224 protein-coding genes, 2 tRNA genes and 20 pseudogenes (1 of these 246 running past the window's edge) are annotated in these 224,128 nt (G+C 56.3%); 125 read left to right on the forward strand and 121 right to left on the reverse strand.

Going from position 1 to position 224,128, the window contains the following annotated elements:
* Nucleotides 1-231, forward strand: the 3' portion of a protein-coding gene (locus tag ACP7BE_RS05860; RefSeq protein WP_095002860.1) for a GFA family protein. The gene continues 141 nt to the left of window position 1, outside the view; the window shows 231 of its 372 coding nt (coding positions 142-372); its start codon lies beyond the left edge, outside the window; it ends in the stop codon at nt 229-231.
* A gap of 57 nt (nt 232-288) precedes the next feature.
* Here the strand turns inward: ACP7BE_RS05860 and ACP7BE_RS05865 are convergent, their stop codons facing one another.
* Complete coding sequence (locus tag ACP7BE_RS05865) at nt 289-669, reverse strand: RidA family protein (protein ID WP_095002861.1); 381 nt, start codon at nt 667-669, stop codon at nt 289-291.
* A 160-nt stretch (nt 670-829) separates the two neighbouring features.
* Between ACP7BE_RS05865 and ACP7BE_RS05870 the strand changes: the two genes are divergently transcribed.
* On the forward strand, nt 830-1,732 hold the full coding sequence (locus ACP7BE_RS05870) for a LysR family transcriptional regulator (RefSeq protein ID WP_095002862.1): 903 nt from the start codon (nt 830-832) through the stop codon (nt 1,730-1,732).
* On the opposite strand, the gene ACP7BE_RS05875 is transcribed toward ACP7BE_RS05870, so the two are convergent.
* Entirely contained in the window at nt 1,680-2,264 is a 585-nt protein-coding gene (locus ACP7BE_RS05875) for a TetR/AcrR family transcriptional regulator (RefSeq protein ID WP_426105105.1), read from the reverse strand. The two genes, ACP7BE_RS05870 and ACP7BE_RS05875, sit on opposite strands and share 53 nt — an antisense overlap.
* Before the next feature lie 105 nt (nt 2,265-2,369).
* Here ACP7BE_RS05875 and ACP7BE_RS05880 point away from each other — a divergent pair, with 105 nt between their 5' ends.
* Nucleotides 2,370-2,870: an HPP family protein gene (locus ACP7BE_RS05880; RefSeq protein ID WP_095002864.1), complete on the forward strand. Its 501-nt coding sequence runs from the start codon at nt 2,370-2,372 to the stop codon at nt 2,868-2,870.
* Nucleotides 2,871-3,072: 202 nt separating this feature from the next.
* Nucleotides 3,073-5,223, forward strand: coding sequence for a TonB-dependent siderophore receptor (locus ACP7BE_RS05885; protein WP_426105107.1), 2,151 nt, complete (start codon nt 3,073-3,075; stop codon nt 5,221-5,223).
* A gap of 42 nt (nt 5,224-5,265) precedes the next feature.
* Here ACP7BE_RS05885 and ACP7BE_RS05890 read toward each other — a convergent pair whose 3' ends face one another.
* From ACP7BE_RS05890 to ACP7BE_RS05905, 4 genes are all read right to left on the reverse strand, one after another.
* Nucleotides 5,266-5,769, reverse strand: a complete 504-nt coding sequence (locus tag ACP7BE_RS05890; protein WP_095002866.1) for a RidA family protein — start codon at nt 5,767-5,769, stop codon at nt 5,266-5,268.
* A 51-nt stretch (nt 5,770-5,820) separates the two neighbouring features.
* On the reverse strand, nt 5,821-6,216 hold the full coding sequence (locus ACP7BE_RS05895; RefSeq protein ID WP_238705514.1) for a c-type cytochrome: 396 nt from the start codon (nt 6,214-6,216) through the stop codon (nt 5,821-5,823).
* 14 nt (nt 6,217-6,230) lie between these two features.
* Nucleotides 6,231-7,760, reverse strand: a complete 1,530-nt coding sequence (locus ACP7BE_RS05900; protein ID WP_138738354.1) for a flavin monoamine oxidase family protein — start codon at nt 7,758-7,760, stop codon at nt 6,231-6,233.
* Nucleotides 7,761-8,136: 376 nt separating this feature from the next.
* Nucleotides 8,137-8,646, reverse strand: coding sequence for a DUF2938 domain-containing protein (locus ACP7BE_RS05905; RefSeq protein WP_150628160.1), 510 nt, complete (start codon nt 8,644-8,646; stop codon nt 8,137-8,139).
* A gap of 78 nt (nt 8,647-8,724) precedes the next feature.
* Between ACP7BE_RS05905 and ACP7BE_RS05910 the strand changes: the two genes are divergently transcribed.
* Nucleotides 8,725-9,180, forward strand: a complete 456-nt coding sequence (locus ACP7BE_RS05910; protein ID WP_150628161.1) for a helix-turn-helix domain-containing protein — start codon at nt 8,725-8,727, stop codon at nt 9,178-9,180.
* Here ACP7BE_RS05910 and ACP7BE_RS05915 read toward each other — a convergent pair.
* Both ACP7BE_RS05915 and ACP7BE_RS05920 read right to left on the reverse strand, forming a co-directional pair.
* Nucleotides 9,165-9,536 (reverse strand): annotated as a pseudogene (locus tag ACP7BE_RS05915) (hypothetical protein); the annotation flags it as partial. The gene ACP7BE_RS05910 and the pseudogene ACP7BE_RS05915 sit on opposite strands and share 16 nt — an antisense overlap.
* Nucleotides 9,521-9,661 (reverse strand): annotated as a pseudogene (locus tag ACP7BE_RS05920) (GNAT family N-acetyltransferase); the annotation flags it as partial. The pseudogenes ACP7BE_RS05920 and ACP7BE_RS05915, both read right to left, overlap by 16 nt.
* A gap of 98 nt (nt 9,662-9,759) precedes the next feature.
* Between ACP7BE_RS05920 and ACP7BE_RS05925 the strand changes: the two are divergent.
* Nucleotides 9,760-10,266, forward strand: a complete 507-nt coding sequence (locus tag ACP7BE_RS05925; protein WP_095018704.1) for a GNAT family N-acetyltransferase — start codon at nt 9,760-9,762, stop codon at nt 10,264-10,266.
* A gap of 196 nt (nt 10,267-10,462) precedes the next feature.
* On the opposite strand, the gene ACP7BE_RS05930 is transcribed toward ACP7BE_RS05925, so the two are convergent.
* Nucleotides 10,463-11,068 carry a hypothetical protein gene (locus ACP7BE_RS05930; protein WP_095023725.1) on the reverse strand — a complete coding sequence of 202 codons (606 nt, stop codon included), beginning with the start codon at nt 11,066-11,068 and terminating at the stop codon, nt 10,463-10,465.
* A 728-nt stretch (nt 11,069-11,796) separates the two neighbouring features.
* Between ACP7BE_RS05930 and ACP7BE_RS05935 the strand changes: the two genes are divergently transcribed.
* The 7 genes from ACP7BE_RS05935 to ACP7BE_RS05965 all read left to right on the forward strand — a co-directional run bounded on the left by ACP7BE_RS05935 (nt 11,797) and on the right by ACP7BE_RS05965 (nt 19,231).
* Nucleotides 11,797-12,513, forward strand: a complete 717-nt coding sequence (locus ACP7BE_RS05935; protein WP_138738295.1) for a response regulator transcription factor — start codon at nt 11,797-11,799, stop codon at nt 12,511-12,513.
* Nucleotides 12,510-13,853 carry a histidine kinase sensor domain-containing protein gene (locus tag ACP7BE_RS05940; protein ID WP_426105112.1) on the forward strand — a complete coding sequence of 448 codons (1,344 nt, stop codon included), beginning with the start codon at nt 12,510-12,512 and terminating at the stop codon, nt 13,851-13,853. The genes ACP7BE_RS05935 and ACP7BE_RS05940 overlap by 4 nt, the downstream gene beginning before the upstream one ends.
* A gap of 130 nt (nt 13,854-13,983) precedes the next feature.
* Nucleotides 13,984-16,218, forward strand: a complete 2,235-nt coding sequence (locus ACP7BE_RS05945) for a TonB-dependent siderophore receptor (RefSeq protein ID WP_095002874.1) — start codon at nt 13,984-13,986, stop codon at nt 16,216-16,218.
* Nucleotides 16,219-16,341: 123 nt separating this feature from the next.
* Nucleotides 16,342-16,629, forward strand: coding sequence for a DUF3649 domain-containing protein (locus tag ACP7BE_RS05950; protein ID WP_095002875.1), 288 nt, complete (start codon nt 16,342-16,344; stop codon nt 16,627-16,629).
* Nucleotides 16,626-18,233 (forward strand): PepSY-associated TM helix domain-containing protein, encoded by a 1,608-nt coding sequence (locus tag ACP7BE_RS05955; protein ID WP_426105114.1) that lies wholly within the window; start codon nt 16,626-16,628, stop codon nt 18,231-18,233. Before ACP7BE_RS05950 ends, ACP7BE_RS05955 begins: the two co-directional genes overlap by 4 nt.
* Before the next feature lie 25 nt (nt 18,234-18,258).
* The gene (locus ACP7BE_RS05960) at nt 18,259-18,558 is read left to right on the forward strand and encodes a DUF3325 domain-containing protein (protein WP_426105365.1); all 300 of its coding nucleotides are present in this window, start codon (nt 18,259-18,261) and stop codon (nt 18,556-18,558) included.
* 88 nt (nt 18,559-18,646) lie between these two features.
* On the forward strand, nt 18,647-19,231 hold the full coding sequence (locus tag ACP7BE_RS05965) for a hypothetical protein (protein ID WP_095002878.1): 585 nt from the start codon (nt 18,647-18,649) through the stop codon (nt 19,229-19,231).
* A 264-nt stretch (nt 19,232-19,495) separates the two neighbouring features.
* Here the strand turns inward: ACP7BE_RS05965 and ACP7BE_RS05970 are convergent, their stop codons facing one another.
* Nucleotides 19,496-20,710 (reverse strand): aldose 1-epimerase family protein, encoded by a 1,215-nt coding sequence (locus ACP7BE_RS05970; RefSeq protein WP_426105117.1) that lies wholly within the window; start codon nt 20,708-20,710, stop codon nt 19,496-19,498.
* A 463-nt stretch (nt 20,711-21,173) separates the two neighbouring features.
* On the opposite strand from ACP7BE_RS05970, the gene ACP7BE_RS05975 reads away from it, so the two are divergent.
* Nucleotides 21,174-21,500: a hypothetical protein gene (locus tag ACP7BE_RS05975; RefSeq protein WP_095002880.1), complete on the forward strand. Its 327-nt coding sequence runs from the start codon at nt 21,174-21,176 to the stop codon at nt 21,498-21,500.
* 380 nt (nt 21,501-21,880) lie between these two features.
* Here the strand turns inward: ACP7BE_RS05975 and ACP7BE_RS05980 are convergent, their stop codons facing one another.
* On the reverse strand, nt 21,881-22,789 hold the full coding sequence (locus ACP7BE_RS05980; RefSeq protein ID WP_095002881.1) for a LysR family transcriptional regulator: 909 nt from the start codon (nt 22,787-22,789) through the stop codon (nt 21,881-21,883).
* Between the two features lie 154 nt (nt 22,790-22,943).
* On the opposite strand from ACP7BE_RS05980, the gene ACP7BE_RS05985 reads away from it, so the two are divergent.
* The 5 genes from ACP7BE_RS05985 (at nt 22,944) to ACP7BE_RS06005 (ending at nt 27,523) form a co-directional block, all read left to right on the forward strand.
* The gene (locus tag ACP7BE_RS05985) at nt 22,944-23,714 is read left to right on the forward strand and encodes an SDR family NAD(P)-dependent oxidoreductase (RefSeq protein WP_095023716.1); all 771 of its coding nucleotides are present in this window, start codon (nt 22,944-22,946) and stop codon (nt 23,712-23,714) included.
* A 119-nt stretch (nt 23,715-23,833) separates the two neighbouring features.
* Nucleotides 23,834-25,078, forward strand: coding sequence for an MFS transporter (locus tag ACP7BE_RS05990; protein WP_426105120.1), 1,245 nt, complete (start codon nt 23,834-23,836; stop codon nt 25,076-25,078).
* Nucleotides 25,079-25,149: 71 nt separating this feature from the next.
* A complete protein-coding gene (locus ACP7BE_RS05995) occupies nt 25,150-26,022 on the forward strand; it encodes an NAD(P)-dependent oxidoreductase (RefSeq protein WP_095018612.1) in 873 nt (290 codons plus the stop codon).
* A 172-nt stretch (nt 26,023-26,194) separates the two neighbouring features.
* Nucleotides 26,195-27,052: a fumarylacetoacetate hydrolase family protein gene (locus tag ACP7BE_RS06000; RefSeq protein ID WP_095020740.1), complete on the forward strand. Its 858-nt coding sequence runs from the start codon at nt 26,195-26,197 to the stop codon at nt 27,050-27,052.
* Between the two features lie 117 nt (nt 27,053-27,169).
* Nucleotides 27,170-27,523, forward strand: coding sequence for a hypothetical protein (locus tag ACP7BE_RS06005; RefSeq protein WP_095002886.1), 354 nt, complete (start codon nt 27,170-27,172; stop codon nt 27,521-27,523).
* Between the two features lie 253 nt (nt 27,524-27,776).
* Here the strand turns inward: ACP7BE_RS06005 and ACP7BE_RS06010 are convergent, their stop codons facing one another.
* From ACP7BE_RS06010 to ACP7BE_RS06025, 4 genes are all read right to left on the reverse strand, one after another.
* Nucleotides 27,777-29,000 carry an amidohydrolase family protein gene (locus ACP7BE_RS06010; protein ID WP_095032064.1) on the reverse strand — a complete coding sequence of 408 codons (1,224 nt, stop codon included), beginning with the start codon at nt 28,998-29,000 and terminating at the stop codon, nt 27,777-27,779.
* 201 nt (nt 29,001-29,201) lie between these two features.
* On the reverse strand, nt 29,202-29,456 hold the full coding sequence (locus ACP7BE_RS06015; protein ID WP_426105123.1) for a DUF2790 domain-containing protein: 255 nt from the start codon (nt 29,454-29,456) through the stop codon (nt 29,202-29,204).
* A gap of 109 nt (nt 29,457-29,565) precedes the next feature.
* Nucleotides 29,566-30,036, reverse strand: a complete 471-nt coding sequence (gene cynS / locus ACP7BE_RS06020) for a cyanase (RefSeq protein ID WP_095002889.1) — start codon at nt 30,034-30,036, stop codon at nt 29,566-29,568.
* A 29-nt stretch (nt 30,037-30,065) separates the two neighbouring features.
* Nucleotides 30,066-30,725 carry a carbonic anhydrase gene (locus ACP7BE_RS06025; protein WP_095020743.1) on the reverse strand — a complete coding sequence of 220 codons (660 nt, stop codon included), beginning with the start codon at nt 30,723-30,725 and terminating at the stop codon, nt 30,066-30,068.
* Nucleotides 30,726-30,835: 110 nt separating this feature from the next.
* Here ACP7BE_RS06025 and cynR point away from each other — a divergent pair, with 110 nt between their 5' ends.
* Both cynR and ACP7BE_RS06035 read left to right on the forward strand, forming a co-directional pair.
* Complete coding sequence (gene cynR / locus ACP7BE_RS06030; protein WP_095020744.1) at nt 30,836-31,726, forward strand: transcriptional regulator CynR; 891 nt, start codon at nt 30,836-30,838, stop codon at nt 31,724-31,726.
* A gap of 51 nt (nt 31,727-31,777) precedes the next feature.
* Nucleotides 31,778-31,876, forward strand: a pseudogene (locus tag ACP7BE_RS06035) (integrase); the annotation flags it as partial.
* A gap of 124 nt (nt 31,877-32,000) precedes the next feature.
* Here ACP7BE_RS06035 and ACP7BE_RS06040 read toward each other — a convergent pair.
* The 8 genes and pseudogenes from ACP7BE_RS06040 to ACP7BE_RS06075 all read right to left on the reverse strand — a co-directional run.
* Nucleotides 32,001-32,912: a DHH family phosphoesterase gene (locus ACP7BE_RS06040; RefSeq protein WP_426105126.1), complete on the reverse strand. Its 912-nt coding sequence runs from the start codon at nt 32,910-32,912 to the stop codon at nt 32,001-32,003.
* Complete coding sequence (locus ACP7BE_RS06045; protein WP_095023710.1) at nt 32,909-34,105, reverse strand: cysteine desulfurase family protein; 1,197 nt, start codon at nt 34,103-34,105, stop codon at nt 32,909-32,911. The genes ACP7BE_RS06040 and ACP7BE_RS06045 overlap by 4 nt, the downstream gene beginning before the upstream one ends.
* Nucleotides 34,106-34,178: 73 nt before the next feature.
* Nucleotides 34,179-34,940 carry a sulfite exporter TauE/SafE family protein gene (locus ACP7BE_RS06050; protein WP_426105128.1) on the reverse strand — a complete coding sequence of 254 codons (762 nt, stop codon included), beginning with the start codon at nt 34,938-34,940 and terminating at the stop codon, nt 34,179-34,181.
* Nucleotides 34,941-34,950: 10 nt separating this feature from the next.
* On the reverse strand, nt 34,951-36,000 hold the full coding sequence (selD, locus tag ACP7BE_RS06055; protein WP_426105130.1) for a selenide, water dikinase SelD: 1,050 nt from the start codon (nt 35,998-36,000) through the stop codon (nt 34,951-34,953).
* 318 nt (nt 36,001-36,318) lie between these two features.
* Nucleotides 36,319-36,537 (reverse strand): annotated as a pseudogene (locus ACP7BE_RS06060) (DDE-type integrase/transposase/recombinase); the annotation flags it as partial.
* 62 nt (nt 36,538-36,599) lie between these two features.
* Entirely contained in the window at nt 36,600-37,061 is a 462-nt protein-coding gene (locus ACP7BE_RS06065) for an amidase family protein (protein WP_426105132.1), read from the reverse strand.
* Between the two features lie 68 nt (nt 37,062-37,129).
* Complete coding sequence (locus ACP7BE_RS06070; RefSeq protein WP_095026721.1) at nt 37,130-37,357, reverse strand: tail protein X; 228 nt, start codon at nt 37,355-37,357, stop codon at nt 37,130-37,132.
* A gap of 22 nt (nt 37,358-37,379) precedes the next feature.
* Nucleotides 37,380-37,736 (reverse strand): annotated as a pseudogene (locus ACP7BE_RS06075) (phage tail protein); the annotation flags it as partial.
* Between the two features lie 301 nt (nt 37,737-38,037).
* On the opposite strand from ACP7BE_RS06075, the gene ACP7BE_RS06080 reads away from it, so the two are divergent.
* Nucleotides 38,038-38,475: a hypothetical protein gene (locus tag ACP7BE_RS06080; RefSeq protein ID WP_426105134.1), complete on the forward strand. Its 438-nt coding sequence runs from the start codon at nt 38,038-38,040 to the stop codon at nt 38,473-38,475.
* A gap of 200 nt (nt 38,476-38,675) precedes the next feature.
* Here ACP7BE_RS06080 and ACP7BE_RS06085 read toward each other — a convergent pair whose 3' ends face one another.
* Together ACP7BE_RS06085 and ACP7BE_RS06090 are read right to left on the reverse strand one after the other, a co-directional pair.
* Nucleotides 38,676-39,077, reverse strand: a complete 402-nt coding sequence (locus tag ACP7BE_RS06085) for a terminase gpA endonuclease subunit (RefSeq protein WP_426105136.1) — start codon at nt 39,075-39,077, stop codon at nt 38,676-38,678.
* Entirely contained in the window at nt 39,062-39,193 is a 132-nt protein-coding gene (locus ACP7BE_RS06090) for a hypothetical protein (RefSeq protein WP_426105367.1), read from the reverse strand. The genes ACP7BE_RS06085 and ACP7BE_RS06090 overlap by 16 nt, the downstream gene beginning before the upstream one ends.
* A 49-nt stretch (nt 39,194-39,242) precedes the next feature.
* On the opposite strand from ACP7BE_RS06090, the pseudogene ACP7BE_RS06095 reads away from it, so the two are divergent.
* A pseudogene (locus ACP7BE_RS06095) lies at nt 39,243-39,670 on the forward strand (integrase); the annotation flags it as partial.
* A 264-nt stretch (nt 39,671-39,934) separates the two neighbouring features.
* Nucleotides 39,935-41,077 carry a tyrosine-type recombinase/integrase gene (locus ACP7BE_RS06100; RefSeq protein WP_426105138.1) on the forward strand — a complete coding sequence of 381 codons (1,143 nt, stop codon included), beginning with the start codon at nt 39,935-39,937 and terminating at the stop codon, nt 41,075-41,077.
* A 10-nt stretch (nt 41,078-41,087) separates the two neighbouring features.
* Here ACP7BE_RS06100 and ACP7BE_RS06105 read toward each other — a convergent pair whose 3' ends face one another.
* Both ACP7BE_RS06105 and ACP7BE_RS06110 read right to left on the reverse strand, forming a co-directional pair.
* On the reverse strand, nt 41,088-41,324 hold the full coding sequence (locus ACP7BE_RS06105; protein ID WP_426105140.1) for a hypothetical protein: 237 nt from the start codon (nt 41,322-41,324) through the stop codon (nt 41,088-41,090).
* 60 nt (nt 41,325-41,384) lie between these two features.
* Entirely contained in the window at nt 41,385-42,047 is a 663-nt protein-coding gene (locus ACP7BE_RS06110; RefSeq protein WP_133145007.1) for a hypothetical protein, read from the reverse strand.
* Between the two features lie 1,192 nt (nt 42,048-43,239).
* Between ACP7BE_RS06110 and ACP7BE_RS06115 the strand changes: the two genes are divergently transcribed.
* The gene (locus ACP7BE_RS06115; protein WP_426105142.1) at nt 43,240-43,566 is read left to right on the forward strand and encodes a hypothetical protein; all 327 of its coding nucleotides are present in this window, start codon (nt 43,240-43,242) and stop codon (nt 43,564-43,566) included.
* Nucleotides 43,567-43,744: 178 nt separating this feature from the next.
* On the opposite strand, the gene ACP7BE_RS06120 is transcribed toward ACP7BE_RS06115, so the two are convergent.
* Nucleotides 43,745-44,416 carry an ankyrin repeat domain-containing protein gene (locus ACP7BE_RS06120; protein ID WP_426105144.1) on the reverse strand — a complete coding sequence of 224 codons (672 nt, stop codon included), beginning with the start codon at nt 44,414-44,416 and terminating at the stop codon, nt 43,745-43,747.
* A gap of 645 nt (nt 44,417-45,061) precedes the next feature.
* Nucleotides 45,062-45,313, reverse strand: a complete 252-nt coding sequence (locus ACP7BE_RS06125) for a hypothetical protein (protein ID WP_306300950.1) — start codon at nt 45,311-45,313, stop codon at nt 45,062-45,064.
* Between the two features lie 124 nt (nt 45,314-45,437).
* On the opposite strand from ACP7BE_RS06125, the gene ACP7BE_RS06130 reads away from it, so the two are divergent.
* Nucleotides 45,438-46,313 (forward strand): helix-turn-helix transcriptional regulator, encoded by an 876-nt coding sequence (locus ACP7BE_RS06130; protein ID WP_133145004.1) that lies wholly within the window; start codon nt 45,438-45,440, stop codon nt 46,311-46,313.
* Here ACP7BE_RS06130 and ACP7BE_RS06135 read toward each other — a convergent pair.
* The 3 genes from ACP7BE_RS06135 to ACP7BE_RS06145 all read right to left on the reverse strand — a co-directional run bounded on the left by ACP7BE_RS06135 (nt 46,300) and on the right by ACP7BE_RS06145 (nt 51,664).
* Complete coding sequence (locus tag ACP7BE_RS06135) at nt 46,300-46,884, reverse strand: ankyrin repeat domain-containing protein (RefSeq protein WP_426105146.1); 585 nt, start codon at nt 46,882-46,884, stop codon at nt 46,300-46,302. The two genes, ACP7BE_RS06130 and ACP7BE_RS06135, sit on opposite strands and share 14 nt — an antisense overlap.
* Entirely contained in the window at nt 46,877-50,245 is a 3,369-nt protein-coding gene (locus ACP7BE_RS06140) for a TM0106 family RecB-like putative nuclease (RefSeq protein ID WP_426105148.1), read from the reverse strand. Before ACP7BE_RS06140 ends, ACP7BE_RS06135 begins: the two co-directional genes overlap by 8 nt.
* A gap of 63 nt (nt 50,246-50,308) precedes the next feature.
* Nucleotides 50,309-51,664: a hypothetical protein gene (locus tag ACP7BE_RS06145; RefSeq protein WP_426105150.1), complete on the reverse strand. Its 1,356-nt coding sequence runs from the start codon at nt 51,662-51,664 to the stop codon at nt 50,309-50,311.
* 344 nt (nt 51,665-52,008) lie between these two features.
* Here ACP7BE_RS06145 and ACP7BE_RS06150 point away from each other — a divergent pair, with 344 nt between their 5' ends.
* A complete protein-coding gene (locus ACP7BE_RS06150; protein WP_426105152.1) occupies nt 52,009-52,656 on the forward strand; it encodes a hypothetical protein in 648 nt (215 codons plus the stop codon).
* A 151-nt stretch (nt 52,657-52,807) separates the two neighbouring features.
* Here ACP7BE_RS06150 and ACP7BE_RS06155 read toward each other — a convergent pair whose 3' ends face one another.
* The 3 genes from ACP7BE_RS06155 to ACP7BE_RS06165 are packed head-to-tail and all read right to left on the reverse strand — an operon-like array spanning nt 52,808 to nt 58,721.
* Nucleotides 52,808-55,441: a helicase-related protein gene (locus ACP7BE_RS06155; protein ID WP_426105154.1), complete on the reverse strand. Its 2,634-nt coding sequence runs from the start codon at nt 55,439-55,441 to the stop codon at nt 52,808-52,810.
* Nucleotides 55,438-57,429, reverse strand: a complete 1,992-nt coding sequence (locus ACP7BE_RS06160; protein ID WP_426105156.1) for a hypothetical protein — start codon at nt 57,427-57,429, stop codon at nt 55,438-55,440. The genes ACP7BE_RS06155 and ACP7BE_RS06160 overlap by 4 nt, the downstream gene beginning before the upstream one ends.
* Nucleotides 57,426-58,721: a hypothetical protein gene (locus tag ACP7BE_RS06165; RefSeq protein WP_426105158.1), complete on the reverse strand. Its 1,296-nt coding sequence runs from the start codon at nt 58,719-58,721 to the stop codon at nt 57,426-57,428. The genes ACP7BE_RS06160 and ACP7BE_RS06165 overlap by 4 nt, the downstream gene beginning before the upstream one ends.
* 509 nt (nt 58,722-59,230) lie before the next feature.
* On the opposite strand from ACP7BE_RS06165, the gene ACP7BE_RS06170 reads away from it, so the two are divergent.
* The 7 genes from ACP7BE_RS06170 (at nt 59,231) to ACP7BE_RS06200 (ending at nt 69,846) form a co-directional block, all read left to right on the forward strand.
* Nucleotides 59,231-59,605, forward strand: coding sequence for a hypothetical protein (locus tag ACP7BE_RS06170; RefSeq protein WP_095023682.1), 375 nt, complete (start codon nt 59,231-59,233; stop codon nt 59,603-59,605).
* 62 nt (nt 59,606-59,667) lie between these two features.
* The gene (locus ACP7BE_RS06175; RefSeq protein ID WP_426105160.1) at nt 59,668-61,425 is read left to right on the forward strand and encodes a dynamin family protein; all 1,758 of its coding nucleotides are present in this window, start codon (nt 59,668-59,670) and stop codon (nt 61,423-61,425) included.
* The gene (locus ACP7BE_RS06180; RefSeq protein WP_426105162.1) at nt 61,422-63,659 is read left to right on the forward strand and encodes a dynamin family protein; all 2,238 of its coding nucleotides are present in this window, start codon (nt 61,422-61,424) and stop codon (nt 63,657-63,659) included. Before ACP7BE_RS06175 ends, ACP7BE_RS06180 begins: the two co-directional genes overlap by 4 nt.
* The gene (locus ACP7BE_RS06185; RefSeq protein WP_426105164.1) at nt 63,656-66,049 is read left to right on the forward strand and encodes a dynamin family protein; all 2,394 of its coding nucleotides are present in this window, start codon (nt 63,656-63,658) and stop codon (nt 66,047-66,049) included. Before ACP7BE_RS06180 ends, ACP7BE_RS06185 begins: the two co-directional genes overlap by 4 nt.
* 91 nt (nt 66,050-66,140) lie before the next feature.
* Nucleotides 66,141-66,479 carry a YkvA family protein gene (locus tag ACP7BE_RS06190; protein WP_095023678.1) on the forward strand — a complete coding sequence of 113 codons (339 nt, stop codon included), beginning with the start codon at nt 66,141-66,143 and terminating at the stop codon, nt 66,477-66,479.
* Nucleotides 66,480-66,633: 154 nt separating this feature from the next.
* On the forward strand, nt 66,634-68,721 hold the full coding sequence (locus tag ACP7BE_RS06195) for an AAA family ATPase (protein WP_426105166.1): 2,088 nt from the start codon (nt 66,634-66,636) through the stop codon (nt 68,719-68,721).
* A gap of 93 nt (nt 68,722-68,814) precedes the next feature.
* Nucleotides 68,815-69,846 (forward strand): helix-turn-helix transcriptional regulator, encoded by a 1,032-nt coding sequence (locus ACP7BE_RS06200; protein ID WP_176465204.1) that lies wholly within the window; start codon nt 68,815-68,817, stop codon nt 69,844-69,846.
* 376 nt (nt 69,847-70,222) lie between these two features.
* Here ACP7BE_RS06200 and ACP7BE_RS06205 read toward each other — a convergent pair whose 3' ends face one another.
* Nucleotides 70,223-70,423, reverse strand: coding sequence for a hypothetical protein (locus ACP7BE_RS06205; RefSeq protein ID WP_095023675.1), 201 nt, complete (start codon nt 70,421-70,423; stop codon nt 70,223-70,225).
* Between the two features lie 999 nt (nt 70,424-71,422).
* Between ACP7BE_RS06205 and ACP7BE_RS06210 the strand changes: the two genes are divergently transcribed.
* From ACP7BE_RS06210 to ACP7BE_RS06235, 6 genes and pseudogenes are all read left to right on the forward strand, one after another.
* Nucleotides 71,423-71,674, forward strand: coding sequence for a type II toxin-antitoxin system HicA family toxin (locus tag ACP7BE_RS06210; protein WP_426105169.1), 252 nt, complete (start codon nt 71,423-71,425; stop codon nt 71,672-71,674).
* Nucleotides 71,671-71,838, forward strand: a pseudogene (locus ACP7BE_RS06215) (type II toxin-antitoxin system HicB family antitoxin); the annotation flags it as partial. The gene ACP7BE_RS06210 and the pseudogene ACP7BE_RS06215, both read left to right, overlap by 4 nt.
* A gap of 65 nt (nt 71,839-71,903) precedes the next feature.
* A pseudogene (locus ACP7BE_RS06220) lies at nt 71,904-72,105 on the forward strand (conjugative transfer ATPase); the annotation flags it as partial.
* A 64-nt stretch (nt 72,106-72,169) separates the two neighbouring features.
* The gene (locus ACP7BE_RS06225) at nt 72,170-72,481 is read left to right on the forward strand and encodes a type II toxin-antitoxin system RelB/DinJ family antitoxin (protein ID WP_426105171.1); all 312 of its coding nucleotides are present in this window, start codon (nt 72,170-72,172) and stop codon (nt 72,479-72,481) included.
* The gene (locus ACP7BE_RS06230) at nt 72,478-72,723 is read left to right on the forward strand and encodes a JAB domain-containing protein (RefSeq protein WP_426105173.1); all 246 of its coding nucleotides are present in this window, start codon (nt 72,478-72,480) and stop codon (nt 72,721-72,723) included. The genes ACP7BE_RS06225 and ACP7BE_RS06230 overlap by 4 nt, the downstream gene beginning before the upstream one ends.
* 65 nt (nt 72,724-72,788) lie before the next feature.
* Nucleotides 72,789-73,046 (forward strand): DUF1778 domain-containing protein, encoded by a 258-nt coding sequence (locus tag ACP7BE_RS06235; protein WP_426105175.1) that lies wholly within the window; start codon nt 72,789-72,791, stop codon nt 73,044-73,046.
* A gap of 258 nt (nt 73,047-73,304) precedes the next feature.
* On the opposite strand, the gene ACP7BE_RS06240 is transcribed toward ACP7BE_RS06235, so the two are convergent.
* Entirely contained in the window at nt 73,305-74,054 is a 750-nt protein-coding gene (locus ACP7BE_RS06240; RefSeq protein WP_426105177.1) for an SDR family oxidoreductase, read from the reverse strand.
* Between the two features lie 103 nt (nt 74,055-74,157).
* Between ACP7BE_RS06240 and ACP7BE_RS06245 the strand changes: the two genes are divergently transcribed.
* Nucleotides 74,158-74,532, forward strand: coding sequence for a winged helix-turn-helix transcriptional regulator (locus tag ACP7BE_RS06245; protein ID WP_426105179.1), 375 nt, complete (start codon nt 74,158-74,160; stop codon nt 74,530-74,532).
* Between the two features lie 179 nt (nt 74,533-74,711).
* Here ACP7BE_RS06245 and ACP7BE_RS06250 read toward each other — a convergent pair.
* Both ACP7BE_RS06250 and ACP7BE_RS06255 read right to left on the reverse strand, forming a co-directional pair.
* Nucleotides 74,712-74,939: pseudogene (locus ACP7BE_RS06250) on the reverse strand (SAM-dependent methyltransferase); the annotation flags it as partial.
* Nucleotides 74,915-75,454, reverse strand: a pseudogene (locus ACP7BE_RS06255) (hypothetical protein). The pseudogenes ACP7BE_RS06255 and ACP7BE_RS06250, both read right to left, overlap by 25 nt.
* Nucleotides 75,455-75,605: 151 nt before the next feature.
* On the opposite strand from ACP7BE_RS06255, the gene ACP7BE_RS06260 reads away from it, so the two are divergent.
* The 3 genes from ACP7BE_RS06260 to ACP7BE_RS06270 are packed head-to-tail and all read left to right on the forward strand — an operon-like array spanning nt 75,606 to nt 76,367.
* Nucleotides 75,606-75,881, forward strand: coding sequence for a BrnT family toxin (locus tag ACP7BE_RS06260; protein WP_095023667.1), 276 nt, complete (start codon nt 75,606-75,608; stop codon nt 75,879-75,881).
* Nucleotides 75,859-76,161: a BrnA antitoxin family protein gene (locus ACP7BE_RS06265; protein ID WP_218723174.1), complete on the forward strand. Its 303-nt coding sequence runs from the start codon at nt 75,859-75,861 to the stop codon at nt 76,159-76,161. The genes ACP7BE_RS06260 and ACP7BE_RS06265 overlap by 23 nt, the downstream gene beginning before the upstream one ends.
* Nucleotides 76,161-76,367, forward strand: a complete 207-nt coding sequence (locus ACP7BE_RS06270; RefSeq protein ID WP_296302425.1) for a type II toxin-antitoxin system MqsA family antitoxin — start codon at nt 76,161-76,163, stop codon at nt 76,365-76,367. Before ACP7BE_RS06265 ends, ACP7BE_RS06270 begins: the two co-directional genes overlap by 1 nt.
* 12 nt (nt 76,368-76,379) lie before the next feature.
* Here the strand turns inward: ACP7BE_RS06270 and ACP7BE_RS06275 are convergent.
* A pseudogene (locus ACP7BE_RS06275) lies at nt 76,380-76,585 on the reverse strand (tail protein X).
* Nucleotides 76,560-76,769 (reverse strand): annotated as a pseudogene (locus tag ACP7BE_RS06280) (phage tail protein); the annotation flags it as partial. The pseudogenes ACP7BE_RS06275 and ACP7BE_RS06280, both read right to left, overlap by 26 nt.
* Before the next feature lie 19 nt (nt 76,770-76,788).
* On the opposite strand from ACP7BE_RS06280, the pseudogene ACP7BE_RS06285 reads away from it, so the two are divergent.
* The 3 genes and pseudogenes from ACP7BE_RS06285 to ACP7BE_RS06295 all read left to right on the forward strand — a co-directional run.
* Nucleotides 76,789-77,172, forward strand: a pseudogene (locus ACP7BE_RS06285) (conjugative transfer ATPase); the annotation flags it as partial.
* A 399-nt stretch (nt 77,173-77,571) separates the two neighbouring features.
* The gene (locus ACP7BE_RS06290) at nt 77,572-78,006 is read left to right on the forward strand and encodes a hypothetical protein (protein WP_426105182.1); all 435 of its coding nucleotides are present in this window, start codon (nt 77,572-77,574) and stop codon (nt 78,004-78,006) included.
* Nucleotides 78,007-78,021: 15 nt separating this feature from the next.
* A complete protein-coding gene (locus tag ACP7BE_RS06295) occupies nt 78,022-78,306 on the forward strand; it encodes a hypothetical protein (protein WP_426105184.1) in 285 nt (94 codons plus the stop codon).
* 86 nt (nt 78,307-78,392) lie between these two features.
* On the opposite strand, the gene ACP7BE_RS06300 is transcribed toward ACP7BE_RS06295, so the two are convergent.
* The gene (locus tag ACP7BE_RS06300) at nt 78,393-79,340 is read right to left on the reverse strand and encodes a hypothetical protein (RefSeq protein WP_426105186.1); all 948 of its coding nucleotides are present in this window, start codon (nt 79,338-79,340) and stop codon (nt 78,393-78,395) included.
* Nucleotides 79,341-79,485: 145 nt separating this feature from the next.
* Here ACP7BE_RS06300 and ACP7BE_RS06305 point away from each other — a divergent pair, with 145 nt between their 5' ends.
* Nucleotides 79,486-79,818: an IS66 family transposase gene (locus tag ACP7BE_RS06305; RefSeq protein WP_426105369.1), complete on the forward strand. Its 333-nt coding sequence runs from the start codon at nt 79,486-79,488 to the stop codon at nt 79,816-79,818.
* A gap of 3 nt (nt 79,819-79,821) precedes the next feature.
* Here the strand turns inward: ACP7BE_RS06305 and ACP7BE_RS06310 are convergent, their stop codons facing one another.
* The 6 genes from ACP7BE_RS06310 to ACP7BE_RS06335 all read right to left on the reverse strand — a co-directional run bounded on the left by ACP7BE_RS06310 (nt 79,822) and on the right by ACP7BE_RS06335 (nt 87,720).
* Nucleotides 79,822-81,573 carry an FAD-dependent oxidoreductase gene (locus ACP7BE_RS06310; RefSeq protein ID WP_426105188.1) on the reverse strand — a complete coding sequence of 584 codons (1,752 nt, stop codon included), beginning with the start codon at nt 81,571-81,573 and terminating at the stop codon, nt 79,822-79,824.
* A 90-nt stretch (nt 81,574-81,663) separates the two neighbouring features.
* On the reverse strand, nt 81,664-83,382 hold the full coding sequence (locus ACP7BE_RS06315; RefSeq protein ID WP_218723181.1) for an FAD-dependent oxidoreductase: 1,719 nt from the start codon (nt 83,380-83,382) through the stop codon (nt 81,664-81,666).
* Between the two features lie 44 nt (nt 83,383-83,426).
* Entirely contained in the window at nt 83,427-84,236 is an 810-nt protein-coding gene (locus tag ACP7BE_RS06320) for a sugar phosphate isomerase/epimerase family protein (RefSeq protein ID WP_095023654.1), read from the reverse strand.
* 37 nt (nt 84,237-84,273) lie between these two features.
* Nucleotides 84,274-85,617, reverse strand: a complete 1,344-nt coding sequence (locus ACP7BE_RS06325) for an MFS transporter (RefSeq protein ID WP_095023653.1) — start codon at nt 85,615-85,617, stop codon at nt 84,274-84,276.
* A gap of 266 nt (nt 85,618-85,883) precedes the next feature.
* The gene (locus ACP7BE_RS06330) at nt 85,884-86,684 is read right to left on the reverse strand and encodes an IclR family transcriptional regulator (RefSeq protein ID WP_095026740.1); all 801 of its coding nucleotides are present in this window, start codon (nt 86,682-86,684) and stop codon (nt 85,884-85,886) included.
* Nucleotides 86,685-86,913: 229 nt separating this feature from the next.
* Nucleotides 86,914-87,720, reverse strand: a complete 807-nt coding sequence (locus ACP7BE_RS06335) for a shikimate dehydrogenase family protein (RefSeq protein ID WP_426105191.1) — start codon at nt 87,718-87,720, stop codon at nt 86,914-86,916.
* Nucleotides 87,721-88,022: 302 nt separating this feature from the next.
* Here ACP7BE_RS06335 and ACP7BE_RS06340 point away from each other — a divergent pair.
* Together ACP7BE_RS06340 and tnpC are read left to right on the forward strand one after the other, a co-directional pair.
* A pseudogene (locus ACP7BE_RS06340) lies at nt 88,023-88,169 on the forward strand (IS30 family transposase); the annotation flags it as partial.
* An 8-nt stretch (nt 88,170-88,177) separates the two neighbouring features.
* Nucleotides 88,178-88,987: pseudogene (gene tnpC / locus ACP7BE_RS06345) on the forward strand (IS66 family transposase); the annotation flags it as partial.
* Nucleotides 88,988-89,535: 548 nt separating this feature from the next.
* Here the strand turns inward: tnpC and ACP7BE_RS06350 are convergent.
* Nucleotides 89,536-90,705 (reverse strand): hypothetical protein, encoded by a 1,170-nt coding sequence (locus ACP7BE_RS06350; RefSeq protein ID WP_426105193.1) that lies wholly within the window; start codon nt 90,703-90,705, stop codon nt 89,536-89,538.
* 352 nt (nt 90,706-91,057) lie between these two features.
* Here ACP7BE_RS06350 and ACP7BE_RS06355 point away from each other — a divergent pair.
* A pseudogene (locus ACP7BE_RS06355) lies at nt 91,058-92,204 on the forward strand (IS3 family transposase); the annotation flags it as partial.
* A 68-nt stretch (nt 92,205-92,272) separates the two neighbouring features.
* On the opposite strand, the gene ACP7BE_RS06360 reads toward ACP7BE_RS06355, so the two are convergent.
* Nucleotides 92,273-92,533 (reverse strand): hypothetical protein, encoded by a 261-nt coding sequence (locus ACP7BE_RS06360; RefSeq protein WP_095023647.1) that lies wholly within the window; start codon nt 92,531-92,533, stop codon nt 92,273-92,275.
* A gap of 243 nt (nt 92,534-92,776) precedes the next feature.
* On the opposite strand from ACP7BE_RS06360, the gene ACP7BE_RS06365 reads away from it, so the two are divergent.
* Nucleotides 92,777-93,361, forward strand: a complete 585-nt coding sequence (locus tag ACP7BE_RS06365; protein ID WP_426105195.1) for a hypothetical protein — start codon at nt 92,777-92,779, stop codon at nt 93,359-93,361.
* A 224-nt stretch (nt 93,362-93,585) separates the two neighbouring features.
* On the opposite strand, the pseudogene ACP7BE_RS06370 reads toward ACP7BE_RS06365, so the two are convergent.
* The 6 genes and pseudogenes from ACP7BE_RS06370 to ACP7BE_RS06395 all read right to left on the reverse strand — a co-directional run bounded on the left by ACP7BE_RS06370 (nt 93,586) and on the right by ACP7BE_RS06395 (nt 97,128).
* Nucleotides 93,586-94,380, reverse strand: a pseudogene (locus ACP7BE_RS06370) (DNA adenine methylase).
* Between the two features lie 150 nt (nt 94,381-94,530).
* Nucleotides 94,531-94,851: pseudogene (locus ACP7BE_RS06375) on the reverse strand (lysis protein); the annotation flags it as partial.
* Nucleotides 94,852-94,950: 99 nt separating this feature from the next.
* Complete coding sequence (locus tag ACP7BE_RS06380; protein ID WP_138738271.1) at nt 94,951-95,157, reverse strand: hypothetical protein; 207 nt, start codon at nt 95,155-95,157, stop codon at nt 94,951-94,953.
* Between the two features lie 170 nt (nt 95,158-95,327).
* Nucleotides 95,328-95,642 (reverse strand): type II toxin-antitoxin system RelE/ParE family toxin, encoded by a 315-nt coding sequence (locus ACP7BE_RS06385; RefSeq protein ID WP_426105197.1) that lies wholly within the window; start codon nt 95,640-95,642, stop codon nt 95,328-95,330.
* Nucleotides 95,639-95,893 carry an antitoxin gene (locus ACP7BE_RS06390; RefSeq protein WP_426105199.1) on the reverse strand — a complete coding sequence of 85 codons (255 nt, stop codon included), beginning with the start codon at nt 95,891-95,893 and terminating at the stop codon, nt 95,639-95,641. The genes ACP7BE_RS06385 and ACP7BE_RS06390 overlap by 4 nt, the downstream gene beginning before the upstream one ends.
* Nucleotides 95,894-96,591: 698 nt before the next feature.
* Nucleotides 96,592-97,128 carry a hypothetical protein gene (locus tag ACP7BE_RS06395; protein WP_426105201.1) on the reverse strand — a complete coding sequence of 179 codons (537 nt, stop codon included), beginning with the start codon at nt 97,126-97,128 and terminating at the stop codon, nt 96,592-96,594.
* Between the two features lie 168 nt (nt 97,129-97,296).
* Between ACP7BE_RS06395 and ACP7BE_RS06400 the strand changes: the two genes are divergently transcribed.
* Both ACP7BE_RS06400 and ACP7BE_RS06405 read left to right on the forward strand, forming a co-directional pair.
* Entirely contained in the window at nt 97,297-97,551 is a 255-nt protein-coding gene (locus tag ACP7BE_RS06400) for a hypothetical protein (RefSeq protein ID WP_426105203.1), read from the forward strand.
* On the forward strand, nt 97,548-97,997 hold the full coding sequence (locus ACP7BE_RS06405) for a hypothetical protein (RefSeq protein ID WP_426105205.1): 450 nt from the start codon (nt 97,548-97,550) through the stop codon (nt 97,995-97,997). The genes ACP7BE_RS06400 and ACP7BE_RS06405 overlap by 4 nt, the downstream gene beginning before the upstream one ends.
* A gap of 2 nt (nt 97,998-97,999) precedes the next feature.
* On the opposite strand, the gene ykgO is transcribed toward ACP7BE_RS06405, so the two are convergent.
* Nucleotides 98,000-98,155, reverse strand: coding sequence for a type B 50S ribosomal protein L36 (gene ykgO, locus ACP7BE_RS06410; protein WP_150628180.1), 156 nt, complete (start codon nt 98,153-98,155; stop codon nt 98,000-98,002).
* Nucleotides 98,156-98,347: 192 nt separating this feature from the next.
* On the opposite strand from ykgO, the pseudogene ACP7BE_RS06415 reads away from it, so the two are divergent.
* Nucleotides 98,348-99,045, forward strand: a pseudogene (locus ACP7BE_RS06415) (tyrosine-type recombinase/integrase); the annotation flags it as partial.
* 78 nt (nt 99,046-99,123) lie between these two features.
* Here the strand turns inward: ACP7BE_RS06415 and ACP7BE_RS06420 are convergent.
* The 9 genes from ACP7BE_RS06420 to thrS form a co-directional block, all read right to left on the reverse strand.
* Nucleotides 99,124-99,200: transfer RNA gene (locus ACP7BE_RS06420), tRNA-Pro, on the reverse strand.
* Between the two features lie 79 nt (nt 99,201-99,279).
* Nucleotides 99,280-99,636 carry a MerR family transcriptional regulator gene (locus ACP7BE_RS06425; RefSeq protein WP_095001969.1) on the reverse strand — a complete coding sequence of 119 codons (357 nt, stop codon included), beginning with the start codon at nt 99,634-99,636 and terminating at the stop codon, nt 99,280-99,282.
* Nucleotides 99,617-99,919 carry an integration host factor subunit alpha gene (ihfA, locus tag ACP7BE_RS06430; protein WP_002553164.1) on the reverse strand — a complete coding sequence of 101 codons (303 nt, stop codon included), beginning with the start codon at nt 99,917-99,919 and terminating at the stop codon, nt 99,617-99,619. Before ihfA ends, ACP7BE_RS06425 begins: the two co-directional genes overlap by 20 nt.
* Nucleotides 99,920-99,922: 3 nt before the next feature.
* Complete coding sequence (gene pheT / locus ACP7BE_RS06435; protein ID WP_095001970.1) at nt 99,923-102,301, reverse strand: phenylalanine--tRNA ligase subunit beta; 2,379 nt, start codon at nt 102,299-102,301, stop codon at nt 99,923-99,925.
* Nucleotides 102,302-102,327: 26 nt separating this feature from the next.
* On the reverse strand, nt 102,328-103,344 hold the full coding sequence (gene pheS, locus ACP7BE_RS06440) for a phenylalanine--tRNA ligase subunit alpha (RefSeq protein WP_095001971.1): 1,017 nt from the start codon (nt 103,342-103,344) through the stop codon (nt 102,328-102,330).
* Nucleotides 103,345-103,453: 109 nt separating this feature from the next.
* The gene (rplT, locus tag ACP7BE_RS06445; protein WP_003442184.1) at nt 103,454-103,810 is read right to left on the reverse strand and encodes a 50S ribosomal protein L20; all 357 of its coding nucleotides are present in this window, start codon (nt 103,808-103,810) and stop codon (nt 103,454-103,456) included.
* A 29-nt stretch (nt 103,811-103,839) separates the two neighbouring features.
* The gene (rpmI, locus tag ACP7BE_RS06450) at nt 103,840-104,034 is read right to left on the reverse strand and encodes a 50S ribosomal protein L35 (RefSeq protein ID WP_002553160.1); all 195 of its coding nucleotides are present in this window, start codon (nt 104,032-104,034) and stop codon (nt 103,840-103,842) included.
* Nucleotides 104,035-104,094: 60 nt separating this feature from the next.
* The gene (gene infC, locus ACP7BE_RS06455) at nt 104,095-104,646 is read right to left on the reverse strand and encodes a translation initiation factor IF-3 (protein WP_169916631.1); all 552 of its coding nucleotides are present in this window, start codon (nt 104,644-104,646) and stop codon (nt 104,095-104,097) included.
* The gene (thrS, locus tag ACP7BE_RS06460; RefSeq protein ID WP_426105209.1) at nt 104,646-106,568 is read right to left on the reverse strand and encodes a threonine--tRNA ligase; all 1,923 of its coding nucleotides are present in this window, start codon (nt 106,566-106,568) and stop codon (nt 104,646-104,648) included. Before thrS ends, infC begins: the two co-directional genes overlap by 1 nt.
* A 362-nt stretch (nt 106,569-106,930) precedes the next feature.
* Between thrS and ACP7BE_RS06465 the strand changes: the two genes are divergently transcribed.
* Entirely contained in the window at nt 106,931-107,233 is a 303-nt protein-coding gene (locus tag ACP7BE_RS06465) for a hypothetical protein (protein ID WP_095001973.1), read from the forward strand.
* 294 nt (nt 107,234-107,527) lie between these two features.
* Nucleotides 107,528-107,740: a cold-shock protein gene (locus ACP7BE_RS06470; RefSeq protein WP_003179963.1), complete on the forward strand. Its 213-nt coding sequence runs from the start codon at nt 107,528-107,530 to the stop codon at nt 107,738-107,740.
* 70 nt (nt 107,741-107,810) lie between these two features.
* On the opposite strand, the gene ACP7BE_RS06475 is transcribed toward ACP7BE_RS06470, so the two are convergent.
* Nucleotides 107,811-108,119, reverse strand: coding sequence for an I78 family peptidase inhibitor (locus ACP7BE_RS06475; RefSeq protein ID WP_095001974.1), 309 nt, complete (start codon nt 108,117-108,119; stop codon nt 107,811-107,813).
* A gap of 159 nt (nt 108,120-108,278) precedes the next feature.
* Nucleotides 108,279-108,584, reverse strand: coding sequence for a hypothetical protein (locus ACP7BE_RS06480; RefSeq protein ID WP_095001975.1), 306 nt, complete (start codon nt 108,582-108,584; stop codon nt 108,279-108,281).
* Between the two features lie 158 nt (nt 108,585-108,742).
* On the opposite strand from ACP7BE_RS06480, the gene ACP7BE_RS06485 reads away from it, so the two are divergent.
* The gene (locus ACP7BE_RS06485; protein WP_095001976.1) at nt 108,743-108,943 is read left to right on the forward strand and encodes a hypothetical protein; all 201 of its coding nucleotides are present in this window, start codon (nt 108,743-108,745) and stop codon (nt 108,941-108,943) included.
* Nucleotides 108,944-108,960: 17 nt separating this feature from the next.
* On the opposite strand, the gene ACP7BE_RS06490 is transcribed toward ACP7BE_RS06485, so the two are convergent.
* From ACP7BE_RS06490 to ACP7BE_RS06520, 7 genes are read right to left on the reverse strand one after another with little or no spacing between them, the layout of a single operon-like run.
* Nucleotides 108,961-109,989: a nucleoside hydrolase gene (locus ACP7BE_RS06490; RefSeq protein ID WP_095023610.1), complete on the reverse strand. Its 1,029-nt coding sequence runs from the start codon at nt 109,987-109,989 to the stop codon at nt 108,961-108,963.
* 21 nt (nt 109,990-110,010) lie between these two features.
* The gene (gene rbsD / locus ACP7BE_RS06495) at nt 110,011-110,415 is read right to left on the reverse strand and encodes a D-ribose pyranase (protein WP_095001978.1); all 405 of its coding nucleotides are present in this window, start codon (nt 110,413-110,415) and stop codon (nt 110,011-110,013) included.
* The gene (gene rbsK / locus ACP7BE_RS06500; RefSeq protein WP_095018576.1) at nt 110,412-111,332 is read right to left on the reverse strand and encodes a ribokinase; all 921 of its coding nucleotides are present in this window, start codon (nt 111,330-111,332) and stop codon (nt 110,412-110,414) included. The genes rbsD and rbsK overlap by 4 nt, the downstream gene beginning before the upstream one ends.
* A 10-nt stretch (nt 111,333-111,342) precedes the next feature.
* The gene (locus tag ACP7BE_RS06505) at nt 111,343-112,377 is read right to left on the reverse strand and encodes a LacI family DNA-binding transcriptional regulator (protein WP_095018575.1); all 1,035 of its coding nucleotides are present in this window, start codon (nt 112,375-112,377) and stop codon (nt 111,343-111,345) included.
* 3 nt (nt 112,378-112,380) lie between these two features.
* Nucleotides 112,381-113,358, reverse strand: a complete 978-nt coding sequence (locus tag ACP7BE_RS06510; protein ID WP_095001981.1) for an ABC transporter permease — start codon at nt 113,356-113,358, stop codon at nt 112,381-112,383.
* A complete protein-coding gene (locus tag ACP7BE_RS06515) occupies nt 113,355-114,911 on the reverse strand; it encodes a sugar ABC transporter ATP-binding protein (RefSeq protein WP_426105215.1) in 1,557 nt (518 codons plus the stop codon). Before ACP7BE_RS06515 ends, ACP7BE_RS06510 begins: the two co-directional genes overlap by 4 nt.
* A gap of 55 nt (nt 114,912-114,966) precedes the next feature.
* Nucleotides 114,967-115,920: a sugar ABC transporter substrate-binding protein gene (locus ACP7BE_RS06520; RefSeq protein ID WP_095001983.1), complete on the reverse strand. Its 954-nt coding sequence runs from the start codon at nt 115,918-115,920 to the stop codon at nt 114,967-114,969.
* A 437-nt stretch (nt 115,921-116,357) separates the two neighbouring features.
* Between ACP7BE_RS06520 and ACP7BE_RS06525 the strand changes: the two genes are divergently transcribed.
* The 8 genes from ACP7BE_RS06525 (at nt 116,358) to lpxO (ending at nt 124,045) form a co-directional block, all read left to right on the forward strand.
* On the forward strand, nt 116,358-117,437 hold the full coding sequence (locus ACP7BE_RS06525; protein WP_095001984.1) for an asparaginase: 1,080 nt from the start codon (nt 116,358-116,360) through the stop codon (nt 117,435-117,437).
* Nucleotides 117,438-117,610: 173 nt separating this feature from the next.
* Nucleotides 117,611-117,862, forward strand: a complete 252-nt coding sequence (locus tag ACP7BE_RS06530; RefSeq protein ID WP_095001985.1) for a DUF1654 domain-containing protein — start codon at nt 117,611-117,613, stop codon at nt 117,860-117,862.
* A 4-nt stretch (nt 117,863-117,866) separates the two neighbouring features.
* Entirely contained in the window at nt 117,867-118,556 is a 690-nt protein-coding gene (locus ACP7BE_RS06535; RefSeq protein ID WP_426105218.1) for an endonuclease, read from the forward strand.
* A 156-nt stretch (nt 118,557-118,712) separates the two neighbouring features.
* Nucleotides 118,713-119,426: a GntR family transcriptional regulator gene (locus tag ACP7BE_RS06540; RefSeq protein ID WP_095018572.1), complete on the forward strand. Its 714-nt coding sequence runs from the start codon at nt 118,713-118,715 to the stop codon at nt 119,424-119,426.
* Nucleotides 119,423-120,427: an ADP-ribosylglycohydrolase family protein gene (locus ACP7BE_RS06545; protein WP_095001988.1), complete on the forward strand. Its 1,005-nt coding sequence runs from the start codon at nt 119,423-119,425 to the stop codon at nt 120,425-120,427. Before ACP7BE_RS06540 ends, ACP7BE_RS06545 begins: the two co-directional genes overlap by 4 nt.
* Nucleotides 120,428-120,525: 98 nt before the next feature.
* A complete protein-coding gene (locus ACP7BE_RS06550; RefSeq protein ID WP_095001989.1) occupies nt 120,526-121,989 on the forward strand; it encodes a purine-cytosine permease family protein in 1,464 nt (487 codons plus the stop codon).
* Nucleotides 121,982-122,911, forward strand: a complete 930-nt coding sequence (locus ACP7BE_RS06555) for a PfkB family carbohydrate kinase (protein WP_138738239.1) — start codon at nt 121,982-121,984, stop codon at nt 122,909-122,911. The genes ACP7BE_RS06550 and ACP7BE_RS06555 overlap by 8 nt, the downstream gene beginning before the upstream one ends.
* 234 nt (nt 122,912-123,145) lie before the next feature.
* Nucleotides 123,146-124,045, forward strand: a complete 900-nt coding sequence (lpxO, locus tag ACP7BE_RS06560) for a lipid A hydroxylase LpxO (protein ID WP_095025807.1) — start codon at nt 123,146-123,148, stop codon at nt 124,043-124,045.
* A gap of 102 nt (nt 124,046-124,147) precedes the next feature.
* Here the strand turns inward: lpxO and copD are convergent, their stop codons facing one another.
* Together copD and copC are read right to left on the reverse strand one after the other, a co-directional pair.
* Entirely contained in the window at nt 124,148-124,996 is an 849-nt protein-coding gene (gene copD, locus ACP7BE_RS06565; RefSeq protein ID WP_426105222.1) for a copper homeostasis membrane protein CopD, read from the reverse strand.
* A gap of 4 nt (nt 124,997-125,000) precedes the next feature.
* Nucleotides 125,001-125,375, reverse strand: a complete 375-nt coding sequence (copC, locus tag ACP7BE_RS06570) for a copper homeostasis periplasmic binding protein CopC (RefSeq protein ID WP_426105224.1) — start codon at nt 125,373-125,375, stop codon at nt 125,001-125,003.
* 109 nt (nt 125,376-125,484) lie between these two features.
* On the opposite strand from copC, the gene ACP7BE_RS06575 reads away from it, so the two are divergent.
* Nucleotides 125,485-126,030: a histidine phosphatase family protein gene (locus tag ACP7BE_RS06575; protein ID WP_095018568.1), complete on the forward strand. Its 546-nt coding sequence runs from the start codon at nt 125,485-125,487 to the stop codon at nt 126,028-126,030.
* A 1-nt stretch (nt 126,031) separates the two neighbouring features.
* Here the strand turns inward: ACP7BE_RS06575 and bkdR are convergent, their stop codons facing one another.
* The gene (gene bkdR / locus ACP7BE_RS06580; protein ID WP_016781430.1) at nt 126,032-126,520 is read right to left on the reverse strand and encodes a Bkd operon transcriptional regulator BkdR; all 489 of its coding nucleotides are present in this window, start codon (nt 126,518-126,520) and stop codon (nt 126,032-126,034) included.
* A gap of 205 nt (nt 126,521-126,725) precedes the next feature.
* Between bkdR and ACP7BE_RS06585 the strand changes: the two genes are divergently transcribed.
* The 7 genes from ACP7BE_RS06585 (at nt 126,726) to ACP7BE_RS06615 (ending at nt 133,963) form a co-directional block, all read left to right on the forward strand.
* The gene (locus ACP7BE_RS06585; protein ID WP_095018567.1) at nt 126,726-127,958 is read left to right on the forward strand and encodes a 3-methyl-2-oxobutanoate dehydrogenase (2-methylpropanoyl-transferring) subunit alpha; all 1,233 of its coding nucleotides are present in this window, start codon (nt 126,726-126,728) and stop codon (nt 127,956-127,958) included.
* A 4-nt stretch (nt 127,959-127,962) separates the two neighbouring features.
* Entirely contained in the window at nt 127,963-129,018 is a 1,056-nt protein-coding gene (locus ACP7BE_RS06590; RefSeq protein WP_016781432.1) for an alpha-ketoacid dehydrogenase subunit beta, read from the forward strand.
* The gene (locus ACP7BE_RS06595; protein ID WP_095001996.1) at nt 129,019-130,299 is read left to right on the forward strand and encodes a dihydrolipoamide acetyltransferase family protein; all 1,281 of its coding nucleotides are present in this window, start codon (nt 129,019-129,021) and stop codon (nt 130,297-130,299) included. It begins immediately after the preceding gene.
* Nucleotides 130,300-130,301: 2 nt separating this feature from the next.
* Nucleotides 130,302-131,690 carry a dihydrolipoyl dehydrogenase gene (gene lpdA / locus ACP7BE_RS06600; RefSeq protein ID WP_426105228.1) on the forward strand — a complete coding sequence of 463 codons (1,389 nt, stop codon included), beginning with the start codon at nt 130,302-130,304 and terminating at the stop codon, nt 131,688-131,690.
* A 183-nt stretch (nt 131,691-131,873) separates the two neighbouring features.
* Nucleotides 131,874-133,259, forward strand: coding sequence for a nucleobase:cation symporter-2 family protein (locus ACP7BE_RS06605; RefSeq protein ID WP_095018566.1), 1,386 nt, complete (start codon nt 131,874-131,876; stop codon nt 133,257-133,259).
* 142 nt (nt 133,260-133,401) lie between these two features.
* Nucleotides 133,402-133,665, forward strand: a complete 264-nt coding sequence (locus ACP7BE_RS06610) for a helix-turn-helix domain-containing protein (RefSeq protein WP_153328377.1) — start codon at nt 133,402-133,404, stop codon at nt 133,663-133,665.
* Nucleotides 133,628-133,963 carry a DUF6388 family protein gene (locus tag ACP7BE_RS06615; protein WP_095002000.1) on the forward strand — a complete coding sequence of 112 codons (336 nt, stop codon included), beginning with the start codon at nt 133,628-133,630 and terminating at the stop codon, nt 133,961-133,963. Before ACP7BE_RS06610 ends, ACP7BE_RS06615 begins: the two co-directional genes overlap by 38 nt.
* Before the next feature lie 14 nt (nt 133,964-133,977).
* On the opposite strand, the gene ACP7BE_RS06620 is transcribed toward ACP7BE_RS06615, so the two are convergent.
* The 5 genes from ACP7BE_RS06620 to ACP7BE_RS06640 are packed head-to-tail and all read right to left on the reverse strand — an operon-like array spanning nt 133,978 to nt 138,700.
* Nucleotides 133,978-134,565 carry an ATP-binding cassette domain-containing protein gene (locus tag ACP7BE_RS06620; protein WP_095002001.1) on the reverse strand — a complete coding sequence of 196 codons (588 nt, stop codon included), beginning with the start codon at nt 134,563-134,565 and terminating at the stop codon, nt 133,978-133,980.
* Nucleotides 134,558-135,349: an ATP-binding cassette domain-containing protein gene (locus tag ACP7BE_RS06625; protein WP_426105231.1), complete on the reverse strand. Its 792-nt coding sequence runs from the start codon at nt 135,347-135,349 to the stop codon at nt 134,558-134,560. The genes ACP7BE_RS06620 and ACP7BE_RS06625 overlap by 8 nt, the downstream gene beginning before the upstream one ends.
* Nucleotides 135,349-136,155: an ABC transporter permease gene (locus ACP7BE_RS06630; RefSeq protein WP_095002003.1), complete on the reverse strand. Its 807-nt coding sequence runs from the start codon at nt 136,153-136,155 to the stop codon at nt 135,349-135,351. Before ACP7BE_RS06630 ends, ACP7BE_RS06625 begins: the two co-directional genes overlap by 1 nt.
* On the reverse strand, nt 136,152-137,123 hold the full coding sequence (locus ACP7BE_RS06635; protein ID WP_232527677.1) for an ABC transporter permease: 972 nt from the start codon (nt 137,121-137,123) through the stop codon (nt 136,152-136,154). Before ACP7BE_RS06635 ends, ACP7BE_RS06630 begins: the two co-directional genes overlap by 4 nt.
* On the reverse strand, nt 137,120-138,700 hold the full coding sequence (locus ACP7BE_RS06640) for an ABC transporter substrate-binding protein (protein ID WP_095018563.1): 1,581 nt from the start codon (nt 138,698-138,700) through the stop codon (nt 137,120-137,122). The genes ACP7BE_RS06635 and ACP7BE_RS06640 overlap by 4 nt, the downstream gene beginning before the upstream one ends.
* A 241-nt stretch (nt 138,701-138,941) precedes the next feature.
* On the opposite strand from ACP7BE_RS06640, the gene ACP7BE_RS06645 reads away from it, so the two are divergent.
* A complete protein-coding gene (locus ACP7BE_RS06645) occupies nt 138,942-139,433 on the forward strand; it encodes a hypothetical protein (RefSeq protein ID WP_095002005.1) in 492 nt (163 codons plus the stop codon).
* Between the two features lie 63 nt (nt 139,434-139,496).
* On the opposite strand, the gene ACP7BE_RS06650 is transcribed toward ACP7BE_RS06645, so the two are convergent.
* Nucleotides 139,497-140,393, reverse strand: coding sequence for a DMT family transporter (locus tag ACP7BE_RS06650; protein ID WP_095002006.1), 897 nt, complete (start codon nt 140,391-140,393; stop codon nt 139,497-139,499).
* A gap of 130 nt (nt 140,394-140,523) precedes the next feature.
* On the opposite strand from ACP7BE_RS06650, the gene ACP7BE_RS06655 reads away from it, so the two are divergent.
* Nucleotides 140,524-140,961, forward strand: coding sequence for an Lrp/AsnC family transcriptional regulator (locus tag ACP7BE_RS06655; protein ID WP_095002007.1), 438 nt, complete (start codon nt 140,524-140,526; stop codon nt 140,959-140,961).
* Nucleotides 140,962-140,973: 12 nt separating this feature from the next.
* Here the strand turns inward: ACP7BE_RS06655 and ACP7BE_RS06660 are convergent, their stop codons facing one another.
* Complete coding sequence (locus ACP7BE_RS06660; protein ID WP_095019512.1) at nt 140,974-142,305, reverse strand: PLP-dependent aminotransferase family protein; 1,332 nt, start codon at nt 142,303-142,305, stop codon at nt 140,974-140,976.
* A 98-nt stretch (nt 142,306-142,403) separates the two neighbouring features.
* Between ACP7BE_RS06660 and ACP7BE_RS06665 the strand changes: the two genes are divergently transcribed.
* Both ACP7BE_RS06665 and ACP7BE_RS06670 read left to right on the forward strand, forming a co-directional pair.
* Nucleotides 142,404-143,300 carry a DMT family transporter gene (locus ACP7BE_RS06665; RefSeq protein ID WP_095002009.1) on the forward strand — a complete coding sequence of 299 codons (897 nt, stop codon included), beginning with the start codon at nt 142,404-142,406 and terminating at the stop codon, nt 143,298-143,300.
* A gap of 125 nt (nt 143,301-143,425) precedes the next feature.
* Complete coding sequence (locus ACP7BE_RS06670) at nt 143,426-144,763, forward strand: MFS transporter (protein ID WP_095002010.1); 1,338 nt, start codon at nt 143,426-143,428, stop codon at nt 144,761-144,763.
* A 55-nt stretch (nt 144,764-144,818) separates the two neighbouring features.
* Here ACP7BE_RS06670 and ACP7BE_RS06675 read toward each other — a convergent pair whose 3' ends face one another.
* Nucleotides 144,819-146,174: a sensor histidine kinase gene (locus ACP7BE_RS06675; protein WP_095019514.1), complete on the reverse strand. Its 1,356-nt coding sequence runs from the start codon at nt 146,172-146,174 to the stop codon at nt 144,819-144,821.
* Complete coding sequence (locus ACP7BE_RS06680; RefSeq protein WP_095002098.1) at nt 146,171-146,881, reverse strand: response regulator; 711 nt, start codon at nt 146,879-146,881, stop codon at nt 146,171-146,173. Before ACP7BE_RS06680 ends, ACP7BE_RS06675 begins: the two co-directional genes overlap by 4 nt.
* Nucleotides 146,882-147,052: 171 nt before the next feature.
* On the opposite strand from ACP7BE_RS06680, the gene ACP7BE_RS06685 reads away from it, so the two are divergent.
* The gene (locus ACP7BE_RS06685; RefSeq protein ID WP_426105238.1) at nt 147,053-147,310 is read left to right on the forward strand and encodes a hypothetical protein; all 258 of its coding nucleotides are present in this window, start codon (nt 147,053-147,055) and stop codon (nt 147,308-147,310) included.
* 66 nt (nt 147,311-147,376) lie between these two features.
* Nucleotides 147,377-147,940: a cysteine hydrolase family protein gene (locus tag ACP7BE_RS06690; RefSeq protein WP_095025815.1), complete on the forward strand. Its 564-nt coding sequence runs from the start codon at nt 147,377-147,379 to the stop codon at nt 147,938-147,940.
* 39 nt (nt 147,941-147,979) lie between these two features.
* On the opposite strand, the gene ACP7BE_RS06695 is transcribed toward ACP7BE_RS06690, so the two are convergent.
* Nucleotides 147,980-149,068 (reverse strand): YkvI family membrane protein, encoded by a 1,089-nt coding sequence (locus tag ACP7BE_RS06695; protein ID WP_095002014.1) that lies wholly within the window; start codon nt 149,066-149,068, stop codon nt 147,980-147,982.
* A gap of 623 nt (nt 149,069-149,691) precedes the next feature.
* On the opposite strand from ACP7BE_RS06695, the gene ACP7BE_RS06700 reads away from it, so the two are divergent.
* Nucleotides 149,692-150,084 (forward strand): cupin domain-containing protein, encoded by a 393-nt coding sequence (locus ACP7BE_RS06700; RefSeq protein WP_150628892.1) that lies wholly within the window; start codon nt 149,692-149,694, stop codon nt 150,082-150,084.
* A 151-nt stretch (nt 150,085-150,235) separates the two neighbouring features.
* Here ACP7BE_RS06700 and ACP7BE_RS06705 read toward each other — a convergent pair whose 3' ends face one another.
* The 4 genes from ACP7BE_RS06705 to ACP7BE_RS06720 form a co-directional block, all read right to left on the reverse strand.
* Nucleotides 150,236-150,703 (reverse strand): hypothetical protein, encoded by a 468-nt coding sequence (locus ACP7BE_RS06705; protein WP_426105241.1) that lies wholly within the window; start codon nt 150,701-150,703, stop codon nt 150,236-150,238.
* Nucleotides 150,704-150,872: 169 nt separating this feature from the next.
* Entirely contained in the window at nt 150,873-152,474 is a 1,602-nt protein-coding gene (locus ACP7BE_RS06710; protein WP_150628890.1) for an ABC transporter substrate-binding protein, read from the reverse strand.
* A 720-nt stretch (nt 152,475-153,194) separates the two neighbouring features.
* Nucleotides 153,195-153,542, reverse strand: coding sequence for a hypothetical protein (locus ACP7BE_RS06715; RefSeq protein ID WP_095002018.1), 348 nt, complete (start codon nt 153,540-153,542; stop codon nt 153,195-153,197).
* Nucleotides 153,543-153,560: 18 nt separating this feature from the next.
* On the reverse strand, nt 153,561-154,313 hold the full coding sequence (locus ACP7BE_RS06720; protein ID WP_426105243.1) for a hypothetical protein: 753 nt from the start codon (nt 154,311-154,313) through the stop codon (nt 153,561-153,563).
* A 686-nt stretch (nt 154,314-154,999) separates the two neighbouring features.
* Between ACP7BE_RS06720 and ACP7BE_RS06725 the strand changes: the two genes are divergently transcribed.
* Nucleotides 155,000-155,518 carry a cysteine hydrolase family protein gene (locus tag ACP7BE_RS06725; RefSeq protein WP_095002020.1) on the forward strand — a complete coding sequence of 173 codons (519 nt, stop codon included), beginning with the start codon at nt 155,000-155,002 and terminating at the stop codon, nt 155,516-155,518.
* A 197-nt stretch (nt 155,519-155,715) separates the two neighbouring features.
* On the opposite strand, the gene ACP7BE_RS06730 is transcribed toward ACP7BE_RS06725, so the two are convergent.
* The 3 genes from ACP7BE_RS06730 to ACP7BE_RS06740 all read right to left on the reverse strand — a co-directional run bounded on the left by ACP7BE_RS06730 (nt 155,716) and on the right by ACP7BE_RS06740 (nt 157,702).
* Nucleotides 155,716-156,066, reverse strand: a complete 351-nt coding sequence (locus ACP7BE_RS06730; RefSeq protein ID WP_141228164.1) for a hypothetical protein — start codon at nt 156,064-156,066, stop codon at nt 155,716-155,718.
* 55 nt (nt 156,067-156,121) lie between these two features.
* Nucleotides 156,122-157,123, reverse strand: a complete 1,002-nt coding sequence (locus ACP7BE_RS06735) for a polymorphic toxin type 44 domain-containing protein (RefSeq protein ID WP_426105246.1) — start codon at nt 157,121-157,123, stop codon at nt 156,122-156,124.
* A gap of 491 nt (nt 157,124-157,614) precedes the next feature.
* Nucleotides 157,615-157,702, reverse strand: a tRNA-Ser gene (locus tag ACP7BE_RS06740).
* Nucleotides 157,703-157,826: 124 nt separating this feature from the next.
* Between ACP7BE_RS06740 and ACP7BE_RS06745 the strand changes: the two genes are divergently transcribed.
* The 7 genes from ACP7BE_RS06745 (at nt 157,827) to ACP7BE_RS06775 (ending at nt 161,255) form a co-directional block, all read left to right on the forward strand.
* Nucleotides 157,827-158,498: a Bax inhibitor-1/YccA family protein gene (locus ACP7BE_RS06745; RefSeq protein ID WP_095002022.1), complete on the forward strand. Its 672-nt coding sequence runs from the start codon at nt 157,827-157,829 to the stop codon at nt 158,496-158,498.
* 110 nt (nt 158,499-158,608) lie between these two features.
* Nucleotides 158,609-159,001, forward strand: a complete 393-nt coding sequence (tusD, locus tag ACP7BE_RS06750) for a sulfurtransferase complex subunit TusD (RefSeq protein ID WP_095019560.1) — start codon at nt 158,609-158,611, stop codon at nt 158,999-159,001.
* A gap of 1 nt (nt 159,002) precedes the next feature.
* Nucleotides 159,003-159,365, forward strand: coding sequence for a sulfurtransferase complex subunit TusC (tusC, locus tag ACP7BE_RS06755; RefSeq protein WP_095002024.1), 363 nt, complete (start codon nt 159,003-159,005; stop codon nt 159,363-159,365).
* A complete protein-coding gene (gene tusB, locus ACP7BE_RS06760) occupies nt 159,365-159,652 on the forward strand; it encodes a sulfurtransferase complex subunit TusB (protein ID WP_095002025.1) in 288 nt (95 codons plus the stop codon). Before tusC ends, tusB begins: the two co-directional genes overlap by 1 nt.
* A complete protein-coding gene (locus ACP7BE_RS06765; RefSeq protein ID WP_095002026.1) occupies nt 159,649-159,984 on the forward strand; it encodes a TusE/DsrC/DsvC family sulfur relay protein in 336 nt (111 codons plus the stop codon). Before tusB ends, ACP7BE_RS06765 begins: the two co-directional genes overlap by 4 nt.
* Nucleotides 159,981-160,982 carry a glycosyl transferase family protein gene (locus ACP7BE_RS06770; protein ID WP_095021346.1) on the forward strand — a complete coding sequence of 334 codons (1,002 nt, stop codon included), beginning with the start codon at nt 159,981-159,983 and terminating at the stop codon, nt 160,980-160,982. Before ACP7BE_RS06765 ends, ACP7BE_RS06770 begins: the two co-directional genes overlap by 4 nt.
* Nucleotides 160,983-161,027: 45 nt before the next feature.
* The gene (locus tag ACP7BE_RS06775; protein WP_095002028.1) at nt 161,028-161,255 is read left to right on the forward strand and encodes a YheU family protein; all 228 of its coding nucleotides are present in this window, start codon (nt 161,028-161,030) and stop codon (nt 161,253-161,255) included.
* Here the strand turns inward: ACP7BE_RS06775 and csrA are convergent.
* Nucleotides 161,252-161,455: a carbon storage regulator CsrA gene (csrA, locus tag ACP7BE_RS06780; protein ID WP_095019562.1), complete on the reverse strand. Its 204-nt coding sequence runs from the start codon at nt 161,453-161,455 to the stop codon at nt 161,252-161,254. The two genes, ACP7BE_RS06775 and csrA, sit on opposite strands and share 4 nt — an antisense overlap.
* Nucleotides 161,456-161,590: 135 nt before the next feature.
* Nucleotides 161,591-161,923: a YnfA family protein gene (locus ACP7BE_RS06785; RefSeq protein WP_426105250.1), complete on the reverse strand. Its 333-nt coding sequence runs from the start codon at nt 161,921-161,923 to the stop codon at nt 161,591-161,593.
* Nucleotides 161,924-162,124: 201 nt separating this feature from the next.
* Here ACP7BE_RS06785 and ACP7BE_RS06790 point away from each other — a divergent pair, with 201 nt between their 5' ends.
* Nucleotides 162,125-162,283, forward strand: a complete 159-nt coding sequence (locus ACP7BE_RS06790; protein ID WP_095002031.1) for a DUF3309 family protein — start codon at nt 162,125-162,127, stop codon at nt 162,281-162,283.
* Between the two features lie 48 nt (nt 162,284-162,331).
* Here the strand turns inward: ACP7BE_RS06790 and ACP7BE_RS06795 are convergent, their stop codons facing one another.
* The 5 genes from ACP7BE_RS06795 to ACP7BE_RS06815 form a co-directional block, all read right to left on the reverse strand.
* Nucleotides 162,332-164,410 (reverse strand): LTA synthase family protein, encoded by a 2,079-nt coding sequence (locus ACP7BE_RS06795; protein ID WP_095019563.1) that lies wholly within the window; start codon nt 164,408-164,410, stop codon nt 162,332-162,334.
* A 353-nt stretch (nt 164,411-164,763) separates the two neighbouring features.
* Nucleotides 164,764-165,639 carry a polyamine aminopropyltransferase gene (gene speE / locus ACP7BE_RS06800; protein ID WP_095019564.1) on the reverse strand — a complete coding sequence of 292 codons (876 nt, stop codon included), beginning with the start codon at nt 165,637-165,639 and terminating at the stop codon, nt 164,764-164,766.
* A gap of 203 nt (nt 165,640-165,842) precedes the next feature.
* On the reverse strand, nt 165,843-166,034 hold the full coding sequence (locus tag ACP7BE_RS06805) for a PLDc N-terminal domain-containing protein (RefSeq protein ID WP_016781476.1): 192 nt from the start codon (nt 166,032-166,034) through the stop codon (nt 165,843-165,845).
* A gap of 84 nt (nt 166,035-166,118) precedes the next feature.
* On the reverse strand, nt 166,119-166,649 hold the full coding sequence (locus ACP7BE_RS06810) for a hypothetical protein (protein ID WP_095019565.1): 531 nt from the start codon (nt 166,647-166,649) through the stop codon (nt 166,119-166,121).
* A gap of 68 nt (nt 166,650-166,717) precedes the next feature.
* Nucleotides 166,718-167,251, reverse strand: a complete 534-nt coding sequence (locus tag ACP7BE_RS06815; protein ID WP_095002035.1) for an ankyrin repeat domain-containing protein — start codon at nt 167,249-167,251, stop codon at nt 166,718-166,720.
* A gap of 292 nt (nt 167,252-167,543) precedes the next feature.
* On the opposite strand from ACP7BE_RS06815, the gene ACP7BE_RS06820 reads away from it, so the two are divergent.
* Nucleotides 167,544-167,822 carry a DUF3509 domain-containing protein gene (locus tag ACP7BE_RS06820; RefSeq protein WP_095002036.1) on the forward strand — a complete coding sequence of 93 codons (279 nt, stop codon included), beginning with the start codon at nt 167,544-167,546 and terminating at the stop codon, nt 167,820-167,822.
* A gap of 83 nt (nt 167,823-167,905) precedes the next feature.
* Here ACP7BE_RS06820 and mtnC read toward each other — a convergent pair whose 3' ends face one another.
* The 5 genes from mtnC to aroC form a co-directional block, all read right to left on the reverse strand.
* Complete coding sequence (mtnC, locus tag ACP7BE_RS06825; protein ID WP_240882309.1) at nt 167,906-168,589, reverse strand: acireductone synthase; 684 nt, start codon at nt 168,587-168,589, stop codon at nt 167,906-167,908.
* A gap of 9 nt (nt 168,590-168,598) precedes the next feature.
* On the reverse strand, nt 168,599-169,144 hold the full coding sequence (locus tag ACP7BE_RS06830) for a 1,2-dihydroxy-3-keto-5-methylthiopentene dioxygenase (RefSeq protein WP_095002038.1): 546 nt from the start codon (nt 169,142-169,144) through the stop codon (nt 168,599-168,601).
* Between the two features lie 100 nt (nt 169,145-169,244).
* Complete coding sequence (locus tag ACP7BE_RS06835) at nt 169,245-169,865, reverse strand: methylthioribulose 1-phosphate dehydratase (protein ID WP_095027152.1); 621 nt, start codon at nt 169,863-169,865, stop codon at nt 169,245-169,247.
* Nucleotides 169,862-171,010, reverse strand: a complete 1,149-nt coding sequence (locus ACP7BE_RS06840) for an MFS transporter (protein ID WP_095002040.1) — start codon at nt 171,008-171,010, stop codon at nt 169,862-169,864. Before ACP7BE_RS06840 ends, ACP7BE_RS06835 begins: the two co-directional genes overlap by 4 nt.
* A 34-nt stretch (nt 171,011-171,044) precedes the next feature.
* Entirely contained in the window at nt 171,045-172,136 is a 1,092-nt protein-coding gene (gene aroC, locus ACP7BE_RS06845) for a chorismate synthase (protein ID WP_095019567.1), read from the reverse strand.
* Between the two features lie 192 nt (nt 172,137-172,328).
* Between aroC and ACP7BE_RS06850 the strand changes: the two genes are divergently transcribed.
* The gene (locus tag ACP7BE_RS06850) at nt 172,329-173,333 is read left to right on the forward strand and encodes an alpha/beta hydrolase (RefSeq protein WP_095002042.1); all 1,005 of its coding nucleotides are present in this window, start codon (nt 172,329-172,331) and stop codon (nt 173,331-173,333) included.
* A 53-nt stretch (nt 173,334-173,386) separates the two neighbouring features.
* Nucleotides 173,387-174,178: a hypothetical protein gene (locus ACP7BE_RS06855; protein WP_095021343.1), complete on the forward strand. Its 792-nt coding sequence runs from the start codon at nt 173,387-173,389 to the stop codon at nt 174,176-174,178.
* 66 nt (nt 174,179-174,244) lie between these two features.
* Here ACP7BE_RS06855 and prmB read toward each other — a convergent pair whose 3' ends face one another.
* Nucleotides 174,245-175,153 carry a 50S ribosomal protein L3 N(5)-glutamine methyltransferase gene (gene prmB, locus ACP7BE_RS06860; protein ID WP_095002044.1) on the reverse strand — a complete coding sequence of 303 codons (909 nt, stop codon included), beginning with the start codon at nt 175,151-175,153 and terminating at the stop codon, nt 174,245-174,247.
* A gap of 273 nt (nt 175,154-175,426) precedes the next feature.
* Between prmB and ACP7BE_RS06865 the strand changes: the two genes are divergently transcribed.
* From ACP7BE_RS06865 to ACP7BE_RS06920, 12 genes and pseudogenes are all read left to right on the forward strand, one after another.
* Nucleotides 175,427-176,017 carry a cysteine hydrolase family protein gene (locus ACP7BE_RS06865; RefSeq protein ID WP_095002045.1) on the forward strand — a complete coding sequence of 197 codons (591 nt, stop codon included), beginning with the start codon at nt 175,427-175,429 and terminating at the stop codon, nt 176,015-176,017.
* A gap of 146 nt (nt 176,018-176,163) precedes the next feature.
* Nucleotides 176,164-176,484, forward strand: coding sequence for a hypothetical protein (locus ACP7BE_RS06870; protein ID WP_095002046.1), 321 nt, complete (start codon nt 176,164-176,166; stop codon nt 176,482-176,484).
* Between the two features lie 63 nt (nt 176,485-176,547).
* Nucleotides 176,548-177,105 (forward strand): Smr/MutS family protein, encoded by a 558-nt coding sequence (locus tag ACP7BE_RS06875; protein ID WP_095002047.1) that lies wholly within the window; start codon nt 176,548-176,550, stop codon nt 177,103-177,105.
* 634 nt (nt 177,106-177,739) lie between these two features.
* Nucleotides 177,740-178,915 carry an aminotransferase class I/II-fold pyridoxal phosphate-dependent enzyme gene (locus tag ACP7BE_RS06880; RefSeq protein WP_426105258.1) on the forward strand — a complete coding sequence of 392 codons (1,176 nt, stop codon included), beginning with the start codon at nt 177,740-177,742 and terminating at the stop codon, nt 178,913-178,915.
* The gene (locus tag ACP7BE_RS06885) at nt 178,902-179,342 is read left to right on the forward strand and encodes a hypothetical protein (RefSeq protein WP_146541462.1); all 441 of its coding nucleotides are present in this window, start codon (nt 178,902-178,904) and stop codon (nt 179,340-179,342) included. Before ACP7BE_RS06880 ends, ACP7BE_RS06885 begins: the two co-directional genes overlap by 14 nt.
* Before the next feature lie 18 nt (nt 179,343-179,360).
* Nucleotides 179,361-181,055 (forward strand): asparagine synthase (glutamine-hydrolyzing), encoded by a 1,695-nt coding sequence (gene asnB / locus ACP7BE_RS06890; protein WP_426105261.1) that lies wholly within the window; start codon nt 179,361-179,363, stop codon nt 181,053-181,055.
* Nucleotides 181,056-181,057: 2 nt separating this feature from the next.
* Nucleotides 181,058-182,446 (forward strand): MATE family efflux transporter, encoded by a 1,389-nt coding sequence (locus tag ACP7BE_RS06895; protein ID WP_426105263.1) that lies wholly within the window; start codon nt 181,058-181,060, stop codon nt 182,444-182,446.
* The gene (locus tag ACP7BE_RS06900) at nt 182,443-183,657 is read left to right on the forward strand and encodes a saccharopine dehydrogenase family protein (RefSeq protein WP_426105265.1); all 1,215 of its coding nucleotides are present in this window, start codon (nt 182,443-182,445) and stop codon (nt 183,655-183,657) included. Before ACP7BE_RS06895 ends, ACP7BE_RS06900 begins: the two co-directional genes overlap by 4 nt.
* Nucleotides 183,658-183,731: 74 nt before the next feature.
* Nucleotides 183,732-185,144, forward strand: a complete 1,413-nt coding sequence (locus ACP7BE_RS06905; protein WP_426105268.1) for a hypothetical protein — start codon at nt 183,732-183,734, stop codon at nt 185,142-185,144.
* A 61-nt stretch (nt 185,145-185,205) separates the two neighbouring features.
* Nucleotides 185,206-185,433, forward strand: a pseudogene (locus ACP7BE_RS06910) (site-specific integrase); the annotation flags it as partial.
* A 22-nt stretch (nt 185,434-185,455) separates the two neighbouring features.
* Nucleotides 185,456-186,001, forward strand: a complete 546-nt coding sequence (folE, locus tag ACP7BE_RS06915) for a GTP cyclohydrolase I FolE (protein WP_019826593.1) — start codon at nt 185,456-185,458, stop codon at nt 185,999-186,001.
* A gap of 101 nt (nt 186,002-186,102) precedes the next feature.
* Nucleotides 186,103-186,474 (forward strand): glutathione S-transferase N-terminal domain-containing protein, encoded by a 372-nt coding sequence (locus ACP7BE_RS06920; RefSeq protein WP_095002048.1) that lies wholly within the window; start codon nt 186,103-186,105, stop codon nt 186,472-186,474.
* Nucleotides 186,475-186,643: 169 nt separating this feature from the next.
* Here ACP7BE_RS06920 and ACP7BE_RS06925 read toward each other — a convergent pair whose 3' ends face one another.
* The gene (locus ACP7BE_RS06925; RefSeq protein ID WP_095002049.1) at nt 186,644-187,246 is read right to left on the reverse strand and encodes a glutathione S-transferase family protein; all 603 of its coding nucleotides are present in this window, start codon (nt 187,244-187,246) and stop codon (nt 186,644-186,646) included.
* A gap of 10 nt (nt 187,247-187,256) precedes the next feature.
* A complete protein-coding gene (locus ACP7BE_RS06930; protein ID WP_426105271.1) occupies nt 187,257-188,423 on the reverse strand; it encodes a PLP-dependent aminotransferase family protein in 1,167 nt (388 codons plus the stop codon).
* A gap of 82 nt (nt 188,424-188,505) precedes the next feature.
* On the opposite strand from ACP7BE_RS06930, the gene ACP7BE_RS06935 reads away from it, so the two are divergent.
* From ACP7BE_RS06935 to ACP7BE_RS06945, 3 genes are all read left to right on the forward strand, one after another.
* Nucleotides 188,506-188,946: a MarR family winged helix-turn-helix transcriptional regulator gene (locus tag ACP7BE_RS06935; RefSeq protein WP_095002051.1), complete on the forward strand. Its 441-nt coding sequence runs from the start codon at nt 188,506-188,508 to the stop codon at nt 188,944-188,946.
* A gap of 287 nt (nt 188,947-189,233) precedes the next feature.
* Nucleotides 189,234-190,583 carry an NCS2 family permease gene (locus ACP7BE_RS06940; RefSeq protein WP_095021340.1) on the forward strand — a complete coding sequence of 450 codons (1,350 nt, stop codon included), beginning with the start codon at nt 189,234-189,236 and terminating at the stop codon, nt 190,581-190,583.
* A gap of 60 nt (nt 190,584-190,643) precedes the next feature.
* Nucleotides 190,644-191,270: a LysE family translocator gene (locus ACP7BE_RS06945; protein ID WP_095019573.1), complete on the forward strand. Its 627-nt coding sequence runs from the start codon at nt 190,644-190,646 to the stop codon at nt 191,268-191,270.
* A 236-nt stretch (nt 191,271-191,506) separates the two neighbouring features.
* On the opposite strand, the gene uraH is transcribed toward ACP7BE_RS06945, so the two are convergent.
* Nucleotides 191,507-191,860 carry a hydroxyisourate hydrolase gene (uraH, locus tag ACP7BE_RS06950; protein WP_095002054.1) on the reverse strand — a complete coding sequence of 118 codons (354 nt, stop codon included), beginning with the start codon at nt 191,858-191,860 and terminating at the stop codon, nt 191,507-191,509.
* Between the two features lie 373 nt (nt 191,861-192,233).
* Here uraH and puuE point away from each other — a divergent pair, with 373 nt between their 5' ends.
* The 8 genes from puuE to ACP7BE_RS06990 all read left to right on the forward strand — a co-directional run bounded on the left by puuE (nt 192,234) and on the right by ACP7BE_RS06990 (nt 200,227).
* Nucleotides 192,234-193,163 (forward strand): allantoinase PuuE, encoded by a 930-nt coding sequence (gene puuE / locus ACP7BE_RS06955; RefSeq protein ID WP_095002055.1) that lies wholly within the window; start codon nt 192,234-192,236, stop codon nt 193,161-193,163.
* Nucleotides 193,160-193,675, forward strand: a complete 516-nt coding sequence (gene uraD, locus ACP7BE_RS06960) for a 2-oxo-4-hydroxy-4-carboxy-5-ureidoimidazoline decarboxylase (RefSeq protein ID WP_016781499.1) — start codon at nt 193,160-193,162, stop codon at nt 193,673-193,675. Before puuE ends, uraD begins: the two co-directional genes overlap by 4 nt.
* A 61-nt stretch (nt 193,676-193,736) precedes the next feature.
* Nucleotides 193,737-194,732, forward strand: a complete 996-nt coding sequence (gene alc / locus ACP7BE_RS06965) for an allantoicase (protein WP_095038004.1) — start codon at nt 193,737-193,739, stop codon at nt 194,730-194,732.
* A 121-nt stretch (nt 194,733-194,853) separates the two neighbouring features.
* The gene (locus ACP7BE_RS06970; protein WP_016781501.1) at nt 194,854-195,357 is read left to right on the forward strand and encodes an ureidoglycolate lyase; all 504 of its coding nucleotides are present in this window, start codon (nt 194,854-194,856) and stop codon (nt 195,355-195,357) included.
* A 48-nt stretch (nt 195,358-195,405) separates the two neighbouring features.
* Nucleotides 195,406-196,695 carry a urate hydroxylase PuuD gene (locus tag ACP7BE_RS06975; RefSeq protein ID WP_095002056.1) on the forward strand — a complete coding sequence of 430 codons (1,290 nt, stop codon included), beginning with the start codon at nt 195,406-195,408 and terminating at the stop codon, nt 196,693-196,695.
* An 84-nt stretch (nt 196,696-196,779) separates the two neighbouring features.
* Complete coding sequence (locus ACP7BE_RS06980) at nt 196,780-198,144, forward strand: nucleobase:cation symporter-2 family protein (RefSeq protein WP_095002057.1); 1,365 nt, start codon at nt 196,780-196,782, stop codon at nt 198,142-198,144.
* Nucleotides 198,145-198,296: 152 nt separating this feature from the next.
* Nucleotides 198,297-199,082 carry an outer membrane protein OmpK gene (locus ACP7BE_RS06985; protein ID WP_095002058.1) on the forward strand — a complete coding sequence of 262 codons (786 nt, stop codon included), beginning with the start codon at nt 198,297-198,299 and terminating at the stop codon, nt 199,080-199,082.
* Between the two features lie 359 nt (nt 199,083-199,441).
* Nucleotides 199,442-200,227, forward strand: coding sequence for an outer membrane protein OmpK (locus tag ACP7BE_RS06990; protein ID WP_095002059.1), 786 nt, complete (start codon nt 199,442-199,444; stop codon nt 200,225-200,227).
* Nucleotides 200,228-200,246: 19 nt separating this feature from the next.
* Here ACP7BE_RS06990 and ACP7BE_RS06995 read toward each other — a convergent pair whose 3' ends face one another.
* A complete protein-coding gene (locus ACP7BE_RS06995) occupies nt 200,247-200,849 on the reverse strand; it encodes a TetR/AcrR family transcriptional regulator (RefSeq protein WP_095002060.1) in 603 nt (200 codons plus the stop codon).
* Between the two features lie 180 nt (nt 200,850-201,029).
* Between ACP7BE_RS06995 and ACP7BE_RS07000 the strand changes: the two genes are divergently transcribed.
* The gene (locus ACP7BE_RS07000; RefSeq protein WP_150629305.1) at nt 201,030-202,232 is read left to right on the forward strand and encodes an MFS transporter; all 1,203 of its coding nucleotides are present in this window, start codon (nt 201,030-201,032) and stop codon (nt 202,230-202,232) included.
* On the opposite strand, the gene ACP7BE_RS07005 is transcribed toward ACP7BE_RS07000, so the two are convergent.
* A complete protein-coding gene (locus ACP7BE_RS07005; protein WP_095027146.1) occupies nt 202,229-203,170 on the reverse strand; it encodes a DUF808 domain-containing protein in 942 nt (313 codons plus the stop codon). The genes ACP7BE_RS07000 and ACP7BE_RS07005 overlap by 4 nt on opposite strands.
* A gap of 132 nt (nt 203,171-203,302) precedes the next feature.
* Between ACP7BE_RS07005 and ACP7BE_RS07010 the strand changes: the two genes are divergently transcribed.
* Nucleotides 203,303-203,908 carry a TetR/AcrR family transcriptional regulator gene (locus ACP7BE_RS07010; protein WP_426105280.1) on the forward strand — a complete coding sequence of 202 codons (606 nt, stop codon included), beginning with the start codon at nt 203,303-203,305 and terminating at the stop codon, nt 203,906-203,908.
* 121 nt (nt 203,909-204,029) lie between these two features.
* On the opposite strand, the gene ACP7BE_RS07015 is transcribed toward ACP7BE_RS07010, so the two are convergent.
* A complete protein-coding gene (locus tag ACP7BE_RS07015) occupies nt 204,030-204,470 on the reverse strand; it encodes a GlcG/HbpS family heme-binding protein (protein ID WP_095002064.1) in 441 nt (146 codons plus the stop codon).
* Between the two features lie 267 nt (nt 204,471-204,737).
* On the opposite strand from ACP7BE_RS07015, the gene gcl reads away from it, so the two are divergent.
* The 7 genes from gcl to ACP7BE_RS07050 all read left to right on the forward strand — a co-directional run bounded on the left by gcl (nt 204,738) and on the right by ACP7BE_RS07050 (nt 213,492).
* Nucleotides 204,738-206,513 carry a glyoxylate carboligase gene (gene gcl, locus ACP7BE_RS07020; protein WP_095002065.1) on the forward strand — a complete coding sequence of 592 codons (1,776 nt, stop codon included), beginning with the start codon at nt 204,738-204,740 and terminating at the stop codon, nt 206,511-206,513.
* Between the two features lie 55 nt (nt 206,514-206,568).
* Nucleotides 206,569-207,351: a hydroxypyruvate isomerase gene (gene hyi / locus ACP7BE_RS07025; RefSeq protein WP_095002066.1), complete on the forward strand. Its 783-nt coding sequence runs from the start codon at nt 206,569-206,571 to the stop codon at nt 207,349-207,351.
* Nucleotides 207,352-207,441: 90 nt separating this feature from the next.
* The gene (locus ACP7BE_RS07030) at nt 207,442-208,332 is read left to right on the forward strand and encodes a 2-hydroxy-3-oxopropionate reductase (protein WP_046809691.1); all 891 of its coding nucleotides are present in this window, start codon (nt 207,442-207,444) and stop codon (nt 208,330-208,332) included.
* Between the two features lie 143 nt (nt 208,333-208,475).
* Nucleotides 208,476-209,363, forward strand: a complete 888-nt coding sequence (locus ACP7BE_RS07035; protein WP_095019581.1) for an urea transporter — start codon at nt 208,476-208,478, stop codon at nt 209,361-209,363.
* A 39-nt stretch (nt 209,364-209,402) separates the two neighbouring features.
* Nucleotides 209,403-210,224, forward strand: coding sequence for an ion transporter (locus ACP7BE_RS07040; protein WP_095002068.1), 822 nt, complete (start codon nt 209,403-209,405; stop codon nt 210,222-210,224).
* Between the two features lie 93 nt (nt 210,225-210,317).
* Complete coding sequence (locus ACP7BE_RS07045; protein ID WP_095019582.1) at nt 210,318-211,325, forward strand: sulfate ABC transporter substrate-binding protein; 1,008 nt, start codon at nt 210,318-210,320, stop codon at nt 211,323-211,325.
* Between the two features lie 229 nt (nt 211,326-211,554).
* Entirely contained in the window at nt 211,555-213,492 is a 1,938-nt protein-coding gene (locus ACP7BE_RS07050) for a DNA topoisomerase III (RefSeq protein WP_138738215.1), read from the forward strand.
* A gap of 3 nt (nt 213,493-213,495) precedes the next feature.
* On the opposite strand, the gene ACP7BE_RS07055 is transcribed toward ACP7BE_RS07050, so the two are convergent.
* The 7 genes from ACP7BE_RS07055 to ACP7BE_RS07085 all read right to left on the reverse strand — a co-directional run bounded on the left by ACP7BE_RS07055 (nt 213,496) and on the right by ACP7BE_RS07085 (nt 224,058).
* The gene (locus ACP7BE_RS07055) at nt 213,496-214,338 is read right to left on the reverse strand and encodes a PhzF family phenazine biosynthesis protein (protein WP_426105285.1); all 843 of its coding nucleotides are present in this window, start codon (nt 214,336-214,338) and stop codon (nt 213,496-213,498) included.
* A gap of 82 nt (nt 214,339-214,420) precedes the next feature.
* Nucleotides 214,421-214,552 (reverse strand): putative transporter small subunit, encoded by a 132-nt coding sequence (locus ACP7BE_RS07060; RefSeq protein ID WP_016781520.1) that lies wholly within the window; start codon nt 214,550-214,552, stop codon nt 214,421-214,423.
* Nucleotides 214,534-216,201, reverse strand: coding sequence for a sodium:solute symporter family protein (locus tag ACP7BE_RS07065; RefSeq protein ID WP_095002072.1), 1,668 nt, complete (start codon nt 216,199-216,201; stop codon nt 214,534-214,536). Before ACP7BE_RS07065 ends, ACP7BE_RS07060 begins: the two co-directional genes overlap by 19 nt.
* Nucleotides 216,202-216,778: 577 nt before the next feature.
* Nucleotides 216,779-217,105, reverse strand: coding sequence for a hypothetical protein (locus ACP7BE_RS07070; protein ID WP_095024375.1), 327 nt, complete (start codon nt 217,103-217,105; stop codon nt 216,779-216,781).
* Nucleotides 217,102-218,046: an RHS repeat domain-containing protein gene (locus ACP7BE_RS07075; protein WP_426105288.1), complete on the reverse strand. Its 945-nt coding sequence runs from the start codon at nt 218,044-218,046 to the stop codon at nt 217,102-217,104. Before ACP7BE_RS07075 ends, ACP7BE_RS07070 begins: the two co-directional genes overlap by 4 nt.
* A gap of 22 nt (nt 218,047-218,068) precedes the next feature.
* Nucleotides 218,069-221,770: a hypothetical protein gene (locus ACP7BE_RS07080; protein WP_426105290.1), complete on the reverse strand. Its 3,702-nt coding sequence runs from the start codon at nt 221,768-221,770 to the stop codon at nt 218,069-218,071.
* 1,892 nt (nt 221,771-223,662) lie between these two features.
* Nucleotides 223,663-224,058: a hypothetical protein gene (locus tag ACP7BE_RS07085; RefSeq protein WP_095002074.1), complete on the reverse strand. Its 396-nt coding sequence runs from the start codon at nt 224,056-224,058 to the stop codon at nt 223,663-223,665.
* Between the last annotated feature and the right edge of the window lie 70 nt (nt 224,059-224,128).

Raw genomic sequence — 224,128 nt, forward strand, 5'->3', positions numbered from 1 at the left:
GCGCGCAGCGCATTGCGGATAGTCCAAGGGGCGGACAGGATCACGGCCTACTCTTCTTCGCCGTCAGTGCTGCGCGAGTTCTGCTCTCAGTGCGGTTCGACCCTGTTCTGGTCACGCAGCGAAGGTGAATTTGCCGACTGGATTTCCATAGCACTGGGCACGCTCGACAGCCCCTTTGTGGCACAAAAGCAAACACACCTTTACCTCGACTCGCCTGTGCACTGGGTTTGACCCTCGCCCTATGGGAGAGGGTCAGGGCGAGGGGCTTTCAACCCCTTCGCCTTGTTATCAGCCCTTGGCCGCCATGGCCGTCACTTCAACCCGCATCCCCGCAACGGCCAGCTCGGCTACGCCCACAGCTGCCCGCACCGGCCAAGGCTTGGCAAAAAATCGCTTGTAGACTTCATTGAACGCTGCCCGATCAGCCATATCGGTCAGGTAAATGGTCAGGTGCAACACCCGCTCCATCGAGCTGCCCGCCTTCTCCAGCGCCAGCTTGAGCGCCTGCAATGTGCACTCGCTCTGCTCGACAATCCCGCCCAGTTCCAGGCTGCCATCCGCACGGGTTGGTATCTGCGTCGAAACCAGCAAACCCGCAAAGCCGGCAACATCCGAAGAGATGGAGTCCGCATCAGGATCAGGGATGAAAGTCAGGTCGTGTTGCGACATAAGTGATCACTCGCTTGAGTTAAAACACCTATTGTCCAACGTCCGCTCGCGCCGTGCGCGTCTTTTTGCGCAGCAGCACATTGTCGTGCTTGGCTAAAACTGCCCGTGATCCATTACCATGCGCTTCGCCATGACGTCGTTGCATAGCCTGGAGTGCTCTGTGGAAATCAAACACCTGCGATCATTTGTGACCCTGGCCGAAGAGCTGCACTTCGGCCGCGCCGCGCAACGGCTGTCCATCGTGCAACCGGCCCTGAGCATGCAGATCAAAATGCTTGAAGAAGAGCTGGGGGTGCGTTTGTTCGAGCGTAACCGGCACTCGGTGGCACTGACCGAAGTGGGTACTCTCTTCCTGCCCGAAGCCAGGGCCACGCTCTACCAGTCGGCCCATGCCGCGGATGTGGCCAGGGCGTGCGGGCGCGGCGAAATCGGCCGGGTACGCTTTGGTTTTGTGTCCTCGGTACTGCCCCAATTGCTGCCAAGGCTGATCCGCTCGCTGCATGCCCGCTTCCCGCGCATCGAACTGGAACTCAAGGACATGCCGGGCCCGGATCAGGCCGTAGCACTGAAAAACGGCCAGCTTGATTTCGGACTGATGCGTCTGCCAGCCACCATCCCGGGCATCCAGACCCGCGAAGTGCTGCAGGAAAGCTTTATTGTCGCCCTGCCCGGCGACCATCCGCTGGTGGCCTGCACCAGCCTGCACCCAACCGACCTGAGCCAGCTGCCGGTGTTTATCCTGGCCCGGCGCTACGCCCCCGGTTTTTACGACGAAGTGATGCAGGCGCTCACCCACCGGGGCGCGCATCTGCAAAACGCAACCGAGCTGGGCGAGTTCACCACCATGCTGGCGCTGGTCTCTGCCGGGTTGGGGGTCGGTTTGCTGCCGGCCAATGCCGGCCGCGCATTACCCGCCAATGTCATCTCCAGGCCGCTGGAACTGCAGGACTACCGGGCAACGACCGGGCTGGCATGGACGGAGCTCAACAGCGCAGTGAAAAGCACCGTGTTCAGCTTGCTGGATGAGCTCTTTGCGCCGGGTCAGCAGCCCGTTGAGCACTGAGCAAAACCAGCATCTCCTTGCCCGCCATGATCAGCTCAGGGCACGCACCATTGACCTGGCAGGACACGATCAGGCCCTCGCCGATCAGCAATAACTGCATGGCTGCCACGCGCGGATTCATATAGCCCGCTTGCGCACATATTTCCTCAAGATAGGCCTGAAGGGCCTGCTTGTGCTGGTGCGCCAGCCTGTGCGGCTGCTCTGACAGACTGGCATATTCAGCGGATGCATTGATAAAGGCACAGCCGTAAAAATCCGCTTCCTGAACCCAGGATGCTATGAAATCAAGGTAGCCAGCCGGGCGCTGTGAGACCGCAACCGCATCCACTGCCGCTCGCACTTTCGCCATGAACTCGTTGTGGCGGAGCTCCAGAGCTGCCTCGACCAGATGGTCCTTGCTGGAAAAATGCCGGTACAGCGTCTTCTTGGTAACGCCTGCCTCCTGGCTCAACTGCTCCACCCCGGTGGCGTGAAAACCCTGTCGATAGAACAGGCGCAGGGCGGCGCGGGTGATTACATCAGACGTACTCATGGGTACTGGCCTCCTGTGGAATGCAACACAGTGTATACCGATCGGTTGACTTGCAGGGATACCGATCGGTATCCTTTTGTCATATCCCCCGTCGCGAGTACTCCCATGTCTGCACGTCGTCTGCTCACATCCGGTGCGCCAGCCGCACCCTCCCTGCGTTTTACGCTGACATCGTTTATGGGTGCAGTCATCGCCATTGGTGCTACTGGCTGGCTGAGCAACCTGTCAGGCACTCCATGGCTTATGGCTTCAATGGGGGCCAGTTGCGTATTGGCCTTTGGCGTCCCCGACTCGCCGCTGGCTCAACCACGCAGCATCATCGGCGGGCATGTCATATCCACCCTGGTCGGACTGATTATTTTGCATACCCTGGGCAATTCGTGGTGGGCCTGCGCATTGGCCGTCGGGCTGGCTCTGGTTGCCATGCAACAGTCCCGTACCCTGCATGCCCCGGCAGGGGCCAACCCGATTGTGGTGCTGATGACAGGCGCGCCGCTGTCTTTTCTGCTGACCCCGGTGCTGGCGGGCTCCATCGTGATCGTGGTGGTTGCCTGGTGCCTGAATAACACACGCCACCGCGGCAGTTACCCCAAGTACTGGTGGTAGTGCGCTGCCTGCAATACCAAAGTAAATGATAAACATTCCTGCTGCTGATACGATTCAGCCCCGCTGCCGAGTCTGAAACGCGCGTCATAGCCGTTTCAACCCACGCACTGAACAGCGAAGCATCAACAACTTCGCACCGTTTATTGCCCGGTTCTCGGCAGCGCGTTCAGTTATCTGCCGTCATTGGTGTGGAGTGTTACGGATGTTGCAAAGGAAGCATGGATTCAAACGGGCAGGCTTTGTGCCACTGGGTGTATGTACCGGCCTGGTGATCAGTTGCACGGTGCTTGCGGGCGAAAACGCGCCCATGCAACTGCCCAGTATTCAGGTCGACGGCGTGCAATCTGCCGAAGACGATACGGACTACCGTGCGGGCTACAGCTCGACGGCTGACAAGACTGAAACGCCCTTTCTGCAGCAGTCGCAAGTGGTCGATACAGTGACCCGCCAGCAACTCAAGGATCAAGCACCGCAAACCCTCGAAGACGTGATCAAGTTCATGCCCGGGGTGGTGGTCAGCAATAACTTCGGCGGCACCCAGGACAGTTTTATCAAGCGCGGATTCGGTAATTCCGATGATGGCGGCGTATTGCGCGATGGTGTACGCATGCCCATCGGCCGCAACTTTCAACGTGTCACCACCGAGCGCGTGGAGATGCTCAAGAGCCCTGCTTCACTGCTCTACGGCATGCAGGAGCCCGGCGGAGTGATCAACGTGATCACGAAAAAACCGCAGTACCAATGGAACAGCACACTGGGCGGCACCCTGAGCGATCAGGGCGGTGGCGATGGCTGGTTCGATGTCACTGGGCCGCTGGGTGACAGCGGGTTCGCCTTTCGATTGATCGGGCAAAACCGCGACGAGGATTACTGGCGCAACTTTGGTCAGAACAAGTCGAAACTGGTCGCCCCTTCGCTGTCCTACGAGTCTGACGATCTGTCGTTTCTCGCCGCTTATGAATACAACGACTACAGCAATACCCTGGACCGTGGCGCGCTGTTCTACAACGGCCATCATGTGGGCAGCCGCGACAAACGCCTGGACGAAAAATGGACCCGCGCCCAAGGCCAGCGCCAGTCGCTCAACACCACCACCGAGTACCGCCTCGACCCCACTTCAAGGGTGCGCCTGACCACGGGCTGGGTGTATGACCATTACAACGACTACCAGGCCGACCCCAGTGAATATCGCCCGGCAACAGGCGAGCTGACCCGGCGGTTTCGTCGTAACGTGGGCGCCAACCGGGAGAACGCTTACCTGTCGCTGGACTGGATTGGTAACAAGACCTGGCTCGGTATCGATCACGACCTGGTCACGGGTGTCGACTATGAAACCCGCCGCGAAGCCAACGGCGACTTCCTGCAAAGCAGCAATGTCGGCGGTTTCTACCCGGCCGATCCGCAGTATGGCCTGCTGCCGCCGGTGGGTAAGGTGAACCCGTCCAACACCAACGGCAAAAGCCATATCAAGGGCCAGTCGCTGTACGTCAAAGACACTATCCACCTGGGCGAAAAATGGATTCTGGCCCCGGGTCTGCGCTATCAGCATTACTCGATCGACTCTGGCGCGGGCCTGGACTTCAAGCAAACCACCGATGAGGGCGAATCCAGGCTTTTGCCCTTCCTGGGGCTGGTGTATCAGATGCGTGACGACCTCTCGCTGTATGGCAACTACAGCCAGTCATTCGCACCCAATGAGATGGAAACCGGCACCACGTTCGAAGGCACCTACAAGTCTGAAACCGGCCGCCAGTACGAAGTCGGCATGAAGTATGACAACGGCGACTGGACCAGCCAGCTGGCGGTGTACGACATCCTGAAAAAGAACGTACAACAGAACACCGGCGAGCTCGACGCGTTCGGCAATATGATCCAGCGCATTGCCGGTGAAGTGCAGTCAAACGGTCTGGAATGGAGCATGAGCGGACGCCTGAACGCGCAGTGGAGCGTCATCGCCAACTACGCCTACACCGATGCACGGATCAAAAAGGACACCCGGCAAACCGAGGGCAACCGCCTGTTCAACGTGGCCCGTCATGTGGGCGGGGCTTACCTGACCTATGAAGTACCGGCCGATATTTTCGCCGGCCGCTTGCGCCTGGGCTCCGGGGCCCGTTATGTGGGCAAGCGCGCAGGGGATATCAGCAACTCTTTCGAGCTGCCGGACTACACCACGGTGGATGCTTTTGCATCCTGGAAGACCAGCCATCTGCTGGGCAAGGAAACCTCACTGCAGCTCAACGCCAGCAACCTGACCGATCGCAGCTACTTTGTGGCTTCGGGCGGCAACACCCGGCGTGTGAGTTGGGGAGAAGGAAGGACGCTGCGCCTGACTGGAGAAGTCAGCTTCTAGCCTGACAGGCAGGCGCGCTCGCGCCTGCCCCTTGGCCCGGTGTTAAGGTCGGGCGGCCGTCACCTCGATCTCTACCAGGTAGTTGGGGTTGGCCAGGCCGGCTACCTGGAACGCCGAGCGGGTTGGCAGCTTGGGCTGGGCCTTGGTGCCGAAGAACTGGGTATAGCCCTTCATAAATCCGGCGAAATCCATTTTGCCGGTTTCCGGCGTGCCCACCAGATACACCTGCATCTTGATCACATCGCCCATGCTCAGGCCCAGGCTTTTGAGGGTAGCCTCGATATTTTTCAGCACGTTGACCGTCTGCACTTCGGTGTCGCCATAGGCCGCCAGGGTCTTGGGATCGGCCTTGCTGTCGGCAATAGGCGGCACCACGCCACTGAGGTTGACCACGGTGACACCCGGTGGAATTTCCACGGCCAGAGAGATCGGGAAGTCCGAGTTGGGCAGCTTGTGACGGATCACTTCTGCGGCGTTGACCTGGGTAGTCATCAGGCCGGCCAGCACCGAGGTCAACACAAAAGCGGGGATCAATTTTTTAGACATTTTTGTATTCCTTGAGGGTCATGAAAAAAGCGCGCAGTCCATGGTTGCTTGTCAGCGTCGGGTGACCGCCTGAACATCCTCCACTGTCACGGAGTCAGCATAGTGATTGCCAAAATGAGTCCGTACATAGTTGACCACCGAGGCTATCTGCTGGTCATCCATGTACTTCTTGAAACCCGGCATACCGCCCTGCCCTGATGTCACCATATACACCGGGTACACCTTGGCCCCCAGTTTCTGGTTGGCAGCCAGCGCCGGGTAGGCCCCCGCCCCGTGGGAGCCCTGGCCTTCAGCCATATGGCAGCCCTGGCAGACCTGATTGAAGAGAGCTTCGCCGCTGGCCTGATCGAACTTGCCGGAGGTGGACAGCATGGGTGCATCTTCAGCAAGCGCAGTGGCACTGACCAGCAGGCCTGCCAGGGTAGCGGTGGTTAAAGTCATTCTCATGGCTAACTCCTGGCTCAGGCCGCTTTCGCGCTGGCAATAATATGGGTATGCAGACGCTTGATCGCATCCTGGGAGGACAGGATCGCGCCCTCCATCCAGGCCGGGATATAGGAAGCATGCTCACCGGCAAGGACGATGCGACCGTCAATCTGGCACAGGTTCTTGTAATGCTGCTGGCGGGTTTCAGGGGTCCACAGGCCATAGCAACCGTTGGTCCAGGGCACGCGGTGCCAGCCGACGGCAATGCCGTTTTCGAACTCTGCCGGGTATTGGGGGTGGACCTGGGCACCGTACTCAACGGCTTTCTGCACGCGCATTTGCGGGCTCATGGCAGTGAACTCATAAGCGTTCGGCCCCCAGATATAGGCACCGAGCAATACGCCCTTGCCCTGCTTGCCATAGTCGGTGCTCGGGTAGCTGATTTTGCTGATCGGCGTATCGGTGTAACTGATGCCGCCGTAGATATGCTCGTCCTGCTCCCAGAACCGGCGCTTGAATTGCAGTCCGACCTTGATCGAAGACTCGTAAGGCACGGCGCGGATCGCGCTCATCATCGGTGCACTGACATCAACCGGCAGTTGCCCGAGGATCGACAGCGGCAATGTGCACACGCACCAGTCGGCCTGCTCCTGCTGTGCCCCACCGCTGCCGTCGCTGTTTTGATAGGTCACGGTCACGCCTTTGTCGTTTTGCTGGATGCGCGTGACCTTGGCGTTGTAATGGATCAGGTCATTGACCTGCTTCTGGAAGGCCTGGGCAATCATGTCCATACCGCCTACGGGCTGGAAAATGCTGCTCTGGAATTCATATTCCTGGCCGCTGGCGATGCTTTGCCACAGATTCGAATCCAGCAGCGCCTTGCAGTCGATCGGCTCGGACGGCACCGCCTCGGGCATCAGGCCACCACCATCGTCCACGGCAAAACCACGGCGCATGCTGGTCTCCAAGGATTTTTTGTAGGCGTTGCTGGCATCCAGCGCACCCCATTTGCGCATCACTTCCAGCAGGCGTTCGCGGTCTTCCCGGGTCAGTGCCTGATCCAGGCCGTGCTGATTGACAGCCTTGCTCAACAACTCGGCCACATGCCCCTGAAAGTCCGCCTGCACTTCACGATAACGCTGCGGCTTGCCGCCAAACGCCTTGGTGGAGTGCACCATTGCGTTGTAGTTGACCTGAATAAAGGGCTCCAGTGCGACGCCGAATTTGTGGCAGTAGTCGAGCACCGCATGGTGGTGATACGGGATGCGCCAAGGGCCGGGGTTGAGGTACAGGCCCTTGTCGAATTCGCAATGCTGGGTAGCGCCGCCCAGCTCGGTGAAGCGGTCACCGCCACGCAACGTCCAGCAACGCCCACCGGGTTTGGCATTGAACTCCAGCACCTTGACCTGGTAGCCGGCCTTGCGCAGTTCGTAGGCGGCGGTCATGCCGGCCAGCCCGGCCCCAAGGATCAGTACGCGGGTGCCTTTCGGTGCGCCGCTCAAGGCGAAGTCACGCTGGTAATTTGATTCTGCGGCAAAGCCCAATGAGCTCATCGCCTGATACATCGCAGCGGCGCCTGCTGTCACGCCGATCCAGTTGAGTACTTTGCGTCGGCTCACAACCATTGCTTTCTCTTGCATGACCAGTCCTTTGCATCGAAGGGAAATACGCAGGCAATGAATGACGAACAACCCGGCATGCGGCATCGCCCGACCACAGAAATGTCTGCGCCCGGTGATGTCCCAGAGCAAGCGCTATGCCATGAATTAACGAAGGAAGAAAAAACGCGATCTAGAGAAAAGATCGTCAAACAGACACGGCCAAATGCTTCTACTTAGGTCGGGCAGGTCTGTTTTTGGTGCAAGGCGGATGCGCCAGCATTGGGCAGCTCAGGTGGCTGTGTACCTCATGGGCGCATCGCTGCCGGGTCGGGGCAACGCCTCAGGCATGCGGCGTCGGATAGAGCAGCAGCACCAGCCACCCGGCGACATAGAGCCCCAGGCCAAACGTCAGATGGGTGATCAGGGTTCGGCGCCTTGCCACGTAGGGAGCCGCCGTCTTCGATGCAGCGATGCCGAAGCCGAAGGCGGGCTGCAAGATAAAAAACGGTGCCGCCATACTGATCAAGCCAGCGGCCAATGCAGGCATCAGCGTGGGATGGAACAACCACTCCACACCCGTGAGTACAACCAGCAGCAACGCGAAGACAATGCCCGTCAGGTAATGAAAAACCCAGCCGATCAGACGCTCATGCCTGACACGCGGCGCAGCCACAATCGAGGCATGCTGAAACTGCCCCTGGCGCATGAGGCCCAGCCAACGACCGACGAGCCCATAGTCAAGGGACGGGATACCAAAGACCCGTGCACGAATTAAAGCGCCTGCGTCCATGATCAAGGTGGCCCCCATGCCAACCAACAGAATACGCAGTACCATCTCACTTGTTTGCATGTTGTACCCTCTGCATTAAGCCTGTTTTGTCGGCCTGGTCAGAGCAGTCTGCAAGTTCAAGTCGACTTGAGGTCAAGCATGAAAGAAATGGAGATCGGTGAAGTGGCACGGCGCTGCGGCCTGCCGCCCTCAACCCTGCGCTACTACGAAGAAAAAGGGCTGATCCGCTCGACAGGCCGTCGGGGCCTGAGCCGTGTGTTCAGTGCGGATGTACTTCAGTGCCTGTCGTTGATCGCACTGGGGCAGTGTTCGGGGTTTTCACTGGACGATATCGCCGCCATGCTGAAGGCGGACGGTCAGCCTGAAATTGATCACCAGCGCCTGGCAGAAAAGGCTGACGAACTTGATCGCACCATCCAGCGCTTGAGTACAATTCGCGACGAGCTCAGGCGAGCAGCGGCCTGCCCCGCTCCCCGTCATATTGAATGCCCTGCCTTTCAGAAAAAACTGGCCGCTGTCAGGCCACGCAGCCTCGACAGGAAAAAACCGCGACGCAGTCAAGCTCCCACGGACAAAAGTCAGAACACCCCATGAATGGCGTTAACAGCCCTGCCCTGTGCGGCTGATAGTGCATCATCGTGGATTTCAGACTGCAAACCAAATTGGCCAGCCAGTGCTTTACGCCCCTTGGGCGTCACTGCAAGCGCCCGGCTGTCGAGGTCCTTGACTACCCATTTGCGGCTCAGGGCCATCTGCAGAAAAGCGCCGCCAAGAGCACCGGCAAGATGTGGCCGGCGCATGCTCCAGTCCATGCATGAGCACGCAAAGCGTCGGCGTTGTGCCCTTGCCGTTTGCAGATCAAGGCCAAGCTCGCCCAGGGCGCTTTCGCCACTCGCCGTAAGTTCATACAAACCCCGGCCGGTAGCTGCTGCAATCAACCAGCCTGCGGCGCAGACGCGGGCGGTGTCGGCATGGTCTTTTCCATCGGCTGGTACACCAGCCCCGCCGACTCGTCCACGTTCCCTGAGCACTTGAAGCCATACCGTTCATAGAAACCCACCGAAGGCAGCGAAGCTGCTCACACTCAGCACGGGCCAACGAACGCATGCACAATGCGCTGGCAGCCACTTGCCGACTCCACCCGAGGTATTTATGGGCATCGAAACGTTGAACATGCACATGACCATTCGCAACGAACAGCCGCAAGACATCGAAGCCATCAGTCGCCTGACCGAGGCAGCGTTCAGGAACGAAGAGTATTCAAGCCACACCGAGCATTTCATCGTCAATGCACTGCGGCGCACCGGGCAACTGAGCATCTCCCTGGTGGCGGCAGAACATGACGAAATCCTCGGCCATGTCGCCATTTCCCCTGTCAGCATTTCGTCCGGGGTAACCGGATGGTATGGCCTGGGGCCGATCAGCGTAAGACCTGACCGTCAGGGCAAGGGCATCGGTTCGGCATTGATGAGGGCCGCACTGCAACAGCTGCGGCAACAGGGCGCAGCGGGTTGCGTCGTGCTGGGCGACCCTGCCTATTACGGCCGCTTCGGGTTTAAAGCCCACCCCGGCCTTGAGTTGCCCGACGTTCCCCCTGAATACTTCCAGGCCCTGTCCTTTACTGGCGAGCTGCCTGTCGGGGTTGTGAAATACGCTGCGGCGTTTGATGCACGCGAGTAAGTGACCGGGCGTGGTGGGCATTGTTGTTCATTTAAACGATTTCTGCCTTTGTGGGAGCGGGCTTGCTCGCGATGGTCGTCAACGATGACGCGTATTAGCTGAGTAAATGCGGCGCCATCAAGAACATCGCGAGCAAGCCCGCTCCCACACTTGAGCAGCATTGCGGGCGTGCTGGGCATTGCTGCGTTAGCTCTGATTACTTACCGGGCAGCAATGCGATCATCCGGTCAAAGGCCGCCAACGGGTACCTGTCATTACGTGGTTGCGCAACGGGCATTTTTGCAGGAAAGCCCACGTGCACACTGCCGGGCAGCACGTGCTCGATCGCGGCGTACCAGGTCAGTAACGCCTGCTGCAGCCGTACATGCAGCTCGAAATTGCTTCTGCGCCGAGTGGAGTCTGCACGGGCTCGCTGCCGTGCCAGTTGCGGGTCTATGCGCCCGACAATGTAAGCGTCTGCAAAGCCGATACGCCCCTGTGCGACAGTGTCACGGGTGGCGTCCAGTTCTGTTAGCCAGTCGTTTGTGCTGGCCTCACCGATCTGCCAGAGGCACCACAGGTAATGAAGCTTGAGCGGGTCGCTGTCGCACACCGCCCATTGAGCCCTGGCTTCCATGGCCAGCGCGGCCTGCCATCGATCGACGTTACGCTCGGCCCAGAAAACTGCGGCTGCGACGGGATCACTGGCACGCTCCGGCACACCGTCAAGACGGCCGTGCTCAGCAATCACATGCGGCCCTCCATGCCGGGTGCACCACGTGGTTTTACCGCTGGCGCTGATGCCTTCAACCACCAAAATCATTGATATGGCTACTCCGGCCACAATAGGGGCTCAGGCAGGAAACTGTTGATCAGACCCGGGATAACCCGGAGCTCAGGTTGGACTCAATAACTGAAAAGCCTGTTCCGCGCCTGCTCCACTGGCTACACGCAAGTACATACAGGGGCCCCGGCTGGCTTGAGCCGCATGAGACTTGCCGACGGATGCCTGAAAAATTTACACACTTTTACTCAAGTCCTTATATCACCCGCTAATGGCTATTTGCTATTGTTTTGGATCCAATCATGGAGGCGTAAAAACATGGACAGGGCCAAGGTATCCAAACGCGGCTGGGCGTGGGCGTACCGGAAACTACGCGACTTGCACTGTTCACGGCTATCGTCGTTTTACAGAGCAACCCTGTATGCGGTTCGCGGTGATAGCGGCACTTTTCGCTGCGACCTGACCAGGCAGAAAATCCGCCTGCATCGATAATAAGCGCCGCTCCCATACGTTGAAGAGGATCATCCTGTTTGAGCTAACCTGGCTTGAACTGCCCTGCTGTCTTCCTGTCTTTGCCCTGCTTGCCGGCGTTGCATTCAATGCTGGAGCGCCCGGGCATGTCCATACGTACTGACGCCTTCAGAGCGACCGAAAGCTTAAAGCTCGTAAATCTGCATGACGAAAATCTTGCTTTGGTTAGGAATGTGCAACATTTTTTGTCAGAATGAATTATGCATAATAATTCTCATTCACAGGTCTGCCCCTCCATGCAATTCGCCTCTGCTTCCCATATGCCCATCCGTATTCTGGCTATTGAGGATGATCCGGTGCTTGCCGCCGACCTGGATAGCCATCTGGGCCAGCGGGGCTTTTCGGTCACGTTGCGTCACGACGCAGACGAAATTCTGCATCTGGTGCGCTCCGAGGGTTTCGATTTGATCCTGATGGACATCATGTTACCCGGCAGCAGTGGCCTGGAGGTGCTCGCCCAAGTGCGCCAGTGCCAGCGTGTCCCGGTCATCCTGATGTCGGCGCTGGGTGCCGAGCAGGACCGGATAACCGGTTTCAGCCAGGGCGCGGACGATTACTTGCCCAAGCCATTCAGCATGCAGGAGATGGATGTACGCATCGATGCCATTCTGAGGCGCGTGGCCTACGAGCACGAGGCCCAGGTAAAAGTGCGCAGCGATTCGCAACTGGAACTTGATCAGCAGGCCATGGATGTTTGCCGCAACGGCCGCTGGGCCGATCTGACCAGCACCGAATTCCGGGTACTGGAAATCCTCATTCAGCATCCCGGCGAGGTGTTGAGCAAAGCCTTTCTGTACCAACAGGTCATGCATCGGGCGCACTCACAACATGACCGCAGCCTGGACATGCATGTCAGTCGGGTTCGTCGCAAATTGCAGGCCATCGGTTACAGCGCCGGGCGCGTCGAGACCATACGCGGCATGGGGTATGTGCTGGCGCCGTTGCAGTCATGAGGCTGCCGAACCGGCACTCGCTGCTGTGGCAACTGGTCGGCGTGCTCGCGCTTTTGTGCATGCTGGTGATCAGTTTGCAGGCCGACCTGAGCAAGCGTCTCAAGGATGCCACCGCCCTCCTCTCCGAACCGGCCAAGCAGAGCCATATCGCTTACGCACAACAGGCCGAAACGGCGTGGCGGGAACTCGGCACGCAAGGCGTTGATGAGTTCCTGCGCAGCTTGCGCAAACAGGAACGGGTGTGGGCTGCCGTCGTCGATGAGCACCAGCAATCATTGTCTTCGCAGCCTCTGGATGAACATGAGCGTCGTAAACTCGACTTTGTCCGTCCGCTTCACTGGACCGTAGGACGGCCAAACGGCTGGCCAACGTTCTATGTGCCTTTCAGCGACGACAAAGCGCGTCTGGTCATGGAGCTGCCGCATCGTTTCAACCCGCGTGAGCACTTGCGGGTGTGGGAGGTGCTGCTGCAATGGGTACTGCCGGCGGGCTTGGCGCTGCTGCTCGGCTTCCTGCTCTACCGTGTGTTGATCGCCCCCGTGGTGACCCTGCGCCGCCAGGCGGCAGCATTGAGCTCGGGCAACCTGTCGGCCCGCGCAGGGCCGCAGGTGGCTCGGCGGCGCGACGAGCTGGGCGACCTGGGGCGAACCTTCGATCACATGGCCGAGCGCCTGGAAAACACCCTGGCGCTGCAGCGTCGGCTGATGCGTGACTTGTCCCATGAGTTGCGTACGCCGTTGAGCCGACTGCGCGTGACCGGTGAACGTGAACCGGACATGGATGCCATGCGCCAGCGCCTCGAACGTGAGGTACAGAGCATGGACCGATTGATCGGCGATACGCTGGAGCTGGTGTGGCTGGACACCGAGCGCCCCGCCCTGGCGCTGGAGCCGGTGGAGCTGGACCAGCTATGGGAGGTGTTAAGTGGCGACGCCAGCTTCGAGAGCGGTTGGCCGATCGAGCGTCTGCGCTGTGATTTGCCCCCTGACTGTCGCGTCATGGGTAACCTGAACAGCCTGGCGCAGGCGCTGGAAAACATCTTGCGCAACGCCATCCGCCATTCACCGCAACACGGCGCAGTCACATTCACCGGGGTCAGCAAGGGCGCCTATTGGTACGTGTGGATCGAAGACCAGGGGCCCGGCGTCGCTCCCGACAAGCTCGAACAGATTTTTCAGCCCTTCACCCGACTCAACGCCGCACGCCCCGGCGGCAGTGGCTTCGGCCTCGGTTTGTCGATTGCGCGCAGCGTCGTGCAATTGCAGGGCGGCGAAATCTGGGCAGAAAACACTGACAGTGGATTGCGCATAAATCTGAAATTACAAATGTATAAAATGTAAATAAGATTTACTCACGTTTGCGAATCACTTCTATTAGCGCCGCCCATGGAGATTCAGGCTTAACCGAGCCCCCTGCTGACAGGATGCTCAGACACTCCATTGGGCTCATCCACTAACAGGAGTGTTGTCGATGTACCCGCGATTCAAGCTCAATCATCTTGTCCTCGCCTTGATGGCCTGCTCGCCCGGCGCTGCGCTGGCCGAAACCGAACTGCTGGCGGCGCCGGCGTCAGACAATGTCTTGCAACTCGATGATACCCATGTTGTGGCCACTGCCGCGCAAGAGCTCAAGCAAGCCCCCGGGGCATCGATCATCACGGCCGAAGACATCAAGAAACGCCCGCCCGTCAATGACCTGTCCGATATCATCCGCAAGATGCCAGGGGTCAACCTGAGCGGCAACAGCGCCAGCGGTACACGCGGCAATAACCGCCAGATCGACCTGCGCGGCATGGGCCCGGAGAACACCCTGATCCTGATCGACGGCAAGCCCGTGACCTCACGCAACGCCGTGCGTTACACCCGTTCCGGCGAGCGCGATACCCGTGGCGACAGCAACTGGGTACCGGCTGACGAAGTCGAGAGCATCGAGGTGCTGCGAGGCCCGGCGGCCGCTCGGTACGGCTCCGGCTCGATGGGCGGCGTGGTGAACATCATCACCAAGCGCCCGACACAGGAACTCAGCGGTTCGCTCTCGGCGTACACCAACCTGCCCGAGGACGATGCCGAAGGCATGACCAAACGCACCACGTTCAGCCTCTCCGGCGCGCTGAGCGAAGCGCTGGCATTTCGTGTCTACGGCAACCTGAACAAGACTGACGCCGACGACTCCGATATCAACCTCGCGCACACCGACACCGCCTCCGGTTCTGCATTGGCTGCCGGCCGCGAAGGGGTCCGAAATAAAGATATCAACGCGTTGTTGAGCTGGGCGCTGGACGATCAGCAGACCCTCGATTTCGAGACCGGTTTTAGCCGGCAAGGTAATATTTACACCGGGGATGTCGGCACCGGGGGAACAGACTCGCAGACGCCCGGCAGCACGATCAACCAATGGCTGGGGCGTGAAACCAACACCATGTACCGGCAGAATTTTTCCGTTACCCATCGGGGTGACTGGGCGTTCGGGACATCACGGGTGTTGGCGCAATACGAGAAAACCCGCAACAACCGATTGCAAGAAGGCCAGACCGGTGCGGTCGATGGTGACATCAGCGCCAACGCAGACAAGAGTACCAGTACCTATGACAGCTACTTGCTCCAGGGCGAACTGAACATTCCCCTGCAAGTGCTGCTGCCACAAACCTTGACCCTCGGCGCGGAATGGAATCGCCAGGAGCTGGACGACCCAAGCACCTTCGACCGGGCCGTCGGCACCACATTGCCCAACTCGGCGTTGGGTGCACGCTCGTCCTATATGGACGCGACGATCATGGCCTTGTTCATGGAAGACAATATCGAGTTGAGCCCCAAATGGTTCCTGACGCCCGGGCTGCGCCTGGACCATCATGATCAATTCGGCGCCAACTGGAGCCCGAGCCTGAACAGTTCCTACATGTTGACCGACGACATCACGTTGAAGGGCGGTATTGCCCGCGCCTTCAAGGCGCCGAATTTGTACCAGTTGAACCCCAACTACCTGTATCGCAGTAACGGCAACGGGTGTGCACCCACACTGCTCAGCACGGGTTGCTATGTGTTGGGCAATAAAAACCTCGAGCCCGAGATCAGCATTAACAAAGAGCTGGGCATCAGCTTTGCCCGGGATGGATGGACCGCCGGGATCACCTACTTCCGTAATGATTACGACAACAAAATCGTGGCTTCGAACGATTTGGTCGACAAGACCCTGGCCAACGAGGCCATCCTGCAATGGGATAACGCCAAGGATGCCGTGGTCAAGGGATGGGAAGGAAACGTCGGCATTCCATTGCTCGGTGAGAATGGCAATACGCTGAGCTGGAACACCAACTTCACCTATATGCAGTCCAACAAGGACGGCGACGGCAACCCGTTGTCGGTGGTGCCCAAGTACACGGTAAACACCATGCTCGACTGGCAGGCTACGCAGGCACTTACCCTGAGCCTGACCGGGACCTATTACGGCAAGCAAGAGCCGCGGGTATTCAACCCGACACGTGATGTTGCCGTCATCGCCACAAACGAGCTGCAAACCCTTGACCCTTACCATATCTGGGGTGTTGGCGGGACCTACCAGGTAAACAAGAACCTGTCGCTCGGTGCCGGCATCAACAACCTGTTCGACAAGCGAGTGTACCGCGAGGGCTCGGGCACCACAGCCGGGGCCAGCACTTACAACGAGCCGGGGCGCGCGTTCTACGCATCGATCAGCACCTCGTTCTGATCCCGGCGCTCACAGGCGCACTTGATCACCCACCCAACGCTCAGCCGCTAACCAGGCTGGGCGTTGGCGTACAGCTTGATAAAAATACTCCGGTATCGTGCCGGGAACTGATGAGCATGCCAGATGAAAACACCCCCCCATTACGGCCCGACAGTGTCGCGTATCCTTGCGGCGCTGTGCGGCGGCTACCTGTTCACTTACGCCTTCACTGCGGCACTTGCGCGCTTGCTGCCGATGAATAAAGTCGATGCGCTGGTGACGGCCAGCCTGGTGTCATTTGCGGTCTACAGCCTGGCGATTCTTTGGGCATTTGCCTGCCGCAGTGCCCGCCGCGCATGGGCCGGGCTAAGCCTGGCTGTGCCCTTGGCGGCGATCGGTTTCTGGCCGCAGTGGATGGAGATACCGGGATGAAAAGCAAAACCATCACCCAGTCCCTTGCCTGGCTGCACACGTGGGGCGGGCTGATTTTCGGCTGGATCCTGTTTGCAATCTTCCTCACCGGCACCCTCGCAGTGTTTGATAAGGAAATTGATAGCTGGATGCGGCCGGAAATCCCGGCCCACACGCTCACGCCAAGCGAAGCCGCACAACGCGCACTCGACTATCTGCACGCGCAGCAACCGAACGCCAGCACCTGGAACATCGGCCTGCCCACCGAGCGATCACCAGGGCTGACCGTCTCCAGCGGTGAACAACGGCGTGGCGGTGGCGTGAACCTGGATCCGGAAAGCGGCGCCCCGCTTGACGTCCGCAAGACAGCGGGTGGCGGGTTCTTTTTTCGCTTCCATTTCACCCTCGACCTGCCGCGCAATATCGGCATCTGGGTGGTTGGCCTGGCCGCCATGGGCATGCTCGTCGCACTTGTCAGCGGCATCGTCATTCACAAAAAATTCTTCAAGGATTTTTTCACCTTCCGCCCGGCCAAGGGCCAACGTTCCTGGCTGGATGCGCATAACGCCACCGGTGTGCTGGTACTGCCTTTCCATCTGATGATTACCTACACCGGCCTGGTGATTTTTTACCTGACCTACATGCCCGCGGCGATGGACGCACTGTTCGATGGCGATCGTGTCGCGGCCAGTGGAGCGCTACGCGGGGCGCCTGCTGAACAGCGTGCAGAATACAATCACGCACCCGGCAAGCAAGACATCGCCACTGCGGGTGCACGCCGTGAGGGACAGAGGCCAGGGCGTGGCGAGCCTCTTCACCCCGTCTCTCAGCCTGCACCGCTGACCGCCATAGGACCTTTACTGGCCGAAGCCGAGCGAAGCATGGGGCCGGTTTCCGGACTGTCGATTAAAAATCCCGGTCGCAGTGATGCTCGCATTGAAGCGCGCCCCTTGCTGGGTAATCGTATCGAGCTGACCAAGGGCGCCAGCATGGTGTTCGACGGCGTTACGGGCAAAGTCTTGCGGCAACCGCCGCAGAGCCGAGCGAGCCTGCTGACCCAGAAAGTCATGTCCGGCTTGCACTTCGCCCAGTTCGGCGGTTATCCCATGCGCTGGTTGTACTTTGTCTGCGGCCTGGCCAGTTGCGCCATGCTGGCCACCGGTGTGGTGCTGTTTACCGTCAAACGGCGCCGTCGTCACGATAGCGAAGGGGTGATCGGTGCGATGCTGTATCACGCTGCCGAACGCATCAACGTAGCGGTCGTGGCCGGGCTGGTGCTGGCATCTATCGCACTGCTTTGGGCCAACCGGTTGCTGCCGTTGCAATGGGCCGGGCGTGATCAATGGGAAGTGCGGGTTTTCTTTCTGGTGTGGCTCGCCAGCCTGGGCCATGCCATCGTCAGGCCCAGACTCGCTGCCTGGCGCGAACAGTTGGGCCTCGCGGCCTTGATGTGTTTGAACTTGCCCCTGCTGAATCTGATTGTTGTCAATCGAGGGGACGGGCTCTACCTGGAACTCACCCTCGTAGTGATAGGCGCATTGCTGGCCTGGGCAGCCTGGCAGACAGGACAACCGGCCAGACAAGCAGTACCGCGTAAATCCTCTAAAACCCTGGAGCAGCATTGAAATGAACCTTGCCTTGATCGCGGGTATGTTGCTGGCCTGTAGCGGCATGTTGGGTTTGTGCCTTGGGCTGGAGCGGTATTACAAACAGCTCAGGCAACCCACGCCCGCCCCTGTCGTCCTGCGAACATTACGCTGCACCGGCTGGATTGCCCTGTTGGCCAGCTTGGCCTGTTGTATTCAAGCCTGGGATGGGCCCATGGGTGCCGTGGCCTGGCTCGGCAACCTCTCCCTCGCGGCACTCACGGTAGCGTTCCTGCTGCCATACGCGTCGCGGCTGCGCAGAATGCCTGAGCCAGAGGGGACTGACGTGAGGCAAACAACCTGAGAGACGCTTGGGTGGGGGTTGCCTTCAAGGCCGGGACGACTCAGATTACGCAACAGGATGTAACTTCTGACTTTCCAAGGTGGAATAGATGTTGAACAAAGCCCTGAAACGCAACGCCCTCCTCGCCCTCCTCTCTGCCGTTTTGCCCTCTGTGGTCATGGCTGCCACCCCTGAAATGCCCAAGGGTATGACGGTCAAAGAGCTCATGCCCAGCAAGCCGTTCCCAACGACGTACCCCGGGTTTGAAGGCCAGAAAAGCAAGTTTCCGGCGCAACTTGAAGGCAGCGGCGAGTTCGAGGTGACGCGTGTGGCCAGCGTTTGCGCTGACCCGGACAACCCGATCAACTTCGCGATGGAGGCCGAGAGTTTTATCCGAATGGGTAACAAGCCGGTGGCCGATGTACTGGAAAAACGCAACATTGATTGGGAGATGTGTGACGCCTCGGTGGTAGGCCAGAAACTCAAGGTGGTTCGCTTGCAGCTGTTGGGCATGGGCTGCGGCTTTCCCTTTGTGGGCCAGCAAAAAATCCCTGTCGACCAGATCAGCCAGCATGCCTGCTTTTACGTGCCCGTGGTTGAGTTCAACGGCAAGGAGCAATTGATGGCCAGCGATGCGCTGAAAGGTTTCGAGGGGTTTGCGGTAGAGCGTTTGAGTGCTTACCTGAACCCGTAAATGCCTGTACGCCACAGGCTTGATGCCTCGCTACCCCTTACCTGCGCCGAGTGCCTGGCGTCCTGAAACGGGGACAGCCTCAACGCGCTGGCCTCTGCCTGCGCGTTGCCCCATCAGCATCAGCCCCCCGCCCAACAGCAGCAAACCGGCGGCGAAGAAGATGTAAATCCCATACACACCGGTGGACCTCGAACAAACCGAGGAATAAGGCGCGAACATTTGGCCGAGGCTGCGTCACATCGGCCGACGGTGCTCTAGCCGGTGCTATCCCTTAGTCAGATCAACCAATGGCGTGTGCCGTACCTCAGTTTCCCGCCCACCCTGAATGTCGCTCACTCGCTTCAAAGCCTTATCAACAGCCACCTTATCCGCCAATAAGCTATAGCTAATGTGGAACTGCTTGTGTTCCTTCGGCCCAATTGTTGGTACCAAATTCAGTGGCCGCTGATAACGGCGGTTGTAGGAAAAACTTGTCCCCGGTTCCAAGCCGGTAACATAGCCCTGGCCTTGGGTATCGGTGTTTTTCCACAGGGAAAACACCGGCAGTGTCTGAGTATTGAAGCCGACTGAAACGCCCAGGCTGCCGGCCTTGTTATGCAACACGGTCAACGTATCGCCCTTGGCATCGCCATACGGCACCACGTTGTAAACCGTTTCGTCGTAGTCCTTGGTCGGTGCACGGTAGGTTTGCCAGTCGGGCAGATCGTCCTTGGCCTTGTCGTTGAACGGCGACACCTGTTTCACCGGTGCGGCGAAACGAGCGCCCTGCTCCAGGAACGGGGTGCTGAAGTTACTGTGATAGAGCGCCTGGTATTCCTTTGGATAGTCGCCGTTGTTGGTTAGGGTGTCGTTGAGGGAGAACACTACGCTGCCGGGCTCGGTGACCAATTCGGTAGCGACGGAAAAGTCGACTTTTTTGAACGCCAGCTCTTTCAGTTCGCCGCGCAGGGTGATGGCATACGGCGGTTTTTCATCGATATGCAGGGTGACTTTACTTGCAGGAATGTTAGCGGCCCGACCATGCAGGGTCAGCAGTTCGCCGTTGTCGACTCCTGGGTGGCCGACCCATTCGTATCCACAGCGGGTGACCAGCTCATTGAAACCTTCCAGCCAGCCCAGACCACCACGACCATTAAGCTCGATAAAGGACGGGTTGACCACTTCCTTGACCGGCGAATCCCAGCCCATGCGCACATTACCTACCGAGGCCTGCAAGACGTTCATTCCGCGAGTAGGCACTACCGAGAGTTTCATCGTACCGTTATCGATGTCCACAATGCTGACGCCCTCCTGCCGGCCACCGTGCAAGGTGCGCAAGGTGATGCTGAAGGGTTTATCGGTTTTTACGCCGAGTTGCTGGCTGGTGATCTGCCAGTTCTGGGCGCCATGGTCGGTGTCGAGCAGAACGTAATCCCAGGCCATGGCGTGGGAGGCTGCGGACAGTGTAGTGAGGGCAACAAAGAGTTTGAGCGGGGTCATGGCAGCAGCCTTTCTTGGAATTGTGCCTTTTTATAGACTTGATGAAACGTTTCATCAAGCTTTAAAACCGACATAAAGCCGAAAAATACTCAGAAAAATCGGGGGAACATCGAAAATTTTTTCGATGTTATCACGAGCAGACTTGCTCCCAAATCAGATCGAATATGAGCGCCCGCAGGTGAGGCACTTATCGCAGTAACTCCTGCAAGATGAACTTCACCCACTGCGGATCGAAAGCGCCAATGATGCGCAGCCTGGCTGTTCCTGGCTCAATACCGATCTCGGAAACCGATTCTATTGACGGAAAATGGTTGGCGATAAAACAGCATAAACAATCACACACACTATTCCACCCACCCAAGCTAAAGAACAGTACTCCCCTCCCCACCTGAAGTGCTACTGTCTTTATAAGTCGAGCACGGCGCACGACTTATAAATCGAACTTCTCACAAGGACAAGCAAAGTGACAAAATATTACTTCCTATTCACTTATTCAATTTCTCCGACAGGAGATACTGACACTGCAGCCAAAGCAGCTGACAAAGTCAGAAAAGGGATTGCCAATATAGAAAATTCTGACTGGAACAAACTCTCCACTGTTGAAACCACGTTCTCCGGCCGGCTGACACTGACAGCTGAAACGGTCTGTGAAAAAAGAGAGGAAGCAAGAGGCCTTGTCTGTCGTGAAGTGAAAGCCGTAGTCGACGCCTATAAAGCGTGCTGCGAGATACGTGCCGACATCTCTTTACTCGTCGACGGCCTCGGCCCGCGCATGGATATCGTCATTTAATTGCACGCCAGTCCTCAACCGGGTGCAATTGAAAAGTAACTTGCAGCACTTCCCCTGCCCCTATCAATCCAAGCCGGGCGAATTCAATATATATTACCAGTTCTTACCGGGATATACGTTTTTCGAAGGAAGAAAACACTGCAATTCAAACATGACAACCTGAACACTACCTGACAGTTTTACCTAAATACCCAAACTACAGTTCATAAATATCGCTTCAATTTTCTCCATTCAAGATCGAGCCAGTAGTTTTGCACCCGAATACGATCTTCAGAGACGTAGTTACTTGTGCAAGTGATTTAAAAAACGGGTTTTGTCTGCAAGACTGAAGTAGCACGCAGCGGCTTGCTTACTCCTGATGCAGGCCCAACCCGTTTCGATCAGCGAACCAGGCCTGCGACGAAATCAAGAAGCGCGCGAGTCTTTGCGGGAACATGATGTCGCGACGGGTAGTATGCATAGAGCGGAAAACGCTGCTCCGACCAATCGGGAAACAGCTGAACAAGCTGCCTGGAAGAGGTATATTCTTCAATTCCCAACTCGAACAACTGCGCAATACCGAGCCCGGCCAAGCATGTGCTATAGACCGTACCCGGGTCGTTGACGGTCAACATGCCCTGCGGCTTGACTGTGACCTTCTTGCGGCGCTGATGAAACTCCCAGGCAAACGGGCGGCCGGTGACTGGCTCCCTGAACAGGATGCAGCGATGGTCCGAAGTCTCGAGCTCCATAGGGTCCTTGGGATGGCCGAAACGCTCAAGATAAGCCGGTGATGCCATGGCCAAAACTCGCGTATCGAGGAGCTTTCTCGCCACTAACGACGACGGCTGAGGATGGCCGAAGCGGATCGCGATGTCGAAACCATCCGCGATCAAATCACCCAGGTCTTCCTTGCTGCGCAGCTCCATTTCGAGCTCAGGGTGGCTCTCCATGAACGCGCCCAATCGGGGACCGAGGATCAGTCTCGCAAATAGCGGGTCCACGTTGACGCGCAGCCGGCCACGAACCTTTTGCGCATCACTGGCGGCGCTGCCTGTCGCCTCGGCAAGCGCATCGATCAGAGGCATCACCTCTTCGTAGAAACTGCGCCCTTCGTCGGTCAGCCTCACTGATCGCGTCGTGCGCTCGAACACTCTGATGCCCAATCTTGTCTCCAGGCGGGCTATTGCCCTGCTCACGCCAGATTGAGACATATCCAGCACCTCAGCAGCCCCGCCAAAGCTGCGCGCATCAACGACAGCCGCCATAACGTCGACGCCTTCCAGCAACCGGGAACTTAATGCCCTCATTGATGACTCCCGCGCATGAATATTATGCGTTCCATGCTATCGCATTCTAAGGCCCGAAATCCCAACATTGCTCCAACGCTGAGTCGGCTACCCCATGCCGACCCTACACCCCATTGAGGCCACCCCCGACGTGGCATTCACCGGAGCAATGACAATGACGCGCATCCTCGTTACCGGATCCTCCGACGGCCTGGGTCAAATGGCGGCACGCCTGCTCGTGGCCAACGGTCATCAGGTCGTGCTGCATGCCCGAAATCACGCCCGGGCGGCCCATGCCATCGCTCAAGTTCCCGGGGCGCAGACGGCACTCGTCGGGGACCTTTCCAGCATCGCAGAAACCAAGGCGCTTGCTGCCAGCATCAATGAACTGGGCCCCTTCGATGCCATCATTCACAATGCCGCTGTCGGCTTCCAGGAGCGCGAGCGCATCGCCACAGTGGATGGCCTGCCCCATGTCTTTGCCGTGAACTCTCTGGCGCCCTACATTCTGACCGCCATGGTCAAGCGACCCAAGCGCCTGGTCTACATGAGCTCCAGGCTTCACTTGAAGGGTAATCCCTCTCTCAGCGACCTGACCTGGGAATCGCGACGCTGGTCCGGGATGCAGGCCTACTCGGATTCCAAGCTTCACGCGGTCCTGCTTGCTTTTGCCGCCGCGCGTCACTGGCCAGATGTGCTGTCCAACTGCGTCGAACCAGGTTGGGTTGCCACGAAGATGGGCGGTCCTGAGGCTACGGATGACCTTGACCTCGCGCCCCGCACCCAGGCGTGGCTCGCTGCAGGCACTGCAGCGCGCGTAACCGGCGACTACTTCTATCACCAGCGGTCGGCAGAAGTTCACAGCGCTGCATTTGACCCTGCGCTTCAAGAGCGATACCTGGCCGCTTGTGCGCAACTCTCAGGCATTGAGTTTCCCCCACGATAAGTTCGCATGGCCCATCAGTCGGCATGCCGGTCGCCGCAGTACACCGGGTGCACGCACGGCTTGGCCATGAAAAACCTCACCTTTGCGACCTTTATTTTGAATTTCACAGAGATACGCCCATGCAATCGAAAGTCATAAGGCATCAGGCCGATACTACGTCGGCAAGTGCCCACGCGCCCGCAGCGCCACACCCTCATGGGGTAACTGTATCCAGGGCACAGGCGGTAGCGGCTGTTCTTGCCCTGAGCCTCGGCTGCTTCTCCTTTGTCAGCACCGAGCTCATGCCCGTAGGCGTGCTGCCAGCGATGGCCGCTGGCCTGAATGTCTCGCTCGGCGCCGCAGGTTATCTGGTTACAATTTTTGCATTTATGGTCGCTCTGACCGCAGCGCCGCTGACTGGCCTGCTTGGATCGCTCAACCGCAAGACACTGATGGCCGGTCTGCTGGCGGTCTGCTGTATCGGCAATCTGATCACCTTCCTGGCGCCAAACTACTTCGTCGTTTTCCTTGGACGCATTCTGGTCGCAGGTGCAATCGGCGTGTTCTGGTCGACAGCGGTGGTCACCGCAGTGCACATGGTATCTGCACGAAACGCAGTACGAGCTACATCGATTGTCTTTGGCGGTGTTTCGCTGGCGACGGTGCTGGGGATTCCGGCTGGCACAATGCTCGGTGAAATGTATGGATGGCGCTCCGTGTTTGCTGCGCTCTCGATACTCAGCCTGGTCGTCTTCACGCTGATCGCATGGTCAGTTCCGGCGGTCCGCATCTCGAAGGCTGCCAAGCGAGGGGCGATGTCAGCCGTGCTCAAAAGTGGCCCTTTGCTTGTGGTTTTCGGGATCACCGCCCTTGTCGTCACCGGCAACTTTCTGGCTTACACCTACGTGTCTCCGTACCTTGAGCAGATTGCCGGCCAGAGCCCTGCACAGGTCAGCATGCTTCTGTTGGTCTATGGCGCGGCAGGTGTAATCACCAACTTCGCCGTGGGCCCGTTCGCGTCCAGGGCACCAAGAACCAGCCTGGGTCTGGTGACAGCACTCCTTGCCGTAAGCCTGTCATGCATGAACGCGGCAGCGGTCAGTCATGCCGCCATTTTCGCTGTGCTTGCTGCGTGGGGCGCTGCATATGGCGCACTTCCGGTGCTGCTGCAGACCCTGGTGTTCAAGGAGGCCTCCAGGATTCCAGGCGGAGCCGACGCAGCCACCTCCATCAATGTATCTGTATTCAATGCAGCCATCGGCCTGGGCTCGCTGCTGGGCGGACTGCTGATCAATCTTGCCGGACCGCAACCCATTGCGTACCTGTCCGCCTGCTTCGCCATTGCAGGCTTGGCGGTGATCCTGGTGAGTCGCCAATCTTCATAGTCGCGCAACCTCTGACAACCACCGAGTCCTGTCAGCCCCTCCCCCTTACACGTTGAAATGGAACAAAGCATATGAGCAGAATCACAGTCCTGGGCCTCGGCGCCATGGGGTCGCGCATGGCCTCACAATTGCTTGCTGCAGGTCACACAGTCACTGTCTGGAATCGAACCCCCGATGCAGCAGAAGCGCTTGTCAAGCAAGGGGCCTTCCACGCGCGCACGCCAAGAGAAGCCAGCGCAGGTGCGGAGTTCGTCATTGCAATGTTGCGTGACAATGATGCGTCTCGCCATGTCTGGCTGGATCGCGAGATCGGCGCCCTCTCTGGTATGGCAGCGGGAGCAATCGCCATCGAGAGTTCGACACTCACTTCGGGCTGGATCCAGGAGCTCGGCACCCACATGCAGCATGCCCGGGTGGCGCTGCTGGAAGCGCCGGTATCGGGATCCCGTGCTCAGGCCGATGCGAGGCAACTGGCCTATCTGGCAGGCGGAGAGGAAGAAGTCCTGGAGCGCTGTCTGCCTCTGCTACGCGTCATGGGCTCTTCAGTCCATCACGTCGGCGGCCTGGGTCATGGCGCTTTGGCGAAACTTGCCACCAACGCCATGCTGGGAATACAGGTGACGGGCCTGGCAGAGGTCATCGGGTTATTGGAACGAAACGGAGCCGATGCATCACGAGTGCTGGCAGCCATGGCAGGCACCTCCGTCTGGCCACCGGTTGCTGCCTATCTTTCAGGGAGCATGATGACGGAGAACTTCGCCCCGCAGTTCCCCGTGGCGTTGATTGAAAAGGACTTCGGCTACACGCTCGAGGAAGCAGGATCAGCAGAGAACGCCCCCACAATTGCCGCAGCACATAACGTTTTCCAGCGCGCAGCAGCGCGCGGAATGGGCGACCGGAACATGACAAGCGTAGTGCGATTGTTCACCGAAAAGCGTGATTGATCCCGCGAGCCCACTGGGTCCTTGTGGCATGCAAACCGAGATGCCCCTCCCCCGCACTTTGCGTGCAATGAAGCATGACTGACAGTGGCTGCGGGTTTGTATCCCGCAACCAGCCTGGTGCCTGGCGCGCTCGGCTCCTGCGCATATTCTGATACTGCAACTGGAGACAACAATGAAGCTCTTTCGCTATGTTAAGCATGATGGCGTGTATCCGGGCATGGTCGATTCATCGGGACAGCTGCGGGACATATCAGCCCATGTGGATGACGTCTCGCGCGCGTGCTTGTCCGATACGGAACTTGCCCGGCTTTGTGAGCTTGACGAACACCGGCTTCCGCTTATTTCGACCCCGGTTCGCTACCTGCCACCGATAAGCGATATCGGCAAGTTCATCGCAATTGGTTTGAACTACCTGGACCACGCCGAAGAGGCCGGTCTTGCGATCCCGTCCGAACCGTTGGTGTTCTTCAAACCGGTCAGTTGCATCAGCGGGGCCGATGACCCTATCGTACAACCTCCCCACTCAAGGCAATTGGACTGGGAGGTTGAGCTGGGGGTCGTCATCGGAAAGCGCGCCCGTTACGTTCCGGTTGCCCAGGCACTTGAACATGTGGCGGGCTACTGCGTGGCCAATGATGTTTCCGATCGTGGATTCCAGTTTCAGAGCTCGCAATGGGACAAAGGCAAGAGCTCCGACTCCTTTGGGCCGCTGGGTCCCTGGCTCGTGACCCGTGATGAGGTCCCGGATCCGCAGAGCCTGCCAATGTGGCTGGAAGTCAACGGCCAACGGCGACAGGAAGGAAACACCCAGACCATGATCTTCAGCGTTGCAGAGATTATTTCCTACTGCAGTCACTACATGACCCTCGATGTTGGGGATGTGATCATCACCGGCACCCCGCCTGGCGTGTCGATGGGAATGAAGCCACATCCGGAATGGCTGGAACCGGGGGATGAAGTGGTGCTGTCGATCTGCGGCCTTGGTGTGCAACGACACGTTGTGATGCGATACGAGGCAGAGCAGGCGTAAATCTTGCCTGCTCCGAACCTGAGGCTGCATAACGCAGCCTGACACGCAGCTAAGCCAAGTGCCAAACCCTGTCTACACTGATGCTCATACCACGTGAGCTCGCAGGGAGCGCAAAGCATGGGAGCAATCGCCAGCTGGACTTTTTTGTTGGTTGTGGTTGTAGTTGTGGGTGTGCTTAGCTTTTTTATGTTGCGAGCGGGTGTTCAAAACGACCGGCGTATCAGAGAAGAACTCTACCTAACCTTCGAAAGCACAATGCAACAACACGGGGTCCGGACTTACGAAATCCTGAAAGAGAGCATTTGGATTAGAAACGGCATGCGCCTATCAGAGCTGCACCGAATTGTATTGGCCGACACCGGGCACTACTTTCTTTATTTCCAGGCAACCGGTACGCCGCCCTATTTTGCCCCCTTAACAGAGAAGCGCGCGATGCAAGCTTCAGCGGGCAAGATCGGGATTCAGGCATGACCGCATAAAAGCCATGCCTTTGCCATTGGCGGGCAATGCATGCATCCACGACTTCTCGCCCAGCTGAAACAGAGCAAGCGACGACATATTGCCGACCTTCCCGCTTGAAATAGTGGCACGAGGCCTGAATCTCTAGGCGATAAATCCGCAGCCGTTACACCCGTCCACACGGGATTGTCGTCGATCATCAAAAGACGACAGATTGACTGAGTGTCACATGGGTATGCGTTACTGATCCGGCAGGCGGGGACGATCAGAAGGCTATCGAACGGTTGTAATTTGATGTCGCCACTATTTTCCCGCGCTTCAACACCATAAGACGAGCCGGCAAGTCGAGGATAACCCCGGCGACCGACTGGGTATCCACCAGCACCAGGTCTGCATTTTTGCCGGTTTCCAGCCCATAGTTATTCAGCCCCAGGGCTTTGGCGGGATTAGTTGTGAGCATTCCCAATACTGTGGCCTGATCATCGGCCCCACCCAGGTGGCATGCAGGCATTGCCAATTGCGCAATATTCAGCAGATCGCCTGTCCCATACGGGGTAAAAGCGTTGCGTATATTGTTCGTGGCCAAACAGACATTTACACCACCGTCTCGCAACGCACGAACGGGCGTGAGTGAGCGGCGGACGTTATGGCTGTCGCCTCGAGCACCGAGATGCAAGTCGGTGGCTGGCAGGCACATTACGCTGATTCCAGCATCACGGATCAGGCTGATAATACCCACTCGCTGTTCCGCTGCTACGGCTCCAAGGCTCGTAAGATGACCTACGCAGACGCGGCCTTCATACCCTTCCTTGATGGTCTTGCGCGCGAGGTATTCAATGGTCATGTTCTCTGCCGTATCGGCAAAATCCTGATGGAAATCTATATCTTTTCCAAACTGTTTAGCCAGGCTGAAAACATAATCAATATGTTCGAAGGGTGAACGATCGTTATAGGGAATACCGCCGACGACATCGGCACCTTTTTCCATCGCCGCAACCATCATGTGCTTCATTCCCGGTAGTTTGAAAATGCCTTCCTGTGGGAAGGCAACTACCTGAATGTCGATCATGTCGCGAAACTTCTTGCGTAGCTCCAGGACAACATCAAACCCTGTGAAACCTTGTGAGGGGTCAAATTCGGCATGTGCGCGTACATGGGTAGTACCGGCCTGCACAAGTGAGCGTAATACCTGCGTTGAACGCTCGAGAATATCCTCCCGGGTCAACATCGGTTTAAGCTCAGCTGTAACGGCAATCGCCTCCTTGAGGGTTCCGGTGCGATTGACCTTACGGTGCATGACATTGGCTTTTTCCAGATGCAGATGCCCCTCGACAAAAGCCGGCATCAATACATTTCCATTTCCCTGGACTTCCTGCCGTGCCCGCACTGTAATTCCCGGGGAAATAATGGCAACTTTCCCATTGTGTACGGCGACGTCGGTTAAAGGTTTTCCATCGGCAATGCGTACATTGCGAAATATCAGATCCATAAACCTCACTCCTTAATTCAGACAACTTCCGTTTCTCGAGCATCGACCTCTGGAGGTCATGCTGCGCCTGCTTCATGACTGCCAGCCCATTGCCCATGAGCACGCACGACAGAGCTGCAAAGGAACGCAACAGTGTCCAGAATCAGCAGGAAAAAATTAAAAGACGTATTAAATATTTGCGGTATGGATGGGAAGCACACACTAACCGTTAGAACAACCATTCCCCATTACGCGGTATTCGAGAATATGCCTATGCCCCTTGGAGTCTTCATACATCATACGCGCAGGCACCACTTCACAGACATTTGGCACTTCACCCATCGAAATGACTTTTGCGATATCAAGGTCTTGTGAATAACTGTACTGCTCTACCTGAATGTCGTTGTCTGCTAGAGGCTGCTCAGCCAAAGCCACAGTGCACAAGCTACTGAGCCCTGCCAACAATAAAATTTTCATGTTCAAACACCTCGAGGTATCGCGTGACGCAAATACCCTTCAATACTTACAGGGTCAATGTAGCGCTTCATGACTCGGCGTCGTATTACGACGCCGAGACACTCAACTGTCAGAAAGGCTTGGTGGGCAGGTATTTACCATCCAGGGTAATGACTGCGCGCGACCCACCCTCTGGATCTTCGACTTTTTTAATATCCAGTTTGAAGTTGATAGCACTGATAATACCGTCACCGAACTTCTCATGGACCAACGCCTTAAGCGTGGTGCCGTAGACCTGCAGCATCTCGTAAAAGCGGTAGATAGTGGGGTCGGTCGGTATACCGTTGTCGATGCTGCCGCGCATCGGGATGGTTTGCAGCAGCGCCACGCCATCAACATCGAGGCCGAGCTTTTCGCCCACTACTGTGGCCGCTGCTTTGGGCAAGGGATGTTGACCGAGCAGCGCGGCAGTGACGAACGCCTCGCTGAGCCCTGTGCCATCGGTGATCTGGGCAAATGACAAGTCTTTCCGGGCTTTAGCCAGCAAAATGACTTCGGTCAGGGCCAGACGCGAACCTGGATTGATTTGGGACTGGATCATGGTGTTATCTCCTGGGGTAATAAACGAGTTCAAGCAGATTGCTTCTGTTGATAGGGAGCGGCACGTGCGCCCGGGTTGTCCACAAGGGGCGCAAACTTGCCGGTGTTACTGTCGAAAGCATCCATACGCCCGCTCTCGATGTCATAGACCCAGCCATGCAGTGCTACGCGTCCCTCTTCGAGGGCCAGGCGTACCGATGGATGCGTCCGGATATTGGCCAACTGGGCGATCACGTTTTCTCGAACCATCGCCTCAACACTGCTGTGTGGGTCCTTATGTTTACGCGCTTCATTCACCACTCGAGCGGAGTCGGCGTAGCGTAACCAGCCTGCCACTGCGGGCATGTGATCCAGGCACTTGCAGGTGGCAATGGCAGTCATTGCGCCGCAATCAGAGTGCCCGCAGATAACGATGTCGGAGACTTGCAAGGCAGCAACGGCATACTCGACCGAGGCCGACACACCGCCAGGCTCAGGGCCGTAGGGCGGCACGATGTTGCCGGCGTTGCGAATGACAAACAGGTCGCCGGGCTCTCGCTGCGTAACCAGTTCCGGAACCAATCGGCTGTCAGAGCAGGAGATAAACAGAGCCCGTGGGCTTTGCTGATTAGCCAGATTCTTGAACAGGCCGGCGCGTTCCGGAAAAGCGTTAAGTTGAAACTTTAGAAAACCATCGATGATGTCTTTCATGGTGACTCCTCTTGGTCGCGATGCGTTGGAGCAGAGATTACGGAGCTCGTGACATAAGGTAAAAGTCTCATTTATGATGGAGCACATCAGATAATCTTATGGCTCTGAGCATGCTGGCACGTCACATCAAATACTTTCTCGCTGTGGCGCAACACCACAGCTTCACGAAAGCAGCTGCTGCGCTGCATGTTTCGCAGCCCGCGCTGTCACAGCAAGTCAGGCAACTTGAGGAAAGTCTTTCTGCCCAGTTATTTGACCGATCGGGACGTACGACGCGGCTGACTGACGCCGGCGAAGTGTATTTACGCTATGCACGCCGGGCTTCGCAGGAACTGGAGGAAGGAAAACGTGCAATCCATGACGTGGGCGATTTGAGTCGCGGGGCACTCAGGGTTGCATTGACACCGACGTTCACCACATATCTGGTCGGACCACTGGTCGAAGCTTTCCACAGCCGATATCCGAATATCACCTTGAACTTGCGTGAGATCGCTCAAGAACAGATGGAGGAGCTTCTGCTGGCCGATGAGCTGGACGTGGGTATCGCTTTCGAGGACGGGCACTCTCAGGACATAGAGACCCAGCCGCTTCTGATAGAAGCCCTCGCGCTGGTGGTTGGGGAAAGACACCCGTTGGCTGGACAGAGTGCTATTGACCTGGACGCTCTGAGTGCCGAATCACTGATCCTGCTCAGCGAAGAGTTTGCCACTCGCGAGCAGATCGACCGCTACTGTCGCCAGCACAACATTACCCCGCGGGTGAAAATGGAGGCCAATGTTATCGGTGCAGTCATCGAAGTGGTGCGCAGGACCACACTGTCGACCCTGTTACCGGCCACCGTCGCGCTTGCACATCAGGGGCTGTTTGCCATTGAGCTAAGCCCTCAGCGACTGCACCGTACCGCCGTATTGATGCAGCGCAAAGGGGCCTACCAGACTTCAGCCGCACGTGCCTTTATCGAACTGGCCACAGACATTGCGGCCCAACTCGAGAAAAGATAAGGGCATGTAGGGGTGATAAGCGGCATAGGTCACTTTGGGTGTCTGGATAACCTGGTGCAAGCCTTGGGCGTCAATCTGGATGTGATCGACCGCTGCCAGAATCATGTGCTGGCCAGGAGTCGAGTGCGGCGTCACTATCTGCATCATGACTAGGTGCGTGAGAAAGCAGTTGCCTGGGAGCGTCTGGGCACCCAGCTGGAGTCCCTCGCCTTTCCAAAGGGTGTGGAGCAGAAGGAACAGTTGCCCGAACAAAAAATCTTGTGAAGAACTCAATTCAGTTTCGGGCCAATCCCAGCGTCAACAGTTCCTTGCGTAACAGCGAACGTTCAAGCATAGCCATTCCATCCTGCCAATCGATCGACAGCAAATGGCTCAACTTTTGTTGGCTGATCAAGGGCTCAGCCAGAAAATAGCTATTGCACTCGCGAATGCTGATGACGTTCAACAGCCAGTCCCCACCCTGCGCCGCCAGCCAGTTACCAATCGTTGAACGATGCGTTTGAAGCAGCGCACTGGCATCCCACACCGCCATCTGCGCAAAAACCTGCGGGAGGTTACTGTCGGCTTTCAGTCGCTTCATATCAACCGCCAATGCGCCAATCAGGTCTGATTCGATAGTGGTTTGACACTCGGAGAAGTACCGCTGGGGCCAGTCAGCTTCCAGCCTCGCCCGCCGTGCGAGGACTTCATAGGCACGGATATCCGCTTGAGTAGTCAACTGCCCGGTGAAATTCAGGGTATTGTCCAGAATGGCCGTGGCCAACAACGCCGCACTTTTTTCACTGAGCAGCGGCAACAGCTCTGCCGCTTCCCAGCGCTGAAAAATCAACGTCGCCGCTGCCCCGATCGACCGAATGTCAGCCGCAGCTCCGAGCTTCTGCGCCCAATATTTTTCAAAGCCCGGGTGATGGTCTATGACCTCCACCACCTGCTCAAGCACCACCACCGGATCAAAATGGTGGTAATCGGAGACATCCACCAACACGAACTCATCACCTGCATTCGGCTGATAATCATCCAGGCATGGTTGCCAGCCGAGCACGGACCTGGAGATGCTGACATTGAGCGGGGCGCTGCTAACGGCGCGTGCGTCAATACCTTGGTGATTTAACAACTCGGCGTACGCAATGCAACAGGCAAACGCATCGATGTCCAGGTACGCAGAGCCTGAAGTAACCACCCTCATGACACATGGGCCACAGACCAAGCGGCTGAGACTGTCGATGACAACTTCAGTGCTTGAGCAATTCCTTTCAAAATTCGCTCATACGCAAATTGACACTGGTCTTCGTCGATGGAAATGCGCACCGTGGCCCCGGCGATACGGTCTGCATATCCCAGTTGTAACACTGTGTTGGACAGGCTGCGCGCTTTGTCCGAGCATGCCGACCCACCGGTAATGTAGATCGACTGCGTATTCAGGGCCCACTGCAGTTTTTTGGTATTGACCCCCGGCAAGGCAAGGAAACTCACACAAGGTACACGTGGTGCCTGCTGACCGATCACGACCACTTCACCCAGCATGGTTTGCAGTGCACTCTCAAAAGCTTCCCGGCTCTGTTGTACCGCGAGTTTGCCGGGGCCGTATTTGTGCTGTTTCTCCTGCAACGCGGTTTCAATCGAAAGAACGCCCGGATAGTTCTGAGTACCACCGCGCAAGCCACCTTCCTGGCCACCGCCAACAATCAATGGCGATAACCCGTAGCGGTCTCTCGCGTACAGAAAACCGGCCCCTGGCAACGCTCCAAACTTGTGCCCGGACGCAATGGCGAAATCAACCCCGGATGTGCGCAGGTCCACAGGTATTTTGCCGATGGCCTGGGTCATATCCGAAAACAGTAAGCCGCCTCCAGCCTTCACTTGTCGGGCGATGGCTTCGATCGGTTGAATCACGCCGGTCTCGTTATGCACTGCCATGACGCAAACCAATGTTGGACGCCCGCCATGAACACGGAGCAGTTGCTCCAGTTGATCGGTGTCGAGCAGTCCGTTCATTTGATGCCCGATCGCGATGGCTTGCAGGCCTTCCAGGACATAGCGGTTTATGTTCTGCAGAGTGCAGGAGTGCTCGATGGCTGAGTACAACACCAAGGGTTGCTCATCTTTATAGCGTTCGAAAAAATCATGAAACACCTGGGCACAGCCTTCACTGGAGCCGCTGTTGAAAATCAGGCAGTCGGCGTCGACGTTCAAAAGGCTGGCGATGCTGCCACGCGCGCGTTCGATGCGTTCGAGCAACTGAACACCGAGGGCGTGATTGGCATTGGGGTTGGCGCATTGGCGAGTCGAAAACAATGCCTGCAGCATGTTGCTGACACCCATTGAAACCGGTGCCGAACCACAGATGTCGGCATAAATTGCATCCACAGCAATATCCATATCAAACACTTCCAGTTTTCTGTTTTATGTCATTCAGGATGCTGCCCGCAAAATGCGAACAGCGACTTAGCGGTCAGATGAGCAAGCGCAGCATGAGCTGGATCGAGCACAGTAAAACGAAAGCATTCAGCGCCCGTTTCAGATGCCTCGAATCCAGACGATGAGAAAGCATGGCGCCGAGAAATCCACCCACCAATATCCCCAGCACCAATTCACCGGTGTAACCGAGAAAATCCATGGTTGAACCCACTCTGCCGAATAACGCTCCACTTGCTCCGATGACACCGATCAACGCCGATGTCGAAATGGCCTGCTTTATCTGCAGGCCAAACAGGCTGATCATTACGGGCAGGTAGATGAACCCGCCGCCCTGCCCGACCAATCCGCACAATACGCCAAGCACCAGCCCTATCAGTGGCAACGACAGCGATTGATGGTTGCACAACAGGGCCACAGGTTTATGGAACAGGTACGTCACCAACAACGACATCAACCCCAGCAGCCCGAAGACGAACAGGATGAAGTTTTCGCTGAACGCATCGGCATGCAGCGAAGCAAAAAAGTTGGCGAGGGCCATCGGTATGGCAAAGCTTCTGATCACACGCCAGTCCGGCTGAAACCTGACGCGGTGCAGCGCGAACGACAAGAGGGAGGAAAAGAAACCCTGAGCGGAAGACAGCCCCGTCACGACTTCAATCGGCAGTTTCTGACCAGACACAATCGGGTAAATCAACACCAGCAGGGGCGTCACGATGATGCCCCCACCGATACCGAACAGGCCTGACATGAAACCAGCCATCACGCCCACACCGACCATAACCGGGTAGATTGTCATGGCTACCATCTCAGCAGACCTTGATCTTGCCGGTCCCTTCCATCATCCGCCCGATGACAAGCAGATCAGGGCAAAGTGCCTGCCACTTCTTGTGGTTCATTTCAAACCCTTCGGCACTCACCGCGAAGAGCAAGCCCCCATTCGTTTGCGGGTCATGCAACAGAAATTTTCTGGCCAAGGGGAGATCAGCCAGGTACTCCACACTCTGCGCGTACTTTTTAATGTTAGAGAAAATACCGCTGTCGGCCGAAGTCACCGCCACTGCCAATGACTCTGCACCGTCATAAAAAACCAGATTGTTTGAATCCAGATCAACATCCAGTTGTCCCAGCCCGATCATCTCACTGATATGGCCGATCAAACCGAACCCCGTGATGTCCGTCAAACTGCTGACCTCGGGACTTTCGCTGAGGGTACGGCCAAATGCGTTGTCGCCAGTAATCTGGGCAAGCGTCGACGCAGGAATATTCTCTTGCTCAATCACTTGGTTTTTAAGGGCATTGGCAAGGATACCGACACCAATCGGACGCGTCATGACCAATAAATCACCGGCCCTGGCCGTGTTATTTTTCTTCAACCGGTGTTTTTCCACCTCACCAATGATAGAGAAGCCGTACAAGGGCTGGCTGTTCTTAATGGTATGACCGCCGACTATGCTGACATTGAACTTGTTCATCACCGACTGTGCGCCAAGGATCATCTGCGTTACTTGCTCGGCTGAAACCAGTTCCGGGTCGAATGCCATGATCGAGTTGGCAATAAGCGGACTCCCACCCGAAGCAAAGATATCGCTTACAGCATTGCTGGCTGCCAATTGGCCGAACACATAAGGATCGTTGACTATCGGGGAGAAATAATCGGTGGTGAATAAAAGATATTTTTCACCTGCGTCATACACAGCACAATCATCAGAAGACTCAAAGCCCAATATCACCTTGTCATCCAAAACCGTATTGGCTGCTGCAGTTTGCAATAGAATTTTCGACAACACACTGGATGGAATCTTGCACCCGCACCCACCACTTTCAGATTTGTCCATGATCTGACAAAACATCGACATCGGCTTTCCTTAAAGTCAATTTTCCATAATAAAAACAACGCACTAGCGTGAAGAAATACTATGTTACACACTGTTTCTGCCGACAAAGGTGGCATGTCTTCATTGCAAAAACATGACAAGATTGAGGCAGTTTGAAGCCATGTGGATGTCAGCGCGTAATGGTATTGGTGATATCCCAGCTAATGAGCAACAAAGGATTTGTTGAGGTCTCGGCATTTTTCAAGGTAGTTGTCGCGTCAACCGTCTAACTATGCCGCTCTTTTCTCGATCTGTTGCTCTCGATCCGAGTTCAACAGCACGGTGCCGATCGGCTCCCATAATGCCCAGCTCATACATGTTGCTCACCAGTGTCACCGATTTCATCAGTGCGCCGGCTTTCTCGCCGCTTTCCGCGGCATAGACCTCCCAGCCCACGGCCTTGCGGCTGTAAATATCCTCAATCAGATAGAGGTAGCAATACTTGCCGCGTATCGGTGACGGCAGATACATGATGTCCCAATACCACACCTGATTGGGCGCTTTCGCGGTATGAGTCGTCGCCTATGTGAAGGTACGGTCTGGGTATCCCTATACTTTAGGGATGCGAGATGCGTCGGCGCTCAATCTCGTCTGTATAACCTGCTCATGACCTGCAGCAGGTAATCGTCCCCCCCAGCAGCGCCAATCACCTGCAACCCTACCGGCATGCCCCGCACCTGCCCCGCCGGGAGGCTGAGCGCTGGGAGTCCGGTAAGGTTCCAGGCACAGGTATGACTGAGCAATGCGGCGCGCACATCAATAATCTGCTCGCCTAACCGGACCTCACGGGCATCAACCTCAGTCGCTGTCACAGGCACGCTGGGCGAAACCAGGAAGTCATAGCGTTCGAAAATGTGTGCCAACGCCGCTTTATACTGTTGCTGACAGGCCCGGGCACGGACGTATTGCCACCCCCTGACCTCACGCGACAACTCCAGACGCTCGCGCACTTCCTGTTCAAATAATTGCGGCGCATTCTGCATACGCTCGGCATGGACATCGAAGGCCTCGGCGCGCTGCAGGTTCAATAACGTGTCTTTCATACCGGCCGCCAGTGGCGCCAGTTCGGACGTTTCTTCCAATGCGTGACATAGAATCCCTTCCTTTTTAATTAAGCCCGCATTAATGGCTCAATGCTATCAAGCGATTCACAAAAATGTCTCCTTAATTCCACAACATCACCCCCCTCCTCACTCGACACCACCAGATCCGGCAGGTTAATCACCACCCCTGCCCGAAACGGTTGCACCTCATCCGCCAGCCCCTGGTTGGCATCGAGCACGGCTTCGACCGTGCCATTGAGGTGGCCGTAGTAGTTCTGGCAGATCGTGTCGAGCACGTCGCCGCTAGCGGTTCTGCAAGTCGTCGCCCATGCCGATGGCCTGTTGGGCCGGTCGACGTGTCAGGCGGTCTTGCGCGGCCCAGCGAAAGTCGGTGGTGCGGCTCAGTTCTTCAAAGGCGGCGGTGTCCAGGTTGAAGTAGTAGGGTTGGGATTGTGGTTTGAGTGGCTGGATGATCAGCAGGTGCGGAAAGGGTTTCACTGCTTCAACGGCCGGGGTCAGGTCTTTGCCAAAGGCGCCGGTGGGGATGATGTTGGCCAGGGCCGGGTTGGCATTGCCGGCGATTTTGTTGATCCCTGCCGCAGCCTTGCCCGCCTGCTCTTTCAAGGTGCTCATGTGTTCCTCGATTTGCGAGGCCGCCCGGGTAGCTTGGTTGTAGGTGAGCAGCTCATCCACCGCGCGGTCGGCGTAGGGCACGGTTTTCTCGCAGCGTGCGATGGCCGACTCAACGGCGTCGAGCTGCTTTTGGGTAAAGGACATGGGAGCACTCTTGAGTTGAGGTGACGCCAAGGGGGATATGGGGCAGAGTAGAGGTTGGCTTCGCTCTACAATGCCCTGCTGCATGTAGTAGCTCGCCAGGACATCAGATAACGCTTTAGCCGATTTTCGCTGGAGCCGCTATGGCTCAGCAGCTTTGATTTTCTGCACGTTCAGTGCTTTTTTGTCGGAGTTCTGTGACATGTCTGTTTCCAATATCGATAAATTCAACGAGCTGACCGGTAAGTTGCTGGGCGAGTTGTATCTGAACTTCCCATTGCCCCTCAACCTGGCCGCAGAGCAATTTGTTGGATCAGCAGTGGAGTGGAGTGAAGAGCGTCAAATGGATCTACCCAGCAAGGACGCCGAGTTTTTTTTCGCGACAACGGGATGGCTGATCAACGCGGGATACATCAACGGCGGGCTGTTCTCCCACACCCAAGTCTCGGATGCGGTGCTCACCGCGAAAGGCCTTGAGGTTCTTAATGCAACCCCGCGCAGCCTGACGCATGCCCACTCTCTGCGTGAGCAACTGGCCGAGATAGCCAGAGAAGGCGGCAAGGAAAGTTTCAAAGGCTTGCTCGCTGAAGAACTCATCACGGGTGCAAAAATCATCGCCCCCGCCGTTGGGCTCCTCTAACTTCAGCGCCGTTTAAGATAGCCACTGATGGAGCTGCGACGTTGAGGGGGTCGTGTAACCGGCTGCGGTGCTGCTGCCGTCGGGTGGAAAGATTTGAACAGGTGGCGACGCAGGCGCGGCCGCTTGAAGTGCAAGACGCTCGGCCCGGGCGGTCTTTTCCTCGAACAATCGGCCTGGGCCAAAGCTTGGCGGATGCGCGCTCAGTCGTGTTCCTTGTAGCGGTTCAGGCCTAGGTAGTGCGCCATCGCCAGGTTGTACACCAGTTGCGCAATAACAGGTTTACCCGACTTGCTCGCGCCATTGATGGCGAAGATATTGCGCCAGCGGCGCACGTGGCAGAACTGGTATACCTCGTCCGTGTGGTGACCGCCGGAGTCGACGGCAGTGGCCAGGATGCCGAGCGCGACACCACAAGGATGGGGGTAACGCACCTTGAGCTTTTCATCGATCGCGGCCCAGGCACGTTCGTCCGCCGGGTCGCCCCAGATAATCTGGAAGTCGATCACCCAGCGTTCCATGCCGACGCCCCAGCCCATCACCATCAGTTCCAGGCGGCTGGCCTGCACGTCCACCGACGCGGTCAGCATCAGTACGCGGTGCACATTGTGCCGAGGCCATAGGGCTCAAGACGCGCACGTTTCAGCAGGACTTCCGCTTTAGTTTGCTCCTGGGCGCGGTCCCAGACCTTGGCCAAACGGGTGTTGTAGAACACCTGCATGGGCTCGAGGTAGCCCCGTTTTTGCGCCCTCTGGGCCTTTTCAAATTGCTTGGCCAAGGCCAGTGATACTGCGTAGATTCGCTTTGAAGTAACTGATGAGTTGCAGGCCGTAATAACCCGTTGCCGAGATAGCGTCGCCCCACCCTTCCTGATTCATCGAAAACCGCAACGACTGCTGCAGAAGCAGGCGCAGACCAAAGAGCACTGTACGAAGGTCGAGGATCGATTTCTAACGCGCTCTTTTAAAGAGGCGCGGGAACTTGCTGGCTGTTATACGGATTGGAAAGAAGAGGAAATGCCGGGCTTTCACGAAGTGCGCGCGCTGTCGCTGCACCTGTACAAAAAAGCCGGTAAAGATGGCCAGGCCATTGCAGGCCATGCCAGCGAGATCATGACCAAAACTACCAGAAAGATCACGCCGATGTGATCTGGTCGGATGCGATCCCAGACCTGAATATCAGTGAAATCACCGGATAGTTTTGCGCGCATTTTGCGCCAGTTTTGCGCAGGCCAGAAACGAGAAAGGGGATCAAGCACCTAAGCACTTGATCCCCTTACAGAATATGGTCGGGACGGAGTGATTCGAACACTCGAACCCTAGCACCCCATGGCATTAAAAACGACTCGTCGGAAAATTTAATGACACTCCGTGAAAGCCAACCACGCATATATATCGATGAGGCAAAACACCTGCTCAACACCGGAGTGAATCCCTGCGATCAAAAGCGTGCGGGAAAAATCATGGCGCAGGCCAAGGTTGAGGCGGTGCTGATTGAAGCCGCTAAAGAAACACCTCCGATGTACACACTCGGCGACCTGTTTGAACTGTGGTTGCGCGACGGCGTAGCACGTAACAACGACAACGCCGAATTGCGCCGCAGCTTCACCAAAGATGTGTTACCGCCACTGGCTAACAAACCGTTGAACGATGTCACCGAACACGACCTTAGGACCATTCTGCGCAAAGTCATTGCGCGCAATGCCCCCAGACGGGCGATCAGCCTCTTTGCCGATATCACCCAAATGTTGTCCTGGGCTGAAAAACGTCAACCGTGGCGCGCACTGCTCATTGATGGCAACCCTGCCCACCTGATCGACATCGACCTGCTGCTGCCCGAAACGTACGAGGAGGAACGCAGCCGCATTCTGTCGCACGATGAATTACGCGAACTGCATCAGAAATGCACAGGCATGGCGGATGTTTACAGCGCGCTCCCGGCTGGGCAGAAGTACGGCGGTATACGTCCGCTCAAGAAGGAAACCGAACTGACGCTCTGGATCTGCCTGGGCACCTTGTGTCGGATAGGCGAACTGCTCGCCGCCGAGTGGCGCCATGTGAACCTAGACAGTGGCGAGTGGTTTATCCCGGCCAAGAACGTCAAAGGCCGGCGTGGCAAGAAGCAGGACCACCACATCTTCCTCTCGCCTTTTTCACTGCATTACTTTCAAGTGCTCTACTCGCTGACAGGGACTACCCCTTGGTGCTTTCCGGATAAAGACGGCACAGGCCCGGTCTTCTCGAAAACCGTCAGCAAGCAGGTGGGGGATCGCCAGGAAATGTTCAAGAAGCGCAAGCCGCTTTCCAGGCGCCGCCATGACAACAGCCTGGTTTTAGCCAAAGGTACCAATGGCGCGTGGACACCCCATGACCTGCGCCGCACCGGTGCGACGATGATGCAAGCCTTGGGCGTCAACCTGGATGTGATCGACCGTTGCCAGAACCACGTGCTGGCCGGGAGCCGAGTGCGTCGTCACTATTTGCATCATGACTGTGCGCGTGAGAAGGCGGAAGCCTGGGCGCGTCTGGGCACCCAGCTTGAATCCATCATCTTTCCAAAGGGTATGGAGCATACGCAACAGGTGCCCGAACAAAAAATCTTGTGAAGAATTCAATTCAGTTGCGGGCCAATCCCAACGTCAACAGATCCTTGCGTAACAGCGAACGCTCAAGCACAGCCATTCGAGCCTGCCAGTCGGTCAACAGCAATTGGCTCAACTTTTGTTGGCTGATCAAGGGCTCAGCCAGAAAAAAGTTTTTGCACTCGCGAATGCTGATGACGAGGAAAAACCAGTCCCCACCCTGCTCCGCCAGCCAGTTACCAATCGTTGAGCGAGCGGATTCGTTAACCAAACCCTCATTCGAAGCTCACACATCAGCGCTACCAAACTGTCAGCCCAACCCGATACTGCGTTACGAATTTAACAAATTCAGACTCGGGCACACCAAGCGCACCATTTTGTCCGCCTTGCGACGATAGTTATAGTTATCATCCGAGGTCCAGACATAGGCCTTCAGCCAGATGGTCATGCTCAGGTACTGAAATCTGATACAACTTTCGCCGTCCAGCCTCTTCAGTGATCGATTCACTTTCCGCTCACGCTCAAATACAGTGGCCACCAGGCCAACTCGGTAGTCCAGCGACTTATCCTGCAAAGATTTAACCGAACGGAAATCCCCTTCGGAAAATCGATAGAGATGACGGCGTTCAAGCTCGAGCTCGGTTTTAATTTCATCGTCTTCGTAGCTGTATGGGTGACTGTGATAGTCACCCAAGTAGCAGACTTCGGGGAAAAACGTGTCGATAAAGCCTTGTTTCAACTCTTGCGCTTCATCGGTAAAAGCAACCGAGCTCTGGTCTCTTTCAACCGCGGTGGATGTGTCTGCCAGTACCACCCTGTAGATCATGTCTCTACCGATTAATGGCTGATTGTACCCCCACAGGTGCCCGAATGTTTCGACGCGCGCAGCCGAGTCGCCGCCGTTCAAGACGTGCTCCAGTTTGTAGGCTTCCAGCGCAGACGTGACAATGCTGAAAAATGCTTGCTCGGATATTGAAACTACTGAATCGATCACAACGTTCCTTAATGATTTAGACGTGGGAGGGATTACCTACTTCACGCTTATACTACAGGAATGGCTTTTGGCCATCAGTATGTCGATACCTTGAAGAAAGTGAAAGCGCATCCCCCCGCCAAGGACCATCGATAGTGGCGAGGATAGACATGGGCCGTACGCACGTTAAGTACTTCGTCAAGCGGGATGAGCCACTCGCAATGGTTCGCAGCCTAAGCAGTGAATGCAAAAAAGCCCAACGCTGGAGCTGGGCTTTGAGTTACAAATTTATTGTGGAGCCCTACTTTTGACTCATTTTGATTGCTTCCGCACTTTCGATAGTGCTTATCTGACTTTCGATCAACTTACCAACAGCGAGGGTGTAAGCCGCACGCTTTTGCTGTGGGGTAGTGTTGCGAAAAAAGTCAGACATTGGGGCTGATGCCACCACCACATCGTCTCTCATGACGTGGCCTTGGTTAAATAGTGTTCAAGTCCAACAGATTCTTAGGAATGGTTAACCAGCGCGTCAATGCATCGCCATCAAGATCACTGCCGATCTCACTTATCTGCCCATCACTGTCCCTTCCCATCAAATCGACGTGCAGATCAGTACTAAAAGATTTTTTCAGCTGTCAAAAAGTCTCTATTGAGAAGAAAAAATCGCCGCACCAACTCCGCACAGAGAATACTTCGTCCTTCGGTGATCTCGTGCGCAACAACAAAACCAGACCAGCTCTGGCCGCTGGTATACATACACGACTTGCACAGCACGCCCTCGAACAAAGAAACTCTCAATGTTATTAATGAAGCTTTGGAACCCGTCTTACTCATCATAATAAATGCGGTAGTGGCGTCGCCGCATAGAGCGTTCACGCTGAGCACACTATAAAATCAGAAGACATCAAATTTTATCACAAAATTAACTGCCGACAACACTTACCCCCCTAGTGCACACCTGAGTTGTAACGCCACGTAAAAATCAAGCATCACTTTAACATCAAAGCCAACACCTAACTTCATACCTAGACTCATTGGACCGTGCATGCCCCCACAACCCAAGTACCGACCTAGCACTCAAACAACTGAACACAATTTAAAATATAACCAAATTAGAGAATAGTATTTTTATCTTCACCTTAAGTGATACTGTCACCACAAGCCGCGCACAGCGCGCGACACATAATGCCACTACACCCTAAGGGCGAATCAAATGACAACACACCATTTCCTGTTTACTTATTCGATTTCTCCAATCGAAGGCTCTGATAACGCAGCCAAAACAGCTGACAAAGTAAGAAAAGACATCGCCAATATAGTAAGCCCTGACTGGGTCAAACTCTCTACAGTCGAAACCACTTTTTCCGGTCGGGTGACACTGACAGCGGAAACTGTCTGCGAAAAAAGAGAGGAAGCAAGGGACATTATCGATCGTGAGCTGAGAGGTGTCATTGATTCCTATAAAGCGCGTTGCGATATACGGGCCAATATTTCCATACTGGTTGATGGACTGGGGCCGCGCATGGATATCATCATATAGTCACGCGTTTACCTTTAGTCGTTTACAATTTAAAACATGGCAACATCACGCCTTCGCACTGTCACCCCAAAAACTTGGCCAGCTCCATCTAGATTTATCTTCACCTGACAGTCACCCTCTACACCCAGTGACTGTCAGATCAAGCCAAGAGTTTTTCAGCTAATAGCCCTATAAAAAACTAACGATCTTTACGTCTGGGTAACATTTCCTTCAAGCCTGCACTCATTTTGTACATGACTCGCACCGAGGTTATGTAATTGTCGATCTCCCAGATCAAAAGCTGCTGCGCTATATCTTGATGATCCTCAAGAACGGCCAAGTTGCGCGCAGTATTCCCGTCATGGTTCTTCGCATCAATATCCACGTTGAACATGAAGTGCTTTTCAGAAAAGTGCTTAACTGCCTTGAGGTGACCTTTTGCGGCTAACCAGTGGATCGGTGTATTACCTCCCTTATCACGGGAATTAAGACATCCGCCCTCCCTGTATCGTTTTTCCAGCGTCTTCAGCTTTCCCTGCTTACCAGGCAGATGGACGTAGTTATCATTTTCGATGAAGCGACCAACGCCCCTCGCTTCGAGGTTTGACTTATCCCCCTCTGCGCCGTTCGCCTCTAATCGCTCGATGAAGGAAGTCCGGTTTAAACAATAAGCGATGTCCAGTGGTGTATGCCCTGCAAAATTCCTGGCATTTAATGCTAACAGCTCGAGCGACGACAGATGGTTCGTGTTGTCGAGAAGCACTGCGGCGTGCCAGTCACCCATACCGTGATCAAGCGTATCGCCGACACAATGGCTTGTCGGCGCTAGCGTTTGTTCAAGCAGCGTGAGTAATTCGGGTGCGTAAGCCATGGCATCTTTTCCTGAATAGTTCACCTAGCAGCAATTCGTAATAAGACTATTGCATAGGTGCAGTTAATTCGAATTATTTTTTGAAAGGTGCAGATCACGCAACATGAACACCGCTCCCGAAGCCCAGCGGTATCTTGCAAGCCAACCCGCTTCACCGGATTCGGCCCAATAGCCTGACGCTCTTCTGCCGTAAGCCTTTGAACCGGCGCTGCACGATGGCCATTGACTGTGTTCTGTTCCGTCCCAGCTTTAGCTGAAGCAGGTATATTTCCAATCTACTTGAGATTCAACAAAAGCCATCCGACCGCATTCCATACTCCCCACAATATAAATGCGCCAGTCAAGCTGCTTAAAACTCTAGCCAGCCATGAAATATCCCTGTTTAAAATAGCTAACACACCTGCGATTCCAACAACAAAAAATCCCAAAGCAAGAAAAATTATAATAAACCAGCCCATCGCATCCTCAGTAATTATTAGTCTAAAAATAGATCCAGCCACTCCCCCAGGGCCTCTCGAGTACCAGGAGGGCACGTGCCGTGCGGTGTTGCTTTGCTTCAACGTTTCAGACCCCAGGTAGACCCGGTGTAATGGGCCGCTGCTGGGTCTGTCCTTAAACTGACGGCGACAGAGACTGGGCGTTCTCTTATCCCCCTGTCGGGATCAATTCCTGCAAAATCACCAGCTTTTTTTCCAACACCTCAACGCGTTCTTTTTCATCCCGCAGCGCAGTACGCAGTTCTCGTTTTTCCATTTCCAGAATCTGTACCCAGCGCACATCTTTTTTGAATCGCTGAGCCATTCGCCAGAGCTCATTTATTCTCAGACTCTGCTGCACAAGGACCAGCAAGACTGCCATCAGCATGATCAATACCACGGTCAGAAATTCCTCCGACATACCCATATCCACGTCCTTAATGACTTTGATTCATTCCGAAAACAAATACACGATATGTAATGTTTCACGACAGGTCTAGAATGTAGACTTATACAGGTAAAGTTTTCAAACACATGGAGCGGGTATGAAACGCAAGCAATCCATCGAACAAGTGCGCTGGGATCTGGCACTTCGCTATCGTTTGATCGAAACCGTCGCCTGGTGGGAAGGCCGACTGACCACAGGACACTTGATTCAAAGCTTCGGCATTAGCCGCCAGCAAGCCTCCAAGGACATCAACACCTACATCAATGAACATGCGCCCCGAAACTTGACATATGACAAGCAACGCAAAGGCTATGTCCCAAGCAAGCAGTTCAAACCACTATTCATCGATGACAGCGCCAGTGCCTACCTGCACCTCCTTTACCAGAACAATGAGCGGGCACCGCACATTGATGGATTGGCCCTGGCCTACGCCCATACCAAGGTGCTCGAAGTGCCAGACCGGCCGATTCGGCCTGAAATTCTGCGGCCCTTGCTCGCAGCTTGTCGAGACGGTTTGCGCTTAGAAATCGAGTACGTTTCGCTTAACACCCCAAACGTGGAAATCCGCCTGATTGCCCCGCATACCCTGGTGTACTCCGGGATGCGCTGGCATGTGCGCGCTTACTGTGAGAAAAATCGTCAGTACCGCGATTTTGTGTTGAGCCGACTACGCGGTGACCCAGACCTGCTGGACGCTTCAGAGAACACCCGCGAGCTGGATGAAGATTGGAAGACCGAAGTACCGATCATTTTTACCCCCGATAGCCGCTTAAACGCCGCGCAACAATGCATTATCGAAACCGACTTTGGCATGACGGAGGGGAAACTGGTGGTCTCCAGTCGCAAGGCATTGGTGAAGTATGTATTGGCCCGCTATCAGGTCGACCCGAGAAACCAGGCCACCAACCCAGAGGCCCAGCAGATCGTGGTCAGCAACATCAAGGAACTGAGGCCATGGCTCATGCATGATTGAGGCCCATCTCCTGCCAAAGACGTAGCGCACGGAGGTAGTTGTCGGTTTCAGCCGTCAGTAACTGATGCGCCAGCGCATGATGGCTGTTGAGCAGGGCAATATTTCGCACGGTATTGCCCTCGCCGTTCTTACCGCTCAGATCAAGGCCATACATCGCACAGTGGGTAATGAAATACCCGGCGGCCCTCAAGTGACCATTGATCAGCAGCCAATGCAGCGGCGTGTTGCCCTGTCCATCACGATCATTGAGGTTCGCGCCCAATCGGTAACGAGCCTGCAAGGTTTTGACATTGCCATACCGGGCAGGCAAATGAATGTACTTATCGTAGGGCATCAAGCTTCCCCGCCCGACCCAGTCCAGTGGCTGCCGCTTGCCTTGCGCACCCAGAGACTCCAGCGTGTCTATCAGGCTGCTTCGGTTCAGACAATAGGCTAGGTCAAGCGGCGTGTTGCCAATCAGATCACGCTGATTCAATCCCAGCGGATTGAAAGGCGGCGCACCTTCGAGCAATACACAGCGGTGCCAGTCGCTGAGACCAAGCTTGGCCCAATCATCGTGTCGATCAAGCATGGTGATGGGTCGCGCCGTATCTGACCGCCATGCACAGACCATTGACCAGACTCATGTCATGGGGCGTGATGCAGCGCACAGCGGTCAGGTCCGGGCTGGCGACGATACACGCCAGGGATTTGGCGCGACTGACGGCCACGTTCAAACGGTTTTTCGAGTACAGAAAACCAATGTCACGCGGAAGGTAATTTTCATTGGAAGTCGCCATCGATACGATAACAATTTCCGCTTCCTGCCCTTGGAATTTATCCACTGTTCCCACCCGCGCGCCTGAGGGCAAAACTTGTTTGAGCACTTGTACCTGCAAGTTATAAGGCGCCACCACCAGGATATTATCAACACCGATCGCCTGTTCCTCACCGTCGCTATCGATAAACCGCTGCCGCGAAAAATACGCATAAAGTGCCTGGACCTGTGCCGCCTCTTCATCCGAGCTCTGACTATTGCCATCGTGCTTCACAGGGCAAAACATCAGCCCACTGTTCGGCACCTCCGGTCGTTGCCCATCAAGTGACAATACCCGGCGATCGGTACCTGGCGCTGAAGACAGTTGCCCTTCGTACACGGCATGCGAAATAAACGAACATACGTGCGGGTGCATCCGCCAGGTTTGCGCCAAGAACACCCCACGATCAGACGCGATGGTGGGCGTGCCATCCAGTAGATAGTCGAGTATGGAATCGCCAGAGCGGCCCGGGTGCACACCTTGCACTGGCTGCGACAATTGCATCTGGTCGCCCATCAGAACGATGTTGCGTGCAGCCATGCCCATCGCCACCAGATTCGCCACGCTCACTTGTCCGGCCTCATCGATGAACAGGTAATCCAGCTGCTCGGTAAACGTCTCGTCGGCCAGTATCCAGACGGTACCGGCGGTCAAGTCAATCGAGGGGCTCCAGGCCGTGAGAAAGGCTTTTTTGTCCTCGATGGAGTGAATACAGCGGCCATTGAACTCATTGCCATCCCCGTCCGAAGATTTTTTCAGACCAGTGAAGGTGAGTCCGTCTTCTTGCGCACGTGCTTCAACCGCCGCCAGCAGGTTATTAATAGCGTGGTGCGAATTGGAGGTTACACCGATACGTTTGCCCGCCTTGAGCAAATCGACAATGACGTGCGAGCCGGTGTAGGTTTTGCCGGTACCCGGTGGCCCCTGAATAAACAGCACGCTGCTCTCAAGGTTGCGTACCACCTGCTTGATCGCGTCCAACGGCACCAGGTTCGGGGCCAGCAGGGGCGTGCCCGGCTCGATACCGCTCACCCGTGGACCGCGTCGATGCAGGAAGTCTGTCACCGCCTGAAAACGCTGCTCGCCAGCCAGCACGCTGTCGGCATAGCGAAACAGCGCCTCGCGCAACGAATCTGTCGGGATAGGCCGGCCGGGAATCATATCGAAAAAGGCCGGCGGCGCCTTTTTCTCGGTGGCCTTGAACGTCGCCAAGCCCTGCTCATGATCCAGACGATACAACTCAATGTTGTCCTGAGTCTCGGCGACCAAGCCCTTGGAGCCTGTACGTAATTTGGTCTCTTGCGGTTCGAAGCGGTACTCAAACAAAAATGACCGACTGATCGGCTCACGCGGTGTTTCCGTGCGCTGCAACCCTGCAAGGCTTTCTATGTCTTCCAGCAGCTCCTCGGTGGTCATGTCCTGGCGGCTGAACATCTGCCACCAAGTCGGCTTGTCGGCACGACGGTGGAAATCGAGCAGTTGGAAAGTCAGCAGGCGAACTGGGTCCTTGACGGGTGGCTCGCCAAGTAAACGATGGCGATAGTGCTCCAGGCGAATTTCCAAGTCTGTTTGCTCGGCTACGGATTTTTCGCTCGCGGGCTCAGGCCCAACAAAAACGCCCGTATTTGACGGTTTGATTGCCAGCAGCCAGTTACGCAACAGGTAAGTGGAGAGCACATCGTCTTCGTTATAACGCTCGATTTTCTCAAGCAATGCCGACTCGCCAGTCTCTTTCCAGCGCTCATAAAACACGATACTCGCGCTGGCATTGGTCACGTCGCCGTCGCGCTTGCCCATGTAAAAATGCTCGATATTTTTAATCGAGTAGCTGGGCTCAGACACCCGGATAGCTTCGCGCACGACCTTGTACAAGTCGATCAGTTTGCCGTTGCGCAGCAACCAGTCCACTTGCGCTTCACGCGTCCCGTGTTGACTCATCAGGCGCTTGATAGCGGTTTCTTCATAACTGGCGTAATGGTAAATATGCGCGTCGGGGTAACGTTTTAAATGGCCGATTACCCAGTCAATAAACTGCTCGAAGGCGAGCTTTTCTTCATCTCGGGTATGCGCCCAAAAGGGTTTGAAGATTTGTTGCCCGCCCTCGTCAATGTACAGGCCGAAGAGGTATTCCAGACCACCCTCTTCCAGCGGATTGCCCTCCATATCGAAGAACAGGTCGCCCTCCACGGCATAGGGCATCCGATAAAAGCCACGTCGCTCACTCAACATGGGAAGCAGCTCGAACAGCGGGGCCTCACTAGAACGGCCCTGAAACTGCAAACGCGCCTGATGCCGCAGCTTGCTCAATGATTCGGTCTGCAGTTTTGGAATACGCAGGTCGTCAGTGCTCTCCGCCAACTGGTGCAATGTGGTGACACCAGCACCCTGTAATTTCTGGATTTGCGAACGGCTGATACCCGCTACCGCCGAAAGGTGGTCGTCATGCTGTCGTTGATCGTCGCAGCGATCACGCCAGGCACAGAAACCACAATGCCCGCACGGCTGCGGGTAGGTAGGCGGTCGCTCGGCGCCGTTCACGAACCCGTCAAAGCGCTGCAACACATGCTCCAGATAATCGGCGTAGTCGGCGACGCGAAACGCCTGTTCAGTACGCGCAGCATCACCAAGCACGACGTACATATACTGGGGTTGTACGCCCTGGATCGAGGTCAACATTCGCGAATAAAACGACACCTGCACCAGAAACTTGGCCTTGGCTGTTTTCGCCAGTTTGGTGTCGATCACCTCATAGCTGTGGTCGCCCAGCGCCGACGCCCGTGGCACTTTACGCAGGAAGTCGGCATGACCAATAAACGCGCCTTCCTGAAACGACGCTTGGAAGATAACCTCGGCGCCAGCTTTCATAGCCTCAATGGTCAGCGCCACACGACGGGCAACACTCGGATTGCCTTCAGCAATGTCAACCACGTTGGCATATTTGCGTTTGAGCTCCTCGAAAAAGGCCGCCTCATGGGCCAGGCCTTTGTCCTGGATCAGACGGTTCTGGTCGCTTGCTGCCGCCTTCTCCATAGGCATCACAAGGTGCTGAAGGTCTAGCGCCGTCAGGTGCTGGCACTCAAGAAAATTGCAGATATCTGAAGCAGAGTACAACTGAGTTCCGTTGCGCGCTTGCATGGTCGGTTCCTGTTCGGCGAAACGTCCAGGAACGCTTCATGCTGATTGAGTATCGTGCGTGTATCAGGCGTCGACCGCACATCCGCAGAAAAACTGCTCAAACAAGGTCGTTGGCAAGTGTTGGGCATCAAGCAAGCCAAAGTGTTTGCCCACGTTGCGCCCCACCGCCAGCAGTGTTCTTGCCGCGTTCTCGGTACCCGCATATCCGGCGCTAAGGACGTAAGCAACGCGTGCCTGATCGGTCTTCGCTCGTAAATACGCGTTACCCGTGATCAATACATCCACCAGACACACGTGTACACGCTCATCACCCAGGGTGAATGGCTCCAATGTCGGTGTAGCCAATGCCGCACGCAATCCATCCTGGCCACCTCTGACGATTTGCTCAAGCGCTGCCAGTGGCCGTTCGAACAGATCGAACTCCTGAATGGAAAACGCAAAGCAGTAGCCCATCGCAGTCGCGCGGGTTGGCGGTTGCTCATTGCGTGGATTGGCTACCTGCCAGGCAACGAAGTTGGCTTTACTGTCGAGCGCGCCGCTGAGACGAAAAGTCAGATAATCCTGAAGAACCTGACTGAACGGATGCCCGGTCGGCACCCATCCAGTGCCCGCACGCTCGCGGCTCTTCGCATCATTCGCTGCCCCTGCAGCCTCCGAATCTGCCGCCAGCGGCACTCCAAAGCACTGCAGGTCATACCCAAGCATAAACAGGCAGGCCTCAAACGCGTGGCACCGTGCAGGCAACGCACCTTGGCCGGCGAACCAGTCTGTGCGCTGAAGCAAGGCTTGGATTATCCACCCCAATCGCACTTGCCAGCGGGCCCATGACTCATAACTGATTGAAGAAAACTGTGGCGCAGCCAGCCCGTTCACAAACGCCCCGGGGTTGCGGATCTGGCTGCCGCGAGCGGCTCCGGACGGGAACGCCAGCAAGGGTTTGCCGCCCCCCGGCCATTGCTGGCGAAACAGCGAATACAGCATGCCAATCGCCGCGCCAACGCGACTGTCATAGATGGGTGACCCCGATGCATCAAGCAAGGCATGAACCTTGGTAAGACCGGCATCGAAACGCTCGACACTGCTTGCATCCAGTTCATTCAGATCACTGCTACCGTCAAGCGACATCAGGCCTGCCATCTTTTTCAGGTAGCTGGACAACTCACCTTGCGCAGCCAACCGGTGCAAAAACGGAATGGCGCCTCGCACGCCCCCCCAGCGAAGAATCTGCAAGCACGCCTGCAGCGCTTGTGTTTCATCCCCTTGGTTGACCGCGCTCGTCAGCCACTCACGCAGTTGCCCAAGAGAGCGTTGCGTGTCAGCCCAGGTTTGTGAATCCACTGGGCTTTGGTTGGCATCCTGCCAAGTTGCCTTCCAACGGTAATGCTCTAGCACCTGCTCGATCCCCTGGACATCAGCCATTAAACCGCCCGGCACAAATTTGCTCGATTTAAAACGTAAGGTGAAAGTCAGCGTCGGTAAGTTCGCTGCCAGCCAATTGAGGAAAGCCCCAACTTCTGGTTGTGCCAAGAACTGTGTACGCGTCATGCAGGCTGCCTTGCAGGTAATGTCGAATGGCCATACCCTAAGCAAATGCACTGGCCCCGTCCATGTTGTTTGTCTGTACAGGTAAACAAATAGCGCAGGTTATGGGCTCCCGGATAAACACTATTCTGCCAACGCCAAGCCTGGCTCAAATATATGTAAAGCTTTAAGACACTTCATACCGGTTTACCCATCGCCCATGACATCAAGGATCGGCCCCCATGGACCATCAAGCTCTGAAGACTCGTCATCGTCAGGAACGAGAAAGCCATCACCCTAATCTCACCTTGCGTGTCCATCGAGCGCTGAGCTGGCTCAATCGGGCCGAACAGGCAGACGATGTCGACGGACGCTTTGTCTTTCTCTGGATTGCCTTTAACTCGGCCTACGCCACCGATATCGACGAGCAGTACCGGCTTTCCGAGCAAACCACATTCAAAGCGTTCCTGGACAAGCTGTGTGCACTCGACACTGCAACTCTGATCGAAAACCTGGTCTGGTCCGAGTTCTCCGGTAGCATTCGCGCCTTACTGGATAACCCCTTCGTATTCCAGAGTTTCTGGAATCACCAGAACGGCAAGATCAGTGAGCAACAGTGGAAAGAGCGCTTCGCCAGCGGTCGGCGGGCAGCACAACAAGCCTTGGCCAACCGCAACACCCCCGCCGTACTCGGCGTTCTGTTCAATCGAATCTATACACTGCGCAACCAGGTAATACATGGGGGCGCAACCTGGAATAGCAGCGTGAATCGAGATCAGTTGCGCGACTGCTCGAACCTCCTCGGCAAGCTGGTGCCGGTGATTATTTTGCTGATGCTGGATAACCCCGAAACACTCTGGGGGGATGCTTGCTATCCGGTTGTGGCTTAGGACGCCCGAAAAGAGCGCCCTGATCACCTACCAGGCCCCTGACACTTCACCATCTCGGCGCCCCTTGATCGCCGGTTAGCCGTGATGCGAGGAAACTCCCAGTGCCATTAAAAAGCGGCTCCCCCTGATCAGCCCAGAGGGGGAGATTGCTTCAAGCACTTCTTCCCAGCGGCGAAAAACACGGTGCGCCGGCCTTCAGCTCCGTCAAAAGTTGCTCATATGCCACATCGCCGTCTGCCTCCCTGGCCGGGATCACTTCACCATGTAATTGAGCGCGCAAGTCATCCCAACGCTCCAGCAAGACCTGCCAGTTATACTCGTCATAAGTCCCTCGAAAGATCACCGGGTGCACATCAATCTGCGGTAGCTGTGCGGGCGGACGGTTTTGTTTCAGTGCATCGTCAAGCTGGCGACTCCATTGACTGCCCACGCGATCTACGCGACCTATCTGTTGCTCGACCACCCCAGGGTTCCACTCAGGGTGCATGAGAATGACGGTCTTGCAGGTCAAATGCAGGTTAAGCCCCTCACGACCAACTGTGGATTGGGCCACAAGCACACGGGGAAAGCTTTTGCTGCGATTAAAGGCCAGTTGCAGCAAACGCCGAGTGGATTGTTCAGTGCCGCCATACATCAAGCGAGCGAATCCCCCTTCCTGATGGCCCGACTCAGCTTGCAGGCGAGCCAGCAGCAACTCCCATTGCAATGCAGTTTCCTGGTTATCCGCAGCCTCGGGGTCGTCGTCCGTACGCTGGTCGCTGGCAGCGCTCAGCAGCTGGCAAAAAGCCGTGCAGGTGTGCTCGGCAGTCAGGTGCTCGACATCCTCGCCAGTGAGGTCGAGAATCGCCCGGGCAAACAGCGCGACGGGATGCTTCTCGACTGCCTCTGCCACCTCCCGGGTACGCTGCGCCGCCTCAAGGTGTTTGAGCATCGCCCGCGGGAGCGGATCGTCATGAGGCAGCCCCGCTTGGAGCCAGTCGAGCAAGTGTCGGCGAAATTGCTCACGACGGGCACTGTGGCTGTTGTATTGAGTGGCCAGAAGTTCAGGGATGCGGCTCAGAGCCAGCGGACTTTGCAACTGACGGTGCGCAACCCGCACGGCAGCCCATTGCGAATGCTCATCGGAGTCGTCGTCACGGGTTTGAATAACACTCTGCGGCCAGTATCGACCCGCCTGCAGACTGCGCAACATTTCCCGCGCGTTCAGCAAACGGACCAGGGCACGCATGGGCGCGGTGAAACGGCCGAACACCAGGACCTTTTCATCTTGCCCGTGCGCCGCTTCGATGGCCGCGATTGTGGCCAGGATTGCCGGGTGTTCAAACAAATGGTGACGTGTCTGAAACGCTTGAGCAGCCGTCTGCAACCACCATTGCACGCGTTGTTGGCGCTTGTTATCGACAGTACTGGTTTGCTCGTCAACCGCCAACACCGAAGAATCCTCCGGCTCGTTGATCTGCGCTAACAAGTCAGCAATGCCGTGCCCGTTGGCCAAGGTCAACCGCAAGCGTTTGGCGGTTACGTTTTCGTCCAGACGCGCGGTCACCGAGAGAGCTTCTGTCGCGCACACGGCCTGGCGCCAAGGTAGGCTCAGAGTGCCTACATCCACACTGACCGCGCTATCTGTGTTGCGATAATTTTTGCCCTGAGTCAGCTCGGTGAAGCGCGCGACATCCACATCTTCACGCTTGTCCCGACGCAACAGGTAGGGGCTCAGCGCCGATTGAAAGGCATTGGCAGTCACCTGATAGTGCTGACGGGCTGTGTCACTGGAGCGCCAATGGGCGCGCAGATGACGAATGGCCTGGGCAAAGTCATTGATCACCAGTTGCAGGCGATTACGCACCGGCTCGTCGAGGCCAAGCCGCTCGAAGGTTTGCCGCCACTGCTCGACATCCAGTTCCACCGGGGTTGCGGTCATGCATAGACGACGGTTCTGCAACGTGCTCTGCAGCACATTACAGAGCAATCGGCTCAAGCCGCTGTCACTGCCGCGACTTTTGTGCGCCTCATCAATCACCACCAGGTCGAAGGCCCCCAGGCCAAACCCGACCACCTGTTCCAGCCAGTCCCGATGAGTGGTACCGCTGCTGTAATCCGTCTGATTTCTGGGATCCGGCCAAGCATTTTGGTTGTTGAGGTTGGCCAGCCAGGTGTAAGCCGGTTGCCGAGGATCTTGGTTGATGTGCTTGACGATACTCACGGCCGCCTGTTCGACCCAAGAGTCATAAGGACAGGAGGCATGGAAACCGTTGGGGTATTTGAAACCTGCGCCCTTGCGCCAGTGCGCCAAGACTAACGGCACCAACTCTCGACGCCAGCGCGAGGTGTGCTCGCCCATGCGCCAATTGGCAAAGGCCTGCGACAGCACCAGGGTGGGGGCCTCAAACCAGGGCTTGTCTGGTGTGATTTCCTCACCACTCCAAGCTTCAAGGTAGCGGTAAAGCCCACGCAGCATCGCCGGGGCTTCGACGCCGCCGCGCTTCAATTCGTCGTGCCACTGATAACCCAACCCAGGTGGTGCCACAACGGCCACGCGACCGCCAGCGTGGTTAACCGCCCGAATCAACTCCACCGCGATACGGGTCTTACCCATGCCGACCTCGTCAGCCAGCACCACGCCGTGGTCGCCAATACGCTCGGCTAGCGCATGCAGACTGGCGCGCTGACCTGGATTCAGGTGGGCGGCCGCCTCACCCTCGGCACAGGCGAGTTGTTGCTGCTGGGACGCCCTTTCGCGCAGTGCAACCGCAACCGCTGCCCAGTTAAACGCTCCAGACTTCATGCCGGGGCTCCCAGGGGGTGTGAGTGATCTAGCGCCCAATGCGCCTCGATATGGTTCAACGCCGCCTCGTAGCGCTGTCCTGCCAGGTGCTCTGGCGTTTCCGCGAAGTGGGGCCTGAACGCCGCCTGGCGCAAGGCATGAATGGGGTTGAGGTTGAGGGCCAGAAACGCTTGCAATAACCCGCAGCCACTAGCCTGGATGAGCGACTGCTCCAGACGCGCACACCAGACAGGCCAATCGATGGGCGCAAGCGCGGTCTGTTTCGCCGCAATGCCCTCGATTAACTCCATCATTTGCCGGATTGGATAGCTTGCCGTGCCTTGAGCACGCCCAAAGTTCTCCTGCCGGCTACCTGAACGCACGCTGTGATCAAAGGCATCGGGCAGCTCCTCCTCACTGGGCAGTTGCGGAAAACCCTCGAGCTGACGCCACGCATCCTCCAGGCTGATGTTCGGCAGCTCCGTGGCCGCCAGGCGACCAAAGCCATCGAGCACCGGCACGGCCATAAACTGCTCAGTATTTTCCACTTGCCAGCGGATGAGCACCTGGCGTGGCCGCTGACCACACCATGTAAAACCTTGCCCGTCGACGTAAGTGCACGGCTGATGCGAAGGATCGAGCACCACATAATCAACTTCTAAGTCGTCTTCACTGCTTAACCAGCCTTGCTCCGGTGTTTGCGCTTCCCGCCACACCAAGTATGCCACGCGGGCTGCACTGAACACTTCGCTGCCCACTTCAAACGCCTCACCCGCCTGCAACGCTTCAGGCCTGCATGTAAGTTGCCGTTGAATCGGCAGGTAATAGCCAATCGACTCAGGGTCGGCGACGGCCATGTGTGGCGGGTGCCAGTTCAACGGCGTCGGTGCGAACACCACCCCAGCCTCAAGATTGCCCAGGTGACGTCCCATTTTCAGGGTAAAACCCTGCGGGGTAAGATTGCCTGACCCCAGATACAGCCAGGGATTGGCAGTCTTGTTCGAGTGCCCCGTCTCACTGGCGCTGAAGATAAACTTGGCATGTAAAGTACGTTTTTGCGCGTGGGGAAAATACCCCGGCTGAGCCGCTGGCCGCACGCTGATGTCGGCCGCAGTCAACATCGCCAATGCCTCAACAACACCCTGACAGCCGCCTTCGTTGACGAACAGATTGACATCGCTGGACATCGTCAACAGCCGCGGCCCTCCCCCTTCACCGCGCAAACCGCGGACAACCTGCAACGGCACCGACGGCGTTTTTCCGAGCAATGAGGACTCGTAAAATCCCGCCCCCATGGCCAGGTAGTTACGCGCAACCCCTCGCCCCGAAGCGCTCACCACCTTCGCGGGCAATTGGGCGAGCAGCGACGCTGTGCGGTTATCGAAAAACCGCGCGCTCAAACCAGGAGCTTTCAATTTGATCTGCTTGAACAACAGCGTATCCATATCCGTGATGGCTTTTGCCGTCAGCGGGTTGGCGAGCAGTACACGACCGTCGTATTGCCGACGCAGCCACGACAGTAAATCCCAGGCACCAGAGATGTCCGTGCGCGCCTGCTGCGTCGTTTCGGTAGGTGACCGCAGGTCATCACTGTGCAGGTCCAGACGCCAGACCAGATCAAGACTGTGTTCCAGGGTCTGACGCGTCCAATTACCGGTGGAGACCAGCAAACGCACACTCCAGACGTCACTCCGGGCGGTGCTGCGGTAAGTCAGCACTGCCACCTTGGCGTGCATCAAGTTGAACGGCATAGCAGCTTTCGCCCAAGGTAAATGCAACAGCCCGGGGACTTCGATGGGAGTGATTTGGGGCGCACGTGGATCCAGTAATAACGCCAGTGAGGTATCCCCAGTGTAGGCACGCTGGTTGGCTTGTCGGTGAGTGAAGCGTTCAAGGGCATCGTTGAGAAAGCTATCGTCAGCCGAGAAGCCACACAACCAGCCGAAATGGCCGGTAAAACCGTCTGGCGTTTCGAAGTGCTGAGCCAGTGATGCCGGAACCTGACTCATAGACTCACCTCGGCCACTGCAGCGGCTGGGGACTGTGCGAGCCAGATGCCCAATTGACCTTGCAGGTCCAGATCCAACTGATATAGGCGTTCCACACGCGGAGAAATCCAGGCCGGTAACGCACCCTCGACGACCTGACCTTGAGGCTCGCCAGCAGGTTGATCGGTGACCGCCAACACCTGAAACAGGAAAGCACTGCCGGGCAGCACCTGCGTGCCCTGCAAGCGCAGCACCCGACCGTCTCGGTTTACCAGGCTGGCCAGCACATGGGACGCCTCAGGTGCACTGCACTCATGGCAAAAGCGCGCGGCGACCGCATCGGTTCGCTGCGCCAAAGGGTTATCCAGAAACAGACGGGCCAGCTCGCGCAAATGCCCGATACGGGTTGAGAGCAGCTCGGGGATGCTCTCCCCTAACCGAAACTGTGGTCGACTCGATGCCGCCATGTACTGCTCCAAGCCATCCAGCACCTGGTAGGCGGCATCCTGAGCCTGAAAGAACAGCGCTCCGTAGTGCAAGTCGTTCCAGTGTTCGACGTCAATGTCATTCGGCCGAGCGCCCCAGTCAAACACCGCAGGATGAGCGTAGCGGGCCTGCACCCAGCGGCGTATGGCAGCGCGCTGCAACCCACCACGGGCAGACGCGAGGTCGGTATTGAGGCGACGCGACAACAATGCTCGCGCTTGGGCAGGCAATAGCTGCAAGGGTGAAAGCACTGCCGCAGTGGGAGCTTTCAATTGATTGACCGAACGGCCCTTTTGTGCCCATTGCAATAAGAGTTCCAACTGCGCGCCGTCATCCCCACAGCAGGCGTTAATAAACTCATAACCAAACGCCGTGCACATAAAGGCATTGAATCGCTCTCCCTGGGCACGTACCAAACCCAAGGTCAACAACGCCTGGCCAGTGCCCATGCGCATTGGCTGGCTGACATAAAAGCCAGGTTTGCACAGCGCCTGGAAATCAAAATCGGCCTTGCCGCGCAGCTTTTCCGAACCCCGCACGCGGGAATCACCTTGGCCCTGGTTGTGCTTGAGGGCGAAATAACAACCCAAGGCTTCAATAGCATTGGCAACCGTAATGTTCGACACATTGATCTGGCGCTCGCGCAACTTTTGAGCAAGTGCAATGCCCAGCATCGCCAGCAGCAGCTGTTTGGCGTACCACACCCCACCCATGCCCGGTACCGCACGCTCATTGTACTCACGCACAGCAGCACCAAGGTCCAAGGTACGGGTTCGTCTCTCGCCCCCCAATTGCTCGGGGCCTAAAAGCCCCCACATCATGCTCATCAAGAGGCTTCCTTAGCGGTTTGGTCGGTGTACTGTCGGCGTAGTTGAGAACACGAGGCACTTTCGTGCAGGGTCCGCTAAGTGCCAGCGAGGATAGAGGGGGAAGTGTGAACTGGAGCCCACTTCCGGATGGCGGGCGAGCGTGCAAATATACGCATGGCCAAGAACAGTAGCAAAATGCCACAATTGCGTCCATATCTGTCTTGGGACGGCTTGCAATGCCCTTCCCTTCATAGCATAACCGTCTGCGCGCACAAGGAAGTTGCACATGTCTGCCCCTGCGTTGATTGATACCCCTCTCATACCTGCACCGTCAAAACGGACATCCACCCTGCTCATATCAGCGACAGTTCGGCACACTACGTGCCCTGCACCCTGATACCGGACACGACACAAGATGTCGTCGGCAGGCTCGATCCTCACTCGCCTGTTCTCCATACAAATTAGCGAGAGATACGTTCATGCCTGAGTCCTTCTACCCATCACAAAAACGCTCGCGACATCCAACCATGTTCCTGGCCATCGACATGTGGGGGATCGAAGGCGAGTACGCTGACGGGAACTGGCATGTTTTGCTTCACCGGTTCGCAGTGGACTGGAGCCAGAAGCATCCTGAGCAGGCCACTGCCACCCTGTGGTCAAGCGTTCAACCCTGCAGCATTTTCACCAACGGCTCTTCCTGCTACATCGCTGGCAGCGCCCACTTACCAGATGCTTTTTTTCAGCAACTGGAGGTTTTTCTGCGCGCAGCATTCGGCGACTGTGCACGTATTGGCGGTGAAATTCAGGTCAACGTGGATGAGTGGCGGGTGTACCTGCACTTCGAGAGCGGTGGTATCTGGGAAAAATATAACGGTTACGAATGGCGCGCGCTCGAGTTGTGAAGCGCCTTGGGCAGCAGTCAACGAACACATATTCATAATTAGACGCAAGGATTCGTACTGCGATGTTGAATACTCAACGCACCTACCTCAATTACCTGAACGCCATTTTTCCTGTTATTGCAGATACCGCTCTCCAGTCCGATGAGGTAACGCGACTGCAGAGCGATATCGAGCACACCGAACTGCTTGTTCCTGTAATCGGTGTCTTCAGCGCCGGCAAAAGCAGTTTGCTGAATACTTTTCTGGGTGAAACTATCCTCAGTGTTGGCCTGACACCTGAAACAGAATTGGCTACAGAGTTGCGCTACAGCAGCGACCCGCACCTATTGGCCATGCGCCTGGACGGCAGTGCTGAACGCATGGACATCACGGCGCTGGCCACCCTCAAGGCGCGTGCCCACGAATTCACGCACCTTCAGTTGTACCTGGACAACCCACGTCTCAAGGCCTTGCCCTCACTGGTTCTGGTCGATATGCCGGGCTTCGGCTCTTCGCTGTCCAACCACAACAAAGCCATCGCCTATTACCTGCCCCGTGGTGTGCACTTCATCGTGGTCACCAGCGTTGAGGATGGCAATATCACTCAGTCGATGCTGCGCCAATTGGACGATCTGCACACCTACGGCCGCGCGTTCACGTTCCTGCTGAACAAGACCAACCTGCGCTCAGATGAGCAGGTGCAGGACGTCGCCGAACTGGTCGATGAACAGATCAAGATCAACTTTGCCGATACCCGTCCATTGGTGCGTGTTGGGCTCGACGCAGCCCCTCGTCTGACCGAAGTCCTGGCCTCACTGCAACCGGAACAGATCATCCGTGATGTGTTCGAAGATCGCCTCAAAGACCTGACCCACTCACTGCTCAACCAAATTAATCTGGCACTGGCATCATTGCAAAAAACCCAGGGCGAAAATCAACACGCACTAAACGAACTGGCCCAGGGCATTCGAAAAGTCGAGCGCCAGCGCGACAACATTCTCGAAGACTTACGCGATCAGCAACTAGAACGAACCGTGGAATATTGCCTCAGTGCCGCGGGTCGCGAGCTGGATAGCGTGCAGTCGGAACTGGTCAGTGCGGCCGTCGCGGGCAATCAGGAAGCGTTTTCGCGAATTGTCTCCGAGGTCGTTCGCGGCTCAATGACGCGCTCAATCAAGGACCAGATGGACCATCTCAGTAGCACCGTGGTGACGGACTTTGCTCAAGCCTTGGGCGATCTGGGCCAGAGCATGGGACAGTTCAACAATGAACAGAACTGGCTCGGGCAGATCACGGACAGGATCAACCGTACGCTGCACAAGACCGGAGAAACCCTGGGCCACTGGAATGGCACATTGGCTGAGCGCAATGGCCGCGAGCTGGAACGCCTTAAGCAGGAAACTGGCTGGGAGCATGGAAAGCCGCTGCCCCGTGTGACATACCAAGGCTTGACCACTGTTCTGGCAGTCACTACCTCGGTGGTCAACCCCCTCATCGAACTGGCGATCATCTTCCTCCCCAATATTCTCGCGTTCATCAATGAAGGGCGCCTACGCGAGCAACTGCGTCAGAAGGTAATCAACGAAGTAATTCCTGCGGTCAAGCGTGGAATGCGTGAGCGCCTGCACACCCTGCTCCACGAACAGATGAACACTTTAGTGACCCAGGTTAGCAGCGAGTTCGAACGGGAGATCGGTGAAAAACAACGCCTGATTGACGAGATGATAGCCAATCGCCAGCAGGATGCCGAGGCAGCACAGCAGCAGCTCGAGCTCTTGATCCAGTGCCGGGAACAACTGCAACAACTGGCCAAACAAGCCCTTTACGAGGTTCAGTCATGACCCCGCAACACGTCCTTGAACTGAACCAGCGCCTGCACCAGTGGATGCAAACCTACCACCCGGAGCTGGAAAAAGACCTTGCGCCCATGCTGAACCGGCACGCCATCGATCGTAGCGAAGACCTGGAACAAGCCTTCAGTGATCTGGTGGAGGAAAACCGCCTGCTGCAAATTGGTGTCGTGGGTCGCGTCAAGGCCGGTAAATCCTCCCTGCTCAACGCTTTGGTGTTTGATGGCCACGCCATTCTCCCCAGGGCTGCAACGCCGATGACGGCAGCGCTGACCACCCTGACCTACGGCGACACGTTCGGCGCCGATGTACAGTTCTACAGTGCAGCAGACCGGGACAACATCCAGCAGGATGCCTTGCGCTATCAACAGCGCTACCAGGAAGAACTGACCAAAGCTGTAGAAACCTTACGTCAGCGCCGCCAACGCAGCGGCCAACCGGTCGATGACGCAGGGCTTTATCGTGATGCAGAGAAGAGCGCCAAACGAGCCCTGCAGAGTGAACACACTCTGGTGGCCGCCAGTGAACAATGGCAGCACATTGAAGCCTCGACCGTTGACCTCGGGGCACTAGACGCCCTGGGCCACCTTCAAGCACCTGACGCGGCCACCTTGGCCGTTTTGCTGAGCGATTATGTCGCGGTGGGCGGAGCCTTTATGCCGTTGACCAAGAGTGTCGACATCTTCCTGCCGCTGGAGTCGCTGCGTAACGTGCGCATCATTGACACCCCCGGGCTTAACGACCCGGTGCAGTCCCGCGAAGAGCGCACCACGGCGCTGCTGAAAAACTGCGATGTGGTGTTTATCGTCAGCCCGGCCGGCCAGTTTCTCAGTGAACAGGACATCGAGCTGATGAGCCGAATCACGCAAAAGGAAGGGATTCAGGAACTGGTACTGATTGCCAGCCAGGTCGACAACCAGCTGTATGGCAGCGACACTCATCAACCGACACTTCAGGGCGCACTGGATAAAATCACCCAAACCCTCAGCGTGCATATGGTCGATACCCTACAACGCTTGAAGGCCCAGCATCCGGAAATCGGCGCGACCTTCGACAACCTGATCCAACAAGGTACAGGCAAGGTGCTGTACACCTCTGGCATGTGCCACAGTCTGTCCGAGCGTTTTGACCAACAACACGCCTGGGACAGCGCTGAACAAAAAGTCTGGGAGAACTTGCGCACCCACTACGCCGACTTTTTCACCCCGGAACAAGCCGACCGTTGCCGGGGCAACCTCGATCTGCTGGCGAATACCCACGCATTGCGCGCGGTATTGGACACTGTGCGCGAGCAGAAAGACCACATCATCGAACAGCGCCGTACCGAGTTAGTCCGCGCCAAGTTGACCGCCCTGGAAGCGCTACGCACCGACCTGTTGACGTTCAGCCGGGACAAGTATCAAGAAATCCGTAACACCGATATTGAAAAACTGAAGGCCGCACGCCACGAGCTGGACACCAAGATAGTGACCGCCTCCTACGACCTCGACGTTATGCTTAGCAAATGCGTTGCGGAGTTTCGCGAACAACTCAAACGTGAACTCACTAAACACCTTGATGCAGCCTATAGCACTACAAGCAAGGGCGTCAAAGACGCCTCGGAGGAAACCTCACATTCCAGGGAGGTGGTCCGCGACAGCACTTTCGCAAAAATGGCTAACTGGATGTGGGGCGGTGGCACTGAAACCCAGCACTACACCGTATTTAAATTGTTTTGGCGTCAGGTCCATAACCAACTGGAGGAGTTTGCCGAGGGACTGAGCGGCACCCTCAAGCATTCAAGCGAAACTCTAACCCAAACGTTTCGCGACAATCTAATGAAAGAGTCGACCCGAGTTGCCCGCCTGCACCTGGAGGACAATCTCGATGCCGGCTTGATCATTCTCACCAATCAGAATCTGGCAGCGGGCTTTCGTCTCCCAGCATTTGAGTTAAACAGCCAGGCATTAGGCAAGCTCAAGGGCTCCGGCAGTTATCTGCTGGACGACGCCGCACGGCAATTTCTCGATGACGCCAAGCATCTGCTGCACGACCTCCATGGGCAAGCCAAACGTCAAATCCGCCATCTGATCGATGACGTCACGCACTCACTGCCGCACTCTTACGGCAATGCGTTTTTCGCTGATTTGCAGGCCCGCATCAGCCAACTTGAGGCACAAGTCAGCAATGTTCTGCATACACTCGACCGCTTGCAACGCATGGCCCAAGAACTGGAGGCAGCATGAATAGCGAGCTGTTTCCGCCTGCGTTGCTGGCACAACTGGACAAGATCGGCCAACTGTTCGTCTGGCGGCGCAAGACTCTGCGCGACAGTATGATCGAGGCACTGCAGGTAGCAAATCGCAGTCACGAAGCCCTCTCCCTCGACCATCAAGCGACCCTGGCACGTTTGCAGGCCTTGAACGTGGAGCATGCGCAACTGACCGAGCTCCAGGCCAGTACGGTCGCTGAACTGAGCGATACTTGCCAGACACTGCAGGGCCTGCAGAATACCCTGACCCAGGCACAGGCCCAGCATCAGCAGGCTCAGGAACATGCCCGATTGCGTTTTGACAATTTGTCAGTCAGCTATACCCAACTGGTCGAGGAGCGTAACGGCATCGAAGCCGCTCGCCTGGCGCTCGAGCAAGCCCAGCAGCAAACTCGTCAGGCGCTCGAGGCCGAGCACACCCGTAATGCCCAGCTGACGCTCGAGCGCCAGGCGCTACAAGCCAGTCTTGACACCCTTAACAGGGAGCATGAGCGACTGACCGAGCATCAAGCTACCACCGCCGTCGAACTGAACCATACCCAAAGAACCCTGGAAGAGGTCCAAGCGTCGCTGGCACTGGCCCTGGATCAGCATCAACACCAGCAGCAACAGGCCGCCGAGCGCTTCGAAACCCTGTCAACACAACACAGCCAACTGGAACAGACCCGCAATCGCATCAAAGAGGACCTGGACCAAACTCGTCAAAATCTCCAGGTGACGAACGACACATTGCTGGCTGAGCACGCCCGCAATGACCAATTACTCCTCGACTGCCAGGCGCAACAAGCCCGCCTTGACGCTTTGAACGAAGAGCATCAGACCTTGAGTGAGCGCCAGGCCGCTACTGTGGCAGACTTGAATAACACCCGTCAGGCCGTACTGAACGTGCAAGCGTCGTTGGCGCAAGCCCTTGACCAGCATCAGCGCGCGGAGAGCCAGGCCGGTGAACGTTTCGAAGTACTGTCGAACCAACACCTGCAGCTGGAACAGGATCACAACCGTCTCCAGTCGGCCCGTCAAACGCTCGAACAGACACTTGAGCAGGCGCATCTTGAGCTGCGCACCACGGGAGAATCACTTATTGCGCTGCAACAGGCGCATGGCCAGGAGCAACAACAACACGCGCAACTGGCAGACCAGTTCCAATCCACCTGGACTCGCTTTCAGCTGATTTCACGGCTGCTGGCCGCCAAGCCGCGGGAAAGTGCCGGGCTTGCCCGTTTCAGGGAGTTACTGGACAACGACTACATGACATTTGCCGACGGCGAGTCGTGTCTGGGCGCGGAAGCCAAAGCCCTGAGAATGTTGCAATCGATCGAACAGGAACTGGCTTTGCTGGTCGGGTTCCCCGATATTCACGAGCGCACCATTGTCGGGATTGTCGGCGGTTTCAGCAGTGGGAAATCCGAGTTTATCAACAGTTTCATTCGCGACCCCGAGGTGCGCCTGCCAGTAGGTATGCAGCCCGTCACAGCGATCCCCAGCTATGTGCTGGCGACTGATCAGCGAATGATCCGCGGCTACTCTGCGAACGGTGGCCACATGGAGCTGGATGCGGCCTTTTACAAAAACATCTCCCATGCGTTCATCAACTCATTCAGCTTCGACTTGAAGAGTTTAATGCCGTTCATGTGCGTCGGCGTGCAAATGGCACCTGAGCTTTTCAGCAACATCTGCTTCATCGACACGCCAGGCTACAACCCGCCTGCCACTGCGGCCGAACACAGCCAAGGCGACAAACGCACGACCATCCAGTTCGCCCAACAGTGCGAGGCCATTATCTGGCTGATTGGCCTCGATGCCAACGGCACTGTGCCAGTGTCCGACCTGGACTTTATCCATGAGATCGGTGTGGAACAGCGCTCGGTGTATGTCGTGCTGACCAAGGCAGACCTCAAGCCCGAGGATGAGATCGAAGAAATCATGGACGAAGTCCAGGATGTGCTGCAGAGCGAAGGCATTAATGTGGTAGGGGTCAGTGCATACAGCTCGACTCAACGTCACGAGATCGCTTACCGGGACACACCACTGCTGGAGTATTTCTCACGGATCAACCAGCAAGGAGATTCAAGCCAGCACCTGGAAGGCCGACTGCAGGAAATTTTCACTATGTATGAAGACGCCATCCAGACAGATATCAACGGTATTCGTGCGCAAAAAACCGCCATCAACGGATTGCGCCTTGACTGCCTGGAGGTTGGCGGAGCAGACGTCTATGGCCGGATGTTCGAGCCTATTGCCAAGCTTGACCGCCATCTGGACACCGCACCCCAGGAAGGCTGGCTCAAGGAATCCAGGCGACTGCTGGAAGACTTCCGCGAGGCGGTACGCATGACTGCAGCCCCCCAAAAGACTCAAATTTAATGGACATCCACGAGCACCGACGCATAAGGCTGACTGCTCGCGGACAACTGCCACAGTTCAATGTACGCCCCAACATTTGAAGCGAGACAACATGTCAAACAATGCCTTTGAAAAAGACTACTCAGACGATTCGTTCTGGGACAAAGTGAAAACGTACGCCAAGTCTGCCGGCGAGACCGCACTCGAGCCCGCACTGAAAATGTATTACGCAGCCACTGACGCCGACACTCCCACCTGGGCCAAAACAACGATTTATGGCGCCCTCGGGTACTTTATCTCGCCGATTGACGTCATTCCGGATATCACGCCATTTTTGGGCTACACCGACGATGTTGGTGTGCTGTGCGCGGCATTGGCCGCGACTGCGAGCCATATCAAGACCGAACACGTAGACAAAGCTAAAGACACCTTAAAACAGTGGTTTTCCTGACTTAACCGTCAACGCTAGGCTTACAGAACGCTGAACTGGGATCAGGCACGATCGAGCATGTCGAGTCTGATCCCTTGCCAAGCAGGATTAGTACGACACATTTTGACCCCCGCTGGCCTCATCCTGCTGACTCCACTGCATCAGGAGACTCAGCATGGGCAGACGCCTATCCCCCTTTGCACACGGCAGCCGCCGTGCTGCTGATACTTGTACGCTCTCGCTGAAGTGGTGTTATCAACTGCTGCTGGATCTGGGGGGACATCGTAGCTTTATCAACCGCCACGGTCTGAGCGAGGATGATTTGGCTCACGAGTTGGGCCTGGCCGAATGGTTAGACGATGACCAGTACAGCCCTGCCCTGGCGCTGACGACACTGCGCACCCGCGCTCGCGCCTTCAATGCCGAGCACATGACAGCCCTCTATCCGAACAACCTACAGAGCAACCTGGAGGCGCTTGGGGCACTGTTAGGCTTGGGTGAGTCAGGACTGCAAGTACTCGGTTTCTGCGTGCTGATGCACAGCGACCCAACACTCAGTGATGCCACAGACCAACTGGGCATGTTGGGGCTCAACCGGGCAATGAAAGTGCTGTCTGTTCTATTGGGATTACCGCTGGCAGAAGTCGAGGCATGCCTGGCACACAATAGTCCACTGATGCGCACGGGCCTGCTGGATCTGACCACCAATCACCGCGCCGTCATGGCACTGAGTTCAACCTTGTCGGTGAGTAATCCGGATCTGCCTGGCCTGCTACGTTTTAGCAAAGGCACACCGCTGGAGCTCTTCGCTTATGCGTTTCGTTTAAGCCCGCCAGGTAGCTTGAACAGGGAGCATTACCGTCATATCAGCCAAGCGCTCACGATCGCCGAGCGCTACCTGAGCAAATCCTTGGCCCAAGCGCGACAGGGCGTGAATATTTTGCTCTACGGCCCACCCGGCACAGGTAAAACTCAGCTTAGCCGGCTGATTGCTGAAACACTGGGCTGCGCGCTGTATGAAGTGGCCTGTACCGACAGCCAGGGCGATCCCGTCAGCGCCAAGCAACGTCTGTGCTCCTTGCGCGCGGCCAACAGCGTACTGCGTTCGCAACCTGCTCTGCTCGTGCTTGATGAAATCGAGGACATCTTCCAGGCCGCCCCTTCCGCGCCCAATAGCCATTCCCAGAAAGGCTGGATCAATCGCATGCTGGAAGAAAATAGCCAACCGTGTTTCTGGCTAAGCAACAGCATAGAGACTATTGATCAGGCACATATACGCCGTTTCGACCTGGTGATTGAAGTGCCCAATCCACCCTTGGCGCAGCGCAAACAAATGCTGCACACGTGCAGCGCCGGCAAGTTGAGCGAGGTCTTGATTGAACAGCTCTGCGCCCATGAGCAGATGACGCCGGCGGTTCTAGAGAGAGCCGTGCGCGTAGGGCGCAGCGTGTCACAACGCGCCAGCAAAGCACTGGACAACACGATTCGATCGATCGTCAATGGCACGCTCAAAGCGCAAGGCTTCGCTTCGCTACAACAGCACAGCAATGGTTTACCGAGCTTCTATTCGCCAGACTGGATCAATACCGACCTGCCCCTGCATGGTTTGATCGAAGGGCTGCGCGCCCATCCACAGGCGCGGCTGTGTTTTTACGGCCCGCCCGGTACAGGCAAAACCGCATTCGGCCATTGGCTGGCTCAGGAGCTGGGCAAACCTTTGATGGTCAAACGGGTTTCCGATCTGGTTTCCCCGTTTGTCGGGGTGACAGAGCAAAATATGGCACACGCCTTTGAACGCGCCCGGCAAGAGGACGCGATTCTGTTGCTCGATGAAGTCGACAGCTTTTTGCAGGACCGACGCAAGGCGCGACAGGGCTGGGAGGTTACGACCGTCAATGAAATGCTCACTCAAATGGAGAATTATTCAGGCCTGTTTATTGCCTCCACCAACTTGATCACCGACCTGGACGAGGCCTCCTTGCGCCGCTTCGACCTGAAGGTGCATTTCGGTTACCTGACGACGGAGCAAGCCCAGGCATTATTTGCTGAACACCTCAAGGCTTTGGCACTAAAGGATCCACAGCATAATGCCGCCCGCCGCTTGCGCGCCGAGGCACATCTGACACCTGGCGACTTTGCAGCAGTCGCGCGCCGAGGCCGTTTCAACCCATTCACCAATGCCGACGAATTGGCCCGTGCACTGTTGGCCGAGTGTCGCTTGAAACCCACTGGGCAACAACGGCCCATCGGCTTCGTACATTAAGCCCATTAAAGGTTGCCGGATTGACGCCGATAGGTGAGCAACCGACTTTCTTACTGGCTATAGGCCAGCCTGCACCCTACAAGGATGATTCTCTTGCCTTCAGCCAAGACCCATAGCGCCCTGAGCCGTCAGTGGGAACTGCTACAGCACCTGCCCAAACGCGCACCTGGCATCACGGTGAGTGAACTGCTCAGTCGCTTGGTGAGCGCGGGTTACTCGATCAGCCGTCGCAGTGTCGAGCGCGACTTGCGTGATCTGTCCGTGGTGTTTCCCTTGCAGTGCAACAATGGCGGGACGCCTTTTGGCTGGTACTGGAAACCAGGCGTAAGCGTGGAATTGCAGGGCATTACACTGGCAGAGGCGGTCAGTCTGACCCTCGTCGAGGATGCGATCCGCCCCCTCTTGCCCGGCAGCATGTTGAGCGTACTGGAGCCACGATTCGAGCACGCCCGGCAAAAACTCAAAGGCCTTGAAGACGGCAACCCCACTGCCCGCTGGCCGGATAAAGTGGCCAGTGTTCGCCCGGACTTCAATCTGCACGCACCGCAAATCCTGGCTGAGACCCTGGAAGCCTTGCAGCACGCCGTGATTAGCGAACAACAAGTACACTGCCACTATTACTCGGCACACACCAATAAAATCAGCGAACTTACCCTCAACCCGCTGGCCATTGTTCAGCGCGGCTTAATCACCTACCTCATAGCGACGGCAGCGCCGTATACCGATGTTCGTCAATTCGCCGTGCATCGCTTTCGTGAAGTAACGGTACTCGACACTCAGTGCCAAGGGGTGGCGTCATTCGAGTTACATACCTACCTGGCCAGCGACGCCTTGCAATTTGGTAACCCGGAAAAAATCCTTTTCAAAGCGTGGGTCAGTGAACACCAGGCGCGTTTGATTCGAGAGACGCCCTTGAGCGCGGACATGGTGCTACAAGCACTGCCAGACGGTTTTCAGATACAGGCGACCGTCAGCAATACCTGGCAACTGCACTGGTGGATTCTCTCCTTGGGCGCTTCGTTGGTGGTGCATGAACCAGCGGCATTGCGACAGCAGGTGGGCGACACCTTGCGATTGGCCGCAGCAGCCTATGGCTCTGAAAGCAGTTCGAAGTCATCTGACTAGTAGGGCCAACTGGGCTCACGGAAAAGGCTCTGAAGCCTGATTGACAACGCTCATGTCAAAGCACGCTAGGAGGACATGAGTCATTGGCTGATGCTCCCCGCCTGATTGCCCAACCTCAGCAACTGCGGCAGACGCTCTGCCGCTTTACCAAGCAATACCAACACACCCTACTCATCAACTGGCTCCCGCACCACGTTGATATGCATCACTCGTGCCCCACACTGCCTGGCGATATAGGGGATTTGCGCCGTAGGGTGAACCAGCCCGATGTACCGACGCAAATTAATACGTCCGCCTCCTTAGCCACCGCCAGTGCTTGGCGCCACGCAGGTTGAGTCGTGACAGGGGTTCCGCGGGACGCATTGGCCAAGCCCCCCTAACGGCGTAATCGGGTAAACCATTGCGCCAACGTACGGTCAACGACGCCGGCTATCTGCCGGGTCAACACGTCACTGCCACAGCGCTCACACCGCTCACACCAGTCGAGGGGCCCCAGTGCATCACTGAGCGGTGCAACGGTTTTCTTCCAGTGACACGCCTGACATACAAAAGTGAAAGGCTGTGGTCGGATAGGCATGTTCTTGCTCCTCTGCCACGCCTGTAGGTGCACGTGGCTATGGGTCATTGTCTAAGGCTGAGAGGTTGATGGCACTAGGGCTTGCAGGTTTTCGAGCTTTCGCTGGAGCTGATCGACGTGTGCATTTTGCGCCTGGAGCGCCGCTCTTAACTCTCGATTTTCCTGCGCGTGCCAACCCACCCGCCGCTCGCGCTCTTGCGTGGTCACCTGCCAGTGCGTGAGCAAATGCCACGTTTTATGGCCTTGTGAATACAGTGCGCAAAGGATTGCCAACATCAGCCCCAAGACCGCAATTGCCACCCAATACTCAATACCCATAGCCTGCCCCACTGAATGCGACCTTGGAGGTGATGGGCGATGCACAGACCCAGCGCAATCCGCAAACCAAATCAGAGCCAAGCCACAGCAGGCGCTCAACTTCTGCTCGTGCGGTACTCGGAACAAAGCAGACATTTAATGTTGGGGGCATCTAGGCAGCCTTTACGTGAGTCATTCGATAGAAGGCATTATCACAATGGCTCACGACAGTTTGTGTCGTTACCGCGCCCACCTCTGCACTCCAGGTCAAAACTCCTGAATGCCGCCACTAAGGCACTCTGGGTCTGGGTAAATAAACGGCTATCACACCTTCCGAACTTCGCTAGATAAACCATTGAGGCTATCGGCTGGAGATGTCTATGGTGCTGGAGCAGTCCTCGTCAGGTCGTTATAACGGTAGAAGCAAGGCAGTGGAAGCAGGCGGTATATCTTAATCCCCTTCCCCATCTACAACAGGCTTAGGTGTTCGATCGAATCGATGTCGGTTGCTTCAACTTAAAAATCCGTCAGTAACATTTCTGAGCACTCTTGTTGCACATATCCCCGGATGGTCATTGTACAAGGCTGGCCAATGCTTGATCGGGCAGACGAGGGTGAAAAAGCGTGACCGCGACCATTTATCCCTTACTGCTTGGACGTCCCATTACCTGCAATTAAATTTGGTTGCATATAGACAGCGACATGTCCAAAGACGAAAAGCTTCTCGCCAAACTAATGAACGATCATGGCTCGTTCCCATGGCCCGAGCTTGTCACCCTGCTCCGACGCTTCGGCTATCGCCAAATAGAAGAATCTGGCAGCCGGGTTAAATTCGACAAGGGCGATCCCGCAGCGTTGATCAACCTGCACAAATCGCATCCGGGCAATAAACTCAAGGCCTATATCAAACGCCTGCTTGTCGAGCAGTTGAAATCAGGAGGTCTGATCCCATGAGCAACCAGATGAAATACAAGGGCTACTACGGCTCGATAGTGGCCAGTACAGAGGACAACTGCCTGTACGGCAAACTCTTGTTTATTCGCCCCCTGGTCAGCTATGAAGGTCAGACTGTCGCCGAACTTCAGGCTGCTTTTCATGAGGCGGTGGATGACTATCTGGAGCAGCACACTTGAGAAGTGCGGTGTCAAAGCTCTGAGTTGCGCCTCGAACCACATGCCCACCAACACAGAAAGGGCTGATGCGCCCGGCGCGCACGCAGACGGGCAAGCTCTCTGAAGGGGTTGATTCTGTCCAAATCCATGAAAGTGCTGTTCAGCGCCGTACCGCCCAGCCTATACCTGGTCATGGCGATGACCGAGCCAGAGGAAAAATACCAGCGTCACCAGTTGATGCAGGCCCATGATGTCGATGAACTGGACGCCGCGGATACTGGAGCCTGCCATTCATTTGCATTACATTCCAATCAATTACAACGCCGGAACCTTAGCCATGGCCAGCGATGTTCTGATCCAGACCCGTATCGACCCGGACGTGAAAGACCGCGCCACGGCCGTTCTGAGCAGCTTGGGGCTGACGGTCTCCGACGCCGTGCGCATTCTGCTTACCCATGTCGCCAACGAAGGCGCCCTACCCCTTGGGTTCACCACCGACCCCGCAACCTATGGCGCCTGGTTCCGTGCCAAGGTCCAGGAGGCACTGGACGATCCGCGCCCAGCTATCGCAGCAGAAGACGTGCAAACCCACTCCGCCAAACGCCATGCCATGGCCCTGCGCAAGCTGTCGGAAGGTGGCGTGGTGTGAAACTGGAGTGGTCGCCGTGGTCCTTGCAGGATTGCGATGCGATCTTCGATTTCATCGAGCAGCACAATCCACGCGAAACCATAGAAATAGATACCCGCATTGATGAGCAATCCCGACCCCTGATCCTGATACTTACCCATGAGTTGAAAAGGCTCCTGGAAGGTATTCAAGTCCAGGTTCTTGATCATTTTATTGTCAGTGAAGGCCAACCGTATTCATTTGCAGAGTCCGGTCACCTTTGATCACTGACTCTAGAATAAAGGTGCAATGCCCCAAAATCCACTGACCTTAACTGGAGACCCTGACGATGACTATCAGTACGTCGCACAGCTCTCGACTCAACTTGCGCACCACTGCGCAACAAGACGCCGTCCTGCGCAGGGCAGCCGAGTTGGCCAACACATCGTTGACTGATTTCATCCTCGACAGTGCCTGTCAGGTCGCGGAGCGGGACCTGCTCAGCAGTGAGCAGGCCCGGATATTTATCGAACGGCTGGAACAACCCGCACAGGATAATCTCGGGTTGCAGGACCTACTAAGCCGTCCTGCTCCCTGGAGCAACTGAGTCCCAGCGCGACTACAGTGCCCCTCTAAAATATGAGAACACGGCTTCCGTTGCTGCTAGCTACTAAAAGCGCCCAGATCGGGCGCTTTTTCATATTCATGTTCCGTGGCCTGCTGCCTGAACAACATGTGCCGTCGAGGCGGAAGAGCTCCTAGCAAACCATTTATGCCTTATCTGCTGAGCACCTTCCACACACCGGCCTGACAGTATGACTGCGTCCGAAATGCTCCCGGTGACTTGTGCACGCAGGTGCAAGATCTACAGATTGGCGACCCCGCCATCAACCAGCAATTCCGTTCCAACGACGAAACGTGATTCATCGGACGCGAGAAAAACAGCCGCCTTGGCCAGTTCCCACGGGGTTCCCATGCGACCGACAGGTACCAGTTCACGTATCTGTGCTCGTAAAACGTCCTGCTGCTCTGGGGCCAAACCCAATTTGTTCAGGGCAGGTGTTTCAGTCGGTCCGGGGCTCAGGCCGTTGACCCGGATCCCGCGCCCCAGCAACTCTCCCGACAACGTGCGTGCCAGTGATAGCAAGCCCGCCTTGCTCGCGGCATAGGCACTGCTTTGCGGCAAACCAATATGGGCGCTGGTTGAGCCACACAAGATCACCGACGCCGGGTTGGCCAGCAGCGGCAACAACGACTGGATCAGGAAAAATGGCCCCTTCAGATTGACAGCCATGAGTCGATCCCACACTTCCTCGCTCCACTCCTGCAAAGGCAAATGGGTCACGTCGCCCGCGTTGGCGTAGACCACATCGAGTCGCGGCCAGTTCTGCGCCAATGCTTGTGCCAGGCGGCGCTGATCATCCATATCACCGGCATCACACTTTATCGCCAGAACGGTATCACCCAGCTCATGCCTTGCGCTCGCGAGTCCCTGTTCGTTTCGTCCCGTAATGGCAACCGTCGCACCTTCAGCCAAAAACTGGCGTGCTGTTTCCAGGCCAATTCCGCTGGTACCACCTGTGACCAAGGCGAACTTGTCTTGCAATCGCTTCATGCTTGCTTCCCCATGGTTCTGTTGAGAAAGCAGCAGTATTTCCCCTACAGTATCCTTTGGATAGTAGGCACCAATTGGATACTAAAGAGGCCAATGGAAAGTCATGTCGTTTGAAAACGCTCCAGAAAGCACGCAGCTGCCAGCGCCTGTGAGCCCGGGCGAACCTTGCCCAATGGTGCAGTTCGTCAATCTTGTTTCCGGCAAGTGGGCCATTCCGATCCTGTATCGGCTGATGGTGTTCGACGCGCCTGTGCGTTTTAGCAACCTGCAACGCGCCGTGGCACCGATCACGCAGAAGGAATTGACCCGCCAATTGCGTCTGTTCGAACACCGCAACCTTGTTCAGCGTACGGTGTATGCCGAAGTACCACCCCGCGTGGAATACCAAATCACCGAACTGGGCAAGTCATTGCAGCCAACGCTGGATTCTCTGGCAAGCTGGATGCGGGAGAACGCCGGGCAATGGGTTGATGATTGAAAACAGAGATTAACCCATTGCCCGAACTGAACGAGTAAAACAGTCTCTCTTGTCCGCTCGACAATTGTCCCATCATGCTGCGAATCCTCCCGCTGGCCGATGACCTGATTTTGCCGCAGGCCAGTCAGGAGATCTACTTTTTCACAGAATCGGCCAGAAGCAGCCATTCGCGGCCATGTTCAGATCACTTTGCACATCAACCACGCCGCCCAAAGAAGGCTGATGAAGAAACGGGTAGCGTTTCCAAATCCGGCGTCATGCAAGAGTCTTTGAACCGCTGCCTCGGAATGTGGAGGATCAGCGCCTAGAAGGATTTTCCCGAGCTTCACATTCACTTCATCCGCGCTGGCTCGATGCTGCCGCCACCGTTGCCCCCAGGCCGCTAGTAGTAACAGCTGGCTGGCATAGCCAGCAGCAGTTGTTGCCGTGTAATCGAAATGGGTTTGCCCTGCTTGCCGCCGTTGCATTCAATGGTGGTGATCCAGCCGCTTTGGGGGAAGACCTGCTTGACCGAGTCCACCAGGTACTCGCCATCAAGACCGGTTTTAAAGCCCTGGGCGCTGATGCTGCGCGCGGCAAAACGATCGGTGCGGCCGGGCATTTCCAGGCGTACCGCAGCGGTGGAGCGGTTGAAGGCAAACAGCCGGGGCTTGGTCGTTGTCCAGGGGGATGATAGCCAACTTACCGGTTTTTTGTCCTGATGCTGGGTGGTGGGCCGGACAACTCGACCTCGTCCACGGTGTAACGCCCAAGACGGGTTAAAGCGGTGCCGCTGTAACCGAGAAATACCTCAATGCTAGCCCAGCTCAAAGCCGTCGGATTCCATTCCGGGTTTGTTGATGGGGCGCAGTAGCAGCAGGCGGTCGTTGAGCAAGGTGGTGGTGTCGGCACCGTCGGCGATGATGCTGAAGGTGGAGTTCATGCAGACTACTGCCGGGAAAGATCCCACATAAAACGCGGATTAGAGGAAGGTTTAAAAGGCTCTAAAAAAAGCTAGTTTTGCTGCGCGCCATCGGTCTCTTTCTCACCAGTCACGGCTTGCCTGCTTATTTTTTTGTGAGTACGATAAAATAATGATCGTTTTCGACGAAGTAAAACGCCAAACCAACCTTGCCAAGCATGGTCTGGATCTGGCGGATGCAGGCTTGGTGTACCACGCGCCGAACAAGATCACGCTCTGCTCGCCGCGTCAGGGTGAACACCGGTTGATGGACGTGGCGATGGTCGAGATCGTGAATATCGTCCTTGTGCTCGTCTACGTTGAATGCGACCAGGACATCCGCGCAATTTCTTTGCGCCGCGCGTCAAAACAGGAGAGAAGATATTATGCAAACCTCCAGCAAGACTGACTGGGAACGGGTCAAACGCGAAGCGGCTGCCGATGCGCCAATCGCTCGGGAGCCCGGAGGGCTGTATGACCCTAATGATCCGGCAGCTGTTGACGCCTTTTTTGAGCAGACAACGGTGCGCCGCCGTGGCGAGCGCGGTCCGCAAAAAGCGCCGGTCAAGGAGCGGGTCACCTTGCGTCTTTCACCTGAGGTAGTGGACTACTTCAAGGCTGGCGGCAGTGGCTGGCAAACGCGGCTGGATCAAGCGTTGCAGCAATATGTGCAAGAGCATCAACGTTAATGATTTGCCCTGTTTGCGGTGTCGCTGCGCTTGTTCATGAAACCCGTGACCTGCCCTACTCCGATAGGAAAGAATCCACCTGGATACTGGCGGTGACGGGCGACTTCTGCCCGGCCTGCGGGGACGCTCTTCTGGATACCAGAGAATCGGCCCGTGTCAGCACCGCGATGTTGGCTTTCAAAGAGCAAATTGACGCGACCAACTGACCGAAGCGCCTACTACCCCCACAACATCACCCCCTTCTCACTCCGCACCACCAGATCCGGCAGGACAATCATCACCCCTGCCCGAAACGGCTGCACCTCATCGGACAGCCCCTGATTCGCATTGAGCACCGCCTCAATCGAGCCATTGAGGTGGCCGTAGTAGTTCTGGCAGATCGTGTCGAGCACGCGCCGCTAGCGGTTCTGCAGGTCGTCGCCATAGCCTACAAACTCCAGGGTAAAGGCTTGTTTGCGCGGGATGCCGCCCTGCAGGAAGGCGCCCTGCTCTTCTTCGATGCTTTTCAGACACCAGTTGCCCAGCACTTCGCCGTAGCCGGTTGTCAGGCCTAACGGCTGCAGTTGGGCGCCGATGCTGCGCAGGGTGTCCAGTTTTTTGAGTCCGCCCGAGACCCGGCGCAATCGCATGCTCAACATGATCGAGTGGTGGATCTTCCTGAACATGCCCCCGGACGAAGTTGAAAAAATCTCCCGTTTCCGCGAACTGACGCCCGCGCAAAAAGCCCTGATGCTCTCGGCGCGCAAAAAAAGCGGCAAATACACTGAAGGCGTCCTGCTCTCCAAGAGCATGGAAGTACTGTTCCGCGCGGTACCGCCCAGCCTGTACCTGGCGCTGGCCATGACCGAGTCGGAAGAAAAGAAAGAACGCTACGACCTCATGCAAAGCCAGGGAGTCAGCGAACTCGATGCCGCGATCCAGGTCGCCGCCCGTATCGACCGCTTGCGCGGAATCGAACCTCACGTCATTACCTTCCTCGAACCCATCACGGCCTTGGAGCCTCCGGTATGAGAACGCTAAATGGCCTGACCCAGAATTTGATAGAAAGCCTAGCCCTGTTGATGCAAAAGCCAGGGGAAGATGCGCTGCTGCGCACTCAATCTTGAGCGTCGCCGTTACGGAGAGCTCCGCGTATGCCCATTGATCTATTTTCCCCTCAGGTCACCACCGCAGCGCAGCATCCGATCTTCAAGATGATGACGAGGAAATCTATGGCCCTGAGCGCGCGGCGCTGTCTCAATGGGCCGAAGGTTTCGTAGATCGTGATGGGAAGTTCGTAAAGGAACTTCAAACCACCTTCGAATCTTCGTTTTGTGAGCTGTACCTGTTCGCAGCGCTTAAGGAATGGGGGCTGCCGTCTGATCCTCGTCATCATGCGCCTGATTTTGTCGTCGAGGGTGAAGTCCCATTTTGCCTAGAAGCGACAATCGCAAATCCCTCGGCTGGCGGGCAGCCTGCTTACGGCTTCTCTATGCCCCCCCCAAAGACTTTACCGACTTCAACATCGAATCCACCTTGCGGATCTGCAACAGCCTCGATACGAAAGTCAGGAAGTACAGGAACAGCTACTCAAAACTGGAGCACGTTCAAGACAAGCCCTTCGTCATCGGTCTCGCATCATTCGACAGACCGCACGCGCATTTTGCAGCTGGGCGTCCGATCATGGCTGCGCTTTACGGGCTCTATCACGATGAAGCCGCGACCACGCCCGGGGATACTCACGTTGCTTCTTACAACGTCACAGCAGCCCCAAAAAATGCCAACACCAACATCGAAGTGGGGTTATTTTGCGATGACACTTATGCGGACGTTTCCGCTGTCGTCTACAGCAGTCTCGCGACCTGAGGGAAATTGAGGGCGTTGGCTGATAATTCTGATGCAATGTCCGCGTACTTCACGCTTCACCCCAATCCGGGCAACCTGTTACCGATCATGCGTTCAGCGATGAAGAAAGACTACAGCGAGCACCTGATGGATGGGCTGTATGTGCTCCACAATCCCTTCGCTCGGCATCCCCTGCCATCGGGACTGCTGAGCCACCCTCGCCTGTGCGAAGTCAACGCCGTGTCGGACGGCGAGCTCATCATGGACTGCCCCCGACGATTTCCTGCTGCTGAGAATGATCAAAACGATAAAAGTGACTGACGTCCCCGGGCAGGCGTGACCATGGCCAACGCTTCAGGGCGGCGAGATGGGTGGCCAGCCTACTTAGAAACTGCTTAACCAGAAGCTCAGCGGATTGCGGGATCTCGATTGTAAATTCGTCCTTCGAAACTGAACACGTCGCGCGGCCTGATTCGATCATCGGTGTCACATAGCGTCGTGTAGAAGCTATCGACCGGGTCCAGTAACCGAAGGTCTTCTTCGCCATTAATGCCAACTCGAATCACTTCAATGTCGTAGAAGCCATCTGAGCGCGGGACGCTACGCAGCGTGCTTTCCCATCCCTTGTTGTCCAACGACTGAAAAACGATCAGTTCGAGCACCTGTTGGAATCTATCGCCCATAAGAACGTGCAATGACTTACGACCGACCGACAGACCTTGGTTCGTGCTGCCATCCTGCTGTATCACACCAAACTTTGTTCTTGAGACAGGGATAACCGAGATCTCAGGCGGCTCACCCCATCCACCGCCTTGGAATACGCCAATATCTTCGCTTACGAGTGACCAGCCTGCATTTTTCTTGTGGTACTCGAAAAAACTGATATGCGGGGCGCAGGCATGGCAGTCATCACCAACAGTTTTCGTACTGTAGGCCAAGACAATGCCATCTTTGTCGGGGTAATGGAGGTTGTACTCGCCTGCGAAGTAATGCCCATAAGGTTTCTCGAGGTCAGGCACGAGAGCTTCCCAGTCAGCCTCATTGAGGAGCCTTTCGGCTATCTGCCGAGCCGCCAGCCCGTTCCACTTTCCCGGAATATCCGCTACCTCCGGAGGCGCAGGGGCTGAAGCGTGATAGTGGTTCGTCAAGGTTACCTGACTGTGCGTGGCATTAACCAAGGTGCTTTTTTCGCCTGCGGTTTGATTTACAGACGGGTTCGAGGCGTCCTCTGAGGTTGGATTTTTTTTCCTCCATGGGCGCTTCACAATAAATAGGATAAAGCTGCCAACAGCTGTAGCAATGGTCGCGGCGGCTCCCACGTTCTGCACACTGAAAATATCCATATCGGTCGACATTACGAATCCGTAACTAGGTTTCGCCAGCGTTGCTGCTAAGGTGCGGCGGGCCTGATTGATTAAGGCGCGTAGGATGCTCTACCCCGCTAGGTCAAATCAATCGCTCATCTACCTTGCGGGATGAACTGAGGCTGTACGCGGGCAGATACTTGCACCAGGCTCGAAGAAAACTCATCGCGCCTACGTTTGGGCCTATGCGACTACCTCGGCTGCCGATATTAAGGCAGTGGTTTACGACTTCAGCCCTTGTCGTTCGGGCGAGTATGCCCGCTACTTTCTGGGAGCCTGGAAAGGCAAGTTAGTCTGCGACGAATACGGCGGCTACCAGGCCAGCTTTGCTCTGGGCGTGACTAAAATCGGCTGCATGGCCCATGCCCGGCAAGTTTTACGAGTTACACGCCACCAAAAAAGCATCCTCGCGGAACAGGCATTTCAGTTGTGCCTAAAAACCAACAAGGAGACGTGGACCGCAATCTAAACCTCAACATGCCGCCACCTTGACAGCTTCTGTCACGTCCACCTTGGCATCGTCCAGCCCTGCCGCATGGCGGGCCACTCGCCAGCCAAAAACAATCGCCGGCCCCAGGGTCGTGCCCGGGCCTGGGTAAGTGCCGCGGAAAATCGAGGCCAAGTCATTCCCGCAGGCATAAAGTCCTTCTATCACCTTACCCCGGATGTCCAGCACCTGACCGTCGGCGTTGCTGTTCAGGCCGGCGCTGCAGGCAAGGTCGGCCGGTTGCACAGTGACTGCGTAATAGGGGCCCTCGCCCAGCGGGCGCACGCAGGGGTTGGGCGTTTGCTGCGGGTCGCCGTTGTGGCGGTTCATGGGACTGCTGCCACGCTTGAACACCGGGTCGTCGCCGCGTGCGGCGGAGACGTTGTAGGTGTTGACCGTGCTCGCAAGTCCCTCGGCATCAACCTTAAGCTTGCTGGCAAGCTCGGCAAGGGTGCGGCCTTTAACCAGGTAGCCAGCCTTTACGAAGCTGGCGATATTGACGGCGCTGCGTAGCGGCATCACCAGGCCCAGGCCGTAGCGGCGCAAGAATATTTCGTCGCAGATAAGGTGGGAAGTGGCGCTGCCATCGGCGAGCATGCCCATGACGAAGTCGTGGTAGGAGTCGGACTCATTGACGAAGCGCAAGCCCCGGCCATTCACAGCGATCAGCCCTGGTTTGGCGCGGTCTAGCAGGATGTGTGGCCAGACGGCCTGATAGCCATCCTTACCTGTGCGGATCGAGCAGGGCATCCACAGACCGGGGCTGTCGTGGCCGTTGTCGAGCTGGGCGTTGGCCTTCAGCGCGCGGTCGATGCCGTCGCCGGTATGGGTCGTGGGCGCCAGTGAAAGGGGTTGGGCCGCAGCCGGGAACAATTGCTTACGCAAGGTCGGGTGGCGGGTCACTCCACCGGTAGCCAACACCACACCACGGCGGGCGCGGATGCGCTGGGACTGGCCGTTGTGCAGCACCACGGCGCCCACCACCTGGCCGTTTTCCAGGATCAATTCGTGCAAGGGGGTTTCATAACGAATTGCCACGTTGCGCTGGCGCAGGCTATAGAACAACCGGGCGACCAGAGCGTTGCCCATGACCAGGTTTGTGCCGCGAGGGTAACTCAGGCGGTCGATGCAATAGCGGCCGACCACACTCAGGGTGCGGGTCAGGTTTTTCATCGAGGCAAATGGCGACAGCAGCGCATCCAAGTCGGCGCGCGGCACCATCATACCGCCAAGCCCCATGAACTCCCGGCGTGGTGGTCGCACGCGGGCGAAGTCTTTGCCCAGTAACCTGCCGTCGAACGCAAGTGGTGCCAGGGCTCTGCCCCCGAACGCTGCGCCTGGGCCGCTGACGTAGTCGGGGTGGGCGGCTGCAGCCACGAATTTCACTTCGCTGATGCGCTCCAACTCATCAATTGCCTGCGGCCCGCTGGCCAGAAAGGCTTCGCGCAAGGCTTCACCACCGCGCTCAGCGACCACTGCCTTGAGGAAGGTGGCGGCATCCACCACGGTGTCCGGCACCCCGGCGCGCCGGCTCTGGGTGGTGCCGGGCACCCATGTGGTACCGCCCGAGGTCGCACTGATACCGCCCACGACCGCGGTCTTTTCACACAGCAACACGTCCAGCCCGTGGTGGTTAGCCATCAATGCGGTAGTCATGCCCGCAGTGCCTGCACCGAACACCAACAGGTCGACTTCCTGGTCCCAGTGCGGGGGGGTGTGGTTGATGGTGTTCTTCATGATTTCTCCTCAATGGTCAGGGCGAAGGTCTTGGCTGCAAACGACATGGTGGATACTTCGAAGGTTAAGGCCAGTAGTCTGGGCGTGTGGTTATTCGTAGGCTGTGGCCCCAGCCAGGTGGCGGCCGGCGATATAGCCGAACGTGGCGGCTGGCCCCAGGTTGATACCGCCAGCTGGGTAGTGGCCGCCCATGATGCTGGCCATGTCGGATCCAGCTGAATAAAGACCCGCGATCGGCTGCCCTTCACGATTAAGGACTTGCGCATGGGCATTGGTCTTGAGGCCCGCGAAGGTGCCGAAGCAGCCCGCTTCGACCTTCACCGCATAGAATGGACCCTGCTCGATCGGCGCTACGCAAGGGTTGGGCTTGTGCTGCGCATCACCCTGTTTGCGGTTGTAAGGTGTAGTACCGCGACCGAACTGCAGGTCTGCACCGTTGCGGGCGTGGCGGTTGTACTCGGCCAAGGTCTGGCTGAGACCTATGGGGTCAATGCCGCACGCCGTCGCCAACGCCTCGATGGAGTGGCCGGTCTTCAGATAGCCGGTGCGAATGAACGGCTCAACTGGCAGTGGGAATGGCCGGGAAACACCCAGCCCGTAACGCCGCTGAAATGCGTGCGTGCAGATCAACCAGGAGGCGACCTCGGTGCCGGGCGCGGCGGCGACCATCGCAGCAACATAGTCGTAGTAACCATTGGCCTCATTGACGAAACGCTTGCCGTTGGCGAGGACGCCGATGATGCCCGGCTTGCCACGTTCGATAATGTGCGGGAAGTGGCCGACGCTACCGTCCTTGTAGGGCACTCGCGACACGGGAGCCCAGGCGGCGGGACTCACTAGGTTATCGGCGACCTGTCCGCCGACGCTCTCGCCCAAGCGCAAACCGTCACCATTGACGCCCAGCGGCGGCAACGCCAGATGCTCATGGCCGGTTGGCGTGCGCGGGAAGAGTGCCTTTCGTCGTTCGATGTCATTGGCAAAGCCACCCGCAGCCAGCACCACGCCCTTGCGTGCACGAATGGCGATGCGGCCCTTTGCGGTTTCGACCACGGCCCCTGTGACGCGGTCGTGCTCATGGATCAGCCCGGTGGCCGGTGCCGATTCCCATAGCTGGACGCCAAGGTCTTCGGCCGACTTGGCCAGGCGGGCAATCAGAGCGACGCCGTTGACCAGGTACATGGCCCGCCCCTTGAGTGTCAGGTCGATCAAGTGTTTGCCGAAGCGTTTGATCACATGCAGCAGCGACGGCCACGAGCGCGTCAGGGTAAGGAAAGCCGTCAGGTCACGGCCAGCCATGATTGGCATGCCCATGAATGAGGTTTCGCGCATGGTCTTGCGCAGCCGATTGAGCAGTTTGCCTGCCTCGTAGGCATTGTAGGGCGCGGCGATCACCGACCTTCCGCCGGTACCGGCGCCAGGTGTGTCACCGTGAATGTCGGCAATGGCGTTGCCGTCGGCGAATTGCAATGCAGTATGGCGCTCGAAAAATGAGACCATGTTGGGTGCTGCTTCGAGAAAGGCATCGATCATCGCCGGATCGAAATGTTCACCCAATTCGTGTTCGAGGTAGGTGCGCGGTAGACAGCGGTCTTCAATGATCCCGGCACGCTGCGCCAGCGGATTGCAGGGCACCCACATCCAGCCACCGGACCAGGCAGTGGCACCGCCGAACACCTCGTCCTTCTCGACCACGATCACCCGCTGGCCATGCCAAGCGGCGGTCACGGCTGCGCTGAGTCCGGCTGCGCCGGAGCCAATGACCAGGACATCGCAGTCCACCGTGGCGTGCAGGGAAGTGTCGGCATGCATTCAGCAGTCTCCTAGTGTGGTGTGTTTAGACATACGTCGATGATTTACAGCGGCTCAATGATTGCCTTGGTGGCGGCCAATGCCTGTCGGGCCCACGTCTCCACCCCCACTTGTGCAACCCTGCGGTCATGCGGGATTTCGATACTGAGCGGAACCTCAGCCGGGAGGTTGCGCCAGATCCTTGCCAGATCGATGGCACCTTCGCCAGGTAACAAGCGCTCGCAGCGAGCCGCGTGAATTAGCCCCTCATGGGTGTCCGGTCGTAGTGCAGGGCCATCGCATATTTGTGCGTAGTGCAGCCACTTAGCAGGGATTCGTTGCAGATCCTCGAAGCGGCTGTCGGAACGATCAAAGTGCAAGGCATCGACCAGAATGCCAGCGTTGGGTCGGTTGGCCTGTTCAACAATATGGAGTGCACAGGCCAGGTCGTTGACGGCCGTCCAGGGCATGAATTCAAGGTTTGCTGAGAGGCCGAAGGGCTGCATAGCCTCGCATAGCCGAGCGTAGTGCTCGATCAGTCGGCCTTGTTCCGGATCGTAGCCGGCCACCAGTACGGCCTTGGCCCCGAGCTGCGCACCGACCTCGAAAAAAGGCAGGTAACGTTGCACATCGAATTGCACATCGAGGCGAAGTATCTCCAGATCAAATACCTTCACCCCGGTGTCGTTCATCCGCGCGAGCGTTTCACGCAGCATGGGTTTGTCATCCATCAATGAATAGGCCACAGCACCTGGAACCACCGGCAGCAGGCGCACACCAGCCTGGTCATAGCCGGTGCGGGCAGCCAGATCGATCATTTCGGGAGGACTGAAATTGAGAGCGGTGAGTTGGGCAATTGAATAGCTGGCATGCATGGCATGTCTCCATAGAGGGATTGAAAGCGCACTGGGTTTAGTGGGTTGCAGTGAGAATCGCCGGCGTTTTACGCTTGCGGCCTTTGATCCACAGCGCCGTGGCGCCCATCAGGGAAGGGATGGCGAGGAACATGAAGACTTGGCTGAAATTCCACTGGGCGGCGAGCATGAGCGCGCCGATGCCAGCGCCACTGATTGCACCCAGCCGACCGATACCGGTCGCCCAACACACCCCGGTGGCACGAATCTGGGTGGGGTAGAATCCGGCGGCCAGCGCGTAGCCACCGACGTTGACGCCATTGAGGAAGTAGCCCAGTAGCAGAATCAACGGGCAGAGAACCTGCATCGTCGGCTGCTGCAGTGCGATGAGTACCGCGCAGGCGCCACCACCAAACACCGTCAGACCGACCACCTTATGGTGATCCCAGCGGTCCATCTTCATGCCTACGGTGAAGTTGCCCAGCATCCCGCCGATCTGCAGCAACGAGCCCAATAGTGCCGCCTCACCCATGCTCAGCCCGGCATCGCGGCTGAGCAGCGGTAGCCAGCTTGATAACAGGTACATCGTCAGCAGGCCCATGAACAGCGTGACCCAGATCATGCAGGTACCAAGGCTGAAGCCGGACGCGAACAGCGCGCTGACCTTACCTGTCTCCTTGATCGACACTTCGCTGCTATGGAATTGGGTCCTGGTGTTGGCCAAGCCCGGGACAACCTTGTTGATCTCCTTGATCAGGCGCTCCTTTAAAGCGCTTTTTTGGGCCAGAAAGCGAATGGACTCCGGAAGGCTGAATACCAGCAAGAGGGCAAAGGCGATAGGCAGTACACCGCCGACCACCAACACTGATCGCCAGCCAAAGTGTTGGATCAGCCACTCACTCCCCAAACCACCCAAGGCCGCACCAAAAGCGAAACCACAGTAGATGAACGAGACCATATGAGAGCGATATCGCTTGGGCGCAAATTCGGAGATCAGAGTCGCGGTATTAGGCATTGATGCACCCAGACCGACCCCGGTCAGAAACCGCAGCACTGTCAGGCTGAGAATCCCGGTGGACCAAGCCGAAACCAGACTCCAGAAACCGAAGAGCAGTACTGATCCGATGATCACTGGCCTGCGGCCAAAACGATCAGCCAACGGGCCGGCGGTCAATGAACCGAAAGCCAGTCCGAGCAGGCCGCTCATCATCACGGGCCCAAGGTCTTGTCGCAGCAAACCCCAGTCATCGATCAGTGCGGGTGCGATGAAACCGATCGACGTCGTATCGAAGCCATCAAAGACCAGCACCATGAAGCCCAGGAACAGCACCACCCATTGCCTGGCGCTCATCTTTCTTGAGTCCATAAAGGTGCTGACATCGAGGGTTGAAGAGTTCGACATAGGTGACTCCTGTATTTTTTATTTTTATCAAAATGCCTTTCTTTGCCATGGCATTTTTCTGAGGGTGCCGAAAGCAATTCGAGAATTGTGGCGATGATACTATCATTATTGGAATATCATTCCACAAACAAAATACATTCCATTTTTGTTTTTGCTCGGCAGGAATCTTGCGCAGTGCAAAAGCGCTAGATATCAAGGTTTCGTTTGAGGATGCGGCCAGGTCGGGACGACAGGCCGCGTTCGATCGCAGTGACCGATCAGTCGTCCTATTCGCTGCCTCTGGAGGTCAGAGTCGACAGTTTGGGAAGACTGTCCAGGTTGATTGCGGTGATTTCATCAGCCGCTTCGAGCAACGCCGCTTTGAGGGTCTGCATACGCTCAGGGGTTAGGCGAACGCTTGGGCCGGCAATGCTGATGACGCCGATAACCTGATGCTGCGAGTCTCGGATCGCCGCTGCCATCGCCGCCGCGCCAATTTCAAAACTTTCGTCGACTGAGGCATAGCTTTGATCACGTGCGAGCTGCAGATTTTTGAGCAGATGGTCGATTGTGGTCGCTGCGTTAGGTCCATATTCACCGGGTTTAGCCAGGCCTTGACGGTAAACCAGTTCCAGTGCGCGTTCGTTGCTCAAGCTGCTCAGCCAGGCAAGTCCTGAGGCTGTGCAACAGAGTTTGGCTTCGGCCCCCGAATCAGGGTCGTAGCGCAGCCCGGAGCGCGTGCCTTGTGCCTTGGAGATCCATACCAAATTATCGCCATCTACAATGCTCAACCGCACGAGTTCACCGGACAGGCGGGCGAGGCGATCAAGTATCGGTTTGGCGAGGTCGACTATGTTGCTCTGGGACAGGTGCTTAAATGCAAGCGAGACTACTTTGAGGGCAAGAACATAATTGCCATGCTGATGGTCTTGGCGCACAAAACCCTGTTCTACCAAGCAATTAAGCATGCGGTGAGTAGCGCTCGGCGGAATGTCCAAGGCTTCAGCCACTTGCTGAAGGGCTAGCCCGGTGCTTTTTCCAGCCAACAGCTCAATAGCGTGCAGGCCGCGTTCCAGCGCATTACTCATTGTTGTTCCTTAGCGTGTGAGAGATAAGCTCCCGACGAAAATATATTGGAATACTATTCCAATCGTTATGAGGCTGCAAACCAAGGGCGTCGCCTCAATTTTCAGCCATTCGCTGCGGTAGCTCATGATTCATTGCCACGCAGAAAATCACTCAACGCTGCTGTCAGTTTACCGGGCCGCACAAATGAGGGTAATCACGCCAGTGCCGAGGATCATGGTCGCGAGGGACTCAGATCCCGAAAAACGTCTTGTAGCAGCCTAATTGCTCATTGAGCATGTAGCTCCCTGGCTGCACAGGGTGGCCCGCCGCATGCGCCTCGCGAAGCAAGCGAGTCTCGACGGGTTGCATGATGATATCTGCCACCAGTGCTCCGGCAGACAAGTTGGCGAGATCAATAGGCAGTGGGTCTTCATCCGAAAGCCCTAACGGCGTTGCGTTGATGGCAATGTCGACTAACTTAAGGTGTTGCGGCTGAGCAACCTCGCAACGCCCTGGCCAATGTTGATCCAACCTGGCGAGCAGATCTTGGGCTTTAACCGTATCCGGTTCTTGCAGATACAACCGGTCTATTCCTGCTTGCAGTAATGCTGCAGCTATCGAACTTCCCGCACCACCTCCTCCGGCCATTACGACACGCTTCCCCGCCAGTTCGTATCCCTTGCGCTGCATGCCCAGGGCAAAGCCTGCACCATCGAAGTTATCAGCCTCCCACACTCCTTGTTCGTTGCGCCGCAATGCGTTGGTGCTGCCGGAGACCTGAACGGCGAGGCTTACCTTATCCGCGAATTCACGAGCGGCAAACTTATGAGGAATGGTAATCAGCATTCCCGAAAAATTTTCCATCGCTTGTAGGCCGCGAATCACGGTAGCGAGCTGTTCAGGCCGCGCATGCACCGCAATCATCACCGCATCCACGCTTTCCTCGGCGAATACCTTGTTCAGTAACTGTGGAGCCTTCACCTGTATTACCGGATCACCTACAACCGCAAAAAATCGGGTATTGCCTGTAGGACTGGGTATCAAAAACTCAGACATCACGTTCTCCTAGGGTATTCCATGGCTTTGTCCGGCTACTATCCGCCTGGGATGAAGGCGATGTGGGCCCGGCTAATTGACGAATGAGCATCACGTGTTGCGCACAGAGCCAGCGCTTTACGCAGTGCCTGGGTCGGCGGTAAAAACCTACCATATCAATACTGGAATACTATTCCAATAAAATAATTGATTCCTTTTAGCTAGCGCTGATGCAGGCCTACGCTTCCGTTTTGAACAATAATCCATGATCGATTGGTAATTTTTCCCATGTCATGTCAGCAGAGTCACGAGCTGCTCGGCTGGGTTCGTGCAATGACACCAACCGGTTGTTAACGCAGTGCTTCCCTAAAGGAACCGACCTTGTCGTAAGGCAGCTAAATAGCCGTCCTCGCAAGACACTAAACTACGAAACATCCGCTGAACGATTTAGCCCATCTGTTGCATCGTAAGCGAATGGTTCAGCGTTGAACGGCAAGTGTGTGGCGAGTGGGTCTGCAACGACTGCGAAACCATGATCCAAGCACCGGTTCCCGCGCCGGTCATTGATAAAGGCATCACTACAACCTTGGCCCAGTGGGTTGGTACCTACGGTGTGCAACTGCAGCCCTGGTCGATCGGGCGAGTATGCCCGCAACTTTTTGGCGACTGGAAAGGCAAGTTGGTCTGCAACGACTAGGACGGCTACAAAGCCAGCTTTGCTCTGGGCGTGACTGAAATCGGCTGCATGGCCCATGTCCGGCGCAAGTTTTACGAATTGCACGCCACCAAGAAAAGCTTCCTCGCGGAGCAGGCGTTGCAGTACATCGCTGCGATATACGAGGTTGAGCGCGAAGTTCGAGACCTTGAGCCTGATGAGCGACGACGAATACGTCAGGAAAAAGCAGTTCCGCTGATGGAAACCTTACATGCCTGGATGATCGATCAGCGCGGGCTTGTGTTTGAGGGGTTGGCCATCACCAAAGCCTTGGATTACAGCCTCAAGCGCTGGGCGGCGCTGTCGCGCTACCTCGATGACGGTGCTGTACCCATTGATAACAACTGGTGCGAAAACCAAATCAGGCCTTGGGCTCTTGGACGCAAAAACTGGCTCTTCGCAGGGTCGTTACACAGTGGCAAACGCGCTGCTGCGTTGATGAGCCTGATCCAGTCGGCCAAGCTCAACGGGCATGATCCGTATGCCTACTTGAAGGACGTTTTCACTCGTCTGCCGACGCAGCGGGCAAGTGAGATTCAGGAGCTGCTGCCGCATCGTTGGCAACCGGATTAGTTGCGCAAGATGGGATGCCCGGACGGTTACGCAACAACCAGGGGAAGATGCGCTGCAGACGCTGGAGGTGTGCGCGCCGGTGCTGGTTGAGCAGTTGCAGGAGGTGTTGGTGCGGGCGGTGGAACGTCGGGATTTTGAAGTTCAGTTGCGGGCTGTGCTGGAGGTTTGGTTTACGAAATACCCGCAATCTTCAGCAGCCGAGACGGCTTTTTTTGAAGGGTTGCTTAGGAGTGGGTTGGTGAGCCAAGCATAGGTAACAACGCTTTGAGGACAAAGAATTGGTGGAGATCTGTGATGGTTAATACATACAAGAGTGACGTATTTGAGTCGATTCACAGCTCCGCTGCTGCACTGCTGGAAATCGGTGCCATATACAAATCAGCTATGTGTGAATTCGACGCATCCTGTATCGCCGACGTACCTGCCGAATTAAAACCTGACCAGATTAAGCAGGCCAGCGCAAACTGAATTGCCCCGAACCTTCTAGACAGCAAGCCCAACCGATAGCCCTCATTATTTCCCCGAGTTCCGACATAGTCCCGGTGCCGTCAGGCACGACGTAGATCCTTTTCTACGCGCTGCAAGCGTTTCAGATCCAACAACGGGTTGCCGTAAAGAAAGCTTGGTGCGATCTCCTCGTTTTTTTTCGAGGGCCGCTCATGTTCATGATCGGGAAAAAATGGCAAGTCAGGATGATCGGGCGCCGAGTCGGCACGGTAGATCTCCTTGCTTGCACCTGGCGGGTACAACATGTACGCATAGTCCATTAGTGTATGCAGGCGCAGCAACCAATGCCAACCATCCGATAGAGCAATGCGCAGGTGCCAGCCGCGCTTTCGTTTCAGCGCAGTACCAACCGTGCCGCCCAAGGCCTCGGCGACCATGGCGTGCAATGATGCGATCAGCTCATCCGGGATCGCCTCCCTTCGCTCGACCTCCGGCAGTCCAAGCGAGATCGAGAATAACGTTTCTAGAAAGAGCGCGACACACGGATACTCTTGGGCGGCCTGCAGGTGTTGAGCACATAACGGCAATTGAATCAGCAGACCATTGTCGGTGGCGCTGCTCAACGTAGTGCGTGCACTGGCGACGGAAGGCGCCTTACAAGCCAGACAACTGCCCACTCCAGTAAAAATTATCGATCGGGAGACTGCGGTGTTCTCAAAGCGTCCTTCAGCCATCGCGGCCTGTTCTGCCGTCGCGCGGGTCATCCAGGCCTGCCAGGCATGGAACACAGCCGCAGCCGCCGGCGTGTCGAGTTGTGCGTAAAACGTCTCAGGTGTCGACACAGCGCACCAACCCATGTCTGCCGAATCATGTTCGCCGATGCCCTGTGCATGCCGATATCGATAGGTTCGCACGCAGCCGCAATGTTCGGTCTGTGCAAAGACCAGCACCTCTTCTTGGGTCTGGCGGATCCTGAACTTCGCGGGGGCAGCGTCCACCAACGTCTGCCAAGTCACGGCTTTATAGGTCACGCTTTCAAGCACGAATGGTAGTCGCCGGGCAAAGCCGTCGAAGTTCTTAAAGGCGAGTGACGCAACAAATAGATCCAGGGTTTCGCCAGTGACCACTTCGTCCCGAAGCTCCTCTAGCAACAAATCGATATTGAACAACTGCGGCATCTGAGTGTGTGGCATGGCAGTTTCCTTCTGCTGGATAATAATACCGTGATAGTGCTTGTCCCCCGACTGCTGCAGGCGGCTGGGCACAATCATCGATCCAAAGCTGACGTTGGTGGAAGGCAGTTGTCGGCCAAAAGGAGCAAGTCGAGACTTTTACACATAAACACAGGCGTGGAGACTAGTCACTCAGCAACAGCCCTCCGTCGTAAAGCATTACGGAGGGCTTAGTCTCTTAGATCATCGGAGTAGTTCTAATTCATAGAGCCGGTCTTTAGCAAGGCCTATTCGATACTCAACATTATCGACGCGGGAGCCTTTTCACCGAAAAGATTATCTCTACGCTTTTTCTGGACCTTGACAACCCTGTTACCGATCTCACGAACTGAATCGCCCCGGGTTTCCTAGACACCTCTTTGCCTTAAAATGAGGCCAATCAGGAGGTGCCATGAGCAACCCACGTTATCCCGAAGAATTCAAAATCCAAGCAGTCAATCAAGTGATCGAAAAGAAGCTGCCTGTCGCTGATGTGGCAGCACGTCTCGGTGTATCGACTCACAGCCTTTATGCGTGGGTAAAGCGCTACAGCAAGCCACAGGAAGAACGACAGCAAGGCGATGATCAGCAGGCTGAACTTCGACGTCTTAGGGCGGAGCTCAAGCGGGTCACTGAAGAGCGAGACATATTAAAAAAGGCCGCCGCGTACTTTGCCAAGGAGTGCGGTTGAAGTACGCCTTTATCAAGCAGCAGGCTGCCGACTACTCCGTTCGACGGCTTTGCCTGACGCTCAAAATCCACCCCAGTGGCTACTACGCTTGGTTATCCGAACCGCAATCTGCGCGCGCCAAAGACGATCAGCGCCTGTTGGGGCTGATAAAACATTCATGGCTAGAGAGCGGCGGCGTTTATGGCTATCGCAAAATCCATGATGACCTGCGTGAAATCGGTGAGGCTTGCGGTCGCCATCGGGTTGCCAGATTGATACGTATTGAAGGTCTGCGCTCTCAGACAGGGTACCGCCGACGTCCAGGGAAGTACGGAGGTAAAGCTGCGGTGGCCTCACCCAACTTATTGAAGCGTCAGTTTGATGTGGTGGAACCCAACACTGTTTGGGTCACTGACATCACCTAAATCCGCACGTACGAAGGCTGGTTGTATTTGGCAGTGGTACTGGACTTGTTTTCTCGCCAAGTAGTTGGCTGGTCAATGAAACCGCAGATGACAAGCGATTTGGCCATTGATGCATTATTGATGGCCGTTTGGAGGCGTAAACCAAAACAAGAGGTGATGGTTCACAGCGACCAAGGCAGCCAGTACAGCAGCTCCGATTGGCGTAGTTTCTTGAAGGCGAACAATTTGGTTGCCAGCATGAGTCGTCGAGGTAACTGCCACGATAATGCTGTGGCAGAAAGTTTTTTCCAGCTTTTGAAGCGAGAACGGATCAAGCGAAAAATCTACATCACACGGGAAGATGCTCGTGGTGATGTATTCGATTACATCGAGATGTTTTACAACGCAAAACGTCGTCATGGTTTCAACAACCAGCTGTCCCCGGTAGAGTTTGAAAACGTTACGCAGCGAGCTTGGAGAGTGTCTAAAGAACCCGGGGCGATTCAGTGAGGTTCTACGAGACTCCTCCTGTCCTACAGACTGCTAGAGCTTATCAAACAGCAAGAGGGGAACAGTGGAGCGTGTACTGGCGATTGGCATTGATGGTTGTGTCGACTAAGAACCGGTGAATATTTCCGGATACAGAGACGTCAATTTCATCTACCGTAAGCCCTGACTCACCAAGTTCAACAGAGATTTTGGTGCCGCTATCACAGCTCTCGATCTCTACGTCTCTATCTGGCAGGATGACCATTCTTCTGGGATTGCTATATAAGCAATGGAGCGTTAAATCAGCCTTACCCTTGTAGTTCATCTTGCACCTCCTATGCCGGTAAACCCGAGCGTATCATATGTGTCGAGCAATAGACGTTATGGTTGAATTCTCGCTGGGGCTTTCCGATTTTCCCAAGATCGTATTCCTACTGTCCGGGCGCCCTTGCTACCATAACGTCGTTCCATAAGCGAAGCACTACAATCCTAATTTAGCATTGCAGATGCCTGTTTTTTTGCGTGTGTGATATTGTCTGTAGCATCTCCACAAGGACAATAATCGAACATGCTGCTTTATCATTTCACCCGTGCTGGTGCTATCAACGACATTCTCAAAAACGGAATTCTCCCTGGTAAGGTTCCATGTCAAGAGAACGGCAAACCGAAGCTTGTCTCCCTAACATCAAGGCTTGACCCGAGCGGACATGGATTGATAACCGGACAATTGCTTTACGAACAGACCTCTCCAGAGTTCCAATTCATGGCCAGCGTTTATCCTCAACTGATCACAGGTCAATCGCCCAATAGACAGTTGCAACTATTCGACCAGACAGAGGTAGTTGTAGAGCTGGACATTAGCGATACAGATCCAAATTTATTGGACTACAACAGCTTTATTAATCTAATACTGACGCAGATGAACTACTCGAAAATACATAAAAACCTTTTCAAAGCAGCTATTCTGGTCAGCACTCGGTATCCATTAGGTCATGTTCATATAGCAACCAAGAAATATGATAAGGAAGTACGAGATGTTCAATATTCAGGTGCCATCTCCGACCCTGGCTGGTTCCTCTATGATGGAACAATTTCGCCCAATATGATTAAGTGCATCAGAACTCGGGACAATCAGACCGGAAAATATATTTGATCACGGTCATGTAAAAATTAAATTTTCTACTAGCCGATCAATAAAATCTATAGAAGTCGGCAAGATATTGGCGAGAGCCTCTCTGATCAGGGCATCGATCAATTTTGAGTGAGCGTTGGTTTTTCGGACAAGCACGACGTTAGAGTTGGTTCAATCCTAGGCGATTGCAGATTTAGGGAAATAGTAGCTTTAGGGCGGTTACAGCCAACCACCCTAAAGCTTTACTAAAATAGCCCCCCCAAAGCCTCCTGCTCCCAATTCATCACAATCAACTCTCCCGTCACCTCAGCCTTCCCCTGCCGCTGATTCGTGGTGGTGTACCTGATCTCGGTTGTCTCAAAATGAAACCCCTCAAACACTCGCCGAATGTCCGGATGGTCGTTGATGCTGACCATCACCTTACCTTTGCAGCGACGCATAAAATCAGCCATGCGCTCGTAGTTTTCAAACGGGAAGTCGACGCCGTAGCCAGCGGTCTGCCAGTAAGGTGGGTCCATGTAATGGAAGGTGTGCGGCCGGTCGTAGCGCTCTGCGCACTCAAGCCAGGGTAGGTTTTCGACGTAGGTGCCGGCCAGGCGCTGCCAGGCTGCAGACAGGTTTTCTTCAATTCGAAGCAGGTTGATTGCTGGAGCTGTTGTTGCGGTACCGAAGCTCTGCCCTGAAACCTTACCACCAAAGGCATGGTGCTGCAGGTAGAAGAACCGTGCAGCGCGCTGGATGTCGGTCAGGGTTTCCGGGCGGGTCATTTTTTTGCCACTCGAATATCTGCCGTAAGCTGAGAGCCCACTTGAATTGACGCACGAATTCTTCCAGGTGGTTCTGCACCACGCGGTACAGGGTCACCAGGTCGCCGTTGATATCGTTAAGTACTTCAACCGGAACAGGTTGTGGGCGCAGGAAGTAAAGCGCCCCGCCACCGGCGAAGACTCAACGTAGCATTCATGGGGCGGGAACAGTGGGATAAGACGGTCGGCCAGGCGGCGTTTGCCGCCCATCCAAGGGATGATGGGTGAAGACATGATGTGCAAGACCTTTGCTGTATGGATAAACAGGTTTTAGGCTCGCTCCGCTTTGTGCACGAAGCAGGAGCCTTGACTGGGCTTGCAGGGCTAATCTGCGGGTTTGGTGGCCGGGTTGGATGTTGATGCATCCAGTTTCGGCCGCTCCTTTTACTTTGTGCCTGATACTTCTTTGGCATAGGCCTGACAGGCCTGCAGCGCGATCAGTCCTTGATCGCCGTCGCTGGTGGTTCCGATAATTCGTTGAGCATGCGCTGGGCCAAATTGGGCTCTATGGGCGCCATAAACCACGCCGCCGCCGGCAGTGGAAAGGCGATCACGCAGGCGTGCCTGTTTGGTTTTCTCATCGGTCAGGGCTCGGTAATGGGATTGGTCACTGGCTGCCAGCCATTGCTCCAGGGCGAGGCGCTTGCCCTGCTCTGCCAGGATTTGCGCAGAGTTGGCATTGGCCAGATCGGTGCGTTCGGTTTCGGGAGGATCAGCAGCAGTTGCCGCGCTGTGATGGGCATGAGTTTCTTTAGATAATAAAAAACCCGCACTCGGCGGGTTTCTTTGAATCGGTGCAGGTATTTACTGTGGCTGGATACCTTTGATTTTCTCCAGGCGCATTGGATAGCCATTGGCTGGCTGAACCACAGTTTCGCTTTCAACCGTTTGGATGATCTTGCCGTTGGCATCTTTCGTCACTGAAATAGTCTTGCTATAGGTGCTCTGCACCACGCAGCCATTCATCAACAATGCCGCGCCGACTACAGCCAAAAACTGGATGCCCTTCACTTGGTACTTCCTTACCTGGATAATTTCGGCGCCGACTGTAGCAGGCTTTATGCCATCATTTCCAACGACATGGGCTCAAGTCTTGCTTCGCTGGAAGGTATGCCTATCTCGAGACAAAAAAATCCCGCACTTGGCGGGGGTCGGTACTGCAGTTTCATTTCAGCAAGACATCACTTGCTCAGCCGTTCGGCCAGTCGCGTCATCAGGTCTATGCGCTCATGCAATATCGCCACGATCAAAGCAGGTCCACCTTCACGCGGCAGGGCAAATGCGTAATGGTGTTCGCAGTGAGCTATCAGCAACGTCGGGTAGAGGTCGCTCATGTCCCTGTAAGCGCCTTGAATGGCGGCAAGGCGCGCGATCCCGCGTTCCAGTCTGCCGATATACACACGCACCTGCTGGTCACTCCACTGTTGGCGCGTGTAGCGGATGATCCCGCGCAAGTCGGCTTCAGCCTCAAGCGTAAGAACGTAAGCACCGCTCAAAGCCGATTTTCCCCGGACAGTTCTTCGCCGAGGATGTCACCAATGCTCCTGTCTGAAACCTTGCCCGCCAGGCCATCATTGATGCGGGCGGTCAGTACGCCTCTGAGCTCTTGCCATGCCGGATCATTGTCGACATTGCCCGGAAACAGGCGCTCGATGGCGTATTGCTTGATCGTCTTGCCCTGCAAGGCGGCCAACGCTTTCAGGCTCTGATGCTGCTGCTCGGATATGTCGATGGTCAGGCGGCTCATGTGGCAACTCCATACGTGATCTACGCCCTGATCTTCGCACAAATGTGGGAATGTGGGCCATCGACTGGACGACCGGGACTTCTCCCAGGCTAGCTTGGGCGTAATGGCCGCATGTTTGAATCTGGATAGCCCTCTGCATCCAGCTTCCAGGCTCGAATCTGAGTACGGTAGTCGCGCCACAAGCGCTCCGTACCCGCACCTGCTCGCCATCCTCGATGGCCTCCAACTGCTCATCCACAAACTTACGCTCCTGCTCGATCCACTGAACTTCGACAGCAATCAAAGGCGCCAACCGCGTCCTGCGCGAAGATCACCCCCTGCGCCATAACTGATGATGCCTATACCCCATGTAATCAACATGCCATCTGCAAACTTTATAAAGCTGCCGCTGGCATTCGTCCCTTGATCAATAATCGCTCTGCTCGCCACGGAACCCACAACATCTGCAAACGCTGCGCTTTTAAGCGCTGCTGCCTTGCCGTATAGCTCCCGCGTTACAAAGTTAATCTTCTGACTGGCCACACGCGGTGGGTCACCGGGAGGAAATTTACCTGCGCATTCAGGCAGAGCGCGAGACGCATAGCGCAGCCTGAACGGAAAGCATCACTGCAGGCCGCTTGCTGAGCAGGTTGGAGGGAATGAAAGCTGTGGAAAATCTACGGTGAAATGTCAGCCATCATAGAAAAGGTTTACCAGGCTCACGGACTAGAATTAGTGAGCTGAACATAAATACAAAAACCTGCAAGCAGCGCCCAAAAAATTACAAATAGCCATGGTGTCCTCATAGAGAACATTAGCGATTTGCGATACCCCTGCTGACTCGATTCTTTTTCGTTAAATAAGGGTGAGTCATCATAGGCCTCCCCCATAACCGGGTCACTTCGCAATAAGTGACTTTGTTTGAAATGCCAATGATCAATGATGACATACGAGGCCCTAAACCCAGGCCAGGCATGCAATGAGCTAAATATTCCTAGGATGGCCATCAAGGTTGGTACAACCAAGGTAAAAAGCTCGCCCCCTCTGGGATTGAGGTTCGCCATTGAAGAGGCAAACGCAATAACCAAGAACGATTGGGCCGTTAAATATGCGTTCGTTCTATTCGAGAGCAAACTTGTTTCATAGTGAATTTCTCTCCGATAGAAATCTAGACGATCTTTAGGAGTGCCAAATAGAAAAACGTCTGAGGGCGACTCCTGATGAAGCCGGATTTCCTCAGTAATGATCTTAGTCACAGCACGCCTCCGATGGACTGAATGACTTTAGAAGCGCTCCCCTTCAAAGGGTTCATTAAATTTCAGCGCATAAATACTCAATCCTAGCCAACTTCAAAAACTCATTTCACCCCCATGAATGTCAGCGAAAGAAGTGAAGATGAATAATCCACAGCTCTGGAGGCGACCATGACCCCAAGTCAACGCGCTTACTATGATGTAGCGCTCGCAATAAACCAGCGCCGCAATATGTCCGTCGCGCTTCGCCTCGGGCTTGCCGGCTCCACCCCACCGAAGAACGCCCCGCGCTACCGGGTAGTGCCAGAGAGTGGCGAGTTCTTCCACATCGTCGATACCGGTACCGGCAAGGTGAAAGGCTTTCGCCGCGAGCATAACGATGCCTGTGCTTTCGCACGTAAACTCGAACAGGAGTCGCTGCCATGACTGACTTTCTGGATACCGTCGAAGGCCCGGACTTGCTTTACGATGCCATCAACAGCCTGATCTGCGGCGACACCGTCACGGCGCCGCGATCTTTCGGTAAACAGGTGACATTGGTGACACCACAATCACTATACGAAGCACTGGCCGAACACCTCGGCGCACAAGAACACATCGCCCCTCTGCTGACCGACAACCGCGAATACCCGATCGAGCAGATGATTTGCGAAATCATTGTCGACTGGCGCTGCATACACGGCAAAGTCTACGACCTGGCCTGCTCGGCTCTGGGCCCAGCCAAGTCCAGGCAACACCCTACAGCCCTGCATGATCTTGCCGAGTCACTGATTCGTCCCCGAGCCAATGAGTACGGCCTGGCCCGCGCCGAGGAACTGGCGACAGACCTTGCCGCCGACCGGGCGGATCAACGCAAAGCCGACGCTGCGTAAGGTCAGCCCTTGCCTTTGTTCTTGTTCTTCGCTCCGCCCTGCCGAGCCTTGAATTTCGGATTGGTTTTGCAGATCACATAAATACGGCCGCGGCGCATAACGATCTGGCAGTCACGATGACGATTTTTCGCTTCTTTGAGTGAGGACAGCACTTTCATCGGTGAGGCTCCTTGCGGTGAGTTGAAACGTAATAACATATCTTAAATGCGAATGAGAATGTTTAGCAACTCATATTTCCCCTACCCCTTCTTGATGCTGCGTAGATCGCGGCAAGGATTTTGTCGTGTCCATGAATATGCGGATCTGGGATCAAGTCGATAAGACCGACACCCGGTGCACAAAAGCTGCTTTGGCTGGACAGCGTGCCCATGCTGAAAAACTGGAAGAGAAGAAATCGAGCCGCAAGCCCTAACCCATGTCCTGGGAAGAGCAGTCGATTCTTTTTGGGGAGTTGCCCGCCCACTTGCAGACGATGGCCTTGTTCAAGGTGAACACGGGCTGTCGCGAGCAGGAGGTGTGCAAGTTGAAATGGGATTGGGAAATTGCGGTAGCGGAACTGGGCACCAGTGTAATTCTGATACCCGCCGATTTTGGCGGGCGAAATGAACGCTCGGGCGTGAAGAACGGCGATGAGCGCTTAGTGGTGCTCAACAACGTGGCCAAGTCGATCATTGATAAGCAGCGCGGTATCAGCAAGGAATGGGTATTTCCTTACAACGGGACCGCGATGCACCGAATGAACGATTCAGCCTGGAAGAAAGCGCGAGTGAGAGCGGCGAAACTCTGGCAGGAGAAAAACCTTCGCCCCGCTCACCCTGGCTACTTGTCTATCCGGATTCACGATTTGAAGCACACGTTTGGTCGACGACTACGAGCAGCAGCTGTAACCGAGGAAGACCGCAAGGCATTGCTCGGCCACAAGAACGGTAGCATCACCAGTCACTACTCCGGCGCCGAGCTGGGGCAGCTGATAGAAGCTGCAAATAAGGTGTCAGCCACTGACTCGCGTGGGACGGTGCTGACGATTCTGAAGAGAAGGCAGGCGTGAAATGTGGAGAAGTCACGCAAAAGTCACGCACATGAAAAAGCCCAACCTTCACAGATTGGGCTAAGTCATTGAAAAATATGGTCGGGACGGAGTGATTCGAACACTCGACCCCTAGCACCCCATGCTAGTGCGCTACCGGACTGCGCTACGCCCCGACTAGGCGTTACAACTTGCTAGAACGTTGAGAAATATACCTTAAGCTTTTGAAATACGAAAGTATTTTAAATGCCTCGGTTATTTCTTCAGTACCAGCAAGACATCCTCCAATTCGGAGATCGTTTGGCGGATCAGCTGCTTGTATTGCGTGGTGTCATCTTTGGCTTCATCACCGGAAAGCCGCAAGCGCGCACCTCCAATGGTGAAACCCTGGTCATAAAGCAGCGCACGAATCTGCCGGATCATCAGCACATCCTGGCGCTGATAATACCGGCGGTTTCCGCGACGTTTTACGGGGTTGAGCTGAGGGAATTCTTGCTCCCAGTAGCGCAGCACATGCGGCTTTACACCGCACAGCTCGCTGACTTCGCCTATGGCGAAGTAGCGTTTGCCTGGGATCGGCGGGAGCTCGTCGTTATGACTTGGTTCCAGCATAAGCCTCTACTCGGGCCTTCAACTTCTGCCCTGGACGAAAAGTGACTACACGGCGAGCCGTGATCGGGATTTCTTCTCCCGTTTTCGGATTGCGGCCAGGCCGCTGTCGCTTGTCACGCAGATCAAAATTGCCAAAACCTGACAGTTTGACCTGCTCGTTGTCTTCAAGAGCGTGCCTGATTTCTTCAAAAAACAGCTCGACCAATTCTTTGGCCTCGCGTTTATTCAGGCCCAACTCTTCATAAAGACGTTCCGCCATCTCAGCTTTTGTCAGAGCCCCCATACGTCACTTCCTTAGCGTGGCGTTCAACCTTTGTTCAAGCGAGGTGAGGATATTTTGCGTTGCGGCGTTCACCTCATCGTCATTAAGAGTGCGCGATGGATGCTGCCAGGTCAAGCCAACTGCAAGGCTTTTTCTATGCGGATCAATGCCTTTACCCTGGTAAACATCAAATAACCTTAGGTCTGTCAGCCATTCGCCTGCATTTTCACGAATTACATCCAGCACAGCACTGGCTGCAACGTCACGATCGGCCAACAACGCCAGGTCACGACGCACTTCAGGAAAGCGCGATAACTCATGGAATTTCGGCATTTTACCTGCCGCCACTTCTGCCAGAACCAGTTCAAAAACAAACACTGGACGGTCAAGACCAAGGTTTTTTGAAAGCTCAGGGTGGATGGCACCGACATAGCCAACTTCGCGACCGTCACGCTCGATACGTGCAGTCTGGCCCGGATGCAGAGCAGGATGTTTGCCCGGCACGAAGGTAAACGCGTCAAGGGCACCGGCAAAACCCAGCACCGCTTCTACATCAGCCTTGACGTCGAAGAAGTCGACAACATCACGACCTTGAGCCCAGCCTTCAGGCAAACGACTGCCGCAAACAACACCCGCCAGCATCGGCTCTTGTTTCAGACCCTCAAGCTGGCCAACAAAACGCAGGCCGCTTTCAAACAGGCGAACGCGATCTTGCTGACGGTTCAGGTTGTGCTGCAACGACTTGACCAGGCCGGGCCACAACGAGGCACGCATGGCAGCCATGTCGTTGGAAATCGGATTGGCCAGCAACAGCGGTTCAACACCCGGGCTAAACAGTTCGAACTGTTTCGGGTCGATAAAGCTGTAGGTGATTGCTTCCTGATAACCACGAGCAACCAGCAAACGACGCAACTCCGGCAGGTCGCTACGCGCCTCTGCTTTGGCTTGCGGTGCCAGACGGGCCTGCGGGTAACGGACCGGCAGGCGGTTATAACCGTACAGGCGCGCCAGTTCTTCGATCAGGTCAACTTCCAGGCTGATATCGAAGCGATGGCTTGGCACTTCTACGCGCCATTGCCCTGCCCCTTCAGCGGTGATGGTCAGGCCCAGGGCGCTGAGCAGACGCTCAACTTCCGCCGCGTCCATTTCCATGCCGAGCATCTGGCTGATACGCGCTGCACGCAAGGTGATCGGTGCAATCGATGGCAGATACTGCTCGCTGACGGTTTCAACGATCGGGCCAGCTTCGCCGCCAGTGATTTCCAGCAGCAGGCCAGTGGCGCGCTCCATGGCTTCACGGGCCAGTTTCCAGTCCACGCCACGCTCGTAGCGGTGCGAAGCATCGGTGTGCAGGCCGTAGGAGCGGGCCTTGCCAGCGACGGCGATCTGATCAAAGAAAGCGCTTTCAAGGAATATGTCGCGGGTCTTGTCGGTCACACCGCTGTGCTCGCCACCCATTACGCCGGCAATGGCCAAAGCGCGGGTATGGTCTGCAATCACCAGCGTGTCGCTGCGCAAGGTGACTTCCTGGCCGTCGAGCAGTACCAGCTTCTCGCCTTCTTCAGCCATGCGTACACGAATGCCGCCATTGATCTCGGCAAGGTCGAACGCGTGCAACGGCTGACCCAGTTCCAGCATGACATAGTTGGTAATGTCGACAGCGGCATCGATGCTGCGCACGTCAGCGCGACGCAGGCGCTCAACCATCCACAGCGGCGTTGGCCGGGACAGGTCGACATTGCGGATCACACGGCCCAGGTAGCGCGGGCAAGCAGCAGGTGCCAGCACTTCAACCGGACGCACTTCCTCGTGTACCGCAGCAACTGGCGCAACCACCGGGCGAGTCACCTGGGCGTTATACAGAGCGCCCACTTCACGCGCCAGACCTGCCAGCGACAGGCAGTCGCCACGGTTCGGCGTAAGGTCGACTTCGATGCTGGCGTCTTCAAGACCCAGATAGACGCGGATGTCCTCGCCCACCGGTGCATCGGCCGGCAACTCCATCAGGCCGTCATTGCCCTCGCCCACTTGCAGTTCTGCTTGCGAGCACAGCATGCCGTTGGACTCAACGCCACGCAGCTTGGCCTTTTTGATTTTGAAGTCACCCGGCAGTTCGGCACCGATCATGGCGAACGGGATTTTCAAGCCAGGGCGCACGTTGGGCGCACCACACACTACCTGAAAAGTCTCGGCACCATTGCTGACCTGGCAAACACGAAGCTTGTCAGCATCAGGGTGTTGCTCGGTGCTCAGCACCTCGCCCACAACCACGCCACTGAATACACCGGCGGCCGGCGTAACGCTGTCGACCTCAAGACCGGCCATCGACAGACGAGCAACCAGCTCGTCGCGACCTACCTGCGGGTTTACCCAACCACGCAGCCATTGTTCACTGAATTTCATCCTGCTCTCCTAAGAATTCGTTACGACTAGCGAAATTGCGCGAGGAACCGCAAGTCGTTGTCGAAGAACAGACGCAAGTCGTTCACGCCGTAACGCAGCATGGCCAGACGCTCAACGCCCATGCCGAAGGCAAAGCCCGAGAACTCTTCCGGGTCGATCCCGGACATGCGCAGCACGTTCGGATGAACCATGCCGCAGCCCATGACTTCCAGCCAGCCAGTCTGCTTGCAGACACGACAGCCTTTACCGCTGCACATCACGCATTCCATATCCACTTCAGCGGAAGGCTCGGTGAACGGGAAGTAGGACGGACGGAAACGCACGGCCAGTTCTTTTTCGAAGAACACCCGCAGGAACTCTTCGATGGTCCCTTTCAGGTCAGCGAAGTTGATATCGCGATCGATCAGCAGGCCTTCGACCTGGTGAAACATCGGCGAATGGGTGATATCCGAGTCGCTACGGTACACACGGCCCGGGCAGACAATGCGGATCGGCGGCTGCTTGGATTCCATGGTGCGGACCTGTACCGGCGAGGTATGGGTGCGCAACAACATGTTGGCATTGAAATAGAAGGTGTCATGCATCGACCGGGCCGGGTGATGGCCTGGGATGTTGAGCGCTTCGAAGTTGTGATAGTCGTCTTCAACCTCAGGGCCTTCGGCGATGCCGTAGCCAATATGGGTAAAGAACTGTTCGATACGTTCCAGAGTCCGGGTCACCGGATGCAGACCGCCAGAGGTCTGGCCACGGCCAGGCAGGGTCACGTCAATGGACTCGGCAGACAGTTTGGCGGCCAGTTCGGCCTCTTCAAACAACGCCTTGCGCGCATTGAGAACCTCTGTGACACGCTCCTTGGCAACGTTGATGAGGGCACCGACTTGCGGACGCTCTTCTGCTGGCAAATTGCCCAGGGTCTTCATCACCTGAGTCAATTCACCCTTTTTGCCAAGGTATTGAACCCGGATTTGCTCCAGGGCATTGATATCTTCAGCGCTTTGCACAGCCTCTAGTGCTTGAGAGACCAGCGCATCCAGGTTTTCCATGTACAGACTCCAGATACAAAATAGGGGAAGAGCTTGAAGGCTCTTCCCCTATTTATGACGTTTAGCACCCGGGCTTACACAGGCAAGCCCAAGTGACTGTCGGGGGTACTTAAGCCAGAGTGGCTTTAGCTTTCTCGACAATCGCAGCAAACGCCGCTTTTTCGTTCACTGCCAGATCAGACAGAACCTTACGGTCGATCTCGATGGAAGCTTTTTTCAGGCCGGCGATGAAACGGCTGTAAGACAGACCGTTAATACGAGCACCAGCGTTGATACGAGCGATCCACAGAGCGCGGAACTGACGTTTTTTCTGACGACGGTCACGGTAGGCGTATTGGCCTGCCTTGATTACCGCTTGCTTGGCAACACGGAATACGCGTGAGCGTGCGCCGTAGTAGCCTTTAGCCAGTTTCAGAATTTTTTTGTGACGTTTACGGGCGACAACGCCACGCTTTACACGAGCCATGAGTTACTTCCTCTAGTCTTAACCAAAAATTAACGAAGGCGCAGCATGCGCTCGACTTTTGCCACGTCAGACGGATGCAGCAAGCTGCTACCGCGCAGTTGACGCTTACGCTTGGTCGACATTTTGGTCAGGATGTGGCTCTTGAAAGCGTGCTTGTGCTTGATACCGTTAGCAGTTTTCAGAAACCGCTTAGCAGCACCACTTTTAGTCTTCATCTTTGGCATGTTCGGATACTCCGCATTCAGTTGATAAACATAATCAGAAGGCCTGCCGTGCCCAATTGATTACTTCTTCTTTTTCGGGGCGATGACCATGATCAGCTGGCGTCCTTCCATCTTAGGATGCTGTTCGACGGTACCGTATTCCGCAAGGTCAGCTTCAACCCGCTTCAACAGTTCCATACCCAGCTCCTGGTGGGCCATCTCACGGCCGCGGAATCGTAACGATACCTTGGCCCTGTCCCCATCACTCAGGAAACGTACCAGGTTGCGCAGTTTTACCTGGTAATCCCCTTCCTCCGTCCCTGGACGAAACTTGATTTCTTTAACCTGAATCTGTTTCTGGTTTTTCTTTGCAGCAGCAACCTGTTTCTTCTTTTCGAAGATAGATTTGCCGTAGTCCATCAGCTTGCAAACTGGGGGTACTGCATCAGCGGAAATTTCCACCAAGTCCAGTTTGGCCTCTTCAGCTTTAAGAAGCGCGTCTTCAATTGACACAATCCCAAGCTGCTCGCCTTCAGCCCCAATTAACCGAACCTCGCGTGCCGAGATATTCTCGTTGATCGGGGCTTTCGGTGCAGCTCGTTTATCTTGTCTCATTTCACGCTTAATAATAATTACTCCGAATCATGGCGACCACGCCGGGAAACCGCTTGTGCGAGGAATTCAGCGAATTGCGCGACGGGCATCGAGCCCAGGTCAGCACCTTCACGTGTACGCACAGCGACAGTCTGCATCTCGACTTCCCGATCTCCGATAACCAAGAGATAAGGAACCTTGAGCAAAGTATGCTCGCGGATTTTAAAGCCGATCTTTTCATTTCTCAAGTCAGACTTGGCACGAAATCCGCTCTGATTGAGAGTTTTTTCAACTTCAGCAGCAAAATCTGCCTGTTTGTCAGTGATATTCATGATCACTGCCTGGGTTGGAGCCAGCCAAGCAGGGAATGCGCCTTCGTAATGTTCGATCAGGATACCGACAAAACGTTCGAACGATCCAAGGATCGCGCGGTGCAGCATAACCGGGTGCTTACGGCTGTTGTCTTCGGACACATATTCTGCGCCAAGACGGATCGGCAGGTTGAAATCGAGCTGCAGGGTACCACATTGCCAGACACGACCCAGACAATCTTTCAGAGAAAATTCAATCTTGGGACCGTAGAAGGCACCTTCGCCCGGTTGCAAATCGTACGCCAGGCCAGCGCTATCAAGGGCTGAAGCCAATGCGCTTTCGGCGCGATCCCACAGTTCATCCGAACCCACACGCTTTTCAGGACGCGTCGACAGCTTGAGCTCAATGTCCTTGAAACCGAAGTCAGCGTAGACATCCAGCGTCAGCTTGATAAAAGCTGCCGACTCGGCCTGCATCTGCTCTTCAGTACAGAAGATGTGGGCATCGTCCTGGGTAAAGCCACGTACACGCATGATGCCGTGCAGGGCGCCCGACGGCTCGTTACGGTGACAGGCACCGAATTCGGCCAGACGCAGCGGCAGCTCGCGGTAGCTTTTCAGGCCCTGGTTGAACACTTGCACATGGCAAGGGCAGTTCATCGGCTTGATCGCGTAGTCGCGGCTTTCAGACTGGGTAGTGAACATGTTCTCGGCGTAGTTGGCCCAGTGCCCGGACTTTTCCCAGAGGCTGCGATCAACGACCTGAGGAGTCTTGATCTCCAGGTAGCCATTGTCGCGCTGTACTTTGCGCATGTACTGCTCAAGTACCTGGTACAGGGTCCAGCCATTCGGGTGCCAGAACACCATGCCCGGGGCTTCTTCCTGGGTGTGGAACAAGCCAAGGCGCTTGCCGATTTTACGGTGATCGCGCTTTTCGGCTTCTTCGATACGCAGAATGTAGGCAGCCAGCTGCTTTTTGTCAGCCCAGGCCGTGCCATAGATACGCTGCAACTGCTCGTTCTTGGCATCGCCACGCCAGTAGGCGCCCGACAGCTTGGTCAGCTTGAACGATTTGAGGAAACGCGTGTTCGGCACGTGAGGACCGCGGCACATGTCGACGTATTCTTCATGGAAGTACAAGCCCATGGCCTGCTCGTCCGGCATGTCTTCGATCAGGCGCAGTTTGTAGTCTTCACCACGGGCAGCAAACAGTTCGATCACTTCGGCACGCGGCGTCACTTTCTTGATGACGTCGTAGTCTTTTTCGATCAGTTGCTGCATGCGCTGTTCGATAGCAGCCATGTCATCCGGGGTGAACGGACGCTCATAGGCGATATCGTAGTAAAAGCCTTCGTCGATGACCGGCCCGATGACCATTTTGGCCGTCGGGAACAGCTGCTTCACCGCATGACCGACCAAGTGGGCGCAAGAGTGACGAATGATCTCCAGCCCCTCTTCATCCTTGGGCGTGATGATTTGCAAGGTGGCATCGTTTTCAATCAGATCACAGGCATCCACCAGCTTGCCGTTGACCTTGCCGGCCACGGTGGCTTTAGCCAGGCCGGCGCCAATTGAAGCGGCAACCTCGGCTACAGAAACTGGATGATCGAAAGAGCGTTGACTGCCGTCGGGAAGAGTAATAGTTGGCATGGCGCCTCCTCTCCTAGTGGTGACCCCTACCAAAGGTCACGTGGGTTGGGATGAGCCAGTACGCGATTCGGTGGTATGCCTGCCTCACAGTGGCAGGAGCCTTGCGGCGAACCTAAAACCGAACCAGAGTGACTGGAGTTCAAATCAAAAAGGTTAATGGCACTGCATGACGGTTCAAGGAACACGCGAATGCAGGAAATAGCCAGGGCGGCATGCTAGCACAGATGGATACGCCTGTTGCGCACCCCTCCCCGCATCCGCGAGAAAACGGGGTTTTTTACAAAAGGGTGAACTTGAGCTCCACTTACCTTTCACATACTCAGTGATACACACTCGGTTTTAATGCCTACAAGGAGCATCTTATGCGCACGATCCGCTTACTCGCCTTCGCAGCCCCCCTGGCGCTGCTGCTACCCCTGAGCGCCCAGGCCGATAACTGGCCTGCAGGCGCCAAAAAAGACTACATGAAGGACTGCGTAGCGGCAGCCAGCCAAAGTGTTGACGCAAAAACGGCCCAACAGCATTGCGCATGCGGTGCGGACAAGCTGTCCGAGAAGTTTACAAGCGCCGAAATCACACAGCTGATGAGCAAGACAACCCAGCCTAGCGCAGAGCTTCGCACCCGGGCTCTGGACGCCATCCAGGCTTGCCGGGCCAAGAAATAACCACCCTCCTCACGGCTCGAATTGAGCCGTGAGGAGAGCAAAAACAGTCAAAAACGCTTTTGCACGTAAAAAATATTGATTCTCGACTGCTTTTTTTCTAACAGCCTTTAGCCCTCAACCCCCCGTAAACCGGGGGTCTTGAGCATTTCAAAGAGCAGACGAGGGTTAACATTGCAGCAATCTGTAGCTCAGGGGGGCTCCCAAAGCGCACATTTCGACTATGATACCTCGGTGTGCCCAGTTGGCCTGAGCAGCACAGTACTACTGAAAATATAAGTTTCTTGGAGATACACCATGTCTAATCGCCAAACCGGCACCGTAAAATGGTTCAACGATGAAAAAGGCTTCGGCTTCATCACTCCTCAAGGTGGCGGTGACGACCTGTTCGTACACTTCAAAGCTATCGAAAGCGACGGTTTCAAAAGCCTGAAAGAAGGCCAGACCGTTTCCTTCGTGGCTGAGAAAGGCCAAAAGGGTATGCAAGCTGCACAGGTTCGTCCGGAGTAAATCTCCCGCGAACAAAAAAACCCCGTCCATGTGACGGGGTTTTTTATGCCTGACGCAATGTCAGGCCAGGTTAGCCGCAGTTAACCCGGGTAATGATGCCAGCGTCGTCCGCATTGAGATTGAGACGGTCCGAGCGGTACTCAAGCGTCATCACGTCATGCGGCATCAAAATACGCGCGTTCTGCGCACCAGCCTTGATACGGGCCTGCTCCAGAAGCTGCGCCGAAGCCTTTTGACCGACTGCAAATGCTGCTGATTTAGCATCGCAACGGCTATGCCCCGCCTCGGCGACAGGCTCCTTGACCGAACTTGCGGTGCTGCATCCGGACAGTGCCAAGACCGCCAACAACGAACCCAATGACACTAGCTTCCAAGACATGAAGCCTCCTTAAGATAAATAGTCTGAACCCTTGCGACAGCTTTTTCGCACATAGGTTGCATGACGCCTCTCAGCGCCTTCTGATTTGCCAGCACCGGCAAGTGTGCCCGAGCCGACTTTTAACGTGCACCCCTAATCATTGCCAAATATGTTCAGGTGTCAGTACACATCAATGTAATCGAACGGCGGATTAGGCCAGTTGTCCTTGAGGGCATTGAATATCTGCATGACCCAGACCTCATCGCTTGCTGCAACTTTTCCGACATAGCCAGAACCTGCCGCCCAGGTCTCCAGCCTGAAAAGCAGACCGTCGATATCGACACCGCCCACCACACCCGAAGAAATATAAGCGATACCCGTCTTGGTCACGCGCAACTGTGTATGGGCATCATCACTGGCCGAGGCCAGCAACTGACGCACAGCGCCAAGAGTAAAGCCCTCAGGGTTGTTTAGATCAATTTGCATGGCCTGCACCGCTCCCAAAAAGTGCAAGTGTGGCACGCAGTGCGGGGGTCATGGGCTGTTGAGGGGGCAAAAACCAATATTTACTTTGGTCTATTTATAGCGAAATGACGACTTTTTGCTAAAATCGCCTTTTCACGCCCCCTTCCCATGAGCACCCCATGACAACAGTCAGCATCGATGCAGATATCAAGGCCAAGTGGCATCAAGGACAGTGCTCATACAGCCCTGGCAGCCCTGAAGAGCTGGCCATTATCGGCATCGACCTTTTGGTTAAAGAGCTCGGCACGGAAGCTGCCCGAGCGTTCGTCAGTCAGGTGTTCGAAAAGTACAAACCGGCCGAGCCCGTCAGGCTGACCTGACGGCGCGCAACCTCACTTCACTTGAGCCGGCCCAGACGCGCGGTAAGCAAGTCAAAAAAGCCCTGCGCGTCACCGCTCTCGACCCAAAAGGCGTTTTTGGGCTGGTTCAAGGTGTTGTACCAGTCCGGGATAGTCTGGCCAAAGGTCGGCCCCTCGCGAGTATCCACGACCAGGTTGACTTCACGCCCGGAGAACAGCGCAGGATTGAGCAGGTAGGCAATGACACTGGCATCGTGAACAGGCCCGCCAGGCAGTCCGTAGTGCACCATGTCGCCTTTCACATATTCATTGAGAATATCGCCCACCAGTTTGCCGGCCGTATTGCCCAGTGCAGCGATCTGCTTCAGTCGCGCCTCGCTGGTAAGGATCTTGTGTGTCACATCCAGCGGTACATAGGTCAGTTTCACCCCGCTCTTCAACACCACGTCTGCCGCATGCGGATCGGCATAAAGGTTGAACTCGGCAACCGGGGTGATATTACCGCCATTGAAATGGGCGCCGCCCATGACCACGACTTCCTTGATTCCCTGCGTGATTTCCGGGGCCTGGATCAAGGCCAGGGCCAGGTTTGTCTGCGGGCCGAGCATGGCAATGGTCACGCTGCCTGGCTTGGCTGCACGCAAGGTATCAACCAGGTAATTGACCGCATTGGCCTTTTCGAGACCTTTGGCCGGCTCATGCACAGGCACACCGGTGACGCCTTCCTGGCCGTGAATGTTCTCGGCGTAAATCGGCGTACGCACCAGGGGTTTAGGGGCCCCGGCATACACCGGCACGTCTTCGCGCCCTGCCCACTCCCGGGCCAGCCGGGCATTGCGCGAGGTCTTGTCGAGCCGTACGTTGCCCGCCACGGTGGTAATGGCCCGCACCTGTAACTGCTCCGGTGAAGCCAGTGCCAGCAGCAGAGCGACCACATCATCGGCGCCGGGGTCCGTGTCGATGATCAAATCGATCTTGTCTGCGGCTTGAACACTCGACATCGTGATGGCGGACACGAACAAGACACTCCTGATCAATGGCTGAAAAATCCGGGTAAAACGTGGCATCACAACTCCCTGGTTATTTGTCTAAAAAGTCACGCCAGAGACCAAGGCAATATTGCAGTACGGGCGACACTCTCCAGTACGAACAATCACCTTTGCCTGCAGGCATAGTTCCTTGAAAGCATTATGGGTGAGCAGGCTCCTTGAGCCCAACTCCCCCTTGCCTGCATATTCGTCGATACATGACAGCGCCGGGCATGGCGCCTGCAACAACTCAGTGGCGAGCACATGGCTTTGCACCTGCATCTCACTGAGCAGGGCGCGCAACGTGCTGGCAACATCAGGCACGCCTTGAGTCAGGGCCAGATCAATCAGTTCGATGCCCTTGGGCACCGGCAAACCGGCATCGGCAATCACCACGATGTCGCCATGCCCCAGCGAGGCAACCAGCCGCGACAAGGCGATATTCAGCAGCGGTGTTTTTTTCATGGTGCTTTAAAGCCCTGAACATCACGCAACAATGGAATCGAAGGCTGAGCCCCCGCCCGAGTGACCGATAACGCGGCGGCGACCTGCGCAAAGCGTATCGCGTCGTCCTCTTCCATACCCGCCGCCAGCGCGGCAGAGAAGCCGCCGACAAAGGTATCGCCCGCCGCCGTGGCATCCACCGCCTCGACCTTGGGCGCAGTAAAGTGCATCACTCGGTGGGCACTGACAAACAAGGCCCCCAGCGCGCCCAGGGTGACAATCACCTTGCCCGCGCCCAGCTCGACCAACCGCCGGGCAGCCCGCCCGGCCGACTCAAGGGAATCAACCGGCACACCGCTAAGCGCCCAGGCCTCGCTCTCATTCGGGATCAGGTAGTCGATGGCGCCATACCAGTGCCCCGGCAACGGAGCACTGACCGGGGCGGGATTGAGGATCACCACTTTGCCCAGTTCACGTCCACGCGCCAGCACGCATCCGACTGTTTCCATCGGCACTTCAAGCTGGCAAACAAGCACTTGCGCACCTTGCAAGACGTGATCAAAGGCGCGGATATCTTCCGCGGCCAGGCAGCCATTGGCACCCGGCACCACCACAATGGTGTTCTGGCTGCAGGCATCCACCGTGATAAGGGCCACGCCGCTGGCACAGTCAGGCACGGTGCGCACTGCCACACAATCAACCCGGTCAGCCAGCAAGCCGTCACGCAACTGTACGCCATAGGCGTCACCGCCGACACAGCCGAGCATTGCCACCCGGGCACCCAGGCGCGACGCTGCTACCGCCTGGTTCGCTCCCTTGCCACCGTGCACGGTGGTAAAGGATTGCCCGAACACCGTTTCCCCCGGGCGCGGCAATCTCTCGGTACGCGTTACCAGATCCATATTCAGACTGCCTGCAACCACAACATTCGCTTGCATGTATCGACACTCATCCAGTGATTGTAGGGGGGGATTTCAACGGTGCTTGCGCATAAGCCCGGGTGGACTCGCGCAGCACAATGTCGGGTTTGACGATCCGCTGCTCCACCGCCCGCCCGGGTACGGCAATGCGGCGCAACAATAACTGGGCAGCGATCTCACCCAGTTGCAGGATCGACTGCCCGACAGTTGTCAGCGACGGATAGACATAACGGCTCATCTGTACATCATCAAAGCCAATCACCGACAACTGCTGGGGTACCCGAATATTGCGCTCGGCCGCCGCTCGCAATACGCCGATGCCCATCATGTCGTTGCAGGCAAAAATGGCCGAGGGCGGGTTGTGCTGCAGCAAGCCGACCGCCGCGTTGTAGCCCCCGACACTGCTGAAGTCACTCTCGACCATCCACTGCCCCTGAGGCGTTATACCCGCCTCCAGCAGCGCACGCCGATACCCGGCCATACGCAACTGCGCGACACGGGTGGCGGCGGGCCCGCCAATGCAGGCAATGGCACGATGCCCCAGATCGAGCAAGTGCCGCGTAGCCAGATAAGCCCCCAGTTCGTGGTCGATGCACACCAGGTCAGCCTCAACCCCCTCAAAGCTGCGATCGACAATCACCATCGGCGTGCGTACGCCGACCAACCCGCTGGCCATCCCCAGGTCGCCTGTGGACGAAGCGACCACCAGCCCGTCCACACGCTTTTCCAGCAGCACCCGCAGGTAATTGCGCTGCTTGACCGGGTCATCATCACAGTTGCACAGGATCACGCAGTAATTGTTGCGCTCACAGTAATCCTCGATACCTCGCGCCAACTCGGCAAAGTACGGGTTCAGGCTATTGGCCACCAGCAGGCCGATGGTCGCTGTGGTCTTGGCCTTGAGCGAGCGTGCTACCGCGCTGGGTACATACTCCAGGTGTGCAATGGCTTGCTCAACCTTCAAGCGCACAGGTTCACTGACAGGGCGGGTTTTATTCAAAACATGAGAAACCGTCGTGTACGAAATGCCTGCCATTGCCGCGACATCTTTAATCGTTGCCATTGCTCAATTCCGTCGCTGTGCGCGTTGACTGCGGTAAGTGTCCAATACCACTGCTATCACAATGACAGCACCGGTAATAATACGCTTGGTGGGTTCCGTCGCGCCGATTTGAGCCAGCCCTGCGGCCAATACTGAAATAATCAGCACACCAAAAAACGTACTGATCACCGAACCGCGCCCGCCCATCAAGCTCGTGCCACCGATCACCACGGCCGCAATGACCTGCAGTTCAAGGCCCGAACCGGCATTGGGGTCTGCCGCCTCGAGGCGGGATATCTGAAACAGCGCTGCCACTCCTGCCAACAACCCCATCAGGCTAAAGACCAAAATCTTGTAGGGCTTTGGATTGATACCGGCCAGGCGCACGGCTTCTTCGTTGGTGCCAATGCCAATCAGATAGCGCCCAAACACCGTGCGCGTCAGCACCGCCTGGGCGATGACAATAATCAGCAACGCAATAATGAACGCGGGCGAGATGCCAAAGGCAACCGGATTGGCAAGCCAGGCGAACGCGTCGCCGATATACGCCGTGCGCGATCCTGTAAGCTGGTAGGCCCCGCCCCGGGCCATTTCCAGCACCCCCAGCGAGACAATAAAAGACGGGATTTTCCAGGCCACCGTGATCGACCCCGTAAGGGTCCCCGCCAGGGCCGCACAGCCCATGCCCAGCAAAGCGGCAGGCAATACACTCCAGCCCCAGCCCAGAATCGCAACACTGACCGCCGACGCTGCCAGGGCCAACACCGAGCCGACCGACAGGTCGATGCCGCCGATGATCAGCACAAAGGTCATGCCGACCGACAACACCATCAAGTCGGGGATCTGGTTGGCCAGCGTACTGAGCGTGTCATAGGAGAAAAAATGTTCACTCAGGCTGGAAAACAGGATGATCATGGCCAGCAAGGCGCCCGCCAACCCGAGGTAGGTGCCCATTCCGTAGTAGTTATGTGCACTTTTATGCGGCACGCGGGTAGGGTTCATGAGGCTTCCTTTGGCGTGGCTTCAGCGAGCAACGCATCTCGTTTTTGATAACCGGCAAAAGCTGCCGCCAGTAACTGTTCCTGACTCCAGCTGTCACGTTCAAAGGTATCGATCAGCCGGCCCGCAGACAGCACGCCAATGCGGTCACAAATCAGCATCAACTCGCGAAGATCGCTCGACACCACCACCAGCGCCTTGCCCTTGCGCGTCAGCTCGCCCAGCAGCCGGTAAATATCGAACTTGGCGCCAATATCGATACCGCGCGTAGGCTCATCGAACAGCAGAACCGAACAGTCGCGCTCCAGCCAGCGGCCAATGACGACCTTCTGCTGGTTGCCACCGGACAGTTGCGACACCACTTGTTCCGGGCCGCTGCTGCGGATGCCCATGGCGTCTATCTGACGCCGCGCCAATGCGGCCTCCTGCTCCCGGTTGACCAAGCCACTGCTTGAAATCCGATCCATATTGCCCAGGCCGATGTTGGCACTGATCGACTGGGTCAGCAGCAAGCCTTCACCCTTGCGGTCCTCGGTAATCAGTGCAATACCCTGCCGGACAGCATCTGCCGGCGAATGGATGGTCACTACCTGCACAGGAGCACCCACTGCAACCGTGCCGCTGTCGGCCACATCGGCACCATAGATCAGTCGCAGCAGTTCGGTGCGCCCTGCCCCGATCAGTCCGGAAATCCCGAAAATCTCGCCTTTTCTGACTTTAAACGATACATCTCGTACCTTGTCCGAGCGGCTGATACCACAGACTTCAAGCGCCGTTTCACCCAAGCTACGTTCGCCCAAATCCAGCTGGTCACCCAACTCGCGGCCCACCATCAAGTTGACCAGTTGCTCGCTGTTGTAATCGGCAATGGGCTCGACGCACACCAGGCAACCGTCGCGCAGTACGGCAATCCGCTGCGCCACCTGTGCCAGCTCTTCAAGTCGATGGGAGATATACACAATCGCCACGCCACGGGCCTGCAGCCGTTCGATTTGCACAAAAAGCATTTCAACTTCACGGGCGGTGAGCATGGCCGTGGGCTCATCGAGGATGAGCACATGGCAATCGCCGATCAGGTTGCGCGCAATCTCGACCATCTGCTGATGGCCAATGCCCAGCTCCCCGACCAGGGTGTCCGGGTCAATCGCCTCCAGACCCACCTGGCTCATGGCCTCAATGGCCGCTTTGCGCAACTGCTTGCGGCTGATCCAGCCCAGGTGGCCGGGCAATTTGTCCAGAAACAGGTTTTCCGCCACCGTCAGCGTGGGCAGCAGGTTCAGTTCCTGCATGACCATGCGCACACCCAATTGCTCGGCCTGCGCACGACTGCCCGGGGCATAGGCCTGGCCATTGAATTGCATGTGCCCGAGAGTCGGCACCTCCAGGCCACCCATGATCTTCGATAGTGTGCTTTTGCCAGCGCCATTCTCACCCGTCAGGGCCAGAACTTCGCCGCGATGCAACGACAGCTCGATAGCAGCCAGTACCGGCTGCTGAGTGTAGGTTTTACCAATCCCGCTGACCGTGAGGACCACGCTGGCATCAGGAGCAGACATGACATTTCTCCGGGCACCTGCCCGACCGGGCAAGTGCCTGCGACAACGAGTGGGATTACTTGTTGATGACCAGTTCGACAGGGGTATCGATGACACCGTCCTTGAGGTTTTCAACCGGTTCTTTTTTGACCAGCTTGAGCGCCGTTTCGATGCCATAAACCGCCTGTTTGGCGGCAGCCTGATCGGCCGTTGCCAGCACACGGCCATCCTTGAGCATGGGTTTTATCGCATCGATGTTGTCATAGCCGACCACTTGCACCTTGCCGACCTTGCCTGCAGCCCGGATAGCCGACACCGCGCCCAGCGCCATGCTGTCATTGCCCGCCAGGATGGCCTTGAGGTTCGGATACTCGCTGAGCATGCCCGCCGCAACCTTGTTGCCACCGTCGATTTCCCAGTTGCCCGACTGCACCGGCACAATCTTCATCCCGGCAGCGTTCATCGCATCCGTGAAACCCGCTGTGCGCATTTGCGCATTGGTCGTGGTCGATACACCCTCGATGATCCCGACCTCATCACCGGCCTTGAGCCTGGTGGCCAGGTACTCGCCGACCTCGCGAGCCCCCTGCCTGTTGTTGGGCCCGACAAAGGGTACTTCGAGCCCTTTGCTTTTCAGCACCTGGGGGTCGAGCTGGTTGTCGATATTGACCACCACAATGCCACGGTCACTGGCCTTTTTGATGGCCGACACCAGCGCCTTGGAGTCTGCGGGCGCAATCACCAGCGCATCGACCTTGGCGATGATCATCTGATTGATGATGTCGATCTGGCCCGCAGTGTCCGTTTCATTTTTGATCCCGTTGGAAATCAGGTCGAAACTGGCGGCATTGGCCTTTTGATAATCCTCGCCACCCTTTTGCATGGTGACAAAGAACTCGTTTGCCAAGGACTTCATGACCAGGCCGACTTTGGGTTTTTGTGGCGTATCGGCATTGGCGACAGGGAGGGTAAGGGATGCCGCAGCCAGCATGGCGACAGCAAGAAGGCGTCCAGCAAATGGCAGCTTCATGGGGGCAACTCCGATCTTATGATTATTGTGAGCAACGTCCTGCTCGCACACGCCTGAGCGCCAAAAGCTGGGTGACTGGCATCAGGTCATGCCTGACTGCCAGAAATACAGACTCAAGAAAACGGCGCAAACGTTTGCTAGGCCCTCACTATGGAAAGCCACCTGTTATTTGTCAATGTGAAAAAAACGCGATCAGACACATCGATATTCGACTCTCCGAACAAAAAAAACGCTTCTGTTCGGAAAACCGTCCGGTTTCTTTTCCAGAAAGCGGATCGTGGAAATAAAGACCCATAAATCAATACGTTGTGTGCTCCCCGAAAAACTTCGCTTAGTGGCACAAATAGTGCTTTCCAGTCTCTATGCATGGTCAATAAATGGCACATGCCGAGCAAAGTGTGCAGTCATCGGCATACTCACTAATAAGAGAAAAAACAATGAAAAATGCTGTTTTGAAAACTTTTGTTCCGGGCGCACTGGCCCTGCTGCTGGCACTGCCGACCGCTCAAGCGCAAGAGGCTGTCACCAAGCCCAACGTCATCATCCTCGCCACTGGCGGCACTATCGCCGGTGCAGGTGCCAGCGCTGCCAACAGCGCCACTTACACGGCCGCTAAAGTCGGTATCGACAAATTGATCGCCGGCGTACCCGAACTAAGCCAACTGGCCAATGTGCGTGGCGAGCAAGTGATGCAAATTGCATCCGAGAGCATCACCAACGAAAACCTGCTGCAATTGGGCCGCCGGGTCGCCGAACTGGCTGACAGCAACGACGTTGATGGCATCGTTATCACCCACGGTACCGACACCCTCGAAGAAACCGCCTATTTCCTGAACCTGGTCGAAAAAACCGACAAGCCCATCGTGGTGGTCGGCTCCATGCGTCCGGGCACCGCCATGTCGGCTGACGGCATGCTGAACCTGTACAACGCCGTTGCCGTTGCCGGCAGCAAAGATGCGCGCGGCAAAGGCGTGCTGGTCACCATGAACGACGAAATCCAGTCGGGCCGTGATGTCAGCAAAATGATCAACATCAAGACCGAAGCCTTCAAAAGCCCGTGGGGTCCGCTGGGCATGGTCGTTGAAGGCAAGTCCTACTGGTTCCGCTTGCCAGCCAAGCGCCACACCATGGACTCCGAGTTCGACATCAAGAACATCAAGAGCCTGCCAAACGTTGGCATCGCCTACTCCTACGGCAATGTGGACGACACCGCCTATAAAGCGCTGGCCCAATCCGGTGCCAAAGCCATCATCCACGCGGGTACCGGCAACGGTTCAGTGTCCTCCAGCGTGGTGCCGACCTTGCAAGCCCTGCGTAAGGATGGCGTACAAATCATTCGTTCTTCCCACGTAAACAGCGGCGGTTTCGTACTGCGTAACGCAGAACAGCCTGACGACAAAAACGACTGGGTTGTTGCCCATGACCTGAACCCGCAGAAAGCCCGCATCCTGGCCATGGTCGCCCTGACCAAGACCCAGGACAGCAAAGAGCTACAGCGCATCTTCTGGGAATACTGAGTGCTTGCTTGTCGCCTTGGCGCGCTGAATAAGCAAGGCCGCCTCCCCTGTGGGAGGCGGCCTTTTTATTGGTCGGACAAAAGCTGCGGCACAACCGGCAGTTGCACCAAACAGTTGCCAAATGTGGCGCAGTTAAATACTGTATGCGCATACAGCACACCAAGGATTGCATCATGGCTAAAAAAGCAGCAAAAGAGCCGACTCCGCCAAGCCCCTATGAAATTTTCGGCACACGTATACAAAAAATCATCAGCTCGCCAAAAGCTCAAAAAGACAAAATGGCGGTGCTTGAGCGACTCGAAGGCGATAACCCTGAGTTCTGGGAACGCCTGCTGGAAGAAATTTCTGAAAACGATAACGTCACTGTCGCCCACCGCGATGATGGCGGCGTGAATGTTTTCTGGACCGTGCTTGAGGAAGACTGAGTCAATGAGGGTTGGTTTACTGGTACTGCTCGGTCTTTTCACCGTTTCAAGCGCACAGGCCGCGGCCCCGAACACCTTCAGCGAAGCCAAGAAGGTTGCCTGGAAGCTCTACGCGCCGCAGTCCACCGAGTTCTACTGCGGTTGCAAATACACCGGCAACCGCGTCGATCTGAAAGCCTGCGGTTATATCCCGCGCAAAAATGCCAACCGTGCTGCACGCATCGAGTGGGAACATATCGTTCCCGCCTGGCAGATCGGCCATCAGCGCCAATGCTGGCAAAGTGGCGGGCGAAAAAACTGCACCCGCAATGACCCGGTGTTCAAAGTTGCTGAAGCCGACTTGCACAACCTGGTACCCAGCATCGGCGAGGTCAACGGGGACCGCAGCAATTTCAGTTTTGGCTGGTTACCCGAGCAAAAAGGCCAATATGGTTCGTGCCTGACACAAGTCGATTTCAAATCAAAAAAGGTCATGCCCCGCCCCTCCATTCGCGGGATGATCGCGCGCACCTACTTTTACATGAGCAAGCAATACAACTTGCGTCTGTCCAGGCAGGACCGCCAGCTTTACGAAGCCTGGAACAAAACCTACCCGGTTCAAGCCTGGGAGCGCCAGCGCAATCAGGCGGTGGCCTGCGTGATGGGCCGTGGCAACGAATTCGTCGGCCCGGTCAACCTCAAAGCCTGCAGTTGAAAACACCCCTGCCTGCACCTGCCTTGAGCCCTGGTTAAAACTGCGGTTCAAGGTGCTGTCCCTGCCCTTCGACGTTCGCTTTCGGCCAATCATTGTCCGACTGGATTCAGAGGGCGAATATTGCCGAACCGACAATGCTGAGCTATTACTTTCGGCATGATCAAACAGGTTCGATTCAATAAAAAACAACGGGTGGTAGACGAACTCGTCCACCGTATCGAAAGCGGGCTTCTGGCAGACGGTCACCTGCTGCCGGAAGCAGACCAATTGGCTCAAGAACTGCGTGTCAGCCACAGTACGTTGCGAGCAGCACTGGCCGAACTGGAAAAGCGAAAATACATTGCCAAACGCACCGAGGGCGGCGCCATCGTCACCTACGACGGTATTACGCTCGACCAAAACAACGGCTGGACACAGGCCCTGGCCAACACCGGCGCCCGTATCCACACCGAGCTGCTGCGACTCGAGGCCATAGAGCGTGCGGACCTCCTGCATCGCTTCGGCTTGAGCCAGTTCGTGATCCTTGAGCGCCGCCGTCGCCGCGATGATGGCACTGCGATTTCTCTGGAACGCTCGTTCGTGCCCGCAACAGGTGGCCTGGAAGGTCTGCCACGTATAGGGCTGATTGACGACTCGCTCACCATTACGCTGGCGGCCTATGGCTTTGTCGGTGATCGTGGCGACCAATGGATTGGCGCCGAGCCGCTCGATGAAGAAGACGCACTATTGCTCGGCCGCCCCGCCGGCACGGTTTTTCTCAAAGCCCTGCGCACCACCTACGACCGCCAAGGACGCTTTATGGAAATGGTCGAGAGCTGGCTGGATCCTGTGCACTTTCGCATGTACCACTCATTTGGCACGCCAACATGACGCAGCCGGATCTCGCCCTTGGCGCACTGTACGGCCTGGCCCTGGGTGATGCGCTGGGCATGCCGACCCAATCGTTCAGTCGCGGACAGATCCAGGCCCGCTTCGGGCGCATTACAACCCTTGAGAATGCCCCGGCCGATCAACCCATTGCGCCAAATATGCCCGCGGGCTCAATCACCGACGATACCGAGCAGGCAATACTGGTCGGCCAACTGCTGGTTGAAGGCAAAGGCAATATTGACCCCCACCAACTTGCCCGGCGCCTGATCAGTTGGGAGTCCGGCATGCGGGCCAAGGGTTCCCAGGACCTTCTGGGGCCATCAACCAAGCGCGCAATCGAGATGATCCTCGCTGGCCACAGCCCCACCGAATCGGGCCGCTACGGCACCACCAACGGCGCGGCCATGCGCATTGCTCCGGTAGGTATCGCCAGCGATATCAACCAGCCGGAACGCTTCATCCATTGTGTGGTTCAGGCGTGCCAGGTGACGCACAACACCAGCCTGGGGATTGCCAGCGCAGCCGCAGTGGCCGCCGTCATCTCCAGTGGCATAAACGGTAAAAAACTTGAGCACGCCCTCAATGCTGGCACTGAAATGGCCTTTATCGCCGAACACCAGGGTCACTGGGTTGCCGGGGGCCGCATCGGCCCGCGTATTCGCTGGGCCAGGCAGGCCAGCAGCGAGTGCAACCCCGACAATTTTGGCGACCTGCTCTATGACGTGATTGGCACTTCGGTCGCCTCCCAGGAGTCCGTAGTAGTCGCCTTTGCCCTTGCCCAACGCGTGGCCAGCGCAGGGCTGAACCGTTTCGATGCCCTGTGCATGGCCGCCAGCATCGGTGGCGACACCGACACCATTGCCGCCATCCTCGGTGCCATGCTTGGTGCCTGTGGAGGAATGCAACAGTGGCCCGCGACACTGATCGAACAGATCACAAGGGTCAACGACCTGCATCTGCAGCCTCTGGCACGCGATCTGTTAGCCCTGCGCCTTGCGTAAAAAACCTGCCATGGACAGCAACACGACGGGCCTGGCACAAAGTCAGCGCCACACACAGCCTGCGACAACGATAACAAGCGCATCAGGAGCCATACGCCATGACTTCCCCTGACCCCGGGCACAGTGCCGGGCAACTGGAAACACGCGGCATCGAGCCGGTTCCCGAAAACGAGTGCAACGGCAACCCCGGGCAGCTGTTCTGGGTATGGTTTGCTGCCAATATCAGCATCCTCGGCCTGCCACTGGGCGCCACGCTGGTGGCCTTCCATCAACTGGCCATCTGGCAGGTGGTCATCGTCGCCTTGATCGGGGCTGGCGGCTCGTTCGCCCTGGTCGGCGTCATCTCCATCGCCGGTCGACGGGGCCGAGCACCAAGCCTGACCCTATCGCGAGCTATATTCGGCGTACGGGGCAATATAGGTCCTACGCTGGTTTCACTGATTTCCCGTGTCGGCTGGGAAACCGTAAACACCACCACCGCGGCATTTGTGCTGCTGGCCTTGTCTTCAATCCTGTTCAATACCCCCACCGAAGCCAAAAGCGCACCGGTGCTCACCCTGGTGTTTATCGCCCTCTTCACCCTGCTGACCCTTGCGGTTTCAGGCCTGGGCCACGCCACGCTGCTGCTGATCCAGAAGTGGGCAACTTATGTGTTCGGCGCGCTCAACCTGCTGGTCGGCGGTTTTCTGTGCGCCACCATCGACTGGCCAGGCGTCTTCAGCGCCAGCCCGGCACCCGTCAGCGCCGTGATTATCGGGATTGGCATCATGGCCGCGGGCACCGGTATCGGTTGGGCCAACGCCGGGGCTGACATGTCGCGCTACCAAAAATCCAGCGTCAGCGCCGCGCAACTGGTGGCCAGCGCAGCCTGGGGCGCAGGGATTCCACTGGTTCTGCTGATTACTCTGGGGGGGTTGCTGACGGTCGGCAACCACGCGCTGGCATCCGCAACCGACCCCATTGCAGCAATCCGCAGCCTGCTGCCCTCCTGGATGGCGGTTCCCTACCTGGTCAGCGCCTTTGGCGGCCTGTTGCTGTCCAATCATCTGTCCGTCTATTCGGCCGGTCTCACTACCCTGACCCTGGGTGTAAGGATCAAGCGGGTGCAGGCCGTCGTCGTGGATATCGTGGCGATTTTCTGTGGTTCGATTTACTTCATGCTGTTTGCCGACAGCTTTTACGGCCCTTTCATCACTTTTATTTCACTCACTGCCATCCCGATTACCGCCTGGGTAGCGATTTTTGTCGTCGACCTGCTGCACCGTCACTGCTACAGCGCCAACGACTTGCTCAACGTCAGCCCCAGCAGCGCCTACTGGTACAGCGGCGGCATCGAATGGCGGGCCTTGAGTGCCTGGGCCGTGGCCCTGCTGCTGGGGTTATGCTTTACCCGGGTTGGCAGCAACGATGCCGACTGGTTTACCGGCCCGCTCGCCGATTCCTGGCTGGGCCACAACGGCCTCGGCTGGGTCGTGACTTTCATCGTGGCTGGCGGCCTGTATGCGCTGCTGGGCGGCGCCAGAGACCGCCGCCTGCCAGCACAGGACAGCGCCCATGCCTAGATTGCTGCACACAGGCCAGGTGATCATCGATCTGGCCATGAGCCTGGACACACTGCCCGCCTCCGGCGGCGACGCGCTGGCCCACAGCGCCAGCTTTCACGCCGGTGGCGGGTTCAACGTAATGGCCGCTGCCCAGCGCAACGGCCTGCAGAGTGTGTACCTGGGGCGTCATGGTCAGGGACAGTTCGGTGACATGGCTCGCCAGGCCATGCATGCCGAGGGCATACATATGACCCTGCCAGTAGACCCGCATAAAGACACCGGACTGTGCGTCGCACTCACCGAAGCCAGCGCCGAGCGTACTTTTATTTCCTGCATTGGTGCCGAAGGCGGGTTGTCTGCCCACGACCTCGCGCACGTCAGCGTGCAGCCCGACGACCATCTCTATGTCAGCGGTTACAGCCTGCTCCATGTCGGCAAGGCGAGGCCGCTTTTGCAGTGGATACAGGGCCTGGCGCAGAGTGTCCAGGTGACCTTCGATCCCGGCCCGTTACTGGCCGATATTGACCCGCAACTGCTCGACGCCCTGCTCCCGCGCCTGAACCTGTGGACCGGCAACACTGCCGAAGCGCTGAGTTTTACCCATGCCCCCACACTGACCGACGCCCTGCCTGCCCTGAGCGCACGCCTGCCCACGCACTGCCTTGCGGTTGTGCGCGACGGCCCGCAAGGCTGCTGGATCAGTGACCGCCACGGTCAGCAACACATCGCCGGGTTCAAGGTGCAGTGCATCGACAGCAATGGTGCCGGGGATGCTCATACAGGCGTGCTGATTGCCGCATTGGCGGCCGGGCATCCCGCACCGCAAGCGGCGCAACGGGCCAATGCAGCAGCGGCAATCGCCGTGACCCGTCGGGGGCCTGCCACAGCGCCTGGCGCTGGCGAAATTGATCGTTTATTGGGCGAAAATGGTTTTCATTGATCGAAAAAGAATTCCCCTACATGCAAATACGACTATAGGCCTGCCCACAACAGGACTAAAGACTGTAAAAAACATCTGCAAAAACATGATGAAACGTTAGAAAATATTCAAAATACTGTTTTAACCCTAACCAGGCTCACGGAATGCAACTCCAGCGCCCGATAACTCTTCTAGAGGTCGGGCCATTTGTGCGTGTTTGCAGGGCTGCGTTTCTCCTGAATTGTGAAGATACTCTTGAAACTCATCATTATTGCTGTCTACGTCTTGTCCATCGCCTATGTCCACCTGCGGGGCAAGGTTCGCCATAAGCTCGGGCGTCAACTGAGCGATCACTCCTCCTTCCTGGCTCCGATCAACTGCTTTTTGTATCTGTTTTCCAAAGTGCCCGGCCAGCCCTACCTCAAACCTGCCGATTTCCCGGAACTGCAACCCTTGCAGGATCACTGGCAGGAAATCCGTGAAGAAGCGCGAAACCTGATGCAGGCGGGCGAGATCAAGCGTTCCGAGCAACCCAACGATGTCGGCTTCAACTCGTTTTTCAAAAGTGGCTGGAAGCGCTTTTACCTGAAGTGGTATGGCGACAACCACCCTTCGGCGGTCGAGCTGTGCCCGCGCACCATTGAGCTGCTCAACAGCATCGGTACGGTCAAGGCCGCCATGTTTGCCGAATTGCCCCCTGGCTCCAAACTGGTGCGTCACCGCGACCCCTACGCCGGATCGCTGCGTTTTCACCTGGGCCTGGACACCCCGAATGATCCGGGCTGCTATATCAACGTTGACGGCCAGAACTACGCCTGGCGTGACGGCGAGGCGGTGATGTTTGACGAAACGTTTATCCATTACGCCGAAAACACTACGGATAAAAATCGCATCATCCTGTTCTGCGATGTCGAGCGTCCGATGCAGTATCGCTGGGCCAGTGCCTTCAATCAGTGGTTCAGCCGCACAGTGATGGCATCCGCCAGTTCGCCTAACGATGCCAGTGACAAAACCGGCGCCCTGAACCGCGCATTTACCCGGTTATACAAGATTCGCCTGCGCGGCAAAGAGCTGAAAAAGCGCAATCGCACGCGTTACTACGTAGAAAAATGGTTGGTGTTCGGCGGGTTGCTGGGTGTGTTTTTGTTGGTCTAGCCTTGTAGCCGCTACGAGGCACGAAGCTGCGAAGGGCTGCGTAGCGGGCCCGCACTTTTAAACTCCTGTGGCCCTTAATGCAGCCTCGCACCTCGTCAGCCGCTACACCACCAGCGGCGGCAAGGTGCCCAGCAATGACACGGCGGCGACTGCCGCCAAGCCAAACAGCCATTCCAATGCAACGCTTCTGCGCAACAGGGTGAAGCGGCCCGCACGACTCATCAGCAGATTGAACAGCGCCAGCAGCAACATCACCCCCACCAGGGTCACCTTGATCAACAGAATCAGGGCGAAGCCTTCAAACAAAGGTGAAGGCCAGAGCGCACCGGTCAGCACGCGGGTATTGATCAGCCCGGTAAGAATAATCCCGGCGACCAACATAAACCCCAGATTGCTGAAGCGCTGCAACACAGCGCCCACGTCCTGACCGACAGGCCGCACAAGGATAAGCTGCAACCCCAACAGACCACCGATCCAGGCCCCCACACACGCCAGATGCACCCACTGGTTAAGCATCAGCAATTGCCCGCGCCAGCCATCCAGCATCGCGCCGTGACCCACCGGAGCCAACGTGCCCAGCAACAGAAAACCCAGCAACCAGATAAGGTTAAATCCGCTACGGGCATACAAGGCGAGCAACAACAGCACGCAAAACAGCAGATGAAAAGCCCACACCTGGCCGAAAAAGGTACTGCCCAACACCAGCCACAACGTCGCCGGGACCAGGGTTTCAGGCCAGCTTCCTGCCATCGAGTGGGTGGTCAACAGTAACCAGGCAAGGCCGCTGGCCAGCGCCACCCAGGCCAGCACCCGATTGACCTTAAGCAATTGGCCATCAATGTCGAAGGATGGCCATGCCCCGCGCAACAGAGGCCTGAATGCACAGGCTCCGAAGATCAGCAACACCACACTGAAATGCACAAACCGGCAGATCACCATTGCACTGAGCATCAACTCAGTTGCTCACCGTAAAGCTGTAATCGCCGGCACTTTTGTGGGTATCGACAGACACGGCGTTCCATTTGACGTTATAGCTACCCGCCGGCAACGGCTGTGCCGGTGTCACAATCAGGGTTTTCTTGTTGCCGGGTTCGGTCTTGATGCTGCTCACCGGCACCGGCGTCTGGTCATGGCTGATCACAACCTGGGTAAACGCCTGCTCCACGCCTTCACTGAACACCAGGCGCAGTTCGTTGACGCTGTTCACCGTGCTGTCGGCGGCGGGGGTCGCCTGCTCCAGATGGGCATGGGCAAACGCAGCGCCGGCCCCGGTCATCAGTGTCAGTAACGCAGCCGTATTAAGAACTTTCTTCAAAAAAGCAGCAGCCATTGCACAGTACCTTGAGAGTGAAATACACGGTCATAATACTCGCCTAAACTGATTTGAAGGGCGAGCGCAGACAACACAAACACAACGTCTCCCCCGCAAGGATTCCGGTATGCCCACCCGCCTCAGCTTTATTTGTCATGCCCGCACAGAAGCCCAGCGTCTGGGCCGCTTTGCACTGGATGAGGCGGCTGACCCGAAAGGCCTGCTGTTGGCCGCCGAATTGAGTGCCAGGCTGAAAAAGCCGGTACGCATACTCTGCGCGCCCGAAACCCGCACCCTGCAAACCGCGCAGGCACTGGGTGGCGAAATCGAGATTGTCCCGGCCCTGGGCGACTACGATATCGGCGACTGGCAGGGCCAGCGCCTGTCAGACCTGCAACAAAGCATGCCCCAGGCGCTAGCCAACTGGATCAGCAACCCCGATGCCGCGCCCCATGGCGGTGAGTCGATACAGGCCCTGTGCCTGCGGGTCAGCGCCTGGCTCGACGAGTTTCGCGAAGAGGGTCATTTTGCCGTGGTGACTCATCCTTTTGTGATCCGTGCTGCCATATTGCACGCCCTGGCAGCGAGCACTGCCTCCTTCAACCTGATTGACGTAGAGCCACTGGCGGTGGTCGACCTGCGCTTCAACGAGCGCTGGCGCTTGCGGGTGTAATTCACTCCTCCAGCGTCAGCCCGCCAGGAGGCAATGGCAGCGCAGTTTTGTAGCGCACCTGTTTGAGGGCGAAGCTGGAGCGGATATTGGCCACGCCGGGCACCTTGGTCAAAAAGTCCATCATGAAACGCTCCAGCGCCTGAATGCTGGGCACCAGCACCCGGATCAGGTAATCCGGGTCGCCGGCCATCAAGTAGCACTCCATGACTTCATGGCGATCGGATATCGCCGCTTCAAAATGCTGCAGGGCTTCCTCGACCTGTTTTTCCAGGCTCACATGGATAAACACATTGACATGCAGCCCCAGCATATCGGCGTCGAGCAGGGTCACCTGCTCGCGGATCAGGCCGCGCTCTTCCATGGCCTTGACCCGGTTGAAACAGGGCGTCGGCGACAGGTTGACCGATCGCGCAAGGTCCGCATTGGTGATGCGCGCATTCTGCTGAAGGCTATTGAGAATCCCGATATCAGTTCGATCTAGCTTGCGCATGAGACAAAAGCACCTGTTTTTTATGTTTATGCAGAATTCTTATCCTTAAACGCTGCAAAGCACAATGAACTACAGAGAAATATTCTTCGGCGTCAGGAATATGATTGTTGTAGGACAAGATCTTGGTTTTTATCAGACAGATCTTCGACAGTACTACCTAGCTCCCGCGCCTATAAACACGACAAGATCGAGCGTAGAGAAAGCCATGAATGAATATGCACCGCTGCGCCTGCACGTTCCCGAACCGTCCGGCCGCCCAGGCTGCAAGACCGACTTCAGCTACCTGCGCCTGACCGATGCCGGTCTGGTGCGCAAACCCCCGATCGATGTGGAACCTGCCGACACCGCAGACCTGGCCAAAGGCCTGATCCGTGTGCTCGACGACAAGGGCCAGGCCCTTGGCCCGTGGGCCGAAGGCGTATCGAGCGAAGTGTTGCGCGAAGGCATGCGCGCCATGCTCAAGACGCGCATTTTCGACACCCGCATGGTGGTCGCCCAGCGTCAGAAAAAAATGTCGTTCTATATGCAAAGCCTGGGCGAAGAAGCCATCGGCAGCGCCCAGGCCCTGGCCTTGAACATCGACGACATGTGCTTCCCCACCTACCGCCAGCAAAGCATCCTGATGGCTCGTGATGTGCCGCTGGTCGACCTGATCTGCCAATTGCTCTCCAACGAACGCGACCCGCTTAAGGGTCGGCAATTGCCGATCATGTACTCGGTGCGCGACTACGGCTTTTTCAGTATTTCCGGCAACCTCGCCACCCAATTCGTACAGGCGGTTGGTTGGGGCATGGCCTCGGCCATCAAGGGCGACACCAAAATCGCCTCGGCCTGGATCGGTGACGGCGCCACCGCCGAATCGGACTTCCACACTGCCCTCACCTTTGCCCACGTTTACCGCGCCCCGGTGATCCTCAACGTGGTCAACAACCAATGGGCCATTTCGACCTTCCAGGCCATTGCCGGTGGCGAGTCCACCACCTTTGCCGGACGCGGCGTGGGCTGCGGTATTGCTTCGCTGCGGGTCGACGGCAACGACTTTATCGCCGTTTACGCCGCCTCGGCCTGGGCCGCAGAGCGCGCGCGCCGCAATCTGGGCCCGACCCTGATCGAATGGGTCACTTATCGTGCTGGCCCGCACTCCACCTCCGACGACCCGTCCAAGTATCGTCCGGCCGATGACTGGAGCCACTTCCCGCTGGGCGATCCGATTCTTCGCCTCAAGCAGCACCTGATTGCCACCGGCAACTGGTCGGAAGAAGAGCACGCAGCCGTCAGTGCCGAGCTGGAAGCGGAAATCATTGGCGCGCAAAAGGAAGCCGAGCGTTTCGGCACCCTGGCAGGTGGGCAGATCCCCAGTGCCGCGAGCATGTTCGAAGACGTGTACAAGGAAATGCCCGAGCATTTGCGCCGGCAACGCCAGGAATTGGGGTTATAACCAGATGAACGACAACAATAAAATTCAGATGGAGAACGCCGTGAGTACCAGCACCATGACGATGATCCAGGCCCTGCGCTCGGCCATGGATGTGATGCTCGAGCGCGACGATAACGTGGTGGTGTTTGGCCAGGACGTGGGCTACTTCGGCGGTGTGTTCCGCTGCACCGAAGGCCTGCAGGCCAAGTACGGCAGTTCGCGGGTGTTCGACGCACCGATCTCGGAAAGTGGCATCGTCGGTACCGCCGTGGGCATGGGCGCCTATGGCCTGCGCCCGGTGGCCGAAATCCAGTTTGCCGACTATTTCTACCCGGCGTCCGACCAGATTGTTTCTGAAGCGGCGCGCCTGCGTTACCGCTCTGCCGGCGAGTTTATCGCACCAATGACCATCCGCATGCCCTGCGGCGGCGGGATTTACGGTGGTCAGACCCACAGCCAGAGCCCCGAGGCCATGTTTACCCAGGTCTGCGGCCTGCGTACCGTGATGCCATCCAACCCCTACGACGCCAAGGGCCTGCTGATTGCCGCCATCGAGAACGATGACCCGGTGATCTTCCTCGAGCCAAAACGCCTGTACAACGGCCCGTTCGACGGCCACCACGACCGTCCGGTAACCCCCTGGATGAAGCACCCGGCCAGCGCCGTACCCGACGGTTACTACACGGTCCCGCTGGACTGCGCTGCCATCGTGCGGCCCGGTACTGAAGTCACCATCCTGACCTACGGCACCACCGTTTACGTGGCCCAGGCCGCCGCCGAAGAAACCGGCATCGACGCTGAAGTTATCGACTTGCGCAGCCTCTGGCCGCTGGACCTGGACGCCATTGTCACCTCTGTAAAAAAGACCCGCCGCTGCGTTGTTGTTCACGAAGCCACCCGTACCTGCGGGTTTGGCGCCGAGCTGATCGCACTGGTTCAAGAGCACTGCTTCCACTACCTGGAAGCGCCGATCGAGCGCGTAACCGGCTGGGATACCCCCTATCCCCATGCCCAGGAGTGGGCCTATTTCCCCGGCCCGGCGCGAGTGGGTGCTGCACTACAACGGGTTATGGAGGTCTGAATGGGTACGCACGTTATCAAGATGCCGGACATTGGCGAAGGCATTGCGCAAGTAGAACTGGTGGAATGGTTTGTCAAAGTCGGTGACATGGTCAGCGAAGACCAGGTGGTCGCCGATGTGATGACCGACAAGGCCACGGTAGACATCCCCTCCCCCGTGGCCGGCAGGGTCCTGGCCCTGGGTGGCCAGCCTGGCGAAGTCATGGCCGTGGGCAGCGAACTGATCCGCATCGAAGTCGAAGGCGCCGGCAACCTGCGTGAAAGTGCGCAAGCTGGCCCTGCAGCGGAACCTGTGGTCGCCGCAGTAAAAGCCGCCCCTCAAGCTCGCGTAGAAGTGGCCGTGGTGGCCGCCCCACCGATCAAGGCGGCACCGGCACAACGATCGGCGCCTGTGGCCCGTGAAGCCAACGAGCGCCCGCTGGCCTCCCCGGCCGTGCGCAAGCGCGCCTGGGATAGCGGTATCGAGTTGCGCTTTGTGGTTGGCAGCGGCCCGGCGGGCCGTGTCCTGCATGACGACCTAGATGCATACCTGGCCCGCGACACCGCAACCAGCGTGGCACCGGCCAGCGGTTACGCCCTGCGCAACGACGAGCAACAGATCCCGGTGATCGGCCTGCGCCGCAAGATCGCCCAACGCATGCAGGACGCCAAGCGCCGTGCCGCACACTTCAGCTATGTCGAGGAAGTGGACGTCACCGCCCTGGAAGAACTGCGTGCCCAGCTCAACCAAAAATGGGGGGACAGCCGCGGCAAACTGACCCTGTTGCCGTTTCTGCTGCGGGCCATGGTCGTGGCCTTGCGCGACTTCCCGCAGATCAACGTGCGCTACGACGACGAAGCGCAAATCATCACCCGCTTTGGCGCCGCCCATATCGGCGTCGCCGCGCAAAGCGACGGTGGTTTGATGGTGCCTGTGGTGCGCCATGCCGAGACCCTCAACCTGTGGGGCGCCGCCGATGAAATCGCCCGCCTGGCCAACGCCGTACGCACCGGCAAGGCTACCCGCGAGGAACTCACCGGCTCGACCATCACCCTGACCAGCCTGGGAGCCTTGGGCGGAATTGTCAGCACACCGGTGGTCAACCTGCCCGAAGTGGCGATCATTGGCGTCAACCGCATCGTCGAGCGCCCGGTGGTGGTCAAAGGCCAGATCGTGGTGCGCAAAATGATGAACCTCTCCAGCTCCTTCGACCATCGTGTGGTCGACGGCATGGACGCGGCGCAATTTATCCAGGCCATGCGTGGCTTGCTCGAACAACCTGCCACCCTGTTTGTGGAGTGAACATGCAGCCAACCCAACACACCACGCTGCTGATTATCGGCGGCGGCCCCGGCGGCTATGTGGCGGCGATCCGCGCCGGCCAGCTGGGCATTCCGACGGTCCTGATCGAAGGCCAGTCGCTGGGCGGTACCTGCCTGAACGTCGGCTGCATCCCGTCCAAGGCCCTGATCCACGTTGCCGAACAGTTCCATGCCACCCAGCGCTACAGCACCGGTACTTCACCGCTGGGGATCAAGACCCAGGCCCCGACCCTGGACATCGGCCAGAGCGTGCAATGGAAAAACACCATTGTTGATCGCCTGACCAGCGGCGTCGGCGCTCTGCTGAAAAAGAACAACGTCAAGGTCATTCACGGCTGGGCCAAAATCCTCGACGGCAAGGCCGTTGAAGTTGGCGGCCAGCGCATCGAATGCGAACATCTGTTGCTGGCCACCGGCTCGCAAACGGTCGACCTGCCGATCCTGCCCATTGGCGGGGCGATCATTTCGTCCACCGAAGCCCTGCAGCCCACCACCATTCCCCGACGTCTGACTGTGGTTGGCGCTGGCTATATCGGCCTGGAACTGGGGATCGCCTACCGCAAGCTGGGGGCCGAAGTCACGGTGGTTGAAGCCCGTGACCGTATCCTGCCAACTTACGACAAGGACCTGACCTTGCCCGTGGCAGAATCCCTCAAGGCACTGGGGATTACCCTGTATCTGGAGCACAGCGTCGAAGGTTTCCAGGCCAGCAGCAAAACCCTGTCGATGCGTGACCGCATGGGCCAGAGCCAGACCCTGGAAACCGATCAGGTGCTGGTGGCGGTGGGTCGTCGGCCGCGTACACAAGGCTTCAACCTTGAAGCGCTGGCGCTGACCATGAACGGCCCGGCGATTCGCGTCGACAACCGTTGCCACACCAGCATGCGCAATGTCTGGGCGATTGGTGACCTGACCGGCGAGCCGATGCTGGCCCACCGGGCCATCGCCCAGGGCGAGATGGTTGCCGAAATCATTGCCGGCAAACAGCGTGAGTTCAGCCCTGCGGCGATTGCCGCGGTGTGTTTTACCGATCCCGAAATCGTCGTGGTGGGCAAAACCCCGGTTGAGGCGCAAGAGGCCGGTCTGGACTGCATCAGCGCCAGCTTTCCGTTCTCTGCCAATGGCCGGGCCATGACCCTGGAAGCCAAAACCGGCTTTGTGCGGGTTGTGGCGCGACGTGACAACCACCTGATTGTCGGTTGGCAAGCCGTAGGCGCGGGTGTTTCGGAGTTGTCGACGGCCTTTGCCCAGTCATTGGAAATGGGCGCCTGCCTGGAAGACATCGCCGGCACCATCCACGCGCACCCGACCCTGGGCGAAGCCGTCCAGGAAGCCGCGTTGCGTGCGCTGGGGCATGCGTTGCACCTGTAATCCCCCCCTTACTGTGGGAGCGGGCTTGCTCGCGATGCAGGCGACGCGGTTTATCTGATAGACCGAGTGGCTGCTATCGCGAGCAAGCCCGCTCCCACAGCAAGTCAGGCCCTGCGCAATCCAACACTGGGCGTAATGGCTCAACACCAGTAGAATCGCGCTCTTTTTTCCAGGGCGCTCGCCATGACCTCTCTTAAAACCCCGCTCGAAGCCGAGTCCCAAACCAGCGAGCTGGTCTTAGGTCTTGAAGACCGTCCCAAGCCGTGGATCGCCTTTCTGGCCGCCCTGCAGCACCTGCTGGCCATTATTGTGCCGATCGTCACCCCCGGCCTGCTGATCTGCCAGGCCCTGGGTGTGTCCAGCCGTGATACCAACCTGATTGTCTCCATGTCGCTGGTGATCTCCGGTATCGCTACCTTTGTTCAGTGCAAACGCTTTGGCCCCTTTGGCGCCGGGCTGCTGATCGTCCAGGGCACCAGTTTCAACTTTGTCGGCCCGCTGATTGCCGGCGGCGCACTGATGGTCAAGCAAGGCACGCCGGTTGAAGGCGTGATGGCGGCGATCTTTGGCGTGGTGATTGCCGGCTCGTTTGTCGAAATGGGTATCTCGCGCATCCTGCCTTTTGTAAAACGCATGATCACCCCGCTGGTCACCGGCATCGTGGTGCTGATGATCGGCCTGACCCTGATCAAGGTCGGCCTGATCAGCATGGGCGGCGGCTTCACGGCCATGGGCAACGGTACCTTCGCCAACGGCGAAAACCTGATGCTCTCGGGTGTGGTGCTGGCCATTATCGTGATCCTTAACCGCATCCCGCTGGTGTGGATGCGCAGTTGCGCCATTGTTATCGCCCTGGCCGTGGGCTACGCCCTGGCAGGCTACCTGGGCCGCCTGGACTTCACCGGCATGCACCAGGCCGAGCTGTTCCAGGTGCCAATGCCCTTGCATTTCGGCCTGGGGTTTTCCTGGGCGCTGTTTATTCCCATGCTGGTGATCTACCTGGTCACGTCGCTGGAAGCCATCGGTGACGTCACAGCCACCAGCAAAGTATCGCGCCAGCCGGTCGAAGGCCCGGTGTGGATGCAGCGCATCAAGGGCGGGGTGCTGGTCAACGGCGCCAACTCGTTTCTGGCGGGTATCTTCAACACCTTCCCGAGTTCGGTGTTTGCCCAGAACAACGGTGTCATCCAGCTCACCGGTATCGCCAGCCGCCATATCGGTGTGTGGATTGCCGGCATGCTGATCCTGCTGGGCCTGTTCCCCAGCGTTGCCGGTGCGATTCAGGCAGTGCCTGAGCCGGTACTGGGCGGTGCGGCCATGGTGATGTTCGGCGCCGTTGCCGCTTCGGGCATCAATATTCTGGCCAGCATTACCCTGGACCGCCGCGCCCTGCTGATCATTGCCGTGTCCCTGGCGCTGGGCCTGGGCGTATCGCAAGTGCCAGAGTTCCTGGCGCATATGCCTGCGGCTCTGCGTAACGTACTGGAGTCAGGTGTGGCTACAGGCGGTATCTGTGCCCTGCTGTTGAACTGGTTCCTGCCAGAAACAGAGAAAAAACCGACGTTGTAAGCGACACGGCCAGGCAGGAGTGCCTTTTGCCCTCCTGCTTGTGCTTACAAAAACGGGTCGTTATTCACCGCCCATCTTTCCCAATTTCTTCATTTGGCCTACTATTTTTTCAAACCCTTAATGCCTGACATAGGCGATGTTTATGAACACATACGGTGAGCGACTCAAACATGAGCGTTTGCGCCTGAAACTGACACAGGCACAACTGGCGGATGCGGGGGGTGTGGGGCGCCATGCACAAAGCTACTATGAGCGCGATATCACCTTGCCCCGCGCCGACTATCTGGCGGCCATTACTCTGCTCGGTATTGATGTAGTGTTCATCATCACCGGCAAGCACACCCTGCCTGTTTACGAGGAAATCAGTTGTGACCGAACCCGGCACCCGACATCAAAAAGCACTTGATCGCTTTCTCAGTGACCACCCTGAACTGGTCGTGGCGCTTGAGACATTGAACCCATTGGCCGCCCGCGCTATCGGCCAATCGATAAAGGAATATCGCCAGGAACGCTTGAACGAAGCCTTTGAGGCCGAGGCTGAGCGTCTGGGATTTTTCGCCTGGGAGCTGACCCTGCAATTGACCAGCGCCAGCCCGCAAGAATTCGAGGCCCAGCGCCTTGAAGTGCATCGCGAAGTGGCGCAAATGGCCGGCATGGAATGGGTTGAATACTGCGAACTGCATGGCCCGCTCCGTAGCAGTTGACGAGCCGTGCGAGGCTAGGGCAGCCAGATACTCGAACATACCTTCTGCAACAACGCCTTGTTGTGACTGAACACAATCATCCCCAGCTCCCGACGCCTGGTCTCTTCGAGCAAGACTTGCCACACCTGCGCCTGTACATGCGCATCCAGTTGCGCCGTCACTTCATCGGCAATCAGGTAGCGGGTGCGCGGATCCAGCGCCCTGAGCAAAGCGATACGCGCCAGTTCTCCGCCAGACAATTCGTCCGGGCGACGGGCCAACCACCCGGGGTTCACCGCCAGGCGTGCCAGCCAGGCGGCATCTGGCGACCAGGCATCACGCAGGCTCTCGCCCGTTGTGCGATAAGGGTTGAAGGTCTGTTCAGGATGCTGCGGCACCAGCTGCACCGGGCAATAGCCCTTTTTCGCAAGCGCTTTGCCATCCACGGTGATGCTGCCCGAGGTTGCTGACTGCCATTGCGCCAGCACCCGGCCCAGGGTGGTTTTGCCATAACCGCTGGGCGCCGAGATGCCCTGACGCTCCCCCGGCCGCACCTGAAACGACACACAGTCCCAGAGCTGCCGGCCATCCTGGACAATGCTTAATTGCTGGACCTCAAGCATATTCCGGCACCCGCCGGGCAAAAAACTGTTGTTCCGGCAAGGCTGCCCACAACGACTGCAACCAGGGGCTGCCGCCGTTTTCGCGCAGTTCCAGGGCACTCAGGGTTTCGTGCAGCTCGCCCTGATGCAACACAGCGATCCTGTCGGCAAAGCGCGCCGCCAGGGCCAGATCATGGGTCACCCACAAAATCCCCCGACCTTGCAGGCAAAAGCCCTTGAGATGGGTCAACAGTTGGCAGGCATGTTCGTCATCCAGCCATGAGGTGATCTCGTCCGCGAGGATATAACGCGCAGGAGTCAAGGCCGCGCAACTGGCCAGAACGCGCTTGGCCATGCCCCCTGACAACATGCGCGGGAATTCGTCCACCAGTTCTGGCTTGAGGTTGTAGTGCGTGAGCTGCTCGGCCACATCGCCAAGCCCCAGCCTGACCCCGCTCAAGTGCGCAGCACGCTGCAATTGCGGCCCGACCTTGATCAGCGGGTTCAGGGCGTTGACACCCTGGGGTACATAGCACAGGGCTTTGCCCCGCTGATTGACCTTGCCGGCCTCCCCCAGCAGCTGCCCGTCGAGCACTATTTCGCCGCGACAACGCATGTTTTCCGGGAGCAAGCCCAAGGCACTTTGCAGCAGCAGGCTTTTGCCTTCGCCGCTGGAGCCCACCAGCGCCGTCAATTCTCCGGGGCGTACTTCAAGGGAGATATTGCTCAGCAGCGGATGCCAGGTTTTATGGCCCAACCAATGATAGTGCGCAACGTCGATCGCAAACCGGTCGAATTTCAGCATCAGGTAATCCTTATCCAGAGCTGCTGCAATGCCCGTGCAAACTGGTCAAAAACCAGTACCAGGCCCACCAGAATCAAACCCGGAAAAAACGCCAGCCACCAGGCACCACTGCTCAAATACCTTAGCGCATCGGCCAGCAACAGGCCCAATGACGGATCATGGGGCGCCAGGCCGAAGCCCAGGAAACTCAACGCCGCCGAATGCAGAACTGCGTGGGGGAACATCAACAGGGTACCGACGATCCACTGCGGCATCAGCAACGGCAACAAGTGATGACGCCAGCGATAGAAGCTGCTGTTGCCCAGGCGATGGGAGAGCATCACAAAATCGGTCTCGCGGATACGCAGGATCTCGCCGCGCAGGATCAGGGCCAGGCGTGGCCAGTGGGTCAGCGCCACGGCCAGGATGACCCCCTGCTTGCCACCGCCCAAGGTGAAGCAAATCAATACCAGCAGCAACAAATGCGGCAGCGCCAGCATGCTGTCGATCAACCCGCGAATCAGGTAATCCAGGGTTTTGTTCAGCGCACACAGACTGGCGGCCAGCATCGCCAGAAAGCCGCTGCTGAACGCTGCGGTCAGGCCGATCTGCAGGCTGGTGGTCATACCCTGAAAACACCGCAGCCACAGATCACGGCCCAGGCTGTCAGTGCCAAACCAGTACTCGGCAGACGGTGGCAGGCGCCGTGCCAGCAGATCCATGGAGACATCAATATTGATGATTGAGATACCGTAGGCGATCAATCCCAGCAGCATCAGCAACGAGAGGCAGAGCCTTAGCAAGGCGCGATTGGGGTTGTAGGTCATACCTGGCGCGCCGCCCCGCGGTTAAGGCGCAGTAACAGCGCGTTGGCAATGCTGTTGCCGGTGAATACCAGCACCGCACAGAACATCACGATCCCCATCAACAATGGAATATCGCCGCGTAATCCGGCATCGATCGTGGCCTGCCCCAGGCCTGGATAAGCGAATACTTTTTCAGCCAGCAACGAACCGCCGATCAACTCCCCCACCGAGGCAAATTGCAGGCACAAGGCCGGGGTGATGGCATGGCGCAGGATATGAAAGTTGATCAGCGGCCAGCCTTTGTCGCCCTGGGCATGGGCGAAACGAATAAATTCGCTGTTCATCACTTCAGCCACCCGCGAGCGGGTATGCAGGGCGATATTGCCCACGCCCAGTACACCCAGGGCCAGCATGGGCAGGATCAAGTGTCGCAACTTGTCGCCCCAGGTTGCGGTTTCGGCATTGCTGCCGGGGGTCCAGGCGCAGCAGATCGGCGCCCAGTTGAGCGTCACGGCAAACAGTGACAGCAACAGCAGGCCAATCCAGAACGTCGGCATGGATGCCAGCACATAGGACAGGGTCGAAATAAGGCGGTCAGGCCAACGGTTCAAATAACGCCCGGCCGTCAGCCCCATGGCCAGGCCGACGATGCCGGAAAACAGCCAGGCCGAAAACAGCAGTGCAAAGGAGGTGGCAAAACGCTCTCCAATCACCTGCGAGACCGGCGCGTTATAGAGCATTGAATAGCCGAAATCGCCTTGCAGCATTTGCCCGAACCAGCGCAAAAAGCGCTCCCATAACGGCAGATCGAGCCCCCAGCGCGCCGCAATCAATGGATATTGCTCGGGCGGTACATGCAACAGATCGTTACCTATATAGGCCCGGATCGGGTCTACCGGAGAAAAACTGAGCAAGGCAAAGGTGCCCGCTGCCGTTACCAGCAGCAGGCCCAGCAAACGCAGCACAAACAGCGATAGGCCGCGGATCACCGGCAGGTCCACTTCCAGTGATCAACGCTGTTGAGCAGCGACCAGGAACCGTGGATTTCCGGGGCGCCCTTACCCAGATCGATGCACTCATCGGTGAGGTAAGTGTGCTGAACATTGAGCAACCAGGCCCAGGCGGCATCTCCTTTAACGCCGACGCCGGTTTTGCCGTCCCACTCCACTTGCTGCCAGAACGGCACCGCCTGCTGCCAGGTCGGCGCATCGAGGGCTTGCTGCAGATGCTGATCGACAACCGGGTTCTGGTAATAACCGGGGTTGTAATATTCCACGCCTGCCGCCTTGCTGCTGTAGTGATGGTAAAGCTCCATCGGGTCGAGGCTACCCCAGCCAAACAGGGTCGGATTGGCGTGCATGTTGCGCTCAACGGTTTCCCAACTGCCGGACTTCAGGTCTACGTCGATGCCCACGGGCTTGAGCATTGAGCGCACGGCCTGGGCCAGATCCCGGCGAGTGGCATCGCCACTGGCGTACCACAGGGTGATTTTGGCCGGCAGGCCGTTTTTTTCACGGATGCCATGGGCGTTTTCAATCCAGCCTGCGTCTTCCAGTATCTGCCGGGCTTTGTCGGTATCGCCATCCTTGAACAGCGCATCCGGGTTATCCCACGGTAAACCCTGCACGCCGGTGTAGGCCGGGATCGCGTGGCCTTCGAGAATCTGATCGGCAAGCAGTTGGCGATTGATGGCGTAGTTGATGGCTTTGCGGATGGCCACATCAGCCGTCACATCATTGCCAATCGGGTAGCCCTGGGCATCTTTTTTACCGGACGCGAGGGTTGGCATCACGATGCCACGGTTTTCCACACTGGGGCGAACCCACAGTTTCATGCCCGCGGCAGGCGTCACGGCCAGCGCAGGGGCGATGCGCACAATACCCAGCTGCTTGCTTTGGGCGGCAGCGAAAGCGCTGTCTTCATCCAGGAACACAAACACCAGTTTGTTGAAATCGTTCTTCTGCCCTGCGTAGTACGGGTTGGCCTCAACGATCAACTGCTGACCCGGCTGGTAGCTGACCAACCGATAAGGCCCGGCGCCAATCGGCTTTTGCGCGTAGGTTTTGGCGTCGTATTGGTCTGCCGAGACAATCCCCAGCGAACCGAGCACATTGACGAACGTGCTTTGCGGCGCCTTGAGCTCAATACGCACCGTGAGCGGATCAACCGCCTCGGCCTTGAGGAAGTTGCCCATGTCGACCTTGCCACCACTGGCCGCCGCATTGTTGTAGGTGTAAGCCACGTCCTTGGCGGTCAGTGGCGAGCCGTCGGAGAACTTGAGGTCGGGCTTGAGCTTGAGGGTCCAGGTCTTGCCATCCGCGCTGGCCTGATAATCGCTGAGGAGAAAACCGCTCCAGGACAAATCTTCGTTTTGCTTGAGCAAAGGGCTGTGCAACAGCAGATAACTGCCGTGACTCCAGCCCAGCATCGGATCAAAGCCTTCGGTCGGCTCATCACCAATGGCCAGTTGCAGGGTGCGGTCCTGCGCTGAGACAACAGGCGCTGCCAACACACTCAACAAGGCCGCAGCCACCAGGGTGTTACGCATCCATGCGGGTTTTGACATCTATCCTCCTGATATGAAATGGCCTCGGCCAAACGGGCCGTACGCAGGTTATCGCGCCCCACAGTAATAGCAGGCTGATTTTAAATAGCCAGTTATGCATCTGATTTTTTAGGGGTTTTCCAGGCGATACGTCTTACCTTGTAACAATTGCCACAGGTCAGGTTCCCCGGGCATGACTGTGCTATACCAATGGGTACGCTTATTCAGTCACGCCATACAGACACAGCTGACAGAGGTTCGCATGTTCAAAGGATTAGCCGGTCACCTCACAGAAAAAAACGTTCACTCGATCAACACCTTGCCGTCCAACAATATCGAATTGTTCGACTGCTATGCCGGTTTGATCCTGGGCCACCTGTACCGTAACTTCCCCTTGCCCATCACCCTGACTGCCGAGCGCTTTATCGACTACAAAGGCCTGGCGGACAGCAACCGCGAGGCGCTGGAAAAAGAAGAGAACCTGTTCCTGGCCACGGTCAAATGGCTGGCGGATATTGGCTACATCCACTTCGACGGCATGTCGGGCGTAGCCTTTTACGAAGTGGTTCTGACCAACAGCGGGCTGCTGATCCTGCGCGCTTACCCGGAAGGCACCGACACTGCGCCGACCCTGGGCGAAAAACTGGCGCAGTGCGTCAACAACGAAAACACCGCCGATATGAGAGCGCTGGTAACCCAGGCACTGAGTCTGGGCGTGCGCATGATCAGCCCGATGAGTCGGTCGGGGATTTAAGCCAGGCCCATCAATGCACTTGGCCATGAACGCTCACCGTGACCAAGTGCATTTAAACAGCCATTATCCTCCACTCACTACCCGCCGCCCTCCCACCCGCCACCCCAGCTGAATCCCGGCTGCCGCGATTAAAATCGCCGCCACGCCCACCCATTGCAGCGGTTCCAGGCGATGGCCAAAGGCAAACCAGTCCACAAATATCGCTGCAATGGGGTAGATAAAGCTCAGTGCTCCGATCAATGCCGTGGGCAGTTTCTGGATTGCTCCGTAGAGCAGTACATACATCAAGCCGGTATGGACTACGCCAAGCGTCAGTAAGGCGCCCCACGCCTGTGCGCCAGCAGGCAGCTCAGTGACGTTGGCCAGGGGTGCCAGCAGCAGTGCGCCGGTGCTGACCTGGATCAGCGCGATCAGGTGCGGGGGGATCCCGCGCAGGCGTTTGATGATCAGCACGGCCACGGCGTACATCAAGGCCGCACTCAGCGCCAGGGCAATCCCCAGCAAGTACTCACTGCCGCTCTCCCCTTGCCCGTGGTGGGCGCTGACGATCGCCAACATGCCCACAAACGACACCACCAGCCAGGCCAGTTTGTGCAGGGTTATTCTTTCACCCAGGAACAACGCTGCCAGACCGAGCAGGATAAATGGCTGAACGTTGTAGACCGCCGTACCAATGGCGATTGAGGCCCTGGAGTAGGACGCGAACAACAACACCCAGTTGGCAACGATGGCCACGCCGCTCAAAACAACCAGCGCAAAGGTAGTGCGGTTCAGCAGACCGCGGCGTAAAAAACCCATCCGCGCACAGATCAGCAGCAACGTCACCGCGCCAAACACACAGCGCCAGAACACCACATCCAGCACTGCTTGCCCGCTTAGCAGGACAAGCCAGCCAATGGTGCCGGAGATAAGCATGGCTGCGACCATTTCCAGCGAACCGCGTTGCGTGGTTTTGTCCATATTTGCCTCCCTCAAAGTAGGAAACAGTATGGCAATCGCGATTCATGCAGCGCCATAATCCAGAAAAGGCAATTCGTCATTTTTGCCTTTAGTGTTAAGGCATTCTGCCAATTTGGCCTAAGGAGCAAAGATGAGCGACGAGATAGATCAGCTGTTGATCAGCGCACTGATGCAAGACTCACGCAGCTCCCTGAAAACACTGGCCAGCCTCAGCGGCCTGTCGTCACCCAGCGTCGCCGAGCGCATTCGCAAGCTCGAAGAGCGCGAAGTGATCAAGGGTTACACCGTGGAAGTCGATCCCAAAGCCTTTGGCTATCAACTCCAGGCCATCATCCGCATTCGACCGCTACCGGGGCAGTTGCAGGAAGTGGAGCGCCAGATCCAGAACATCCCCCAGTTCACCGAGTGCGACAAGGTGACGGGCGATGACTGTTTTATTGCCCGTCTGCATGTGCGTTCAATCGAGCAATTGGACAGCCTGCTTGATGGCCTCAATGCTTACGCCGAAACCAATACGTCGATCATCAAAAAAAGCCCGGTCAAACGCCGGTTGCCGCCTATGGCCTGAGTGCGCCCCTCCCTAAGCATGGGCCTGAACCACCCACTTCACTTTCGCCAGGCCCTCACGCAGGGCCGTCATGCCCACCGAGCCCAGCGCCAGCCTTATCGCATGGGGCACATGGGCCGAAGTTGCAAAGGGCTGCGCGGTCGACACCGAGACCTGCTCACGCGCCAACGCCGCAACAACCTGGTCCGCCCGGGCGTCCTCTGACAGAGGCAACCAGACAAAGTAGGACGAAGGATGGCGGATCCTGTGCAACCCCGCCAACTGCTCATCAGCAATGAGCTGCCTTGCCTGTGCGTCTTTGCGCTTTTGCGACTCCAGCCGGGTCACGGTGCCATCGTCGAGCCAGGCACTGGTGATAGCGGTCATCACACCGGGAGCATTCCAGGCAGTCACTCGGATTATCCGCTCAAGGACACTGACCTTTTCTGCGGGCGCGACGATAAAGCCCACGCGTAAACCCGCTGCGACACTTTTGGAAAACCCAGACACGTAAACGGTTCTTTCCGGCGCCAAGTCAGCCAAAGACGTCGGCGGGTTATCGACCAGAAAAGCGTAGGCCGCATCTTCGATGATATGCAGATCATGTGCCCGGGCGATCGCGACCAAGTGTTGGCGCTGCTCCAGGCTCATCACCCACCCCAACGGATTGTGCAACGTCGGCATGCTGTAGACAGCACGCACAGAGCGACGGCGACACAGCCTGGCGAGGGCATCCAGATCCGGCCCGCTTTCCGTGCTCGGGATGGGCAGCAATTCAAGGTGCAGGGCCAGCGCCAGTGCCTTGAAACCTGGGTAGGTCAAGGCGTCCACCGCGATCACGTCACCAGGCTGGAGCAGTGCCATCAGCACCACGCTCAACCCGTGTTGTGCGCCGTTGACGATCAACACCTGTTCGGCGGGCACATTCAACCCGCTCCTGGCCAGGTGCCTCGCGACCGAGGCGCGCTCATGCAGGCGCCCGCCATGGGGCTGGTAGCGCAACAACGATTCCAGATCGCCAGACAACGCCAACTGCCGCAGCGCAGTACGCAACAGTTCGGCCTGGCCCGGCAAGGAGGGATAGTTGTAATTGAGATCCAGCATCCCCGCGATCACGTCGGGCTGGTCTATACCGTGGCCTGGTGGTAGCGAGGTTTCCCGGACAAAAGTGCCACGCCCGGTTTCGCCACTGACCAGCCCCATGGCCTCTAGCTCGGCATACACGCGACTGGCCGTGACCAGCGCCAGCCCTTCGCTGGCTGCGAGCTGGCGATGGGTAGGCAAACGCGTGCCCGGCGGCAAACGGCCTGAGCGGATATCGTCGGCAAACGCGTCTACCAGCAGCTTGTAGCGGGAACGGGACATCGGGCTTTGTATCCATGACAATTTTTTGATTGTCATTAATCATCAGCCCTAGGATGCATTGAATGCAATCCCGCGATTAGCCTGGAGCCTGAGACTCGATGGAACGTACTTCCCACCTGCAACACCCCACCACCGAAAAAAACCTCAGCGGCTGGATCAACGGCTTTATCGGCGTGGTCATTTTCAGCGCCTCATTGCCCGCAACCAAGGTGGCGGTGCTGGAGTTCGATCCCGTGTTCCTCACCCTGGCCCGCGCCAGTATTGCCGGGGTACTGGCCCTGGCCATGCTCGGGTTGTTCAAGGCCCGGCGGCCGCAGCGCAGCCAGCTGGTGCCCCTGCTGCTGGTGGCAACCGGGGTGGTGGTGGGGTTTCCGCTGCTGACCGCGCTGGCTTTGCAGCATGTGACATCGGCCCACACCATTGTCTTCCTTGGCCTGCTGCCGCTGTCTACCGCAGCCTTCGCCGTGGTGCGCGGGGGTGAACGGCCACGGCCGGCGTTCTGGCTGTTCTCGATCCTGGGCAGCGCGTGCGTCGTGGCCTATGCCCTGGCGCAGGGCCTGAGCGCAGCGCCCGAGGGTGACATCCTGATGCTCCTGGCAGTACTGATCTGTGGTCTTGGCTATGCCGAAGGGGCCAGGTTGTCGCGTACGCTGGGCGGCTGGCAGGTCATTTCATGGGCACTGGTGCTGTCACTGCCATTGATGGCTCCGCTGGCATGGTTGTGGGCCCCCGCTTCGTTCAAAGGTATTAGCGCACCTGCCTGGCTCGGCCTGGCTTACATCTCGATCTTCAGCATGCTGATAGGCTTTGTATTCTGGTACCGGGGGCTGGCCCAGGGCGGGATTGCCGCCGTTGGGCAGTTGCAGCTGCTGCAACCATTTTTTGGCCTGGCACTGGCTGCCACCTTGCTGCACGAGACTGTAAGCATGGGCATGTTTGGTGTTACAGCGGCGGTGATCCTGTGCGTTGCCGGGGCCAAAAAGTTCGCCCGGTAGCCTGTAGCCCCCGTGCTTGACCTCTGAGAAGTCGGTACTGACTATGCCGATGACACTTTTGGAGCGAATCGTTTCAGCCGCTGCCTCGATAATCATTGCTTACTGAGGACAGGTCGAGGTGCAGCATGACAAGCGTATCCATAGAGCAGGTCAGCCCTGAAACGCTGAGAAAAGTGATTGTCGCCGCCGCCATCGGTAATTTCGTCGAATGGTTCGACTTCGCCGTCTACGGTTTTCTGGCCACCACCATCGCTCAGCAGTTTTTCCCCAGTGGCGATGCCAGTGCCGCATTGCTCAAGACCTTTGCTGTGTTTGCGGTGGCCTTTGCCTTTCGCCCCCTTGGCGGGATTTTTTTCGGCATGCTGGGGGACAGGATAGGCCGCAAGCGTACCCTTGCCATGACCATTTTGCTGATGGCCGGGGCCACTACCTTGATCGGTATATTGCCCACTTATGCTGCAATCGGGGTTATGGCGCCGATCCTGCTCACCCTGATTCGTTGCGCCCAGGGCTTTTCTGCAGGCGGTGAATACGCCGGGGCCTGTGCCTATTTGATGGAGCATGCCCCCAGCGATAAAAGGGCCTGGTACGGCAGCTTTGTGCCGGTTTCGACCTTTTCCGCCTTTGCCGCAGCGGCCGTAGTGGCCTATGCCCTTGAGGCTTCGTTATCCGCTGAAAGCATGGGCAGTTGGGGCTGGCGCCTGCCGTTCCTGATTGCTGCGCCACTGGGCCTGGTAGGGCTTTATTTGCGCTGGAAGCTGGATGAAACCCCGGCCTTCCAGGCCGTGAAGGAGGAGCATGCGGTCGCCCACTCCCCACTCAAGGACACCTTGCGCAACCATGGCGCGGCGATCTGCTGCCTGGGAGCCTTTGTGTCGCTGACGGCACTGTCCTTCTACATGTTCACCACTTACTTCGCGACCTACTTGCAGGTCGCGGGCGGCTTGAGCCGGGCAACCGCTTTGCTGGTGTCGCTGATCGCCCTGCTCTTCGCCGCCGCCATCTGCCCGCTGGCCGGGCTGTATTCGGACCGGGTCGGGCGGCGGGCGACCGTGGTGACCGCGTGCGTTCTACTGATGGTCGCGGTGTATCCGTCGTTCCTGATGGCCAGCTCGGGCGGGTTCGCAGCGTCCATCGTCGGTGTCATGCTGCTGGCAATTGGCGCGGTGTTGTGTGGCGTGGTGACCGCAGCTTTGCTCTCGGAGACGTTTCCGACCCGCACTCGCTATACCGCTTCGGCCATCACCTACAACATGGCGTACACCCTTTTTGGCGGCACCGCACCGCTGGTGGCGACATGGCTGATCAGCACCACCGGCAGCAATATGTCGCCCGCGTTTTATCTGATTGCAGTTGCACTGCTCGCCCTGGCTGGCGGCCTGGCATTGCCTGAGACCTCACGGATTTCCTTGCATGATGTGGCGACACCCGAAAATGCGGCGCAAGCCGTCGCTGCGGTCTGAGGGGCCAAGAGGCTGAGAGTGCCGGGGCTGCCCGGCACTCTCTGCAGAAGATCATTCACCCTGCCCCCTTGAGCACCGGCAACACAACCCTCACCGCCAACCCGCCACCCGTGCGGTTGCTCAGGGTTAGCGAACCGCCGTGTTCCAGCACAATCGCTCTGGCTGCCGACAGTCCGAGCCCCACCCCGCCGGTGCTTTTGTTGCGCGATTCCTCAAGCCGATAAAAAGGCACAAACACCTGCTCATGACTTTGGACAGGAATGCCCGGCCCCCGGTCAAGAACGAAAACAGTGACCTGCTCATCGTCCCGACTCAGCTCGATGGCCGGCTCGCCTGCGTACTTGATAGCGTTATCCAGCAGGTTGGTCATCACCCGTTTCAGGCCAAGCGGCCGGCCCAAATACACCAGGTGCTCAGGACCGTTGAAGGCAATGTCAATGGACTGGTCGCGGTAGTCATCAATCAGGGTTTGCAACAACCCTGCCAGGTCAAATTGCGTGGCCTGCTCCAGCCGGGCATCGTCGCGAAAGAACTCCAGGCTGGAGTTGATCATGGCCTGCATCTCGTCTACATCGCGAAACAGACGCTGTTGTTGGTCCGGGTCGTCAATAAACTCACCGCGCAGTCGCATGCGTGTCAGCGGGGTGCGCAAGTCATGGGAAATGGCCGCGAGCATCTGGGTACGGTCTTTGATGAAATGCTGCAACTGCGCCTGCATGGCGTTGAACGCAAGAATGGCCTGACGGATCTCCCGGGGGCCAACCGGTTCAATGGGTGGCGCGCGAAAATCGACACCGAAACGCCGGGCGCCCTCGGCGAACTGCTGCAAAGGCCTGGCCAGATGGCGCGTGGCAATCAGTGCGACCAGCACCGTGGACAACAACACCAGCAGGATCAAAATCAGGTTTCGCTGCCATTGGCCCAGGCCCCAGCTGCGCGATGCGATGCTGAACATAAGCCATGAGCCATCCTCCAGTTGCACCAGCAGGGCGTAATGCCCGTTGTGCTGTGGCCAGTCATCAGGCTGATAGGCTTCGAGGCGTCGCTCTGGACTATTGAACAGTCGCTGCGCCAGCGGCGTGGCTGTACGCTCGGCGGCTTCGGCCACCTGCGGCAAATCCAGGCCGGCACGGCTGGCATGCCAACTGATGCTCAGGGCGCTGTCAGTGGCTGCCGCAGCCAGACGTTGGCGCTGTTGCGCCGGCGAAGCTTCGATCAGCTTGGTCGTCAGGGAAATCTTTTCCAGCAGCCCGATTTCACTCAGCGGCGGGTAAGCCCAAACACCCGCCAACTGAGTAAACAGCGCATTGAATGCCAGCGCCGTAAGCATCGCGACAATGGTGGTCAAGGCAATCCAGCGTGCGATGGTGTTGCGTGAGCGCAGGCGCCAGCCTGAAATCCAGCCCGTCACTGACAGGTCACCCCGGGCGTGAACAGGTAACCGACATTGCGCACGGTGCGAATCATCTCGACCCCTTTGCTGTCGAACTCCAGCTTGCGCCGCAAACGGCTGACCTGTACGTCGATGCTGCGATCGAACGCGTCATGGCCAGCGCCACGAGCCAGATCCAGCAACAGTTCGCGAGTCAGAATGCGCTGGGGATGTTCGACAAACACCAACAACAAATCGAACTCTCCGGCAGACAAGGGAATCATCACCTGATCCGGGGAACGAAGTTCGCGGCGGGTCAGGTCCAGTTGCCAGCCCGCAAACTTCATCAGTGGCCGCGGCACCTGCCCGACCGAGGGCTGGCCCTGCCCTGCCCGGCGCAACACGGCACGCACCCTGGCCAACAGTTCCCGGGCATCAAAAGGTTTGCTCAGATAATCATCGGCGCCCATTTCAAGACCGACGACCCGATCACTCAGCTCGCCCATGGCCGTCAGCATGATGACCGGCGTGGGGTATTGCTGACGCAAACGCTGACACAGCATCAGGCCGTTTTCGCCAGGCAGCATCAAGTCGAGAATGATCAGGTCCGGTGGTTGCAGCGCCATCGCCGCCCACAGTGACGTGCCATCGGTGGCCACCTCCACCGAATATCCGTGTTGTACAAAAAACTTCTTCAGAAGCGCGAGGACCTCCAGGTCATCGTCCACGATCAAAAGGCTGCTCACCGGCGCATTCCACTTAAGGTATGTAAAGGCTTCCATCTAAAACTATTCGTCCCGCTGCGTCATATATTTCAACTTGGTAACAAAGTTGCGGCCAGGCAAAAAAGCAGACATATCCAGGCAAACCGCGAATGCGAGGATCAGACCTCTTTCCTGCCAAGAACGCGTGTACCCATGCCTTGCGAAAACCCGGCCATGATCCTGGAGCAGCGACTGGTAAAGCGTGCCAACGCCGCCCTGCACTGTCGCGAAACAAGCCTGCGCCTGTCGAGCGATCGCGACACGCTGGTACTCAGCCGCTATATCGAGCATTACAGCCATGAAGGTGTTCAGTGGGTCGAGAGCACCCATACAGTGCCGGTGAGGGCTTTGCTGAAATGGATGATCAGCCACGGCGAACCGCAAACCCTGAGGCAGGATAAAGACCTGTAGCCATCTGGTGACCCCGGCGCAATAGACTTAGCATGGTGCTCCCTATCCCCAGCCAGAGGAACGGCCATGCCCCTGATCAAATCCGATGCGGCACTGATCATCATCGATATGCAAAAAGGGATAAGCCTTCCCGGGCTTGGTCGCAGAAACAACCCGCACACCGAGCTCAACGTACAGCGCCTGCTGGAAACCTGGCGGCATGTACAGCGTCCGGTAGTCCATGTCCGGCATATATCCCGATCGCCTGCCTCGGTATTCTGGCCCGGCCAGCCTGGCTGCGAGTTTCAGGAGGGGCTGGCCCCGCTCGATAGTGAGCACGTGGTTGAAAAGAACGTACCCGATGCATTTACCAACACAGGCCTGGAACGCTGGTTGCGCACGCGCGGGATTGAGCAGTTGGTCATCGTCGGCGTGATCACCAATAATTCCGTAGAGAGCACGGTTCGCTCAGCAGGTTGCCTGGGGTTCGATGTGATTGTGGGATCGGATGCCTGCTATACATTCGATCAGATAGACCTGAATGGACGCCTGTGGCCTGCCGAGGATGTACATGCACTGTCGCTTGCCAGCATGGCAATGGATTACGCCAGGGTCCGGGACGTCAACCAGATACTTGAACAGCAGAGCTAGGAAGGAAGCCGCCGAACTGGCGTTCGGCGGCAGCCGGGGTCAGGAGACCGCGTCCAGCGCGGTTTTTTCTGCCTTGGCCAGCGAGCGACTGCGCAGCCAGCTAAAGCAAATGGCGAGGATCAGCGCAAAGCCGACGTAGCCCAGCAGCGGATACACGGTGCCCACCAACTTGCTGAAACCACCCAGGCTCAAAGCCAGGCCGACACAAACGGTCACTGCACTAAACAACTTGAAACGGCCCGATTCCGGCTTGGCAAAGCGTGCACTGAAGGCAAAGAACATCCCAACCGCAGTGCTGTAGACCATGCACACCAGTGCGATGGACATCACCACCGAGAGCAGTGGCGAGATGCGCCCGGCCAGTGCCAGGGACGGCATTTCAATACCCTGCAGCTGGTTGATGTTGGCAAACAGGCCGATGTTCAACAACAGGATCAGGGCGCCCAAACCAAGCCCGCCAAGCACACCGCCGAGAGCCGCCGCCTTGGGTTGTTTGGTCATGCCACCGATCACTGCCAGCATCGGGAAACCTACCGCGATATTGAACGAAGCGTAGAGCAAGGCGCCGACAAACCAGTTGCCAGTGACCGTCTCGTTGTTTTCACGCGCTACAGCATCCAGGGTCTCGATTGGAGCGTTGTAGCTGAAAATCGAGTAGGTCGTGATGATTAGCACCATCGCCAGCAGAAAAGGCATGACTGCGCTGATCAGATCAATGATGCGCTTGACGTTCATGCACAGCGTGGCGATCACCAGCACGGTCATCAATACACCGCCAAACAATGGGGGCAGATCGTACTGCTGGGCAAAAATCGAACCGCTACCGGCCAGCATCACCACACCGACCCCATAGAGGAAGAATGACAGCACCACATCGACGACCCAGCCCAGACGTGCGCCGAACAGGGCGTAGAGTACTTCCTTGTGCGAGTTGGCCTGCATCTTCGAACTCATGCGGGCGATCTGCATACCGAGGAAGGCAAACATCAAACCGCTTACCAGGGTGCCCAGGATACCGATAAGCCCATAGCCGGTGAAAAACTGCAGCACCTCCTGCCCGGAGGCAAAGCCACCACCTATAACTACGGACATGTACGCAAGCGCAATCTGGATCGACTGTTTATTCATTACACTTTTTCTCATTCTTAGACTTATTAGGTGCAGGAAACAAGACGACGCGGACACCACCTCATTTACGCAGGGTGGCTATCGCCATAGCAGCTCGATCACTCATCGTGATTGGCTGAACTGTACAGGTACGTAGACACCGCGGGCAGTATAGGAAGTGTTGCGCAGGTAATTTCACCATATACACAACAAAATTCAGCTAAAACGTCATGCTGGAGAGGTTTTACCCTATCAATTATCTCGCAAGCGACATTATTGACCGCAAAACCATCAGAAACATTTAGATACATGCTTGTTTTTATAAATCAGTCACTTAGCTTATTTCTGTGCTGGCCTCTGCGCATTTTTGCACGCCCCCGCGTACAGCCCCGGGAACCGCCAATGACCACAAGAAAATGATGGAATGAACGAACAACATAATAACGACACACTAAAAAAACATGACACACATTAAATTTCGCACAAATATGAAAAGAAATGAACCACGCAAGTAACAGAAAAAAACTACATACCTTAGCGAGCCCAAAAATCTATTGTTTTTACGCGAAAGACTTAAAACATGAACACCTAAAAAACGTCTGACTCGCACAGCCAATCAAGCGTCATAAACCGGAGATCAAATAATGAAAGGCACGCCCCCAGCCATATTTATATTGAGTGCCGTCCTCTGGGCGGGAGCTGCCATCGCAGACATGCCAACACCCGCAAAGTCTGACGTGTTACAACGAATCGACATGCCTGATACCCACTATCAAATGGGCTTGCAAAAAGCAGTACTCGCCCCGAACGAAGTCAAGGCTCGCCACATGCATACAGGACCAGAAGTCGCCTATGTGCTTGAAGGCGAGGTCATCATTACAATGGATGGGCAGCCTGAAAAGCGAATAAAGGCCGGTGACAGTTTTCAACACCTGGCGCACGAACCCCACATCAGCAAAGCGGGCCCACAGGGCGCTACCGTTCTTGCCACCTGGGTAGTGGAAAAAGGCAAGAGCTTTTCTGTCCCTGCACCCTGATCCAGCGACTGCGCATCACACCGGGCAGCATCTTGCATGGCTAACATGAGGTAAATCAGGGGGAGGATATACTGCTTCTTTTGGCATGGTCACTGAAGACATTACAATGGATCCGTACTCTCATTGATGACCCCCTGATGTTTAATCAGTTTCAATCAGCAGGCACAAAGTCCGCGACCTTTAACTTGGAACGCACATCCAAAAACCAACGACTCAGTTGCGAGTCGAAACCCTGAGCAATCCGGTCTGCAGCATGGAGTGCCTCATCAGCGCTTCCTCTATTGCCCAGCCCTTGGCAAGCTTTAGACACTTGAAGCAGCAAGAATGCCCTGTCCACCTCCTCCACCCCGTTCGATTCGATAATGACCAGTGCCTTGCCAGCACTATCCAGAGCACTCTGCCACTGCCCGAACCGGTTAAAAGTCAACGCACATAAATAAAGGCTTCGCTCATGGTTCAACCAGGTTCCAAACTGCATCCAGAGCCGCTCACACACAACAGCCGCATACATGATGACGTTTCGATGGGACAGCTCGTCACCCAGAAGGCGGGGGTTATCCACAGAACCTTGCAAACTTTGTACGCATAGCAAACCAACATGCGCCTTGGTCTCTATCAAAGAAGCGCCTGTAAGTTCGGCATATTCAAGTTCGGCAGCAAACGCATTATTTCAGTGCATACCTTGCTTAAGACTTTGGCCTATTTACGTCTATAGCGAGGTTATTTCGGTGCCGCGAGCGCACCAAAAACCATCCCGGGCTTCTGGTGCACTCAGTTGGGGCTTGCTGTTACTTATCCAGGCTCACCCCGTAGAACGGTGTCAGCCCAAAGGGGCTGATTTTGAAATCAGTCACTTCCTTGCGCAGGGGCTGGAAAACCGTCGAGTTCGCAATGGGTGTAATCGGAACTTGCTCCTTGAGGATCTTCTGCGCCTCTTGATACAACTTGATGCGTTGTTCGCGGTCGCTGCTGAGCTTGGCTTGCTGCACCAGCTTGTCATAGTCTGGGTTGCACCATTTGGCGTAGTTGCTGCCCTTGACCGCCGCGCAGCTGTAGAGCACGCCGAGCCAGTTATCCGGGTCGCCGTTGTCGCCCGTCCAGCCGTAAATCATCACGTCGTGCTCGCCGTTCTTGGCGCGCTTGATGTACTCGCCCCACTCGTAGCTAACGATATTGGCCTTGATGCCGACCTTGGCCCAATCCTGCTGGATGATTTGTGCCGACATACGCGCGTTCGGGTTGGAGGCGCGTTGAACGGTCATCGCCCACAGGTTGATAGTGGTCCCTGGTGCAACCCCAGCTTCTTTTAAAAGCTGCCGGGCCTTGACCGGGTCGTAGGGGGCATCCTTGATTGTCGGGTCATAAGACCACTGCGCAGGTGGCAAGGCGTTCTGCGCCAATTGCCCTGCGCTCTGGTACACGGCCTTGATGATTGCCGGCTTGTCGATGGCCATGTCCAGGGCCTGACGCACCTTGAGTTGGTCCAGCGGCGAATGTGTCACGTTGTAAGCCAGAAACCCCAGGTTGAACCCGGCTTGCTGCAGCACTCGCAAGTTGGGATCCTGCTTCATCACTTCGATATCCGCCGGTCGCGGGTAACCGCTGACCTGGCACTCCCCGGCTTTGAGTTTCTGCAGGCGCGACGCCGCGTCAGGGGTGATGGCAAAAACCAGGTTGTCGAGTTTCACATCCTCGGGCTTCCAGTACTGTTTGTTGCCGACGTAACGAATCTGCGAGTCCTTCTGATAGCGCTTGAACACAAACGGCCCGGTGCCCACCGGTTTCTGATTGATCTCTTCAGCCTTGCCCTGCTTGAGCAGTTGGGCTCCGTATTCGGCGGACTGCACCGAGGCGAAGCTCATGGCCAGGTTTTGCACAAAGGCGGCATCAACGTTATTGAGGTTGAAACGCACGGTTCGGTCGTCGAGCTTGTCGACGCTCTTGATCGTGGTGTTCAAGCCCATATCGGTGAAATAGGGCGATTCGGACGGGTAAGCCTTGCGGAACGGACTCTGGGCATCCAGCAGGCGATCGAAAGTAAACAACACGTCATCCGCGTTGAAATTCCGGGTCGGGGTGAAGAAATCGGTGGTATGGAACTTGACGCCATCGCGCAGGTGGAAGGTGTAGGTCAGGCCCTCATTGGAGACATCCCAGCGGGTGGCCAGGCCAGGTTCGACTTCAGTACTACCCCGTTTGAACTGGATCAGGCGGTTGAATACGGTTTCGGCGGAGGCATCAAAATCGGTACCGCTGGTGTACTGGCTGGGGTCAAAGCCGGCGGGGCTGGCTTCGGAGCAGTAAACCAGCGTGCTGGCGGCGTGGGCCATTGGCATGAACGCCAGGAGGCCGGCGACGAGAAGGAGCGGTTTGAAGGCGATTCTATCCATGGAGACCCTTGAAGTTGCAGACATAAATATGCGCCTAGACGAAACCGGCACCCACCGAGATTAACGTCGTTGCCGAACATCAGATAGCGGAAACCTGAATTATTGGAGAACGGACGGCATACACGCCTGCAGAACTTCGAAATCAAGGGCGATAGAGTCGCCTCAGCGCCCTGGACACCTCCAGCCCCGAAAAAACAGCGGCCAGGCTCATTTCGCTGTATGTACAGCACAGGAGCCTTGAGTGGGCGGGAAGTTGGCGCACCCGGCTTTTGGCCCCGTATTTTATTTCGTGCCTGATGCTTCCTTGCCACAGGCTTTCAGCGCGATCAGGCTGATCATTGGTTGAGCATGCGCTTGGTCAAGTCGGGCTCTATGGACACCCTAAATCACACCGCCGGCGAGGCGGGTGGCTTGTAATAAATAAACCCCTCGAACTGTTTCAGTCGTGCACTTTCAAGCGTAGGAATTCCTCTGAATAATCCACCATCGGGCTGCACACCCTCATGACCGCTTAGACCTGAACATGCCAATACCAGCCCTTGTATCCCCCTGCATACTTTAAACAGACGCCGCACAGGCCACTGCTTAGCGATGGCGCTGAGTGTTCTGTATCGCAAATCGTACAGGACACAATTAACAGCGGGCGCGGCAAAGTGCAGACAACAAACACCTTTATTCTGCAAGTGTGCCGCACCCACTTGAATAGTGACCCATCGAAACTTAATACATATTTGTCAAGACCACACCCGTAAAGTAATTACATCCGCCGCCGGATTCATCCAGAAGAGACACTTGCTGGCCTGTCAGCTTCGACAGGGACAGCATATTAAGCAGTGCATAACCTGTGGGATCATTCAGATTGCGCTCCCCATGAACTGCCCACCAGCGCGTTCCGGTCGAAGTTAACATTACGCTGATCCCATTGCCGCTGTCGTAGTTACCTGCCCCTATATGTATTTGCTTCACCGTGCCCTGCGCGCACTTTATATCCCGACTCACACCCATCAAGCCAGGCTCTTCGGCAAAAGCATTGACACTCAACACCAACAACAAGGCTGCAAGACGCATGCTCATACTCCTCAACGTTTATAGCTCATCATGGTTAATAATGGAGGTACTGCTGTTATAAACAGACTCCAGGGTAAACATTATTGCTGGAATATCTTGCTTCAGATCCGAACGCGACGCAGCCAGGCACGCCCCGACCATCGGGATCATGCCCAACCAGGTAGACCTTCTTTCTCGTGGGGCTTCACCGTTGAAATAGGGCCTGTTCGTGGCTCGGGTATTATCGGCCACATAACGGGGGTTAACCTGAGCAGTTGAAACTTGCAACTCACCGTCGACAACAATATAGGACTCCACATCCCTGATATTTTGAGTAGGAATGAGGGTCGGCGTTATATATTCATTGGCTGCCCGTGAGGGATGGTAGTTCAAGGGGGTGATCGGGACTTGCGGGTTGTTGTCATGCAATGTCCGCAATGAGGCCTCGGCATTGAAGAAGTTGCTGTCCGGCCTGACGCGATAAAGATAAATACGCTGACCGGGTTGGGCAAAAGCCCTGGCAGCTGCGGCAGTGCGAATGAACTGAAAGTTTGCCGCGGTTGAGACAAAGCCTGAATCTCGCTGCCCCTGTTGCCTGTTGACGCATGACTCGCCGGTCACATGGTCATGAACATTAAAGTTACTACCCCAGGCCTGGAAACCAGCGTGAAATATCAGCTGTTCCGGCCGGGTATCCATTCGCCATACCGTACCTGGTGGCTCGGCCCATGAATAAGGAGCCTTTAATATAACTGTCACAAAAACCCATAGCAAAACCCCCAGCGTCTTCATGATCCCGCCCCCCGATAATTAAAGAAATGCCTGCAAAGCACACGCACTTAATTAATATTACCGAAAAACAAATTACCCGCTATTCATTATGAGCCCCCACAGAACCATAATAAACTCAAAATATTGCATGACTGACCCCATACTTTTAATTACCCCCCCACGCAGCACCTCGGCGTACAGAATCTCTATGACTGTTTCGTTAAAGTAGCAGGGCTACGTTCAATATTTAATTTAAAGCACAGACTGTGCGTGCTGGAACTCAAGCTCAAGACACCGCAGTACGTCGATGACCGCGGCAAACTACCCTTTTGCCTTGTGCTCATACCCAAGAAGACGAGGCTCCCACCAACAACATCTCGTATCACCACAGCGCGTGTAGGTTGCGCTGGACGACCTTTAGTCTAAGTTTGATTGGCCGCGGCTTCCAAGAAGCATATGGGTATATGGCTGGCCAGCTCGAAGTCATGACGCTTCCTGCTCCTGCTTGCCAACCCGCTGATACGCAGCTACTGTCAGCTCCATGAATCAATTACGAGTTGCCTTGACCACGAATACCACGACCGCCGAAGGCGGGTCGTGAGAGGTATCGTGAGTCCATAACGCACGAACTTCAAAGGCCCGCCAGTGATGGTAAGGGCCTTTTCTTTTGCCCTTGTGTCACTGGCCAAAACGCAAGGAAAAGCCCCATGTATGCACTGTTGATTCTTGATATGCAGGTAGGATTGGTGCATGGCCCGGACAAGCCATGGGCTGGCGAGGCCCTGTTGGACACATTGAACACGTTGCTGGATAAAGCCCGGAGCGCAGGTGCCCCGGTCTTTCTCGCCCGTCATGTCGGCCCTACCGGTTCACCGATTGAACCGGGAAGCCCGTTGACCCAACTGATACCGGAACTGGTGCTACAGGGCAGCGAAGTGATTTTCGAGAAAAACCGCCCCAACGCCTTTGCCAGGACAAACCTGGCCGACCAGCTACAGGCTCTTGGTGTTGAGGGTGTGGTCATCACGGGCATGAAAACCCAATATTGTGTCGACAGCACCTGCCGCGCGGCACGAGACCTTGGGTTCGACGCAGTACTGATTGCCGATGGCCATACCTGCAGTGACACCCCTGCGTTGAAGGCACAGCAGATTATCGCTCATCACAATGCAACCCTGGCGGGGCCATTCTGTCGTGTCATCAACGCTGAGGACTGGGGGTTTTAGTCTCGGTCGACAGATCGGGCTGATCCAGGCTGATCTGTTGCTAAAACAATGAGGCACAGAGGTAAAAATCGAGCGCTAATACCTGTCGAGGCCGGCTGCTTTCAAGACCTCTATGGAGAAATACAGCACGTGGCCTGTAGGCCACATGCTATGCGGGAGTATTTTTTTTCTAGGCTGGTGTTTTTTCAACTAAAAATCTATGGGGCAGTTGAATCAAGATCGAATTTCACGACATTGATCTCACCATCAACTTTAAACAATGAGATATTGTGAAACTCATAAATAACCCCATCAACTTTTAGTTTGACCCGATCATCTAAAACCTCGCGAACAGCTGCAGAGCTTTTTGTAACAAGGAATGGGGCGGTCTTCTTTGCTTTCTGAAGCGCTTCTTCATCGCCAGGTTGAAGATTCATCAGGAAATACCTATAGACCAATGGCACCGTAGCGCCACCAGAATCATATAAGACCTCATAGATGGCCCCGCCATGGCCAACATTTGTAACTGAAGTAATCTTGACAGGATCAGGCCTGCCTGGAGCAGACATGTATATGTACAAAGCCTGCACAAGACAAACAGCAAACAAACTCCAAAAAATCCATTTAATACCCCTTCGACTTCGCATAATCTATTCCTGCTTTAATCCATACTTGATCAACAGGATCATCGCCGCAAGGAGCCTCTGACCACCATTTATCGAATTCTGCCTGAGAAGTCCCAGCTAAGGACTGTGCAGCACCAGCTGCTCTTAAAAGTACCGCTTCAGAAATCCCAGCTGCCGTACCAACAGCACCATAATTAAAATTGCCGAAGCTCTCATACTGAGACTGGCCTTTTTTGTAATCCCACTCGCCCTTGTTTCTGACTTGGGTGTAAAACCAGCTGAGCAAAAAACCTCTACCCTTAATACTAAAGTATGCTTTTTGGCTTTTCGCAAATTCTAGGTTCTCATCTAAAGAGACGCCGGGTGGAGCGCTAGGATACTGTTTATGTCTGGCTTGCTCTTTCGCATCGCGCAGATTTGTCGCTTTAGCCACCTCTATGAGAGCCAATTTCTGCTGCTTTTCTTTCAAGCGTCGGGCCGTTTCTGAATAGACCTCAGACAACCTGGCAAATTCATACCTCTGTGCCCAATCAAGAAGTTTAGGTGTATTAACTATGACCCTCATCTTCCCGGCCTGAGTAAAACTCCCCGCACTTGGTCCCTTTGAAGCTTGTACATCACTGCCGTCCCCAGAACCTTTAGAAGCCTTAACCTTTCTATCAGCCTCATTCTCTTTAGCCATATATAGTGTTACCAGGATATTTTTCTCTCTTGTGATTATTTTGCTTGACGTGAATACATCCATAGGCATATTTAGCCCACCTGCACCCTTGATTTCCTGGTCAATCTCAAAATCTATGGCCGCAATATTATCTTTGTGCTGCATATCAAATCTATATGCATTATCAAAAATCCATTGAGTTACATTCTCAAGCGCCCTTATCAATAGACCGATTATATCATGCATATAATCTGGCATCATAGACTCTCTCGATGTACCAAGAATGGAGAAGTCTATTATTCTCCCCACAACAGATATCGGACCAAGCTCTAATGGCATATTCATACTCCTTATGAATCAATCCAGACTTTATATTATTTATCGAACTCCCTACTCATACAAATTTATAAAGTCACAACATATGTTCAGACCGAAATTTTAGTGACGAGGTTTTTGGTACGCATAATACGAAATGGCGCCTTCATGAGTTCATGACAATAACGGCTCTCAAGTATATTGAATACTTTGCTTTCGTAGGCAAAACGAAAGCAGGTGAGGTACACGGGTATGCAGGTAGCGGCGACTGTTTACATACGGGTTGTGAAAATTGTGAAAGCTACCTGTTAAATCGGCGAAAAGTGCACAGCTAAAAAGCACTTTCCCTCCGACTCAAACACAGGCGTTAAAAACGCTGGATCGGGCTCTAAAATTGCCCCAGATGCGGACACGGTCTGAGGCTATGCGAAAACGACGAGCTCGGTGCAGCGCCCTTCCCCACCCCCCAGAAACGACAAAGCCCGCCAAAAGGCGGGCTCTGCGGTGTAGCAATATGGCGGAGGCGATGGGATTCGAACTCATGGACCTGTTACAGTCGACGGTTTTCAAGACCGTTGCCTTAAACCACTCGGCCACACCTCCTATACGTTGTTTCGGGCGCCATAATACCTGAATGAAACACGTTGTCAAACTCTCTTGATCGCTTGTTTCAGAGCCTCTGCTATGATCTTTGCTACTTAACATTTCTAAACACAGGAGTATCGCCATGCGCGAACAGGATTACGCAGTTAATAGCAGCGTGCAGGCCGAGCAGCTAGAGGTTAGCCGCGTCCTGCGCAATACGTACGGTTTGCTGGCCCTCACCCTGGCTTTCAGCGGTGTGATGGCTTATGTCTCGCAGCAGCTGCGGGTCGGCTATCCCAATATTTTCGTTGTGCTGATCGGGTTCTACGGCCTGTTCTTCTTGACCAACAAGCTGCGTGATTCGGCATGGGGCCTGGTTTCTGCCTTTGCCCTCACCGGTTTCATGGGCTTCTTGCTGGGCCCTATTCTCAACCGTTACCTGGGCATGCAGGGCGGCGCCGAGGTGGTCAGTTCTGCCTTTGCCATGACGGCTCTGGTATTTGGCGGCCTGTCTGCCTATGTATTGATCACTCGCAAGGACATGAGCTTCCTCGGCGGTTTCATCACTGCCGGCTTCTTTGTGCTGCTGGGCGCTACGCTGGCGAGCTTCTTCTTCCAGATCAGCGGCCTGCAGTTGGCTATCAGCGCCGGTTTTGTACTGTTCTCGTCGGTCTGCATTCTGTTCCAGACCAGCGCCATCATTCATGGCGGCGAGCGCAACTACATCATGGCTACCATCAGCCTGTATGTATCGATCTACAACCTGTTTATCAGCCTGCTGCAAATTTTCGGCATCATGAGCCGCGACGACTGATCAACAACCGCTATACAAAAGCCCGCTTCGGCGGGCTTTTTGTTGTCTGCCACAAGCATCTTTGGGCATCTGGCTTTATCATTGCCCCAGATTTGCCGACAGAGCCCACCATGAAATTCGCCATTGCCCTTTATTCAGCGGCCCATGCCCCCTCCTCCCGTCGAGCCTTGCGCTTTGCCGAGGCAGCGCTGGCAGGCGGCCATGAAATTGTCCGTTTGTTCTTCTATCAGGACGGTGTTCATATTGCCTCGAGCAATATCGTCACGCCGCAAGACGAGCAGGACCTTGCGCAACAATGGGCAACTTTTGTCAGCCAGCACCAACTCGATGGTGTGGTCTGTATTGCCGCTGCCTTGCGCCGCGGTGTACTCAATGAAGACGAGTCCGCACGCTATCAGCGCCCCGGGGTCAATGTTCATGCACCCTGGGAGTTGTCCGGACTGGGCCAATTGCACGATGCCATTCAATCGGCCGATCGATTGATCTGTTTCGGGGGACCTTGAAATGCCCAAGTCGCTATTGATTATCAGCCGTCAGGCACCGTGGTCGGGGCCCGGCGCCAAAGAAGCACTGGATATCGTGCTGGCAGGCGGTGCATTTGATTTGCCGATTGCTCTGCTGTTTATGGATGACGGTATTTTTCAGCTGCTGGCGACTCAAAATGCCGCAGCCATCCAGCAGAAGAATCTAACGGCCAATCTGCAGGCCCTGTCCATGTTCGGCGTTGACGATCTGTTTGCCTGCAACCACAGCCTTGACGAACGCGGCATCTCAACCGAGGGGCTTGCGGCAATTGATGTGCAGCCCTTGTCGACTGAAGCTGTCCGCGCTCTTATTGACCGTTATGACCAAGTGATCACCCTCTGATGTCGACTCTACATGTTGTGAGCCACTCACCATTTTCTGACATACGCCTGAGCAGCTGTCTTCGCGTGTTAGGCAGCGACGATGCCCTTTTGCTCTGTGGCGACGCGGTGTATGCCCTGCAGCTTCAAGGCACTGCTCTCACAGCCCTGACTGGAAAAACCGTATTTATCCTTGAAGAGGACTTGCAGGCACGCAACCTGGAATGTCCGCCATGGGCGGCCTGCGTTGATTACCCGGCTTTCGTCGAGCTGTCGATTCGTTACGACAAGGTCAACAGCTGGCTATGAATACGCTCACCCTCAACGGTAAAAATATCGAGCTGGACAAGGACGGTTATCTGCTCGATCTCAACGACTGGTCCGCTGATGTTGCTCAGGCACTGGCGGCGCAGGCAGGTATTGAGTTGAGCGCCGAACACTGGGAAATCCTCGAGTTGTTGCGCAGCTTTTATCAGGAGTTCGAGCTATCGCCTGCCACTCGCCCTCTGATCAAGTACACGGCACTCAAATTGGGTCCAGAAAAGGGCAATAGCCTGCATCTCAACCGACTGTTTAACGGCACCCCTGCCAAACTCGCCGCCAAGCTGGCGGGCCTGCCCAAACCGACCAATTGCCTATGAACACTCCCGCTGCGCTGACACTTGAAACTCCCGCCGAACACCCTTTTGCGCAATTTGTACGCATCCTGGGCAAAGGCAAACGGGGTGCCCGCAACCTGACTCGGGAAGAAGCCCGCGAAGCCATGGGCATGCTGCTTGACGACAAGGCAGAAGACACGCAACTGGGCGCCTTCCTCATGTTGCTGCGGCATAAAGAAGAAAGCGCAGAGGAAATGGCCGGCTTTACCGAGGCCGTCAGGGAGCGACTGACACCTCCCGCGATCAAGGTCGACATTGACTGGCCGACTTACGCCGGTAAAAAACGCCACCTGCCCTGGTACTTGCTGGCAGCCAAGTGCCTGGCACAGCACGGTGTACGCATTTTCATGCATGGCGGCGGCGCCCATACCGCGGGCCGAATGTACAGCGAGCAGCTTCTCGACGCGCTGGCCATTCCACTGTGTCGCAACTGGCAAAGTGTCAACGAGGCCCTGGATGCGGGGAATCCGGCCTTTATGCCGCTGCAGGACTGGGCGCCACAATTGCAACGCATGATCGATCTGCGCAACACCCTCGGGCTGCGCTCGCCGATTCATTCATTGGCTCGCATACTCAACCCGCTGGGTGCGCGCTGCGGCCTGCAAAGCATCTTCCATCCGGGCTATCAAAGCGTGCATCGCGAAGCCAGCGGCTTGCTGGGTGACACCAGTATTGTGGTCAAGGGTGATGGCGGCGAAGTCGAAATCAACCCCGATAGCGCAAGCCATCTTTACGGCACTACAGCTGGTGTTGACTGGGATGAAGAATGGCCAGCACTGTCTTCACAGCGCCATGTCAAACCAGCGTCACTAGACCCTGAACACCTCAAGGCATTGTGGCGTGGAGAAGTCCAGGACAGCTACCCGCAACTGGCCTTGCTGTCGACCATGGCCCTGGCATTGCGCGGTCTGGGCACACCCCGGGCGCAAGCTTTTGAACTGGCTCAGCATTACTGGGACAACCGCAACAAGGCGATTTAAGCCCAAGGCCAACCACCTCAACACGCTTGCTTACGAGAGCCCAAGATGCTTATCCCCTACGACCAGCTTGAACCTGACACCCTCACCCGCCTGATCGAGGACTTTGTGAGTCGCGACGGCACGGACAACGGCGATGACACTCCCCAGGAAACCCGTGTACTGCGGGTTCGACATGCATTGAGCAAAGGCCAGGCAGTAATTTTCTTCGATCTGGAAAGCCAGCAATGCCAACTGATGCCCAGGCACGCGGTACCGAAGGAATTTTTTGATTAAACCTTGGCCGAAGATCCGGTTGCCTGCTGCCCGACGGGCTGGTTTTTTATCCGCTCATAAATTTCCGAGCGATGCACGCTGATATGCCTGGGAGCTTCAATCCCCAGGCGCACGTTGTTGCCGTTAACGGCGATGACAAACAGCGTTATATCTTCCCCGATTGAAAAATGCTCTCCGACGGTTCGACTCAGTATCTGCATGGCTCTCATCCTCAAGGGTGGGGAGCCACAAAGACTGCACGGCATAAAAACCGGCTTCAATACTTACAAGTTAATTCAGTTACAACCTACTGCATACAAGGCTTATTCCTACGTACTCCCTACGGAATTTTCCCTTTACGAGGGGGTAAAACGCGGTCCCAGCAAGATGATGGTCGCGCCAATCACGCACAGTCCTACCCCGAGCCAATCTGAGCCCAGTGGCCGGATACGTTCCACCACTGCCAGCCAGGCAATGGATGTCACGATGTAAATCCCGCCATAGGCCGCATAGGCCCGCCCGGCATAGGCTGCCTCAACCTTGGTCAGCAGCAGGGCAAACAGCACCAGGCTCAGAATGGCGGGCAAAGCCCACCATGCACTTTTGCCCTGACGAAGCCACATCCAGAACCCGTAGCAGCCTGCAATTTCAAACAGGGCAGCCAAAAAAAAACAAACGTAATTGAGCATGTGCAGTGTTTCCAGGTGGGCAGCGCGCCACCCTACCTGCGCACCTGCCACCGATCAAGGCAGAACTGTTTTTGAGTACGGCATGAAAAAAGTTGAATTATTCATCGAGCAGGAGAGTCGGATTTTATAAGCACTGCCCATCCTTGTTCCTGAAGCGGCGCCCCGTAAAACTGAACGTTGGCGGAACACCACAAAAAGGAAATGCTCATGACCACAATTCTTCTGATCGTCCTGATTCTGCTGTTAATCGGCGGATTACCTGTGTTTCCGCACTCCAAAAGCTGGGGCTATGGCCCCTCAGGGATTATCGGTACCGTACTGGTTGTACTGTTGATATTACTGTTGCTCGGCAAGATTTGACCCAATAAAAAAGAGGCCCTGAGGCCTCTTTTTTATTTAACTGGCTGATTATTTCGGATCAGCCACACCTGCGGTGTTGTCCAGCAGGCTCTTGGTCGCGGTCTGCAGGAAGGATTCGAGCTTTTTCTTCAGCTCGGTCGCTTCAGGCGAGTCAGTGACCACTGTCGCTTCAGGGTTGGCACCCAATTTGTACTGCCAAACCTTGGCCGGCATGTCTTTAGGCTGCACCAGCAAGTGGTCGTCACTGATGATCGCCACGGTCTGGTCACTGCCAGACGGCTTGATCACACCACTGCCTTTGTCACCCTCAGGCAGAGTCAGCAGGTCACGGCCCCAGCATTGCTGACGGAACTCACCACCCAGACGCCCCATGATGGTTGGCACGATGTCGACCTGAGTGCCCACGATATCAGTGCGTGTACCAAACTTCTCCTGGATGCCAGGACCGATCAGCAGCAACGGCACGTTGAAACGCCCCAGATCCATCTCGGAAATCTGCTGCTCGTTACCGAAACCGTGGTCGCCCACGATCACAAACAGGGTTTCCTTGAAGTAGGGTTCTTTGCGCGCTTTTTCGAAGAACTGCCCCAGCGCCCAGTCGGAATAACGCATCGCCGTCAAATGCTCGTTGAGCGAACCGCGATCGGTTACCGGCTCGACCGGCAATGGCGTAGGCAAGGCATACGGCGTGTGGTTGGACAGGGTTTGCAGCAGCGCATAGAAAGGTTCTTTGCCTTCACGCTTTTTCAGCTCTTCCAGGCCGCGGTTGAACATGTCCTGGTCGGACACACCCCAGGTAGGATCAGAGAACACCGGGTCAACGAAATCGTTACGACCTACAAAAGTGGTCATGCCCTGATTACTGAAGAAACCAGACTGGTTGTCCCAGGCAAAGTCGCCGTTGTAGACATACACGTCATCGAACTTGCGGGCGCTGAGCAGTTCCGGCAAGCCGGACAGCTTGTGGCTGCCTTCCGGGGTCTGCATCAGGTATTCAAAACCCGGCAGGTTCGGGAAGCACGCCATGGTGGCAAACATGCCTTGGTGGGTATGGGTGCCATTGGAGAAGAAGCGCTCGAACAGCAAGCCTTGCTTGGACAGCTCATCGAAGTACGGGGTGATATTGCCCGGACGACCCAGCGCACCCACCGAGTGACCGGCGAAGCTTTCCATCAGGATTACGACGACGTTCTTGATAGGCAGGGTTTTTTCCGCAGGCGGCGTGGTATCGCGACGCACAGGAGCGGTATCAGGATCAACCAGCTTGTCATTTTCAGTCAGCAGCATGTCGCGCACGGTCTGCGTCGCTACGGGCTGCTCAAGGGTAGCCTTCCAGATATTGGTGCGATCGTCACCGAAGCGGCTTTTCGCAGCGGCAATCAATGACAGAGAGCCGTTGAGCCCCAACTGATTGGCGAAGTTGGAGTCGGTTGTGTAGGCATCACCCCAACGCAGCGGAGGACCCTGACGCAATGTGCCACGGGCCAGGACCACACACACCAGCAGCAGCACGACAAATACCGCTGCACGGCCGTACCAGGGCGCCACCGCACGCGAAGTGCCAGCAGCCGCGCGGGTAGCGCTGGAACGGGTCACGCGGTCGGCGCCGCGGAAGGCAAAGTACAAAATGACAGTGCCGACAGCCCAGGACAGCAGGTAACGCACCACCGGGAAGCCATACCAAAGCATGCTCATCACGGTTTTCGGGTCTTCCTTCACATACTGGAAAACCAGACCGTTAAGACGCTGATGGAACTCACGGTAGAAGTCCATCTCCATCAGGCCCAAAAACAGCGCCAGGCTGGATGCTGCAGTCAGCCAGAAACGCAGCACACCGCGCATGGCCATGGCCTTGACACTGAGCACCGCCAGCAGCAGCGGAATACTGAAGTACACGACAATCCGGGCGTCAAAGCGCAGACCGTTGCCGAAGGCTTCAAGGAACGTCGATGCCGGGGTGTCGAGGATCATTTCCCGGTTGTAAACCAGCAATGCCACCCGCAACAGGGTGAACATCACCATCATGATCAAGGCACAGAGCAGCGTAAACGCCAGATGCGATTTGACGGTCGGTTGCAACACACGCGTGGCCGCGTGCTGTTGGCTTGGGGCGTCCGGGTTTGCCATGTCGTTTTAGGACCCATTGGTTCAAGTTGAAGTGGCTTTATCACCGGTGGCTTGCCACGGGTGCATCGCTCTTTAATTACACAGATTTTGGCCCGAAACCCACCAGAAACGCCTGAACTGAGGCGTTTACGAGTAGACAGGCAAAATTTTGCGTGCGAATTGTCTTAAAGATACCGTGAAAATTTCGTGCAGAGCACATGTTGAAACATAAGAAAGGGCGCTCATTCCCTGTGGGAGCGGGCTTGTTCGCGATTGCAGCAACGCGGTCCAACTTTAAACCGCGTCGCCTGCATCGCGGGCAAGCCCGCTCCCACAGTTCTACAACTGACGCCCTGCCTTGCTACTGCACAGCCTCAGTCGTTGCTTGGCTTGTTGATAGCCTGCAGAACATATTGCGGCAAGGCGAAAGCACCGATATGAACTTCCGGATTGTAGTAGCGGGTCACGATACCGCTACCGGCAAAACGTTGACGCAGGGTCTCAAGCGGCAACTTGCGATAGCTCGCATCAGTCGAACCCCAGGCGAAGGTCATGGAGCCGCCGATATAGGTAGGCACGGCAGCCTGGTAGAAATGCCAGTCAGCAAACAGGCTGCGCATGCGCCCGGCGGTGGTCTGCACTTCCTGCAACTGCATAAATGGCGTGCCGTTCTGGGTGACCAGTACACCCCCTTCATTCAGGCAACGGTGGCAAGCCTGGTAGAAGTTCTCGGAGAACAGCACTTCGCCCGGCCCGATCGGGTCGGTGGAATCCGAGATGATCACGTCGAATTTTTCTTCGGTAGTGGCGACAAAACGCATGCCGTCGTCGATCACCAGGTTCAGGCGTGGATCGTCGTACGCACCCTTGGAGTGGTTGGGCAGGAACTCTTTGCACATGTCCACCACGGTGCCGTCGATCTCGACCATGGTGATGTGCTCAATGCCAATGTGCTTGGTGACTTCGCGCAACATGCCGCCATCACCACCGCCAATGATCAGCACGCGCTTGACCGCACCGTGGGCCAGGATCGGCACATGGGTAAGCATTTCGTGGTAGATGAACTCATCCGCTTCGGTGGTCTGGATCACGCCGTCCAGAGCCATTACGCGGCCCATGACCGGGTTTTCGAAGATCACCAGATGCTGGTGATCGGTTCGCACTTCATGGAGCAGCTTGTCCATGCGAAAGCGTTGGCCATAGCCTTCGTAAAGGGTTTCGAGATAGTGGTTGTCAAGCGATTCGGCCATGGGTAGTCCCCTTGAATGCTGGTGGCAACGGACGGTCACCCGCCCATGATCGACAGCCAAACCTCATACCGCTATCGCGACACGGGTCCAACTGCCCAAGAAAGGCGCGCATTCTACGTCGAGGAACATGACAGGTCGAACCTTGACGCCGACAATCTAAGCGGGCAACCACGATTTACCGTCGCTGCCCGCTGGCAAGCAGCTCAAATACGCACATTGCCCCGCGGCCCGGCGATGGCCCAAATCACCAGCCCCAGTACCGGCAGGAACAGAATCAGCAGCACCCAAAGCACTTTCGCGCCCGTCCCGGCGCCGCTTTTGATTACGTTGATGATGGCCCAGATATCCAGGGCCAGAATAATCAGACCGATCAGACCATTAAACGTTGAACCCATGATGACGCTCCCGAGTGAGTACTTGTGCTCATAGGATAGTCACCCGCGGCCAGGGTTCCGTTTTTTATTGCAGCAGCCAGGGTTTCAGACGTGGACGGCAACCTTGAGGGCTTCCAGCGATGGCGCAGCGGCGATGCCGACTTCGGCACACAGTTCCAGCACGCGCGGCACGTCATTGCCGTAAACCAGCACCACCTGGATTTCGTCGTCCAGCGGCTGGCTCAGATTGACCAGCACATAACCGCCCTGCTCCGGGCTCATGCTGCCCATCTGGATCTGGATGCGGTTGAGCGCGGTCAGCGCTTCGGTCTTGGCCAATTGCTTTGGCTTGATATTGAACGCTACATCAGGACCGAAAGAGGCGACGATCTGGGCAAACAGGTCCATCCAGGTATCGGCCTGGAACAACACCGTTTCCGGCAAGCTGCCCACCACAACCCATTCACCCAGCGGGATCGGGAAGCTGTCGTCGTAGTTGATGTCCGGGTTGGCAAGCAGAAATGCTGCCTGATCGGCGTAGGCTTGAGCCGCCTCGTCCGCGATGGAGGCGATTTCGTCGTCGCCCATGCACCCAGAGCTGATTTTGCTGATGAGTTCAACGAGAGTGGTTTTCATGGGCGAGGCCTGTCACAAGGAAAATTAAGGGCGCGCAGGATATATCAATTGCGCCCTTCAAGGGGCGATCAGCCCAACAGCTTCTCAAGTTGCGCCACGGTTTCGGCTGCGCCCATGGTCCTGGCGGCATCCAGGGCGGTGATGCCATTGGCGTCCTTGGCTTTTGGATCGGCGCCCTTGCTGATCAGGTAATCGATGATTTCCCCACGATTGAACATGGCGGCCATCATCAGCGCTGTACGGCCATCAAATGATGCGCCTTCAACTTGTGCGCCACCTTCAACCAGGGTCTTGACCATTTCCAGGTCGCCCTTGAAGGCAGCACCTGCAATCGGGCTCTGGCCATTGTCATTGCGGATCTCGGGGTCGGCATTGTGCTCAAGCAGCACCTTCACCGCTTCAACGTGGCCGTGATAGCTGGCCAGCATCAACAGGGTATCGCCCTTGTGGTTGCGCAAATTGGCCGGCAAGCCCTTGCTCAGCAAGGCTGCCAGCATTGCAGCATCACCATCCCGTGCCTTGTTGAACACCTGCTCGGCAAAGTCGGCGGCCTCTTCCGGGGTCATCTGGCGGCTCTGGTCTGCTGGCTTGTTCTCTGACATGTAAGGTTCCACCCTGGCTACAAAAAAAACCTAGTTTCCTGAGACGCAGACACGGTGTCACCCCTTTTTTGCTCAATGCACCCATAGGAACAATCAATCAGCTGTCTGAGCCTGATACCGACTGGGCAAAATGCAGGATGCACGATGGCCACTCATGCAAAATGCACGACAAATGCTTTTTGCATAAATTATAAGCCGTTGATTTATATGGGTTTTTTAAAAAAAGAATAGTGGCACAATCACTGCAATCTCTACTCCATACAAGCATTCAAGCGCTAATGGAGCTGAACATATGAGCCTGATCCAGGAAAAATTCGCATCGTTGTTCTCCAACCACACTGTCACCGTAAAACCCCGCCCGGATGGCGGCGTGCTGCTGACATTGTGTGATAACGAAGGCAAACAGACCCAGCGCACACTTTCTTACACGCAACTGCATACCGCCGAGGAACTGACCTGGGCCATCAGCGCGATTCGTCGTGACCTGGCAGGCACTGCCAGTGAATTGCCGACCATTTCGCTGCTGCAAAGCCAGCATCGTTTTGCCCTGCCGACCTATCACACCCGCTGAACCCAAGGGTAGTGCAAAGCAGTCCGCGATAGATAACGGCATGACTGTGGGAGCGAGCAGGCTCACTCCCACAGCAGTGTTATTCAAACTGCGGCAGGATCAATCTCGGCAAAACTGCTCACGGTTTTATGTCCCGCCAGTTCCCCACCCTCACGGGCCAGGCCGCAGGTCAGCATGCCGGCCGCCTGTGCAGCATCGAGTTCTTCAACGATATCCGACAAAAACAGGATCTTCCCGGCCGGGCAGCCTATGGCCTCGGTAATGTGGCGATAGGATTGCGCCTCACGCTTGGGCCCGGAGGTGGTGTCAAAGTAGCCACTGAACAGTGGCGTCAGGTCACCCGCCTCGGAACAGCCAAAAATCAGCTTTTGCGCCTGTATCGAGCCTGACGAGTAGACATACAGGTCATACCCTTTGGCATGCCACTCGCGCAGCGCTTCGACCGCGTCCGGGTAAACATGGCCCTTAAGCTCACCCGCGGCGTATCCCTGCTTCCAGATCATCCCTTGCAAGGCCTTGAGTGGTGTGGCCTTGCGGTCTTCGGCCAGCCATTGCTGGAGGATCTCGATGACCCGTTCGACATCGGCCTCAGGCTCGCCGCTATCCAGGCGTACTGCGCCCAGCTGCATGGCCACTTCAGGGTCTTCGGCATGCTCGCGCACAAACCCGGGCAGGTGTTTGGCCGCATACGGAAACAACACGTCAAATACGAAGCTGACAGCGCTGGTGGTGCCTTCGATATCGGTCAGGATGGCTTTGATCGGCATGGGAGATCCTTAGTCTTCGAGGCGCGGGAAGCGTTCAGCGATGTCTTCGCCGGTAAAGTTGGCAACCCAGCCTTCCGGGTTGTTGAACAGGCGGATGGCGACAAAATGCGGATGCTCACCCATGTCGAACCAGTGCGGCGTGCCTGCGGGTACAGAAATTAGATCGTTCTTTTCGCACAACACCGCATACACATAGTCGCCAATATGTAGCGTAAACAACCCACGACCGGCGACGAAAAAACGCACTTCATCTTCGCCATGGCGGTGCTCGTCGAGGAATTTGGCGCGCAATTCGGCTTTTTGCGGGTGATCGCTGTTGAGACTGATCACGTCCACGGTGACATAACCACCCTCGCTCATCAGCCGGTCAATCTGCACGCGATAGGCGTTGATCACTTCATCCTGACTGGCCCCCGGCTGGATCTGCGTGGCGGCCTGCCAGCGGTCAAAGCGCACGCCCTGCTCGGCCAGTGTTGAAGCGATATCATCAAAATGGGTGAGCACCTTGTTGGGGAGTTCCGGGCTCGATACGTGATAAACGGACAAACTGCTCATGGGGCGTGGTTCCTCGGCTTCGGCGCGCATTCGGCTTTTACAGGCCGTTCAGGCAGACCGTTCAAATCAGGGTGTGAGCTTCTTCACGGTGAAGTCAGCGTTAACGATTGAGTATTGCGCGAGCTTTCAGTTCGCATTCAAACAAAAACTCGAAGGCTTCGATCTGGCGCAAGGCGTCGCTCATGCGCGCGCCCCACGTGTAAAGGCCATGCCCGCGAATCAGATAGCCCACACAGTCCGGGTGGGCTTCAAGCCATGGCTGAACCTTGGCCGCCAGCCGCGCGATGTCTTGATCATTGTCAAAAATCGGCACCAGCACCCTGGACTCATGGGTCGAGACGCCACTGAAAGCCTTTTGCAGTTCGTAGTCTTCAAATTCAATGCTGTCGCCCGGCGTCAGGCGCGACAGCACCGTGGCATTGACCGAATGGGTGTGCAGCACCGCGCCAATTTCGGGGCGCCAGCTGTACAACTGGGTATGCAGCAGGGTTTCAGCGGAGGGTTTCTTGCCTGGTTCCAGGCTGTTGCCTGCCAGGTCAGTGGCAAGCACATCATCAGGTCCCAGCTGGCCCTTGTGCTTGCCCGACACCGTCAGCAGCGCCTGGCTGGCCGACAGCCGGGTGGAATAGTTGCTGCTGGTAGCCGGTGACCAGCCACGCGCATATAAAAAGCGCCCGGCTTCAATGATTTCCAGGCTCAGGTGTTCACGGGTAAGGCTCATGGCCTGTCCTCTTGCAGTCGGGTGGCAATGATAACGGCTGCAGCCAGCGCTGCGACGCTCGCCATACTAAAGGTGAAAGCGGGGCCCAGGGTGTTCCAGCTGTAACCGGAGTACAGCGCCCCCACGGCGCCACCGATACCGGCCAGCGTGGCGTACAGGGCCTGGCCCTGGCCTTGCTGGCCGGGACCGAAACTGCGTTGCACAAAGGTCATGGCCGAGGCATGAAAACTGCCAAAGGTGGCGGCGTGCAGCAGCTGCGCCAACAGCAACACCCACAGGTGCTCGGCAAAAGACCCCAGCAACAGCCAGCGCAAGGCAGCGAGGATAAAACTGAACATCAGCACCCGGCGCACGGAAAATTTCAGCAGGATACGGCGCATGGCCAAAAACATCAGCACTTCGGCCACCACTCCCAGGGCCCAGAGCAAGCCGATCACACCACGGCTATAGCCGAGGTGTTCCAGATGCAGAGTCAGAAATGTGTAGTACGGGCCGTGGCTCATTTGCATCAGCGCCACACAGGCATAGAACGCCAGCACGCCCGGGCTGAACAGTTGCTTCAAGAACCCGCCTTCCACCTGCTTGCGGCCCAGGCTGGAGGGCTGCGCATTGGGCACCCACAGGCTGCACAGCACAATGCCAGCCATGATCACGAGCAGCGCCACCGGGTAGATATCCAGGCTCAGCCATTCGAACAGGCGGCCCAGGATCACCACGGTAAGGATAAAACCGATCGAGCCCCACAAACGAATCTGACTGTAACGCTCAGGCTGCTCACGCAAGTGGGCAAAGGTAATGACTTCAAACTGCGGCAACACCGCATGCCAGAAGAACGCATGCAGCGCCATCACCAGCGCCAGCCAGGCATAGCTCTGGCTGACAAAGATCAGGGCAAAACTGCACAAGGTGCAGAGCGCACCCAGACGCACGATCAGCAGACGCTGACCGCTGTAGTCCCCCAACCAGCCCCACAGGTTGGGCGCAACGCAGCGCATCAGCATCGGGATGGCCACCAGTTCGCCAATACGCGCACTGGAAAACCCCAGGTGATTGAAGTACAGCGCCAGAAACGGCGCTGTGGCACCCAGCAAGGCGAAATAGAAAAGATAGAAGCCTGACAGACGCCAGTAAGGAAGTGTCGCCACGGCCGTCAGACCGTGACGCTCAACAATCCTTGCATTACAACTGGCCCAGTACGGGCGTGCTGACGCGTACGTCGGCGTTCTGGCCGCGATGACGCAACAGGTGATCCATCAGCACAATGGCCATCATGGCTTCGGCAATCGGCGTGGCACGGATACCCACGCACGGGTCATGACGACCCTTGGTAATCACGTCCACCGGATTGCCATGCACATCGATCGAGCGGCCCGGGGTGGTGATGCTCGAGGTTGGCTTGAGCGCCAGGTGGGCAACGATCGGCTGGCCAGACGAAATACCGCCCAGGATGCCGCCGGCGTTGTTGCTCAGGAAACCTTCAGGGGTCATCTCGTCGCGATGCTCGGTGCCGCGCTGGGCAACACTGGCAAAACCGGCGCCGATTTCAATACCTTTTACGGCATTAATGCTCATCAGCGCATGGGCCAGCTCGGCATCCAGACGGTCGAAAATCGGCTCGCCCAACCCCGGGATCACGCCTTCGGCGACCACGGTGATTTTGGCGCCAACCGAGTCCTGGTCACGGCGCAGTTGATCCATATAGGCCTCAAGCTCCGGCACTTTGTCCGGGTCAGGGCTGAAAAAGGCGTTTTGTTCAACCGAGTCCCAGGTCTTGAACGGGATTTCAATCGGGCCCAGCTGGCTCATATAACCGCGAATCACGATGCCTTGGGTGGCCAGGTACTTTTTCGCGATGGCACCGGCGGCCACACGCATGGCCGTTTCACGCGCCGAACTGCGCCCGCCGCCGCGGTAATCGCGCTCGCCGTACTTGTGGTGATAGGTGTAATCAGCGTGGGCCGGGCGGAACAGATCCTTGATCGCCGAGTAATCCTTGGACTTCTGGTCAGTGTTACGGATCAGCAGGCCAATGGCGCAGCCAGTGGTGCGGCCTTCAAACACCCCGGAGAGGATTTCAACTTCGTCGGCCTCCTGACGCTGGGTGGTGTGGCGGCTGGTGCCGGGCTTGCGTCGATCCAGATCACGTTGCAAATCTTCAAGGGACAGCTCCAGCCCTGGCGGGCAGCCATCAACAATGGCGACCAACGCCGGACCATGGCTTTCGCCAGCGGTGGTGACAGTGAACAGCTTGCCGTAGGTATTGCCGGACATGCAGGGCGCTCCGCGAAAATCAGCCGATAAAGTTCAGCCCAGGATCAGTTCAAGTCTTGTTGCAACACAACAGATGTTGAACAGATCCCAGATAACCAAAAGCGCCAGTATACGCAGGCTACCTCTGTAGTTCATCCTCGAACCTTACTCATCCGGGTTTGTCCAACCGGCACACTAGACAATGATGGCGCTATGATGCTGCGAATACTTTTATTAGCACTGACCCTGTTTGGCTTTGGCACCCAGGCCCTGGCGGCCCCGCCCTCCAATGTCTTGCTGCGGCCCATTGAGCTCGATACCGGCTCCGGCACGCTGTATGGCTCGCTGGTTTTGCCCAAGAGCGACAAGCCCGTACCCGTGGTGCTGATTATTGCCGGTTCCGGCCCGACTGACCGCGACGGCAACAACCCTATCGGCGGGCGCAATGACGCCCTGAAAAAACTGGCCTGGCGCCTGGCCCAGAGCAATATTGCCAGCGTCCGCTTCGACAAGCGCGGCATCGCCCAGAGCCAGCCTGCCGGGCCTGACGAGCAAAAGCTCAACTTCGATCAGTATGTGTCCGACGCCGTGGCCTGGGGCGAGAAACTCAAAAGCGACCCGCGCTTTGGCAAGGTGTTTGTGCTCGGGCACAGTGAAGGCGCAATGATCGCCAGCCTGGCAGCCCCACAAATCGGTGCTGCCGGCGTGGTTTCGATTGCCGGTACAGGGCGCCCGGTGGGCGTGCTGTTGCGCGAGCAACTGCAACGCAATCACCTGCCGCCTGCCCTGCTCAAGCGCAGTTTTGAGCTGATCAGCAGCCTGGAAGCCGGCAAGACCGACGACAAGGTGCCCAAGGATCTGCAAGTGATCTTCCGCCCCAGCGTGCAGCCGTACATGATCAGCCTGCTGCGCCATGACCCGGCAGCCGCTTTCGCCGCACTGAAAATGCCGGCCATGATCATTCAGGGCACCCACGACATTCAGGTAGAGGTCAAGGATGCCCGCCTGCTCAAGGCCGCCAAGCCCGATGCCGTACTGACACTGATCAATGGCATGAACCACGTGATGCGCATCGTGCCAATGGACATGAAGCGCCAGGTGCAGTCCTATAACGACCCCAATCAGCGTTTGGCAGGCGAACTGGGCGATCGAACTGTGCGCTTTATCACGAAAGTCAATGCGGGCCAGCCCTACAGTACTGCGCATAACGGCCGATAAACCGGTGTCGGCCGTCTTTGCTTGGCTGACATCCAGCACAGGATCGAGCCGTTATGAGCGACACCCCAACACAACCCGCCGGGCCCGAGGCACCGGAAGTGCCCGAGGCCCCGCCGCTGCCTTGGGCCGATGTGCAGCCCGAGCATTTGCGCATGCTGCGCCTCGCCCCCCTGCCCACTGACCGCAACACCGGGGCACGGCCGTTACGCTTTGTGCAGTTTGGCCACGCCACACGCCACAGCAAAGACCTCAGCCTGCTGCGCATGACCATCACCCTGCCGGGCCAGCGCGTGCGCAGCGAACAGAACCAGCTTGACCTGTGGGTCGACCATAGCACCCACCGCGTGCGTTTCAGCCCTGAGCGCGGTTTGCAAGTTGAACCGGCGAACCGCGGGATCGGCCGTTTTCTGCTGGCTCAGGCCGCGTTGTGGGCGCAGAAAAAATGGTCGCACTACCGCGTTGACGGCACCGACCTGGCCAGCCGGGACGCCCTGAATGAAGACAGCCGCCTGCGCCGCGATCATGTTTTGCGGGTGCAGGGCTTTGATGTGGTGTATGCCGACGCCCAGTTTCTCAAGGCACGGATCGAAGACGTGCAAGTGGGCGAGTTGCTGGACAGCTGGAATGGCGAAAAGCTTCAGTTCCTCGACATTCTTGAGACTGCGCAAATGCTCCAGCAAGCCGAACAGAACTTGCAGGAACAAGAGGTAAAACTGCGGGAAAAAGAAGAAAAACTCGGCAGGTACCAGCGCGAAGAAATGGGCCTGCGCTTTACCATCACCTGCCTGGTAGCCTTTTCGGTGTTCCAGGCAGGGTTGTTGATCTGGATTGCGACCCACCGTTAGCACAGCGGCTACCGACAAACTTCAACCCTGGGAGCGAGCCTGCTCGCGAATGGTCTACACCCGCTATCAGACCCGCGAAGCGAACAGCGCCTGATGTTCGCGGCACTGCTCGGCGGTCAGCATGAAGACACCATGGCCCCCGCGCTCAAAATCAAGCCAGGCGAAGTCGACTTCCGGGTACAGCGATTCAACATGTATCTGGCTGTTGCCCACCTCAACGATCAGCAGGCCCTTTTCAGTCAGGTGATCCGCCGCTTCGGCCAGCATCCGCCGTACCAGGTTCAGGCCGTCGTCACCACAGGCCAGCCCCAGTTCAGGCTCGTGCTGATACTCGGCAGGCATATCGGCAAAGTCTTCAGCATCGACATACGGCGGGTTGGACACAATCAGGTCAAAACGCTGGCCCGGCAAGCCATCAAAACCGTCGCCCTGTACGGTGTACACGCGTTCGTCAACGCCGTGGCGCTCGATGTTCTGGTTGGCCACTTCAAGGGCCTCAAAGGACAGGTCAGCCAGTACCACTTCGGCGTTCTGGAACTCGTAGGCACAGGCGATGCCGATACAGCCCGAACCGGTACACAGGTCAAGAATGCGTGCAGGTTCAGCGCCCAGCCACGGTTCAAAACGCTTTTCAATCAGCTCACCGATCGGCGAGCGCGGAATCAGCACGCGCTCATCGACGATAAACGACATGCCGCAGAACCAGGCCTCACCCAACAGATAGGCCGTGGGCACGCGCTCTTCGATACGGCGCTTGAGCAGATGTTGCAGGTTGACCAGCTCATCGTCTTCAAGGCGACAGTCGAGATAGCTATCGGCAATTTCCCACGGCAGGTTCAGCGCACCCAGCACCAGTTGACGGGCTTCATCCCAGGCATTGTCGGTACCATGACCAAAGAACAGATCTTCCCCATGAAAGTGGCTAACGGCCCAGCGAATATGGTCGCGCAAAGTGCGCAGGCGGGAAGTGATCAATGGTCTTACTCCTCAAAATCGATTGGCGATTCTAACAGCCAAACTCCGACGCGCCAAAGGTGAGCCGGACGACTACACGTGACGGCGTTTCAAAAAGTAAGACCGTGTACAATAAAAACCTGAAATCGCTCCATTTTGTACATTTTATGGCTACAACATATTTGCTTGACATCGCTACAGGCCAGCAACCACAAGGCCTGCACGACTAGTCATTCACATAAACGCTCCGCCAGTGGAGAATGTCGCAAAAGCCCCATTCAAAGGAGCCCCCGAATGCCCGCTTTAAAGACGATGTTTCAACTCACAGGACGTGGCTATGCCGCAGCCAATCTGAGCAACGCCAGCCTGCTGATCATCGATGCGCAAAATGAGTACTTGAGCGGGCCATTGGCCCTTTCCGGCATGGACGCGGCCACCGCCAACATTGCCCGTCTGCTTGAAGCTGCCCGCAAGGCAAAGCGCCCGGTCATCCATATCCGTCACCTGGGCACCGTTGGCGGTATGTTCGACCCTCAGGGCGAGCGTGGCGCCTTCATCAAGGGCCTGGAACCACAGGGTGATGAGCAGATTATCGAGAAGCGCATGCCCAACGCATTCAACGACACCGGGCTGCAAAAGGCCCTGGAAAACCTCGGCTCGCTGGATGTGATCGTCTGCGGCTTCATGAGCCACTCCAGCGTCAGCACTACCGTGCGTGCGGCCAAGGACTACGGCTTGCGCTGCACCCTGGTGGAAGACGCCTGCGCCACCCGCGACCTGCCGACCGCGGACGGCATTATCAGCGCCGAGCAAGTGCAAAAAGCCGAAATGGCCATCATGAACGACAACTTTGCCACCCTGACGTTGACCCAAAACCTGATTTGATCTGAACCGGACGTTGACGGGCGGCCCCTGCAACCGCCCATCCCGGACCAGCTCCAGCCTGCGGGCGCTTTCCTATTTCACTACACTCAGGAACAACCTGACGAAGTCCCTGTCGAAGGGCCGATACCCTTTAAGGAAAGATCGGAATGAAGATCTCCGATGGTTTTGATGCTCGGCGTTTGCGCCCCAAGGCTCATCGCGACTGGCGCTCGCGCCTGGTACTGATGTTTGCAGCGCTGCTGGCACTGCTTGGCATGCTGTTGCTGTTGGCGGGTGCCGCCAGCCTGATTGGCCATCCAACGGCACTGGGCGAGCTCAATGCCAGCCCCGCAGGTGCAACACTGGTGTTGGTGTCCGGCCTGTTGGTGTGCTGGCTGGGGGTATGGATGTGGCGTCGACGCCGGCGCCTGATGCGCAAGCCATTTGGCCTGAACATGGCCCCGCACCTGATGAAAAAACACGACTGACGCATATCCGCCGCCCGATTGTCGTCGACTTGGGTAAACTGGCAGCCCTTCGCGGAGGCTGACATGCAAGACGACGATTTTTCCCTGTTCAAAAACGAGATTCGCGGTGTCAAACCGATCAAGCATGATCGTGCCGACACCGGCAAACCCAAGGCTGACCGGGCGCAGCTGGCCAAGTTGCGCCAGAACGCCATTGTGCGCACCAACGCGACCATCATCGACGGCCTGTCAGACCAGTTTGTGATTGATGTTGGCCCCGAGGACCAGCTGAGCTGGGCCCGTGACGGCGTGCAGGAAAGCCAGATGCGCAAGCTCAAGCTGGGGCAGATCGCCTTTGAAGGCAGCCTTGACCTGCACGGCATGACCGTTGAAAAGGCCCGCGAAACCCTTTGGGAATTCCTCGGTGAAGCCGTGCGCCTTGAAGTACGTTGCGTGCGCGTTACCCACGGCAAGGCCGTGCGTCTGGACGGCAAGCGCCCGATGATCAAAAGCCACGTCAACACCTGGCTGCGCCAGCACTCACAGGTACTGGGCTTCTGCTCCTGCCAGGCCAGGCATGGCGGCGCCGGCGCGGTCTATGTGATGCTCAAGCGCACCATGATGGAGGGGCGTGACGAGTAACCCGAGGAGTCACCGTGCCTGCCGCTCCTCCCCGCACGCACCCATCTCTCCATTTTAACGCGTTAATGTTGTGCAACCACGAAACATTGTTTGCACAACTTTAGCTTGCGCGAATTTCGCCCCCCCTCCTACGCCATCAGATCGAAATAATTTCGATCAATAACGATGAATTTGGCCAGCTTGCCCACCGCGATCGAACAGGTGGCCATAGCAAACCTAACGCGCTCCAGTAATGGAGTAAGCCTCAAGATGATCAGCAATACTGTTGCATTTCAGCCGCGCGACCTCCTACTCATACAGCCACTTATCGTCAAGAATTTTATATACAATATATCAGCTACATCAGCGCGCAACAAACATCAAACATCAAACAACGCATACTTAATTAATGTTTCAACTCACTACAAATACATTTCAAAGGACGCAAACAACAAAGAAACCCACCTCCACTCCTGCAACATTTTCTTATGACAACTCCATATGACAACCCTCTAACTCTCATTACACTAAGCCCCGCAGCCACTCAATCAAACACAACCAGATACTTATGCCCGACACTGTCCGACACTAAGGAATCCAAGGAATGAAACCTTAAAAAGCAATAACACCACTGCAAACACCCTTAGGAGCTTCCATGCTACAGCAACTCACAGATTACGAACTTCTAGGAATAAAAGGCCATTACAACCTCTCCGACGGGCATGCATACCATGATATCAATGAGACATTCCCTAGCTTCCCTAACCAGCTATCAGAGGTCTGGAGAGACAGTGAGTTGACCAAGGTCAACATTGCCGAGCAGCGCTTCAAAAATGCGTTTGCTAAATTGATAAATTCAGAAACACTAGAACTCAGCCACTGCTACAAAATCTCACCTACAGCATCGAACTCCATCGACCTGGTTGCCGCATATCTCGCCATCGAAGCGCCCCGTGTACTGCTGATAGAACCGACGTTCGACAACCTAGCTTTACTGCTACGGCGTCGCGGCTGCTTGCTACAGCCCCTTGATGAAACACTCTTTCGTAACGCACTCAATACTCAAGTATTGGCTTCACTGTTTGATGAACTTCATTTCGATACGGTATTTCTTGTCACACCGAACAATCCAACGGGAATGACAATCGAACCCGAGCATTTAACGCTCATCGTAGATTATTGCGCACAGCGAAAAAAAACATTAGTCCTGGATACCACATTCAGAATGTACGCCTTACATCAACATGATGAACGCGCATATTTAGTACACAGCGGCTGCCAGTACTTCATCATTGAGGACACGGGCAAAACATGGCCAACACACGACCTAAAAGCCAGCCTTATCAGTTACTCTGAAGGCTGCGCTCGCCTATTCGAAACCATCTACGACGAAGTCTATCTATGCCACTCTCGATTCGCAATGCTGCTGTTCGAATCTCTGTTCGAGCACACTCGACATACGGGGATCGCCACAAGTATCCATGCCCCCGTGAATAACCGCCACACCTATCTGATCGATAAGTTATCGAGTTCCATCGTACAACCCAAAACGGAAAGAACGCACGCAACCCTACCTTTGGAGTGGTTCGAATTGAAAACGAACAACCAGGTTTCGGATATAGATGTCGTCAACCACCTTGCAAATAAAGGTGTACATGTGCTGCCGGGAAGGTTTTTCTACTGGAGCAAAAAAAGACCACCATATACAGCATTCCGCGTCTCACTCTCTCGTCAATACTCAATATTTCATACCAGTGTCGATAAATTAAAAACCGCCATTAACCAACTCGAAGACGAGTACGTCAAACAGGTGCCCAATGTATTCACCTAAATTATTCCCCAGACTGACATGCCCGCCAACAGGTTTTGAACAAGCCGACATCGTCGTAGAACCACTTTCAATATCCCATGCAATCATTGACTTTGAGGCCGTCTATGCTAGCCGACAAATGCTTAACGCACGATACAAAACGCCTAACCACTGGCCGCTAAATATTACGTTGCATGACAACTTGGTCGATTTAGGCTGGCATGAAAAAGAATTCCGCGACGAATCTTCATTTGCCTACACCATTACCAACCAAAGCAGAAGCAAATGTTATGGATGTATCTATATCATCCCGATAGAGTCACGACCCACGCTTTCATTCTGGCTACGCTGTGATGGTGAATCCCCTTTGGACGAAGCATCATTCAAAGTTCTAATTCGTGATTGGCTGGCCAGCGCATGGAAAGGCCACGAAATAAATATAATGTAAAGCCACTAGGACAAACAAATGTGCGGCCTGTTCGCTACCTATTTAAAAAATATCGACACGCAAGTTACTGACCGACTCAACCTCCGCGGATTGCGCAGCCTCAAACATAGAGGCCCGGACCGACAAGGCTACTTTTCGACTCAGGACGGCAACGTCTTTCTCGGTCATAGCCTGTTGTCGGTATCGACCCAACATGCTGATGAAGGCAAACAACCCATTAGAACGAATAAGTGGGTCATGGTGTACAACGGGGAGATCTATAACCACCGACATCTTAGGGAAAAACTCACAGCTCTCGGCATCTTTTTCGAAGGAGACTCAGATACCGAAACCTTGTTGCGCGGTATCGATCATCTTGGCTGGGCATTCCTGGACACAGTGGAAGGTTGCTGGGCCCTTGTAGCCTACGACCTGAATTCCGGAAGGCTTTTCTTCTCACGCGACCCGCTCGGAGAAAAGCAATTGATATATACAGTTAACCGAGACGGTTTGACACTTGCATCTGAAGCCAAGGCAATTCGAGCAGTGCGTGGGCAGCTAGAACTCAACAACGAACGGATATTCTCGGACCTTATTTTCGACTTTTTCTCGAATCGGGAATCAACTTATTTTAGAAACCTTAATAATTGCATCCCTGGAAAGGTGTATCAATATGATCAATTCTCGGAGGCACCAAAAATAGTTCATACCATACGCTTGGTATCAAAAAGTCCAGATTACGCTTTGAGACGAAAACTGGCAAATGCCGTCAGCTCTATGGTTCCCGAACATCACGACCACGCCTTGGTTTTATCAGGGGGCTTGGACAGTGGCATTATTGCAAGCCTGCTCAAAACCGAAATGCAGGACAAACCTTTTACAGCTATTACCGCTGCCTATCTCGACAGCGACAATGAAGACCTGCGTTATGCCAAGCATCTGGTCAATCATTTAGGCCACATCAATCATCATGTACTGCATATTGGCGCGACAGATATTGAGGATCACTTCGAATCGGTGCAGTACGCCCTTGAAGAACCCTTGCTCGATCAGGTGTATGTCACGCAATACCTGATATACAAGCACCTATCAAATCTGGGCCTGCGGGTTGCGCTTAACGGCCAGGGCGCTGACGAATTTTGGGGAGGCTATTATTACCACTACAACCTTCAAAAATTCTACAGTACAGCAGATCACGAGCGAGTCATTAATCATTTTCAACTTATCGCCGAACGAAGAGGCATTCACAACCTGCTCACCCAGCTCGAGATCGAAACAATTATCCAACATAACCTTGAGTTTCGCTGGAGCCATATAGATACCTTACAAAGCATTCTGATGGAAGGGCATTTGCAAGCGATGCTCAGCCATGAAGACAAACTATCAATGGCGTCTGGAGTAGAGGTGCGTCTACCATTTTTGAATCAAGATCTGGTCGTGCATGCGCTCAATCTCTCTACTGAGGAAAAAATTTACCAAGGTATCGAAAAAACACCGCTTCGGGCTGCCATGAAAGGTATTTTGCTCGACAATATTCGACTGCGCCGCAAGCAAGCGTTCCCTGACGCTCCGAAAGCCGCCTACATGAAATTGCCCTTGCTGCAACACTTGGCGCCAACCAACAGTTTCTTTTCTAAAAGTGATATCAAACATCTTGCGCAGGCCACTCCTGCCATGGAGTGGCGGATGAACGCGGTCAACGCCTTTTCAGGTGCCTTCACCAAGGGAGTGTGAGCGTGGACGTCAACGCAAGCGAAATTCTAAGAAGAGCGATACCCCTCGGCCTTGCCAATATGTCCGTAGTACTCATGCCCCTGCTCGACTCAGTGATGCTGGGGCAATACGATATATACAGCATGGCATCCGGCGGACTGGCAATGCAGATCTATCTGGTTCTGTTCATGCTGGGCGAAGGTATCGTGTTCGGCTTCGGACCAATCTATGGCCGGTATCTCGACACAAGCGACAACCGGAGGATGGCCAGCAGTAAACTTGCTGTCTATATTTTGCTCACGGCTTTCGCAGTCATTGCATTCGTTATTCTGCTAGGAGGACCACAGATACTCCTGAGTCTGCAACAATCTCCCAGCCTGGTGGAAGAGTCACGGGGTTATCTGGTTTTGCTAGGCTTGTCGCTGCTACCAAACCTGTTGTTCATCCACTATTGGGAAATACTCGCCTTCCACGATAAAGGCAAATGGGTTGTTGTTGGCGCTGTGATCCAGTTGATCAGCAATGTTGCTCTCAACTACTTGTTGATCTACGGCACATGGAGAACACCACCGTTAGGGCTGTTAGGTGCAGGGATAGGAACCTTGATAGCGTCATTGGTCGCTGCCGCAGTGCTCTACCTGCTCATGTCCCGACATACAGCCAGCCCGCAAAGCCACCTGACACGAGATTTTTTAACCTTCCGGACATCATTGTATCCGCACATGGTTGAGGTGCTGAAAATAGGCATACCGATCGGTTTGAGTATCATTAGTACGGTTGCCTTTTTATCCGCATCCGTGCTTCTGATGGGATGGTTCAGCGAGCAATCACTTGCCGCACACCTCGCGACACTTCAAATAAACGAACTGATTGTTGTGTTCATTCTGGGTTTCAATGAATACTGCGCCATGCATGTTTCATCCCATATCAGCACCGCGACGGGGCGTACACTGCGGAGATTTCTTTTTAAAGTAACAATGACTGCACTCAGTTTCATCTTAGCACTACTAACGCTGATGTATCTCGTCCGATTTAGTCTCTTCTCTCTTTTTCTTGGCCCTTTAACCGATATCACTCAGCCGTTTTATAACGACATGAATGAATTTTTTTCATTCTCTCTCCCCTTTTTGTTGATCGATGCTTTTATCCTGTTACTCACAGGCATTCTAAGAGGTTGCGAAATTACCCGCTGGCCGTTGCTATTCAACCTGACAGGCTTCTGGTTATTTGGTTTGACCTCCCAATTATTGCTGATCAAATACTACCCTACAAACCCGGTAGTGGTCTGGATTGGTATGCAAATAGGATTTATTGCTACTGCAATAGCCTTGATAGTTTTTTTCTTGAAATACAGTGCCGTAAGTCACGACCCGTGGCGAATGGCATATCTCAACAAGAAGGAACCACTGTGAACATCAATACCGCAAATATAGTCGTCATCGGCATGGGCACTGTTGGCAAAGTTCTGGCTTGCGCGTTCGCCAAAAAACGCAAAACACATACCTACAACCTTCACCTGATAGGCCGAACGGAGCAGTCGACTTCTGATATTACTGCACGCATTGTAAGTTTATATGGACTAAGCCCGCAACGCCATTTTTGCGATGCCAAGCAGACCGACGCGCTGATTGAAACACTCCGCAAGATTGGCCCCCATATCGTCGTCAATGCTGCCACACCCGACACACATATCAGTGTTATGCGCGCCTGCCTCCAAGTCGGAGCACATTATATAGACACAGCCGTGTTCGAGATGCCTGAGGACTTCAACGTACCTGCACCTTGGTACTCACATGAGCTTGCGCTACGCGAACAATTTCAGCAAAAAGGTTTGACCGCGATTCTTTCCATTGGCTTTGATCCAGGCGTGGTCAACGTTTTCTGCGCCAAAGTGCGTAAAGACTATCTTGACACTATAGAGTCAATCGATATTCTCTGCGCGAATGCGGGCACTCACAATCAATTCTTTGCCACTAACTTTAACGCCGCAGTAAACCTCAAAGAATTGTGTGAAGACACGGGTTACTGGCAACACGGTGCATGGCACTCATCCCCACCCTTTACGCGGAGCATGGAGTTCAACTTCCCGACTATAGGTGTACAAAAACTTTACTCGGTCGGGCATGACGAAGTTCACTCGCTGTCCATGAACATACCCGAAGCGAAGATCGAATTCTGGATGCGCGTCGGGGACGAGTTCAGGGCAACGTTCGACGTACTGAAAAAAGTAGGATTATTATCGCTGAAACCTATTGAACTGGGAATGGAAGCTATTTCACCGCTGGACTATCTGGCGAAAGTTTTGCCCTCTGCGCAAACATTTGCCAATGAGTACCGGGGAACAGTATGTGTGGGAGCTTTGATAAGTGGCACCAAGGATGGAATATCTAAAACGATCTTCATGCATAGCGTATGCAATCACGAAGATTGTTACAGCGACCTCGAAACCCAAGTGACTGCCTATACGACCGCTCTGCCCGCCATGGCCGCGACCCTGTTGATTCTTGGAGGAGAATGGGATGTCGGAACCATGGTCCATCCGGAAGAATTACCTCCCGACCCATTTCTCAACGAGATTCGCGAATTGGGTCTTGAGTGGCGCGCCACATATATATCGCATTGACTGGAGCACATACCGGATCCAAAACCTGTTGAACACTGCGCCACTTCGTACTCGTACGACATAAGGAAGTCTCATTGAAAAAGCTAGACACTCAATCATTCACCTTTGGCCTTGAATCCATCCATAATAACTCACGCATGACCCTTCAAGAAGACTGCTATGACACGCTTGAAATCCAGCAGCATATTCATCAGCTTTGGCATAAAGAACGTAACACTCTGATCGCCAGAAGTTTTTGGTCCGACGCACAGAAAAAAGAGTACGCACTACAACATTTGTCCGCGGTAGTCGATTATGCCTTTAACCAGATTCCCTTTTATCATGACTATTACCAGGCCAGTGGCTATGAAACCGGAGCACTCAGATCGCTGACTGACTTTGAGTCAATCCCCGTTCTAAACAAAAACATCTTGAGGAGCGTGCAAACCAAAGACTTCCTGCCTCGTCACTTACCCGAAAATGCGGCCAATATATTTTGGTCCAGCACTTCGGGTTCCAGCGGGGTTGCTTTACCCATTCTTAGCGACTTAGACTCGGTATCTTTCAATTCCCTGACCTACTATCGGATGTTCCAACGTCTAGGCGGCAATGCGTTCAGCACTGATCGATGGATCTACAATGTCCACCATATAAGGAGCTGGGTATCTTCCCTATCTGGCGATTACCCGACATTTACATTGAATGATATTGCAAACATCGACGAGTTTGTCCTGCACCTGGAGCATCTTCGCCCCATACTTTTGAACCTCCTACCAAGTTACTTGCCTCTGCTTGAACCTTACGCCTGCAGAATTGCCCGCCTTGAGTTAAAAGCTATCATTACTAATTCGGAAGCAAGTTCCCATCATGAGCGGGAATATTTCTCATCTCTATATCAAACACCTGTACTTGATGAATATTCATCAGAAGAAGTCGGGATTATTGCCTTGGAATGCCCTTTCCGACATTACCACCCGGAATTCGACTATACCCATGTCGAACTCAAAGACCTTTCAAGCGCGGGCTCGTCAGGCTTGGCAACTGTCTATTGCACTGATTTCATGTGTCGAACCATGCCATTTATCCGCTATGACCATGGAGACATCGTTACAGTAGCTGGAAATGATTCAAGCCTTTGCAAATGCGGCCAACACGGACGAACAATCGAACGGATCGACGGGAGAAAGGATGATTGCCTCAAAACGCTCAGCGGCCATTACGTTCCAACCGCCGTCGTTACGAATACCTTGGACAGCTTTTTCAATGCTGACCCCAACGTATCTGCATTCCGATTGATTCAACGCGCCACACTCACCGACTTCATATTCATGTATACGGGAGCCAGTACCGAGCAGTTATCCCCCGCCCTTGCTGCCTTCCAGGAACAACTGCAGGTTTTGCTGAAGGTGAGTATCCATTTGAAAATCGAGAGGGTTGATGTGTTACCGGATACCCCAAGCTACAAACGCAAGAAGGTCATTTCCCAAGCTCAGGAGGCAGCTCAATGACAGCTGCAACTTACCCTTGCGCATGAGGCCTGGCTCTTCACCCGTAGCCGAGAAAATGTGGATCACTGCGTGCAGACAATACAACTGCCGCCATTCCTACGCTACCATGTGCCTCATGGCAGGCATGAACCCTGCGTTTATCGCCAATCAGCTAGGTCACAGCGTACAAATGTTGCTTTCAACGTATGCTAAATGGCTAAATTCCAGCACAGACTGGAGCGAGCTCGGGAAACTCGAAAACAGCATGATTGGTACAAAATTGGTACGACCCGACGAGGTGCCACTCTGAAACCCGCATGGAATATAGCCCTGTGACACTGGAACAAAACTACACCGCGATCCTCGGTCAACTCGGCGAAGACGTTTCCCGTGAAGGCCTGCTGGATACGCCAAAGCGTGCCGCCAAGGCCATGCAGTACCTTTGCCGCGGCTATGAACAAACCCTGGAAGAAGTCACCAACGGTGCCTTGTTCAGCTCAGACAACAGCGAAATGGTGCTGGTCAAGGACATCGAGTTGTACTCGCTGTGCGAACACCACCTGCTGCCGTTTATCGGCAAGGCCCATGTCGCCTACATTCCGAGCGGCAAAGTGCTGGGCCTGTCGAAAGTGGCGCGTATTGTCGATATGTATGCCCGTCGCCTGCAGATCCAGGAAAATCTCAGTCGCCAGATCGCCGACGCCGTGATGCAAGTCACCGGCGCCCTGGGCGTGGCCGTTGTGATCGAGGCCAAGCACATGTGCATGATGATGCGCGGTGTCGAGAAGCAGAACTCGTCGATGATCACTTCGGTGATGCTGGGTGAGTTCCGCGAAAACGCCGCCACGCGCAGCGAGTTTCTCAGCCTGATCAAGTAACTGCGGCACAGAAAAAACCGGCGTTTATCGCCGGTTTTTTTTCGCCTGCACAATTTCAGGTAAGCTGCGTCCCTTATTAATTTGCCCATGAGGCTTTTACTGTGTTTATCAAAGCGCTTCGCGTAGGCCTGGGTCAGCTCATTATCGCTGGCGATTTCGTGACACGTCCAAGCAAAAAGCAGCGCCCTGCCGCCGCTCAGGCGCAGGTCGACCAGGCTGCCAAGGGCCTGACCCTGTTTCAGTTCCACGCCTGCCCTTTCTGTGTAAAAACGCGCCGCACCCTGCGCCGCCTGAATGTGCCAGTGGCCCTGCGTGACGCGAAGAACAACGAGCAGGATCGCCAGACCCTGCTGGAGCAAGGGGGCAAGATCAAAGTGCCTTGCCTGCGCATCGAAGAAGGCGGCAAAACCACCTGGATGTATGAGTCCAAGGTGATCATTGACTACCTGAACCAGCGCTTTGCCAACGTTTAAGGCCATCCCCCGGTCTACCCTCCCTGTGGGAGCGAGCCTGCTCGCGAACGACCTTCGCGAGCAGGCTCGCTCCCACAGTTGAAGTTTCCTTCAGACCTCGTCAGCGGCTACAGAATGTGCGCACAAAAAAAACCGGCACTTGGCCGGTTTTTTTAAAGGGGCGATTTGCTCAATCGAGCATTCCCACATGCCGCGGATGGCTGGCCACCCGCGCCAGCCACGCCTGAATACCCGGGTAGCCGCTCAGGTCAAACCCGCCCTGATGGGCCACATGGGTATAGGCATACAGCGTCACGTCGGCGATCGAGTATTGCTCACCCACCAGATACGGCGTGCGCGTGAGCTGTTGCTCCATCACGTCCAGCGCCTTGTAGCCACGCTTTTGCAGCTTGCGGTATTCCTCAAGGCGCTCTTCGGGTAGCCCCAGGTAAAACTGGATAAAGCGCGCCACCGCAATATAAGGCTCATGACTGTACTGCTCGAAAAACTGCCATTGCAGCACTTGCGTGCGCAAACGCGGTTCGGTCGGCAAAAACTCGCTGCCGTCGGCCAGGTAGTTGAGAATCGCGTTGGACTCCCACAGGCACGTACCGTCTTCCAGCTCCAGCACCGGCACTTTGCCGTTGGGGTTTTTCGCCAGAAACTCCGGGGTCTCGGTTTCACCCTTGAGAATGTCCACGGCAAACCACTGATACTCAAGCCCCAGCAAATGCAGCATCAGCTTGATCTTGTAGCAGTTGCCCGAGTTGTAATCGCCATAAACCTTGAGCATTGCGCCTCCTTCAGGCCGCCTGGGCAGCCTGGGCCTGACGAATCACGTTGGCCAGACGCTTGAGGCCTTCATGCAGACGCGCCGGGTCAATATGGCTGAAGTTCAGGCGCAGGCTGCCCACGTTCTGGTCCGGGTTGGCGAAGAACGGCTCGCCAGGCATAAAGGCCACGTTCTGTTCCAGCGCAGGCTTGAGCAAAGTGCGGGTATCGAACGGTTGCTTGAGGGTCAGCCAGAAGAACAAACCGCCCTGGGGCACATGCCAGTCAGCCAGATCCGAGAAATGCTCTTCCAGCGCCAGCTGAAAACCGTCACGGCGCACGCGGTAGAAATCACGCAGTTCGGCCAGGTGATTACTCATTTTCTCGGTGCCGATCCACTGCAAGGCTTGCCACTGGCCAACGCGGTTGGTGTGCAGGTCAGCCGATTGCTTAAGGCGCAGCAAGTGCGGGTACAGGTCAGGGCTGGCAATCAGGAAACCGACGCGCAGGCCCGGCAACAGGGTCTTGGACACCGTGCCGGTATAGATCCAGCTGGCTTTTTTCAGGCGGCTGACGATCGGTGTGGCGCTGCCGCCGTCGAAGTTCAGCTCGCGGTACGGCTCGTCTTCGATCAGGGTCACGCCGAACTCGTCGAGCAAGGCAGCAACCGCGTCGCGCTTGGTTTCGCTGTAACGCACAGCAGACGGATTCTGGAACGTCGGGATCAGGTAGATGAACGCCGGGCGGTGTTTTTCCAGCTGCACGCGCAACGCAGCCAGATCAGGGCCATCAGCTTGCAGCGGAAACGTCAGGCATTCGGCACCGAACAATTGGAAGATTTGCAGCGCCGCCAGGTAGGTCGGTGCTTCGAGCATGATTTCGGTGCCCTTGTCGATATACAGCTTGGCTGCCAGATCAAGCGCCTGCTGCGAACCGCTCAACACCATCACCTGGCTGGCGTCGCAATTAACCCCCAGTGCGCGAGCCTCTGCAGCCAGTACTTCACGCAGTGCCGGCTCACCTTCGCTCATGCCGTACTGACCCATCGAGGCAGGCATATCGGTCCAGTCGACCTTGGGCAGCATGGCCTCGGCCGGTAGCCCGCCAGCGAAAGACATGACTTCCAGACGTTGGGCCGCAGCCAGAATTTCACGAATCAAGGAGCTTTTCAGGCGGGAAACACGTTCGGAGAAGGCCATACAGATCACCGGTAGCGGAAGTAATTGGAAATAAGTCAAACTGTTTGACCGAAACTACGCCGCGAACCCTAGATACGTCAATATGCTTGACCTTAAAAATCCGACCACTCAGCGCGCCGCCATGGAAGCCTTCTTCTTTGGCTATCAAGCATTTACCGCCAAAGCGGATGAAATGCTGGCACGTCGTGGGCTGAGTCGGGTGCATCAGCGTATTGTTTTTTTTATCGCCCACCACCCCGGTGTCAGCGTCAAGGAACTGCTGACCTTACTGGGCGTGAGCAAGCAGGCCCTGAATACGCCATTACGCCAGTTGATCGAGATGGCCCTGGTTCGCAGCGTCGCGCCCGAGACCGACAAGCGCAAACGCCTGCTGGAACTGACTGCCGACGGTGTGGCCTTCGAAAAGAGCCTGCGCCGCGAACAGGTCAAGCTGCTGCAAAGGGTATTTGCTCAGGCAGGTGAAGACGCGGTGAATGGCTGGCTGGCGGTCAATCATGCCCTGGGACAAAGCCGCCAGCTCTAGAGCAGGGTTCCTGTGGAAGGTGGCTTGTTCTGTAAGCGGGCTTGCCCGCGATGCAGGCGCCGCAGTACTCCAGTTGCACCGCAGCGATCCAATCGCGAGCAAACTCGCTCACACAGAAAACAGACACCCACCCATCACTTTCTGATCACAATCTGAAAAACATTATTTGCTTTTTTTGTATACAAAAGCATAATTCACTTCGCCTGCGTTTCTGACCCGAAAGTCAGAAAAACTTCTCCCGCCACACCCAGTGCCCTTAAAAATAATAAAAGCCTGAGGAAATCACCGTGGACAGCCAAAAGTCAGAAATACCCGTTGTCGAACTTGCCACGCCCGCCGCCCGCAGCTGGCTGGAACGCCTGTTCAAACTGTCACTGCATGGCACCACGGTCAAAACCGAGCTGATTGCCGGGCTGACCACCTTCATCACCATGGCCTACATCATCTTCGTCAACCCCAACATCATGGCCGATGCTGGGATCGATCATGGTGCAGCCTTCGTCGCCACCTGCATTGCCGCCGCTCTCGGCAGCCTGTTGATGGGGCTTTACGCCAACTGGCCAGTAGGCCTGGCGCCAGGTATGGGACTGAATGCGTTTTTTACTTACACCGTGGTCGGAACCATGGGTTACAGCTGGGAAACAGCATTGGGTGCCGTGTTTGTCTCCGGTGTGCTGTTCCTGATTCTGACCCTGTCGCGGGTGCGTGAATGGCTGCTCAACAGCATTCCCGTCAGCTTGCGGTACGCGATGGGTGCTGGGGTGGGGTTATTCCTGGGGATTATCGGCCTGAAAACCTCGGGCATTATCGTCGACAGCCCGGCCACCCTGATCAAGCTCGGTTCATTGCGCGACCCTGCCCCGCTGCTGGCAGCGGTGTGCTTTTTGATGATTGCGATTCTGAGCTATCACCGCGTCTTCGGCGCCATCCTGATCAGCATTATCGCCGTGACCCTCGCCGGCTGGGGCCTGGACCTGGTGCATTACAACGGCATCATGTCGGCACCGCCAAGCCTTGCACCGACCTGGATGGCCATGGACCTCAAGGGCGTTTTCAACATCAGCATGATCAGCGTGGTGCTGGCCTTTCTGTTTGTACACATGTTCGATACGGCCGGCACCCTGATGGGCGTGGCCCAGCGTGCCGGGCTGGTGAAGGCCGATGGCAGGATCGAAAACCTGTCCCGGGCCCTCAAGGCCGACAGCGCCTCCAGCGTGTTCGGTGCGGTGGTCGGCGTGCCACCCGTGACCAGCTACGTGGAAAGCGCCGCAGGCGTTGCGGCAGGCGGGCGTACCGGGCTTACTGCCGTCACCGTGGGGGTGTTGTTTGTGGCCGCCATGTTCTTTGCCCCCCTGGCTGGCATGATCCCCGCTTATGCCACAGCAGGCGCTCTGATTTATGTGGCCATGCTGATGATGGGCGGCATGCAGCACATCAACTGGGACGAACCCACTGACTGCATCCCGGCCATAGTGACCGTGATCATGATGCCTTTGACCTTCTCGGTCGCCGACGGGATAGCCCTGGGCTTTATCAGCTTTGTCGCACTCAAGGCAGGCACCGGCAAATACCGGGAAATTTCCGTCAGCCTGTGGGTGCTCTGCGCTATTTTCATCGCCAAGTTTATTTACCTGTAAACCGGGCGGTATCAATCGGCCCCGCAATGACGCGGGGCCTTTGTTGTTTGGGAGGAAGTGATGAGTCTGGAAACCTGGCTGCTGTTCAGCAGCGCGGCATTGGTGGTAATCCTGATTCCAGGGCCGCTGTCGTTATTGATGATCAGCAACAGTCTGAACTACGGCTTGCGCCGTTCGTACCCGGCTTTTCTGGGAGGTGTATTTGCCTCGATCTGCCTGCTCAGCGCTTCGGCACTGGGTTTGGGCGCCTTGCTGCTGGCCTCGGAAAAACTCTTCAGCGCCCTGAAGATCGTGGGCGCGCTGTACCTGTTTTACCTGGCCTGGCAAAGCTGGAAACAATCGCGCCAGCCGGCCACCGTCACCAATGTGCCCGAAGCCGCACCAATACCGCGCTTTAGCGCCCTGTTTGGGCGCGCGTTCGTGCTGGGGGCCAGCAATCCTAAGGACATTCTGTTCTTTGCTGCCTTTTTGCCGCAGTTTCTCAACCCCGATCTACCGTTCCTCAACCAGTTACTGGTGATGATCGCCACCTGGACCGTGCTCGACCTGCTGTGCAAGCTGGCCTACGGCCTGGGTGCCCACGGTGCCGCGGGGTACCTGCGCAGCGGCAAGGGCCAGAGCTGGTTCAACCGGGTCAGTGCCGGGCTGTTCAGCGTGGCAGGCACGGCGTCGTTGTTGAGCCGCTGATTGCACACAAGCCCGTAGCAGCTGCCGAAGGAACGAGGCTGCGTTCGATTGCGAAGCAATCGTAAGACCTGAGTTCGCGATTTATCTGATGGACAGCGGATTCAGGTTCTACGACGGCTACGCCGCCGAACGCAGCCTCGTTGCTTCGGCAGTTGCTACGGACATGGCATGTAGACAGGCAAAAAAAAGCCCGCAGTGTGAGCGGGCAAATAACCACATGCGCAGATCGAAAACGATTAGCTACCGCGATAGGTCGAGTAGCTGTACGGCGAAATCAGTAGCGGTACATGGTAGTGATCCTGCTCGGCGCTGATCCCGAAACGCAGTACCACCACATCCAGAAACGCCGGCTCCGGCAATTTCACACCCCGTGCGCGGTAGTAATCACCGGCACTGAACTGCACCTGGTAAACCCCGGAACGGTAGGCCTCCCCCTCCAGCAACGGCGCGTCGCAACGGCCATCGCTGTTGGTCAGGGCTGTAGCGACCAACTCCAGCCCCGAACCTTCAACCCGATACAGCTCGACCTTGATCGAGCTGCCCGGGCAGCCGTGTGCGGCATCCAAAACGTGCGTAGTCAAACGTCCCATTGATTGTGCGACCTCCCGAGTCATAAAAAAAACGGCTGCCGCCCTCTTTTGGCGCACCAAAAGACTCGGCGAAGACACGATTAAGACATTTATCAAAAAAATTGTACACAATTAAAAATGACAATCTGCGCATCCCCCGACGCTACGGGGCCTGCACGGCATTAATCGTCAAAGCCGCAGTCCTTAGAGACCTTTCGCCCATAAACTGACCAATCAGGCAGGTTTCTTGCAAGTACTCTTTCTGTACAAATCGTGGTAGAAATAGCAAAAATCAGGGTTACAAATAAAATGTAAAGTTGTATACAATCAGCTCATCGCAGTGACGCCAGGTCTGGCCAATCGACTGTTACCACGAACAATAAGGAAGACTGCAGTGAGCGCTGACTACCCACGCGACCTGATTGGTTACGGTCCAAACCCTCCACATCCGCATTGGCCGGGCAACGCCCGCATCGCCCTGTCTTTTGTTCTCAATTACGAAGAAGGCGGCGAGCGCAACATCCTGCACGGTGACAAGGAGTCTGAAGCCTTCCTGTCGGAAATGGTCTCAGCCCAACCATTGCAGGGCGAGCGCAACATGAGCATGGAGTCGCTGTACGAGTACGGCAGCCGTGCAGGCGTGTGGCGCATCCTCAAGCTGTTTCGCGAGTTCGATATTCCGCTCACGGTGTTTGCCGTGGCAATGGCCGCCCAGCGCCATCCGGATGTGATCCGCGCCATGGTCGAGGCCGGACACGAGATCTGCAGCCACGGTTATCGCTGGATCGACTACCAGTACATGGATGAAGCGCAAGAGCGTGAACACATGCTCGAAGCCATCCGCATCCTCACCGAAATCAGCGGCGAACGCCCGCTGGGCTGGTACACCGGCCGCACCGGTCCCAATACCCGGCGCCTGGTGATGGAAGAAGGCGGCTTTTTGTACGACTGCGATACCTATGACGACGACCTGCCCTACTGGGAACCCAACAACCCCACCGGCAAACCGCATCTGGTGATCCCCTATACCCTGGATACCAATGACATGCGCTTTACCCAGGTGCAGGGTTTCAACACCGGCGAGCAATTTTTCCAGTACCTCAAGGATGCTTTCGATGTGCTGTACGCCGAAGGCGCAGAGTCGCCGAAGATGCTTTCCATCGGCCTGCATTGCCGCCTCATTGGCCGCCCTGCGCGCCTGGCCGCCCTCAAGCGTTTCATTGAGTACGCCAAGGGCCACGAACAGGTCTGGTTCACCCGCCGCGTGGACATTGCCCGCCACTGGCACGCCACCCACCCTTTTGTTGCCGAGACCGCCAAATGAGCGCCTTCAAGACCCTCAAGCCTTCACAACTGAGCCGTGAAGCCTTCGTGGCGGCTTTTGCCGATATCTACGAACACTCGCCCTGGGTTGCCGAAAAGGCCTACGACCTGGGCCTGGACAGCAGCGTCGACCAGATCGAAACCCTGCACCAGCGCATGAGTGACATTTTGTTGAGCGCCGATCACGCCAGCCAGCTGGCATTGATCAACGCTCACCCGGACCTGGCCGGCAAAGCAGCCGTCCAGGGCCAACTGACCGAAGCCAGCACCAATGAACAGGCTGGCGCCGGTATTCACCAATGCACGGCCGAAGAGTTTCAACGCTTCACCGAGCTGAACGAGGCCTACAAAGCCAAGTTCAAGTTTCCCTTCATCATGGCGGTAAAAGGCAGCGACCGGCACCAGATCCTCGCCGCGTTCGAAACCCGCATCCATAACCCGGCAGACGTCGAGTTCAAGTGCGCGTTGGCAGAAATCAACAAGATCGCCCTGTTCCGATTACTCCAGCTCTAAGCCGAACCGGCACCCGCCGATGACGCATCTCCAGCCACTCATTTAAAGGCAGACAAGAAGAATGAAAGCTTACGCCGTACCTTTCGAGAAGTTCGTCAACCTGGCCGATGCCCGCCTGGGCACCAAAATCGTTTCGGTAACCGATGACTGGTTTGCCGACGCCAACCGCATGTTCCAGCCGACCCCGGCCGTATGGAAGGAGGGCGTTTTCGATGACAACGGCAAGTGGATGGACGGCTGGGAGTCCCGCCGCAAGCGCTTCGAAGGCTATGACAGTGCCGTCATCCGTCTTGGCGTTCCGGGCTCGATCAAGGGTGTGGACATCGACACTTCATTCTTCACCGGCAACTTTCCACCATCGGCCTCGCTGGAAGCCTGCTTCCTGGCCTCGGGCGAACCGAATGAAAACACCCAGTGGGTGGAAGTACTGTCGGCCGTCGAGCTGCAGGGCAACAGCCATCACTACCACGAAATCAACAATGACCAGGCCTTCAGCCACCTGCGCTTCAACATTTTCCCGGATGGTGGCGTAGCGCGTTTGCGTGTGTACGGCGTGCCGTTCCGTGACTGGTCGGCAGTGGGCGACAACGAACAGGTCGATCTGGCCGCAGCCCTCAACGGTGGCCGCGCCCTCGCCTGCTCCGACGAACACTTCGGCCGCATGAGCAACATTCTCAACCCGGGCCGTGGCATCAATATGGGCGATGGCTGGGAAACTGCACGTCGTCGTACCCCGGGCAATGACTGGGTCATCGTCGCGCTGGGTCACCCGGGCGAGATCGAAAAAATCATCGTCGACACCCTGCACTTCAAGGGCAACTACCCGGACAGCTGCTCGATCCAGGGCGCGTTCGTCAAGGGCGGTACCGACAGCCAGATCGAAACCCAGTCGCTGTTCTGGCGTGAACTGCTGCCGAGCCAAAAAATGGAAATGCACGCTGAACACACCTACAGCGAGCAACTGAAAAACCTCGGCCCGATCACCCACATTCGCCTCAACCTGTTCCCGGATGGTGGTGTAAGCCGCATCCGCGTATTGGGCAAAGTCGCCAAATAAGCGCTGCACCCAGCGCGGGCAAGTTCGCTCCCACATTTGAAATGTATTCATCCTGTGGGAGCGGGCTTACCCGCGATAGCGACAAAACTGACACCACAGAAACCCGAATAAGAAGACCACCATGCGCACATTGATGATTGAACCTCTGACCAAAGAAGCCTTCGCCCCTTTCGGTGACGTGATTGAAACCGATGGCAGCGACCACTTCATGATCAATAACGGTTCGACCATGCGCTTTCACCGTCTGGCCGAGGTCGAAACGGCTACGCCAGAGGACAAGGCGATCATCAGCATTTTCCGCGCCGAGGCGCAGGACATGCCGTTCACCGTACGCATGCTGGAGCGCCATCCGCTGGGCAGCCAGGCTTTTATACCGCTGCTCGGCAACCCCTTTCTGATCGTGGTCGCGCCCGTTGGCGATGAACCTGTATCGGACCTGGTCCGCGCCTTTGTCAGTAATGGCAGGCAGGGCATCAATTACCATCGCGGCGTCTGGCACCACCCGGTGCTGACGATCGAAAAGCGGGATGACTTCCTGGTGGTTGATCGCAGTGGCAGCGGTAATAACTGCGATGAGCATTTCTTTAAAGAGGATCAGTTGCTGTTCCTCGCCCCCCACCAATAAGAGAAGGTCCAACACTCACAAAAGAGTGACGGGCAAGAGGTAAAGACTGTGGAAGCACATCTAATGGAATGGCTGAATCTGAGCGTGCGCTGGATTCATATGATTACCGGTGTGGCCTGGATTGGCGCGTCGTTTTATTTCGTCTGGCTGGAGAACAACCTTAACCGGGCCAACCCCAAGGATGGCCTTGCTGGCGATCTATGGGCGATTCACGGCGGCGGTATTTACCACCTCGAAAAGTACAAGCTGGCCCCACCCACCATGCCGGAAAACCTGCACTGGTTTAAATGGGAAGCCTATTTCACCTGGATGTCGGGCATCGCCCTGCTCTGTCTGGTGTTCTACTTCAACCCCGCGCTGTACCTGATTGCTCCAGGCAGCAGCATGAGCGGCCCTGAAGCGGTTGCCATCGGTATCGGCTCGCTGATTGCCGGCTGGTTCGTTTACGACTTTCTGTGCGACTCCGCCCTGGGCAAACGCCCGGCGTTGCTCGGTTTCGTCCTGTTTGTGCTGCTGGTTGCAGCAGCGTTCGGCCTGAGCAAAGTGTTCAGCGGGCGCGGTGCCTACCTGCACGTGGGCGCCATTATCGGCACCATCATGGTCGGTAACGTATTCCGCACCATCATGCCGGCACAACGTGCCCTGGTAGCCGCGATCAAGGAAGGCCGCAGCCCTGACCCGGCACTGCCGGCCAAAGGCCTGCTGCGTTCGCGACACAACAACTACTTCACCTTGCCGGTGCTGTTCATCATGATCAGCAACCACTTCCCGAGCACCTATGGCAGCCAGTACAACTGGTTGATCCTGGCCGGGATTGCGGTGCTGGCAGTGCTGGTACGTCACTACTTCAACACCCGCCACGACAGCCACAAATATGCCTGGACCCTGCCGGTCGCAGCCCTGGGCATGATTTGCCTGGCTTACGTTACCGGTCCAAAGCCTGTGTCGACAGCGCCAGAAACCGCCAAGGTGATCAAGTACCAACCGCTGCCGGAAACCGCCCTGGGCGGCGTCAAGGCTGCAGATGCTCCGCCAGCGGCACCGGCGCAGGCACCCGCGGCAGCGCCAGTGGCCACCGTCGATTTTGAACAAGTCCACAAGGTGATCCAGGAGCGCTGCACGGTCTGTCATTCCGCCACCCCCAGCAGCCCGTTGTTCAGTGCGGCTCCGGCAGGCGTGATGTTCGACACCGCGCAACAGATCCAGCTGATGGCCCCGCGCATTCAGGCTCAGGCCGTTGTCACGCCGATCATGCCGCTGGGCAACATCACGCAAATGACGCAACAGGAGCGCGACCTGGTCGGCGCCTGGATCAATGCAGGGGCACGGACCAACTGACGCACCGCCTTTGCGGTCGCAGCCCCGCTGCGGCCGCAAGAACACACCACTAGCTCACAACAATAAAAATGACCGAGGTGTTGCATGTCCGATTTAACCGAACCGCGCATACCCGCCGTGACCGCCCCGCCCCCGCTGGCGCGGCTACCCATGCTGCAACTGATCCTGGTCGGTTTGCAGCATGTGCTGCTGATGTATGGCGGCGCCGTGGCCGTGCCGCTGATCATCGGACAGGCTGCAGGCCTGAGTCGTGAAGAGATCGCGTTTCTGATCAACGCCGACCTGCTGGTGGCGGGTGTCGCGACCATCGTGCAGTCGATGGGTATCGGCCCCATGGGTATTCGCATGCCGGTCATGATGGGTGCCAGCTTTGCCGCAGTTGGCAGCATGGTGGCAATGGCCGGGATGCCGGGTATCGGCTTGACCGGGATCTTCGGTGCGACCATCGCCGCGGGCTTTTTCGGAATGATCATTGCGCCATTTATGTCCAAGGTGGTGCGCTTCTTTCCTCCCCTGGTCACCGGTACTGTCATCACTTCGATCGGCCTGTCGCTGTTCCCCGTTGCGGTCAACTGGGCCGGTGGCGGCAGTGCTGCGGCGCAATTCGGCTCGCCAGTGTACCTGGCCATCGCGGCTCTGGTGCTGGGCACCATCCTGCTGATCAACCGCTTTATGCGCGGCTTCTGGGTCAATGTGTCGGTCTTGATCGGCATGGCCCTGGGCTATGTGCTGTCAGGCGCCATCGGCATGGTCGACCTCTCCGGGCTGGACAATACGCCGTGGTTCCAGGTTGTCACCCCCTTGCACTTCGGCATGCCGGAGTTTCATTTGGCACCGATTCTTTCGATGTGCCTGGTGGTGGTGATCATTTTTGTCGAGTCCACCGGGATGTTCCTGGCGCTGGGCAAAATCACCGATCAGGAAGTCACCCCGCGCATGCTGCGTCGCGGTTTGCTGTGTGACGCAGGCGCTTCTTTTATCGCCGGTTTTTTCAACACCTTCACCCACTCCTCCTTCGCCCAGAACATTGGCCTGGTGCAAATGACCGGCGTGCGTTGCCGCTCGGTAACCATCATGGCCGGTATCTTCCTGATCACCCTCAGCCTGCTGCCGAAAGCGGCGTACCTGGTGGCCTCGATTCCGCCTGCAGTGTTGGGTGGCGCCGCCATTGCCATGTTCGGCATGGTCGCGGCAACCGGGATCAAGATCCTCCAGGAAGCCGACATCGCCGACCGCCGCAATCAGTTGCTGGTGGCCGTGAGCATCGGCATGGGCCTGATCCCGGTGGTGCGTCCTGAGTTTTTCGCCCACCTGCCACTGTGGATGGACCCCATCACCCACAGCGGTATCGCCATGGCCGCTGTCAGCGCGGTGTGCCTGAACCTGATGTTCAATGTGCTGGGCGGTTCCGAACGCGCAGCCATGAGCGGGCATGTGCACCAGCACTGAGCCCTGACCCTCACCCCAACCCTCTCCCCAAGGGAGAGGGGGCTGATCGGTGGTGTTCCTGAGCGCTCGCACGACCAATCCCCTCTTCCTCCGGGAGAGGGCTAGGGAGAGGGGCTCTCGCTTTACAAAAACAATAAAAAAGGGAGTTACCCATGAAGTGCAAACACTGGGGCGTCACGCTCGCAGGTGGACTTTTGGCTGCCAGCCAGACAATGGCCGGGGACCTGTTTTTATGGCAAACCAACAGCCTGACCTACCTGTACGGCAAGAACTTCGCGATCAACCCGTCGATCCAGCAAACCGTCACTTTCGAACATGCGGACAAATGGAAGTACGGCGACAACTTCCTGTTTGTCGACCGTATTTTCTACAACGGCAAAGAAGACCCCAACAAAGGCCCGCACACCTATTACGGCGAGTTCAGCCCGCGCCTGTCGTTCGGCAAGATCTTCGACCGCAAATTCGAATATGGCCCGATCAAGGATGTGCTGCTGGCCATGACCTATGAATATGGCGAAGGCGACAGCGAGGCCTACCTGATCGGCCCGGGCTTTGATCTGGCGGTACCGGGCTTCAACTACTTCACCCTCAACTTCTATCGCCGCCATACCGAGGGCCCACGCCCTGGCACCGGGGTCTGGCAGATCACTCCGTCGTTTTCCTACACCATCCCCCTGGGCCGCTCCAACGTGTTGATCGACGGCTATATGGACTGGGTGGTGGACAACGACCAGAACTCACGCGGCACCTACCACTCCAACCTGCACTTCAACCCACAGATCAAATATGACCTGGGCAAGGCCCTGAACCTGGGTGAAAAACAGCTCTATGTCGGGATTGAATACAGCTACTGGAAGGACAAGTACGGCATCGAAAGCAGCAGCCGTCTTGATACCAACCAGAACACCGCCAGTGCCCTGATCAAAGTCCACTTCTAAGCTCTAGACTGTGCATGCTCTGTTATTGCCCGCCCTGGGCTTTAACAGAGCGCTTGAGTGCACGCGCCAGAGCCCGTATCCTGCGCGCCCGCTTAAACGCGACGTTTTTCAAAGCTGACTTTAAAGCCAACTTTTGCCTTTATATCAAAGGTTTACGGCCTGCCTGCCGCCCCCTGCACTCAACTGCCAACGCGCAGTCGAGGGTTTATTCATGGCTATAAAACAGGTATGGCCCCGAACTTGCTAAAAGCACTGAAGCTGACCGTAAAGGCAACTTTTAAAACCATGAACCAAGGCGCCACAACAGAGCGCCACGTTCGCACTACTTGCACAACTTTCTATATTTTGGAGCTAACCGAATGAAGCGCACACTTACCGGCCTGATGCTTGCGGGGAGCATGCTGGGCGGGGCTCCGGCAGTCGCCGGCGACCTGCTGCAATGGCAAACCAACAGCCTGACTTACTTGTACGGCAAGGACTTCCAGGTCAATCCAAAAATTCAGCAGACCATGACCTTCGAGCATGCTGACAGCTGGAAGTACGGTGACAACTTCTTCTTCCTTGACCGTATCTTTTACAACGGCAAGAAAGACGGCAACGTCGGCCCGAACACCTACTACGGTGAATTCACTCCGCGTTTGTCGTTCGGCAAGATCTTCGACCAGAAGTTTGAATTCGGCCCGATCAAAGACGTGCTGCTGGCCATGACTTACGAGTTTGGCGAAGGCGATACCGATGCCTACCTGATCGGTCCGGGTTTCGACCTGAACGTGCCGGGCTTTGACTACTTCCAGTTGAACTTCTACCAACGCTTCCCGGAAGGCAGCCGCGCCGGCAAAGGTGTGTGGCAGATCACCCCAGTGTGGTCCTACACCCTGCCCCTGGGCAACTCCGATGTGCTGATCGACGGCTACATGGACTGGGTGGTCGACAACGACGAGAACTCCCGTGGCACCTACCACGCCAACCTGCACTTCAACCCGCAGGTTAAATATGACCTCGGCAAGGCCCTGAGCTGGAGCGCCAAGCAACTGTACGTCGGTGTGGAATACGACTACTGGAAAAACAAGTACGGCATCGAAGACAGCGGCGCGTTCAAAACCAATCAGAACACCACCAGCCTGCTGATCAAGTACCACTTCTGATGCACGGGCCCGGGCCGCGTCAGCGCGGCTCAGGCACCCGCAGCAAACCGCGCAGCATCAGGTCCAGGCTGTCCAGCGCAGCGGCCAGACGCTGCGGCGGGTTGTCGGCCTCGGCAATCCAGAACGACGCATCCATCAGCCCGCCCTGAATCAGACGCGCCAGCGCCTCGGGATCGGTGCGTTGAATCACCTCGGTGTCCATCAGCCCCTGCAGCATCGACGCCATCGACAGGCAGCACACCGACTGGGTGTTCTGCACATATTGCGAGCCCAGCACCGAAGGCGCATCGCGCAACAGAATGCGCTGTACCTCGACTTGCAGGGCCATCTCCAGATACAGCCGGCACTGATCCTTAAACCCTTGCCAATGGCTGTCCGCCTGCTCAAACACCTGCGCCAGCTGCGCATCCAGCTCGGCATCGATCTGCTGGGCCACGGCCTTGAACAAGCCTTTCTTGTCGCCAAAATGGTGGTACAACGCGCCACGCGTCAGCCCGACCGAAGCCGTCAATTCGTCCATCGATGTCCGGGCATAGCCCACCGTACTGAATGCCAGGCGAGCCGCCTCAAGCAGCTTGCCACGGGTTTCTTCGATCATTTGCGACCGCGCTTTGGGCGCCATGCCTGTCACCTTTATTTTTGGATACGCGACGTATGTTAATTGACATACGCTGTGTATGCGTATATTTCTACATACGCCGCGTATGTCATGCTCGGTAATCACACATTCCCGTAGCAGCTGCCGAAGGCTGCGTTCGACAGCTGCTACGAAAGCAATCCCCAACACTGTTCCGGAGCTTGTATGGCCAACCCCTATCGCGAGATTTTCAGCGCCCCCGGCACCAAGGCTTTCAGCGGTGCGGGCCTGATCGCGCGGATGCCGATCTCAATGGTCGGCATCGGCATCATCACCATGCTGGCGCAACTGCAAGGTTCCTATTGGCTGGCCGGTGGCGTAGCCGCCACCTTTGCCCTGGCCACAGCCCTGCTGGCTCCGCAGATTTCACGCTGGGTCGACCGCTACGGCCAGAGCCGCATCCTGCCCGGTGTCACCGCCATTGGCGTCAGCGCCCTGCTGGCCTTGCTGCTGTGCAGTCATTTTGGCGCGCCGGACTGGACGCTGTTTGTGTTCGCCGCCCTGTCGGGCTGCATGCCGAGCATGTCGGCAATGGTGCGGGCACGCTGGACCGAGCTGTATCGCGGCTCGCCCAAACTGCATACGGCGTTCTCGTTCGAGTCGGTACTCGATGAAGTGAGCTTTATTATCGGCCCGCCGATTTCCGTGGGCCTGAGTGTGGCGCTATTCCCCCAGGCCGGACCACTGGCGGCAGCCATCCTGCTGGCCATCGGCGTCAGCGTGTTTGTGCTGCAACGCAGCACCGAACCACCGGTACACCCGCGTAGCAGCGAGCACCAGGGCACAGTCTTACGCCAGGGCGCCGTGGTGGTTTTGCTGTTGGCCCTGCTTGGGCTGGGCACGATTGTGGGTACGGTGGATGTGGTTAGCGTGGCCTTTGCCCAGCATCAGGGCCAACCGGCTGCCGCAAGCATTGTATTGTCGATGTACGCCTTGGGATCGTGCGCTGCCGGGCTGGTGTTCGGCATGCTCAAGTTGAACATGCCGCTGCCCAGGCTGTTTGTGCTCGGCGCCCTGGCCACATCCATCACCATGGTGCCGCTGCTGTGGGCCGACAGCATCGCCACCCTGGCCGTGGGCATGCTGATCGCCGGGCTGTTTTTTGCCCCCACCCTGATCACCGCCATGGGCCTGGTGGAAAACATTGTCCCACCCGCCAAGCTGACTGAAGGCCTGACCTGGATGATCACCGGTCTGGGCATGGGCGTGGCCCTCGGTGCGGTACTCGGCGGCTGGGTGGTGGACGCGTACGGCGCCCAGGCCGGTTTTAGCGTGTCGCTGGCCGCCGGCGGCGTCATGCTGCTGTTCGCGGTGCTGGGCTATCGATTGCTGCAGGACAGTACCCTGCCCCGCGCCGTCGCGGCCTAGGACTTGATGGCCCGCCAGACCTTGCTCGCGACAGACACCACGGCCAACACCAGCGCGCCGGCAATAATGCCGGCCACGGCGTTGAGCAGGGTCGGCACAATCACCGACACCACACCCAGCCATTGCGTGCTGCCTTGCGCAACGCCTTCAACCCAATGATGCAACGGCGGTACACCGTGGGTCAGGATACCGCCGCCGACCATGAACATTGCCGCCGTGCCGATCACGGTCAGACTTTTCATCATGTACGGGGCTGCGCTCAACACACCACGGCCAAAGCTGCGCTGGAACCGCGGCCAGGCGCCGTCGCCGGTCTTCTTGCTCAGGTACAGGCCACCATCGTCGAGTTTGACGATGCCACCCACCACGCCATATACCCCGACTGTCATCACGATGGCGATACCCGACAACACCACCACCTGCTGCATCAGCGGTGAGTCGGAGACGATGCCCAGGGTGATGGCAATGATTTCGGCGGACAGGATAAAGTCCGTACGAACGGCGCCCTTGACCTTATCCTTTTCAAACGCCGCCAGATCGACTTCAGCACCGGCCAGCGACTCCTGCAAGGCCTGGCGCTGGCTCTGGGCATCGGCCTTGCTGTGGGTGAAACTGTGGGCGACCTTTTCGAAACCCTCGAAACACAGATAAGCCCCACCCACCATCAACAGCGGCGTCACCGCCCAGGGCGCAAAGGCACTGATGGCCAGCGCTGCCGGTACCAGAATCGCCTTGTTGCGAAACGAACCCTTGGCCACGGCCCACACCACCGGCAACTCCCGGTCGGCACGCACGCCCGATACCTGCTGGGCGTTGAGCGCAAGGTCATCGCCCAGCACCCCGGCGGTTTTTTTGGCGGCCACTTTGGTCATCAGAGCGACGTCATCGAGCACGGCGGCGATATCATCGAGCAACATCAGCAAGCTACTGCCAGCCATAGAAAAACGTCCTGAGAGATGGAATGGACACAAGCATAGCGCGTGCCGCGCGCAAAGCGGCAATCTTGAGCCACTTGCAAGCCCGGTGCTACCATGCCCGACCGCCCCAGCAGGCAAGGACATATCGGGTTTATGAGCAGTATCCGCGAGCGTAACAAAGAACTGATTTTGCGTGCCGCCAGCGAAGAATTCGCTGACAAGGGTTTCGCCGCCAGCAAAACCAGCGATATCGCGGCCAAGGCCGGCGTGCCCAAGCCCAATGTCTACTACTACTTCAAATCCAAGGAAAACCTCTATCGCGAGGTGCTTGAAAGCATTATCGACCCGATCCTTCGGGCTTCGACGCCGTTCAACGCCGATGGCGAGCCGAATACGGTATTGAGCAATTACATCCGCTCAAAAATCGTGATTTCCCGTGACCTGCCCTTTGCCTCGAAAGTGTTCGCCAGCGAAATCATGCATGGCGCCCCGCACTTGAGTGAAAAACAGGTAGAGCTGTTGAATGCCCAGGCCCAACACAACATCGCCTGCATCCAGACCTGGATCGACCGCGGCCAGATTGCCGCCATCGACCCGCACCACCTGATGTTCAGCATCTGGGCGGCAACCCAGACCTACGCCGACTTCGACTGGCAGATCTCGGCCATCACCGGCAAGACCAAGCTTGAAGACAGCGACTACGAAGCGGCAACCCAAACCATTATCCGGTTGGTGCTGAAGGGCTGCACGCCTGACTGAAGGCCTGTACAAAGCCTGTGGGAGCGGGCTTGCTCGCGATAGTATCGACGCGGCTCAACTGGCACAACGCAGCGCCTGAATCGCAGGCAAGCCAGCTCCCACTGACAGCAAAGGCCTACGGTCAGACCGCCACCCCCGCATCCGCCCGCAGGCCCAGCGCTTCTACCGCGCTGATCGCGCATTGCTCGTCGATATCCGACGTATCGCCGCTGATACCAACAGCACCGATTACCTGCCCCGCCTCATCACGAATCAATACCCCACCCGGCGCAGGCACCACGTCACTTTGCCCCATGCCATTAAGCGCCGCGAAGAACGCCGGGCGCTGTTGCGCGTCCAGTGCCAGCAGACGCGAGCCCTTGCCTAAGGCAATCGCGCCCCAGGCTTTGCCAATCGCAATGCTGGGGCGCAGCAGGCTGGCGCCGTCTTCGCGCTGCAACGCCAGCAAATGCCCGCCACTGTCGAGCACCACTACCGTCAGCGGCGCAGCACTGATCTGACGCCCGACGCTCAGGGCCTGAGCGGTCAGTTCTAAAGCGACTTTCAAGGTTAAAGCACTCATGGTTGCCATCCTTATCTTGTTATGGAAAGCCTTCGGCGCACCTCGCGAGGCGCACTCAATAACACCAATAGAACACAATACAAATCTATTTTGTATACAATTTTTCAGCAATCAAAAAAACAAAACCCAGCGCACAAGCCTGAATACAAGGCTTGCTTGTGATCAACCATCGAATCGATAAAAGCCATTGACCTGCACAGCGGAGGATGAATACACTCGCTCAACAGCCACTTGTATACAATTACAAAACGTAAGAGGCACAAAACAATGAGCAAAATGAGAGCAATCGAAGCCGCCGTTCTGGTGATGCGTCGCGAAGGTGTCGATACCGCATTCGGTATCCCGGGCGCCGCCATCAACCCGCTGTACTCGGCCCTGAAAAAGGTCGGTGGCATCGATCACGTCCTTGCTCGCCACGTCGAAGGCGCCTCGCACATGGCCGAGGGCTATACCCGCACCAAGGCCGGCAATATCGGCGTGTGCATCGGCACCTCGGGGCCTGCCGGTACCGATATGGTGACGGGCCTGTACAGTGCCTCGGCCGACTCGATCCCGATTCTGTGCATCACCGGCCAGGCCCCACGGGCACGGATGCACAAAGAAGACTTCCAGGCGGTGGATATCACCGCCATCGTCAAGCCCGTCACCAAGTGGTCGACCACGGTGATGGAGCCGGGCCAGGTGCCTTACGCCTTCCAGAAAGCCTTTTACGAAATGCGCTCCGGTCGCCCTGGCCCGGTGCTGATCGATCTGCCGTTCGATGTGCAGATGGCCGAAATCGAATTCGACATTGACGCCTATGAACCGCTGCCACTGGCCAAACCAACGGCAAACCGGCTGCAGGCCGAAAAAGCCCTGACCATGCTTGATCAGGCGGAACGCCCGCTGCTGGTCAGCGGTGGCGGCGTGATCAATGCCGACGCCAGCGACCTGCTGGTGGAATTCGCCGAACTGACCGGTATCCCTGTGATTCCGACCCTGATGGGCTGGGGCACCATCGCCGATGACCACCCGCTGATGGTGGGCATGGTCGGCCTGCAAACCTCGCACCGTTATGGCAACGCCACCCTGCTCAAGTCCGATGTGGTATTGGGCATCGGCAACCGCTGGGCCAACCGCCATACCGGTTCGGTGGATGTGTACACCGAAGGCCGCAAGTTCATTCACGTGGATATCGAACCGACCCAGATCGGCCGGGTATTCAACCCGGATCTGGGCATCGTTTCCGACGCCGGTGCCGCGCTCAAGGTATTCCTTGAAGTAGCCCGCGAATGGAAAGCTGCCGGCAAGCTGAAAAACCGCAGCGCCTGGCTGCAGGACTGCCAGCAGCGCAAGGCCACGATGCAACGCAAGACCCACTTCGACAACGTGCCGGTCAAGCCACAACGCGTGTACGAAGAAATGAACCAGGTGTTCGGCAAAGACACCTGCTATGTCAGCACCATCGGTTTGTCACAGATTGCCGGCGCACAATTCCTGCATGTGTACAAGCCTCGCCACTGGATCAACTGCGGCCAGGCCGGCCCTCTGGGCTGGACCATTCCGGCGGCGCTGGGGGTGGTCAAGGCCGACCCTGATCGCAATGTGGTGGCACTGTCCGGCGACTACGACTTCCAGTTCATGATCGAAGAACTGGCCGTGGGCGCTCAGTTCAACCTGCCCTATATCCACGTGGTGGTTAACAACTCCTACCTGGGGCTTATCCGTCAGGCCCAGCGCGGGTTTGAAATGGACTACTGCGTGCAGTTGGCTTTCGACAACCTCAACGCACCGGAGCTTAACGGCTATGGCGTTGACCACGTGGCCGTCGTTCAAGGCCTGGGTTGCAAGGCCTTGCGCGTGTTCGAACCGAGTGAAATCCAGCCTGCCCTGCGCAAGGCCCAGGAGCTGATCAAGGAATTCCGCGTGCCGGTGATGGTGGAAATCATCCTGGAGCGTGTGACCAATATCTCGATGGGCACCGAAATCAACGGCGTAAATGAATTTGAAGACCTGGCGCTGGTGGGTAACGATGCACCGACCGCCATTTCGATGCTGGATTAATTTATAGCCCTCACCCCCTCTCCCGAGGAGAGGGGACAAAAAGCAGGAGTTCACCATGCCGCGTTTTGCCGCCAACCTGTCCATGCTGTTCACCGAGCAGGATTTTCTTGTCCGTTTTCAAGCGGCCGCCAACGCTGGTTTTCATGGCGTTGAATACCTGTTCCCTTACGATTACAACTCGGCCGACATCAAGGCCCAGCTCGATGCCAATAAACTGACCCAGGTGTTGTTCAACCTGCCGGCCGGTGACTGGGCCAAGGGCGAGCGCGGGATTGCCTGCCTGCCGGACCGGGTTGAAGAGTTCCGCGCTGGGGTCGACCTGGCCATCGCTTACGCGCAAGTGCTGGGCAACGACCAGATCAACTGCCTGGCCGGCATCCGCCCCCAGGGCGTGGACGACGCCACGGTCGAAAAAACCTTCGTCGCCAACCTCAAATACGCCGCCGACAAGCTGCAGGCAGTCGGCATCAAGCTGGTGATGGAGTCGATCAACACCCTCGACATCCCCGGCTTTTACCTGAACAACACCCAGCAGGCACTGGCGATCCAGGAAAAGGTCGGCAGCAGCAATCTGTTCCTGCAATACGACATCTACCACATGCAAATCATGGAGGGCGACCTGGCCCGCACCATGCAGACTCATCTGCCGCAGATCAACCATATCCAGCTGGCCGATAACCCTGGTCGCCACGAACCGGGCACCGGCGAAATCAACTACCGCTTTTTGTTCGATCACCTGGACCGCATCGGCTATCAGGGTTGGGTTGGCTGTGAGTACAAACCGCTGACCAGCACCGAGGCCGGTCTGGCGTGGCTCAAGACCCATAACGCGGTGTAACTCTGTGGGAGCGATCCCATCGCGAGCAAGCCCGCTCCCACATCAGACCACCTACTCTGAATCGCCCTAAGAAAAACAAGAGGATTTGTCATGGCTAAAATCGGATTTATCGGCACGGGCATCATGGGCTCACCCATGGCCAGCAACCTGCAAAAGGCCGGGCACAGCCTGTTTCTGTCGACCCATCACGGTGCCGCACCGGCCGATCTGGTTGCCGCTGGCGCAATCGCCCTGGCCAGCCCGCGAGAAGTGGCCCAGGAAGCCGAATTCATCATCGTCATGGTGCCGGATACCCCTCAGGTTGAGGATGTGCTGTTTCGTGAAGACGGCATCGCCGCGGGCCTGAGCCCGAACAAGGTGGTGATCGACATGAGTTCGATCTCGCCTACGGCCACCAAAGCGTTCGCCGAAAAAATCAACGCCAAGGGTGCTCAGTACCTCGACGCGCCGGTATCCGGCGGTGAAGTTGGCGCCAAGGCCGGCTCACTGAGCATCATGGTCGGCGGTGACGAAAAAACCTTCGCCCGCGCCCTGCCGCTGCTGCAGAGCATGGGCAAGAACATCACCCTGGTGGGCGGCAATGGCGACGGTCAAACCGCCAAGGTAGCCAACCAGATCATCGTCGCCCTGAATATCCAGGCCGTGGCCGAAGCCCTGGTATTTGCTGCGAAAAACGGCGCTGACCCGGCCAAGGTTCGCGAAGCGCTGATGGGTGGCTTTGCCTCCTCGAAAATCCTCGAAGTGCACGGCGAGCGCATGATCAAGGGCACTTTTGACCCGGGCTTCCGTATCAGCCTGCATCAAAAAGACCTCAACCTGGCCCTGGCCGGTGCCCGTGAGTTGGGGATCAACCTGCCCAACACCGCCAATGCCCAGCAAGTGTTCAGCACCTGCGCGGCCATCGGTGGCAGCAACTGGGACCACTCGGCGCTGATCAAGGGCCTGGAGCACATGGCCAACTTCTCGATTCGCGACAAGTAAGCCCACCGGTCTGCCCTTTTTGGGGAGACCGCACTACCTGTAGTCGCTGCCGAGGCACGAAGGCTGCGAGTTCTTGATCATGCAGGGAGCCAATCAAGAGCTCGCAGCCTTCGTGCCTCGGCTGCGACTACCAGGTAACAATCATGAGTTCAAACCCCTGCCCCGACTGGGCGACGGCCCTGTGCGCCGGTTTCGGCCAGATCTTCCTCCAGCGTCATCCTCTGTGCGGCGTGCTGTGCCTGCTGGCCATCCTGATCAGTGCCCCCACCCTGCTCGGTGGCGCCTTGCTTGGCGGTATTGCCGGACTCCTCACCGCGCAACGGCGCGACTATCCCAAGGCCGAACGCCAGGCGGGTCTGTACAGCTACAACGGTATCTTGCTGGGCTTGCTGATAAGCCACCAGCTTGAATGGTCTGCCCTGTTACCCTTGCTGATCATTGCCAGTGCCGGACTGAGTACGATGCTCGTGCACCAGTGGCTCAAGCGCGCCACCCCCGGGCAAAGCCTGCTGGCCTACACCGCGCCGTTTGTGGGTATTGGCTGGATCCTGCTGCACCTGACCAACCCGCCTGCACAAGCCATGGACCACACCCAGGCCGTCAATGGCCTCACACTGGCACAGGGGCTGTTCAAGGGCATTGCCCAAGTCATGTTGCTGCCACACCCGCTGGCCGGGTTGCTGATTGTGATCGGCCTGTGGCTGAGCAACTGGCGCGCGGCACTATGGGCCATCACCGGTTCACTGGCCGGCATGCTGTTTGCCTTGTATCAACAGGACAGCGCGGCTGCACTGGACGGCCTGGCCGGCTACAACCCTGCACTCGCCGCCTTGGCCCTGAGTCAGCAAGCACGGCGTCCCTGGCTGCCCGTGGCGGGGATTATCGTGACCTTGCTGATCACCCCGGGCTTTATTGCCCTGGGCCTCGCCCCCCTGACCGCACCCTTTATCCTCGGATGCTGGCTGGTGCACGCCAGTGTGCGCATCCTGCACCCTGCACAAGAACAATGCAGGTTGCGCATTGAGCGTTAATACTCGAACCTTCTGACCTTTGGGCATCGAGCAACCTGCATGGATAACAATGACTGGCGCCAGCGCTTGTATGTGATGGTCTTTCAGGCCGATACCCCGGCGGGGCGGCGTTTCGACACCGCCCTGCTGCTGATCATCCTGTGCAGCCTGGTGGTCGTGGTGCTCGACAGCATCAACAGCATTCACCGCGACTACGCCAAACTGCTGGCCTATATCGAGTGGGGTTTCACCTTTGTATTCGCCGTGGAATACGGCCTGCGTCTGTATTGCTCGCCCAAACCTCTGCGTTACGCCTTCAGCTTCTACGGCCTGGTGGATTTGCTGGCCATTGTGCCGGGGATTCTGGCGATCTATTACAGCGACGCGCAGTACCTGTTGATCATCCGCATCATTCGCATGTTGCGGATTTTTCGTATCCTCAAGCTGCGCCCCTACCTGAGCCAGGCCAACTATCTGCTCTCGGCGCTGCGCGGCAGCAAGCAAAAAATCATCGTGTTCCTGGTCAGCGTCTCCACCCTGGTTACGGTGTTCGGCAGTCTGATGTATGTGGTCGAAGGGCCTGCAAACGGCTTTACCAGTATTCCGGTAAGTATCTATTGGGCCATTGTCACCCTGACGACTGTTGGTTTTGGTGACATAGTGCCCAAAACCGTACTGGGGCAAGTGATCTCGGCGATGGTGATGATCACCGGCTACTCGATCATTGCCGTGCCCACCGGCATCTTCACTGCCGAATTGGCCAACGCCATGCGTGGCGAGCAACTCAAGCACGACTGCCCGACCTGCAAAAAGAACACTCACGAACAATCGGCGTCTTTTTGTTCACGGTGCGGCAATGCTCTTTTTACGAAAAAAGCATAACCACAGCACTTTTTAATCTTTTAAGGACTATGCGACAGTCGCTATAGTTACTGGCAATTTGCCCTTATTGCTCCCTATAACAAGGAATGCGCAGTGAAAAAACTCTTTAGTGCCTCAATTCTGGCCGCTGGCCTGGCCCTTGGCAGTGTCGCGAGTGCAGCGACCCCACCGCCACTGCTAAACGTGTCCTACGATGTGATGCGTGATTTCTACAAAGACTACAACGCAGCCTTCCAGAAGCACTGGGCACAAGAGCACAACGGCGAAAAGCTCAACGTACAAATGTCATTTGGTGGTTCCAGCAAACAGGCCCGCTCGGTCATCGATGGCTTGCCGGCGGACGTGATCACCATGAACATGGCCACCGACATCAATGCCCTGGCCGACAACGGCCATCTGGTCCCGGAAAACTGGGTCACCCGCCTGCCGGACAACAGCGCACCGTTTACCTCGGCCACCGTTTTCATCGTGCGCAAGGGCAACCCCAAGGCTCTGAAAGACTGGCCCGACCTGCTCAAGGACGGCGTACAGGTCATCGTACCCAACCCGAAAACCTCGGGTAACGGCCGCTACACCTTCCTGTCGGCCTGGGGCTATGTACTGAAAAACGGCGGTGACGAAACCAAGGCCAAGGACTTTGTGGCCAAGTTGTTCAAGCAGGCTCCAGTGCTTGATACCGGCGGTCGTGCAGCCACCACCACCTTTATGACCAATCAGATCGGCGATGTGCTGGTGACGTTCGAAAACGAGGCGGAAATGATCGCCCGTGAATTTGGTCGCGACCAGTTCGAAGTGATCTACCCGAGCGTATCGGCAGAAGCCGAGCCGCCTGTGACGGTAGTGGACAAAGTGGTCGACAAAAAAGGCACCCGCGCCACGGCCGAAGCCTACCTCAAGTACCTGTGGTCGCCTGAAGGCCAGGAAATCGCTGCTAAAAACTACCTGCGCCCGCGTGACCAGGCAATTCTCGCCAAGTACAACGACCGCTTCCCGAAAGTCGACTTCCTGTCGGTTGAAAAAACCTTCGGCGACTGGCGCGACGTGCAGAAAAAGTACTTCAACGACGGTGGCGTGTTCGACCAGATCTACAACGCGCAATAATCCCCTGTCCGGTTGCAAGCCCGCCTTCCATTGTGGGAGCGGGCTTGCTCGCGAAGGGATGCCCCCGGCACGCCTGAATGCCCCCCTCGCCTGCATCGCAGGCAAGCCAGCTCCCCCAGGTTTTGCAGTACCTGCAAAAGCCTGTACATATCAACAGTAAAAAAACTTGCTCTCGCGCCTGTCTCTGCCCATGCTGTGCATCTTCTGCGATGCGTGAATGAGTTGAGCGATGCGGCTGTTTCTGTGTGAAAAACCCTCCCAGGCCAAAGATATTGCCGCCGTGCTCGGTGCCAGCCGCCGCGGTGATGGCTGCTGGGTGGGCGCCAATGCCACCGTCACCTGGTGCATCGGTCACCTGCTCGAAACCGCCCCGCCCGACGCCTACGATGAGCGCTACAAGCGCTGGGTACTGGCTGACCTGCCGATCATTCCGGAAAAATGGAAAATGCGCGTCAAACCCAAGACCGCCAGCCAGTTCAAGGCCGTCAAGCGCCTGCTCGGTGAAGCCACAGAACTGGTCATCGCCACCGACGCCGACCGCGAAGGCGAGATGATTGCCCGCGAACTGGTCGAGCACTGCCGCTACCGCGGCCCCATCCAGCGCCTGTGGCTGTCGGCCCTGGACGACGCCTCGATCCGCAAGGCCCTGGCTGCGCTCAAGCCCGGCAGCGAAACCTTCAACCTCTATCATTCGGCCCTCGGCCGCTCGCGGGCCGACTGGTTGATCGGCATGAACATGAGCCGCCTGTTTACCCTGCTCGGCCGCCAGTCGGGCTATCAAGGCGTATTGCCAGTGGGCCGTGTGCAGACCCCTACGCTGCGGCTGGTGGTCGATCGTGATCGCAGCATCAGCGACTTTATCCCCGTGGCCTACTGGGCCATAGACGTACAGCTCAGGCACGACGGGCAGTTATTCACCGCGCAATGGCGGGCCGATCCCGACACCTGCGACGACCAGGACCGCTGCCTCAACCAGGCCCATGCCCAACAGGCCGCAAGTGCAATGCAAAACGCCAGCAGCGCCCGGGTGATCAAGCTGCGCACCGAGCGCATGCGTGAAGTCGCGCCATTGCCGTTCGATCTGGGCACGCTGCAGGAAGTGTGTTCAAAAAAGCTCGGCCTCGGCGCCCAGGAAACCCTCGATATTGCCCAGGCCCTGTACGAAACCTACAAGGTCGTCACCTATCCGCGCAGCGATTGCGGCTACTTGCCACAGAGCCAGCACGGCGAAGCCGCGTCGATTCTCAGCGCCTTGCAGCAGGCCGATCCGTCACTGGCACCACTGGCCAGCCATCTGGACCCGCAGCGCCGTTCACGGGCCTGGAACGACGCAAAAGTCAGCGCCCACCACGGCATCATTCCTACAGCTGCTGCAAAGAATATTGAACGCCTGAGCGGCAAACATCGCGCGGTATATACGCTGATTCGCGCACGCTACCTCGCGCAGTTTCTGCCCAACCATGAATACGACCGCACCCAGGCCGACTTTGATTGTGCAGGGCAAAACCTGCGGGCCGTCGGCAAGCAGATCGTCGAGCCCGGCTGGAAGCGCGCCCTGCCCGAAGCACTGGCCCCGGCCAAAGGTCGCGAAGCCCCTGCTCCACAGCCCCTGCCGTTATTGCGCGAAGGGCTGGACTGCGCGATTGCCGCGGTCAACCTCAAGGACTTGTGGACCCAGCCGCCCAAGCCGTTCACCGAAGGCGACCTGATCAAGGCGATGAAAAACGTCGCCAAGCTGGTGCAGGACCCGCTGCTCAAGCAAAAACTCAAGGACACCACCGGTATCGGCACCGAAGCCACCCGCGCCGGCATCATCCAGGGCTTGCTCGATCGCGGTTACCTGAGCAAAAACGGCAAGGCCCTGGCGGCGACCGCCCCCGCCTTTAGCCTGATCGACGCGGTACCGCGCGCCATTGCCGACCCCGGCACCACGGCCATCTGGGAGCAGGCGCTGGACATGGTGCAAAGCGGCGAAATGACCCTCGACGTATTCGTCGCCAAACAGGCGGCGTGGATGAGCAAACATATCGAACGTTGCAGCGCCATGACCATGACGATCAGCGGTCCGGCCAGCCCGGCCGGTGCGGCGCCGGCCTGGAAGAAGAAACGCAAGGCCGCTACGGGCAAGGCCAGACCCAAGCGGGCGGTGAAAGCAAAAGGGGCATGAGGCTCAGAGCGTCAATTGCCCGCTAATACAGGTCACCGCCGGGCCGCCCACCCAGATATCCTCGCCGATCTGCTCGATCGACACCCGCCCTGCCCGCCCCATTGCCGTACCCTGGCTGGCCACATAATGCGCCGGGGCAAGGCCTGCGCCGATCAGCCACTGCGCCAGCCCGGCATTCAGGCTACCGGTCACCGGATCTTCGGGCATGCCCTCGCCGGCACAGAATGCGCGCACTTCAAACTGCGCCTCGTCGCCATCGAGTTCAGGCTGCCAAGGGGCAACCACACCGATCGACAGTCCGAGCAACTGCGAGTAATCGGGCTCTAAAGCCAGCACCTGCTCACGGTCACGCAACATCAACGCCACCCAGCCCGGGCCATTATCGACCCAACGCGCCTGCACCACCGCCTGCGCCTCGATGCCCAGGCCACGGCAGATACGCTGCAGCAAATCCCCCTCAACAGCACCCGTACGCAACAGGGGCGGTGCAGTAAAAGCCAGTTGCCCGGCCTGGCGACGAAGACGGATCAACCCCGCGGCGCACTCCTGCACGATCTCTTGACCACGGGGCACGCCGCCGGCTTCCAGCCAGGCGTGGCAACTGCCCAGCGTAGGGTGGCCAGCAAAAGGCAGCTCGTTGAGAGTGGTAAAAATTCGCAGGCGGTAATCGGCATCAGGGTTTTGCGGTTTGAGCACAAAAGTGGTTTCACGCAGATTGGTCCAGCGCGCAAAGTCGGCCATTTGCGTGTCACTCAGGCTGTCGGCATTCAACACCACGGCCACCGGGTTGCCCTTGAGGGCAACGCTGCTGAAAACGTCAACTTGCTTGAATTCGAATGGGCGCATGACCGGCTCCTGATAGTGATCAGCAAGCACCCTACACAATTTGCGTAGCCGCTGGCGAGGCAGCGGCTACCCCATCAAACATTCAGACCAGATCCGTACCCTCACGCTTGGCCTTGCGCATATCGCGCCACAGGCTGACGCACAGGGTCAACATTACGGCCCCGGCAATGGCCGGCCAGATCAGGACATACAGGGTCAAAGCGAAACTGGACATGGGGTGGCTCCTTTTTCAGTGGCAGGTTCGACGGTGTGGTGGAAGGCCACAACACGTTCGTTGATACAGTCAAAATCAAAGGTTTCATTGGCCAGCAAGCTCACCAGCACACACACCACGGTGCTGACACCGTAAGCGGTCAATGAACTGAGCAACACCGGGTAATCGCGGAGAAAACCGAACGCGAATGGCGCCAGTACCAAGAACGCCAATCCGCCCATCACAAAGCCCACGCGCTTGCCAAAAAAGCCGAACGCCATCAGGCCAATCACCACCCCGCCGCCGATCGAGGCACAGAGTTCGAAGAACAGCGCCACCGCACCTTGCATCTGCAACAATTCGAAGCGGGCGACCAAAAACATCACAAACCCGGCAATCGCTGCACTGGTAAAGGCCGCGTTGGTAATCCGCTGCCAATACAGGCTGGCAATAACAGGAAAGACAATCGCGCCCCATAGCGCGCCGACAAAAATCAGCATGGTCAGGATATCGAGTTTCATGCTGGCAAAAATCATCGCCAGCATGGTTGCCAGCACCATGGTCAGGCGCCCGACAAACAACATGGTTTTTGGATTGGGTTTGCCCTTGGCTATGTTCTTGCCATACACGTCAGTCATCACCAGCGCCGACAAGGCGGACAGGTCGGAATCCGCCGTGGACGACAGCGAACCGATCACCATGATGAAAAACAGCCCCACCGCAAACGGCGGCAAGTAGGTCGAGGCCATTTGCGGGATCAGGTTATTGAGGTCGCCATCCTGCGGCTCGATACCTGCCAGCAGGGCCAGAAACCCCAGCATGCCCAGCCCGATCACAATCGAGGCATAACCGATGGTGGCGGTGACGAATGTCGACTTCATCAAGTCTTCACGCACGGCAAACAGCCGCTGGGCGATGGTCTGGTTACCAATGGCGTAGGCCAGCACGGCCACGAAGTAAGGTGCGCCCTGCTCCAGAATCGCGGTTTTCGAATAGAAGCTGGCTTGCTCGGGGGTGATCCTCGGCATGCCCTGGGCGAAGATTTCAGGGCCGCCCAACTGGAAGAAAATAATCGGAATAATCACCACCGCAGCGAAGATCATGGCGAATAGCTGGCCGAAATCAGTAAGCACCGATGAGCGAAACCCTGACCAGATGGTGTAAGTCAGAATCCCGACACCGGCGATAAGCACACCATGGGTAAAGCTCAGCGGCGAAAGCACCGCGACCAGTGCCCCGGCGGCGGTGAAATTGACCATCAGGCTGATCAGACTGCCGACGATATTGGAGCCCGCCAGAATCATCTGGCTGGAACGCCCGTGCCGTGCGTGCATGATCTCCGCCAGGGTGTGGGCCTTGGGCGCCAGTTGCCGGAAACGCCGGCCAAAGGGGTAGATAAACAGAATCATCAGCGCGCCCCAGAAGCCATAGTGCAACGCCCCCGAGAGACCAAACTTGTAGCCCGCACTGGCGGCGGCGTAAAAGGAAGCGGCCCAGATCCAGGTGGCCGTCATGCTGGCGGCCGACATGCCAAAGCCGATGGAGTTATTGGAGACCATATAGCCGTCGACGTTTTCGTCCTTGCGCCCCACGCGCAACGACACCAAAAAGGTCAGGCCATAAAAACAGAACAGAAGCAGCAACACGGTGAGGGTGGAAAGTTGGAACATTCCTTTCTCCTTTCTTATGCGCACACAGTCGTTACAGACGCAACGAAAGGCCGAAATCGGCAGGTGCAACAACCCGGGTTTCCTGACAGGCAGGCGATAGCGGACAGCGGTCCGTGGGTTGTCAAAGTGATGGCTGGCAAGTGACGGAACGCAAGAGGCGTCCCAGGTCAAAAGGCAAAGCGTGCGCTAGCACGTTGAGCCGGTGCTTGCAGCAATGGCCGGCAAGGTGCCGGGAGATAAGTCCGGTATCAGATGCACAAAGCCCTGACACGAACGGATCAGAAGTATACAGATTCTGGGGGGATTTTGCTGGAAGTGGTAGCTAATAAAAAATTATTTAAATACGAAAAATCGAGGAAGCCCAAGACTTGCTGCAAGGTTCGCTAATTGGGCCATGAAAAGGATTTTGGGATAAGTCGAAGGCGGTTGTTAACTCGCCTTCCGCTCTCCCCGTCTTATATCCACCACATACTATTTGAAGCAATGCCAGATTGAAAATCTGCTAACCAGAAAGGTTGATATTGGCCCAATCGGCTGCTGGCGGGTTAAATATAACTATTACTAGCATCATAGCCTGTCACAAACCAGCCAGATGCCTTTTAAAAACACCCTCATACCAAAATGCTTTTTCGTCATTTAACCATTCGTCAAATTCAGGAAGTCGAATATCCATGATTTGGGACATCTCAACTCCATAGCGGTAAAACAAAGCTAAAAGCTCTATAAGACTTGACTCGTCTACCCGAGACTTATCAACTTGAATATAAAGTATGCGGCCTCGTCCGAAATATTCAGTAACGCATTCAATTTTATCAAGCCAGCCAAAAAAGGCTGCCTCATCTAATTTTGAATAGTATTTTACCGCTGTGGCTTGCAGCTCAAATTTATTAGCGTCGGAATTCACTTGATTTTTTCCTCTGGATAGATGTTTTCATAGCCTCCTCCACGAGCGTCTTGCACGTCCCAATGAGCTCCACCATGTGCCGTTTCACCCAAACCTGTTGGAACCCAAGTCCTTCCTTTAGAATCTTTCCAACCACTGCTTCGACCGTCACGGGTTTTCCCCCACTCCTCGCCAGTTTTTGGATCTTTGAAACCCTCTGCAGCTCCGGGTTTGCCTGGGGCTTTAGCACCGTATTTATCATAGGCATCAGTAGGTGGTTTAGCAAACATTGGTTGGGTGAGCAGACCAAACACAAAGCTTGTTGCAGAGGCTGCACCTATAGAACTGTAGCTAATAGAGTTTCCTTCAACGCGCGGCAGACTCATAGCCGTAACAGTAGAACTTGGTAGTTCAATCGCCGCATTAGCATTCCACTGAGCACCAGGATCACCTGAAACGGCGGCATTCGGGTTATCTACACTGGAAGAAATTGCACTTCCAGTTATGACACCTATCACAGCGGCTATCGAGTTTGAGGCAATAGCAATAAGAGGCTGATTGCCATCAGGATCCACATATTTATAAGGATTGTTATTTGCGAAGGCATAACGATTGAAGCTGTGTACATTATCAGTAGTAAAGCCCAGAGGATCCACCCCAATAAATCTGCCAAGGTGGAGATCATAATACCTCTCCCCCATGTAAGATAGACCAGTGACGATATCGAACTCTTTCCCTTGAAAACCTAAAGCGTCATTACTGCCGTTTGAAGCCTCATTCAACCTCTCTCCATATGGCTTGTAGTTTTCTTTCCAAAGCAAAGTACCAGCCGAATCTGTAGCCGCAACTGGCGAACCTGAAAGATCGTTATGATAGTATGTGACACTCCCCGCAAATGACAAATTTGAAGCTGCAACAAACATCGCAACAACGAATGCAAATTGAAACTTAATTCTAAGCATTTATTTGCGCCTTTCTGGCAATTCACGGACTTACTTTTTGCGCTATACGATAATTTCCCAGATAAATAAATTCAGTTAATTTGTCTCCACTCAAGTTTATTATTGGCTTATCAACCCCATCATACATCTCATAGGTTTTAACACCCGAACGCGACACCGATGAGCGACGCCCCAACCCATCGTAACTATATTCAATTTTTTTTGATGGATCATCACAATTGACACAGATGAGATTAGATGCCCAATCAAATATATATGAGAACTCTTGACTATCCACCACATTCCCATATGCATCATATTTATAATTAGAAGCACGCATACCGGTAGTACTGACTAACTTATTGCTACTATCGTATGAATAATAAAGAGTCGATTGACCAAACACTTGACTGACAATATTTCCGACTCCGTCGTAACAGATTTTTCCTGAGCCCCAATACGCATCTGCACCAACCAATCTGCCAAGCTTGTCGTAGCTAAGGTTTCGATCGAAACGGCCATCTATAGCATCTTCAATCTTCAGGAGGTTCCCTACGCTGTCATATGTATAAGCCGTACTGAAATAGGCTTCTGAATTTGCTGATTTTTGAGTTTTAAAACTGGACATCCACAGACGACTATTCTGTCCATAACTGCTTGTCACTCCATTGGCATATCGAATACTCTTCAACTGTCCAGACGACCAGTATTGAACATCATTTACGAATCCTGCAATGCTAGTTGTCCGCCCGAGGACATCTACAGTGTAACTCTGAACTCGCCCAGAGACTGGATATGTTACCTCAGTTATATTTCCGTTCTCGTCATAGCCATATTGCACCCGAAATGACTTTCTATCTAAAGTCAATGTATCGGTCAAAAGACGCCCTACAGCATCGTACGACATTACTCGACGTCCACCAGGCGATATGGAGGAGACAAGTCTATTTTGTTTATTATAGGCCATCATAATGGGACCAACTGCCTCAGGATACGATATAGAAATCAATCTTCCTTGCCCGTTATATGCATAGTTAGTCACACCCGAAGCACCGACTTTCCTTGTAGTCATTCGCCCAGCCAAATCACGCCCATAAGTAGTCAGCCCGACTTCAGGATTATAAGTTGATGCTAAATACCCATTGGAGTTATAGCTATAACTTCTGGTGATACCGCCTTGTGAAACTGATACCACCTGATCTCGACCATCCCGTGCAATCGATATATTAGCAGCGCTCTCTGGCAAAGATATTCCAATAAGGTGTATTTCCCTCGGATCACCGTACCCCCGATATTTATAACCAGTCGCATTACCTAGTTCATCAGTGACTATACGAGTGCCAGCACCGTAGACAGTACTTTTTGACGTTTTATCTGCATGAGTAAGACGAACTACTCTTCCTAGCGCGTCGTATTGATATTTTGTTCCAGTGCTCGCATCAGGGTCTGATTCAAAAGTGAGCCGTCCATAACCATCATATTGCCGAGTTATAGTAATACCTCCTTTTGTCTCGCTCATGACCCGACCAAAACCGTCGAGCAAGCTAGTGACAACCAAAGGACCTCGCCTCTGAACCATGCTGCTTGGCGTGTATGATGTATATGTCGCGGCACCGACAGGAGGTATAACAGAAGTTACCCTACTGATAGCATCATAAGTAAATCTGGTAGTAAAACCTTCGCCATCAGTTTCGGATATTATATTCCCGACATCATCTACGATTCGTGAAACACTTATTGAATCAGGTTGCACTTCATTCTTAGGAGTACCAAGCTTGTAGTTTGTATATGTATAGATAGCATTTTCAGGAAGTGTCTCACTTGATACATTTCCAAGAGAATCATACGTATAGCTAAGTGACACGCCGTCTCGCGTAATTTTAGAAATTTGCCCATTATAGTCATAACTAGCAGTGATAGATGTAGATCCATCAGTCTTGGTCATTAGCTTACCGACCACCCATCTTGAGGTGTCGTTGTACCAAGTTAGATCAGTTGTACGCGCACCGCCATTCGGGCCTGACTCAGTAATTTTCGCTGGATTCCCATAAGCATCATGTTTTGAGAAAGTAGTAATATAATTAGCACCAGTTCTAGTTCTCTTAAGTTGACTGAGATCAGCAGCCCATGTATATGTGTCGTGAGATGAACCGTATTCCCACATGCCGATTGCTTGCATGGAGAGTAATCTCTGAGCCCAGCTATATTCGTCAGTATCACCATTTGGATAGGTAACTTTTTTAGGGCGCCCCATCAGCCAATACCCATTTGTTGGTATTGGACTATAGGAGGCTGTCATTAGGTAACCGGGGCCATAATATTCATAGCGAGTGACTCCATCAGGCCCACTAACATCAGTAGTGTCATAGCTCCCGGTTCCTCCATACCCGCCACGGCCATATTGATATGACCATGTTTGGCCAGTTGATAGTGTCTTACTGGCAATGCGCTCTGTGCGTGATTCTCCTGAAGGGGCAGCATTGCGGTAACGCCACAAATTACTATAGGTATATGTATATGAAGTCACCCCCCCACTAGGCCTCTGAATCCCGATCAACTTCCGAGCGGATAGAGTAGCATTATCCAAAGGAGTAGTGACCATAGCTGCACCATTGAAAGGATATTCTTGAAACAACCCAGAACCATAGGTATACCTCCAAGAGTCACCTACCGCATTAATAACCCGACTTAATAATATAGAATTTCGGGCATCTCCCGCCTTATATACATATGTGACAGTACGCCCAACACCATCAACCACAGACTTGAGCCTGTTTGTATCTGCATAATAGTTAAAGTTTAAAACTCTATTATCACTACTTTTGACAGACAACAAAACAGTACTCATTAATTCACCTATTCTGTCTCCCACCCCACCATAACCATTAGGCAGGTTAGAGTTACCAGGGATAGCGAAATATGGAGTAGGCATACCAATTTCTTTGTATGTATATGATATCCAGTTTCCATATGCATCCGTAGCTTTCTTAGCTTGAAAATACATATGAGATGTCGCAGGAGGTCTTTTCGCCATTGGGGCGTGCGGCCCCATTACCACGAATGGAACTACAAAAAAATAGCTTACTCTTCGATCACGAACAAAATCCCCCATGTCATAAGCGATGCCGGACGGGGAATACAGCATGAGGTTTTGTGCGTCACAGCGAAGTTTCCAGTTATCTTGGGTCCTTGCTTCGTAGGGAGCAGACCAAAAAAAAGAAGCTGTTGAACCATCACTCTGTTCCAGCATAAATTCGGAGTATTTAGTTAATGACCAGGGTAGGCCTTTGCCTGCACATAAGTTAGTCAGCGCATTTTCCGGATATCTACCACTCCCTCCAGACCTATTAACATTAGGCCCTGGCTGCAAAGGCAAATATATCTTGGGTGCTACCGCAATTTTCCAGCCAGGCCCAAGTGCCGCCCACTCATAGCTCCGCTTGAAAGTAGCACGCAACCCTGCAGACAAATTAAATAAGTCGTATGTTCGACGAACCGTTATATCTAGCCCTTTAGGCCCAGGAATTGAAAGGTCCACCTGATGAACTTTCAAATTCCCTGTATGTGGATCGATTGAATCCTCATCTAGCGCACTCTTGTTGTCAAAATGTCTCGGCAGGTTATCAATAGGTGTAGAGTATTCTAGCCCTGAACGCGCGTGGGCCGTCAAATTAAACCCTGCCGCCACTATTACGATAATGGTCGCAAACCAAAAGCCTCTAACTTTTACGGACTTATTTTTCATGGCATTACACACCCCATATCATCTATATTACTAGCACTGAAGGATCAAACACTAATAATAATTTTTCTTTACAAGTTATTATGCTTCACGCGCCCAGGCTAACCACCAAACATTACACGCAACATACAATCTCCTGCCTCTCGACACTTAGCATTAACTTTCCCTACGCTGCGCTGGCATGTGCTGATTCAAGCTGGAACTTTCGAACAAGGCGACAAAATAGACAAACTCCAAACCCAGGCAGATCTTGGCTCATCCACTATCAAATTAGTTAAGCCAAAAGTCTCACCGACGTTGATCGCCTACAACAAACCCGCCCTCCCCGCGCAAAAAACTACCCGAAGAGCATTAAATTAACAACAAAATGCAGGGAATTTCACATCACTCATAACTTCTTACTAATACACAGAAAGCAACTTCGCTTTTTCATTAGCACTATGACCCACACAGACCGCGCGAAGTAAAACTATAGAATAACTTAATAGACAACATCATCCTACCCACATCAACCAAGACAACCTTAACCACCACAACCGCTCTATCAACATTCAAAATAACACTTCACCAGCCACCTACTAATTCCAAATCTAGTAGAAACCAAACATACACACAAATAAAAAACATGATTTTCAGATAACACCTACACACAGCGTAATACGCCTCCTATTTCAGGAAAGAAATATCTCAAATAAACCAATAAAGTTCCGCAGCAGCTACCAGGGCACACACCCTTTACATTTTATTACCAGAACCGGCCACAGTTATGCCTCCCAACTTTTTATAGCGTGGCTTATGAATACGGCGCTTCTCTCCAAACCGTAAACACAGACAAAATCGGAACCCCAAAGGTCGCCGCCTTATGCCACTAGGACTGCCAACTCAACCCCAGCGGTACGCCGCTGACAACGGTAGATTTCTACGGGGCGTAGGGCTTACTGCGCAGTTCCAGCCCTTACCCCAGTGGTAGTAGGCTCGTTGACGGTAGAATTTGTTGGCTTCTCATGCACCACCTGCGCACGGATGAAAGTGAGCAGGTCTTTGCCACCGGTGCAAACAAAGCCATCGGAGATGCGGTGTCCGCAGCGTGATCAGCGCTTTAGGTCACCCGGCTGACAAGCCACTCAAACGGCCCCATCGGCCAAGAAGCGCCAGTGCGGCCGATAGCCAATAAAAACGGCTATTACCATATATCCGGAGAAGAATTAGAAAGTAACTGCTCGCCAGTGGATAAATGGTGAGCCTGACAAAGGTGACCACCTGGGAACAAGTTGCACCGAGCGCTACGACGCCTCCATACCCTGCAATGCAACAAACAATCCACCCAGAAACCAATTGATATAGTGCTACCCCGAAGGGGGGGTGTCGGTCCAACCACTCGAAACCGTTGGCGCGCACGACATACATGCCCGCCAGAAAAGGCAGCAACTTGTAGGTAAGCCCTGCCAAAAAGCGCCATAACTCCTCTGCCTGCAGTAAAAACCAGCATGTCAACCGATGCCACAAACTATGTGCCAAGCACCAGCTTGAGCTGATTGAGCGACACCAGATACAGCGCCATCATCTAAAGACTGATCGTCACATAGCCTACGATGATAAGGCTCGGCCAGACCAGTTTGTGCAGCGCCCCAGAACATACAGCGCAACGGCCCGGCGCAAATACCGTGGAAAAAAAATAACGCTCATTGAGCTGTTGCAAGTATCGAGGAGACAGCCGCAAACCGGTACCGAAGAGAAACAAAAACAGGGTAAAGAACTTGCTGGCGAATAACAGGGGCTATGCACGGACAAACGGGCTTTCAACGCCACAGGTCGATTCGGCGCCAGAGGTGGCTGGCGAGTAGTACGCGGTATTGATATAGAAAAAACGGCGACCCGAAGGTCGCCGCTTGGCTTTACTTGAACTGCCGACTCAACCCCGGCGGTACGCCGCTGATATCGGTCTCTTCCCACGGCCCGTTGGGGCTCACCGCGCGGCTCCAGCCGTTGTCCCAGCGGTAGTAGGCGCGCTGGCGGTAGAAGATATTGGTCTGGTTATCCAGCACATACACGCCCAGGCGCGCATCCCAGTGGCTAGGCCCGCCCGGCGGCGGCGCAAAGGTCGCCGAGGTGCGCGGCAACGGTTTTGGCGCCTTGGGAATCGGCATGTCCGGCAGGGGCTTGCCCGAGGGCTGGGGTGTCGGCTGCGGCATCGGCGTTGTTGGCGCAGGCGGTTCGTAAGGCTGTTGAACCGCACAGGCGCTCAGGCCTAGAGCTAGCGCGAGCAAGGTAATACGGGCGAATACGGCCATGGCGGCTTCTCTTGTAAGTCAGCTAAGACCCCCTGTGGCAGCGGACTTGCTCGCGATTCAATCAATGCGG

The sequence above is a fragment of the Pseudomonas sp. TWR1-1-3 genome (assembly GCF_049896805.1).
Classification (GTDB): Bacteria; Pseudomonadota; Gammaproteobacteria; order Pseudomonadales; family Pseudomonadaceae; genus Aquipseudomonas; species Aquipseudomonas bubulae.

Bases quoted from the DNA above. Each gene is read 5' to 3' on its own strand.
- ACP7BE_RS06770 (WP_095021346.1), top strand. From the start codon at position 159,981: ATGAACACTCCCGCTGCGCTGACACTTGAAACTCCCGCCGAACACCCT.
- ACP7BE_RS05965 (WP_095002878.1), top strand. From the start codon at position 18,647: ATGTTGAACAAAGCCCTGAAACGCAACGCCCTCCTCGCCCTCCTCTCT.
- ACP7BE_RS07010 (WP_426105280.1), top strand. From the start codon at position 203,303: ATGAGCAGTATCCGCGAGCGTAACAAAGAACTGATTTTGCGTGCCGCC.
- asnB (WP_426105261.1), top strand. From the start codon at position 179,361: ATGTGCGGCCTGTTCGCTACCTATTTAAAAAATATCGACACGCAAGTT.
- ACP7BE_RS06265 (WP_218723174.1), top strand. From the start codon at position 75,859: ATGCAAACCTCCAGCAAGACTGACTGGGAACGGGTCAAACGCGAAGCG.
- ACP7BE_RS06485 (WP_095001976.1), top strand. From the start codon at position 108,743: ATGACAACAGTCAGCATCGATGCAGATATCAAGGCCAAGTGGCATCAA.
- ACP7BE_RS06130 (WP_133145004.1), top strand. From the start codon at position 45,438: ATGAAACGCAAGCAATCCATCGAACAAGTGCGCTGGGATCTGGCACTT.
- ACP7BE_RS06605 (WP_095018566.1), top strand. From the start codon at position 131,874: ATGACCTCTCTTAAAACCCCGCTCGAAGCCGAGTCCCAAACCAGCGAG.
- aroC (WP_095019567.1), bottom strand. From the start codon at position 172,136: ATGTCCGGCAATACCTACGGCAAGCTGTTCACTGTCACCACCGCTGGC.
- ACP7BE_RS06935 (WP_095002051.1), top strand. From the start codon at position 188,506: ATGCTTGACCTTAAAAATCCGACCACTCAGCGCGCCGCCATGGAAGCC.
- ACP7BE_RS06310 (WP_426105188.1), bottom strand. From the start codon at position 81,573: ATGAAGAACACCATCAACCACACCCCCCCGCACTGGGACCAGGAAGTC.
- ACP7BE_RS06100 (WP_426105138.1), top strand. From the start codon at position 39,935: ATGGCGCAGGCCAAGGTTGAGGCGGTGCTGATTGAAGCCGCTAAAGAA.
- ACP7BE_RS06710 (WP_150628890.1), bottom strand. From the start codon at position 152,474: ATGGATAGAATCGCCTTCAAACCGCTCCTTCTCGTCGCCGGCCTCCTG.
- ACP7BE_RS06185 (WP_426105164.1), top strand. From the start codon at position 63,656: ATGAATAGCGAGCTGTTTCCGCCTGCGTTGCTGGCACAACTGGACAAG.
- ACP7BE_RS06135 (WP_426105146.1), bottom strand. From the start codon at position 46,884: ATGCTTGATCGACACGATGATTGGGCCAAGCTTGGTCTCAGCGACTGG.
- ACP7BE_RS06350 (WP_426105193.1), bottom strand. From the start codon at position 90,705: ATGATTGTGCCCAGCCGCCTGCAGCAGTCGGGGGACAAGCACTATCAC.
- uraD (WP_016781499.1), top strand. From the start codon at position 193,160: ATGAGCGCCTTCAAGACCCTCAAGCCTTCACAACTGAGCCGTGAAGCC.
- ACP7BE_RS07060 (WP_016781520.1), bottom strand. From the start codon at position 214,552: ATGTCCAGTTTCGCTTTGACCCTGTATGTCCTGATCTGGCCGGCCATT.
- ACP7BE_RS06830 (WP_095002038.1), bottom strand. From the start codon at position 169,144: ATGAGCAGTTTGTCCGTTTATCACGTATCGAGCCCGGAACTCCCCAAC.
- ACP7BE_RS06025 (WP_095020743.1), bottom strand. From the start codon at position 30,725: ATGAAAGACATCATCGATGGTTTTCTAAAGTTTCAACTTAACGCTTTT.
- ACP7BE_RS06400 (WP_426105203.1), top strand. From the start codon at position 97,297: ATGACCCCAAGTCAACGCGCTTACTATGATGTAGCGCTCGCAATAAAC.
- ACP7BE_RS06140 (WP_426105148.1), bottom strand. From the start codon at position 50,245: ATGCAAGCGCGCAACGGAACTCAGTTGTACTCTGCTTCAGATATCTGC.
- ACP7BE_RS06125 (WP_306300950.1), bottom strand. From the start codon at position 45,313: ATGTCGGAGGAATTTCTGACCGTGGTATTGATCATGCTGATGGCAGTC.
- thrS (WP_426105209.1), bottom strand. From the start codon at position 106,568: ATGCCAACTATTACTCTTCCCGACGGCAGTCAACGCTCTTTCGATCAT.
- ACP7BE_RS06820 (WP_095002036.1), top strand. From the start codon at position 167,544: ATGAGCCTGATCCAGGAAAAATTCGCATCGTTGTTCTCCAACCACACT.
- tusD (WP_095019560.1), top strand. From the start codon at position 158,609: ATGAAATTCGCCATTGCCCTTTATTCAGCGGCCCATGCCCCCTCCTCC.
- gcl (WP_095002065.1), top strand. From the start codon at position 204,738: ATGAGCAAAATGAGAGCAATCGAAGCCGCCGTTCTGGTGATGCGTCGC.
- lpdA (WP_426105228.1), top strand. From the start codon at position 130,302: ATGCAGCCAACCCAACACACCACGCTGCTGATTATCGGCGGCGGCCCC.
- ACP7BE_RS06715 (WP_095002018.1), bottom strand. From the start codon at position 153,542: ATGCGTCTTGCAGCCTTGTTGTTGGTGTTGAGTGTCAATGCTTTTGCC.
- ACP7BE_RS05885 (WP_426105107.1), top strand. From the start codon at position 3,073: ATGTTGCAAAGGAAGCATGGATTCAAACGGGCAGGCTTTGTGCCACTG.
- ACP7BE_RS06050 (WP_426105128.1), bottom strand. From the start codon at position 34,940: ATGACAATCTACCCGGTTATGGTCGGTGTGGGCGTGATGGCTGGTTTC.
- hyi (WP_095002066.1), top strand. From the start codon at position 206,569: ATGCCGCGTTTTGCCGCCAACCTGTCCATGCTGTTCACCGAGCAGGAT.
- ACP7BE_RS06815 (WP_095002035.1), bottom strand. From the start codon at position 167,251: ATGTCAGAGAACAAGCCAGCAGACCAGAGCCGCCAGATGACCCCGGAA.
- ACP7BE_RS05910 (WP_150628161.1), top strand. From the start codon at position 8,725: ATGAAAGAAATGGAGATCGGTGAAGTGGCACGGCGCTGCGGCCTGCCG.
- ACP7BE_RS06765 (WP_095002026.1), top strand. From the start codon at position 159,649: ATGAATACGCTCACCCTCAACGGTAAAAATATCGAGCTGGACAAGGAC.
- ACP7BE_RS06270 (WP_296302425.1), top strand. From the start codon at position 76,161: ATGATTTGCCCTGTTTGCGGTGTCGCTGCGCTTGTTCATGAAACCCGT.
- ACP7BE_RS06925 (WP_095002049.1), bottom strand. From the start codon at position 187,246: ATGCTCAAGGTTTATGGCGATTACAACTCGGGCAACTGCTACAAGATC.
- ACP7BE_RS06325 (WP_095023653.1), bottom strand. From the start codon at position 85,617: ATGTCGAACTCTTCAACCCTCGATGTCAGCACCTTTATGGACTCAAGA.
- ACP7BE_RS06865 (WP_095002045.1), top strand. From the start codon at position 175,427: ATGCCCGCTTTAAAGACGATGTTTCAACTCACAGGACGTGGCTATGCC.
- ACP7BE_RS06930 (WP_426105271.1), bottom strand. From the start codon at position 188,423: ATGGCCTTCTCCGAACGTGTTTCCCGCCTGAAAAGCTCCTTGATTCGT.
- ACP7BE_RS06045 (WP_095023710.1), bottom strand. From the start codon at position 34,105: ATGGATATTGCTGTGGATGCAATTTATGCCGACATCTGTGGTTCGGCA.
- ACP7BE_RS05980 (WP_095002881.1), bottom strand. From the start codon at position 22,789: ATGAGGGCATTAAGTTCCCGGTTGCTGGAAGGCGTCGACGTTATGGCG.
- ACP7BE_RS06885 (WP_146541462.1), top strand. From the start codon at position 178,902: ATGTATTCACCTAAATTATTCCCCAGACTGACATGCCCGCCAACAGGT.
- ACP7BE_RS06945 (WP_095019573.1), top strand. From the start codon at position 190,644: ATGAGTCTGGAAACCTGGCTGCTGTTCAGCAGCGCGGCATTGGTGGTA.
- cynR (WP_095020744.1), top strand. From the start codon at position 30,836: ATGCTGGCACGTCACATCAAATACTTTCTCGCTGTGGCGCAACACCAC.
- ACP7BE_RS06190 (WP_095023678.1), top strand. From the start codon at position 66,141: ATGTCAAACAATGCCTTTGAAAAAGACTACTCAGACGATTCGTTCTGG.
- ACP7BE_RS06530 (WP_095001985.1), top strand. From the start codon at position 117,611: ATGGCTAAAAAAGCAGCAAAAGAGCCGACTCCGCCAAGCCCCTATGAA.
- ACP7BE_RS07075 (WP_426105288.1), bottom strand. From the start codon at position 218,046: ATGCTTAGAATTAAGTTTCAATTTGCATTCGTTGTTGCGATGTTTGTT.
- ACP7BE_RS06490 (WP_095023610.1), bottom strand. From the start codon at position 109,989: ATGCCACGTTTTACCCGGATTTTTCAGCCATTGATCAGGAGTGTCTTG.
- bkdR (WP_016781430.1), bottom strand. From the start codon at position 126,520: ATGCGCAAGCTAGATCGAACTGATATCGGGATTCTCAATAGCCTTCAG.
- ihfA (WP_002553164.1), bottom strand. From the start codon at position 99,919: ATGGGGGCTCTGACAAAAGCTGAGATGGCGGAACGTCTTTATGAAGAG.
- ACP7BE_RS06330 (WP_095026740.1), bottom strand. From the start codon at position 86,684: ATGAGTAATGCGCTGGAACGCGGCCTGCACGCTATTGAGCTGTTGGCT.
- ACP7BE_RS06630 (WP_095002003.1), bottom strand. From the start codon at position 136,155: ATGACCTACAACCCCAATCGCGCCTTGCTAAGGCTCTGCCTCTCGTTG.
- ACP7BE_RS06620 (WP_095002001.1), bottom strand. From the start codon at position 134,565: ATGCTTGAGGTCCAGCAATTAAGCATTGTCCAGGATGGCCGGCAGCTC.
- ACP7BE_RS06475 (WP_095001974.1), bottom strand. From the start codon at position 108,119: ATGTCTTGGAAGCTAGTGTCATTGGGTTCGTTGTTGGCGGTCTTGGCA.
- ACP7BE_RS07015 (WP_095002064.1), bottom strand. From the start codon at position 204,470: ATGAGTGCTTTAACCTTGAAAGTCGCTTTAGAACTGACCGCTCAGGCC.
- ACP7BE_RS06505 (WP_095018575.1), bottom strand. From the start codon at position 112,377: ATGGCAACGATTAAAGATGTCGCGGCAATGGCAGGCATTTCGTACACG.
- rbsK (WP_095018576.1), bottom strand. From the start codon at position 111,332: ATGCAAGCGAATGTTGTGGTTGCAGGCAGTCTGAATATGGATCTGGTA.
- ykgO (WP_150628180.1), bottom strand. From the start codon at position 98,155: ATGAAAGTGCTGTCCTCACTCAAAGAAGCGAAAAATCGTCATCGTGAC.
- ACP7BE_RS05880 (WP_095002864.1), top strand. From the start codon at position 2,370: ATGTCTGCACGTCGTCTGCTCACATCCGGTGCGCCAGCCGCACCCTCC.
- ACP7BE_RS06465 (WP_095001973.1), top strand. From the start codon at position 106,931: ATGCGCACGATCCGCTTACTCGCCTTCGCAGCCCCCCTGGCGCTGCTG.
- ACP7BE_RS06730 (WP_141228164.1), bottom strand. From the start codon at position 156,066: ATGTCTGCTCCAGGCAGGCCTGATCCTGTCAAGATTACTTCAGTTACA.
- pheS (WP_095001971.1), bottom strand. From the start codon at position 103,344: ATGGAAAACCTGGATGCGCTGGTCTCTCAAGCACTAGAGGCTGTGCAA.
- ACP7BE_RS05875 (WP_426105105.1), bottom strand. From the start codon at position 2,264: ATGAGTACGTCTGATGTAATCACCCGCGCCGCCCTGCGCCTGTTCTAT.
- ACP7BE_RS06990 (WP_095002059.1), top strand. From the start codon at position 199,442: ATGAAGCGCACACTTACCGGCCTGATGCTTGCGGGGAGCATGCTGGGC.
- ACP7BE_RS06300 (WP_426105186.1), bottom strand. From the start codon at position 79,340: ATGTCGACCGATATGGATATTTTCAGTGTGCAGAACGTGGGAGCCGCC.
- ACP7BE_RS05960 (WP_426105365.1), top strand. From the start codon at position 18,259: ATGTTGCTGGCCTGTAGCGGCATGTTGGGTTTGTGCCTTGGGCTGGAG.
- ACP7BE_RS06970 (WP_016781501.1), top strand. From the start codon at position 194,854: ATGCGCACATTGATGATTGAACCTCTGACCAAAGAAGCCTTCGCCCCT.
- ACP7BE_RS06685 (WP_426105238.1), top strand. From the start codon at position 147,053: ATGCCTTGCGAAAACCCGGCCATGATCCTGGAGCAGCGACTGGTAAAG.
- ACP7BE_RS06245 (WP_426105179.1), top strand. From the start codon at position 74,158: ATGTCGTTTGAAAACGCTCCAGAAAGCACGCAGCTGCCAGCGCCTGTG.
- ACP7BE_RS06205 (WP_095023675.1), bottom strand. From the start codon at position 70,423: ATGCCTATCCGACCACAGCCTTTCACTTTTGTATGTCAGGCGTGTCAC.
- ACP7BE_RS06470 (WP_003179963.1), top strand. From the start codon at position 107,528: ATGTCTAATCGCCAAACCGGCACCGTAAAATGGTTCAACGATGAAAAA.
- ACP7BE_RS06875 (WP_095002047.1), top strand. From the start codon at position 176,548: ATGCAAGACGACGATTTTTCCCTGTTCAAAAACGAGATTCGCGGTGTC.
- ACP7BE_RS06335 (WP_426105191.1), bottom strand. From the start codon at position 87,720: ATGTCTGAGTTTTTGATACCCAGTCCTACAGGCAATACCCGATTTTTT.
- ACP7BE_RS06610 (WP_153328377.1), top strand. From the start codon at position 133,402: ATGAACACATACGGTGAGCGACTCAAACATGAGCGTTTGCGCCTGAAA.
- ACP7BE_RS06240 (WP_426105177.1), bottom strand. From the start codon at position 74,054: ATGAAGCGATTGCAAGACAAGTTCGCCTTGGTCACAGGTGGTACCAGC.
- ACP7BE_RS05940 (WP_426105112.1), top strand. From the start codon at position 12,510: ATGAGGCTGCCGAACCGGCACTCGCTGCTGTGGCAACTGGTCGGCGTG.
- ACP7BE_RS06365 (WP_426105195.1), top strand. From the start codon at position 92,777: ATGCTGCTTTATCATTTCACCCGTGCTGGTGCTATCAACGACATTCTC.
- ACP7BE_RS06315 (WP_218723181.1), bottom strand. From the start codon at position 83,382: ATGCATGCCGACACTTCCCTGCACGCCACGGTGGACTGCGATGTCCTG.
- rbsD (WP_095001978.1), bottom strand. From the start codon at position 110,415: ATGAAAAAAACACCGCTGCTGAATATCGCCTTGTCGCGGCTGGTTGCC.
- ACP7BE_RS05890 (WP_095002866.1), bottom strand. From the start codon at position 5,769: ATGTCTAAAAAATTGATCCCCGCTTTTGTGTTGACCTCGGTGCTGGCC.
- ACP7BE_RS06805 (WP_016781476.1), bottom strand. From the start codon at position 166,034: ATGGGTTCAACGTTTAATGGTCTGATCGGTCTGATTATTCTGGCCCTG.
- ACP7BE_RS06985 (WP_095002058.1), top strand. From the start codon at position 198,297: ATGAAGTGCAAACACTGGGGCGTCACGCTCGCAGGTGGACTTTTGGCT.
- rpmI (WP_002553160.1), bottom strand. From the start codon at position 104,034: ATGCCAAAGATGAAGACTAAAAGTGGTGCTGCTAAGCGGTTTCTGAAA.
- ACP7BE_RS07035 (WP_095019581.1), top strand. From the start codon at position 208,476: ATGAGTTCAAACCCCTGCCCCGACTGGGCGACGGCCCTGTGCGCCGGT.
- cynS (WP_095002889.1), bottom strand. From the start codon at position 30,036: ATGATCCAGTCCCAAATCAATCCAGGTTCGCGTCTGGCCCTGACCGAA.
- ACP7BE_RS07080 (WP_426105290.1), bottom strand. From the start codon at position 221,770: ATGAAAAATAAGTCCGTAAAAGTTAGAGGCTTTTGGTTTGCGACCATT.
- ACP7BE_RS07065 (WP_095002072.1), bottom strand. From the start codon at position 216,201: ATGTTCCAACTTTCCACCCTCACCGTGTTGCTGCTTCTGTTCTGTTTT.
- ACP7BE_RS06660 (WP_095019512.1), bottom strand. From the start codon at position 142,305: ATGTCCCGTTCCCGCTACAAGCTGCTGGTAGACGCGTTTGCCGACGAT.
- ACP7BE_RS06590 (WP_016781432.1), top strand. From the start codon at position 127,963: ATGAACGACAACAATAAAATTCAGATGGAGAACGCCGTGAGTACCAGC.
- ACP7BE_RS07040 (WP_095002068.1), top strand. From the start codon at position 209,403: ATGGATAACAATGACTGGCGCCAGCGCTTGTATGTGATGGTCTTTCAG.
- ACP7BE_RS06665 (WP_095002009.1), top strand. From the start codon at position 142,404: ATGGAACGTACTTCCCACCTGCAACACCCCACCACCGAAAAAAACCTC.
- ACP7BE_RS06065 (WP_426105132.1), bottom strand. From the start codon at position 37,061: ATGAAAGACACGTTATTGAACCTGCAGCGCGCCGAGGCCTTCGATGTC.
- copC (WP_426105224.1), bottom strand. From the start codon at position 125,375: ATGGCTGCTGCTTTTTTGAAGAAAGTTCTTAATACGGCTGCGTTACTG.
- ACP7BE_RS05895 (WP_238705514.1), bottom strand. From the start codon at position 6,216: ATGAGAATGACTTTAACCACCGCTACCCTGGCAGGCCTGCTGGTCAGT.
- ACP7BE_RS06175 (WP_426105160.1), top strand. From the start codon at position 59,668: ATGTTGAATACTCAACGCACCTACCTCAATTACCTGAACGCCATTTTT.
- selD (WP_426105130.1), bottom strand. From the start codon at position 36,000: ATGTCGATGTTTTGTCAGATCATGGACAAATCTGAAAGTGGTGGGTGC.
- ACP7BE_RS06850 (WP_095002042.1), top strand. From the start codon at position 172,329: ATGATGCTGCGAATACTTTTATTAGCACTGACCCTGTTTGGCTTTGGC.
- ACP7BE_RS07085 (WP_095002074.1), bottom strand. From the start codon at position 224,058: ATGGCCGTATTCGCCCGTATTACCTTGCTCGCGCTAGCTCTAGGCCTG.
- ACP7BE_RS06810 (WP_095019565.1), bottom strand. From the start codon at position 166,649: ATGAAAACCACTCTCGTTGAACTCATCAGCAAAATCAGCTCTGGGTGC.
- ACP7BE_RS06480 (WP_095001975.1), bottom strand. From the start codon at position 108,584: ATGCAAATTGATCTAAACAACCCTGAGGGCTTTACTCTTGGCGCTGTG.
- ACP7BE_RS06210 (WP_426105169.1), top strand. From the start codon at position 71,423: ATGTCCAAAGACGAAAAGCTTCTCGCCAAACTAATGAACGATCATGGC.
- ACP7BE_RS06515 (WP_426105215.1), bottom strand. From the start codon at position 114,911: ATGTCTGCTCCTGATGCCAGCGTGGTCCTCACGGTCAGCGGGATTGGT.
- ACP7BE_RS06170 (WP_095023682.1), top strand. From the start codon at position 59,231: ATGTTCCTGGCCATCGACATGTGGGGGATCGAAGGCGAGTACGCTGAC.
- ACP7BE_RS07055 (WP_426105285.1), bottom strand. From the start codon at position 214,338: ATGCGCCCATTCGAATTCAAGCAAGTTGACGTTTTCAGCAGCGTTGCC.
- ACP7BE_RS06640 (WP_095018563.1), bottom strand. From the start codon at position 138,700: ATGTCAAAACCCGCATGGATGCGTAACACCCTGGTGGCTGCGGCCTTG.
- ACP7BE_RS06790 (WP_095002031.1), top strand. From the start codon at position 162,125: ATGCTCATGACCACAATTCTTCTGATCGTCCTGATTCTGCTGTTAATC.
- ACP7BE_RS06160 (WP_426105156.1), bottom strand. From the start codon at position 57,429: ATGAGTCAGGTTCCGGCATCACTGGCTCAGCACTTCGAAACGCCAGAC.
- ACP7BE_RS06550 (WP_095001989.1), top strand. From the start codon at position 120,526: ATGACTTCCCCTGACCCCGGGCACAGTGCCGGGCAACTGGAAACACGC.
- mtnC (WP_240882309.1), bottom strand. From the start codon at position 168,589: ATGCCGATCAAAGCCATCCTGACCGATATCGAAGGCACCACCAGCGCT.
- ACP7BE_RS06180 (WP_426105162.1), top strand. From the start codon at position 61,422: ATGACCCCGCAACACGTCCTTGAACTGAACCAGCGCCTGCACCAGTGG.
- ACP7BE_RS06625 (WP_426105231.1), bottom strand. From the start codon at position 135,349: ATGCTGAAATTCGACCGGTTTGCGATCGACGTTGCGCACTATCATTGG.
- ACP7BE_RS06670 (WP_095002010.1), top strand. From the start codon at position 143,426: ATGACAAGCGTATCCATAGAGCAGGTCAGCCCTGAAACGCTGAGAAAA.
- ACP7BE_RS06540 (WP_095018572.1), top strand. From the start codon at position 118,713: ATGATCAAACAGGTTCGATTCAATAAAAAACAACGGGTGGTAGACGAA.
- ACP7BE_RS06115 (WP_426105142.1), top strand. From the start codon at position 43,240: ATGACAACACACCATTTCCTGTTTACTTATTCGATTTCTCCAATCGAA.
- ACP7BE_RS06775 (WP_095002028.1), top strand. From the start codon at position 161,028: ATGCTTATCCCCTACGACCAGCTTGAACCTGACACCCTCACCCGCCTG.
- ACP7BE_RS05985 (WP_095023716.1), top strand. From the start codon at position 22,944: ATGACGCGCATCCTCGTTACCGGATCCTCCGACGGCCTGGGTCAAATG.
- alc (WP_095038004.1), top strand. From the start codon at position 193,737: ATGAAAGCTTACGCCGTACCTTTCGAGAAGTTCGTCAACCTGGCCGAT.
- ACP7BE_RS06390 (WP_426105199.1), bottom strand. From the start codon at position 95,893: ATGAGCCGCCTGACCATCGACATATCCGAGCAGCAGCATCAGAGCCTG.
- ACP7BE_RS05955 (WP_426105114.1), top strand. From the start codon at position 16,626: ATGAAAAGCAAAACCATCACCCAGTCCCTTGCCTGGCTGCACACGTGG.
- ACP7BE_RS06150 (WP_426105152.1), top strand. From the start codon at position 52,009: ATGGACCATCAAGCTCTGAAGACTCGTCATCGTCAGGAACGAGAAAGC.
- tusC (WP_095002024.1), top strand. From the start codon at position 159,003: ATGCCCAAGTCGCTATTGATTATCAGCCGTCAGGCACCGTGGTCGGGG.
- ACP7BE_RS06700 (WP_150628892.1), top strand. From the start codon at position 149,692: ATGAAAGGCACGCCCCCAGCCATATTTATATTGAGTGCCGTCCTCTGG.
- ACP7BE_RS05905 (WP_150628160.1), bottom strand. From the start codon at position 8,646: ATGCAAACAAGTGAGATGGTACTGCGTATTCTGTTGGTTGGCATGGGG.
- tusB (WP_095002025.1), top strand. From the start codon at position 159,365: ATGTCGACTCTACATGTTGTGAGCCACTCACCATTTTCTGACATACGC.
- ACP7BE_RS06425 (WP_095001969.1), bottom strand. From the start codon at position 99,636: ATGCTGGAACCAAGTCATAACGACGAGCTCCCGCCGATCCCAGGCAAA.
- ACP7BE_RS05925 (WP_095018704.1), top strand. From the start codon at position 9,760: ATGCACATGACCATTCGCAACGAACAGCCGCAAGACATCGAAGCCATC.
- ACP7BE_RS07030 (WP_046809691.1), top strand. From the start codon at position 207,442: ATGGCTAAAATCGGATTTATCGGCACGGGCATCATGGGCTCACCCATG.
- ACP7BE_RS05970 (WP_426105117.1), bottom strand. From the start codon at position 20,710: ATGACCCCGCTCAAACTCTTTGTTGCCCTCACTACACTGTCCGCAGCC.
- ACP7BE_RS06695 (WP_095002014.1), bottom strand. From the start codon at position 149,068: ATGAATAAACAGTCGATCCAGATTGCGCTTGCGTACATGTCCGTAGTT.
- ACP7BE_RS06555 (WP_138738239.1), top strand. From the start codon at position 121,982: ATGCCTAGATTGCTGCACACAGGCCAGGTGATCATCGATCTGGCCATG.
- ACP7BE_RS06360 (WP_095023647.1), bottom strand. From the start codon at position 92,533: ATGAACTACAAGGGTAAGGCTGATTTAACGCTCCATTGCTTATATAGC.
- ACP7BE_RS06880 (WP_426105258.1), top strand. From the start codon at position 177,740: ATGCTACAGCAACTCACAGATTACGAACTTCTAGGAATAAAAGGCCAT.
- ACP7BE_RS05900 (WP_138738354.1), bottom strand. From the start codon at position 7,760: ATGTATCAGGCGATGAGCTCATTGGGCTTTGCCGCAGAATCAAATTAC.
- ACP7BE_RS06785 (WP_426105250.1), bottom strand. From the start codon at position 161,923: ATGCTCAATTACGTTTGTTTTTTTTTGGCTGCCCTGTTTGAAATTGCA.
- ACP7BE_RS06090 (WP_426105367.1), bottom strand. From the start codon at position 39,193: ATGCAGGTGTTCTACAACACCCGTTTGGCCAAGGTCTGGGACCGCGCC.
- ACP7BE_RS05865 (WP_095002861.1), bottom strand. From the start codon at position 669: ATGTCGCAACACGACCTGACTTTCATCCCTGATCCTGATGCGGACTCC.
- ACP7BE_RS06510 (WP_095001981.1), bottom strand. From the start codon at position 113,358: ATGAACCCTACCCGCGTGCCGCATAAAAGTGCACATAACTACTACGGA.
- ACP7BE_RS06690 (WP_095025815.1), top strand. From the start codon at position 147,377: ATGCCCCTGATCAAATCCGATGCGGCACTGATCATCATCGATATGCAA.
- ACP7BE_RS06595 (WP_095001996.1), top strand. From the start codon at position 129,019: ATGGGTACGCACGTTATCAAGATGCCGGACATTGGCGAAGGCATTGCG.
- ACP7BE_RS06120 (WP_426105144.1), bottom strand. From the start codon at position 44,416: ATGGCTTACGCACCCGAATTACTCACGCTGCTTGAACAAACGCTAGCG.
- ACP7BE_RS06575 (WP_095018568.1), top strand. From the start codon at position 125,485: ATGCCCACCCGCCTCAGCTTTATTTGTCATGCCCGCACAGAAGCCCAG.
- ACP7BE_RS06795 (WP_095019563.1), bottom strand. From the start codon at position 164,410: ATGGCAAACCCGGACGCCCCAAGCCAACAGCACGCGGCCACGCGTGTG.
- ACP7BE_RS06010 (WP_095032064.1), bottom strand. From the start codon at position 29,000: ATGGATCTGATATTTCGCAATGTACGCATTGCCGATGGAAAACCTTTA.
- uraH (WP_095002054.1), bottom strand. From the start codon at position 191,860: ATGGGACGTTTGACTACGCACGTTTTGGATGCCGCACACGGCTGCCCG.
- ACP7BE_RS06525 (WP_095001984.1), top strand. From the start codon at position 116,358: ATGAAAAATGCTGTTTTGAAAACTTTTGTTCCGGGCGCACTGGCCCTG.
- ACP7BE_RS06195 (WP_426105166.1), top strand. From the start codon at position 66,634: ATGGGCAGACGCCTATCCCCCTTTGCACACGGCAGCCGCCGTGCTGCT.
- ACP7BE_RS06585 (WP_095018567.1), top strand. From the start codon at position 126,726: ATGAATGAATATGCACCGCTGCGCCTGCACGTTCCCGAACCGTCCGGC.
- ACP7BE_RS05995 (WP_095018612.1), top strand. From the start codon at position 25,150: ATGAGCAGAATCACAGTCCTGGGCCTCGGCGCCATGGGGTCGCGCATG.
- pheT (WP_095001970.1), bottom strand. From the start codon at position 102,301: ATGAAATTCAGTGAACAATGGCTGCGTGGTTGGGTAAACCCGCAGGTA.
- ACP7BE_RS06645 (WP_095002005.1), top strand. From the start codon at position 138,942: ATGTTCAAAGGATTAGCCGGTCACCTCACAGAAAAAAACGTTCACTCG.
- ACP7BE_RS06520 (WP_095001983.1), bottom strand. From the start codon at position 115,920: ATGAAGCTGCCATTTGCTGGACGCCTTCTTGCTGTCGCCATGCTGGCT.
- ACP7BE_RS06155 (WP_426105154.1), bottom strand. From the start codon at position 55,441: ATGAAGTCTGGAGCGTTTAACTGGGCAGCGGTTGCGGTTGCACTGCGC.
- ACP7BE_RS05950 (WP_095002875.1), top strand. From the start codon at position 16,342: ATGAAAACACCCCCCCATTACGGCCCGACAGTGTCGCGTATCCTTGCG.
- ACP7BE_RS06080 (WP_426105134.1), top strand. From the start codon at position 38,038: ATGTCTGTTTCCAATATCGATAAATTCAACGAGCTGACCGGTAAGTTG.
- speE (WP_095019564.1), bottom strand. From the start codon at position 165,639: ATGGCCGAATCGCTTGACAACCACTATCTCGAAACCCTTTACGAAGGC.
- ACP7BE_RS06545 (WP_095001988.1), top strand. From the start codon at position 119,423: ATGACGCAGCCGGATCTCGCCCTTGGCGCACTGTACGGCCTGGCCCTG.
- ACP7BE_RS06735 (WP_426105246.1), bottom strand. From the start codon at position 157,123: ATGCCATTAGAGCTTGGTCCGATATCTGTTGTGGGGAGAATAATAGAC.
- ACP7BE_RS06725 (WP_095002020.1), top strand. From the start codon at position 155,000: ATGTATGCACTGTTGATTCTTGATATGCAGGTAGGATTGGTGCATGGC.
- ACP7BE_RS06015 (WP_426105123.1), bottom strand. From the start codon at position 29,456: ATGAAAATTTTATTGTTGGCAGGGCTCAGTAGCTTGTGCACTGTGGCT.
- ACP7BE_RS06870 (WP_095002046.1), top strand. From the start codon at position 176,164: ATGAAGATCTCCGATGGTTTTGATGCTCGGCGTTTGCGCCCCAAGGCT.
- ACP7BE_RS06225 (WP_426105171.1), top strand. From the start codon at position 72,170: ATGGCCAGCGATGTTCTGATCCAGACCCGTATCGACCCGGACGTGAAA.
- ACP7BE_RS05990 (WP_426105120.1), top strand. From the start codon at position 23,834: ATGCAATCGAAAGTCATAAGGCATCAGGCCGATACTACGTCGGCAAGT.
- ACP7BE_RS05935 (WP_138738295.1), top strand. From the start codon at position 11,797: ATGCAATTCGCCTCTGCTTCCCATATGCCCATCCGTATTCTGGCTATT.
- ACP7BE_RS06835 (WP_095027152.1), bottom strand. From the start codon at position 169,865: ATGAGCCTTACCCGTGAACACCTGAGCCTGGAAATCATTGAAGCCGGG.
- ACP7BE_RS06260 (WP_095023667.1), top strand. From the start codon at position 75,606: ATGATCGTTTTCGACGAAGTAAAACGCCAAACCAACCTTGCCAAGCAT.
- ACP7BE_RS06720 (WP_426105243.1), bottom strand. From the start codon at position 154,313: ATGAAGACGCTGGGGGTTTTGCTATGGGTTTTTGTGACAGTTATATTA.
- ACP7BE_RS05930 (WP_095023725.1), bottom strand. From the start codon at position 11,068: ATGATTTTGGTGGTTGAAGGCATCAGCGCCAGCGGTAAAACCACGTGG.
- ACP7BE_RS06005 (WP_095002886.1), top strand. From the start codon at position 27,170: ATGGGAGCAATCGCCAGCTGGACTTTTTTGTTGGTTGTGGTTGTAGTT.
- ACP7BE_RS06000 (WP_095020740.1), top strand. From the start codon at position 26,195: ATGAAGCTCTTTCGCTATGTTAAGCATGATGGCGTGTATCCGGGCATG.
- ACP7BE_RS06980 (WP_095002057.1), top strand. From the start codon at position 196,780: ATGTCCGATTTAACCGAACCGCGCATACCCGCCGTGACCGCCCCGCCC.
- ACP7BE_RS06535 (WP_426105218.1), top strand. From the start codon at position 117,867: ATGAGGGTTGGTTTACTGGTACTGCTCGGTCTTTTCACCGTTTCAAGC.
- ACP7BE_RS06650 (WP_095002006.1), bottom strand. From the start codon at position 140,393: ATGGACAAAACCACGCAACGCGGTTCGCTGGAAATGGTCGCAGCCATG.
- ACP7BE_RS07050 (WP_138738215.1), top strand. From the start codon at position 211,555: ATGCGGCTGTTTCTGTGTGAAAAACCCTCCCAGGCCAAAGATATTGCC.
- rplT (WP_003442184.1), bottom strand. From the start codon at position 103,810: ATGGCTCGTGTAAAGCGTGGCGTTGTCGCCCGTAAACGTCACAAAAAA.
- copD (WP_426105222.1), bottom strand. From the start codon at position 124,996: ATGCTCAGTGCAATGGTGATCTGCCGGTTTGTGCATTTCAGTGTGGTG.
- ACP7BE_RS05945 (WP_095002874.1), top strand. From the start codon at position 13,984: ATGTACCCGCGATTCAAGCTCAATCATCTTGTCCTCGCCTTGATGGCC.
- ACP7BE_RS06165 (WP_426105158.1), bottom strand. From the start codon at position 58,721: ATGAGCATGATGTGGGGGCTTTTAGGCCCCGAGCAATTGGGGGGCGAG.
- ACP7BE_RS06655 (WP_095002007.1), top strand. From the start codon at position 140,524: ATGAGCGACGAGATAGATCAGCTGTTGATCAGCGCACTGATGCAAGAC.
- ACP7BE_RS06405 (WP_426105205.1), top strand. From the start codon at position 97,548: ATGACTGACTTTCTGGATACCGTCGAAGGCCCGGACTTGCTTTACGAT.
- ACP7BE_RS06145 (WP_426105150.1), bottom strand. From the start codon at position 51,664: ATGGCTGATGTCCAGGGGATCGAGCAGGTGCTAGAGCATTACCGTTGG.
- ACP7BE_RS06855 (WP_095021343.1), top strand. From the start codon at position 173,387: ATGAGCGACACCCCAACACAACCCGCCGGGCCCGAGGCACCGGAAGTG.
- ACP7BE_RS07005 (WP_095027146.1), bottom strand. From the start codon at position 203,170: ATGGCTGGCAGTAGCTTGCTGATGTTGCTCGATGATATCGCCGCCGTG.
- ACP7BE_RS06040 (WP_426105126.1), bottom strand. From the start codon at position 32,912: ATGAGGGTGGTTACTTCAGGCTCTGCGTACCTGGACATCGATGCGTTT.
- csrA (WP_095019562.1), bottom strand. From the start codon at position 161,455: ATGCAGATACTGAGTCGAACCGTCGGAGAGCATTTTTCAATCGGGGAA.
- ACP7BE_RS06745 (WP_095002022.1), top strand. From the start codon at position 157,827: ATGCGCGAACAGGATTACGCAGTTAATAGCAGCGTGCAGGCCGAGCAG.
- ACP7BE_RS06320 (WP_095023654.1), bottom strand. From the start codon at position 84,236: ATGCATGCCAGCTATTCAATTGCCCAACTCACCGCTCTCAATTTCAGT.
- ACP7BE_RS06235 (WP_426105175.1), top strand. From the start codon at position 72,789: ATGACTATCAGTACGTCGCACAGCTCTCGACTCAACTTGCGCACCACT.
- ACP7BE_RS07000 (WP_150629305.1), top strand. From the start codon at position 201,030: ATGGCCAACCCCTATCGCGAGATTTTCAGCGCCCCCGGCACCAAGGCT.
- ACP7BE_RS06995 (WP_095002060.1), bottom strand. From the start codon at position 200,849: ATGGCGCCCAAAGCGCGGTCGCAAATGATCGAAGAAACCCGTGGCAAG.